Origin of the sequence: Acaryochloris sp. 'Moss Beach', from assembly GCF_021497025.1 — a bacterium.
GTDB classification, from domain to species: domain Bacteria; phylum Cyanobacteriota; class Cyanobacteriia; order Thermosynechococcales; family Thermosynechococcaceae; genus Acaryochloris; species Acaryochloris marina_A.
The window spans coordinates 4,089,074-4,319,759 of the sequence record NZ_CP071717.1 but is presented as its reverse complement, the minus strand read 5'-3'; the positions used below and the strand labels follow the sequence as shown (position 1 = coordinate 4,319,759).

Annotated in this window: 212 protein-coding genes and 11 pseudogenes (2 of these 223 cut by a window edge); 124 read left to right on the top strand and 99 right to left on the bottom strand. The window is 47.3% G+C overall.

Features of this window, described 5'->3' with window-relative positions; all coding sequences use genetic code 11:
* On the top strand, window positions 1-198 hold the end of the coding sequence (locus HRE53_RS20420) for a sulfite exporter TauE/SafE family protein (protein WP_315876630.1). It extends 582 nt beyond the left edge of the window; 198 of the gene's 780 nt are visible here — the last part of the coding sequence; the start codon falls outside the window, past its left edge; its stop codon occupies window positions 196-198.
* 27 nt (window positions 199-225) lie between these two features.
* On the opposite strand, the gene HRE53_RS20415 is transcribed toward HRE53_RS20420, so the two are convergent.
* The 3 genes from HRE53_RS20415 to HRE53_RS20405 all read right to left on the bottom strand — a co-directional run bounded on the left by HRE53_RS20415 (window position 226) and on the right by HRE53_RS20405 (window position 2,302).
* On the bottom strand, window positions 226-1,548 hold the full coding sequence (locus HRE53_RS20415) for a S41 family peptidase (RefSeq protein ID WP_235111183.1): 1,323 nt from the start codon (window positions 1,546-1,548) through the stop codon (window positions 226-228).
* Between the two features lie 62 nt (window positions 1,549-1,610).
* Window positions 1,611-1,763, bottom strand: coding sequence for a hypothetical protein (locus HRE53_RS20410; protein WP_235107736.1), 153 nt, complete (start codon window positions 1,761-1,763; stop codon window positions 1,611-1,613).
* Window positions 1,760-2,302 (bottom strand): dihydrofolate reductase family protein, encoded by a 543-nt coding sequence (locus tag HRE53_RS20405; RefSeq protein ID WP_235107735.1) that lies wholly within the window; start codon window positions 2,300-2,302, stop codon window positions 1,760-1,762. Before HRE53_RS20405 ends, HRE53_RS20410 begins: the two co-directional genes overlap by 4 nt.
* Window positions 2,303-2,426: 124 nt before the next feature.
* Here HRE53_RS20405 and HRE53_RS20400 point away from each other — a divergent pair, with 124 nt between their 5' ends.
* Window positions 2,427-3,437 carry a hypothetical protein gene (locus tag HRE53_RS20400; protein ID WP_235107734.1) on the top strand — a complete coding sequence of 337 codons (1,011 nt, stop codon included), beginning with the start codon at window positions 2,427-2,429 and terminating at the stop codon, window positions 3,435-3,437.
* 80 nt (window positions 3,438-3,517) lie between these two features.
* On the opposite strand, the gene HRE53_RS20395 is transcribed toward HRE53_RS20400, so the two are convergent.
* Window positions 3,518-4,384 (bottom strand): DUF928 domain-containing protein, encoded by an 867-nt coding sequence (locus tag HRE53_RS20395; RefSeq protein ID WP_235107733.1) that lies wholly within the window; start codon window positions 4,382-4,384, stop codon window positions 3,518-3,520.
* A gap of 325 nt (window positions 4,385-4,709) precedes the next feature.
* Between HRE53_RS20395 and shc the strand changes: the two genes are divergently transcribed.
* Complete coding sequence (shc, locus tag HRE53_RS20390) at window positions 4,710-6,629, top strand: squalene--hopene cyclase (RefSeq protein ID WP_235107732.1); 1,920 nt, start codon at window positions 4,710-4,712, stop codon at window positions 6,627-6,629.
* Window positions 6,630-6,651: 22 nt separating this feature from the next.
* Here the strand turns inward: shc and HRE53_RS20385 are convergent, their stop codons facing one another.
* Both HRE53_RS20385 and HRE53_RS20380 read right to left on the bottom strand, forming a co-directional pair.
* Window positions 6,652-8,706 (bottom strand): pentapeptide repeat-containing protein, encoded by a 2,055-nt coding sequence (locus HRE53_RS20385; protein ID WP_235107731.1) that lies wholly within the window; start codon window positions 8,704-8,706, stop codon window positions 6,652-6,654.
* Window positions 8,707-8,798: 92 nt separating this feature from the next.
* Window positions 8,799-10,055, bottom strand: a complete 1,257-nt coding sequence (locus tag HRE53_RS20380; RefSeq protein ID WP_235107730.1) for an ABC transporter substrate-binding protein — start codon at window positions 10,053-10,055, stop codon at window positions 8,799-8,801.
* Window positions 10,056-10,478: 423 nt separating this feature from the next.
* Between HRE53_RS20380 and HRE53_RS20375 the strand changes: the two genes are divergently transcribed.
* Window positions 10,479-10,955, top strand: coding sequence for a nuclear transport factor 2 family protein (locus HRE53_RS20375; RefSeq protein ID WP_235107729.1), 477 nt, complete (start codon window positions 10,479-10,481; stop codon window positions 10,953-10,955).
* 140 nt (window positions 10,956-11,095) lie between these two features.
* On the opposite strand, the gene HRE53_RS20370 is transcribed toward HRE53_RS20375, so the two are convergent.
* Both HRE53_RS20370 and trxA read right to left on the bottom strand, forming a co-directional pair.
* Complete coding sequence (locus tag HRE53_RS20370) at window positions 11,096-12,196, bottom strand: alkene reductase (protein ID WP_235107728.1); 1,101 nt, start codon at window positions 12,194-12,196, stop codon at window positions 11,096-11,098.
* A 102-nt stretch (window positions 12,197-12,298) separates the two neighbouring features.
* Window positions 12,299-12,622, bottom strand: coding sequence for a thioredoxin (trxA, locus tag HRE53_RS20365; protein WP_212665054.1), 324 nt, complete (start codon window positions 12,620-12,622; stop codon window positions 12,299-12,301).
* An 80-nt stretch (window positions 12,623-12,702) separates the two neighbouring features.
* Here trxA and HRE53_RS20360 point away from each other — a divergent pair, with 80 nt between their 5' ends.
* Window positions 12,703-13,014, top strand: a complete 312-nt coding sequence (locus tag HRE53_RS20360) for a helix-turn-helix transcriptional regulator (protein WP_235107727.1) — start codon at window positions 12,703-12,705, stop codon at window positions 13,012-13,014.
* Between the two features lie 56 nt (window positions 13,015-13,070).
* Here HRE53_RS20360 and HRE53_RS20355 read toward each other — a convergent pair whose 3' ends face one another.
* Window positions 13,071-15,536: a polysaccharide biosynthesis tyrosine autokinase gene (locus HRE53_RS20355; RefSeq protein WP_235107726.1), complete on the bottom strand. Its 2,466-nt coding sequence runs from the start codon at window positions 15,534-15,536 to the stop codon at window positions 13,071-13,073.
* Between the two features lie 2,406 nt (window positions 15,537-17,942).
* On the opposite strand from HRE53_RS20355, the gene HRE53_RS20350 reads away from it, so the two are divergent.
* A complete protein-coding gene (locus tag HRE53_RS20350) occupies window positions 17,943-19,103 on the top strand; it encodes an aminotransferase class I/II-fold pyridoxal phosphate-dependent enzyme (RefSeq protein WP_315874871.1) in 1,161 nt (386 codons plus the stop codon).
* Between the two features lie 119 nt (window positions 19,104-19,222).
* Here HRE53_RS20350 and HRE53_RS20345 read toward each other — a convergent pair whose 3' ends face one another.
* The 7 genes from HRE53_RS20345 to HRE53_RS20315 form a co-directional block, all read right to left on the bottom strand.
* A complete protein-coding gene (locus HRE53_RS20345) occupies window positions 19,223-20,353 on the bottom strand; it encodes a glycosyltransferase (RefSeq protein WP_235107725.1) in 1,131 nt (376 codons plus the stop codon).
* Between the two features lie 3 nt (window positions 20,354-20,356).
* Complete coding sequence (locus HRE53_RS20340; RefSeq protein ID WP_235107724.1) at window positions 20,357-20,803, bottom strand: hypothetical protein; 447 nt, start codon at window positions 20,801-20,803, stop codon at window positions 20,357-20,359.
* A gap of 945 nt (window positions 20,804-21,748) precedes the next feature.
* Window positions 21,749-22,831 carry a glycosyltransferase gene (locus tag HRE53_RS20335; protein WP_235111181.1) on the bottom strand — a complete coding sequence of 361 codons (1,083 nt, stop codon included), beginning with the start codon at window positions 22,829-22,831 and terminating at the stop codon, window positions 21,749-21,751.
* A gap of 212 nt (window positions 22,832-23,043) precedes the next feature.
* Complete coding sequence (locus HRE53_RS20330) at window positions 23,044-23,151, bottom strand: hypothetical protein (RefSeq protein ID WP_235111179.1); 108 nt, start codon at window positions 23,149-23,151, stop codon at window positions 23,044-23,046.
* 7 nt (window positions 23,152-23,158) lie between these two features.
* Complete coding sequence (gene murJ / locus HRE53_RS20325) at window positions 23,159-24,229, bottom strand: murein biosynthesis integral membrane protein MurJ (protein ID WP_235107723.1); 1,071 nt, start codon at window positions 24,227-24,229, stop codon at window positions 23,159-23,161.
* Between the two features lie 220 nt (window positions 24,230-24,449).
* Complete coding sequence (locus tag HRE53_RS20320) at window positions 24,450-25,247, bottom strand: DUF4832 domain-containing protein (protein ID WP_235107722.1); 798 nt, start codon at window positions 25,245-25,247, stop codon at window positions 24,450-24,452.
* 4 nt (window positions 25,248-25,251) lie between these two features.
* Window positions 25,252-25,737, bottom strand: a complete 486-nt coding sequence (locus tag HRE53_RS20315; RefSeq protein ID WP_235111178.1) for a DUF4874 domain-containing protein — start codon at window positions 25,735-25,737, stop codon at window positions 25,252-25,254.
* Between the two features lie 183 nt (window positions 25,738-25,920).
* Between HRE53_RS20315 and HRE53_RS20310 the strand changes: the two genes are divergently transcribed.
* Complete coding sequence (locus tag HRE53_RS20310; protein ID WP_235107721.1) at window positions 25,921-27,087, top strand: glycosyltransferase family 4 protein; 1,167 nt, start codon at window positions 25,921-25,923, stop codon at window positions 27,085-27,087.
* Between the two features lie 43 nt (window positions 27,088-27,130).
* Here HRE53_RS20310 and HRE53_RS20305 read toward each other — a convergent pair whose 3' ends face one another.
* On the bottom strand, window positions 27,131-28,117 hold the full coding sequence (locus HRE53_RS20305; RefSeq protein WP_235107720.1) for a methyltransferase domain-containing protein: 987 nt from the start codon (window positions 28,115-28,117) through the stop codon (window positions 27,131-27,133).
* A gap of 297 nt (window positions 28,118-28,414) precedes the next feature.
* Here HRE53_RS20305 and pds point away from each other — a divergent pair.
* The 3 genes and pseudogenes from pds (at window position 28,415) to HRE53_RS20290 (ending at window position 31,776) form a co-directional block, all read left to right on the top strand.
* Window positions 28,415-29,861: pseudogene (pds, locus tag HRE53_RS20300) on the top strand (15-cis-phytoene desaturase).
* Window positions 29,845-30,786, top strand: coding sequence for a phytoene synthase (locus HRE53_RS20295; RefSeq protein WP_212665043.1), 942 nt, complete (start codon window positions 29,845-29,847; stop codon window positions 30,784-30,786). Before pds ends, HRE53_RS20295 begins: the two are co-directional and overlap by 17 nt.
* Window positions 30,787-30,900: 114 nt before the next feature.
* A complete protein-coding gene (locus HRE53_RS20290; RefSeq protein WP_235107719.1) occupies window positions 30,901-31,776 on the top strand; it encodes a 6-carboxytetrahydropterin synthase in 876 nt (291 codons plus the stop codon).
* Between the two features lie 60 nt (window positions 31,777-31,836).
* On the opposite strand, the gene HRE53_RS20285 is transcribed toward HRE53_RS20290, so the two are convergent.
* Entirely contained in the window at window positions 31,837-33,480 is a 1,644-nt protein-coding gene (locus tag HRE53_RS20285; protein ID WP_235107718.1) for a cyclic peptide export ABC transporter, read from the bottom strand.
* A 211-nt stretch (window positions 33,481-33,691) separates the two neighbouring features.
* Between HRE53_RS20285 and cutA the strand changes: the two genes are divergently transcribed.
* A complete protein-coding gene (gene cutA / locus HRE53_RS20280; protein ID WP_235107717.1) occupies window positions 33,692-34,012 on the top strand; it encodes a divalent-cation tolerance protein CutA in 321 nt (106 codons plus the stop codon).
* A gap of 18 nt (window positions 34,013-34,030) precedes the next feature.
* Entirely contained in the window at window positions 34,031-34,363 is a 333-nt protein-coding gene (locus HRE53_RS20275) for a DUF565 domain-containing protein (protein WP_212665039.1), read from the top strand.
* 17 nt (window positions 34,364-34,380) lie between these two features.
* Here HRE53_RS20275 and HRE53_RS20270 read toward each other — a convergent pair whose 3' ends face one another.
* Together HRE53_RS20270 and HRE53_RS34930 are read right to left on the bottom strand one after the other, a co-directional pair.
* Window positions 34,381-35,286 carry an NAD(P)-dependent oxidoreductase gene (locus tag HRE53_RS20270; RefSeq protein ID WP_235107716.1) on the bottom strand — a complete coding sequence of 302 codons (906 nt, stop codon included), beginning with the start codon at window positions 35,284-35,286 and terminating at the stop codon, window positions 34,381-34,383.
* Between the two features lie 131 nt (window positions 35,287-35,417).
* A pseudogene (locus HRE53_RS34930) lies at window positions 35,418-35,606 on the bottom strand (alcohol dehydrogenase catalytic domain-containing protein); the annotation flags it as partial.
* A 252-nt stretch (window positions 35,607-35,858) separates the two neighbouring features.
* Between HRE53_RS34930 and HRE53_RS20260 the strand changes: the two are divergent.
* Window positions 35,859-36,371, top strand: a complete 513-nt coding sequence (locus HRE53_RS20260) for an FxLYD domain-containing protein (protein WP_235107715.1) — start codon at window positions 35,859-35,861, stop codon at window positions 36,369-36,371.
* A 132-nt stretch (window positions 36,372-36,503) separates the two neighbouring features.
* Here the strand turns inward: HRE53_RS20260 and HRE53_RS20255 are convergent, their stop codons facing one another.
* Window positions 36,504-36,998 (bottom strand): hypothetical protein, encoded by a 495-nt coding sequence (locus tag HRE53_RS20255; RefSeq protein ID WP_212665036.1) that lies wholly within the window; start codon window positions 36,996-36,998, stop codon window positions 36,504-36,506.
* 259 nt (window positions 36,999-37,257) lie between these two features.
* On the opposite strand from HRE53_RS20255, the gene HRE53_RS20250 reads away from it, so the two are divergent.
* From HRE53_RS20250 to HRE53_RS20230, 5 genes are all read left to right on the top strand, one after another.
* On the top strand, window positions 37,258-37,806 hold the full coding sequence (locus tag HRE53_RS20250) for a pyridoxamine 5'-phosphate oxidase family protein (RefSeq protein ID WP_235107714.1): 549 nt from the start codon (window positions 37,258-37,260) through the stop codon (window positions 37,804-37,806).
* Window positions 37,807-37,810: 4 nt separating this feature from the next.
* Entirely contained in the window at window positions 37,811-39,181 is a 1,371-nt protein-coding gene (locus HRE53_RS20245) for a four-carbon acid sugar kinase family protein (protein ID WP_235107713.1), read from the top strand.
* Between the two features lie 102 nt (window positions 39,182-39,283).
* A complete protein-coding gene (rpmG, locus tag HRE53_RS20240; RefSeq protein ID WP_010480755.1) occupies window positions 39,284-39,472 on the top strand; it encodes a 50S ribosomal protein L33 in 189 nt (62 codons plus the stop codon).
* Between the two features lie 32 nt (window positions 39,473-39,504).
* The gene (rpsR, locus tag HRE53_RS20235) at window positions 39,505-39,720 is read left to right on the top strand and encodes a 30S ribosomal protein S18 (RefSeq protein ID WP_212665033.1); all 216 of its coding nucleotides are present in this window, start codon (window positions 39,505-39,507) and stop codon (window positions 39,718-39,720) included.
* Between the two features lie 85 nt (window positions 39,721-39,805).
* Window positions 39,806-41,848: a ribonuclease R family protein gene (locus HRE53_RS20230; RefSeq protein WP_235107712.1), complete on the top strand. Its 2,043-nt coding sequence runs from the start codon at window positions 39,806-39,808 to the stop codon at window positions 41,846-41,848.
* Here the strand turns inward: HRE53_RS20230 and HRE53_RS20225 are convergent.
* The 4 genes from HRE53_RS20225 to HRE53_RS20210 all read right to left on the bottom strand — a co-directional run bounded on the left by HRE53_RS20225 (window position 41,836) and on the right by HRE53_RS20210 (window position 44,046).
* A complete protein-coding gene (locus HRE53_RS20225; RefSeq protein WP_212665031.1) occupies window positions 41,836-42,507 on the bottom strand; it encodes a DUF3318 domain-containing protein in 672 nt (223 codons plus the stop codon). The two genes, HRE53_RS20230 and HRE53_RS20225, sit on opposite strands and share 13 nt — an antisense overlap.
* 210 nt (window positions 42,508-42,717) lie before the next feature.
* Entirely contained in the window at window positions 42,718-43,134 is a 417-nt protein-coding gene (locus HRE53_RS20220; RefSeq protein WP_235107711.1) for a bleomycin resistance family protein, read from the bottom strand.
* Window positions 43,135-43,423: 289 nt separating this feature from the next.
* Window positions 43,424-43,600: an amidase family protein gene (locus HRE53_RS20215; protein ID WP_255801489.1), complete on the bottom strand. Its 177-nt coding sequence runs from the start codon at window positions 43,598-43,600 to the stop codon at window positions 43,424-43,426.
* Between the two features lie 107 nt (window positions 43,601-43,707).
* Window positions 43,708-44,046: a P-II family nitrogen regulator gene (locus HRE53_RS20210; RefSeq protein WP_212666180.1), complete on the bottom strand. Its 339-nt coding sequence runs from the start codon at window positions 44,044-44,046 to the stop codon at window positions 43,708-43,710.
* A gap of 170 nt (window positions 44,047-44,216) precedes the next feature.
* On the opposite strand from HRE53_RS20210, the gene HRE53_RS20205 reads away from it, so the two are divergent.
* Entirely contained in the window at window positions 44,217-45,011 is a 795-nt protein-coding gene (locus HRE53_RS20205; RefSeq protein WP_235107709.1) for a HipA family kinase, read from the top strand.
* A 118-nt stretch (window positions 45,012-45,129) separates the two neighbouring features.
* Here the strand turns inward: HRE53_RS20205 and HRE53_RS20200 are convergent, their stop codons facing one another.
* The 4 genes from HRE53_RS20200 to remA all read right to left on the bottom strand — a co-directional run bounded on the left by HRE53_RS20200 (window position 45,130) and on the right by remA (window position 47,595).
* Window positions 45,130-45,765, bottom strand: a complete 636-nt coding sequence (locus tag HRE53_RS20200; protein WP_235107708.1) for a peroxiredoxin — start codon at window positions 45,763-45,765, stop codon at window positions 45,130-45,132.
* A gap of 242 nt (window positions 45,766-46,007) precedes the next feature.
* Window positions 46,008-46,511, bottom strand: a complete 504-nt coding sequence (locus HRE53_RS20195; protein WP_212665027.1) for a DUF3122 domain-containing protein — start codon at window positions 46,509-46,511, stop codon at window positions 46,008-46,010.
* Complete coding sequence (gene gmk / locus HRE53_RS20190) at window positions 46,508-47,065, bottom strand: guanylate kinase (RefSeq protein WP_235107707.1); 558 nt, start codon at window positions 47,063-47,065, stop codon at window positions 46,508-46,510. Before gmk ends, HRE53_RS20195 begins: the two co-directional genes overlap by 4 nt.
* A gap of 260 nt (window positions 47,066-47,325) precedes the next feature.
* On the bottom strand, window positions 47,326-47,595 hold the full coding sequence (remA, locus tag HRE53_RS20185) for an extracellular matrix/biofilm regulator RemA (RefSeq protein ID WP_212665025.1): 270 nt from the start codon (window positions 47,593-47,595) through the stop codon (window positions 47,326-47,328).
* A 340-nt stretch (window positions 47,596-47,935) separates the two neighbouring features.
* Between remA and HRE53_RS20180 the strand changes: the two are divergent.
* Window positions 47,936-49,685: pseudogene (locus HRE53_RS20180) on the top strand (NFACT family protein).
* Between the two features lie 133 nt (window positions 49,686-49,818).
* On the opposite strand, the gene HRE53_RS20175 reads toward HRE53_RS20180, so the two are convergent.
* From HRE53_RS20175 to HRE53_RS20155, 5 genes are all read right to left on the bottom strand, one after another.
* A complete protein-coding gene (locus HRE53_RS20175) occupies window positions 49,819-50,142 on the bottom strand; it encodes an STAS domain-containing protein (RefSeq protein WP_212665023.1) in 324 nt (107 codons plus the stop codon).
* A gap of 305 nt (window positions 50,143-50,447) precedes the next feature.
* Window positions 50,448-53,162, bottom strand: coding sequence for a transglutaminase family protein (locus HRE53_RS20170; protein WP_235107706.1), 2,715 nt, complete (start codon window positions 53,160-53,162; stop codon window positions 50,448-50,450).
* Entirely contained in the window at window positions 53,159-54,490 is a 1,332-nt protein-coding gene (locus tag HRE53_RS20165; RefSeq protein WP_212665020.1) for a DUF58 domain-containing protein, read from the bottom strand. The genes HRE53_RS20170 and HRE53_RS20165 overlap by 4 nt, the downstream gene beginning before the upstream one ends.
* A gap of 3 nt (window positions 54,491-54,493) precedes the next feature.
* Window positions 54,494-55,456, bottom strand: a complete 963-nt coding sequence (locus HRE53_RS20160) for a MoxR family ATPase (RefSeq protein ID WP_235107705.1) — start codon at window positions 55,454-55,456, stop codon at window positions 54,494-54,496.
* A 3-nt stretch (window positions 55,457-55,459) separates the two neighbouring features.
* Complete coding sequence (locus HRE53_RS20155; protein WP_235107704.1) at window positions 55,460-56,401, bottom strand: MoxR family ATPase; 942 nt, start codon at window positions 56,399-56,401, stop codon at window positions 55,460-55,462.
* 906 nt (window positions 56,402-57,307) lie between these two features.
* On the opposite strand from HRE53_RS20155, the gene HRE53_RS20150 reads away from it, so the two are divergent.
* The 3 genes from HRE53_RS20150 (at window position 57,308) to HRE53_RS20140 (ending at window position 61,686) form a co-directional block, all read left to right on the top strand.
* Window positions 57,308-58,939, top strand: a complete 1,632-nt coding sequence (locus HRE53_RS20150) for a CHASE domain-containing protein (RefSeq protein ID WP_235107703.1) — start codon at window positions 57,308-57,310, stop codon at window positions 58,937-58,939.
* Window positions 58,940-58,996: 57 nt separating this feature from the next.
* Window positions 58,997-60,517: a phenylacetate--CoA ligase family protein gene (locus HRE53_RS20145; protein ID WP_235107702.1), complete on the top strand. Its 1,521-nt coding sequence runs from the start codon at window positions 58,997-58,999 to the stop codon at window positions 60,515-60,517.
* Window positions 60,518-60,585: 68 nt separating this feature from the next.
* On the top strand, window positions 60,586-61,686 hold the full coding sequence (locus HRE53_RS20140) for a S1 RNA-binding domain-containing protein (RefSeq protein ID WP_235107701.1): 1,101 nt from the start codon (window positions 60,586-60,588) through the stop codon (window positions 61,684-61,686).
* A gap of 2 nt (window positions 61,687-61,688) precedes the next feature.
* On the opposite strand, the gene glmS is transcribed toward HRE53_RS20140, so the two are convergent.
* Window positions 61,689-63,575 (bottom strand): glutamine--fructose-6-phosphate transaminase (isomerizing), encoded by a 1,887-nt coding sequence (gene glmS, locus HRE53_RS20135; RefSeq protein ID WP_212665014.1) that lies wholly within the window; start codon window positions 63,573-63,575, stop codon window positions 61,689-61,691.
* Between the two features lie 148 nt (window positions 63,576-63,723).
* A complete protein-coding gene (dtd, locus tag HRE53_RS20130; RefSeq protein ID WP_235107700.1) occupies window positions 63,724-64,182 on the bottom strand; it encodes a D-aminoacyl-tRNA deacylase in 459 nt (152 codons plus the stop codon).
* Window positions 64,183-64,424: 242 nt separating this feature from the next.
* Between dtd and HRE53_RS20125 the strand changes: the two genes are divergently transcribed.
* Together HRE53_RS20125 and HRE53_RS20120 are read left to right on the top strand one after the other, a co-directional pair.
* Window positions 64,425-65,135 (top strand): DUF3120 domain-containing protein, encoded by a 711-nt coding sequence (locus tag HRE53_RS20125; protein ID WP_235107699.1) that lies wholly within the window; start codon window positions 64,425-64,427, stop codon window positions 65,133-65,135.
* Window positions 65,135-65,743 carry a 5-formyltetrahydrofolate cyclo-ligase gene (locus tag HRE53_RS20120; protein WP_235107698.1) on the top strand — a complete coding sequence of 203 codons (609 nt, stop codon included), beginning with the start codon at window positions 65,135-65,137 and terminating at the stop codon, window positions 65,741-65,743. Before HRE53_RS20125 ends, HRE53_RS20120 begins: the two co-directional genes overlap by 1 nt.
* Window positions 65,744-65,915: 172 nt before the next feature.
* On the opposite strand, the gene HRE53_RS20115 is transcribed toward HRE53_RS20120, so the two are convergent.
* Both HRE53_RS20115 and HRE53_RS20110 read right to left on the bottom strand, forming a co-directional pair.
* Window positions 65,916-67,298: a glycosyltransferase family 2 protein gene (locus HRE53_RS20115; RefSeq protein ID WP_235107697.1), complete on the bottom strand. Its 1,383-nt coding sequence runs from the start codon at window positions 67,296-67,298 to the stop codon at window positions 65,916-65,918.
* Window positions 67,291-68,265 carry a radical SAM protein gene (locus tag HRE53_RS20110; RefSeq protein WP_212665009.1) on the bottom strand — a complete coding sequence of 325 codons (975 nt, stop codon included), beginning with the start codon at window positions 68,263-68,265 and terminating at the stop codon, window positions 67,291-67,293. Before HRE53_RS20110 ends, HRE53_RS20115 begins: the two co-directional genes overlap by 8 nt.
* Before the next feature lie 245 nt (window positions 68,266-68,510).
* On the opposite strand from HRE53_RS20110, the gene ebsA reads away from it, so the two are divergent.
* From ebsA to HRE53_RS20065, 9 genes are all read left to right on the top strand, one after another.
* On the top strand, window positions 68,511-68,891 hold the full coding sequence (gene ebsA / locus HRE53_RS20105) for a type IV pilus biogenesis protein EbsA (RefSeq protein ID WP_212665008.1): 381 nt from the start codon (window positions 68,511-68,513) through the stop codon (window positions 68,889-68,891).
* A gap of 26 nt (window positions 68,892-68,917) precedes the next feature.
* Complete coding sequence (locus tag HRE53_RS20100) at window positions 68,918-70,006, top strand: phosphotransacetylase family protein (protein ID WP_212665007.1); 1,089 nt, start codon at window positions 68,918-68,920, stop codon at window positions 70,004-70,006.
* Window positions 70,007-70,057: 51 nt separating this feature from the next.
* On the top strand, window positions 70,058-70,303 hold the full coding sequence (locus tag HRE53_RS20095) for a TIGR02450 family Trp-rich protein (RefSeq protein WP_212666178.1): 246 nt from the start codon (window positions 70,058-70,060) through the stop codon (window positions 70,301-70,303).
* 135 nt (window positions 70,304-70,438) lie between these two features.
* Window positions 70,439-71,275, top strand: coding sequence for a prolipoprotein diacylglyceryl transferase (lgt, locus tag HRE53_RS20090; RefSeq protein ID WP_235107696.1), 837 nt, complete (start codon window positions 70,439-70,441; stop codon window positions 71,273-71,275).
* Window positions 71,276-71,328: 53 nt separating this feature from the next.
* On the top strand, window positions 71,329-72,147 hold the full coding sequence (gene cobM / locus HRE53_RS20085; protein ID WP_212665005.1) for a precorrin-4 C(11)-methyltransferase: 819 nt from the start codon (window positions 71,329-71,331) through the stop codon (window positions 72,145-72,147).
* 285 nt (window positions 72,148-72,432) lie between these two features.
* Window positions 72,433-72,576, top strand: a complete 144-nt coding sequence (locus HRE53_RS20080) for a hypothetical protein (RefSeq protein WP_010470165.1) — start codon at window positions 72,433-72,435, stop codon at window positions 72,574-72,576.
* Between the two features lie 63 nt (window positions 72,577-72,639).
* Entirely contained in the window at window positions 72,640-72,789 is a 150-nt protein-coding gene (locus HRE53_RS20075) for a high light inducible protein (RefSeq protein WP_235107695.1), read from the top strand.
* Window positions 72,790-73,138: 349 nt separating this feature from the next.
* Complete coding sequence (locus HRE53_RS20070) at window positions 73,139-73,291, top strand: high light inducible protein (RefSeq protein ID WP_235107694.1); 153 nt, start codon at window positions 73,139-73,141, stop codon at window positions 73,289-73,291.
* A 121-nt stretch (window positions 73,292-73,412) separates the two neighbouring features.
* Complete coding sequence (locus HRE53_RS20065) at window positions 73,413-74,369, top strand: RNA polymerase sigma factor, RpoD/SigA family (RefSeq protein ID WP_235107693.1); 957 nt, start codon at window positions 73,413-73,415, stop codon at window positions 74,367-74,369.
* Here HRE53_RS20065 and HRE53_RS20060 read toward each other — a convergent pair.
* Window positions 74,362-74,538: a hypothetical protein gene (locus tag HRE53_RS20060; RefSeq protein WP_235107692.1), complete on the bottom strand. Its 177-nt coding sequence runs from the start codon at window positions 74,536-74,538 to the stop codon at window positions 74,362-74,364. The two genes, HRE53_RS20065 and HRE53_RS20060, sit on opposite strands and share 8 nt — an antisense overlap.
* 418 nt (window positions 74,539-74,956) lie before the next feature.
* Between HRE53_RS20060 and HRE53_RS20055 the strand changes: the two genes are divergently transcribed.
* From HRE53_RS20055 to ftsH4, 3 genes are all read left to right on the top strand, one after another.
* On the top strand, window positions 74,957-75,154 hold the full coding sequence (locus HRE53_RS20055) for an electron transporter (protein ID WP_212665001.1): 198 nt from the start codon (window positions 74,957-74,959) through the stop codon (window positions 75,152-75,154).
* 142 nt (window positions 75,155-75,296) lie between these two features.
* The gene (locus tag HRE53_RS20050) at window positions 75,297-75,524 is read left to right on the top strand and encodes a DUF2949 domain-containing protein (RefSeq protein ID WP_212665000.1); all 228 of its coding nucleotides are present in this window, start codon (window positions 75,297-75,299) and stop codon (window positions 75,522-75,524) included.
* Between the two features lie 33 nt (window positions 75,525-75,557).
* Window positions 75,558-77,459 (top strand): ATP-dependent zinc metalloprotease FtsH4, encoded by a 1,902-nt coding sequence (gene ftsH4, locus HRE53_RS20045; RefSeq protein WP_235107691.1) that lies wholly within the window; start codon window positions 75,558-75,560, stop codon window positions 77,457-77,459.
* Between the two features lie 70 nt (window positions 77,460-77,529).
* Here ftsH4 and HRE53_RS20040 read toward each other — a convergent pair whose 3' ends face one another.
* Complete coding sequence (locus HRE53_RS20040) at window positions 77,530-80,079, bottom strand: TPR end-of-group domain-containing protein (protein ID WP_235107690.1); 2,550 nt, start codon at window positions 80,077-80,079, stop codon at window positions 77,530-77,532.
* A gap of 372 nt (window positions 80,080-80,451) precedes the next feature.
* Here HRE53_RS20040 and HRE53_RS20035 point away from each other — a divergent pair, with 372 nt between their 5' ends.
* Window positions 80,452-82,125, top strand: a complete 1,674-nt coding sequence (locus HRE53_RS20035) for a phosphate ABC transporter substrate-binding protein (protein ID WP_235107689.1) — start codon at window positions 80,452-80,454, stop codon at window positions 82,123-82,125.
* Window positions 82,126-82,164: 39 nt separating this feature from the next.
* Here the strand turns inward: HRE53_RS20035 and HRE53_RS20030 are convergent, their stop codons facing one another.
* The 3 genes from HRE53_RS20030 to HRE53_RS20020 all read right to left on the bottom strand — a co-directional run bounded on the left by HRE53_RS20030 (window position 82,165) and on the right by HRE53_RS20020 (window position 83,416).
* On the bottom strand, window positions 82,165-82,530 hold the full coding sequence (locus HRE53_RS20030; RefSeq protein WP_235107688.1) for a cupin: 366 nt from the start codon (window positions 82,528-82,530) through the stop codon (window positions 82,165-82,167).
* Window positions 82,531-82,541: 11 nt separating this feature from the next.
* Window positions 82,542-82,964 carry a GNAT family N-acetyltransferase gene (locus HRE53_RS20025; RefSeq protein WP_235107687.1) on the bottom strand — a complete coding sequence of 141 codons (423 nt, stop codon included), beginning with the start codon at window positions 82,962-82,964 and terminating at the stop codon, window positions 82,542-82,544.
* Window positions 82,965-83,104: 140 nt separating this feature from the next.
* Window positions 83,105-83,416, bottom strand: a complete 312-nt coding sequence (locus tag HRE53_RS20020; RefSeq protein ID WP_235107686.1) for a cupin domain-containing protein — start codon at window positions 83,414-83,416, stop codon at window positions 83,105-83,107.
* A gap of 220 nt (window positions 83,417-83,636) precedes the next feature.
* Here HRE53_RS20020 and pdxH point away from each other — a divergent pair, with 220 nt between their 5' ends.
* The 8 genes from pdxH (at window position 83,637) to HRE53_RS19980 (ending at window position 90,448) form a co-directional block, all read left to right on the top strand.
* Window positions 83,637-84,296, top strand: a complete 660-nt coding sequence (gene pdxH / locus HRE53_RS20015) for a pyridoxamine 5'-phosphate oxidase (RefSeq protein ID WP_235107685.1) — start codon at window positions 83,637-83,639, stop codon at window positions 84,294-84,296.
* 13 nt (window positions 84,297-84,309) lie between these two features.
* Window positions 84,310-85,599, top strand: a complete 1,290-nt coding sequence (locus tag HRE53_RS20010) for a hypothetical protein (protein ID WP_235107684.1) — start codon at window positions 84,310-84,312, stop codon at window positions 85,597-85,599.
* 67 nt (window positions 85,600-85,666) lie between these two features.
* A complete protein-coding gene (locus tag HRE53_RS20005) occupies window positions 85,667-85,966 on the top strand; it encodes a hypothetical protein (RefSeq protein ID WP_235107683.1) in 300 nt (99 codons plus the stop codon).
* Window positions 85,967-86,128: 162 nt separating this feature from the next.
* Window positions 86,129-87,310, top strand: coding sequence for an aldo/keto reductase (locus HRE53_RS20000; protein ID WP_235107682.1), 1,182 nt, complete (start codon window positions 86,129-86,131; stop codon window positions 87,308-87,310).
* A gap of 749 nt (window positions 87,311-88,059) precedes the next feature.
* On the top strand, window positions 88,060-88,455 hold the full coding sequence (locus HRE53_RS19995) for a hypothetical protein (RefSeq protein WP_212664990.1): 396 nt from the start codon (window positions 88,060-88,062) through the stop codon (window positions 88,453-88,455).
* A gap of 69 nt (window positions 88,456-88,524) precedes the next feature.
* A complete protein-coding gene (locus tag HRE53_RS19990; RefSeq protein ID WP_235107681.1) occupies window positions 88,525-89,262 on the top strand; it encodes a hypothetical protein in 738 nt (245 codons plus the stop codon).
* A 209-nt stretch (window positions 89,263-89,471) separates the two neighbouring features.
* Complete coding sequence (locus HRE53_RS19985) at window positions 89,472-89,864, top strand: hypothetical protein (RefSeq protein ID WP_235107680.1); 393 nt, start codon at window positions 89,472-89,474, stop codon at window positions 89,862-89,864.
* Between the two features lie 80 nt (window positions 89,865-89,944).
* The gene (locus HRE53_RS19980) at window positions 89,945-90,448 is read left to right on the top strand and encodes a hypothetical protein (protein ID WP_212664988.1); all 504 of its coding nucleotides are present in this window, start codon (window positions 89,945-89,947) and stop codon (window positions 90,446-90,448) included.
* A 17-nt stretch (window positions 90,449-90,465) separates the two neighbouring features.
* Here the strand turns inward: HRE53_RS19980 and HRE53_RS19975 are convergent, their stop codons facing one another.
* Window positions 90,466-90,888 (bottom strand): peptidylprolyl isomerase, encoded by a 423-nt coding sequence (locus HRE53_RS19975; RefSeq protein WP_212664987.1) that lies wholly within the window; start codon window positions 90,886-90,888, stop codon window positions 90,466-90,468.
* A 174-nt stretch (window positions 90,889-91,062) separates the two neighbouring features.
* On the opposite strand from HRE53_RS19975, the gene HRE53_RS19970 reads away from it, so the two are divergent.
* The 3 genes from HRE53_RS19970 to HRE53_RS19960 all read left to right on the top strand — a co-directional run bounded on the left by HRE53_RS19970 (window position 91,063) and on the right by HRE53_RS19960 (window position 92,695).
* On the top strand, window positions 91,063-91,728 hold the full coding sequence (locus HRE53_RS19970; protein ID WP_235107679.1) for a DUF2459 domain-containing protein: 666 nt from the start codon (window positions 91,063-91,065) through the stop codon (window positions 91,726-91,728).
* Window positions 91,729-91,821: 93 nt separating this feature from the next.
* Window positions 91,822-92,367: an RNA 2'-phosphotransferase gene (locus tag HRE53_RS19965; protein WP_235107678.1), complete on the top strand. Its 546-nt coding sequence runs from the start codon at window positions 91,822-91,824 to the stop codon at window positions 92,365-92,367.
* Window positions 92,368-92,548: 181 nt separating this feature from the next.
* Complete coding sequence (locus HRE53_RS19960) at window positions 92,549-92,695, top strand: hypothetical protein (RefSeq protein ID WP_235107677.1); 147 nt, start codon at window positions 92,549-92,551, stop codon at window positions 92,693-92,695.
* Window positions 92,696-93,053: 358 nt separating this feature from the next.
* Here the strand turns inward: HRE53_RS19960 and HRE53_RS19955 are convergent, their stop codons facing one another.
* Window positions 93,054-93,533 (bottom strand): hypothetical protein, encoded by a 480-nt coding sequence (locus tag HRE53_RS19955; protein ID WP_235107676.1) that lies wholly within the window; start codon window positions 93,531-93,533, stop codon window positions 93,054-93,056.
* Window positions 93,534-93,774: 241 nt separating this feature from the next.
* Here HRE53_RS19955 and HRE53_RS19950 point away from each other — a divergent pair, with 241 nt between their 5' ends.
* Both HRE53_RS19950 and HRE53_RS19945 read left to right on the top strand, forming a co-directional pair.
* The gene (locus tag HRE53_RS19950; protein WP_235107675.1) at window positions 93,775-95,172 is read left to right on the top strand and encodes an AAA-like domain-containing protein; all 1,398 of its coding nucleotides are present in this window, start codon (window positions 93,775-93,777) and stop codon (window positions 95,170-95,172) included.
* Entirely contained in the window at window positions 95,153-98,656 is a 3,504-nt protein-coding gene (locus tag HRE53_RS19945) for an AAA-like domain-containing protein (protein WP_235107674.1), read from the top strand. The genes HRE53_RS19950 and HRE53_RS19945 overlap by 20 nt, the downstream gene beginning before the upstream one ends.
* A 22-nt stretch (window positions 98,657-98,678) precedes the next feature.
* On the opposite strand, the gene HRE53_RS19940 is transcribed toward HRE53_RS19945, so the two are convergent.
* From HRE53_RS19940 to HRE53_RS19895, 10 genes are all read right to left on the bottom strand, one after another.
* The gene (locus tag HRE53_RS19940) at window positions 98,679-99,245 is read right to left on the bottom strand and encodes an FHA domain-containing protein (protein ID WP_235107673.1); all 567 of its coding nucleotides are present in this window, start codon (window positions 99,243-99,245) and stop codon (window positions 98,679-98,681) included.
* A gap of 198 nt (window positions 99,246-99,443) precedes the next feature.
* Window positions 99,444-99,968, bottom strand: a complete 525-nt coding sequence (locus tag HRE53_RS19935; protein WP_235107672.1) for a DOMON-like domain-containing protein — start codon at window positions 99,966-99,968, stop codon at window positions 99,444-99,446.
* Window positions 99,965-101,074 (bottom strand): phosphotransferase enzyme family protein, encoded by a 1,110-nt coding sequence (locus HRE53_RS19930; RefSeq protein ID WP_235107671.1) that lies wholly within the window; start codon window positions 101,072-101,074, stop codon window positions 99,965-99,967. Before HRE53_RS19930 ends, HRE53_RS19935 begins: the two co-directional genes overlap by 4 nt.
* 12 nt (window positions 101,075-101,086) lie before the next feature.
* Window positions 101,087-101,557 carry a hypothetical protein gene (locus HRE53_RS19925; RefSeq protein WP_235107670.1) on the bottom strand — a complete coding sequence of 157 codons (471 nt, stop codon included), beginning with the start codon at window positions 101,555-101,557 and terminating at the stop codon, window positions 101,087-101,089.
* A gap of 44 nt (window positions 101,558-101,601) precedes the next feature.
* Complete coding sequence (locus HRE53_RS19920; protein ID WP_235107669.1) at window positions 101,602-102,600, bottom strand: serine/threonine-protein kinase; 999 nt, start codon at window positions 102,598-102,600, stop codon at window positions 101,602-101,604.
* Window positions 102,601-102,626: 26 nt separating this feature from the next.
* On the bottom strand, window positions 102,627-103,616 hold the full coding sequence (locus tag HRE53_RS19915; RefSeq protein WP_212664977.1) for a LysR family transcriptional regulator: 990 nt from the start codon (window positions 103,614-103,616) through the stop codon (window positions 102,627-102,629).
* 266 nt (window positions 103,617-103,882) lie between these two features.
* Entirely contained in the window at window positions 103,883-104,749 is an 867-nt protein-coding gene (gene nadC / locus HRE53_RS19910) for a carboxylating nicotinate-nucleotide diphosphorylase (RefSeq protein ID WP_235107668.1), read from the bottom strand.
* 288 nt (window positions 104,750-105,037) lie between these two features.
* A complete protein-coding gene (locus HRE53_RS19905) occupies window positions 105,038-105,664 on the bottom strand; it encodes a heme-copper oxidase subunit III (protein ID WP_212664975.1) in 627 nt (208 codons plus the stop codon).
* A 47-nt stretch (window positions 105,665-105,711) separates the two neighbouring features.
* On the bottom strand, window positions 105,712-107,379 hold the full coding sequence (ctaD, locus tag HRE53_RS19900) for a cytochrome c oxidase subunit I (RefSeq protein ID WP_212664974.1): 1,668 nt from the start codon (window positions 107,377-107,379) through the stop codon (window positions 105,712-105,714).
* A 66-nt stretch (window positions 107,380-107,445) separates the two neighbouring features.
* Window positions 107,446-108,435: a cytochrome c oxidase subunit II gene (locus tag HRE53_RS19895; protein ID WP_235107667.1), complete on the bottom strand. Its 990-nt coding sequence runs from the start codon at window positions 108,433-108,435 to the stop codon at window positions 107,446-107,448.
* Window positions 108,436-108,998: 563 nt separating this feature from the next.
* Here HRE53_RS19895 and HRE53_RS19890 point away from each other — a divergent pair.
* The 4 genes from HRE53_RS19890 to HRE53_RS19875 all read left to right on the top strand — a co-directional run bounded on the left by HRE53_RS19890 (window position 108,999) and on the right by HRE53_RS19875 (window position 113,239).
* The gene (locus tag HRE53_RS19890; RefSeq protein ID WP_212666174.1) at window positions 108,999-109,883 is read left to right on the top strand and encodes a heme A synthase; all 885 of its coding nucleotides are present in this window, start codon (window positions 108,999-109,001) and stop codon (window positions 109,881-109,883) included.
* A gap of 61 nt (window positions 109,884-109,944) precedes the next feature.
* Window positions 109,945-110,919: a heme o synthase gene (locus HRE53_RS19885; RefSeq protein WP_212664972.1), complete on the top strand. Its 975-nt coding sequence runs from the start codon at window positions 109,945-109,947 to the stop codon at window positions 110,917-110,919.
* 330 nt (window positions 110,920-111,249) lie between these two features.
* Window positions 111,250-112,269, top strand: a complete 1,020-nt coding sequence (locus HRE53_RS19880; RefSeq protein WP_235107665.1) for an ABC transporter ATP-binding protein — start codon at window positions 111,250-111,252, stop codon at window positions 112,267-112,269.
* A gap of 82 nt (window positions 112,270-112,351) precedes the next feature.
* The gene (locus HRE53_RS19875; protein ID WP_212664970.1) at window positions 112,352-113,239 is read left to right on the top strand and encodes an ABC transporter permease; all 888 of its coding nucleotides are present in this window, start codon (window positions 112,352-112,354) and stop codon (window positions 113,237-113,239) included.
* A gap of 11 nt (window positions 113,240-113,250) precedes the next feature.
* On the opposite strand, the gene HRE53_RS19870 is transcribed toward HRE53_RS19875, so the two are convergent.
* Together HRE53_RS19870 and HRE53_RS19865 are read right to left on the bottom strand one after the other, a co-directional pair.
* Window positions 113,251-113,715: a hypothetical protein gene (locus HRE53_RS19870; protein WP_235107664.1), complete on the bottom strand. Its 465-nt coding sequence runs from the start codon at window positions 113,713-113,715 to the stop codon at window positions 113,251-113,253.
* An 18-nt stretch (window positions 113,716-113,733) separates the two neighbouring features.
* Window positions 113,734-115,317 (bottom strand): peptide ligase PGM1-related protein, encoded by a 1,584-nt coding sequence (locus tag HRE53_RS19865; RefSeq protein ID WP_235107663.1) that lies wholly within the window; start codon window positions 115,315-115,317, stop codon window positions 113,734-113,736.
* A 325-nt stretch (window positions 115,318-115,642) separates the two neighbouring features.
* Between HRE53_RS19865 and HRE53_RS19860 the strand changes: the two genes are divergently transcribed.
* Window positions 115,643-115,852 (top strand): hypothetical protein, encoded by a 210-nt coding sequence (locus HRE53_RS19860; RefSeq protein ID WP_235107662.1) that lies wholly within the window; start codon window positions 115,643-115,645, stop codon window positions 115,850-115,852.
* Between the two features lie 42 nt (window positions 115,853-115,894).
* On the opposite strand, the gene HRE53_RS19855 is transcribed toward HRE53_RS19860, so the two are convergent.
* Window positions 115,895-116,242 (bottom strand): DUF4870 domain-containing protein, encoded by a 348-nt coding sequence (locus HRE53_RS19855; RefSeq protein ID WP_235107661.1) that lies wholly within the window; start codon window positions 116,240-116,242, stop codon window positions 115,895-115,897.
* Between the two features lie 210 nt (window positions 116,243-116,452).
* Entirely contained in the window at window positions 116,453-117,751 is a 1,299-nt protein-coding gene (locus HRE53_RS19850; protein ID WP_235107660.1) for a ferredoxin-NADP reductase, read from the bottom strand.
* Window positions 117,752-118,208: 457 nt separating this feature from the next.
* Between HRE53_RS19850 and HRE53_RS19845 the strand changes: the two genes are divergently transcribed.
* The 6 genes from HRE53_RS19845 (at window position 118,209) to HRE53_RS19820 (ending at window position 123,627) form a co-directional block, all read left to right on the top strand.
* The gene (locus HRE53_RS19845; RefSeq protein WP_235107659.1) at window positions 118,209-118,415 is read left to right on the top strand and encodes a hypothetical protein; all 207 of its coding nucleotides are present in this window, start codon (window positions 118,209-118,211) and stop codon (window positions 118,413-118,415) included.
* Window positions 118,373-119,164, top strand: coding sequence for a TraB/GumN family protein (locus HRE53_RS19840; RefSeq protein WP_315876627.1), 792 nt, complete (start codon window positions 118,373-118,375; stop codon window positions 119,162-119,164). The genes HRE53_RS19845 and HRE53_RS19840 overlap by 43 nt, the downstream gene beginning before the upstream one ends.
* A 115-nt stretch (window positions 119,165-119,279) precedes the next feature.
* On the top strand, window positions 119,280-119,978 hold the full coding sequence (gene deoC / locus HRE53_RS19835) for a deoxyribose-phosphate aldolase (RefSeq protein WP_235107658.1): 699 nt from the start codon (window positions 119,280-119,282) through the stop codon (window positions 119,976-119,978).
* Window positions 119,979-120,083: 105 nt separating this feature from the next.
* Complete coding sequence (recO, locus tag HRE53_RS19830) at window positions 120,084-120,965, top strand: DNA repair protein RecO (protein ID WP_212664963.1); 882 nt, start codon at window positions 120,084-120,086, stop codon at window positions 120,963-120,965.
* A complete protein-coding gene (locus HRE53_RS19825) occupies window positions 120,962-122,443 on the top strand; it encodes an MFS transporter (RefSeq protein ID WP_235107657.1) in 1,482 nt (493 codons plus the stop codon). The genes recO and HRE53_RS19825 overlap by 4 nt, the downstream gene beginning before the upstream one ends.
* 5 nt (window positions 122,444-122,448) lie before the next feature.
* Window positions 122,449-123,627, top strand: coding sequence for a glycosyltransferase family 4 protein (locus tag HRE53_RS19820; protein WP_212664961.1), 1,179 nt, complete (start codon window positions 122,449-122,451; stop codon window positions 123,625-123,627).
* Window positions 123,628-123,637: 10 nt separating this feature from the next.
* Here the strand turns inward: HRE53_RS19820 and queA are convergent.
* Window positions 123,638-124,748 (bottom strand): annotated as a pseudogene (gene queA / locus HRE53_RS19815) (tRNA preQ1(34) S-adenosylmethionine ribosyltransferase-isomerase QueA).
* A 193-nt stretch (window positions 124,749-124,941) separates the two neighbouring features.
* Here queA and HRE53_RS19810 point away from each other — a divergent pair.
* From HRE53_RS19810 to HRE53_RS19800, 3 genes are all read left to right on the top strand, one after another.
* On the top strand, window positions 124,942-125,331 hold the full coding sequence (locus HRE53_RS19810) for a DUF732 domain-containing protein (RefSeq protein WP_212664959.1): 390 nt from the start codon (window positions 124,942-124,944) through the stop codon (window positions 125,329-125,331).
* Window positions 125,332-125,888: 557 nt separating this feature from the next.
* A complete protein-coding gene (locus tag HRE53_RS19805) occupies window positions 125,889-126,560 on the top strand; it encodes a TVP38/TMEM64 family protein (RefSeq protein WP_212664958.1) in 672 nt (223 codons plus the stop codon).
* Window positions 126,561-126,821: 261 nt separating this feature from the next.
* Window positions 126,822-127,595: an ABC transporter permease gene (locus HRE53_RS19800; protein ID WP_212664957.1), complete on the top strand. Its 774-nt coding sequence runs from the start codon at window positions 126,822-126,824 to the stop codon at window positions 127,593-127,595.
* On the opposite strand, the gene HRE53_RS19795 is transcribed toward HRE53_RS19800, so the two are convergent.
* The 6 genes from HRE53_RS19795 to HRE53_RS19770 all read right to left on the bottom strand — a co-directional run bounded on the left by HRE53_RS19795 (window position 127,592) and on the right by HRE53_RS19770 (window position 134,089).
* A complete protein-coding gene (locus HRE53_RS19795; protein WP_235107656.1) occupies window positions 127,592-129,181 on the bottom strand; it encodes a glycoside hydrolase family 57 protein in 1,590 nt (529 codons plus the stop codon). The two genes, HRE53_RS19800 and HRE53_RS19795, sit on opposite strands and share 4 nt — an antisense overlap.
* A gap of 111 nt (window positions 129,182-129,292) precedes the next feature.
* The gene (gene yvcK, locus HRE53_RS19790) at window positions 129,293-130,678 is read right to left on the bottom strand and encodes a gluconeogenesis factor YvcK family protein (RefSeq protein ID WP_212666172.1); all 1,386 of its coding nucleotides are present in this window, start codon (window positions 130,676-130,678) and stop codon (window positions 129,293-129,295) included.
* Between the two features lie 305 nt (window positions 130,679-130,983).
* On the bottom strand, window positions 130,984-131,391 hold the full coding sequence (gene minE, locus HRE53_RS34925) for a cell division topological specificity factor MinE (protein WP_315875749.1): 408 nt from the start codon (window positions 131,389-131,391) through the stop codon (window positions 130,984-130,986).
* Between the two features lie 94 nt (window positions 131,392-131,485).
* Window positions 131,486-132,283 (bottom strand): septum site-determining protein MinD, encoded by a 798-nt coding sequence (minD, locus tag HRE53_RS19780; protein ID WP_212664954.1) that lies wholly within the window; start codon window positions 132,281-132,283, stop codon window positions 131,486-131,488.
* Between the two features lie 75 nt (window positions 132,284-132,358).
* A complete protein-coding gene (gene minC / locus HRE53_RS19775) occupies window positions 132,359-133,174 on the bottom strand; it encodes a septum site-determining protein MinC (protein WP_212664953.1) in 816 nt (271 codons plus the stop codon).
* A gap of 12 nt (window positions 133,175-133,186) precedes the next feature.
* Window positions 133,187-134,089, bottom strand: coding sequence for a nuclear transport factor 2 family protein (locus HRE53_RS19770; RefSeq protein ID WP_235107655.1), 903 nt, complete (start codon window positions 134,087-134,089; stop codon window positions 133,187-133,189).
* A gap of 198 nt (window positions 134,090-134,287) precedes the next feature.
* On the opposite strand from HRE53_RS19770, the gene murG reads away from it, so the two are divergent.
* Entirely contained in the window at window positions 134,288-135,388 is a 1,101-nt protein-coding gene (gene murG, locus HRE53_RS19765) for an undecaprenyldiphospho-muramoylpentapeptide beta-N-acetylglucosaminyltransferase (protein ID WP_235107654.1), read from the top strand.
* A 36-nt stretch (window positions 135,389-135,424) separates the two neighbouring features.
* Here murG and HRE53_RS19760 read toward each other — a convergent pair whose 3' ends face one another.
* The 4 genes and pseudogenes from HRE53_RS19760 to HRE53_RS19745 form a co-directional block, all read right to left on the bottom strand.
* On the bottom strand, window positions 135,425-136,405 hold the full coding sequence (locus HRE53_RS19760) for a DUF1517 domain-containing protein (RefSeq protein WP_212664950.1): 981 nt from the start codon (window positions 136,403-136,405) through the stop codon (window positions 135,425-135,427).
* A gap of 205 nt (window positions 136,406-136,610) precedes the next feature.
* Window positions 136,611-137,640, bottom strand: a pseudogene (locus tag HRE53_RS19755) (ABC transporter permease).
* Window positions 137,641-137,649: 9 nt separating this feature from the next.
* Window positions 137,650-139,317 carry an ABC transporter substrate-binding protein gene (locus tag HRE53_RS19750; protein WP_235107653.1) on the bottom strand — a complete coding sequence of 556 codons (1,668 nt, stop codon included), beginning with the start codon at window positions 139,315-139,317 and terminating at the stop codon, window positions 137,650-137,652.
* A 168-nt stretch (window positions 139,318-139,485) separates the two neighbouring features.
* Complete coding sequence (locus tag HRE53_RS19745; protein WP_235107652.1) at window positions 139,486-140,208, bottom strand: hypothetical protein; 723 nt, start codon at window positions 140,206-140,208, stop codon at window positions 139,486-139,488.
* 205 nt (window positions 140,209-140,413) lie between these two features.
* On the opposite strand from HRE53_RS19745, the gene cobA reads away from it, so the two are divergent.
* Complete coding sequence (gene cobA, locus HRE53_RS19740) at window positions 140,414-142,042, top strand: uroporphyrinogen-III C-methyltransferase (RefSeq protein ID WP_235107651.1); 1,629 nt, start codon at window positions 140,414-140,416, stop codon at window positions 142,040-142,042.
* Here the strand turns inward: cobA and HRE53_RS19735 are convergent.
* Window positions 142,039-144,510 (bottom strand): CHAT domain-containing protein, encoded by a 2,472-nt coding sequence (locus HRE53_RS19735; protein WP_235107650.1) that lies wholly within the window; start codon window positions 144,508-144,510, stop codon window positions 142,039-142,041. The two genes, cobA and HRE53_RS19735, sit on opposite strands and share 4 nt — an antisense overlap.
* A 144-nt stretch (window positions 144,511-144,654) precedes the next feature.
* Here HRE53_RS19735 and HRE53_RS19730 point away from each other — a divergent pair, with 144 nt between their 5' ends.
* The 3 genes from HRE53_RS19730 to HRE53_RS19720 are packed head-to-tail and all read left to right on the top strand — an operon-like array spanning window position 144,655 to window position 146,146.
* On the top strand, window positions 144,655-145,218 hold the full coding sequence (locus HRE53_RS19730) for a sigma-70 family RNA polymerase sigma factor (protein ID WP_235107649.1): 564 nt from the start codon (window positions 144,655-144,657) through the stop codon (window positions 145,216-145,218).
* Entirely contained in the window at window positions 145,215-145,703 is a 489-nt protein-coding gene (locus HRE53_RS19725; RefSeq protein WP_235107648.1) for a hypothetical protein, read from the top strand. The genes HRE53_RS19730 and HRE53_RS19725 overlap by 4 nt, the downstream gene beginning before the upstream one ends.
* Entirely contained in the window at window positions 145,691-146,146 is a 456-nt protein-coding gene (locus HRE53_RS19720) for a Spy/CpxP family protein refolding chaperone (protein WP_235107647.1), read from the top strand. Before HRE53_RS19725 ends, HRE53_RS19720 begins: the two co-directional genes overlap by 13 nt.
* Here HRE53_RS19720 and HRE53_RS19715 read toward each other — a convergent pair.
* Both HRE53_RS19715 and HRE53_RS19710 read right to left on the bottom strand, forming a co-directional pair.
* Window positions 146,130-146,678 (bottom strand): shikimate kinase, encoded by a 549-nt coding sequence (locus HRE53_RS19715; protein WP_235107646.1) that lies wholly within the window; start codon window positions 146,676-146,678, stop codon window positions 146,130-146,132. The genes HRE53_RS19720 and HRE53_RS19715 overlap by 17 nt on opposite strands.
* Before the next feature lie 17 nt (window positions 146,679-146,695).
* Window positions 146,696-147,739: a fatty acid desaturase gene (locus HRE53_RS19710; RefSeq protein ID WP_235107645.1), complete on the bottom strand. Its 1,044-nt coding sequence runs from the start codon at window positions 147,737-147,739 to the stop codon at window positions 146,696-146,698.
* 378 nt (window positions 147,740-148,117) lie between these two features.
* Here HRE53_RS19710 and miaB point away from each other — a divergent pair, with 378 nt between their 5' ends.
* Entirely contained in the window at window positions 148,118-149,482 is a 1,365-nt protein-coding gene (gene miaB / locus HRE53_RS19705) for a tRNA (N6-isopentenyl adenosine(37)-C2)-methylthiotransferase MiaB (RefSeq protein WP_235107644.1), read from the top strand.
* A gap of 294 nt (window positions 149,483-149,776) precedes the next feature.
* Here miaB and dprA read toward each other — a convergent pair whose 3' ends face one another.
* The 4 genes from dprA to petB form a co-directional block, all read right to left on the bottom strand.
* Window positions 149,777-150,907, bottom strand: coding sequence for a DNA-processing protein DprA (dprA, locus tag HRE53_RS19700; protein WP_235107643.1), 1,131 nt, complete (start codon window positions 150,905-150,907; stop codon window positions 149,777-149,779).
* A gap of 136 nt (window positions 150,908-151,043) precedes the next feature.
* The gene (gene def / locus HRE53_RS19695; protein ID WP_235107642.1) at window positions 151,044-151,613 is read right to left on the bottom strand and encodes a peptide deformylase; all 570 of its coding nucleotides are present in this window, start codon (window positions 151,611-151,613) and stop codon (window positions 151,044-151,046) included.
* Window positions 151,614-152,723: 1,110 nt separating this feature from the next.
* Window positions 152,724-153,209 carry a cytochrome b6-f complex subunit IV gene (petD, locus tag HRE53_RS19690; protein ID WP_012164940.1) on the bottom strand — a complete coding sequence of 162 codons (486 nt, stop codon included), beginning with the start codon at window positions 153,207-153,209 and terminating at the stop codon, window positions 152,724-152,726.
* A gap of 117 nt (window positions 153,210-153,326) precedes the next feature.
* A complete protein-coding gene (petB, locus tag HRE53_RS19685) occupies window positions 153,327-153,974 on the bottom strand; it encodes a cytochrome b6 (protein WP_010471635.1) in 648 nt (215 codons plus the stop codon).
* A gap of 207 nt (window positions 153,975-154,181) precedes the next feature.
* Here petB and ctpA point away from each other — a divergent pair, with 207 nt between their 5' ends.
* The 3 genes from ctpA (at window position 154,182) to HRE53_RS19670 (ending at window position 157,343) form a co-directional block, all read left to right on the top strand.
* The gene (gene ctpA / locus HRE53_RS19680) at window positions 154,182-155,414 is read left to right on the top strand and encodes a carboxyl-terminal processing protease CtpA (RefSeq protein WP_235107641.1); all 1,233 of its coding nucleotides are present in this window, start codon (window positions 154,182-154,184) and stop codon (window positions 155,412-155,414) included.
* Entirely contained in the window at window positions 155,398-156,666 is a 1,269-nt protein-coding gene (locus tag HRE53_RS19675) for an HD domain-containing protein (RefSeq protein ID WP_235107640.1), read from the top strand. Before ctpA ends, HRE53_RS19675 begins: the two co-directional genes overlap by 17 nt.
* A 257-nt stretch (window positions 156,667-156,923) precedes the next feature.
* Window positions 156,924-157,343, top strand: a complete 420-nt coding sequence (locus HRE53_RS19670) for a CAAD domain-containing protein (protein ID WP_212664935.1) — start codon at window positions 156,924-156,926, stop codon at window positions 157,341-157,343.
* A gap of 73 nt (window positions 157,344-157,416) precedes the next feature.
* Here the strand turns inward: HRE53_RS19670 and rnhA are convergent, their stop codons facing one another.
* Window positions 157,417-158,193, bottom strand: a complete 777-nt coding sequence (gene rnhA / locus HRE53_RS19665) for a ribonuclease HI (protein ID WP_212664934.1) — start codon at window positions 158,191-158,193, stop codon at window positions 157,417-157,419.
* A gap of 89 nt (window positions 158,194-158,282) precedes the next feature.
* On the opposite strand from rnhA, the gene rdgB reads away from it, so the two are divergent.
* The gene (gene rdgB, locus HRE53_RS19660) at window positions 158,283-158,858 is read left to right on the top strand and encodes an RdgB/HAM1 family non-canonical purine NTP pyrophosphatase (protein WP_235107639.1); all 576 of its coding nucleotides are present in this window, start codon (window positions 158,283-158,285) and stop codon (window positions 158,856-158,858) included.
* Here the strand turns inward: rdgB and HRE53_RS19655 are convergent.
* Together HRE53_RS19655 and HRE53_RS19650 are read right to left on the bottom strand one after the other, a co-directional pair.
* On the bottom strand, window positions 158,855-159,409 hold the full coding sequence (locus HRE53_RS19655; RefSeq protein WP_212664932.1) for a hypothetical protein: 555 nt from the start codon (window positions 159,407-159,409) through the stop codon (window positions 158,855-158,857). The genes rdgB and HRE53_RS19655 overlap by 4 nt on opposite strands.
* Before the next feature lie 76 nt (window positions 159,410-159,485).
* Window positions 159,486-160,256 (bottom strand): annotated as a pseudogene (locus HRE53_RS19650) (TIGR00297 family protein).
* Window positions 160,257-160,276: 20 nt separating this feature from the next.
* Between HRE53_RS19650 and HRE53_RS19645 the strand changes: the two are divergent.
* Window positions 160,277-160,729, top strand: a complete 453-nt coding sequence (locus tag HRE53_RS19645; RefSeq protein ID WP_235107638.1) for a VOC family protein — start codon at window positions 160,277-160,279, stop codon at window positions 160,727-160,729.
* Here HRE53_RS19645 and HRE53_RS19640 read toward each other — a convergent pair.
* Both HRE53_RS19640 and proB read right to left on the bottom strand, forming a co-directional pair.
* Window positions 160,726-161,547: a CPBP family intramembrane glutamic endopeptidase gene (locus HRE53_RS19640; RefSeq protein ID WP_235107637.1), complete on the bottom strand. Its 822-nt coding sequence runs from the start codon at window positions 161,545-161,547 to the stop codon at window positions 160,726-160,728. The two genes, HRE53_RS19645 and HRE53_RS19640, sit on opposite strands and share 4 nt — an antisense overlap.
* 162 nt (window positions 161,548-161,709) lie before the next feature.
* The gene (proB, locus tag HRE53_RS19635; RefSeq protein WP_212664928.1) at window positions 161,710-162,825 is read right to left on the bottom strand and encodes a glutamate 5-kinase; all 1,116 of its coding nucleotides are present in this window, start codon (window positions 162,823-162,825) and stop codon (window positions 161,710-161,712) included.
* Between the two features lie 265 nt (window positions 162,826-163,090).
* On the opposite strand from proB, the gene HRE53_RS19630 reads away from it, so the two are divergent.
* Window positions 163,091-163,843: a metallophosphoesterase gene (locus HRE53_RS19630; RefSeq protein WP_235107636.1), complete on the top strand. Its 753-nt coding sequence runs from the start codon at window positions 163,091-163,093 to the stop codon at window positions 163,841-163,843.
* A 63-nt stretch (window positions 163,844-163,906) separates the two neighbouring features.
* Complete coding sequence (locus HRE53_RS19625; protein ID WP_235107635.1) at window positions 163,907-164,761, top strand: class I SAM-dependent methyltransferase; 855 nt, start codon at window positions 163,907-163,909, stop codon at window positions 164,759-164,761.
* 22 nt (window positions 164,762-164,783) lie between these two features.
* Here the strand turns inward: HRE53_RS19625 and cobJ are convergent.
* The 3 genes and pseudogenes from cobJ to HRE53_RS19605 all read right to left on the bottom strand — a co-directional run.
* Window positions 164,784-166,630 (bottom strand): annotated as a pseudogene (gene cobJ, locus HRE53_RS19620) (precorrin-3B C(17)-methyltransferase).
* 31 nt (window positions 166,631-166,661) lie between these two features.
* Entirely contained in the window at window positions 166,662-167,192 is a 531-nt protein-coding gene (locus HRE53_RS35230) for a toll/interleukin-1 receptor domain-containing protein (RefSeq protein WP_396133458.1), read from the bottom strand.
* 54 nt (window positions 167,193-167,246) lie between these two features.
* Window positions 167,247-169,705, bottom strand: a pseudogene (locus HRE53_RS19605) (COR domain-containing protein); the annotation flags it as partial.
* Between the two features lie 389 nt (window positions 169,706-170,094).
* Here HRE53_RS19605 and HRE53_RS19600 point away from each other — a divergent pair.
* Window positions 170,095-170,751 carry a hypothetical protein gene (locus HRE53_RS19600; RefSeq protein ID WP_235107631.1) on the top strand — a complete coding sequence of 219 codons (657 nt, stop codon included), beginning with the start codon at window positions 170,095-170,097 and terminating at the stop codon, window positions 170,749-170,751.
* Between the two features lie 263 nt (window positions 170,752-171,014).
* A complete protein-coding gene (locus HRE53_RS19595; protein WP_235107630.1) occupies window positions 171,015-171,284 on the top strand; it encodes a hypothetical protein in 270 nt (89 codons plus the stop codon).
* Here HRE53_RS19595 and HRE53_RS19590 read toward each other — a convergent pair.
* A pseudogene (locus HRE53_RS19590) lies at window positions 171,281-172,337 on the bottom strand (IS630 family transposase). The gene HRE53_RS19595 and the pseudogene HRE53_RS19590 overlap by 4 nt on opposite strands.
* A gap of 74 nt (window positions 172,338-172,411) precedes the next feature.
* Here HRE53_RS19590 and HRE53_RS35225 point away from each other — a divergent pair.
* Window positions 172,412-173,236, top strand: coding sequence for a pentapeptide repeat-containing protein (locus tag HRE53_RS35225; protein WP_396133457.1), 825 nt, complete (start codon window positions 172,412-172,414; stop codon window positions 173,234-173,236).
* A 129-nt stretch (window positions 173,237-173,365) separates the two neighbouring features.
* On the opposite strand, the gene HRE53_RS19585 is transcribed toward HRE53_RS35225, so the two are convergent.
* Complete coding sequence (locus tag HRE53_RS19585) at window positions 173,366-174,205, bottom strand: transposase (RefSeq protein WP_235107629.1); 840 nt, start codon at window positions 174,203-174,205, stop codon at window positions 173,366-173,368.
* A gap of 7 nt (window positions 174,206-174,212) precedes the next feature.
* On the bottom strand, window positions 174,213-174,389 hold the full coding sequence (locus HRE53_RS19580) for a hypothetical protein (RefSeq protein WP_235107628.1): 177 nt from the start codon (window positions 174,387-174,389) through the stop codon (window positions 174,213-174,215).
* A 392-nt stretch (window positions 174,390-174,781) separates the two neighbouring features.
* On the opposite strand from HRE53_RS19580, the gene cobO reads away from it, so the two are divergent.
* From cobO to HRE53_RS19415, 33 genes are all read left to right on the top strand, one after another.
* Window positions 174,782-175,426 (top strand): cob(I)yrinic acid a,c-diamide adenosyltransferase, encoded by a 645-nt coding sequence (gene cobO, locus HRE53_RS19575; protein WP_235107627.1) that lies wholly within the window; start codon window positions 174,782-174,784, stop codon window positions 175,424-175,426.
* Between the two features lie 10 nt (window positions 175,427-175,436).
* The gene (locus tag HRE53_RS19570; RefSeq protein WP_235107626.1) at window positions 175,437-175,961 is read left to right on the top strand and encodes a DUF2085 domain-containing protein; all 525 of its coding nucleotides are present in this window, start codon (window positions 175,437-175,439) and stop codon (window positions 175,959-175,961) included.
* Window positions 175,962-175,985: 24 nt separating this feature from the next.
* The gene (locus tag HRE53_RS19565; RefSeq protein ID WP_235107625.1) at window positions 175,986-177,284 is read left to right on the top strand and encodes an ABC transporter substrate-binding protein; all 1,299 of its coding nucleotides are present in this window, start codon (window positions 175,986-175,988) and stop codon (window positions 177,282-177,284) included.
* A gap of 82 nt (window positions 177,285-177,366) precedes the next feature.
* Window positions 177,367-177,825 carry a YiiD C-terminal domain-containing protein gene (locus HRE53_RS19560; protein WP_235107624.1) on the top strand — a complete coding sequence of 153 codons (459 nt, stop codon included), beginning with the start codon at window positions 177,367-177,369 and terminating at the stop codon, window positions 177,823-177,825.
* Window positions 177,826-178,210: 385 nt separating this feature from the next.
* Entirely contained in the window at window positions 178,211-178,849 is a 639-nt protein-coding gene (gene rplC, locus HRE53_RS19555) for a 50S ribosomal protein L3 (RefSeq protein WP_212664918.1), read from the top strand.
* Window positions 178,850-178,889: 40 nt separating this feature from the next.
* The gene (gene rplD / locus HRE53_RS19550) at window positions 178,890-179,522 is read left to right on the top strand and encodes a 50S ribosomal protein L4 (protein WP_212664917.1); all 633 of its coding nucleotides are present in this window, start codon (window positions 178,890-178,892) and stop codon (window positions 179,520-179,522) included.
* Window positions 179,515-179,817 (top strand): 50S ribosomal protein L23, encoded by a 303-nt coding sequence (locus HRE53_RS19545; RefSeq protein ID WP_212664916.1) that lies wholly within the window; start codon window positions 179,515-179,517, stop codon window positions 179,815-179,817. Before rplD ends, HRE53_RS19545 begins: the two co-directional genes overlap by 8 nt.
* A 38-nt stretch (window positions 179,818-179,855) precedes the next feature.
* Window positions 179,856-180,719: a 50S ribosomal protein L2 gene (rplB, locus tag HRE53_RS19540; RefSeq protein WP_212664915.1), complete on the top strand. Its 864-nt coding sequence runs from the start codon at window positions 179,856-179,858 to the stop codon at window positions 180,717-180,719.
* 41 nt (window positions 180,720-180,760) lie between these two features.
* On the top strand, window positions 180,761-181,039 hold the full coding sequence (rpsS, locus tag HRE53_RS19535) for a 30S ribosomal protein S19 (protein WP_010469318.1): 279 nt from the start codon (window positions 180,761-180,763) through the stop codon (window positions 181,037-181,039).
* A gap of 9 nt (window positions 181,040-181,048) precedes the next feature.
* Window positions 181,049-181,411, top strand: coding sequence for a 50S ribosomal protein L22 (rplV, locus tag HRE53_RS19530; protein ID WP_212664914.1), 363 nt, complete (start codon window positions 181,049-181,051; stop codon window positions 181,409-181,411).
* 35 nt (window positions 181,412-181,446) lie between these two features.
* Window positions 181,447-182,172, top strand: a complete 726-nt coding sequence (rpsC, locus tag HRE53_RS19525; protein WP_212664913.1) for a 30S ribosomal protein S3 — start codon at window positions 181,447-181,449, stop codon at window positions 182,170-182,172.
* Between the two features lie 66 nt (window positions 182,173-182,238).
* Window positions 182,239-182,658, top strand: a complete 420-nt coding sequence (rplP, locus tag HRE53_RS19520; RefSeq protein ID WP_212664912.1) for a 50S ribosomal protein L16 — start codon at window positions 182,239-182,241, stop codon at window positions 182,656-182,658.
* A 3-nt stretch (window positions 182,659-182,661) separates the two neighbouring features.
* Complete coding sequence (rpmC, locus tag HRE53_RS19515) at window positions 182,662-182,859, top strand: 50S ribosomal protein L29 (protein WP_212664911.1); 198 nt, start codon at window positions 182,662-182,664, stop codon at window positions 182,857-182,859.
* Window positions 182,860-182,914: 55 nt separating this feature from the next.
* The gene (gene rpsQ, locus HRE53_RS19510) at window positions 182,915-183,166 is read left to right on the top strand and encodes a 30S ribosomal protein S17 (RefSeq protein ID WP_212664910.1); all 252 of its coding nucleotides are present in this window, start codon (window positions 182,915-182,917) and stop codon (window positions 183,164-183,166) included.
* Between the two features lie 11 nt (window positions 183,167-183,177).
* Entirely contained in the window at window positions 183,178-183,546 is a 369-nt protein-coding gene (rplN, locus tag HRE53_RS19505) for a 50S ribosomal protein L14 (protein WP_212664909.1), read from the top strand.
* Window positions 183,546-183,893, top strand: a complete 348-nt coding sequence (gene rplX, locus HRE53_RS19500; protein WP_235107623.1) for a 50S ribosomal protein L24 — start codon at window positions 183,546-183,548, stop codon at window positions 183,891-183,893. Before rplN ends, rplX begins: the two co-directional genes overlap by 1 nt.
* Window positions 183,894-183,949: 56 nt before the next feature.
* On the top strand, window positions 183,950-184,495 hold the full coding sequence (rplE, locus tag HRE53_RS19495; protein WP_212664907.1) for a 50S ribosomal protein L5: 546 nt from the start codon (window positions 183,950-183,952) through the stop codon (window positions 184,493-184,495).
* Between the two features lie 35 nt (window positions 184,496-184,530).
* Window positions 184,531-184,932: a 30S ribosomal protein S8 gene (gene rpsH, locus HRE53_RS19490; protein WP_212664906.1), complete on the top strand. Its 402-nt coding sequence runs from the start codon at window positions 184,531-184,533 to the stop codon at window positions 184,930-184,932.
* Between the two features lie 38 nt (window positions 184,933-184,970).
* Window positions 184,971-185,510 (top strand): 50S ribosomal protein L6, encoded by a 540-nt coding sequence (gene rplF / locus HRE53_RS19485; RefSeq protein ID WP_212664905.1) that lies wholly within the window; start codon window positions 184,971-184,973, stop codon window positions 185,508-185,510.
* Complete coding sequence (rplR, locus tag HRE53_RS19480; RefSeq protein ID WP_212664904.1) at window positions 185,510-185,866, top strand: 50S ribosomal protein L18; 357 nt, start codon at window positions 185,510-185,512, stop codon at window positions 185,864-185,866. Before rplF ends, rplR begins: the two co-directional genes overlap by 1 nt.
* Before the next feature lie 14 nt (window positions 185,867-185,880).
* Complete coding sequence (rpsE, locus tag HRE53_RS19475; protein ID WP_212664903.1) at window positions 185,881-186,414, top strand: 30S ribosomal protein S5; 534 nt, start codon at window positions 185,881-185,883, stop codon at window positions 186,412-186,414.
* A 60-nt stretch (window positions 186,415-186,474) separates the two neighbouring features.
* Window positions 186,475-186,924: a 50S ribosomal protein L15 gene (gene rplO, locus HRE53_RS19470; protein WP_235107622.1), complete on the top strand. Its 450-nt coding sequence runs from the start codon at window positions 186,475-186,477 to the stop codon at window positions 186,922-186,924.
* A 42-nt stretch (window positions 186,925-186,966) separates the two neighbouring features.
* Window positions 186,967-188,274 carry a preprotein translocase subunit SecY gene (gene secY, locus HRE53_RS19465; RefSeq protein ID WP_212664901.1) on the top strand — a complete coding sequence of 436 codons (1,308 nt, stop codon included), beginning with the start codon at window positions 186,967-186,969 and terminating at the stop codon, window positions 188,272-188,274.
* Window positions 188,274-188,834, top strand: coding sequence for an adenylate kinase (locus HRE53_RS19460; RefSeq protein WP_212664900.1), 561 nt, complete (start codon window positions 188,274-188,276; stop codon window positions 188,832-188,834). Before secY ends, HRE53_RS19460 begins: the two co-directional genes overlap by 1 nt.
* Before the next feature lie 84 nt (window positions 188,835-188,918).
* Window positions 188,919-189,143: a translation initiation factor IF-1 gene (gene infA, locus HRE53_RS19455; protein ID WP_010469293.1), complete on the top strand. Its 225-nt coding sequence runs from the start codon at window positions 188,919-188,921 to the stop codon at window positions 189,141-189,143.
* A 66-nt stretch (window positions 189,144-189,209) separates the two neighbouring features.
* Entirely contained in the window at window positions 189,210-189,968 is a 759-nt protein-coding gene (locus HRE53_RS19450; protein WP_235107621.1) for a C40 family peptidase, read from the top strand.
* Between the two features lie 114 nt (window positions 189,969-190,082).
* Window positions 190,083-191,969 (top strand): serine/threonine-protein kinase, encoded by a 1,887-nt coding sequence (locus HRE53_RS19445; RefSeq protein ID WP_212664898.1) that lies wholly within the window; start codon window positions 190,083-190,085, stop codon window positions 191,967-191,969.
* 1,407 nt (window positions 191,970-193,376) lie between these two features.
* The gene (locus HRE53_RS19440) at window positions 193,377-196,004 is read left to right on the top strand and encodes a hypothetical protein (RefSeq protein ID WP_235107620.1); all 2,628 of its coding nucleotides are present in this window, start codon (window positions 193,377-193,379) and stop codon (window positions 196,002-196,004) included.
* Between the two features lie 105 nt (window positions 196,005-196,109).
* Window positions 196,110-196,670, top strand: a complete 561-nt coding sequence (locus tag HRE53_RS19435; RefSeq protein WP_235107619.1) for a hypothetical protein — start codon at window positions 196,110-196,112, stop codon at window positions 196,668-196,670.
* A gap of 241 nt (window positions 196,671-196,911) precedes the next feature.
* Window positions 196,912-198,447, top strand: a complete 1,536-nt coding sequence (locus HRE53_RS19430; RefSeq protein ID WP_235107618.1) for a hypothetical protein — start codon at window positions 196,912-196,914, stop codon at window positions 198,445-198,447.
* On the top strand, window positions 198,447-202,535 hold the full coding sequence (locus tag HRE53_RS19425) for a TonB-dependent receptor (RefSeq protein WP_235107617.1): 4,089 nt from the start codon (window positions 198,447-198,449) through the stop codon (window positions 202,533-202,535). The genes HRE53_RS19430 and HRE53_RS19425 overlap by 1 nt, the downstream gene beginning before the upstream one ends.
* A 122-nt stretch (window positions 202,536-202,657) precedes the next feature.
* The gene (locus HRE53_RS19420; RefSeq protein ID WP_235107616.1) at window positions 202,658-204,358 is read left to right on the top strand and encodes a right-handed parallel beta-helix repeat-containing protein; all 1,701 of its coding nucleotides are present in this window, start codon (window positions 202,658-202,660) and stop codon (window positions 204,356-204,358) included.
* Between the two features lie 346 nt (window positions 204,359-204,704).
* Window positions 204,705-206,810, top strand: coding sequence for a hypothetical protein (locus tag HRE53_RS19415; protein ID WP_235107615.1), 2,106 nt, complete (start codon window positions 204,705-204,707; stop codon window positions 206,808-206,810).
* A gap of 52 nt (window positions 206,811-206,862) precedes the next feature.
* Here HRE53_RS19415 and HRE53_RS19410 read toward each other — a convergent pair whose 3' ends face one another.
* A complete protein-coding gene (locus tag HRE53_RS19410; protein WP_235107614.1) occupies window positions 206,863-208,035 on the bottom strand; it encodes a transposase in 1,173 nt (390 codons plus the stop codon).
* A gap of 897 nt (window positions 208,036-208,932) precedes the next feature.
* On the opposite strand from HRE53_RS19410, the gene HRE53_RS19405 reads away from it, so the two are divergent.
* Window positions 208,933-212,097, top strand: coding sequence for a DUF4347 domain-containing protein (locus tag HRE53_RS19405; protein ID WP_235107613.1), 3,165 nt, complete (start codon window positions 208,933-208,935; stop codon window positions 212,095-212,097).
* A gap of 129 nt (window positions 212,098-212,226) precedes the next feature.
* On the opposite strand, the gene HRE53_RS19400 is transcribed toward HRE53_RS19405, so the two are convergent.
* Together HRE53_RS19400 and HRE53_RS19395 are read right to left on the bottom strand one after the other, a co-directional pair.
* Window positions 212,227-212,667, bottom strand: coding sequence for a pentapeptide repeat-containing protein (locus HRE53_RS19400; RefSeq protein ID WP_235107612.1), 441 nt, complete (start codon window positions 212,665-212,667; stop codon window positions 212,227-212,229).
* Between the two features lie 262 nt (window positions 212,668-212,929).
* On the bottom strand, window positions 212,930-213,625 hold the full coding sequence (locus tag HRE53_RS19395) for a LuxR C-terminal-related transcriptional regulator (RefSeq protein WP_235107611.1): 696 nt from the start codon (window positions 213,623-213,625) through the stop codon (window positions 212,930-212,932).
* 93 nt (window positions 213,626-213,718) lie between these two features.
* On the opposite strand from HRE53_RS19395, the gene HRE53_RS19390 reads away from it, so the two are divergent.
* From HRE53_RS19390 to HRE53_RS19370, 5 genes are all read left to right on the top strand, one after another.
* On the top strand, window positions 213,719-214,555 hold the full coding sequence (locus HRE53_RS19390) for a sulfurtransferase (RefSeq protein WP_235107610.1): 837 nt from the start codon (window positions 213,719-213,721) through the stop codon (window positions 214,553-214,555).
* 240 nt (window positions 214,556-214,795) lie between these two features.
* Window positions 214,796-215,776 carry a HEAT repeat domain-containing protein gene (locus HRE53_RS19385; protein ID WP_235107609.1) on the top strand — a complete coding sequence of 327 codons (981 nt, stop codon included), beginning with the start codon at window positions 214,796-214,798 and terminating at the stop codon, window positions 215,774-215,776.
* Between the two features lie 92 nt (window positions 215,777-215,868).
* A complete protein-coding gene (locus HRE53_RS19380) occupies window positions 215,869-216,261 on the top strand; it encodes an ArsI/CadI family heavy metal resistance metalloenzyme (RefSeq protein WP_235107608.1) in 393 nt (130 codons plus the stop codon).
* Window positions 216,248-216,844 (top strand): RNA polymerase sigma factor SigZ, encoded by a 597-nt coding sequence (sigZ, locus tag HRE53_RS19375; RefSeq protein ID WP_235107607.1) that lies wholly within the window; start codon window positions 216,248-216,250, stop codon window positions 216,842-216,844. The genes HRE53_RS19380 and sigZ overlap by 14 nt, the downstream gene beginning before the upstream one ends.
* 66 nt (window positions 216,845-216,910) lie before the next feature.
* Window positions 216,911-217,129, top strand: coding sequence for a hypothetical protein (locus HRE53_RS19370; protein WP_235107606.1), 219 nt, complete (start codon window positions 216,911-216,913; stop codon window positions 217,127-217,129).
* A 66-nt stretch (window positions 217,130-217,195) separates the two neighbouring features.
* On the opposite strand, the gene HRE53_RS19365 is transcribed toward HRE53_RS19370, so the two are convergent.
* A complete protein-coding gene (locus HRE53_RS19365) occupies window positions 217,196-219,484 on the bottom strand; it encodes an AAA domain-containing protein (RefSeq protein ID WP_235107605.1) in 2,289 nt (762 codons plus the stop codon).
* Between the two features lie 36 nt (window positions 219,485-219,520).
* On the opposite strand from HRE53_RS19365, the pseudogene HRE53_RS19355 reads away from it, so the two are divergent.
* Window positions 219,521-220,912, top strand: a pseudogene (locus tag HRE53_RS19355) (ISKra4 family transposase).
* Here HRE53_RS19355 and HRE53_RS19350 read toward each other — a convergent pair.
* The 3 genes and pseudogenes from HRE53_RS19350 to HRE53_RS34500 form a co-directional block, all read right to left on the bottom strand.
* A complete protein-coding gene (locus HRE53_RS19350) occupies window positions 220,890-222,752 on the bottom strand; it encodes a PD-(D/E)XK nuclease family protein (protein ID WP_235107604.1) in 1,863 nt (620 codons plus the stop codon). The pseudogene HRE53_RS19355 and the gene HRE53_RS19350 overlap by 23 nt on opposite strands.
* A gap of 259 nt (window positions 222,753-223,011) precedes the next feature.
* Window positions 223,012-223,947, bottom strand: a pseudogene (locus tag HRE53_RS19345) (DNA cytosine methyltransferase); the annotation flags it as partial.
* A gap of 37 nt (window positions 223,948-223,984) precedes the next feature.
* Window positions 223,985-224,239, bottom strand: a complete 255-nt coding sequence (locus HRE53_RS34500) for a DNA cytosine methyltransferase (protein WP_255800795.1) — start codon at window positions 224,237-224,239, stop codon at window positions 223,985-223,987.
* A 121-nt stretch (window positions 224,240-224,360) separates the two neighbouring features.
* On the opposite strand from HRE53_RS34500, the gene HRE53_RS19340 reads away from it, so the two are divergent.
* On the top strand, window positions 224,361-224,594 hold the full coding sequence (locus HRE53_RS19340; RefSeq protein WP_235107603.1) for a helix-turn-helix transcriptional regulator: 234 nt from the start codon (window positions 224,361-224,363) through the stop codon (window positions 224,592-224,594).
* Window positions 224,595-224,632: 38 nt separating this feature from the next.
* Window positions 224,633-225,640 (top strand): EcoRV family type II restriction endonuclease, encoded by a 1,008-nt coding sequence (locus HRE53_RS19335; RefSeq protein ID WP_235107602.1) that lies wholly within the window; start codon window positions 224,633-224,635, stop codon window positions 225,638-225,640.
* Window positions 225,641-225,835: 195 nt separating this feature from the next.
* On the opposite strand, the gene HRE53_RS19330 is transcribed toward HRE53_RS19335, so the two are convergent.
* Window positions 225,836-226,435 (bottom strand): L-threonylcarbamoyladenylate synthase, encoded by a 600-nt coding sequence (locus tag HRE53_RS19330; protein ID WP_235107601.1) that lies wholly within the window; start codon window positions 226,433-226,435, stop codon window positions 225,836-225,838.
* A gap of 100 nt (window positions 226,436-226,535) precedes the next feature.
* On the opposite strand from HRE53_RS19330, the gene thiO reads away from it, so the two are divergent.
* Window positions 226,536-227,633 (top strand): glycine oxidase ThiO, encoded by a 1,098-nt coding sequence (thiO, locus tag HRE53_RS19325; protein WP_235107600.1) that lies wholly within the window; start codon window positions 226,536-226,538, stop codon window positions 227,631-227,633.
* On the opposite strand, the gene HRE53_RS19320 is transcribed toward thiO, so the two are convergent.
* From HRE53_RS19320 to HRE53_RS19310, 3 genes are all read right to left on the bottom strand, one after another.
* Window positions 227,630-228,364, bottom strand: a complete 735-nt coding sequence (locus HRE53_RS19320; protein ID WP_235107599.1) for a diacylglycerol/polyprenol kinase family protein — start codon at window positions 228,362-228,364, stop codon at window positions 227,630-227,632. The genes thiO and HRE53_RS19320 overlap by 4 nt on opposite strands.
* Window positions 228,365-228,459: 95 nt before the next feature.
* Window positions 228,460-230,439, bottom strand: a complete 1,980-nt coding sequence (locus tag HRE53_RS19315) for a tetratricopeptide repeat protein (protein ID WP_235107598.1) — start codon at window positions 230,437-230,439, stop codon at window positions 228,460-228,462.
* 20 nt (window positions 230,440-230,459) lie between these two features.
* Window positions 230,460-230,686, bottom strand: partial view of a hypothetical protein gene (locus HRE53_RS19310; protein WP_235107597.1) — the 3' end only. It continues 262 nt past the right edge of the window; only the last 227 of its 489 coding nucleotides appear in the window; its start codon lies off the right edge, out of view; it ends in the stop codon at window positions 230,460-230,462.

The window sequence follows — 230,686 nt, the reverse complement described above, 5'->3', positions numbered from 1 at the left end:
AAGTCAGGGACTGGTTTTTTGGGGTATATCCATCAAGTCACAGTGGATTGGCCATTGGTTGGGTCTCTGACGGTGGCTGCGAGTCTGGGCACGCTGGTGGGATCGTATCTAACCCGCTTTATCAATGATGAGGATCTACAAACAGGATTTGGCTACTTTATCTTTTTGGTGGCTATCTTTGTTCTGATCCGTCACTAACAGGGGGTAGGGCAGCAGAAATCAGCCTTAATTCACGACTAAGGATTTTAGGTATGAGTACAGATACTGGGTGGCAACGGTGACCTTTTCCCAACGCTGTTTTTCAACTTGTTTATTGAGTTCGGCTACCGCTTTCGCATATTGAGGATCCGATGCTGTGCCTAGTTTGCTTGGGTCTTGGAAAAGGTCGCCTCGCTGTTTGTCTGTGAGTTTGACTTCAATATCAGGCTCAATGCCTTTTTTGTTAATATCTCGACCATTGGGGGTCATATATTTAGCAACCGTTAGAGATAAACCCGAGTCATCCTCCAAAGGCATTACAGATTGAACGAGGCCTTTCCCAAATGTCTGAGTTCCGAGCAAGATTGCGCGCTGATGATCTTGCAAGGCCCCGGCCAAAATCTCACTGGCACTGGCAGATCCCCCATCCACCAAGATGACGAGCGGCTTATCCGTTAGGGTGTTTTTATCAGAAGTGAGTTTATCTTCGCCCCCTTTACGGTCTACGGTGGCCACAATCGTCCCTTCCCCCATCCACATCCGGGCGATTTCAGCACTGGAATATAGCAATCCACCCGGATTTGAGCGCAGGTCTAGCACGAATCCGGTGACCCGTTGTTTTTTCAATTCTTGAATGGCTTCGCGCATTTCAGAGGTGGCGTTGCTGCTAAATTGATTGAGGCGGATATAGCCAACGGTGCCTGCTGGATTCATTTGAGCGGAAAATCGAACAGGATGGATTTCAATGCGAGCCCGCTTGATCTTAAAACTCAACTGCTCCTGACCCCGTAAAACGGTGAGAGTCACGTTGGAGTTAACGGGACCTCGAATGAGGCTGACCGCTTCATTCAAATCCATCCCTCTGATGTTCGTATCATCTACTTGAACGATCACATCTTTGTTTAAGAGTCCGGCTTGGGATGCGGGACTTCCTTCAATCGGAGCAATAACGGTGATGTCTTTGGTTTTTTCATCCTGGGTGATTTGTACCCCAACTCCCGTTAGTTCGCCTGAAGTACTAATTTGCATGTTTTTGAGCTGCTGAGGATCTAAAAAGCGAGTATAGGGATCCTCAAGTTTGTCCAGCATTTCGCGGACTGCATCATAGACTTCTTCTTTGGACGTATAGGTACGGTTTAAGTATTGGCTGCGAACAGCAGGCCAATTTGTACCATTGAAGGTTGTATCTAAATAATCACCGTTGATCACTTGCCAAACCTCGTCGATGATGGCTTTGGAGGAGTCGGGATTTGGGGCTGCCCAGGTCTTAGGGGTGGCGAAAGCGGTTGTGACGGCTGCTATTGAGAGTGCTGTAGAGACAAGCGCAACCTGGGGCCGAAAAATAAACATAATCGTGATGAGAGTTTGACGGGGCAATATTGGCATGGGTAAGGCTAGAGCATGCCACAATCCTAGCGTTGAGTGATCAGCGATGAGGGTGGGAAGGCTTGAGTCTCTGATGAGATCTTACTGACCGTAGAGCAATACAGATCTGCGATCGCATCACAACCATCCTGTCCAAGCACCTGCGTGAACTGACTGGGAAGCGAGGGAGCATGTTTCAAGGAATGGCATATTTAAGTTGGACAAATCCAAAGTCATAGGTGTGAGAGCTGAGGTGCGTCAGCTGAAGATCTTTTGACAAGGGACCGAACAGAGATATCCCTTCCCCTAACAGAATGGAAATCACGGTAATCGTGAGTTCATCTATGAGGCCCGCTGCTAAAAATCTCTGGATGGTCACCCCACCATCTATGTATAAATGCTGGGCACCTTCCTTGGCGAGACGGTTGTAGAGCATGGGTGGGGTTTCTGCTGAGTGTGTAATGCAGGTAGGTAAGTGGTCAGGGAATTTGATAGGGTTTTGACTCAAGACAATGACTTGGGTTTGGCCGTAGGGCCACGCTCCAAAAGATAGAACCTGTTCATAAGTCTTGCGCCCCATGATGAGGACATCCACCGATGCCATAAAGGCTTGATAACCGCAATCTTCCCCCTCCGGGACAGTTGCATTGGCATCATTGAGCCAGTCGATGTCTCCATTTTTCCTGGCAATAAACCCATCTAAGCTGGTCGCAATAAAAACAGAAACTTTTGTGCTCATGGGTGGCCATTGACCTCTTTAATTTTGACTTTATCCAGAGTTTTTTAATTACTATTTCAGTAAAGTAAATAGACTATTTAGTGTTATAAAACGATGGGGGAATTGGTGATATTTTGCAAAAACTATGAAATTTTTTCAGTGGCTGCTCACAGTAGTAGCACTCCTCATGAGTTCAGGTTTGTTGATTTCAGGTGAGTGGATTGGTTTTATCATTGCACTACTCTCCGTCATCCTTGTGGCCCCTCCCATTCAGGGACGTCTCAATCAGCGTTTCCCCTGGCTGAAATCTCGCTTCTTGAAAATATTTTTAGCCGTGATGGTTTTGTTTGCGGCATTGATGGTGACAGGGGGAAATCTGGTCCGCTTTACCAATGTAGCCGTTTGTAAATCCCCGGTAGACGGCCAGTGTGAAAAGCATGAGATAGCTTTCTTGGAACAGACTCAAGCCATTACGGTCAGCGCGAAACTCCGAAAAGGTAAAGCAGCTAAACAGGTTAAGGTTACCCTGGATTACTGGCCAGAGCCTGACCAAGAGTCTGAGGTGTTTAGCAACGTTTTTGACGTTCCGAAGGGGAAGCGAGAGGTAGCCCTACCGCTGGATCAGGTTAACCTGCAACCCGGTAACTATCGTGTCACCCTAACGCCAGAAGGAATAGGCAGACAAAAACCTCTGGCTGAGGAGCAAAATTTTTCGGTTTGGACTGATCCTGAGGATGTCACCAAGCGCAATGAGGGTGATATTGAAGATGCTGGTCTAAATAACAGCGTCAGTGGCATCAAAATTTGTGAGGGGAGTAGCGATGCCGAAGAACCCTGTGCAGAAGACTTTAGTGAACTCTCGACTGAAATCAAGACTCTAGCCTTTACGGCTAAACTGCCCAGCATTGCGAATGTGCAATTCCGAGGCGATTCTGAAATCACCTATATACTCCGCTATCTTGGCAAGACTAAGGATGACAAAATTCCTCCCATCCAAGTTTTTCGAGAAACGAGTGAGCTAGATCGTAAAGTTGGAGTCTTTACCTTAGGGATTACACCCTCTAAAAAAAGGTTTCGTCCAGGAGAGTATGAATTGATCACCTCCCTAGAAGCGAAGTCATCGCGCCCTATCCGCAAACTATTCACGTTGAAGTGATGGCTCGTTGTGTCAGCCTTCTATACTGCCTTTGAGAATATAGAGATGCACCTAGAGCACGCTCTAGATGTTATTCTGCGCTATTTTTGAGCAGCAATCCCCGAAAGTTGAACGGCGTCTGCTTCAAATAACGTTTTCCATGTTTTACTAAGACGTCCATCCTCAGGTTTCTCTCGTCGAGCGGCGGCTAATGCCTGCACGGCATCATACCAATAGCCTGCTTCTGCAAAGGCGTTGGCCTGATCCTTAAGTTTAGATTTTGAGACCTTTTTAGCTACGTCTTGGGTAGGCGGTACATAGCGAATCCACCCATTGGCGATGATGCCATTGCGGCCCTTGCGAGTACAGAAGAGTCCCACGACCCATTGATAATCTGTTTTTGGTTTCAAGGCGAGGGTTGATTCTTGATCGGGGATGGAAATTCTAGATAGTCCTGCTTTGCCTGAAGCCTGGAAAGTAGTGGAATAGACTTCTTTCCTAGAGCGACCTCCAGCCCCTACTTCGTACAAACTGAACTGGACGATGCGGTAGCTATTAGTGGGGGTAAACCAATAAAAGGTTGGAAAAGCTGTTGCACTTAAGCCAATATTACTTTTGGGTACCAATGTGGTGAGGGTGGGTTGACCGCTGGCAACACAGGTTTTAGGTTGACCTGGCTGTGGTGAAAAGGCGGGGTCATCCGGTGATTCCCAGATGGGCGGTGCATCCGGTCTGGGTAAGGGAATCGGAACCACTCGGCTAGGCCGTCGAGGTGCACTCTCGTTTAATGGCCCTTTCTTCGGTTCGAATGCTCGTGTCGCTAACCCTCGTCGATTTCCGGGTTTTTCCAAATCCCCGGGTGGCTTAAATCCAGCATGGCTAGGTAAGGCCGACCATAAAACTCCCACTAAGCCTCCCGCTGCTAATGTCGCGATCCGTTTTGCAGGGGTAGAACAAGATTTAGACATTGTTAGTCAGCTGGGCCTCTCAAAAAAATGGGTGCAGAACGGTTCAAGGGGAGCTGGCGAAATTTTCCAGACACTAAGCACTTCCTCATCATACCCAAGCTATATCCTGACTACTTCACGGATTGAAGGGAGAATGCTGGTCGGGAGGCGATTGCTTGAGTAAAGGGGACAGGGTGATTTTGTCCTGGGAGAACGGTTATTAAAATAGACTCCTACACTTCAGAATGTGTTCCAGCTAGGAGAGTGGAACCACAATCGTGCCGCACCTTTGCGGAATCCGGTAAGATGAATCGACTGTCGTCACAATTGACTGAATTTGAGAGCTATGCATGTTCGAGACAGAGTGAATCCTAAAACCCTCGAAGCTGCGATTGCAGCTTCGCAAAGCTATCTGCTTACCCAGCAAGATGAGAAAGGTTACTGGTGGGCAGAGCTGGAATCCAATGTTTCGATTACCTCTGAAGTGGTTCTGCTGCACAAGATTTGGGGCACGGATCGCAGTCGACCCTTGGCGAAGGTGGAGACTTATTTGCGATCGCAACAGCGAGACCACGGCGGCTGGGAACTCTATTTTGGCGATGGTGGCGAAATCAGCGTTTCTGTAGAAGCGTACATGGCCCTAAAACTCTTGGGGGTTTCTGCCACCGACCCAGCGATGGTGAGGGCTAGAGAATTTATTTTGGAGCATGGGGGGATTAGCCGCACCCGCGTGTTTACCAAGCTGCATTTGGCGTTAATTGGCTGTTATGAATGGCGAGGCATTCCCTCTTTACCGCCCTGGGTGATGTTGTTGCCGGAGCAATTTCCCGTCACCATTTATGAAATGTCCAGTTGGGCTAGGGGCAGTACCGTACCCTTGCTGATCGTTATGGATCGGGAGCCGATCTACGCAGTCGAAGCTGGATTCAATCTGGATGAGCTCTATGTAGAAGGCCGAAATCGCGCCCAATTTGATCTGCCCCTCAGCAACGAATGGACCGATGCATTTATTTATCTAGATGGTCTATTCAAATTTGCCGAAGCCACCAATCTAGTTCCCTTCCGAGAAGAAGGGATTCGTGCTGCAGAGCGTTGGATCTTGGAGCGTCAAGAAGCAACCGGTGACTGGGGCGGGATTATCCCGGCCATGCTCAATTCCTTACTGGGATTGAAAGCCCTGGAATACGATGTCCACGATCCGATTATTGAACGGGGTATGGCGGCTCTGGATGCCTTTGCCCTCGAAACCGAGGATCAATATTGGATTCAACCCTGTATTTCTCCTGTGTGGGATACGGCCCTAGTGGTGCGGGGGTTAGCCGAATCCGGTTTAGCTCCAGACCATCCAGCCCTGGTGAAAGCGGGAGAATGGCTGCTAGATAAACAAATCTTAGATTACGGAGATTGGTCCGTTAAAAATCCAGGGGGTTTGCCAGGGGGCTGGGCCTTTGAGTTTGACAATCGCTTTTATCCCGATGTGGACGATACCGCCGTTGTGGTCATGGCCTTGAACGAAGTTCAGTTGCCAGATGAACAGGCCAAGGATGCTGCCATTGTCAGAGCCACGAACTGGATTGCCACCATGCAATGCCGTCCTGGAGGATGGGCCGCCTTTGATATCAATAACGATCAAGACTGGCTGAATGCCTTGCCCTACGGGGACCTCAAAGCCATGATTGACCCCAATACCGCCGATGTCACTGCTCGTGTGCTGGAAATGATCGGGCGCTGTCATAAGACGACGGGGAAAGATAGCGTTGATCGGGCACTGCGGTATTTGCGAACCGAGCAAGAACCCGAAGGCTGCTGGTTTGGGCGTTGGGGAGTCAACTATATTTACGGTACGAGTGGCGTGTTGGCTGCCTTAGCCTTGATCGATCCGCAAGGTTGGCAATCTGAAATCAAACAAGCTGCCGCTTGGTTAGTGAGTTGTCAAAATGCTGATGGGGGTTGGGGCGAGACTTGTGCCAGCTATGACGACCCTAAGCTCAAAGGCCAAGGTCCTAGCACAGCTTCCCAAACGGCTTGGGCGGTTATGGGACTGCTGTCAGCAGGTGAAGCGACCTCCACTTATGCTGATGCAGCGATTGAGCGAGGTGTGAATTATCTCACGACCACGCAAAAGATGGATGGCACTTGGGATGAAGACTATTTCACAGGCACGGGTTTTCCTGGCCATTTCTATCTGAAATATCATCTTTACCAGCAGCATTTCCCCTTAACGGCCCTGGGCCGCTATCAAACAATGTTGCAACAAAATAGCTAAGTTGAACCAACAACGAATGGGGCTATTGAATGCTGTTGGCTTCCGTTAATAGCTCTTTGACAGCGGCTTTATCAGTCTGGGTCAACAGCCGATGTTCTATCGGATATTCGGTGTACTGAGTTTTTTGATGTCTTAACACTTCTACTGCCGCATGGACGGCTTTGTAGCCGATTTTGACCCCTGCCTGATCGATGATCGATTGGAGGGGACTGTTGGGATCTAACAGCATTCGGGCCTTGTCTTTAGATAGATCCAGAATGCCAAAAACTTTAACTTTCTCTTGCCACCCTAATTCTTCTACTGCCGCCACAGAAATTTCTGTGGCCAAGTTAGATCCGCCCCACAAGATATTGATCTGGGGATTCTCCGACAGCATTTCTTTAACGCGAGCAATGTCGGTTCGAGTAATCGCATCTACGGAAGAAATTTCTCGCCATTTAACTGCGGATGCAGCCATGCCTTTTAAGAAGCCTTGATAGTTGGGGTAATACCGTTCATATTCCGCACTATCCACCACGCCAATATTTAGAGGCTGATCCTGCAGATGGGTCGAAGCCCATTGGGTGAGGTGTTCTGCCGAATCAGCTCCCATTTTTAAGCTATTGGTATTGAAACAAGCAAACACCATATCTTTTGCGGTTTCTTTATCGAAACAGAAATCGACTGTAATCACTACTACGCCAGCTTGATAAGCCTTTTCAAGGGCTGAGATAGACCCTAATGGATCTTCTGGAGACAACACGATGGCATCAATACCGGAGTCAATCAGTTCCTGGATGGTTTGGGCTTCATTTTGAACCCCGGAGGCAGACAGCAAACTCCAAATTTCGACTCGTCGATTGGCCGCTCGCCGCATTCCCAATTCATAGGCTTTAAAGATAGTGCTATCGGCTGATTTGATCAGGCCAATTCGTAAGCGAGGCGAGCGAGGGCGGGCAATCGTTTGCATCCAATTGGGACTTTTAGTGGCGGACTGCCAGTGCTTGGCCCGCTTGAGTTGGTGGAGTGCCCAAAAGCTGGCTTTAGAGAGATCGGCACTTTTTAAGTTCGTCGACCGCAAGTTGGCATCGTCTAAAAAGTCAGCCGATTGGAGGGAGCTATCCTGCAAATTGGCTTTGTACAGATCACTACCCTTAAAGTTGGAGCGATTCAGATTGGCTTGATATAAATCTGTGCGATGAAGGTTGGCTTGATTAAATTTCGCCCATAGGGCCTGCACCTTGTGCATTTTTGCCTGCGATAGATTGGCCTTCGTTAAATTGGCATTATTGAGAAAGCTGCCGTGCAATACTGCATCCGTAAAGTTAGCCCCTTGCAGATTGGCCCCTTCTAGATTCGCGCCTTCTAGATTGGCCCCTTGCAGATTGGCCCCTTGCAGATTGGCTTCGCTGAGGTTGATTCCCTTTAAATTACTGCCCTTGAGGTTGGCTTTTTCTAAATTGGCTTTGGCAAGATTGGCTCGATCTAAATTTGCATAGGATAAATCAATGCCTTGATGCTCAGAAAACTGGAAAGGCCATTGGTGAAAACTTTCGAAACTGAAAAACAATTTGTGGCAATGATTCAGTTGAATTCCCACCATTTGGGCCTTGGGGGCTTGCAGGCCAGCATTGCTAGCACAGAGTGAATCGAGGGTTTTGAGGGCCGCTATTCTGCCATCACTATGTTGTTGCCCCTTTTGATCCACGAGAACATTACGAGCATCGTCTATTTTTTTCTGCTGTTGATAGGGGATAGAGAAAAGATAAGAAATAAAGGCAATGAGAATAGCTGCTTCGCCCAGGACCGTTGCCAGCTTAATGATAGAAATCATTTCTAGCCAAGCCACAAAATCACTCACCTTGGCATCCAGAATCGAGAACGGTTTGAGGAGAGGTGGTTTTGGAGGGGGGGTAGACTGCTGTGCCTGGTTATATTGTTCAAGTTGATGAATATAGGCAGCTAAGGAAAGCTGAGATTGACTGGCTTCCTGTTTAATTACCGCTAAACGTAGATAATCCTCGGAGATCACATTGACTCTCTGAAAGCTTTCTGCCAAGGGATGATCATTGTTCTCGTCAAGAAGCGTTTTGTTCATCTTTGCGCTTGGATATTGGGGATGGGATTTCTCTCCAGGGATGTTTTACTCATCAAAATCGCGATCAAATAGAATATGAACTCAATCTCCTGTTATTGGAGCATGGCTTTGAATATTGAAGGGTCTAAGGTTCTAAATCCTTGAGGGGTTAAGTAGCTCAAAATCACTAGATTTGAACCTTGATTATCGTTTTCCAAAAAATCAATCGTTACCCCCCCTAAATCAAACTGGGAACGAGCCACTTGCTGCATAAAGCTTTCACGAGTGATTTCTCCTGGAATATCATTGAAAATTCGCAGGGTCATTTTGCCCACAATGTACCCTTCTAAGGAGACATGACCGAATTCATTCTTCAGTTTAGTTCTGGCTTCTGTGACAATGGGCAGCGTTGAATCTAATAAAGGAGCGACATGGGTCATGATCACTCGGTCGCGAATGCCATACTCTTCTAAATCAAGAATGAAATCATCGCCTCCGGTAAAGGAAACTGCTGAGATAATCCATGTTTCGCCTTGCTGCTGAATGTGGCTAGCAAAGCGAGCAATGTTGCTGTAGGAACCGACTGTGACGATAAGGCGGCACTGGGCTCCGGTTGCTTTTTCCCAGGCTTTGATGGACTGATAGCCAGGAACGACATCCGGCGTGTTGCGAGCATATACACCAACGGGGCCAATATTATTGCGCTGGGGGTTATCCCCTGTCATGGCAAGGATCTTTTCAAAGGATTGAATGATGGCTGGATCGCCCTTGGCAGCGGCGATGGCTGACTTTAGCCCTGCTAAACCAGACATGCCATAACTGTCATTTTGGACATAGGCACAGATTTGTTGGGGAGTTATGCCATTACGGATTGCCAGTTGAACCACTGCTTTAATTTCTTGCCCATAGCTGGCACGATAGTTGACGATGGGGCCTTTGCCGGGCCTCAGAATCCCCGAGCCTGTGAAAAAGCCGACCGCCGGAATGTTCTGTGCGGCCAGGATGGGTAAAGACACTTTGGCTGTGGGTGTGCCCACATTACCAATCATCAGAAATATCTTGTCTTGAATGATTTCTTGGGTTGCTTGTTGAGTGCTGGCTGGTTCGTAATAGTCGTTCTTGAAGATCAGACGAATGGATCTCCCTTGCACTTTTTGATCCTTCAATGCGGTCTCTAAACCAATTTTCATCCGGTTGCCTAGGCCTTCTTCCTGTCCAGCTAAAGCCAAGACTGAACCAAATGTAACTGTGCGACCAGAGGCTCCCTCACTAGGCGCAGTCTTCTGAGGAGACTGACATCCAGGTAACCACCCCAAGCTCAATAGCAGGATTACAGATAAACAAGTTCTTCTACTTTGAGAGAAAGCCATGCTGGCTAGCCAAAACTATCAATGGGTTAATCGTCAATTGCCAAAAAAGCGATAATTCTCGCCTGGGTTGGGTCATATGTCTAAAATACTCGGCACTTGTAATGCTTAGAGTAGATACTTTACTGACCGAATAGTTCTAGACGGAGTACCTCTATATTCAAAGACGCCACTTGAGAAAATTCAATACTACTTAAGGAGTAAAACATCGTGCCGTTATTGGGGGAACTCTGCTCGTTCTAGTTGCAACCTCATAACGATCAAAGGTGTAGCGGAAATAGCATTTTGAATCATAGACTACTCTTTCAGGGAACAGAACTACCTATCCTTGGGGACTGAGAGTGGCTCTAGGTTTAGCGAATCAGCCATCCAGCTAAAAGTAAACCGACCCCATGCTCATTTTTCTCTACTCTGAATAGCTTTCCTATGCCTGAAGATATTGCAAAACCCCCCTTACCTCCCTTTGATCTCGAATCAGCATCCACCAAAGTTCGCTTTGCCGAAGATGCCTGGAACGGTCGCAATCCTGACAAAATATCTCTGGCCTATAGCGTTGATAGTGTCTGGCGAAACCGCGCTGAATTTATTTCAGGTCGTGCTGAGATTGTGGCCTTTTTGCAGCGAAAGTGGGCAAAAGAACTGGACTATCGCTTGATTAAAGAACTCTGGGCGACCCACGAAAATCGGATTGCGGTCCGTTTTGCCTATGAATGGCATGATGACGCAGGTAGCTGGTTTCGTGCCTATGGCAATGAAAATTGGGAATTTAATGAGTTAGGTCTAATGAAGTGTCGCATTGCCAGCATTAATGATCTGCCGATTCAGGAGTGCGATCGCAAATTCCACTGGCCCTTAGGCCCCCGCCCTGCCGGTCATCCTGGCTTATCCGAATTGGGGTTGTAATCAACCCGATCGAGACTATGCACCTATAAATTAACGGTGTATTTTTTAGGTGCATAGTCACTCACTCAAAAAAGTCTCGTAGCAACCCGACGGGGCACCACGAGACGATCTAGGAAAGTATTGGGATAAAAAGCTCAATGCTATGCGGCTGTCACTATCGGGTCTAAAAATGGATAGTCCGTATAGCCTTTTGCCCCACGGGTATAGAACGTAGATATATCCGGTTCGTTGAGTGGTGCTTGTTTGGCAAAGCGTTCTGGCAAATCAGGGTTGGCAATAAACGGGACGCCATAGGCTACCAGGTCGGCTTCTTGGTTTGCGATCGCAGCTGCCCCACTCGTCGCATCATAGCCACCGTTGATCATCAACGGACCTTGAAAAACCTGTCGAATGTATGGACTCACCCGCTCACCTTCAACTGCCAACATATGACCGGGTAAGGCTTCAAGGATATGGAGATAGGCCAGGTTGTATGAATTGAGAGCTTGAGCCGCGTGGGTGAAGGTTGCGATCGGATTGCTATCGGTCATGTCATTAAACGCATTCGTTGGAGACAATCGGACGCCGACATGATCCGCACTCCAGGCATCGACCACCGCTTCCGTCACTTCCAGCAAAAACCGAACCCGATTCTCAATCGGGCCACCATAAGCATCTTGTCGCTGATTGGTACCATCTCTAAGAAACTGATCAATCAAGTAACCATTGGCAGCATGAATTTCAACCCCATCAAAACCCGCTTGTCGAGCATTGCGAGTAGCTTGAGCAAAATCTTGGATAATGCCAGCAATCTCTTCCAGGCTTGCAGCTTTTGGGGTAACAAAAGGTTTTTTGCCCTTAATAGTATGGATTTCACCGGCTGGCTTAACGGCTGAGGCAGAAATTGGCAGTGCCCCATTCAACTGAAAATCAGGATGAGAAGCTCGTCCCGTATGCCAGATTTGCAGGACAATTTTGCCCCCCTGCTGATGGACCGCACTTGTAATTCTCTGCCAGGCCTGGATTTGGGCATCAGCATAAATCCCTGGCGTTTCGCCCCAACCAGCAGCTTGCGCCGAGATTTGAGTCGCTTCTGCAATGATCAAGCCAGCGCTGGCTCGCTGTTGGTAGTATTCCGTCATCAGATCGTTGGGAATCCGTTCAATACCGGATCGACCTCGGGTTAAGGGTGCCATCACAATTCGATTGCCCAGGGCAATGGCACCCAGGTGAATGGGTTCGAACAAGGGTGAGTTAGACATGCGAAATCTCCCTGTCTATTTGCGGTAGTGGTAAAAAACTGAACTGGCCTGGGAAATAGGCAGACAGCGCGCGCTACGCCTTATCTTCAAAAAGCAGCAGCCCTAAAGATGTTTGTCTAAAGCTTCGACTAAAACTGCTTTAGGAGAAGCACCAACCAAGGTTTCAACAGGCTGGCCTTCCTTAAATACGATTAAAGTTGGAATGCTGCGAATCCCATATTGACTGGCAATCTCGCTGCTTTCATCAACATTGAATTTAACGACTTTGACCTGATCTTGATAGTCCGAAGCAATGTCTTCAACGATTGGACCGACCATGCGGCAAGGTCCACACCAAGGGGCCCAAAAATCGACGAGAACAGGTTGCTGGCTCTCAAGCACCTCTGTAGTAAAGGTGGTGTCATTGATAGTGGTAGTAGAAGACATAATGTGACTCCCTTTATTGTTCTTTTATTCGAGAATCTCGAACAATTAAAATATAGATCATCCCGTGGCATAATGCAACTATGAAAATTTTGTTCCATCCAGAACCGCAGCAAATCTCCTTGGCGGCTGTGTTGTACGCCCTAGGAGACCCAGTTCGATTAGATATCGTCAATCAACTTGCCACTTCAGGGGAACTGACTTGCAATGCCTTCGATTGTGAAATTGCTAAGTCCACCCTCTCCCATCACTTCAAAATTTTGCGGGAGTCTGGCGTGATTTATGCGCGCAAAGAAGGGACTCAACACATTAATTCCCTGCGGCAAGAAGAACTCGATGAACTGTTTCCAGGTTTATTATCGTCAGTTTTAGGCAGCCTCAGCACTCCAGCCTAGATAGTTTCGTCTCTATTGGGAAATTACCGTTACTGGGAAAGGTCACCGCATACCTGTCAAGCATGCCAATGTTGATTCTGATCAAGATGGCCCACAATCCGCTTAATGCGTCGCTGAAGAAGTCCCAGATGATGTTGAAAAACCGTCTCCTGAGACTGTAAACGCTGCCGCTGTCCAACCAAAGTCTTTTCAAACAACCGCAACCGTTCTTTGTCATGAGCCAGCCGCAGCTCTAACCGAATCAAATCCGTCGCTGCAGAGTTACTTTGGGAGTAACCTCCTGCATCGCGAATCTGCTCTTGCAAGTCAGATACAGTATGGTGCAGCTGGACGAGCTCTTCTTCTTGTTCCTCGACAAACTGAACCGATCGAATCCACACTGTACGCAAATGCTCAACTTGATCTTGCAAATCTCGCAAAGGGATTTCATCGGGTGATTGACCATTAGCCTGGATTAAAACGTGTGACGAAGCTTCAGGCGTATAATCGGGAAAAGGATTTTGATTGAAGGAAACACCAGGCGATGGGCTGGGCAAGGGTTGGGAGGTAACCTGACCGTTCATGGGTTGGACCTGGACGTTCCCATAGGCCTGATTTTGCGATAAAGCACCATTAATGATCAGACCGGTTACCCGTTGTCCTGAACGCATTAATAGCTCCTTTGCTGCAGCTATATTGGGAAGGTTGGCAATACCCGGTTTCACTACAATCACAATTCCATCTGCTCGCCCTCCCAAAATGGATACATCTGCCGCCGAATTTAATGAAGGTGCATCAATCAGAACATAGTTATAGGTAGATTTAGCTGCATTCAGCATCAAAGTCATTTGTTTTGATTCCAAGGTCCCCATGGCATTGGCATGAAGATTACCTGCTGTCATCACATCCACCTGGGAGGTAACCGATTGAGTCGCTGTTTTCAAATCAGCCTGCCCAAACAAAATATTGCTTAAACCAAATTCATTCGAGACATCCCACATCCGATCTTGAAACGGGTTGCGAAGATTTCCATCCACGACCAGCACGTGACTACCTGCTTGGGCAAGGGCCATAGCCAAATTCGCAACTACTGTGGATTTACCTTCCTGGGGTGAGGTACTCGTTACCACTAAAGTTTGGCAATGGCGATCTATTTTTAGCGATTTCAGGCTAACTTGTAGCATCCGAAAGGCATTACTGACCGGTGAATCCGGAGAATCTCTGAGGAACAGTTTAGGGGCTAACTGCTGCAAGCCCCCATCGTAAAACAGGGAATGGTTAGAAGTCCCGAACACGGGAATAACCCCCAGTAATGGATACTCAAACTGATGAACGGCTTCTTCTACGGTTCTAATTGACTTATCCAGAGTTTCTAGGATGTAGGCAGTGGCAAAGAAGGCTAACACCCCTAATAGTCCGGTTGCCAAATAGTCCGATTGACTGGGTGTAACCGGTACTTTGGGAATTTGAGCAGGTACTAAAATTCTGGCGTTTCCTACTTTTTGATTCGCTTCAGCTAAAATCTCCTGCTGTTTTTGTAACAGTAAGGCATAGGTAGACTGTGCCGCCTCCAATTTTCGCTCTAATTCTCGCTGCTTCTCTGCTAAGCCAGGGAAAATGTTGAGTTGTTTTTTGTAGGATTCTAAAGTTCTTGATTGGGCAATAACTTGACTAACTAAGCCTTGTCTCTGGGCCTCCAATTTTACGAGGTCTGCGGTCAAATCTTCTTGTAGGGAACCAATCAAGGGCTCAGGAGTGGCTAATTTGGTGCCCAGTATTTTCTGGGCACGTTGTTGAAATAGAGTCTTTAGCTTGTTTACATCCCGCGCTAAACCAAGAACCGTGGGGTGAGTGGCGGTGAGCTGGTTGGTTTGCAGAGCAAGCTGAGACTCTTTTTGTTGCAATTGTGTGAGCACATCGCGAATCTCGGCAGATTGACTCAGGCTGACAGCGGCCATGGCTTGTTGTGGCGTCATACCCAATTGATTGCTCAGCACATTAGCTTCGGTTTGGATCTGTGCAATTTGAGCTTGAGCATCGCTGATTTTTCCCTGTAATTCAGCAATTTTTGTCTCAGCATCTTGCTCACGGTTACTGAGGTCTACGATCTGATTTTTTTGCTTAAATTGCCGGAGCGCTCTTTCAGCCTTCTGAACAGTATTTTCTGATTGAGGTATTCGTTCTGAGATAAATTTGCTAGCCGTTTCTATGGAATTGCGATTGTCTTGAAGATGGTTCTCAAGGTAAACCTGCATCAATAGATTTACCGCAGAAGCAGCATGGTCAGAACGAATGGATTTATATGTAATTCGGAGGATATCAGTGCCCTTAACATCCGAAATGATAAAATTCTGCCGAAAATCTTTGAGGTCTAGGGGGTAATCAATATTTTCCTGGGAGCTTAGTTTATCTAAGGTGGTTTGCAAAAGAGGGGTGGACTGAATCACCGCAGATTCAGTCTCAAGTGGCCTACCCTCTAGATCAAGCGGATCTAAATTGCCAATTTCAGAGCCTAACGTAGTGAGTTTAGAAATGGGATTCACTTTTGTAAATCGCAATTGGCCCTCGGCTACATAAAGAGGCTGATAAAGGAACTTAATTGCAAGCGTTCCGAGGGTCAGAACTAAAGTGAAAGCTACTGAGGACAGTAGCCAATGGCGTTGCAGGATTAATCTGAACTTTCTTGATTTACTGTTTTGAGAGGCTAGCACTGGTGCCAACTCCTATTGTGCAGAACTTTTAGGAGAAAAAGACAGTAATAATGTTTCTGCTGCCTAAGTTCTAGTTTAAGTTTCATCTAGCTTGAAAAATAGAATTTCTATATATGCCAGTACATGTTTAAGCTAACGGCCAATCTTTAGTTAGTCTAAGAAGAACCCAACAAAACATAGATAGCAACATAAATAATATTTATGACGAACTTGATCACTAGGGTTTATCAATATAATTCTGTTGCCTCTATCATCCTAGTATCAAAAGTGAAGCAGATTGTTCCGGGACTCGATCAAGATAATTTGCCCTAAGGGGAACCATGACTCCTGAACAACAATCTTGCTAAACAGAAGTTCAATTGTATTGTCAGTTACAAAACTGTAGTAGGTCGCTCATTCTATATCAACCGAAATTAACTCTTGAGAGTACTCATTCTCACTAAAATAGTTATCTAATTACAGAAAACATAGCAAAAATCATGGCCATATAAACTCACACATCTTCTATCTAAAAAGTGCATTGAGTAACCTTCCAATTTCGTATAATCCTCCTCAACCAAGTCTATAGTAATTGTTGTTCTTACAACCTACTTTTCTAATGTGTGTAATTGACTACTTTTGATCCCCCTAAGGTATTGACTAAGTCACACCAACATCTGCTATATCCCCACACTAAACAGGAGTATTAGGTCGCATAAAACTCTTTAGATAATTGGGATGCGAGCTTTTTGACATGGGTCAAAATATTTAATAAATTAGTGGAGCTATACTGCTCAGAAAGGTGTCAGCACAAGATAGGTAAATAAGTATTATGCAAATAAACATAATATTTTTACCTGATGATTAAATAACTCTAGATTAGTAATAGTTATGTCCATTTAATACACAATTTTCATAAAGTTTATTTTTTGCAATATTTTTTATTTAGATAATTCAAAGAGAGTATCAAAAAAACAAAGGATATTATATTGCCTATTTAAATTTCCAAATAATTACAGCCTAAACATCTTTTAACCCAAGAAAACAAAGCTAAGATGATAATCCTATAAATAGATACTCATATTCATAGTTCGCCTATCTTAACGACCTTGCTTAGTTCTTTTAGCGCTATTATCAAGTCTTTATTTGGTCTATTGATTATTTTACTTGATCTTAAAAAAAATATGTATAAGTATTTATGTATAGATTAAATTTTGATCCTGGAATAAAACCACTTTTTCTGAGCAAAAAAATAGCCACATCCATTTTTTTGCTCTAAAACAGATAGTTATATGCTCACTAATAAATCTTGGTAATGACAGCTCAACTTCTTGTGTCAAGGAACACAAAGATTATGGTAAATTTGATTTAGGATACTTCATATTTCCATAAAAGTCGCAATAAAAGTCTTCCGACTTATTCTTTACATCAACAATTCTGGGGGGGGTGATGGTTTTGATGACGCAACTAGTTCAAATACTCTAATCATCCCCCTTGCTCACATCACAACTACGGTAGTGATATGAGCATTGGTTATTCAAGCGAAGTTAGGTGTCACAAGGCCTTTGAGTGCGGTCTTTTCTGAGTGAGAGCCTCTTGTGTCAGCCAATATCAGCTTCTCCAAATATCTAAAATTTAGAATAGTGGCTATGTAGGTTAGATCACCTAGCCAAAATAAAGCACTGAAAGGATTCCACGAAGATTTAGTGCCTTAGTGGCGAAATCTTTTGGCCAAACCTAATGGAAATTCCAGTTCTAAATTAGTTTTTCGTGTGCGTCCATGTTCATTTCTTTCATGAGATTGCTAAATCGATGTTACCTACTCCTTTGGATCGCTCTATCACTAAAACTCCACTCAAACCGTTAGGATCTGTGCTCAAAAAAGCAGGCTTAGTTTCTGCCCAGCAGCTTGAACAAGCTTTGCAAACGCAAGCTGAATGTGACAATCTCAAAATTGGTGAAATTTTAGCTTCGCAAGGAACCTTAAAAACATCCACAATCCATTTTTTTGTGGATCAATTCCCGCAACTCCTAACGCAATCTGCTTACCAGCCTATTGGACAATATCTGCACGCAGCCGATCTACTAGATGAAAACCAGATTTCGGAAATTCTCCAAGTTCAGGAGCAGTCAGATCTCAAATTTGGGGAAATTTCTGTGCGAAAAGGTTGGATTCAGCAAGATACCGTTAACTTTTTCTTGCTACATCTTCAACCTGAAACTCTAGAAAATAGGACTCCTGACGTCAGCAAAACTAATATTGCTGAACGATCAGATCTTAATATCAAAAAAACGGCCCCCCCCATTCTTTTGTCTCCGCCGCACTTGGGTACGGATGAGTTGGGTTTTGTTGTTAATGCTTTTGAAACTAATTGGATTGCACCTGCAGGTCCGCATCTAGATGCCTTTGAACAGGAATTCAGTGAAGCAGTGGGTATTTCCCATGCAGCAGCACTGAGTTCAGGAACTGCTGGTATACATCTAGCTTTGCAACTGGTAGGCGTTGAACCTGGCGATGAAGTATTTTGTTCGACCCTCACCTTTGTAGCGAGTGCGAATCCCATTCTTTATCAAGGGGCAGTGCCTGTTTTCATAGACAGCGATCGCACCTCCTGGAATATGGATCCTAATTTACTCTCGCAGGCCTTAAGGCAGCGGGCTCGCCAAGGTAAATTGCCAAAGGCTGTGGTCTTAGTTCATTTGTACGGCCAAAGTGCAGATATCGACCCTATTTTAGAAATCTGCAATGAATACGATATTCCACTGATTGAGGATGCTGCTGAATCTCTGGGGGCAACTTATCAGGGTAAAGCCACAGGTACATTTGGCCGACTTGGTGTGTTCTCCTTTAATGGCAATAAAATTATCACTACTTCTGGTGGAGGAATGTTGGTTTCAGAAGATGCCACATTGATTGCTAAAGCTCGATTCTTGTCCACGCAAGCAAGAGACATGGCTCCCCATTACCAACATTCTCACTTGGGATATAACTATCGTCTTAGTAATGTGTTGGCTGGTATAGGTCGGGGCCAACTGAGGCTCTTACCCAAAAAAGTCGCAGCCCGACGTCGAATATATCATCGATATCTACGAGATTTAGGGGTATTGCCTGGGCTAACTTTAATGCCAGAGCCTACTTTTGGTCAGGCAACACATTGGTTATCCTGCCTGATGATAGACTCTAGCAAATTCGGAGTGAGCCGAGATAAAGTCCAAGAAGCACTACGTGACCATCAAATTGAGTCTCGACCTGTCTGGAAACCTTTGCATTTACAGCCTTTGTTTGCTAAGTGTGACCATATTGGCGGTGCAGTGTCTGAAGACCTGTTCAAGAATGGTTTATGTTTGCCGTCTGGATCTTGCATGACAGATGCGGATTTAGATCGCGTCATTGCTATCATTTCATCTCTTGTTTCATGAGCTTTGAGATCGTGTGATGAAGTTTCTATTTCAACAGCGATTATGGCAGCATGATGTCAATAATTTGTAGATCTCGTTTGAGACCTACAAATTTCAAGAGATTTGAGTTGTATGTATTTTTAGCCTGCATACATACTTTCATACTGTTTCACAATTGACTCTAGTGAAAAAGAGTCAATAATTCTTTGTCTGGCGGCTTCTTCCATAAGAAGCCGATCCTCTGGAGTCCTTAATATTAAGGTACTCCAAGCATTGGCAAGAGATTCAGGATCTTTAGTCGGTACTACTATCCCAGTATCTCCAACTAGAAAAGCTGAGTCTCCGACATCTGTGACGACACAGGTAACTTGACAAGACATAGCTTCACCAACCACCAATGGAAAGGCCTCTCCATATGCAGAGGCAGAGGTCAATATATCTAATGCTGAGAAAATATTAGGCATGTCAATTCTTTTCCCAAGCAAATGAACATGCTTTTGAAGTCTTGAGGTTTCTACTAATTGAGTTAAGGTCGTGTTTGATTCATCTACTCCATCTCCCACAAGAACAAAGTGAATGTCAGGAAATTTTGGGACAAGAAGAGCTGCAGCAGCAAGAAAATTATGATGATCCTTCATGGGATGATATCGAGCAACTATACCGATGACAATCTCTTCATCTGATAAGTTAAGCTCAGCTCTAAAAGCCTTCTTTCTCTCAATGGAAGGGGTGAATAGCGAAGTATCGAAACCGTTGGGTATGACACAACTTTTTTGAGAGGTATATCCTAGCTTTTCATGCTGCTCTTTACTAGTCTTAGAAACATAAGCTATTTTTCTAGTTGAATAGGAAAATATAGTTCCAATTCTAATTAAGAGCCGAGTGAGTAGTTTCTCAGCAGAGAGTTCATTAATCGAGTGATGAATACTCCATATGACTGGAGGTGAATGGGAGCAAAATAAATAAGCAAAACAGCTAGCAATATTGCCATGATACATCCACCCTTGGATTATATCTGGCTGATGTTTTTTGATAATCGATACTAATTCAGAAAGGTGATCTATATTTGGAAGTTTTTGTTGCATTCCTAACGCATACATAGGAATTTCCAGCTCTTGGAATTGATCTCCAAAATCGGAGGAATTCATTAAAGAGATAACAACTGGGCTAAAAAGTGAGCGATCTATTTTCAATAAAATATTATAGAGTATTACTTGTGCTCCATTTCTGTCGAAGTTTGTGATGATAAATAATATAGATTTTCTGTTCATCACCTATCTGGCCTCATTTTTTATAGTTAAATATTTATCAGATATAATTAATTTGCTTGATAGTACAATCAAAAAAAAAGCATGAAATAAAGAACCAAAAAATGTGTTTGTAGCAATATTTTTTGGATCTGCATATATTGTATAGTCTGACCATATCAATGCAGAATAAACATATATATATTGCATCCAATGAATTTCGTGTGAATGATTATAAGTTACTTGCTGGATAAATCTTCCAAGCCATCCATAAGATAAACTAAAAAGCATTAGCCCTGGCCAAGACATGCTGTATAAGCATGAAGAGATAAATCCAGAAGGGATTTCATATTTATCAGTATTAACTAAGAAATAAGTATTGTAGTAAGAGACTGTTGGGGGGTGCTTCATAAATTCGATCAGGAAGAAATGATGCAAAGCCATAGAGCCAATCACTAAATAACCTAAGTTCATAGGTAGAATTTATGGCTGCAAATATTGAAAAAAATGGAGCACTGAATTCATCTAAGACATTAGATTGATCACCTTCTGACTGCATGTTAGCGTTAATATTATTCTGGAAATTATCAGTAACAGCATCAATACCATCTGAAAGATAGATTAGACTCCCAAATATTTCTTTTCCATAGGAAGAAATAATGGTGAGTAGTGTAATGAAAAATATTAATATCCCCCCAAGAGTGTTTGCCTTTTTTTAATGGAATAGACTAAATAAAAAAGTAAGTACATATCTTAATATATTTGCACGAGTTGCTATCAACAAGAAAGAAAGCAATGAAACAATAATTGAAATTAAAAAAGTAATTAGTAATGGCAATTTTTTTTCTTTTACTTTTAGAGTTAAACAGGAGTGAAGACAATAAAAAAGATCCCATAAAAGATAGCAAAAAGAATCTTTTAACTAAGGAAAATTGAGGCGCTTCAATAACAGTAGAACGTAGTAAGGATGCATTAGAAATTGCATTAACTAGACCACCATTTTGAGTACTATAAATTAAGATCGAGAGGCAAGAAAATAATATTATAATTAATGCATAAGTGATTACAATATGGCCGCCATTTTTTTTCTTTGAAGTGAATTTTGTTAGCAGATTGAATGGCAGAATCCAAATGGAATCCTATTGTGACAAAAAAAATAGGTTAAAAAAAATTAGCAATGGAACTTGAAAACTATTGAGATCAATAGTAGTTCCTTTCAGAATGGATGTGTTTAGATTATTGTTTTCTGAAAAGAATAGGAATAAACCTGGCAAGGGAAATGCTAAACAAAAAAAGAATATTAAAAAAAGCTTAAGAAATCAAGTAAAGTCTGTTTATCCCTAGTGAATTCAAATATAGCTATAAAAATGACTAGCCCAAGATAAGCTAATAAAATCATAGAATTGATAGTTTTACTAGTTAGTTAATACCAATGACTGATAAATATTGAGTGATAGCACTTTGCACTGAAAAGTAATTAGCTCTCTCAATAAGACGTTCACGGTCAATGGGGGTTTCCAAAATTTTCTGCATGGCGTTAGCGAGTGCATTCGCATCGCCAACAGGAACTAATGGGCCATATTTTCCATCCTCTAAGATTTCTTTTGGTCCATGGGGACAATCGGTAGAAATAACTGGAGTGCCACATGCCATCGCTTCAATGAGAACGTTACCCAATCCTTCCCATCGAGAAGATAAGATAAACGCTGCTGCTTGACTCATATAGGTATATGGATTTTGTACAAAACCCGCCATGTGCACATCCTGTGCAATATCGAGCGTGTAAATAAGTTCTTCAATTTGCGGTCTCAGTTCCCCTTCTCCTAAAATTATGAGCCGGGAGGAAATTTTTTTTCGGACCATTGCAAATGCATTGATGGCAGTATAAAAATCTTTTTGTTCAGTTAATCTTCCGACAGTTAAAAATACGGGGGGTGAGCCAGGTGCCAACCATTGATGTTTTAAGGATTGCTTTGCCTTCAGACCTAAAGCATTATCCACAACTGGGTTATATATTGTTGTAATGCTTCCTGCCTTTAAGCTTAATGATTTTTCTAAGTCTCTTGACGCTGCTTGAGAAACACCAATAATTTTTTCGGCTTTGGGGTACAGCAGCTTCATGAAGAATGGAAATAACTTAGCCCGGAATAATTTTGATTGAGTGGCTGATAGAGTATTATGCTCCACTAATATTAGAGAAGTATCTACCCTTGCACATGTTTTGGCTATGATAGCCGCAAGATTGGCCCGACTCATATGAGAGATGAGTACAGATGGCTTAAACTCTTGTAAATACTTAACTAAGGGGATCACAGCATTTAAAGCCCTTGTTTGTTCTAGATCGATAACGTTAACTTCAGGATTTATCTGATTTAGATATTCACCTTCTATATTGATTAGTATTAAATCAACCGAGATACCTCTTTCAATAAAGCCATTAGTTAGGGCAAGAACTACTTTTTCAGCACCTCCGCCATGAAGAGTTGGTAGAAAAAAAAGCAGTGTGTTTCATGATCCTTTAGTAAGAATTATATGGGTTATATTGATTGAATATTTATTTTGTATACTATATTGAGAAATAAATGCTATTTGATTTTAGTTAGATACTATTTGAGTCTGAATATATATTTCTAGCATCTTAATATAATTCCAAAAGAATTTATTCATTTTTAATTTTTAACTTATTGGTTTCTTGATTCATATATCCGTTGATTCTAAATAACAGAAAAAAAGAAAGAAAATATATAAACGATACTAGTAGAAAGTGCTATTCCTTTGATACCAAATATTCTAACAAAGATATAGTTCAGTATTATATTTATGATGAGATCAAGTCCAGAAACCCATAGAAGGAGATGGTTTTGCTTGATTGAGCTGGCTAGACGAATTAAAAAATAAATTCCCTATATAAAATGGAATCTGCAAGGAGTATAAAGATTGTATTTGGCTAACTATTTTAGTGTCTTTTTCTATAAATGAACCTCTCTGAAAAAGAAGTTGAACAATTGGTTCTGAGAAGGTGATTGTCAGTATAGTCAAAGAGGTACCAATGAGTATAATTAAGCCTAGATTTTGTTTGAATACTTGCCTGATTTTAATCCAATCTCCATTGGCATACATTTTTGAGCAGTACGGTATGATTGAAGCTGTTAAACCACTGGTAAATAAACCCATAGGAGCAGCAATTACTTTATTCCCATAGTTCAAAGAAGCTACACTCCCAGGTGATAACATTGCCGCCATAGCTTGATCGATGGGAATAGCACTACAGAGCAAAACAGCTCCAGACAAGACAAGGAGATATTGCTTGAAAATATGAGTTAGATTGTCATCCCATCCCTGCCATTTAGGGATGAGTGAAATTCCTTTTTGATTGAGTATGAATCCTATTGCTAATACTTCTAGGATCATTCCCACACATAATCCGACCGCTAAAGTATATACACCCCATGAATGGACCTGAAGAAGGAGAATAATGGTCACAATAGGTGTAAATATTGGTGCAACACCAGCTACAGTAAAATTTTCCTCTGCATTCAATACTGCCCTCCAATTACAAATGATTCCGTCAAGAAGAATGATGGGTGAAATGGTGCAAAGTATTCTAAAAGTTAAAGTTATTTTCTGCTCATCGAAGCCTGCAGCAAGAAATGGCAAATATAGATGAGCAAAACCTAACATCAACAATGATATTAAGCTTAATATCATTAAAACGCAGACCATCAAATTTGAGAAAAGCTTATTTGCTGCAGATATACCTTTGGTTTCTCTAAGCTGGATATAGGTAGGAATAAGTGCAGAGTTGAAAGAAGATGCTACAACATTGCTGAGGAGAGACGGAACGACCAATGCGATTAAAAAGGCATCTAACTCATCTCTTGTTCCAAAGCGCCAAGCCACAACAAGCTCTTTTAAAAAAAGAAGCTATTTTGACAGCGACTGTTAGCATCACTACAGTCAGTGTTGCACTGAAGATTTGGTTGTTTATGGAGTTACTTCTTATTCTTTTGCAGGAAGAAAATAGTTTCTGTAGTTTACCTTGCTCCATCTACCTTCCCTAAATATTTCTGAGGTTAATCAGAGATTAAATATATTTGTCTTTCAAAATTTTGAATGTCATTTACTTGCTCTTAACTAGCAAATTCATTATTAGTGAATTAAACCCAGTATTTTCTTCCCAAGTATCTTCATTTGCCAGTCTGATCGAATACTCTGGCTGATGCGATAGTTTCTTCGATGGATCTGGGAGATTCAAAAATACTTCATATATTCCTGATGGTAAAGTACTGGGGGTATTGATAGTGATATTGATAGTAGTTTTTTGCCCAGGCAACCAATATTGAGGATTTTCTTTTGTAAGTAGAGTATAGTTCCGTTCAGATGATTTGTGGCGCAGAACGATTTCTAGCTTTCGAGGGTTATAGGCAATGGCCCAACCCTCATTTATGATTGAAAATTTTAAAGCTAACGGTTCACCAGATACAATTTTGTTAGACATTTCTGCATTTAGTAACCTAAACCGATAACCGAGGCGATGCTTGATGTTGTCCATACAGCCTTGAGTTACCCAGTCTGCTAATATGCTTTTCCCATCAGAAGGGAAACTATTTAATGTACTCCAGCGCATGTAAGCTAGCTCTTTTTGTGCGTTTGGACAGTTATCATACTGGCTGGGATTGCAGACTTCACCACCCTGTACAACATATCGGTTGTCCAAGTGTAAGAAGGCTTTCTGTTTGTTGATAATATTCAGATCGGTGTGGCTATACGTACCCCAATCATCGATTCCAGCTAGAAAACAATCATTATGTGCTCCTATTCTGGCTCTATCGCTTCTATTGAAGGCTTCGCTACGGTCAAGCGGTTTTTTCTGGTTAAAAATATCACCTTTGTAATAGGAATATCTTAGGGCCACCATTCGTTCAGCGGGAAGAACTGACAATAATTTTTTTTAATATTTTTCTTCTGGCTTTAGGGTTGGCTCGTAATCCGTTCGTTGATCGATTCCATTCGCCCCAGTACCCAATAAATCCTGCTTCTAGATAGGCAATAGCATCATAATTATCTTTCAGTAATGGCTCTAACTGGTCTAAATGAGAGACTATTCTATCTACTGAGGTGTCTTCCCCACCTCCTAGCCAATTGTAAGCAAACCTGATAATTAACTTTATCCCGGACTTCCGGGCTGTTGAAAGATCCGCTGATACCTTATTTAGGAATGACCTAGATAGGGGTTTAGTTCTAAACTCTGAGATGAGATAGATTCTTCGAGCTAATGTTATGTTTTGGGTTCTTAACTTTTGAAGCTCACTTAATTTAAGGGAAGGGCGAGGTCGAGTTCCCCAAGGATTATATGGAAAAAAAAACCCCTTTCTGGATTGGGAAAGTCTTCGTTGCTTTTTTCGTATTGTCGAGATTGTGTGCCGCTTATTTCAGCAGCAATCGCTCTATTGGTACTAGCATTAACGTATGCTGATAAAAACATAAAACTCCATAGTACTGAGCTAGCTTTTTGTATCTTTTTTTGCATCAGTTCTTTGCCCATTTTTTAAAAGTCTACTTGAGTCAGAAGAGTGGTAAACAAAGAAGAAATGAAAGTTTTACACGTTTGTGCTTTGGGTGCTACTGCCGAAACGCTGTTGTTACCTCAAATTGATTACTTGCGATCGCAACACCTTACGGTTGATATTGCCTGCTCCCCCGATGGTGCCGTTGATCGTCTACAGGCCCAGGGATATACAGTTCATCCTATTCAAATAGATCGTAAGATTTCGCCCGTCTTAAACTTTAAATCAATACAGCATCTGATTCAGTTGATGCGATCGCAGGCTTACGATCTTGTCCATGTGCATACCCCGATTGCTGCTGTATTGGGACGAATTGCGGCAAAGCTAGCAGGGGTCCCCACGATTGTGTACACCTCCCACGGCCTTCCGTTCCATCAACTGACTCCCCCCCTTCAATCTCAGATGTATTTTGCGATTGAATATGGATGTGCCAAAATCACCGATCTCATTTTGTCTCAAAATCATGAAGACTTGGAGACTGCAGCCCAGAAAAGATTATGTCCGGAATCGAAACTAGGCTACCTCGGTAATGGGGTTGATATTGAACGATTTAATCGAAGTGTATTAAATCCAGATCATCAATCTCGCTTGCGAGATGAGTTGGGGATTCCGGCCTCTGCCAAACTGATTGTGGGTACGGTTGGGCGACTAACCCGAACCAAAGGCAGTGGATATTTAATCGAAGCAGCAGCACAGTTAGTTGAAGAATTTCCTCACCTGCACATTTTGATTGTAGGAGGAGAACTCAAATCCGATCCAGAACCTTATTACGACCAGCTAACTGAAAAAATTGAGCAGCTTAACCTAACATCCCATGTCACATTTACTGGGGATCGAACGGATATTCCGCAGATGCTAGGGCTCATGGATATTTTTGTCCTGGCTACATTTGCCCATGAAGGGTTACCGCGCTCTATTTTGGAAGCGATGGCCATGAGTGTACCCGTTGTTACTACGGATATTCGGGGGTGCCGAGAGGCAGTGCTTCCAGGTCAAACAGGATTGATCGTACCGTCACAGACCACTACCCCTTTGGCTAAAGCGCTACGGACAGTATTGGCGGATCAAGATTTAAGAACAGCCTATGGATTAGCGGGGCGTCAAAGAGTGGAAACCGAGTATGACGAGAATGTTGTGTTCAGACGCTTATTCTCTTTCTATCAGAATTTAGGTGTTGCTTCACCCACATAATAGAAACCATTCATTGAGAATATAGTTCGAACTCAAAATCACTTTATACCTGAGCAATCTCGTTCACAGTGCCTGCGTGGGGCTTTACTGGAGTATCTGCTCGTTGTGCCCGAAACATACCAAATCGGCACAGCCCAGCTCCAAATGCCAACCGCATCAATAAAATCGTGGGGACTTCCCGCAAAGATTTTAGTAGGCCAGAAAAACCGAACTTAACTAAGCCAGCTGGTCGAGCCACTCCCTGCCAAATGGAGTCTAACCAAGAAGGCAGCGTCTCTTTCGTCCAGTCGGAAGTGATCACATTGCCGTCGACTAGTCCCGTTGCTGCTAGTTCCTCAGAGAAGCCTTCTATGCTGGCAAAAGCAGGATGGGACCACTGATCCAGCAATTGACGCATGACCGGACGCTCCCAGATATTCAGCGGTTTTTGCCGATCGTCTCGCTGGTTCCAATCCGCTAGCACCAAGATGCCACCTGGCTTGAGCACTCTCATAAGCTCTTTAGCAAACACCGCTTTGTCCGGCATGTGAGGCCCCGCTTCCACAGACCAAACCACGTCGAAGCTGGCATCTGGATAGGATAAGGCCATGGCATCATCCACTTTGAACTGAGCATCTACCCCTTCTGGCGTTAGCTCTCCAGCCCGTTCGACCTGTTTAGGACTAATGGTTACACCAGTAACGGAAAAGCCATAGTCTTTGGCTAAAACCCGACTGCTGCCGCCAAAACCACAGCCCACATCCAATAGAGTTGTCCCGACGGGAGACTTATCCAGACCGCCCCAGGCCACCATTTCATGGACAAAGTCATATTTGGCTTGCAAAAAATCCTTGCGATGGGGAGGGGAGCCGTAATGGCCTAAATGAATATGTTCGCCCCAATAAAACTCTAAAATCCCATCTTCGGTCCATTGATCGTAGGAAGTGGCAACGGAGTCGGCAGAGTTATAGCTGCGGGCGGTAAAAATGTAAACTGCAATACCGACTACCAGCAGGGCAAAAAAAGCAAGCAGGACAAAGAGAAGGTTCATTTAATTGGGACTGGGTGAAACGCTAAATTTGCTCTTAAATATAACAAGATCTTGTAGTGACGAGGTTTGAAGGATTTGCCAGCATCGCTAGTTGAGTTTGGGCTCAAAGGGCTGTGCAGATCGCCAAAATAGAACGTGTTTCGCATTAACTCCATCTGTTCATTTCAGAAAAATTTATATTTTTTTTAGTTTTCATGAATTGTTACAGTTTGCAAAGGTATAATTAGGGCTGTAAACCACCACTTGGCAGGTCGGTGGTTCAGAAAAGACGCTGTAATCCTAGGGACATAACAATTCATGCGAGTTGCGATCGCAGGTGGAGGTCTGGCTGGTCTCTCCTGTGCCAAATATTTAGTTGACCAAGGGCATACTCCCATCGTTTTAGAACGAGCTTCTGTCTTGGGGGGGGGGCTTAGTGGCCGCCTGGAAAGATGAAGACGGAGACTGGGTGGAAACAGGACTGCACGCTTTCTTTGGGGCTTACCCCAACATGCTCCAGTTACTTAAGGAGCTGGATATTGAAGATCGACTGCAGTGGAAAAAACATGCCTTGATTTTCAATCAGCCCGAAAAGCCGGGGGTGTTGTCACGATTTGATGTGCCGGACCTACCTTCCCCCATCAACGTGGTTATTTCTATTCTCCGCAATAACGACATGTTGAGTTGGGAGCAGAAGATACGGTTTGCGATCGGATTGCTGCCTGCGATTGTTCGGGGCCAGAAATACGTTGAAGATATGGATCGGTACTCCTTGTTGGAGTGGCTGCAAAAGCAGGGGATTGATGACCGAGTCAATTCCGATATTTTTATTGCTGCATCTAAAGCTTTAACCTTTATCAATCCGGATGAAGTCTCAGCTACTATTCCCCTAACGGCTCTTAACCGATTTTTACAAGAGCGCTATGGGTCTAAAATTGCCTTTTTGGACGGTGCTCCACCAGAGCGGCTCTGTCAGCCCATCGTTGACTATGTGACGGAACGGGGTGGCGAAGTCCTCGTGAATGCCCCCCTGAAAAAAATTGTGCTCAACGAAGATGGCAGTGTTAACCATTTCTTGATGAAAGGGTCTGCCGATACAGAAGAGTACTCCATCACTGCAGATGCCTACGTCTCAGCCATGTCAGTGGATGCTATGAAGCTGATGATGCCTGACGACTGGAAGGACACCCCCTATTTCCAACAGCTCCAGGAACTAGAAGGGGTACCTGTAATCAGTATTCAGCTATGGTTTGACCGTAAGCTTAGCGATGTTGACCATTTACTGTTCTCGCGATCGCCGTTGCTCAGTGTCTATGCGGATATGAGTAACGCTTGCCGGGAATATTCCGATCCAGACAAGTCAATGCTGGAGCTAGTTCTGGCCCCGGCAGAGGACTGGATCAGTCGGTCAGATGAAGATATTATTGAAGCTACCTTAGGGGAATTGGCCAAACTTTTCCCTGATGAGATTCCAGATCAGGCTAAGGTGCTTAAAGCTCGAGTGGTGAAGACGCCTCGCTCGGTTTATAAGGCGACTCCAGGCCGGCAACAGTTCCGTCCGGTGCAAACAACGCCTATCTCCAACTTCTTTCTGTCTGGAAGTTACACCATGCAACGATATCTAGGCAGTATGGAGGGGGCGGTGCTTTCTGGTAAGCTGACAGCACAAGCTATCAACAGCTCCAAAGCTCTTTCATCCTCAAATAACGCTTCTGTAACGTCCAAGCCAGTTTCCCAGTCAATTCCGAATGCTGCAACTGCCTGAAACTCCAAGACCCACAAAAAAACTGGCGTCTCTTGAAGACTCCTACGAGCAATGTCGGCAAATTACCGCCGATTTTGCCAAGACTTTTTATCTTGGCACCCAGCTGATGTCGCCTGAAAAACGTCAAGGCGTTTGGGCCATTTATGTCTGGTGTCGGCTAACGGATGAATTGGTAGATGGTCCCCAAGCGGCGTTTACTACCTCTGAGACGCTGGATAAGTGGGAAGAACAGCTTGAATCTGTGTTTGCAGGCCATCCTGTGGACGACCCGGATGTGGCCCTCGTGGATACCGTAGAACGCTATGGACTAGATATCCAGCCGTTCCGAGATATGATTGCCGGACAGCGGATGGATTTAGTGCGCGATCGTTACGAGACTTTTGAAGATCTGCGTCTCTACTGTTACCGGGTTGCCGGGACGGTTGGCCTAATGTCGGCAGAGATTATGGGGGTGGAATGCTTTTGCGATCGCTTGCAGGCGCCCTGGAGTCCCCCCAGAATTCTCAACAATCCAGTCAATACCATTAACAAGGCCGTCGATTTAGGTATTGCTAATCAGCTCACCAATATCCTGCGAGACGTGGGAGAAGATGCCCGCCGAGGTCGTATCTACCTTCCCCTAGAAGATTTAGCTTCCTTTGACTACACCGAAGCAGATTTGTTCAATGGCGTCGTCGATGATCGTTGGCGAGCTTTTATGAAGTTCCAAATCCGTCGAGCTCGTCAGTATTTTGCCCAGGCTGAGTCGGGAATTAGCACCCTACAAAAGGATGCTCGCTGGCCTGTCTGGTCAGCTTTGGTACTCTATCGCCAAATTCTGGATGTAATTGAGCAGAATCAATACGATGTGTTTACCCGTCGGGCCTATGTTCCAAGTCGGCGCAAGTTGATGTCTTTGCCTTTGGCTTGGCTCAAATCCCTGTAAAGTCTGAAGTTCAGTCTTAGCCCAGGGAATCTGAACTATAGGTTAAAATATTAAGAAATGTTGTCAGTGCCGTATCTCCAATGAAGAGCGGCTGTTGCTACGGTTTGCCCTGTTATGAAATGTGTCATCCACCGACGAGCTGAGTTTTCTGCCAGCCATCGGTATTGGTTACCTGAGCTATCTGAACCAGAAAATCAGGAGAAATTTGGGCTATGTACTCGAGCGCCTGGCCATGGCCACAACTATGAACTATTCGTTTCCATGTGGGGCGAGTTAGATCAATATGGAATGGTCTTAAATCTCTCAGATGTCAAACAAGTGATTAAGCGAGAGGTCACTGACCCCCTCAATTTTTCCTATTTGAATGAGGTATGGCCCGAGTTTAAGGAAACGCTGCCCACGACTGAGCATCTGGCACGGGTGATCTGGCAACGGTTAGAACCCCACTTGCCGATCGTAAACATTCAACTTTTTGAACATCCCAAACTTTGGGCCGACTACGAAGGAGCTGGCATGGAAGCCTATTTAACTGTTGGAAGCCATTTTAGTGCTGCGCATCGATTGGCACTCCCCGAATTGAGTTTTGAAGAAAACTGTGAAATCTATGGCAAATGCGCTCGGCCCAATGGTCATGGCCATAACTATCATCTGGAAATAACTGTCAAAGGTGAGGTGGATGAACGGACGGGCATGATTGTGGATTTAGTGGCCCTCCAAAATCTGGTGGATGATGTGGTGTTAGAACCCCTTGACCATACATTCTTGAATAAGGACATTCCTCACTTTGCTGACGTGGTGCCCACGGCTGAAAATATTGCTGTTTATATTGCCCAGCTGCTGCGAGAGCCAATTCTCAATATTGGGGCGGAACTCCATCGGATTAAGCTAATTGAAAGTCCCAATAACTCCTGCGAAGTGTTGTGCTCTGACTTATTCGATACGGCTCCAGTGCTCTCTGGTCGAGTCAGTGAACCTGCATTAGTGGGCTAGTTTTTGGGAAAATTAAATCTCAGGAGGTTTCCTGAGCAAACAGGGTATTACCTGGGCGCGTTACGATAGCTTCTGCTGGACTTCACTAGCCAGATACGCATCAGATTCAATGCGACCGTAATCAAGCTTGATGATCCGATCGGCCAGATGGAAGAAATGGTCGTCATGGCTGATCACGATTATAGTTTTGCCTCGCTGCTTGAGTTCAGCTAACAGTTGCGTGTAAAAGATCTCCCGGAAAATAGGGTCTTGGTCTGCCGCCCATTCATCAAATAGGTATATGGATCGATTTTCTAGATAGGCAGACAACAGGGCTAATCGTTTTCGCTGACCTTGAGAGAGTCCTGTGGTGGATAGCTGTCCATCTTGTATGGAGACTTTTTGCTCTAGCTCCAGCTTGTGTAAATAGGCCCGAGCTTGTTCATCTAGGGTAGCGAACTCCTCGCTGATTAATCGCTCAAACAGATAATAGTCGGAAAAGACTGTCGAAAAAAGCTGCCGATACCACTCAAGATTGGTGTCTACAATTGGCTCAGCATCCAAATGGATCTCTCCTGACTCAGGGACGTATAAACCTGTAATCAGCTTTGCCAAAGTAGATTTGCCACTACCATTGCCCCCGACAATAAAGACTAACTCTCCTGAATTGATCGTCAGATCAATCGGTCCAACCCTAAACTGGTGATCTGCTGCTGGATCTTGATAGGTATGGACAACCCCTGCTAATTTCAACTGGTTCCAATCCTTGGGAGTGGGTTTTGTAACTACCGTTTCCACCTCAGCATTTTTAGCCAGCTTCAATCCCATTTGGTTGACTTTTTGAATTGAGACATTGGCACTAGCTAGATTTGGCAAGCGCTGGATAATATTTCCCAAAGGCCCCATTAGATAAGACAGGGTGAGGATATAGGCGGGTAAAACGGCCTGAGTGGAAGGTAAGACCTCCGGGACACCAAACAGAAGTACCCCAAGTAGCAGAAAGAATAGAAACTGGCCGCCACCACTAGATAATGCCACAAACTTAAAGGCATTTTTTTGGTATTGACGCGATTTAGCCGCACTGACAGATAGATCTTCGGTAAAAAAAGTTTGTCTTCGGACAGAATGCAGCTTCAGTTCTTTTAGGCCATCGGTGATGCTACGAAAATGGGTAAACAGTTGATCATCTTCTTGGCGGGCCAGATTCAAATAGCGATAGGCGAAGTTGAGCAACAGCTGGACCAAGGGAATCGCAACGGCCATAAAGGCTACCACAATTAGAAAAACCCAAATCGATAACCAACCCAGATAGATCAAGCATCCGCCTACGACCGCAACGTCAATACACAAGAATGGAATAACAAAAACGGTATTAGAAATGGCCTGTACGTCTTGGGTTAAGACCGCAAACAGTCGGCTGGGGCCTAACTGTTCTAACTGCCGTAGGGAAGAGGTGAGAATTCGCTGACTCAGACGCAAGCGCAATTGATAGACAGAATTTTGGGCCAGATCAACCAGTAGAAACTGAGATAGGCTCCCGGTCACAAAGGCCAAAATAGACAATCCGGCAAAGGAGATTAGCAGTGACTGGGTAGAGTTTTGGCTAATGGCAGAATTAACCAAAGCAATCAGTCGTGCACTACAAATCCCGCTGATGATTCCAGTCAGAATTGCTAAGGTCGCACTGACCCAAGACGCTTTGATAAGAAGCCAGATAATTTGCATGGATGCCCCTTGTGAAGTGCGATAGATATTGAGGCTGCAACATAAAATTCAGCAACACACCTATAAAGGTTAATGCTGAAGCCGAGCACGATATTTGAGAAGGACTAAATGCTAGTGAGATTCAATAACTGCGATGTCAAGAGTGCTTCCCTGCCAGATTTGAGCGAATAGCCGATACACTGTGGTTAATCCTAACAAGTTATTTTCGAGCATGGCTACAGACGCTATTGTGGTGATGGTGACTACCTCTTTCGAGGATGAAGCGGTTGCGATCGCAAATCATCTCGTGCGTGATCACCTAGCTGCCTGTGTCAGTCTATTTCCCGTCTCATCTATCTATACCTGGGATAAACAGGTGCATCATGATCAAGAATGGCAGTTGATGATCAAGACTCACCAGGATAAATTTACGGCTTTAGAAACTAAAGTGCGTGAATTGCACACCTATGATGTGCCGGAAGTCATTGCTTTGCCTGTTACGGCAGGTTCGATGTCCTATCTCAACTGGATTTCAACCCAGGTCCATTTATAACTGCTAGGAGCGTTTCTGATGCAGAATACCCGTCTCAATACCTTAGTTTCTGGTTTAGGTCAGCAACTGAAACAGGAGCTGCGCAACCCTTGGCGGCGAATTTCAGTGCTGGTGATTGCCCTGCTGTTTGGAATTTATATCGGCGTATCCTTTGCTGCGATCGCAGGTCAGTTAGCATACCTCGATATCACCGTTGCAGCCCTAGTCTTGTTATTTACAGAAGTAGTGAGCTGGATCTTTCATCAAAACCGTGGCAACGCTCGCAAAGCCCTCTGGGGAGAGGCATTGAATACCTTTAAGTTGGGACTCACCTATGGCTTATTTGTGATTGCCTTTATGTTGGGAAGCTAGACCAGCCCTACCTACCTTTAAGGACTAGGTGGTGTCAGCATGTGGCACAGTGATGGGCCGAATAACTTAGGGTTATAGCCCAGGGAATAAGCGAGGGAACTATCTAAAGAAACATCTGCAGGTCGAGGCGTAGAAAGTGATACATCTTGCTGGGAACAGCCTGCCAATAGAGATTCAGAGTATCCTAAGCAATTTGCTAGCTGTTGCCCCATTTCATATCTGGAGAGACGTTCCTGTCCACCTAAATGAATATATCCTTCACCTTTGACCAAGGCCAACAGAATGCCACGAGCTGCATCTAATCCGCTGACAGGGGTCCGAAACTCATCCTCGAACAATTGCAAAGCTTGGCCAGTCTCTAGATTTTGTATCATCGGTTGAATAAAGCTGGAAGCATGGGGTGCAACACCAAACATGAGCGGCATACGAGCAATGATGGTTGAAGGATAGCGCTCCAACATTCCCTGCTCTGCTAATACCTTTTGCTCTCCGTAAGTATTAAGGGGGCAAACAGCATCAGATTCCTTATAGGGTGGATGTTGCCCATCAAAAACCAGATCGGTTGAGACAAATAGTAGTGGAATCCGATATTCCGCACACAAATCAGCTAGATGCCAAGAGACTTCCACATTGATGACATAGGTAGCTTCAGGCTCAGCTTGACAAACATGAGGACGCCCTTGGGCTGCAGCGTGAATAATCGCATATGGTTGAACCGTCTGCAGGACCTGTTTGAGGTCGGCAAAATTGCGTAAATCGACAGTCACCATGGAGCATCCTGGCACTTGAACGGTATGGGAATAAGCTGTGCCAAAAACCTGCCAGCTGGCTTGAGCAACTTGACAGAGAGACCACCCCAGAAAGCCACTGGCACCGGTAATCAGAATCTTTGGGGGGGATTCAGAGCTGTTGGGACTTAGCATTTCAGGACCAATCGATAGGGAGGGGGCTGACCGCGTAATTTATCTAGCGCTTCATTGACTTGGGCAAAGGGAAATACCTCAGTCTGGGGCATAAGGGTATGCCGAGCCGCAAAACCCAGCATTTTAACAGCAATCTCATGGCCAGGCACAAAGGGATACTGAGTCATCCCCCACTCATTTTGGATCATGCTGAGGTCACTGTGGCAGATGCCGCAATATGTAACTTGGATATCCACCTGTTGGCTTCCCAACGGACCAGGTTCATACTCGTAGGGTTGAAGGATTCCCCCTTGCTCAAAGGCCCCATAGGCGTTGACCATTCATTCATCCTCATAAAGCAGATGGGGTGATAACAATCTCAGAACCCTTACCACGCCTGATGTATGGACTGTTTCAAGCATTGGAGACATGCAAACGCTACTCTGCAAGATTTATGACTGATCACACTCATTCCAGTTTCCGTTCGTTAGGGTTGAAAAGGGGACTTGAATACTCGTGATAAAAAGGCTGAGAGCGAAATGATAAACCGCACTTCTCCAACCCTGCTGAAAGTTCTGTTGAGTTGTTTAACAATGCTGCCCTTCGTATTCCCCACTGTTGCCCAGGCTGAGCAAGATATAGTCATTATTGGCGAGACGGCGGAGCAAAAACAGCAATTTCAATCCTATTGGCAGCAGTTACTCAATCTCAACCAAGCGGCGGAGCGTGCTAGGCCGAAATCACCAGTTCAGTCCAATTATGCTGCCCGTACCAATCGAGAAGTCAAGCTGAACAAGATCCTTCGCAATCTTAAGGTCGAAGATATTGGCTTAGACTACATCATTCAGCTCAACGGCTCCTCTCACTTATCTGGAATTCTCACGAATGAAAATGATAGACCAGTGACTGTTTTAGCCGTGAACTATGAAATTCTGGATAGAAGGGGGAATTTGTTGCAAACGGGCAGTGCTCAACCCCAACCCAGTATCATCGCGCCAGGACAATCCGTTACCTTTGCCGATACTCTATGGACCATTGCGCCTGATGAAGCCTATGAAGTCCGACTGCTCGATCCAGCCTTTCAGGTTAGTCCTGATTTTGAGTAACTATGATGGCCCAATCTGCTGCTGACAAGCAACGATTGGGCTGTTCAATCTCTTGAGAAGATATACGAAAGGCTAGAAAATACAAACGTTTTCTAGCCCTTAGCATTGATTACAAGTTTAAAAAATGAAACTCTAGCCTAGCTTGATGCCTGTAACAGACTTCAGCAGGTTGGTCAGTTCGCCAACAACTTTGTCCTTATTGGGCTCGCCTTCACCTAGGCTAGTCTTGACGTTCTCAATACCATCTTGAATGGATTGAGCAGAGTCAGGCTTGATGCTGTCTTTGAGTGCAGGCCAAGCATCTTGTACTTTGGCAAATTCTGTTTTTGCAGTGTCAAAATCTCCAGATTTTGCAGCGTCTAAGGTTGAGGTAACGCCGTCCTTCATAGTGGAAACGTTATCTTTGAGGGCAACGAGGTCTGCACCTTTGTTAACGGTATCTGAAACGGTATCTTTGGCTTTTTCTGCAGTTTCAGTTGCGGTATCTGTTACCTTCTCAGTGGTTTCAGCAGCAGTCTCTTTGGCTTTGTCGGCAGTATCCTTAACGGCATCGCCTGCTTCACTACAAGCAGTGAGGGAAAGAGCGCTTAAAAGTCCTATGATTAAGGCGGATTTGAGTCGGAACATAATATTGTTTCTCTAAGTATTTATACTTTCCAGCTAATATTATCGAGAACATAGGAAATTTGCACAAGCCCATTTGGGACAGTTAATCAGATTGGTACCCAAAAAAATGGCTAATTCTGAGCTATCTAAGCTATACCCTGCTTCAAACAGAGCCTATCGCTGTTTAACTTTACCCACACCGCTTAATTTTTTATATTTTTTTTATATTTGATGTGGCTATTTTTGTCTAAGAATTTTCAAAGTTTCCCTCAACCGCGTCATGGCCAAGTTTTATTCTGAGCTAACTCCAACGTTGCAAGCATTTATTCAAAAGCAACAAATATTTTTCGCGGCATCGGCTCCGTCTCAGGGCCGTGTCAATTTATCTCCTAAGGGCATGAATACGTTCAGATGTCTGGGAGCAACTGAAGTTGCTTATCTAGATTTGACGGGTAGTGGCAATGAGACGAGTGCCCATGTGGCTGAGAATGGGCGGTTAACCATTATGTTTTGCAGCTTTGCAGGGGATCCATTAATTCTGCGTTTGTACGGGCAAGGAGAGGTGATTCGTCCGTGGGATCGCACCTGGTCTGACCGGATAAAACCGTTCGATCTCCTACCCGGAACCCGGCAGATTGTCGTGCTGCATATCGAATCTGTCCAAACTTCCTGTGGGTTTGGTGTTCCTCTTTACGAATACCAAGGCGATCGAGACCAGTTGATCAATTGGGCGACTCAAAAAGGAAAGGCTGGCCTGCAAGAATATCAAGCCCAGAAAAATCAGGTCAGCATTGATGGCTATCCGACGGGGTTGATGGCAGAGGACTGAAGGGATGGCTGACTCTCCCAAAATTGTGGTGTTGGATGATGATCCAACTGGATCGCAAACCGTCCATAGTTGCTTGTTATTGCTGCAGTGGGATGTAGAAACTCTCTGCCAGGGGTTATTAGACGCGTCGCCACTTTTGTTTATCTTGACCAATACCCGTGCTCGATCGGCTGAAGAAGCAGCCCAAGTCACTCGGGAAGTGTGCCGCAATTTAAAGATGGCAATGGCGCAAATCCAATCTGCGACAGATAGCAAAGACTGTCTCACACGCTATTTAATCGTTAGCCGTTCAGACTCAACCTTACGGGGTCATTACCCTTTAGAGACGGATGTGATTACGGAAGAACTTGGCCCCTTTGATGCTCAGTTCCTGGTTCCGGCCTTCCTAGAAGGGGGCAGAATCACCCAAAACGGTATTCACTATATCCAAACTCACGATCAGCTTGTTCCGGTTCACGAAACTGAATTTGCCCAAGATCCCGTTTTTGGCTATTGCCATAGTTTTCTTGCAGACTATATCGCCGAGAAAACAGAGGGGCGAGTTTCTGCCTCCCAAGTCTCCTATTTTTCAACGAATGAACCTGAAGCAACCAGCTTAGAGCGATTAATGGGATTGCAAGACAACCAATATGCAGTTGTAGATGCAGCCGTTCAAGCCGATCTCGATCGTTTTGCTCAACGAACCCTATTGGCTTCTGCTCAGGGAAAACGGTTTTTATTTCGCAGTGCAGCCAGCCTACTGACCGCATTTGGAAATCTACCTCCCCAACCCATTCCAGCAGAAACAATGGGGCAAACGGTTCAAAGTGCTTATCCAGGGGTTTTTATCGTCGGCTCCTACGTCCAGAAAACGACGACTCAACTCACGGCCTTATTAGCCTTGCCTCAAGTCGAGGGAATCGAAATTAATCTCACTCCCCTCCAAAATAGCGAAGTGGATAGCAACCTGATCAAAGCCCAGGTTTTGGAGAAAGTTGATGCCATACTGCACCGACACAATACACCCGTGATTTATACGAGTCGCCAACCTCTAGACTTTTCAGATTTGCTAGAGCGACTCCGGTTTAGTGTCCGGGTTACTAGTTTGTTAGCAGATATTGTGCAACAACTGCCCACTCATCTAGGGTACTTAGTGAGCAAAGGAGGAATGACCTCGAATGTTATTTTGGCTCGCGGTCTAAACTTGTCTTCTGTCAGACTATTGGGCCAAGTTTTGCCTGGGTGTTGTGTCGTGCAAACTGCACCGGATCATGATTTCCCTCAAATGCTGGTGGTTTTATTTCCGGGGAATGTTGGCCAATCGGAAGATCTTGTCAAGGTTTACCATCGGTTGTCTCGACAGTCAGCTCCTGTAGATCAAATAGGTGAGGGATAATTGCAGTATTGAAAAACGTAAAAAAAAAGTAGCTGATTTTCGATCAATCATGAGATAATTATCGTTTGTGTCCAATTAGAAATTTTGATGCGGTAAAAACACATGGCAAAAGGTGTTCGGATCATCGTCACATTGGAATGTACCGAATGTCGGTCCAACTCCAATAAGCGATCACCAGGGGTATCCCGGTACACAACCACAAAAAATAGACGAAATACCACGTCTCGTCTGGAACTGAAGAAATTCTGTACCCATTGCAATAAGCATACGAACCACAAAGAAATCAAGTAGTTGTCCACCTATTAAACGTTCATCAAGACCTTATGCCTTACTATCGTCGCCGTGTTTCTCCGATCAAGCCAGGTGATCCGATTGATTACAAGGATGTTGATCTACTCCGTCGCTTTATCACAGAACGCGGCAAGATTTTGCCTCGACGGATTACTGGCCTCACTGCTCGCCAACAGCGAGATTTGACCCGTGCCATCAAGCAGGCTCGAGTCGTTGCATTGCTTCCTTTCATCAACCGCGAAGGTTAGATGGTAGGTACAGGCTTCTTGAACTACCCCTGCTATGGGCTAGTTCATACTTGTCATAACTACTGAGATTGGATGAGCCAATTGGGTGGAGAAAGGAACATTAATTGAATTTAAAAGGCGGGGCGATTGTGCCGAAGGGCAGCGTCCCTTTCAATTGGGCGTAGTTGCTCGACCCGAAGGTAAGAAGAATTGGGTTGTTGTCGATCAATCTGGACAATCCCATACGCTTCATCCTCGACAATTTACCTTTGTGGTTGCGGGGAAAACCTTTATGCCTTCTGAAATTACTGAATTTCAGACAGAGGCCGAGTCTTATATTGACCCAAGCAGCTTAGAGGTGGCTTGGGAGATTTTGCTTGAAGATTCCCAGTCAGCCTCACCAGCTGATTTGGCCCAGCTATTGTTTTCAGATCAAAGTCCACCGCTCTGTTATGCGGCCCATTGCTTGCTGACCGATGACCGAATCTACTTTAAGCAAAAAGGGGACCGCTTTGAACCTCGCTCAGCTAGCCAAGTCGCAGAACTTCAGCATCAGCTTGAGCAGCAAGCCAAGCGTCAGCAAGAACAACAAGCTTTTTATCAAAAACTAGAGCAGGCGATCGCGGGTAATACCTTAGAGTGGGAAGGATACGAGCGCACCTATCTCCAAGCTTTAGAAAAATTTGCGGCTTTAGGAGATGAAGCCACCACTCGTGCGACTGCCACTGAAATCTTGTCAACGTTGAAGCGAGCGACCTCGCCAGATGCGGCTTTTCAGTTGTTAGTGGATGTGAAGATCTGGGATCCCCACCAAAACTTACATCTATATCGCAGCAAAACCCCACTCCAGTTTTCGTCGTCTGTTGTCGCTGCCGTTGATCAATTACTGAAAATGCCGCCACCAGACTTACATGCTGAACGTCACGACTTGACCAGTTTGAAAGTCTATACCATTGATGATGAAAGCACGTCTGAGATAGATGATGGCCTTAGTTTAGAAGTTTTGCCAGACGGTAAGCAGCGGGTCTGGGTCCATATTGCCGATCCCAGCCGTTGGATCACATTGGGAGATGACTTGGACCGGGAGGCCCAACGCCGAGGCACAACGGTTTACCTGCCCACGGGCATGATTCCCATGTTCCCGACGGAGCTTTCTACGGGACCCATGAGTTTAGTTCAGGGGCAGATCTGCTGTGCCCTGAGCTTTGGCGTCATCCTTTCGGCGGAAGGGGCGATTGAGTCCTATGAGATTCGCTGTAGCCAGGTCCAGCCCACCTATCGTCTTACCTATGCCGATGTGGATGAGATGTTGGAACTTGGGGTAGAGGCAGAGTCTGAACTGTTGGCTTTGGCCCAATGGGCAAAACAACGCCAAGTCTGGCGAAAATCCCAAGGAGCTATCAGCATCCAGATGCCAGAATCCTCTATCAAAGTAGAGGGAGAAAAGGTTGATATCCAGGTCTTATACGATTCTTCTGCCCGCAACCTGGTGGCTGAAATGATGATTCTGACGGGGGAGGTTGCAGCCCGGTATGGTCAAGATAATGACTTGCCGCTGCCCTTCCGTCACCAACCTCAGCCCGAACTGCCCCCCGAAGAAGAACTTTTACAGCTCGCACCAGGGTTTGTCCGCTATTGCGCTATCCGTAGCTGCATGCCTCGCAGTGAAGTCAGTATTAGTCCCGCTCGCCATGCCAGCTTGGGGCTGGATTGTTATTGCCAAGTCACGTCCCCCATCCGTCGCTATGCGGATTTAGTAGCTCATTTCCAAATTAAGGCTCACCTCAGAGAGGAGGATTTGCCCTTCAGCAAAACTGACTTAACAACGCTGATTCCAAGCGTGACCACGGCGGCCCAAGAGGCAACTCTTCTAGAACGGCAAACCAATCGCTACTGGAGTTTGGAGTATTTACGGCAGCATGGCCAGACGATCTGGCCAGCAATGGTATTGCGGTGGTTGCGTGAGCATGAGAACCTGGCCCTGATTCTGCTAGAAGATTTAGGACTGGAATTAGTGATGCGCTTGGATCACCCTGTTGTTTTGGGGGACCGTCTGGATGTCAAAGTGGCGTCTGTAAATCCCCGCTTGGATCGGATTCAGCTGCAGGAATGTTTCACTGCCTCACCTGATGCTGCTCAGGAAGGGTAGTTCATGTCCGGCATCCGGTTGCGCTGCTCTGCGCGCATAGATTGGCTTCTAGCTTTAGCTTCTGCAGCACTATCTTTCAATGCCTGCAGGCGGGTTTCATATCGCTTACGGTTACGACGGCTAGGAGATTGATCAATCAAGATTTTTAAGGCACTGCCTAAGCTTTTATAGGCATTGGGGAGGGTGTAGCCAAAGCGAGTCGCGAGGGCGATCGCTTTTTGATCCGCAGCTGTTAGATCATCAACACTTTTTTGGGAGTTATTGCGCTGATACAGTCGCCATCCCGATACGCCACATAGGCCCAAGGCCAACATCAGCAGTAATCCATCTTGAACCCATAGCTCACCGACCGCACCGCCTAAACCAATAGCTAGGGCTGCCATTTCCCAGCCATCCCGGGGAATGGTGTCGTTCTGAACCCGAGCCACTTGATGCCAAAACAGGAGGTTGCGCTGGTCCTTGGCATATTGCTCCCACTTCAGCAGGTCAATTTGGATTTCCACCTCATCTTGACCTAGTTCTTCACAGGTAATTAGGGAGGCGTTGGTGGCGGTTGTCGCTTCTACGGTAACCCAGCTTTGCAGCTCAGGTGGCAGGAGCGTTCGCAGACGCCGAAGTTCACTCATTTCAGCCCGAGCAGAGGATGTTCCGTAGACCATGAATTCAAATGTGGAATGATAAACAACAATCGTAAAGATCCATATATTAGGAGTATAGCTGGCTTATTTCGGTTCAGCCGCTCTACTCTGTTCCCAGAATCATACCGAATGTTCTGGTCTATTGGGTTACAAGATTTGCAAACGGGGAATGAATCCTACCCCGATCTAAACTTTTATGGATTGAAAACTGCGCAAACCATTGCCTAATCATCAACTTTCACATAAAGGGATGCCATCGCTTGGTGCATCAGTGGCAGTCCCAATGCGTAAACGATGTCCATCAGGGTCTTCGATATTCATCTCTCTCATCCCCCAAGCAAAATTGGTCGGTGCTTGTCGAATGTTGACATCCTTATCTTTATACATTGCGTATAGTGCATCGACATCATGGACAAAAATGGATAGCCACATATCAGATTGACCTTGTGCACCTTGGCATAGAAAGATGCAGACATCATCCCTAGAAACTGAGGCAAATGTGGGTGGGTCTCCCCAAGCCCAATCTTGCTGGAAGCCAAGGAGATTAACGTAGAAATCAATACTCCTAGGAATATTGCTGACGTTCAGGATAGGGGCAAGACCTGAAAAATGGTTGGGTGAAGCGGTTGGGTGAGGAAGGTGAGTCACTTTTACCTCCAGTATCTATGGTGTCAGTATGCATGACTGATGCCTGATCCAAACTCATAAAATCAGCTGAATTTTCTCTATGTAACTCCCTGGCTTTCGGGAAGAATAGGGTGTTCTCCCCCCTTATGGGACTGGCAATAAACTTGTTCATGACCCAAATTTTTTCTGATGCTCTTCTCGGTAAAACTAAGCTCTTGTCTTGTTCTAAACAACAAGGAGTTCATAGACTCTACAAACACATATCTAGAACGGGCAATGTTTGCTGGCTCAGTTAAACCTTCGGGACTTCTCAATAGCCTTTGGGGCTTTGAAAAGCGCCAACCATTTGGTCAATTTCTTTTGCGATCGCAAAAAGTTTCATCTCTCGCCATCGTTTACCGACTATTTGTAAACCAATGGATAAGCTCTTCTGGGTTTGCCCAACTGGAATCACTACAGCAGGATGCCCACTTAAATTAAAGGGGATGGTGTCTGCTCCATTCGCAATGCTATAGGGGTAAAACCAACCCGCAACATCAACGGCACTCCAGGCAGGACAATGGGAGAAAGCGGAAGTAATAGCCCAAACTATATTTATGCCAATTCAATCCGCTCTTCCCCCGTACGAACCTGAACCACCTTCAGTAGAGGGGAAACAAATATCTTGCCATCTCCGACTTGGCCTGTTCGAGCCGCTAAGGCTATCTTTTCAACGACAGCCGCGACCATCTCTTGGTCAACCTTGACTTCTACTTTTAGTTTCCTCTGAAACCGAATCTCGGTATCTGAGCCTCGATACTGTTGCAGTAATCCCTTCTGCCTACCAAACCCTTTAACATCCGACAGGGTAATATCGACAATTCCCAGTTGGACAAGGGCCATTTTGACCTCATCACACTGATGGGGCCTGATTAATGCGGTGATTGTCCTCATCTGAGACATGACAGACCTGCATTGAGTCGCAAAACTTACATCACCATTGTTAACCCTATTCTGGTGAACAGTCTTTTTTGATACAGTTCTCAATCGGTCGTTAACTTCGCCGCAGATCACCGAGTGAGATGCAATGCTAGAGAAGCAACCTCACGCTTTGGGGCATCATTGTGCAACTCCCAACTTATCAGGCCATTCGGATTATGTCGGCTCCCAGATGTGGCAGTTCTCGGCCAATAGTGGTGGAGACGGAGGCCGGATACTTCTTGACCAAGCTGCGAGGGGCGGCCCAAGGTACTGCAGCCTTGGTATCAGAAATAGTGGTGGCGGCATTGGCTGAAGCGATAGGGCTATGGGTTCCCAGTCAGGTCCTGATTTCAATTGATGCTGCTACCCATAACAACATCCATGAAGATGAGTTTTTAGATCTTTTAGGGGCCAGTCATGGCCTAAATTTGGGCTTTCAATATCTAGATAGGGCTAGAGATATTCGCCCTAGAGAAGTCGATGGCGTTGATCAGGATTTGGCTTGTCAGGTCATGTGGTTGGATGCCTTGGTCATGAATCGAGACCGTACCCCGTCCAATCCCAACATGATGGTTGGCCAAAATCAGCTGTGGGTGATTGATCATGGAGCCGCTCTTCCCTTTCAGTACAACTGGTCAAATGTCACCGAAGACGTTCCCCGTCGGTTAAATTACGCCATGGATCGTCATCTGTTTTGGGAAAAGGCCACTGCACTCCATCAATGGGACTCAGCATTGACAGCAAAGCTTTCTAGAGAAGTGATCCAAAATACTGTGGCCCAACTCCCAGATTGTTTTTTGCAGCCCCTCTGTCGTCCAGGCGCGGTAGCCGAGCAGATTGAACGACGGCGGCAAGCCTATGGGGCTTTTTTGTGGAAACGCTTGAAATTTCCTAGACCTTTTGTGGCAGAGCTACAGAACGGGGCATTACAAGCCTGAAGTACTCAACGGATGCCTTATCCCTTGATCAGAAAAATAAGATTGCTTTGCTCAATTTCCATGGCACTAAAAAACCCCCTAGTGGGGGTTGGAAATCGCAGTCTTAATCACGCAAGGCTTATTTGTTAGGTTGAGGAGTCATCCGCAAATAAGGCTTGATTTCAGTGACCCCTTTGGGGAACTTCTTCTTGGCTTCTTCCGTGGGAATGGTGGGAGCAACAACGACATCGTCACCATCTTTCCAGTCCACGGGAGTGGCAACTTGATAGTTATCAGTCAATTGGAGTGAGTCAATGACCCGCAAGATCTCATTAAAATTCCGACCTGTGCTAGGTGGGTAGGTAATGGAGGCTCTCAGCTTTTTATTGTTGTCAATGATAAATACCGTTCTGACAGTGACTTTAGCGTTGGCGTTGGGATGAATCATGTCGTAGAGATCAGACACTTTCTTATCCGCATCCGCCAGGATGGGGTAATCAACCATTGTATTTTGGGTTTCGTTGATATCGCCAATCCAGCCCTTGTGGGATTGAGCATCGTCAACGCTCAGGGCAATGGTTTTGACGTTGCGCTTGTCGAACTCAGGCTTGAGTTTAGATACAGAGCCTAGCTCAGTGGTACAAACGGGGGTGTAGTCCGCAGGATGCGAGAAGAGAACAACCCAGCTATCGCCAGCCCATTCAAAAAAGTCAATTGTGCCAGCAGTGGAATCTTGAGTAAAGTTAGGTACGGTGTCCCCTAGTCGCAAAGACATGGTGAAACTCCTGTTATGAAAGGTCGGTATGTGGTTACAAATGAGATCATGCCATAACCGAATTCGGATAATGTCCGGTTTCCCGACCGAGAAACAGTTCTTAATGTAGTTGACTAAGAATAATCTTGAAAAATAGAGGGATTGAAGTCAAGCTAGGAATCCTTGAATTCAAAACAGCATAAGATTTTCAGGCTTAGAGGCTTGCTTGAATCATGGCCTCTCAGTCTTCTAGGGGGCTCAATTTAGCTGTGAGGAGAAAACTGAGTCACTTCTCGCCATTCATGAATTACTGCAGGAGGGGCGACAAGGTTGGCAGGTACACCACTCACTAGAGGAATTTCTAAGACGAGGCGAGTATCGTTATCTAGATTTTCAAGCAGGGGCTGGACGTCGTACTGACCGACGTTATCTGGAAGCATCAATGTGGTCCCATCCATGGCGGGTTGAGACTGCCAACGAAATTGGTCGGCGATGCTAAATTGCAAGGGTTGCTCAGGAGCCACTTCAACTTGACCAGGAAATCCCACGAGACGCAAGAATATTCCTTCGAGCTGGTTGTCGATATAGCGCTTAAAGAGGATGGTTTGCCAACTGCGTTGGGCCTGGTCTTGGAGACTCTGTTGCGATCGCAACGTCACTTGCCCTGGTTTCTCCTGGTAGAGATGGGTTTCAGCCTGGGCTGGCAGGGGAAATATATTCAGACTCAGCAGCAATAGCAATACGGCCACTAGACGGCGAAGCATCATAACGACAACACCTTAGATTTAAGGGTTTGCAACGCTGAGTCTAGGTCATCGTTGACCAGCTGAAAATCAAATTCATCGGCTGCGGCCAGTTCGATTTTGGCTTGGTCTAAACGACGGGTAATGGCGACCTCCGAATCTTGGCCTCGCCCTCGAATACGAGTTTCTAAATCAGCCACAGAGGGGGGACTAACAAAGATCTGAAAGGCCTCAGCAACCTTATCTCGGATTTGACGAGCCCCAACTAATTCAATTTCCAAAATAACTTTCTGCCCTTGCGCAATTTCCCGCATCACGGGTTCCCGTAGCGTTCCATAGAAATTGCCCGCATATTCGGCCCATTCCAAGAGCTGATTTTGATCAATCCGGGTTTGAAATTGATCTTTGGTCAAAAAGTAATAATGCTTGCCATCTACTTCTCCCTCTCGGGGGGAACGGGTCGTGGCTGAAACCGCAAGATATAAGTCTGGGCAGGCTTGCAAGAGCCGCTGTAGTAAGGTGCCTTTGCCAACACCACTGGGTCCGGTCAGGACGATCAGCTTACCCGTTTTTGTCATTACCTGTGACCTTGCGTTTCATAGGGGAAAAACACCTTATTTTAACGCCCGTTCGGGTTAAGCCTGATTTGAACTTTTTCTATGAAGAAATAAGGGGGTTAGTCAGCACGAAAATTTAAATTTCAGACTAAACCGAACTCCGTTCATTTTATGAAAATAAAATGCCAAATAACAAGGCATTCCCTTCGAGGACTGGTGGAGGATGTACCGGGTAAAGGAAACATTTTGCTCGATACCAATCCTGAAGGAGATAGGTCGTCCTACTTATCTGAATCCTTAGTCGTGTCCTTGTTGGACATAAAACGATGAGCCACCGTTTCTGGCTGAATTGCAGACAGGACAACATGGCCTGAATCGGTTACGATTACTGCGCGTGTGCGCCGCCCATAGGTAGCATCGATCAACTGGGCCCGATCCCTAGCTTCGCTGATGATACGCTTAATGGGTGCAGACTCTGGACTGACTATGGAAATCACTCGATTTCCAGAGACAATATTGCCAAAGCCTATATTGATTAACTTGATGTCCATAAATACAAATCCTCACGCAGATTCCAACCTTTTGTAATATCAGAGCGCATCACCCAAAAAAGCTCTGATATCTTCCTTTTTTCCATCTTATCCACAAAAGATCTAGACCTACAACCTATTTTTAAGTATTTATTTCTAGTCATAGAAAGCTTTTTAAGGATTTACAGGATTACTTAGGCAAAAAATGTATCGAGTTATACAAAATAGTCATGTAAAATCAGCTTTCCAAGGCTTGAATCGACAAATCAGTATAAATCCTTAAAATATGGATAAATTTGTGAAAGATTGGTTTGAGAGTCTTGGATCCACAGCCAAGAGGTCCATTTACTTGTAATTACCCGTGCAACAGGTTGACTTTACGACATTAACAGCGGCGTGCTGCGAGTTGCGATCGCAATGGCTACCCGCACGCATCGAACAGGTGGTTCAGCAAGATCGGTTCACGGTCTATATTGGCCTGCGTACCCTCGATCAGCGGGGGGTGGCTGGCCCTCAGTTGGCATCCCCAAGCTGCCCGAATTTGTATGGGAACACCCCCACCCAAAGGAGCAGATACCTTTACCTTTAGCCAACAGCTACGCCATCAGCTTAATGGCCTTGCTTTGATTGCCATTGAACCGATTGCCGCTTGGGAACGGGTGATTGACCTGCAGATTGGACAGCGCCCTCAAGCCCCCGTTGATTGGCATGTCTATGTAGAAATCATGGGCAAGTACAGCAATGTCATATTGACCAATGCGGAAAATCGAATTGTCACGGCAGCCCACCAAGTTAGCGCTCAACAGTCCAGTGTTCGCCCTATTCAAACCGGAGACCTCTACCAACCCCCACCTCACCTCACCGACCCCATTCCGACCTTGTCAGAATCCTTTGAACATTGGCAACGGCAAGTAGGCCTAGTGCCGGGTCCCCTCAAACGGAATTTACTCAAAACCTATCGAGGTTTGAGTTCGGCTTTGGTGTTGTCCATGCTTTCTACCGTTGCTCTGAAACCCGATCTCTCTACAGAACAGCTACAAGAAGCAGATTGGCAACGGCTATTTCAAGCTTGGCAGGATTGGCTGTCGGCTTTAGAGAACCAATCTTTTACCCCTGGATGGTGTCGAGGCGAGTCTCTGAGTTATACGGTATTGGGGTGGGATATCACGCATCCTGCTACCGATACTCAAATCCTGCTGGATGAGTATTACAGTCAGCAGTTAGGCGAGCAGGTCTTTAAACAACTTCGGCATCAGCTGCAGCAAAAGGTCAAAGGCCATCTCAAGAAACTCAACACGAAAGCTAAAACCTTTCAGGATCAGTTGAAGGCTTCAGACACGGCTGAAGCCTATCGAGAACGGGCTGACTTACTGATGGCCCATTTGCATGAATGGCAGTTGGGAATGAAAACCCTAACTTTGAAGGATTTTGAATCCGGTGAACCTCGAACGCTGACCCTCAATCCAGAAAAAAACGCAGTCCAAAATGCCCAAGCTTGGTACAAACGCCATCAAAAACTGAAACGCTCTCGTGCCCAAGTGCAGCCTTTGCTAGAAGAGGTGCTGTCAGAGGTTGCCTATTTAGATCAAGTGGAAGCCAGTATCCAGCAGTTAGAGCAATTTGAAGATGCTGCGGATTTGTTAACGCTACACGATATTCGAGATGAACTGATCTTGCAAAACTATTTCCCGAAGCTGGAGTATCGCAAAGATGCCCCACCTGAAATTCCGTTTTACCAATATCAATCTCCTTCGGGATGGGAGCTACTGATTGGTCGCAATAATCGTCAGAATGACCTGCTCACGTTTCGGACAGCCACTACCTACGATCTGTGGTTTCATACCCAAGAAATTCCGGGTAGCCATGTGCTCTTGAGATTAGAGGCAGGAGCTGTTCCTGAACCAGGAGATATGCAGTTTGCTGCCAATATGGCGGCCTACTATAGTCGGGCTCGGCAAAGCCACCAGGTTCCTGTCATTTATACCGAATCCAAAAATGTGTATAAGCCCAAAGGGGCTAAACCAGGGATGGTGATTTATAAGCATGAGCAAGTAATTTGGGGTCAGCCCCAATCTGTGAAGGATCGGGTTCATGCTCCTAGCACAGGTTAGGATATCCTGCTCTATCTAGTCCCTTGGCCTGTAAGGCAACTGACCTGAGTTGAGTTTGCTCTGTTTGGAGAACGCTTTTTTGCGTAATCTGAGTTCCACCGTGGGATATGCAGCCTGAATTTATGCTAGAAGGCTAAATAACAGGAGTCTCCTGTTTTTGCTGAAATGCTTGCTGATCTGCAAAAATCTCAAAAATTTGGTCCATTCTAGATAATTTAAGGACAAGACTAACCTGTTTTCTCATGGAACATAAAGATAGAGTGCCACTTTTACCGTGCACTGCTTTATGCATCGCGACTAAGGCACCAATTGCCGAACTATTGATAAAGGTGACATCTTGTAGATCTAAAAGGATCGTGGATACTCCTCCGTCTAACACAGTGTTAACTTCATTGCGTAATTGGTTAAGACCAATCCCGTCTGTCAGGCTAATGGGTTGGATAATTTTATAGCTCATTGGTTGCCCTCCTAGTTCAGGTCTTTTTAGGTTTTGAGTCAGGCAAAAGCGAAAAAGCTACCCATGAACGACCCGTAACCATTAGGAATTTCGTTGTGTATCCAGAATTCCCCTTTCTGAATGCGAGTGAACATTCTCAACACAACAAGTAAACCTCATGACTGTTTTAAGTTCACTAGAGGTATTTCAAAAGCACTAGAAATCCGTAAGAAGTAATCGTGCTATGGGAAATCTGGATACACAAAAATCTTGGTTTCAGATTTTCTTTTAGGAGCTTGAAACAGCCCTGGATGATAGGCTTCTCCTCAGCGCTTTGTAGTTGAGCGAGTCCCTTGTACAGTCAGTTGTTTAAATTCACTGAGCCAAGATTGGATCATGAGTTTCAACTTTTCTCTGTCCTCCTCAGTGAGACCTTGGGGGTCAAAACGGTAGCGATAGTGCAAATCGATTATTTGATGCAGTTCACTCATATATCCATCGGGCAGTTCCTGATCCAATCGCCCCAACCATTTGCGGATAGTTTCCGAGGGCAGACGTGCAAGCCCCCAATCTCCCAGACGTTTCTCAATTTGGTAAAACTCAGAGTCTAGGCCGCCAGTGGTCGGTTTTCGGGGGCGTTCTGCTCCCTGATATCTCCGTCTTTTTGACTGCTGTGAACGTTTTTTATGGATCATCCTCCAGATTAAATAGATAGATCCAAAAATAATCGCCAGTCCCAGCACAATCATTGAACCGGCCCAAATCAGGGTCTCCGAATTTTTAGAGAGCAGGGTCATTAATTCAGACCAAGCTTCAGATAGTTTTTCGAAAAAAGATTTAGAGGGTGGCTTGTTATTTTCCTCCATTGAGGAGCCATCTTCAGATGAGGTGCCGTCCTGGGCTGAGTTTCCATCCCGTGATGTGAAACCCTCTTGGGATGGGGTGGAACCCTCTTGGGCGTTGCCACTTTGGGCCGTCCCCGTATTTTGCTCTGGGGTCATTCCACCACCTGGGGTGGTTTCGACTTTGACCCAGGTATTGTCTACATAGGCTAAGACCCAGGCATGGGCATCTTTGAGGCGGACAATATATTGTTGTTCCGTGGGGCTGTATTCATGGGCGGTATAGCCAACCGCATAGCGAGTAGGGATGCCTGCCGATCTGAGCAATAGTGAGGTAGCCGAGGCATAGTACTCACAATGGCCCGACCGATGGTCTAGCAAGAAAGCTGCCATCGGCGTTTTGTTTTTCTTGGGTTTTGGCAGATCGAGGGAATATTGAAACCCCTGGGTTTTGTAGAAAGCTGAAACGGCCTCAACCTTATCTGCGTCAGATTTACCATCTAGATCCAAGGAATTAAGAACTTTTTTGAGGGTAGGCTTTTCAGCGGTAGGGACAGCTTTATCAAAGACGGTGGGTGGACTGTCTAGAGATTGTCTAGGATAAAACTGCACTGTATAGGCGAGAGGACCAGGCTTTCCCTGGATGCCAACCGTACCGTACTGGTTTTCTTTCAGGGTTCTAACCTTAAGCTGGTTGACTTCAGAAGTACCCAGGGGCAGTTTTAAGATTCCTTCCTTCTGGAGTAACTCAGATGAAATGCGGACTGAAGTCGTTCGGTTCGTTGTTGCACCAAAGCGCCAGCTCTGGCGGTTGGACCGTGGACGTTTGGCCGTAAATTTGGACCAGACAGCATTCCAGCTACCTGACTGGTATTGGTTGTAGGTGGCTTCTCGAATATAGAGCGGAAATTGGGGTTTGGGGCTATTGGCTTTTTGGTTAGGAGCAACCCGAAACAGAATGGCATTGGAACGTTGCAGGGAACCAATATTACCGATTTGAGTTTGGGCTTTTTCAGGGTCAACGATGCCGCCTGATCGTTGCACAAGACTAGGGAGGGATTGCCCATCATTTTGACCGGGCTGGGGCTGCTGACTAGGAGCTTTCGTCTGTCCTGGATTTTTACGGCCTGGTCCACTGGTTGGCGCTGAATTATCTGGGGGTTGAGAGGTTCCAGGGTTCTGTGCAGGACTGGGATCGAAAATGTCTGGGGAACTGGTTTCCTCGTTGGGCTGACTGATGTCTGAATCTGGTTCTTGCTCAGGTGTGGCGGATGAGTCTTCAGTAGAATCTTCTGGAGTTGCACCATCGGGGGTGGAGGGGTTGCTACTGTCGTTGCCGGAGTTGCTTGGCGTTCCCGATGTTGGGGTGCTTGAAGGGGTGCCGCTGGAAATGCTAGGTGAGTCAGTATTGCCAGGCGTATTGGAAGTTTGATTGCCGTTTTTGGACCTAACAATTGTGTCAGTTTCTAGCTCCATATCCTCCAATAACCGATCCAGATCCCCTTGGTAACCTCGACCTGGATCGTCGGGCCAAATTCGAGCCATTTTCTGAATAAAGTCGCCGAAAACAGCGGGGCCGGGGAGCCGAACATTGGCCTGGAGCCAATAAAACTGATGGGTGCTGATCAGGCTAAGGACCAATGCCAGCACAATCAGACCATAAAAAGTGGACTGGGAAAATCGTAGGGAGAGTTTGCGGTTAACGGGCCAGCGTACTGTTCCTAAGAAAAGCGCAATGAGTACTGCGCTGATAGCCAGGAAGACGAACAGGTTGCCGCCGGTGGCACTGGCGGCGAGTAGACAAATGCCAAAGTAGGGGTAATACCAATTAACTGTTTTCCAAGACTGGGCGATATTGCCTAGATATTGGCGATAGACTGAGACGAAATTTCTACAGTAAGTCTGAGCCAGGACGAAGGGAAATAGTCCGATGGGCAAACATTTGATCAAATGATATCTGGCTGCGTAGGGGATGGCCTCGGGAGAATTCGGGGGGAGAAAAAATACAGCTAGCAACCATAAAAATAGGGCTACAACATGAAGTTGCTTGAGTCGGTCTAGGGTGAGGGGCCAGCGCTGTTTAACCATTTCCCTAGCTTCCAGGGCTAAGGCCATGGGAATCGCGATGATCCATACTCCGGTTTGATAGCCCCAAAAGCAGAGGGATAGGCTACAGAGAGTTGGCGCTGATTGCTTCATAGGGCCAATAACTCCTGTTGTAGATTGGATATGGTCCCGGAGTGCAGCTGACACTGGGGGCCAAAATATTCTTGAAACTGGGGATCCATATGCAGGCTAAGGTCTGACAGACAAATAGCCTTGATGGGAATGCCATACTGGCTGAGCATTTTCAGAAATGCATAGCGAGTGTCATCAAAGCCCAGCAAAATACAGAAGCAGCCGCTGAGTCGGGACAAGCGAGATTGAAGGATCGGATTGAGGCACTCCAGTTCTCGATGGGGGTTGGGGTTGAGAGTAGCAACGGTTTCGATGATTTGTGCCCGTTGGCGCAGTCCCTTGCCCACGGTAACTAAACGAGGATCGGCTGCTGCATAGATCACATCCAGTAGGGAGGCTTCAGGCTGTTCTTGCATTAGAAAAGAGATGGCCACAGCAATAGCTTCTTCAAAGAGGGGGCTGTGGGGTTCTAGCTGAAAGGTATCTAGAATCAAGGCATGGTGGATGGCGGTCTCGTCCTGTTGCTCTTTGACAATGGGACGACCGACTTTAGCCCAGCTTTTCCAGTGAATCTTATTGGTGGGGTCTCCCGCTCGATAGTCTCGTAGGGAGCGGAATTCTAGGGCCTCTCCTACTGCGGAGGTGCGGAGGGTTTCACCAGACTGGTATTGACTAGCTTGGGAGAGGTTTAGCGGCAAGAGCTGATAGCGTTGAGGCAAAATACACAAGGATTGGCCGACGTCGTAGGTGTGGTGTTTATAAATTAAGCCCAGGGGATCAGGACAAGCGAGAGTAATGGTTTCGAGATGCAAACTGCCCCGTCGCAAGGGAAGGATTTCCACCATAGCTTTGGTTTTACCTTTGGTGGAGAGGGGTGGCAGATCCTGCAGATGAGCCTTAGCCCACTGCTGCTCGACTAGGTAGCGCCGCCAATGGGGCCGCCATTGGTTGCCAACGGGATAGCGGCGCTTAATCTGAATGAATTCGCGGAAGCTGGGAAAGGGGGCGGCAAAAGTCTCGACCAGCTTTAATCCCTTTTGGGGCTGGGGAGAGAGATTCTGAATCACCACTTGGTAAGGAAAGGGTTCACCAACGGTGCCAAAGCGGGGCAGCAGGCGGGTGGCCTTAAACCGAAACTGAATCAACCGACTGCCAATGGTAGCCAAGATCAGCAAAGCAAAGGCAAAGAAGAAAAGAATGTGACACATGCTGCGGGTGGAACCGAGACTTGCGATCGCACTCCCAATACCGCCCCCCAATACCCCTAATCCTGCAGGCGTAAACTGCTGCACCAGCCATTTACGGGTGACATAGATGAAACGGAGACAGCGATACGTCAATACATCCATAACTTAGGCAGGCACCGGAATACTAGTCAGAATACGGTCAATGCAATCCTGGGCGGTTTGTTCGGCAAAGCAAGCTTGGGGAGACATCACCAGCCGATGGGCCAACACATCTACGGCAACTTCCTGAATATGATCGGGAGTGACATACTCATAGCCATCGAACAGGGCTAAGGCTTGGGTCACTTTCATTAAGGTGAGTGATCCGCGAGGACTCGCCCCCAGTTGGACCTCCGGTACCTGCCGAGTAGCAGCGACGATATCGACGATATAGCGTTTGAGTTCCCGACTGACCCGCACCTGTTTCACCGCCTGCTTGAGAGTAAAGATCTCTTCTAAGGAGATGCAAGGTTGAACCTGCTGGAGGGGATGTTCTTCTAGCTGCTGGGTCAGGATTTTAATTTCGTCAGCAGGAGACACAAACCCCAAACTAAACTGCAAGGCAAACCGATCCATTTGGGCTTCCGGCAAAGGGTAAGTGCCCTGGAAGTCCACCGGATTTTGGGTGGCAATCACAAAAAAGGGATCACGCAGCTGTCGCTGCTGGCCATCCATCGTCACTTGGGACTCAGCCATCGCTTCTAGGAGAGCTGATTGAGTGCGAGGAGAGGCCCGGTTAATTTCATCTGCCAGAATCAGATTGGCAAAAATCGGACCTTCATGAAAATGGAAGGTCTGGTCCTGGGGATTGAGAATGGACACTCCCAAAATATCTGAGGGCAGCAAATCAGGGGTAAACTGAATTCGCTTAAAAGCAATATCGACAGAATAGGCCAGGGTCTTGGCGAGGGTGGTTTTACCCGTGCCGGGATAGTCTTCCAACAGCACATGGCCACCACTAAAAAAGGCCGCCAGTAATTTGCGAATGGCCGCATTCTGCCCCTTAATCACCTGCTGGATATTGTCAGCCAAGTGACGATAAATGGTTTGCCCTTCCGAGCAATGGGTTTGAGTTGCTAAGACCACCATGAGTTATGCCGGAACGGGAAGCCGTCTCATAATATCCATCACCACCTGCTCCGATGTTTTTCCCGCGAATTTTGCTTGCGGATCCATCACTAGTCGGTGGGCTAAGACTGAGACTGCGGCTTCTTGGATATGTTTGGGGCGGACAGCAGGGGTACCATCAAACAGGGCCAAGGCTTGAGCAATCTTCATCAAGGCAATGGACCCTCGGGGACTGGCCCCAAGTTGGACTTCCTCTGCTTGACGGGTGGCATTGACGATATTGACAACGTATTGCTTGAGGTCCTCACTAACGGTAATCTGCTTCACCGCTTGTTTGAGGGTAAAAACATCTTCTAGAGATAGGCAGGGACGCAACTGTTCAATCGGGTGGGCCTGCATTTGATTGGACAAAATTTCCACCTCTTCTTCGGCGGAGATATACCCCAGTCCAAACTGGATGGAGAAACGGTCCATCTGAGCTTCAGGTAAAGGGTAGGTGCCTTGAGAATCGATGGGGTTTTGAGTGGCAATCACAAAGAATGGATCATGCAGTTTCATCTGCTGGCCATCAATGCTGACCTGGGACTCGGCCATCGCTTCTAGTAAGGCCGACTGGGTGCGAGGAGAGGCCCGATTAATCTCATCCGCCAAAATCAAATTGGCAAAAATGGGGCCCTGGTGGAATTCAAAGGTTTGGTCTTTGGGATTGAGAATCGATACACCCAAAATGTCTGAGGGCAGTAGATCAGGGGTAAATTGAATTCGTTTGAATTCAATATCAACGGATAGAGCCAAGGCTTTGGCCAAGGTCGTTTTACCCGTGCCGGGATAGTCCTCTAAAAGCACATGCCCACCACTAACAAAGGCTGCCAATAATTTGCGAATGGCAGGCTTCTGTCCTTTGACAACGGTTTGGATATTTTTGGCTAAGCGGCGATAGATTTCTTGGCCGGAAACCCCGGACATCGGCAAGGATGACACTGTCATGAATACTTTTTTACTTAGAATACCCGCTTATTATCAGAGGTCTTGCAGTATATTCGATCTTATTTTCTGATAAAAGTTTTTAATCTTAGCGTCTTTCTTACTCTCGGCCACTACTATTGATTTAGCAATGAACAATCAGTTAAAGCTTGCCATCGCAATAGATATCGTAAAGCTAATCCTTGAGTTCATAAAAGAAATGGTATAGCCATCAGTCGTTATGCTGGCACTTTCATTTTTCCAGAATAAATTCAAACTTCTATTGACGCAACTTACAAGTGTCAAGACAAGTGACAATTCAGTAGAATTTTTCCGGAATGAACTGGACAAGGCACAAGAATTATCTGCTAATGTTCATACTAACCCAGACATCCAAGAGCCACCATAAGAGGGGAGCATGGCATCTTTGCAAGCCCATTAGGCCATTAAGATAAGCACACCGATGAGCCAACACTTGGGTAACATGCCCCCAGTAAGACATATCGATAATCTTCTAAATATAGATGAATGTTTTTAATGCGTTTTTGTATAACTTTTGTATGATAAAAAATCATTTTTAAGAAAACTTATTCTACTTGTGTGAGCTTTGGTTCTTATACCTTTATCCAGGAACCAAAGTGGCTAATGACTTTAGGTTTTTAGCTACCTGAAAAAAATAAATTTATTTCGTCAGCAAAGCATAAAATGATTGTTACATTTACCTCTGTTAAGTGGGCAAAATAGGCGTAGGACAACATTGATTTATTAACAATAATATTTTCACTAGTCGGTGAGTCCCTATTTTTTTATACAGAATGATAATTATTACTTGCCCAATGAAACAGGATGGATGACTGATCTAGCTTTATCGACCTGTTTTTGTAAGTAATCTAGAGGGGAGTATTCGTTTTGAACAGAAAAATAGCGTTAATTTCTATTCCCACAGGAATATTGGGAATTGGTCTATCAGCGTTATTGGCAACGAAGTTCTATTATCTAGAAACTCAATCTATTCAGAAAGATTTTCAGCAGGATATCAATGAGCAGGTCCATCGCTTGGAGGCCAATATTGATGCCAAGATGGAAGTCATTAATAGCCTCAAACTTTTGTTTGATAGTTCTGATCAGGTCAAACCAAAAGAATTCAAACAGTTCACTCACAACCTCTTAGCTCGTCACAAAGATATTCAAGCTCTGGAATGGGTGCCTAAAGTTAAACATGCAGACCGGGCAACTTTTATCAAACAGCGGCAACAAGATTATCCTGCTTTTGAAATTACCCAACAGGTCAGTCAAGGCAAGATGGTTCGTGCCCAGAAACGATCAAACTATTTTCCGGTATCGTTTCTGGAACCCTTTGCAGGCAATGAATTAGCTTTAGGATTTGATCTTGCATCCGATGCCAGTCGCATGGAAGCTATCACCTTAGCAATAGATACGGGGATGGTCCAATCCACAACTAATTTGACCTTGGTGCAGGAGCGAGAAGACCAAAAAGGCTTCATCACCTTCATCCCGGTCTATCAAGACCAACCCAACACATTAGACAGCAGACGCCAACGTTTGCAAGGTTTGGTTTTGGGGGTCTTCCGAATCAGTGATTTGGTCAATGCTGCTATTCAACCGGGTGCTGTTGATGCCATCAACCTTCAACTCATTGACACGGCCAATCCAGAGAACATTCCCTATGCTCGGCAATCGAAATTAGGCCAGTCGCTGTCTGAACATGAGTATCGATACGATCTCAAACCTATTGCGGGTCAGCAATGGACTATCGCTGCTATCCCCTCTAATGTTTATTTCAATGAGAAGCGAAGTGGCTTACCCTGGGCGGTGTTCTGGGTTGGTTTAGTATTTACGGTGCTGGCTGAAGCTTATGTGTTCTTTATCCTACGGCAGTCGAAGATTGTGGAGACCGTTGTCCGCGATCGCACCAAGGAATTAGAAGAAGCCAACAAAAAACTTTCTCTGATCTCTACCACTGATGAGTTAACCTTTATTGCCAACCGACGGCATTTCAATGACTGTTTGGATAAAGAGTGGAAGCGAGCGATTCGTGAGCAGACTCCAATGACACTATTTCTGATCAATCTAGATTTTTTCCGACAATTTAATGAGGGATATGGGTTTGTTGCTGGCGATGATTGTCTGAAAAAAATTGCGTCTCAATTAGAATCTCTTCTCAAGCGTCCTGCAGACCTGGTGGCCAGATTTGAAGGGGAAACCTTTGCTCTACTGCTACCGAATACCGCTAATTCCGAACCTCTAGCTCAGCGCTGTATCGAATCCATAGAAGCCTTAAAAATCAAACATATCTATTCCCCCATTAGTGAATATGTCACTGTCAGTATAGGGATCGGGTTTGTGCGACCTGCCCATGATATCCCCATGACAAAGTTAGTGGATAAAACCACGCAAGCCTTGATGCAAGCCAAGGATGCTGGACGCAATCAACATGCCTTGATCCATATCCCCTCCTTTGCTGATACATTAGGACCCTCTGACCAGGCATCTCAAGAATTACAATTTCAGTCTCAATAATATCGACTCGAACGCTAGCGGTTTGCCAAGATAAGGGGAGTACTTTCCTCTCTCTCTATGGCTGGCTCTCTCCGGAATACAATTAAGGCTTTACAGACGTTCCTCGACACGTCCTTAGAGGAGCTGATTGTTTCCCCAACTTCTGTCTCTGCGCAAGTCCTATCTTTGTTTCATCGGGTTGCCCAGACGGTTCCGGCGTACAAAGACTTCCTGCAACAACAGGGGATTGACCCTACACAAATTCAGACGCTAGAAGACTTTGTCACTCTACCTCTAACGACTAAAGATAATTATTTACGGCAGTTTCCACTGCCTCGTCTCTGTCGTGACGGCAAGTTGGAGACCTGTGACATGATGGCGGTATCTTCTGGATCGACGGGAGAACCGACCTTTTGGCCGCGCTTCATCACTGATGAATATCAAATTGCGACTCGTTTTGAGCAAATTTTTGCCGATAGCTTTGCCGCAGATCAAAAGCGGACTCTCGCGGTGGTTTGCTTTGCCTTAGGGACCTGGGTAGGAGGGATGTATACCGCCAACTGTTGTCGTCATTTAGCCAGTAAAGGCTATCCCCTCACAGTGATTACGCCTGGCAATAATAAAACTGAAATTCTGCGGGTGGTACAAGCCCTGGGGCCGATGTTTGAACAGGTTGTACTGCTGGGATATCCACCATTTCTCAAGGATGTCATTGATACAGGACTGACAGAAGGGGTTCCGTGGCCTCAATACCATCTCAAATGGGTGATGGCCGGGGAAGTGTTTAGCGAAACATGGCGAGATTTAATCGGGACTCGGGTGGGTTCAACAAACCCTTGCTTTGACTCGGCCTCTTTATATGGCACGGCAGATGCAGGCGTGTTGGGAAATGAAACCCCACTCAGCATTTGCATTCGTCGTTTCTTGGCTGATCACCCTGAGATTGCCGCTGAGCTTTTCGGGGAGCCTCGCTTACCCACCTTGGTGCAGTACGACCCAAGTAGCCGCTATTTTGAGGTAACAGAGGCGGGGACTTTGCTGTTCTCAGGGGACAATGGAATTCCACTGATTCGGTATCATATTTGCGATCGCGGTGGTATTCTCCCCTTCGATCAGATGTTGGCATTTTTACAGGCTCATGGTTTTGATGCGATTACAACGTTGCAACAGCAAGGCCATGCCCCTATTCGCCCCCTACCCTTTGTCTATGTGTTTGGCCGCTCTCATTTCACCGTGTCGTTTTTTGGGGCCAATATCTATCCAGAGAATGTGACGGTGGGTCTAGAACAGCCGGAGATTTGCGATTGGGTCACAGGCAAATTTGTGATGCAGGTACAAACCGATACAGATGAGAATTCTCATTTAGTAATTCATGTAGAACTTGCACCAGGTCAAACGGCTAGCATAGCCAAAGAAAATGCGATGGCTCAATCCATCTTGCAACAACTTCGCAGACTCAATAGTGAATTTGCTAACTATGTTCCTGCAAGCTATCAAACTCCACAGATTCACTTATTGGCTAACGGCGATCCGACCTACTTTCCAGTAGGGATTAAACACCGATATACCCGATCTCCAGAGAACTCAAGAATCGATTAGCCTGGCAAATACTTCTTGTCTTCAGCTTCTAAATTCTCCAAAATTTTTTCAACCTTCAATCATTAACGATGAAAGTCCTCTTTACTCAAAATAAAGTTAATGAGTCACCCAAGGGTTGGATCTTTATGCATATAGAGACTGATGAGATTTGTACCGTCATTCACACATCCTCAGTATTTGATCCTTATCCAGAGCTTTATGTGTGGCTAGGAAAAATTCGAGATTCTCATCTTCCCGCCAAAATGGTAATCAATGAAGAAGGTCGAGGAGTTGAGCTGATTGCAGAAAGTACTGAGACAGACCTTCTCTGTTTTAGAATTGAGCCATGGATGTCTTATGAAGACCAAACACGACTCAAAATTTTCATCGAACGAAGCAACCTAGTTTCAGCTTTTACTAATAGCATTATTGAGTTTATTGACCTCTATTATCAGCGTTCACGGTGGTCAAGTTCTGACAATCTTAGTAATATTAATTGGCACAACTTACTCACCCCAGAAAACACTGCTTATGATCGCTGGGAGCAAAGGCTAGCACTATATGGAGGAGGTGAAGACAGAAATGCTCAAGAAGCTCAGCAACATCGACAAAAGTACTTGACCGTAACCCAGAAAATCTTACGGCAATTTATCGCTGATCTTTCCACATCTCTTCTGCTAGCGGTATATGGACGACCAATTGATGCTTACAAGCTCTCAAGTTTTTATGAGAATCTCATCACTGATCTGGCAGTAAACGAAATTGATTTACATTGGTATCAAGAAAGGCAGTCTAAAATCCATCAAGAAATAGGCGAACTAGATTTTTCAGGTCATCGCCATCCCGCACATATTTATCATGAACGCCAAGCACGTCTGGAAACTCTACAAGTTGGACAGATCGTAGACGGTAAAGTTCATAAAATTCGACCCGATGGTGTTTTTGTAGATATTGGAGGATGTTTTGCCCTATTGCTTAATTCCGCTATTTCTCATGATCCTATTGACGATCCCAAACAAGTTTTTCGACGACATGCTTGGGTCAGAGCTATCATCACTTGGATGGATATAGAAAAAGGAAGAGTTTTGTTGTCGACGGCTGATTTAGAACCTCAACCGGGTGACATGCTGATAGATCCTCTAGCCGTCTATAAAAGAGCTGAAGAGACGGCAAGAAATCGGTCTGAGTAATATTACTCAACCGTCACGGATTTAGCCAAATTGCGAGGTTGATCCACATCTAACCCCCGCAGGGCGGCAATATGATAGGACAACAACTGCAACGGCACCACCGTCAGTAATGGCGAAATAATCTCATCCACCGCAGGTACAGGTAACAACGTATCAAAGGTCTCCTTGGCTTCCCGCTCATCCATGGGAGTAACGCCAATCAACCGAGCATCCCGTGCCCGTGCCTCTTGGGCATTGGAGAGAACCTTCTCAAAGACCGTTCCCGGCATTGCGATCGCAACCACTGGTACCTTGGCATCGAGCAAGGCGATGGGACCATGCTTCATCTCCCCTGCCGGATATCCCTCCGCATGGATATAGCTAATTTCCTTTAGCTTTAGTGCTCCTTCTAGGGCAATGGGGAAATTAATGCCTCGACCGATATAGATAAAGTCCTGGGTTTCCACAAAGTCATGGGCCAGGGTTTCCACATAGCGCTCCTGACTTTCTAAAACCTGCTCTAGCTGGGCAGGGAGCTGTTGCAGACCATTGATAATTTCACCTAAGCGCTGGGGGGGAACTGTTTTGCGTTGATGGGCCAACTCAATCGCCAAAAAGTAAAAGGCCATCAGTTGAGCCATAAAGGTTTTAGTGGCTGCCACCCCAATTTCAATCCCGGCATGGGTATCAATAATAGCGGGCACTAGGCGAGCCAGAGAACTTTCGGGGCGATTGGTTATACCTAACAGGCGAGCCTGTAAATGAGGAGGTTGCTGGGCACGACGCTGTTGTTCCGTTTCTAATGCAGCTAGAGTGTCGGCGGTTTCTCCGGACTGAGTAACCCCAATCGTGAGGGTATTGGCCGTCAAGGGTGACGGTGCATACCGAAACTCCGAGGCATACTGAACCACCGTTGGAATACCTGCCAACTGTTCCAGCAGATGCTTGCCCACCAAACTGGCATGCCAGCTAGTCCCGCAGGCCATAATTTGAATGCTTTCTAGGTTCTCAGTCAACTCTGGCGCTAAATTCAGGCGAATGGGACTTTTCTCCTGTTCCGGCTGCCAGCTGCTATCTACATACTGTTCCAGGCAAGTGCGCACGACCCCTGGCTGCTCATAGATTTCCTTGAGCATAAAGTGTTTGAAGCCTTGCTTCTCCACCATGACTGGATTCCAGTTGAGGGTGTGGGGTGGGCGACGAACCCGGTTACCATCGAAGTGGTAGAGGTTGACCCCCTGAGTAGTCAAGCGGGCCAGTTCTTGGTTTTCTAGGTTTAAGACCGTGCGGGTATGGTGAATCAAAGCTGGTGTATCGGAGGCACAGAAATATTCGCCATCCCCACATCCCACCACTAAGGGGGCTTGCTGACGAGCCACGATCAGTTCATCTGGGAAGTCAGCGGACACCACTGCGATCGCAAATGCGCCTTCCAACTGATTGACTGCTTGTCGAACCGCTTCTAGTAGGGAAGGCTTTCCAGCCGATTTCAGAGCGTCAAGCTTTTCCGCGATTAGATGGGGGATAACCTCTGTATCGGTTTCAGAGCGAAATGTACAGCCCCGCTCTTTCAGTTCCTCTCGGAGGTCTCGATAGTTTTCGATAATCCCGTTTTGCACCACAGCCAAGCGGTCGTGAGCATCTCGATGGGGATGGGCGTTATGTTCTTCAGGTTTGCCGTGCGTGGCCCATCGCGTGTGGCCAATGCCCAGAACAGCCGAATTTTCCCAACTGGCCAACTTCTCTTCCAGGTGATGAAGTTTGCCCTTAGCCCGAATACATTGGAGCTGGGCCTCTGACACAGTGGCAATCCCCGCTGAATCGTAACCTCGATATTCCAGTTTTTGTAGACCTGAGAGCAGAATTCCGCTGGCCGTCTGAGGACCAATGTAACCGACAATACCGCACATAATTCTGGAGAGACCCGCTATTGATTACCACACAGGCAGTTTGACTCAACTCCGCTAGAAATGGCAATCCCTAACGTCATCTATCTTGAATATCCCCTTTTTTGAGCTTGTAAGCAGGCATTATTTTGGGGCAAAGAATAGTGGGGGTTTATGGTATTTGCCTTTCAGCCTCTCGTTCCAAAATTAAAGTTACAGGACCATCATTTTCGATATAAACATTCATCATGGCGCCAAACTGTCCCGTTTCGACCTGTAAACCGCTGGCTCTCAGTTTAGTCACGAATTGCTCATAAATCTTTTCTGCGATGGCACCGGGTGCCGCTTGATCGAAGGAGGGCCGCCGCCCCTTCCGACAATCTCCATACAATGTAAATTGGCTAATCACGAGTAATCCGCCCTCTATATCTTGGACAGACTGGGACAGCTTGCCCGACGAATCGGGAAAGATTCGTAGCTCCAAACATTTACGGGCCATCCAAGCCACTTCTTGTTCCGTATCAGAAGGGGTAATTCCTACTAATAAATTGAGACCTTTTTGAATTTCGCCAATCATTTGACCCGCAACTTCGACCCGTGATTCATTAACTCTTTGCAAAATAATGCGCATTAGATTTGAGGAGATATGTTTAATTAATTATTAGTAATTCAAGCAGGAGAGCTAGTTGTAGCTAGGTTGTAGAAGGCACAGCCATCAGACCTTCCCGTGATACACTAATCTGAATTACATGCCACCTTAAGGATGACTCAATAAACGCAAAATATTAACGAATATTAACGATTATTGCCTAATCAATCATATTGAATTATTAGCATTTTTTATAACTTTGAAAAAAATCTGGAGAATAATCCTTGAAACAAACTTTTCAAAGCTCCCTCAGGCAAACCATTCAAAGCATGGGGACGTTTCAGAGCTGGATGCTATTCAGCGCCGCGATGTTTTTGGTGTCCTTACCTGTGCTGATCCAAGCGCCCTTGGTGAGGGCTTGGCCATGGCTAAGTCTGGTGGCCACAGGAGGGTGGCTTTTGGGAAGTTATGGGTTAATGCGCCAAGACAAAACTCAAATCTGGGGTGATTTGCTTTTTGGCTTTGCTTTGGCCTGGTTCTCCGGCTCAATTTATTGGGGTTGGTTTCGAGCAGAGCCTTTATGGCACGTGCCGATGGAAGCGATTGGTTTACCTATCGCCATTTGGGCCTTACTCAATTCCCGTCTTAAAATTGGCTCTCTGTTCTTTTTGGGGTCTTTGATTGGCTCAACCGTCACGGATGTGTATTTCTTCCTGGTGGATTTAATGCCCACCTGGCGAGTCTTGATTCAAACGGATCAAACAGAAGCTATGGCACTATTGCCAAAAGCTTTAGAGCATACCCAAACCCCTTGGGGACAATTTTGGGCGATGGTTTTAGTGGTCGGACTCTGTGTGATGAGTATTCGCCCCTTACTGCCCCCGGATACCTGGACAGGGCAAAAAGACCAGCTCTGTTGGTGGGCTTTCTCAGGATCTGTATTGGGCACGCTGTTAGTGGATAGTTTGTTCTTATTGGTGGCAACCCAGTTTTAGTGCAGTCTTCTGGCTCTAATCCTCAACTCGACAAGAATACTTTGAGACGTCAATTGCTGACGCAGCGTCAATCGATGCCTGTTGAGCAATGGCGTCTTTTTAGTCAGACTCTCTGCCAGCAGTTACTAGATTCATCCCTCTGGGGTCAAGCCAAAACCGTTTTGGCTTATATGACATTTCGACAAGAACCCGATTTAAGCTGGCTGTTTTTACAAGGACAAGACCGAGAGTGGGGCCTCCCTCGATGTGTGGGACAGCATTTGATTTGGCATCGCTGTAATCCCCTAGATGCTCAAATGCTGAAAAAGGGTAAGTATGGAATTTTGGAGCCTTACCCCGATTGTCCTGAGTTATCGGCTGATGAGATTGATCTGATTTTGGTGCCAGCTGTGGCTTGCGATCTCAACGGGTATCGCTTGGGGTATGGCGGTGGATATTACGACCGCTTATTAGCCTCACCCAGTTGGGCTGATATCCCAACCATCGGAATTGTCTTTGAACGAGATCTCTTAGAGCAACTTCCCACTGAATCTTGGGACCAACCCTTAAAGGCTATTTGCACAGAAAAAGGGATAGCGAAATTACTGCCATCCAAAAACCCTCTTTAATGGGCTTGATCCTTTTTGCTGAAGGTATTCGCCTATTGACGCCTCGAATTTTTTTTATGACAGGACTTAACCTATGTTCGGGTTACGTAGGCTTATGGAAGCTGAAAGACGCTTACCTAATCGGACTCAGTGATAAGAGCGGCATTCAATCAAACCCCTCGAACTGCCTCAGCTAATCAGGTACATAAATCTGGTAGTCATCCTGACGAAGGGTTTTTACCCATTTCAAGCGTTTTGGTCGAATGGACATCCGGGCCGTGACACAGGCCATCACCAAAAACCAATGGCAAGTATATAGAGTCCCTCTTACCGTTTGTAAGAACATCACAAACGGTGAAGGGGCAACTTGTTCAGCTCTACGAATGCGATCTAACCCATTCCACATCCCCACCAAGGACAACAACATAGTCACACTGGTCATCGGCATTAACAAAGGAAGCTGATTACGGGCTGTGGCCATCACCAAGTCAGGCACAGCCGCAGTGGGAAGGACATACTGAGCAAACCAAAACACGACTAAATCAAAGGTTTTACGGGGCCCTAAGCGGTTACGAATAATTAAGGGCCAATAATCTAAATACCGTTGATATCCTCCTTCTGCCCAACGATTCCGTTGATGCCAAAGGGCGACAGCCCGGGTCACCCCTTCCTCTCGCACAGCAGGCAGAGGCAAAATACCGATATCCCAATGATTCAGATGTAAGCGGAAGGTCAAATCCAAATCATCGGTAATAGTCGCCTCATTCCAACCGCCACAACTGGCCAACGCTTGGCGACGGACAAATTGACCATTGCCTCGAAGCTCACCCACTCCTCCCACTGCAATCCGTTGCTGTTGAAGATACAGGTCTAATCCCATTTCAGCGGACTGACCTCGGGTCCAAAAATTTGTATCAGCGTTCGCAATCTGTTTACGAACTTGGACCGCGCCCATCTGCTGATCATCAAACAGAGGTAAAACTCGACAGAGTAGATCAGCAGAGACCTGAGCATCTGCATCAAAAACCCCAATAATGTCGCCTTGGGTCAAGGGCAAAACCTGATTCAAGGCACCTGACTTTCCGCCCCCATCTTCTGCCGATCGTCGCAGCACATGGAGTTGAGAATACTCTTCAGACAATTGTGCCAGAACGTCTGGTGTCTTATCAGTACTGTTATCATCGACAATCCATACTTCATACCGTTCGGCAGGATAGTCTAGTTTACAGAGGGTTTTAACTAGAGCCCCTAAGACTGCTTCTTCATTTTTTGCCGATACTAAAAGCGATACAAAGGGATATTCAGTTTCAGCTTTGTCTAAACTTAATGGCTCTACAGTAGGCAGTGCAGACGCCCGAATCATCCGCAGCCAGTGCATACTAATAATGGTTGTCAGGCAACAAACAGCCCAGAAACCGACTGAAAACAGGTGCAGAGCAATCGTACAACTCCAGATTAAGGCGAGCATCAAAGCCGCTTTGCGTCGCCGACCTTCACCTTCGGGGTAATCAATTTCCACATCAGAAAGCTGTGGGAGTTCCGAGTCTTCTGGCCAAGGAGATTTCACGTTAGACATGTTGCAAGAATCGTTTTCTGGCCAGGAATTCTCCGACATAACTTACTTGGTTTAGGACCCAATATTTATCAACGCCTTGGAAGAAACTGGGAATGAGATAACACCAGACTGTACACCCTTCACATACCTTCAGTTGACCTTGGGATTGACGATATTCTTCGACAATTTCGGATTGTCGGTACATATCGTACAGTTTGCCTTCTATTGGTACGCCTGTTTGAGCGAAATGGTAGCAAGGAAGCAGCAACTCGTCATTTGGAGAAATAGCGATCACTGCATCAACCGCTTTACACCTTGGGTTTTGGGTATCATTTCCCCCAGCCCGGATAAACTCTAAAGCTGCTTTGTTGTAGCCCAGATTTCGGTACTTTCTACCACTCGATTCAATCGCTTCGACAATGGCAGGGGTTGGATTTTTCCGATTGTTATAGTTCGCGTAAGCGGTGAATGCTGGATTCAGCCATACTCTGACACCCAGGCGTGCACCTAATTCAGCCACCTCATGAATTCGCTCGTAGTTCTGAGCCGTCACCGTATGGTTAAGAACTGGATACTCACCTAGCTCCAGAGCTAACTTGACCGACTCAACTAAATTGTCAAAAATCTTGACCCCTCTTGAGTGATCATGAGTTTCTGCATCTGGACCATCCAGTGAGAAATTGAGGAAGTCGACTAGCCCTCTGACTTCATGGGCTTTTTTTAAATAGAGGATGGTGTTGGTGGTCATGCTGGTGTAAAAACCAAGCTGCTTGGCAGTCTGGTAGATTTCGCCAACATCTGCTCTTAAAAGAGGTTCTCCCCCTGTAAAGTCAACGTATTTGACTCCCAGGCGCTTTAAATCCTCTAGATTATGCTCGATCGTATCGAAATCTGCTTCCTTACCTGGATCTAATGCCCAGATATCACAGAAATGACATCGTGCATTACAGCGGTAGGTCAGATAGTAATTTGCAACTAGGGGAGCCATAATCTTCTGTTCCAGCTAAGCAACTTTACCGGCAGAGGTCCATTGGTTCTACCCACCACGTATACCATAAACTGTATATATATCTTTATATATTTGGTGTGCTTGACCTTCTGGCTTCTCAAGAAGGGGAAGCATTTTGGGAGAAAAGCAGAAAAATTCAGGTCAAACAGTAAAATTCGTCACGGACTTGCCCATACTTCATACATGAGGTTTATTGATTGATCGGTCAATGAGGACGTTGTTAGATGACCCAAGTTTTAGATGCTATTCAACCTGCTACCCCACGAGACGTCAATGTCTACCTGCCCTATTACCAAGGCGGTAAAAGAGATTTACTACCTTTGGCGATCTCGCTTTATCAAAATAACAACTTAGAAGGGCAACGGGGCATCGAAGGGGGAAGCAATATTCCCTTTGTGGCGACATGGAATGTTTCTAAATTGCCTGCAGACCTAACCCGTTGCCGCATCCAGTTTGATAATGACGGGGACTTAAATTACGAACTCACGATTACGAATTTCGAATTTATTGGTTTTTTAATCGAAGTCATTACCAACTACCGACGCACTAAAGTTGCTGATTTTCCCAAGACTTTCTATCGTAAGCTGTTAAAGCTAGATGATTAACCCCTAATCCATGAGGAGTTCTCGGAGTGCAAAAGGCGTCAAAACATCTGCTGATTGGTTCCATTGAAGCATTCAGTGGTAAGTCAGCTGCCATTCTGGGCCTTGCTCAATCTCTGATCAGTAAGGGATACCGATTGGCCTACGCTAAACCTATCGGCACGTACGCTGAGGGATTGGCCGATGACGGACTGGACATTGATGTTAAGTTCATTGCTGAAACCCTCGGGCTCACGCCAGAGCAGGTTTACCCTACCCTGTTATCTATTCATCCTCAACATATTCAGCAACAGCTTGAAGATGGAGATGCGACTAACTATGTAGAACAACTACATCAGTTAGAAAAGAAAGATGATGTTGACCTTGTGATTTTAGAAGGTCCTGGCTCTCTTTCAGAAGGATATCTATTTGACGTATCTTTACCTCAAATGGCTCAAGCACTAGATGCAGAAGTCGTGTTAGTGAGCCGCTTTCACAATCTCGCCATGATTGATGCTGTGCTCAATGCGAAGGCCACCCTTGGTAATCGTTTGGTGGGCGTCATTTTCAACGATGTGAGCGTTGAACAACAACAACTATTGCAATCAACAGTGCAATCTTTCCTTGAAACGAAACAAATCCCTGTTTTAGGGGTATTGCCCAGTAACGCTTTACTGCGCAGCGTCAGTGTATCGGAGTTGGTTCAACAGCTCCAAGCTGACATCCTGTGCGGTCATGACTACTTAAACCTCATGGTGGAAGAGCTAACCATTGGGGCAATGAATGTCAATTCTGCCTTAAAGTATTTCCGAAAAGGTCGAAACATGGCTGTGGTGACAGGAGGCGATCGCACCGATCTTCAACTTGCGGCTTTGGAGTCTTCTACCCATTGTTTGATTTTGACCGGGCATTTCCCCCCCAATGAATTGGTACTGAACCGGGCTAAAGATCTAGAGATCCCCGTGTTGTTAGTTGATTCAGATACCCTAACCACCGTTGAAATCGTCGAGAAAGCCTTCAAACGTGCCCAAGTGCATGAGCGCATTAAGGTTGAATGTATTCAGGAAATGATTAATCAGCACTGCAATATTGATCAGCTCCTGGCAGCTCTGGGTTTAACGTCTCCAGTCACTCTTTAGAATTATTGATTGTTAATCGCTCCATTCACTTGTCACCAAGTGTGACGTCTGATTGTGAAAAAACAGAAACACCCTCATTTGATTGGCTCCAAATGGACCGCTCAATCTTCAACCTTTGGTTGGCGACATTTTCGGGTTGTCAATCGCAAGAATGAAGGTTCTCTGGTTTTTGCTGAGTTAGTTGCTGCTTGTGACGAAACGGTTCGATTTTGGGTGAATGCCAAAGCCTTGAAAAATCGAGGGTTATGGAAACCAGGCTGGCAATCTTTACTGGAGCAAGCGCAATCGGCTGAGTAACCAGGCAGGACCAATGCCATACCTTCTTTTTTTTCCATATGAACCTACGCATCAATACGACGGTTCTTAAGCATGGGGTGCGATACTATGCACTGGGGCTAAAGCTCCTGATGAATCCATGCCTGTGTATTAACCATGTTCGTTAATTTGTCGCCAACCTATTGGGCCGTTTTCACCTCTCCTGGACCAGAAATCTTCCGGATTGGTTCTGTGGTAATCCGATGGTATGGCGTCCTGATTGCAGCTGCGATCGTTTTGGGATTACAACTCTCGCAGCATTTGGCTACGTACCGTCGGATTAAGCCAGATGTCATCAGTGATTTGGCAATGTGGCTGGTCATAGGAGCCATCCCTTGTGCCCGTCTTTACTATGTCCTGTTCCAATGGGAGTACTACAGTCAACATTTGGATCAGGTGGCCACTATTTGGCGCGGGGGAATTGCTATTCATGGCGCCATCCTCGGCGGCATGTTGGCGGCCACGATTTTTAGTCGTCTGAATAAGGTTTCTTTCTGGCAATTAGCGGACCTGGTTGCTCCGTCTTTAATCTTGGGGCAAGCCATCGGCCGTTGGGGGAATTTCTTTAATTCAGAAGCCTTTGGTGATCCCACTGATCTGCCTTGGAAGCTGTTCATTCCAACAGGACGCCGTCCACTTGCCTATCGAAATTCAGCCTACTTTCACCCCACCTTCCTCTATGAATCGGTATGGAATCTGATGGTACTGGGAATCTTGCTGGCATTGTTTTTTAGGTTCCCTAAAGCCAAAAAAGGCACGCTCTTTCTGGTCTATGCGGTGACCTATAGCCTGGGTCGGCTGTGGATTGAGGGATTGCGGACGGATAGTTTAATGCTTGGGCCCTTAAGAATTGCTCAAGTCGTGAGCTTGATTGGCATTGGTATTGGCCTTCTCGGGTTGAGCTGGTTGTATTTGCTAAAGCGTAGTTTGCCGGATACTAAGCAGGCCTCTTAATGGGATACTGCAGCTCTGTTTTTTCATTGATATTTAAGTTGAATTGAAATCCTATGACTCCCCCTTCTCCTGAGCTTCTTGAGCAACCTACGTCCAGCAAGTCCCTATTACCAGCCGTTTATATCGTAGGAGCGGGACCAGGAGATCCTGAGCTACTCACCGTTAAGGCTCAGCGCATTATCCAACAGGCAGATGTAGTGGTTTATGCCAATTCTCTGGTGCCTAAGGAAATGCTGAGTCTATGCCATGACGGAGCAGAATTGATCCCCACCGCGACCAAGACCCTCGAAGATATCGTTCCGATGATGATTGAGAAGGTACGATCGCATCTTTCAGTCGTTCGACTCCACTCAGGCGATCCCTGTCTGTATGGGGCTGTTCACGAACAAATACAGGCTTTGGCAGAAGCAGATATTCCCTTCGAAATTATCCCTGGTATTAGTGCATTCCAGCTTGCTGCAGCTAAATTGCAGGTGGAACTCACCGTACCCGAACTGGTACAGACGATTATTTTGACGCGCATTAGTGGCCGAACTCAGGTTCCACAAGCAGAAGAGCTTGCAAGCTTAGCAGCTCACAAAGCCAGCCTTTGTTTGTATCTCAGTGCCCGCCATGTAGACCAGGCTCAACAAAAATTGCTGGCTCATTATGAACCGGATACCCCTGTAGCCATCGGCTTTCGCTTAGGGTGGCCCGATGAACAAATGTGGGTTGTGCCGTTATCTGAGATGGCAAAGGCAACTGAAGACCATGAGTTGATTCGGACGACCCTCTACTTAATCAGTCCAGCATTGCAGGCCACTCATTCTCAAGCGAGATCACGGCTGTATCATCCTGAACATCGACATCTATTTCGACCGGGGACCCATTGAGCTTCGTTAGCCGACAGCCCCATAGCGATTGATATTTGGAACACGGTGAGGTGTTTTCTAGATCTGTGTGGAGAAAGCCTGTCTCGATCTCTCGCTTGATAATGATCGACAACGGCTAGTCAAGCATTCATAAAGCAGCTAAAAACTAAGCCTGTAAAGAATTACAGCAGCTCGAAGACGATCGCACCCTAAAAACTAGAGATTTTCGTTGACATTTCTTTATGTTGCTGTTACATTAATTTACATAAGGTTACAACACACATGAGTTCCACGGAGTCTACACACATGAATACCTCTAATAATTTCTTCGGATTTAATCCCTTTGCTGAAGCTTGGAGTGGCCGTTTAGCCATGGTTGGTTTCTATGCCGCCATCGTAATTGAGCTAGTCACAGGTAAAGGCGTTTTGCATTTCTGGGGCTTGATGTAAGCCGCTATTTTGCTCTCGACCTTTTATGAATTACAAGCTGACTATTTAGGAGATTAAATCACAATGAATACTCAACCTTCTTCTGGTTTTAGCGTCTTTTCCGAAACCTGGAATGGTCGCCTCGCTATGATTGGCTTGACTCTAGCCATCATCACTGAAGCCTTGACAGGTCAAGGTATTCTGGGCCAGCTCATCGCTTGGTTTAGCTTCTAAGAAATTCTTTCCACCCGCTAGTGTTTGTCTCTCCTCTCACTTTAGCTGGGCAAGCAGTAAAGATTAAGGTTACCGCGACCTTGATTATGTAATGAAGAATTCTATCCGTAAATCGGTGATGAGTTCTCTAATCATATTTAGTTATTAGTGTTATCACTCTCATCCAGGCCCAGCCATTGCGCTGGGTTTTTTTATTATCTACAAAATGCAATGCAAACTGGAACAATGGATTTGCTTCACCCATATCTAGAGAACGGTTGAAAAAAGATTAAACAAATGCTTGACAAATCGTTACAAGATCAGTTACATTTATTTACATAAGGTTATTTCGATTACGGAGTCAAACAACATGAGTACACAAAATCCAATCTGGGGCTTCACCGACTTTGCAGAGACTTTTGGTGGTCGTCTAGCAATGATGGGATTCTTCCTAGCCATCGTGACTGAAGTCATGACTGGTCAAGGGATTGTCGGTCAAGTTTCAACTTTACTAAATTTCTAAATTTCAGCTTGGGTAGCTTGCGAAATATATAGCTACCCCCAATATTCTCTTCTTCCTTGTCTATTAGCCCCAGCTTTACGCTGGGGTCTTTTATATCCAGTAATCTCAACTCTCCGTAGACATGAACAATTCGTCTGTTAGCAAAGATTCCATTACGACCTATCTACGAGAGATAGGTCGGTTTCCTCTGTTGAATCACGAAGAGGAAATCATCTTTGGCAAACAGGTACAACGTTTTATGACTTTGCAAGATCTCAAACAGGGCCTCCAAGATCACTTAGATCGAGAACCCACACAGGCAGAATGGGCGGACAAAGCTGAGATATCGGTCTCACAACTCCAGAAAGAGCTGAAGTTAGGCCGAAAAGCCAATCGCAAAATGGTGGAATCTAATTTGCGCCTGGTGGTCTCGATTGCCAAGAAGTACAACAAAGCTAAAGTTGAATTTTTGGATTTAATTCAAGAGGGTACAATTGGCCTCCAACGAGGTGTCGAGAAATTTGACCCGATGAAAGGCTATCGCTTTTCTACTTATGCTTACTGGTGGATTCGCCAAGCCATGACCCGTGCGATCGCAGAACAAGAACGAACCATTCGCCTCCCTATTCATATCAATGAAAAGCTCAGTAAACTGCGCAAGGTAAGACGCGAACTGTCTCAAACACTACATCGCGACCCCACTGTGGCGGAGCTGGCAGCAGAGATGGATCTGCCCCCTAAAAAAATTGAGGACTACCTCAGCTACGCTCGCCGCTCCATTTCCTTAGATATTCAGATTGGTGACCAGCAAAATACAGAACTGTGGGAATTGCTGGAAGATCCGAATGAATCTCCAGATAAATATGCCACGGCCTCTTCGCTACGGTCTGATTTAACGAAGCTGTTACAGGATCTTAGCCCCCAACAACGGGAAGTGATTACGTTGCGATACGGCTTGATTGACCAAAATCCACTGACCTTAGCCAAGGTGGGAGAACGTCTGAACGTCAGCCGAGAATGGGTCCGCCGGGTGGAGCGAGAAGCCTTTAAGATTTTGCGATCGCAAAAAGTGATGCTGCAAGAATATATGGCTATTTAATCGCGAGAACACCTCCCGCCAGTCTTAGCCCCAATCCCGATAGGCTTTTGCCTAGACGGGAAATTTTCTCATGGGGGATCACTCTCAGTTCGCCAACCTTATTCGATGACTCAGAGGCTAGGTCACTCAACGCTGCTACATACAGATGGAGTAGAGCAAACGTTTTCACTCCTAAACCTGTGATTTACGATTGTGAGCTAATCTCTTCTGCTAGCAGCGGGACCGCAATAGATTCAAGCCAACTCCAATTCAGTTCACAATAACGTTACATTAACCGTGCTTTTTTGTAAAATACTTTACAAATTTGAGTTATAAAAAATTCTTGAATAACAGCATTAGTACACCTTATTAGACTGTATTCTAAAAAAATATAGAGCTGAAATTAAAGCAAAAATTGTTAAATAAATGACTTATATCTTATAAAAAAGCCTTAATTAGCTATTTAACTCTCTTTAATTTAACTGGAACCTCTTTTTTAGCTAAATAAATTTTATTTTAGAGACTTCATTAAAAAGTCAAACTCAGTCTTGACAATTCGTAACATTTTAATTAGTATGGTTAACATAACGTTACATACGGAGTCCACTATGTTTGCACCTATCGTTGTTCTTACTCGCACTGCTGTTGGTACCCCTCGATTTACCAAACTCAGAGGAAAAGCGATCGCTCTGCATTCAAAAGCCATTACCAAATTCTGCAATCAAATTGGTATTGAACGGACTCAGCGCCAAAGCTGGATTCGTCTTGCCCGTGATAATGGCAAGCGCTTAGGTCTCCTTGCCTAAACTGATTTAATGTCGCCCAGCCTAAAACATTGATATTTCGATTGTCCAAGGTGGATTTTTACTGAAATCGATACGATGAAGAAAGTTGCCTTCAAAACTTAGAGATTCAATCTCCGCCTTACTCCCTTGACGACTCTCAACCATGAACTATTCTGCTCAAACCAAACTCATTCGATACTTGCGAGACGAGCTGTTGATCCCAGCTGATGCGATCGCACTTGCGATTCGCCAGCAACATCATCTTTCGAGTCAACTTCCCATCATTCTTTGGCAGTTTGGCTTTGTTTCCCTTAAGCAACTAAACCAAGTATTTGAATGGTTAGAACGTACAGAGTCTTCAAATAAAGTGGGAGCTTCTCCAGCCACCTGAACAAGCGATTTATCAAAAGTTAGGGAGCGAACCATGCCGATTAAAGACAAGCCTCAACGTCCCCGTCCAAACCTAATTACAAGTCTGCTGCTATTTCTACCTGCAATCTTGTTAATTGCAAATTTGGCCTTACCCTATGTCATGGGTCCTAGAGTGCCACGGGTTCCCTATAGCTTCTTCATTGAACAAGTCCGAGATGAGCAGGTTGCCCGAGTGTCTGTGGGGCAAAAATTAATTCGTTACAAGCTAAAAGAGGGAGTAGCTGAACAAGCTCAGCTTTTAGAAACCACTCCTATCTTTGACCTAGAACTCCCCAAGCTCCTCGAATCCAAAGGCGTGGAATTCGCAGCCACTCCCCCTCCAAGCAATCGCTGGTTCACCACCCTACTGAGCTGGGTCATTCCCCCCGTCATCTTCGTCGCCATCTTCCAATTCTTTAGTCGTGGTGGCATGGGTGGTGGTGGTCCCCAAGGTGCCCTCTCCGTTACCAAGAACAAAGCCAAGGTCTATGTCGAAGGCGATGACAATAAGGTCACCTTTGATGATGTTGCTGGTGTAGAAGAATCTAAAGCTGAACTCGAAGAAATTGTCGAGTTCCTCCAGTCTCCTAAGCGCTTCACTGATATCGGAGCCAAGATTCCTAAAGGTGTTCTTTTAGTTGGACCTCCTGGAACGGGTAAAACGTTGATGGCTAAGGCCGTCGCCGGTGAAGCTGGGGTTGCCTTCTTCAGTATCTCGGGTTCTGAGTTTGTGGAACTATTTGTCGGTACCGGTGCCGCTCGCGTTCGTGACTTGTTTGAACAAGCTAAAAAGAAAGCCCCCTGCATTATCTTTATTGACGAATTGGATGCCATTGGTAAATCTCGTTCAGGTGGAAATGGTTTTGTCGGCGGGAATGATGAGCGGGAACAAACCCTCAACCAGCTCCTAACTGAAATGGATGGGTTTGGGGCTGGAGATGCCACGGTTATCGTCTTAGCTGCAACGAACCGTCCTGAAACTTTAGACCCTGCCCTATTACGTCCCGGTCGATTTGACCGTCAAGTCTTGGTTGACCGTCCTGACCTCACAGGTCGTCTGGCTATCTTGGAAATCTATGCCAAGAAAGTGAAGCTGGGTGAGAATGTTGACCTTAAGGCCATGGCCACTCGTACTCCTGGTTTTGCTGGGGCTGACCTAGCCAACTTGGTGAATGAAGCGGCACTACTAGCAGCCCGACGCGGCAACAAGGTGGTGGAGACTCAAGACTTTGCGGAAGCGATTGAACGAGTGGTGGCTGGTCTAGAGAAGAAGAGCCGAGTGCTCAATGAGAAAGAGAAGAAGATTGTGGCTTACCACGAGGTCGGTCATGCACTAGTCGGGGCCAAGATGTCGGGTTCGGATCAAGTGGAGAAGATTTCTATTGTCCCCAGAGGTATGGCTGCACTAGGTTATACGTTGCAAGTGCCCACGGAAGACCGGTTTTTGTTGAATGAGGCTGAACTTCGAGGTCAGATTGCCACTTTGTTAGGTGGACGAGCTGCGGAGGAGGTCATCTTCGGGAGTATCACGACGGGTGCTTCTAATGATTTACAAAGAGCGACGGATCTAGCGGAGCAGATGGTGACGTCTTACGGCATGAGTGAGGTGTTAGGTCCTCTAGCTTATGACAAGGGTCAGCAGAATAATTTCCTCGGTGGGGGGATGAATGCTCGCCGGGCTGTGAGCGATGAGACGGCGAAGGAGATTGATAAGGAAGTCAAGGGCATTGTGGAGACGGCTCACCAGGAAGCGCTCACTATCCTCAAGGGAAATAAGGAGCTGTTGGAGATGATTTCTGAGCAGTTGCTGGAGAAGGAAGTGATTGAGGGCGATGGTCTCCGGGAGATGCTGGCTAAGGTCCATCCTGAAGCCCATGTCCAGACTGCGGATGAACAGGAGCCTGTCGCTCTCTAGTCCTAGTTGAACTTCCATAGCAAAAGCCCTTCACTGAGCAATTGGTGAAGGGCTTTTGTTTAAGGCTTTATTAGCGGTTGACCAGTTCACGGAACCATTCATCCTCACGAAAATCAACGAAGTGAGTATCACTGCGGGCTTGTTCTCGAAAGCTTGGGTTCAGCTTGATGGCCCGCTCTAGATTTTCTAAACCTAAGGCTGTCTCACCTTGGAGGACATAGCAGACTGCTTTGCCATAGTAAGCATTGGGGTAATCCGCATTAATCTCTAGGGCTTTGTTGAGGCTAACCAGAGCATCACGATCACGTTCTAGCTTGATCAGGGCATACCCTCTATGGCTCCAGGCTTTATAGGCTTCAGGCTTATGATTAACGGTATGTTCAAAGGACTCAAACGCTTCTTCATGGCGTTCTAAAACTTGCAGAGCTAATCCCCGATTCAACCAGGCAGCAGCATCCTCAGATTCATGTTGAACGACATGATCAAACGAGGCAAAGGCATCTTCATGACGTTGGAGGATGCCCATCACAAATCCTCGATTCATCCAGGCATTGCGATGGTTCGGTTCAATGGCAATCACACGGTTATAGGTAGAGAGGGCTTCATCCCAGCGCTGGAGACGCTCTAGTAAAGTGCCACAGTCCATCCAGTTGTGGGGCTCTTCCGGCTGCAGCTTTGCCGCTTCTTTGAAAGCCCCGAGCGCGCCTTCATATCGCTGTAAGTCCTTCAACACTTGGCCTCGGCGTTGCCAAAGCTTAGGATCCTCTGGGGTCAGCTCAATCGCTTTATCTAGGGAGCCGACAGCTTCTTCAAACAGCTTTAGCCCGCTCTGGGTTTCGGCCCGTTGGCACCAAAGTTGAGGATCATCGGCTTTTAGCTCCAACGCCTGATTATAGACAGAGAGGGCCTGGCGGAAATTGCTGTTCGCTAGTAGCTCGTCTCCTTGCCGGATATAGTCCGCAACATCCAGGAATAGATCGGGATGATTGGCCTGTAGGCGCTCTAAAGGCCCCAATGCCGTCTGCAATTTCTGATCAATTTCTGCCACGGCGTCTCCAGCGAGCTGGGCTGGAGATAGGGCTGCTAGCTGTTTGAGAATCTGATCTTTGCGAGCTTGGGCATCCGTTGTAATGGTCGCTAGATCCTGTTCTGTTTTCGCTTCTATGGCTTGCAAAGACTGCTGGGTTTGCTCTTGGGAACCTTGCAAATTCGTCTTCAAGTCGGCCAGCTGACCGGATACCTGTAGGGTCAGCGCTTCGAGGTCTTGAACCGCCTGCTCTTGGGTCGTTTGCACCTCTGTCTTTAGGTCTACCAGCAGAGTAGAGGCATTGTCGGTCAGGGCCTGAACATCGGCTAGGGCATTGGTCTTTTCAGTATCTAACTGAGTTCTGTAGTTGAATAGCTGGGTTGTGAATTCAGACTCTTGTACCTGGAGCCGTTGCAGTGTCTCACTGGCCTGGGATTGGAAGGTTTCTTGCGCTTCTGTGAGCTGACGGGTAATTTCGGTACCGACCTGTTTGAGACGCAGGAGGAATGAATCTTTTTTCTCGTTCGCCTTCACCTGGAGCTGGCCTTCAATCTCCTCAAGCTGGGGGGTGAAATCACTTTCTAGCTGTTTGAGATTTTGCAAAATCAGTTCCCACTGTTTACGGGCCTCTTGCTGAAGGTCAGACAGTTGGGTGACATATTCCGCTTTAGAGGTGGCAAGATAGCCAATTAAGGTTTCTTTCTCCGTTTGAGCAACGGCTTGTAAAGCCGACATTTGCGGCCCAAAATCATTGCTCATTTTTTCGACCCGTGTCAGGATCTTGTCCTGCTCCTGTTCGCTCTTGTTTAAGAGTTGGGACAATTGGGTTTTGAAATCCGTCTCCGACTGCTTCAGACGATCTAGAAATTCTGTTTTTTGGGCCTGGGCATCGGATTCAACCGTAAACAGTTGAGGTTCAATCTCTTCACCGAGGCGCTTGAGGTGAGCCAGAATCGTTTCCTGTTCGGTTCTCAGTTCCGTATCTAGGGTGTCAAATTTGGCGGTTGAATCGGATTCAAAGGTTGCGATCGCAGCTTCCGTATCCGTCAAGGACCCTTCGATTTTATGGAGGATCTGCTGTTGCTTGGTGGAAAATTCTGCCAGCATATCTGACAACCGCTGGCGCTTGCTGGTTAAGTCTTGATGAAACTGCTCCGACTCTTGATGTAAATCCGTATCGAGATCTTCGGCCTTTTGCAGAATCACCTCTACAGCATCCGCTGCATCTGCCAGATGTCCTTTTAAGTCCCGCATCTCTCGCAGGTGTTTTTGCACCACCTCTGCGACCTCATGCACCACGGCCCGTCGCAGGAGAATCAAACTTGCGATCGCAGTAGCCAGAATCAACCCCAACACCACTAAAAACCAGTTAAATAAAGTTGTGGTTTGATTAACGGCTTGAGTCGCCTCTGCCTGGGCTTGTTTTTGGCCTTCTCGTTCCTTTTGCAATTCTTCCAACAGCCGCTGCATCTCTTGCTGATCTACGACAGGGACAGCAGGTGATGAAGAAGACTGGGCAAACGCAGGACTCAATAGCAAAGTCGAGAGAACAACGCTGTACCAAATAGATGTGTTGAGAGTTTTGGATTTCATCAGATCTTCCTCACCTGGGTGGGGTGTGCAATCACCTTCTTTATAAGGTAATCAAAATTGAGACGGGTGCTTGCTGTGTACCTATCATAGTAAGGGCCTAGGGAGCAAGTTCTACCACCCCAGCGACTCCTGCAAAAAATGGACAAATGAATCCTCTTTCGAGTTAACCGCGCTTCAAGTGTAGCGGGGGTGATCTAGATTTAAAAGTCCTTAAATCATGTCATTTTATTCTTTCACTCGTATGAAATTTGCCATAAAATAACACAGTGGCTAGACTTGGGCTTTACGGTTTACACAAACCCTAGATGTCGAACCTGCCCAGAATTCGAGCGTACCGTCTTTACTCAATAGCAGCCCGCACTGCTCAACTTAATGTATAGCGCCAGCAAATCTGTACTGCTCCTACAGCCTCTAAAATTTCAGGCTCAAGTATGGACAACAGCCCTACAATCCCAGCAGATCGAAGTCATTGAAGAGCCTGCCGGAATCAGTTTTTCGCAACTAGCAGGCCAACGAGATGCCATTGAACGGGCCAATATTGGCTTGCTGTTAGTGGACTTAGGGGCTCAGCAACTGAATGCCTTTGATGTTTGTCGGTGGTATCACGACAATTACCCCGATCTCAAGCTGATCCTAACAGCAGGGTTACGCCAAAAAGTCCTGTCCACTGAGCGGCGATTAGCCCTAGAACAAGGCGCTGAAGATTTATTCCCTGGATTTCAGCAAGATAATATTTTGCCTACGGCCATTGGTCGGGTCAGACGAATCCTGGAGATATTGAGATATCATCCCCTAGAAGAACAGGATCTGATCGACGATCTGATGACCTTCTATCGCCATGGTGCCGTTCCGGCCCATAAATTACCTACACCCACAGAAATGGCGTTTTCGACATCTAGACAAAGCTGTCCCATAGACTTAGACGAAAACCCTCAAACCTCCACCATCATCCTGCCAGAGCGGGCCTATTCCGTGCAGCGGTTGTCGAGCCCCGAAGAGCCTCTTGCCCCCGTTCAACCCCCATCTATCCAGAAATCCAAGCTGAGCAAGTTCTATCTCAAAGCATCTTTAGTGACGTTGCTCCTCTTAATTGCAGGGTTTTGGGGATGGTTACGGTCGCCGAACCAACTCCAGCTCAGCCCCGGTCAGGGCGCTGCTACTTTGGCACTCACACCCACTTTTTCAGAGGTGCCAGATGTTCCAGAAGGGCTTTATAACTACGGCGGTAGTGCCACTTGGGCATTGATACGTCCCGAAGTTGAAGATGCGATCGCAGAGGTGTATCCCAACCTTCAATTACGCTATGTAGAAACGGTCAAGGGCACGCCTGGTTCGGGTCAAGGCATCAAAATGCTCTTGGATGGCAAAATTGACTTTACCCAATCCACCCGACCGCTCAATGACGAAGAATATGCGATCGCCATCAAAAGAGGCTTCAAAGTTACCCAACATGCTATCGGCTTGGATGGTATCGCAGTCGTCGTTCACCCCTCCTTAAATGTGCCAGGGTTAACGGTTGCCCAACTGCGAGACATCTATCTAGGCAATATCAACAATTGGAATCAGCTAGGTGGCCCCGATCAAGATATTATTCCTTTTTCTCGCCAATCTGGAGATTCCGGCACCGCTGATTATTTTCAAGAGTATGTGCTGCAGAATGAACCCTTTAGTTCTAGGGTTGTCCCCATCTACTCCACCACAGATGCCTTGCGCCAATTAAACCGTGCCACTGGCGGTATTTACTACGCTTCAGCAGCTGAAGTCCTCTATCAATGTATTGGCAAACCCATTCCCTTAGGTCTCAGTCAAGATCAGCGGATACCACCCCAACAGGGAAAGCCAACCCAGAATTGTCCTCCCGCTCGTAATCAGCCTAATTTAGCTGCCTTCCGAGATGGCAGCTACCCCATTACCCGCCCCCTCTACGTCATCGTCAAAGAAAATAAGGACCGGGAACAGTTGATTGGAGAAGCCTATACAGACTTGATGTTGAGCGAACAGGGGCAAAAGCTCATCGAACAAGCTGGTTTTGTCAGAATTGAGTAACGCCACCTTTTCCCCAGTGACCTTGAGCAATAGCAACGTTTAGATATCATCAGTATCCCGATGAACGGTCTCGGGCGAAAAGGCAGGTAAGCAGACTGCAATATATTCGGCGCCATTGGGTGTACTGTATCGAATCCATTCTCCGGGTTCTGTCACAATGGCTTGGCCTGCGTTCACCTCCAATACGCCCCCTTCATATTCAACTCGCAATAATCCTTGCAAGACAACGGTCATTTCCTGGAATGCAGGTTTTTGTCCGGGTTCTTGCCAGCCTGCAGGAGATACCATGCGGGCGACGCTAATATGGTCATGCTTGGAATTCACTCGTCCACAAAATTCTTCAATCCGTTTGGGTTTATTCCCAGCAGCAGTGATGATCGTAGGCTGGTCTATAAAAGTCGGCATGACAGTCTCCTTTAGAGCTTGAGGACAAAATGATAGCTGCTGATTTGCAGGCCTTCCCGCTGGTAAAACCGATGGGCATCCAAACGTTGCAACCCAGAATCTAAATGCAATTGAGCACAGTCTTGCTGACGAGCATACTGGATGAGCCAATCTAACAGTTGGTGCCCGTAGTTTTGCGATCGCATCTGTGCATCGGTGATCAAATCATCCACATACAGAAATCGCCCCCAAGATAAGCTTTCGCTAATTCGAAACCCGGCAACAGAGCAGACACCCTCTGAATTGGATAAATAGGCCAACTGATACCCACACTGCATCTGCCTTTGGGCTTGTATGACAAATGCTTGGGATTCGAGGTGCGTTCTTAACTGCACCATCACTGGGTAACAGGCTCGAAGCTGGTCATCTGTTGTCGCAATCTGTATTGAAGTCACGCTTACTCCGCCAGATGTCTAGATTATCAGCATATTTCTGAAATGCTCCTGCATCTTGGATTGCCTAGGGTTGTAATCTGAGTTCTGGTATTTTTAGTGGCAGAGATAGAACCTTCATTGCCAAGATTGTGACCAAGGATTTAAGGGGTTGGATTGATCAATGTCATGAGTGTTGCTGTTGACTCTGTTCTGGCTCGGTGTTGTGTGCCAGCTTTAACCACCAAACAGTCATGTTGGCTCAGGTTAAAACTGCCATTCTCAGTGTCAATCGAAACAGAACCAGAGAGCACGACAAACATTTCATCTGTATCTTTGTGGATGTGCCAATTTGCGATCGCACCTCGCATCACCCGAATTTCGACTGGATTGCCATTAAAGTTATCTACCCATTCGCTTGCCCAATCGGAAGTGCCACTGGAAAGTCTTTGGGCAATTTCTGATAAATTGGCCAATCTCTTACCCTCCTGTTTGCTTAGCATCATCTATGGCCAAGATAACAACGAATAACCCCTCATTGGTGACTTAAAAACTTACGTAACACTCCTGCTCCTGAGTAGAAGTTAAGCCAATTTTGGATCGATGCTTATGGGTATGCCCCATAATTGAAGAGCGTCTATCCATCAGTGGTCAGCTGAGTTCATCCAGGTTTAGTATTCGAGCAAGCAGGCACTGATGTCTTTAATCGATCCAAAACAAACTTCTATTCCCGATCTGCGCCGTGATTATCGGCAGCAGGCGCTTTTGGAAACTGGGGTCAATCCCAATCCTATCCTGCAATTTCAATCTTGGTTTGAGCAAGCTGTCCAAGCAGAATTACCAGAGCCCAATGCTATGACTTTAGGGACAGTCTCGGCAGACAGTAAGCCATCCGCGCGCATGGTGTTATTAAAAGGATTTGACCAACAGGGATTCGTTTTTTATACGAATTACCTCAGTCGCAAAGGACAAGATTTGGCCCAAAGGCCCTGGGCGGCCTTGGTCTTTTGGTGGGCAGAATTAGAACGCCAGGTCCGAATTGAAGGGGAAGTCATAAAAGTGAGTGATCAAGAAACGGAGGCCTATTTTGAGAGTAGACCCCGAAGTAGTCAACTAGGGGCATGGGCATCGGAACAAAGCCAAGTGATCAGCGATCGCAATATTCTGGACCAGCGTCTCCAAGAGTTGGAACAGAAATATCAGAATCAACCGATTCCCCGTCCGCCCCATTGGGGAGGCTACCGGGTCAACCCTCATCTGATCGAATTTTGGCAAGGACGCACCAGCCGTCTGCATGACCGACTCTGTTATCGATATACAGATCAGCAGTGGACCCTTGAACGGTTATCTCCCTAAAGCTGAATAGCCTATGACATTAATCCAAGTTTGGGGATGCTTACTCATCTTTGTCCTATGTCCTTTGTTGGGGGGCATACCAGCATCGGAATGGTTGAATCAACACCTGCCTATCCCTCCAAGCCCCCCCTGGCGCTATGGAGCAACATTCTTAGAGATGGGGATAGAGGCCAGTAAAGGAATCGCCAGTGTCTGTTTAGCTCAATATTACTTTCCCCGAGATCCGACCTGGTGGATCATTGCTCTAATTGCCCTGGTATGTGGGCAGTTTTGGCTCAGAAAATCGAAACGACTACTGGGCATCATCGCTGGTGGCGTGATCTATAGCTGGCAGATTGCATTTTTGATGCTGTTAATCGGAGGCATCGGTATTACCTTGCTGCGCGAAAGGCGCATTGGACGATTGGGGCTATTAGTCCTGTTTCCTCTACTCGTCGGACTATATACCCAACAAAGTTCGCAGATTATGGCGGCCATGGGCCTCAGTTTTGTCCTAGCTTGGGTGGATGAGCAAGTGCCCCAGCCCCCGGCTTCCCCTTCCATGGGCTCAAGTCCGGGTGAGTTAATGACCCTAGATCGAGCTAATGATGCCCATTTATTCGGTTTCTTTCAACGCGATCGCAACATCCGTACGTTAGACCATTCCCTCAATGCAGACCAAGTTGGGTCCTTAGCCGTTACTCTCAGCCAGCTCAAAGCCTTGGGATACAAGGTGCCCCCAGGCTGGCTGCTGTCCCCAGGTGATGACGCGGATCCACTGATTCAACTCCTCAACCCCAGCCCTAGCCAACCCCTAATGATTCGATCTAGTGTTATTGGGGCTATGCTAAGTGGCACTCCCCCCGAACCTGTTTTCCAAATCACCTCTCGTCGAGCTTTAGCACAGATCATTCGAGCTTGTCGCTCGGCCTATAGTGCAACTCCGTCCTCTCCCAATTCTAGAGATTCTGGAGTTGCGGTCATGGTTCAAGTCCAAGTCAAAGGTCAATATAGTGGCTTGGTCAGGAGTCAAGACATCCAAAATAGTGATCCCACTACCGTGGTGATTATTGGTGGTCCAGGTTCCACTCCCGCTGAGGCATTGATGCATCCCCAAACTCAACAGATTCGGGTTTCTGTTCCAGAAGCGGCTAGTTCCCAGGCCCTTAGCGCACCTCAACTGCTTCCCTCAAAATTAGTACAAAAAATCGCTTCAATTGCCCGAGACTTGGAGACTCACTATCATGGCATTCCTCAGCAGATCGAATGGAGTAATGACGGGTCTATCCTCTGGATATTAGCCGTAAGCGCCATCCAGGAATAATCTTGCCTACAATACAAAAGATATAAATTCCGGATCGCATCTGTTCACCAGCTCCCTATTCAGCCCTATGAACGAACGTCAATCTGCTAAGAACCATACCCACTGGTTATTAGCCATGCTTGTGGCCTGCATCATGACTTCGATTTTGCACTATGTCGACAACGTTCTGTTCTTTGATCAATATCCCGAACCGACTTGGTTTAATCCTTCGTTAGTGGATATTCTTTGGTTTGTGATGACGCCCATTGGCATAACAGGCTATATCTGCTGGCAGCAAGGGCATCGAACCCTAGCCTTTGGGCTGTTATATCTCTATGTTGCAATGGGGCAGTTAACCCTGGGGCATTTGCTCCTATCTGGGATCTGACCTGAAAAATGAATGGTCTCATTCTTTTGGAATCTTTGACCGCACTGATCTTGGGGACTTATTTAGTCTGGTTACAAGTCCGCACAACACCCACGTTTCCCCCCACAAATTCAAAATAAAGCTCACATCCATCAGGATTTAGTCAATGGAGGCTAGGTAACCATGCAGTATCGTCGATTTGGCAGAACAGAACTGCAACTACCCGTCTTTTCCTGCGGTGGAATGCGATATCAGCATTCTTGGAAAGATGAACCTGGCTGGAAAGTTCCTAAAGCCAATCAAGACAACCTCGACGCCACTATTCGTCGCTCAATTGAGCTAGGGATTAATCATATTGAAACGGCCAGAGGCTATGGCACTTCAGAACTTCAGCTTGGCCGAATTCTACCGACATTCCCTCGCCATCAATTAATTATTCAAACTAAGGTTGCCCCCAAAGAAAAGTCCCAAGAATTTCGTAAGACCTTTGAGCAATCGCTACGAAACCTAAAACTCGATTATGTCGACTTGCTAGGGATTCATGGCATTAATACCCCCGAATTACTGGAGTTCACCCTTCGCTCTGGCGGATGTCTTGATATCGCCCGCCAATTGCAAGAACAAGGCAAGGTCAAGTTTGTGGGCTTCTCTACCCACGGCCCCACCGATTTAATCGTAGAAACGATTCAGACCAATCAATTCGATTACGTCAATTTGCACTGGTATTACATCAACCAGTTCAATTGGGCAGCGATTGAAGCCGCGACCCAACACGATGTCGGGGTATTTATTATTAGTCCTTCGGATAAGGGGGGCATGTTGTATAAACCTTCGCCAAAGTTAGTTGAGCTATGCCAACCCCTCAGCCCCATAGTATTCAACGACTTATTCTGCTTAAGCCATCCCCAAGTCCATACCCTCAGTTTGGGTGCAGCTCGCCCCAGTGATTTTGATGAACATCTGAAAACATTGGAGCTACTCGAACAAGCAGAGACCTTGCTACCACCGATCTTGGAGCGGCTGCAAGCAGCAGCGATCTCAACCCTAGGCGAAGACTGGGTCAACACTTGGCATCAAGGCCTGCCAACTCATGAGCAAACGCCCGGCAATATCAATATTCCCGTCATTCTGTGGTTGCGAAATCTAGCTCTAGCTTATGACATGCAAGACTATGCCAAGATGCGCTACAACCTCCTAGGGCAAGCCAGTCACTGGTTCCCCGGTCAAAAAGCAACCCATTTGTCCAACTTGGATCTGAAGGAATGCTTAAGAGCTAGCCCCCATGCTGAAAAAATACCTGAACTCCTATCACAGACACACTTACAACTAGGTGGGCAATCCATTCAGAGATTATCTCAAAGCTGATTGAATGATGGCTTTCGGCTCATCACTATGACACAAGCGTTATGGCCTCTTCCAAACGCTTACTTATTCCTTCAGACATCCTTGCCTTTCTGTCTGAGGGAATAAGTAAATACTCTTGTACCAACACAATACAAAACAGAGATATTACAAGAGAAAGAAACTTCTAATTAAAACTACTATAAACTTCAATCTTCTTTATAAAATGATGCCATTTCTACTTAAAGATCTGAAGTATAAGGCTAGATATGGTCTCATACTCTCTAGCTAAAAAAGATATCTCTTAATTTTTTTCTCTAGGTGAGTGAATATTTTGTGAAAAAAGCACTAGGGGCAAAAAAATCCAGACTACAGTTTGCTTGTGAATTAAATTATTTATTGTCAGAGCAAATCAGGTATTCGGTGTTGTAATTCAATTAGATTTACAACTTCGCTGTTTTGTTCCATGGGGTAATTTGAAACGCAAAACACGGGCAACATATTGTATTGCAACGTTAGTTATTAAAGTTCAACTACCTGATCTAGATGGTTTAGGCAAGTTGATTTGACAGCAAAAATACACCATCAAGCACTAACAGGGGGATGTTCTTTATGAGCAGTTGGTGCTTTAAGACATGAGATGGATTCTGGTGTCAGTGTTTTTGCTTTTTAATGCTAATTCTGTTGCAGGCTTTATTTGTTTGCACTTATCTCTTGGGCGAGCTTTCATCACCAAGCCCATTGCTACTAAACACTTTCAGCGGTAACTACTCATGAAACTTCAAAAAATCGCACCTCTTGCGGTCCTAATCTCCCTTGGCGCTGCCGCATTACCTGCTGCAGCTGGCGAGTCCTATGTTGAGAACAGCTATAGAGTCAAGAGCATCTTTAACGGTCATTCCACAACCAATGTGAATGTTCATGAGACCTACGATGCTACAACCTGGGCAGGTTCAACCTCCACTAAGCATGTTGATGCAACTACCACCACATCTGGAGATAAAGATGGGGTCTGGTTTGAGGAAACTGACCACTCAACCATTTCAACTATCAGCTCTGCAACTGAAGATGGTAAGCTCTCCAGAACAACCAACGTACACAATACAGACAGCTACGATTACTCTGGAATCAACAAAACCCACAGAGTAACAGGTGGTTTCTCGTTCTAACTGAATTAAGTATATTTCTTGGGGCAACGTTATCCCGTTGCCCCTTTTATAATTCAGGAGAATTCACTTATGCGCCCTCGTTTTCTTTTCTGTGCATCAGTTGTTGGGTTTTTAGCAATTTCATCTCATTCTGCTCTAGCCCAAACAACCACTAATAATATTGATGCTCCCAACAATGCCCAATCCACAGCGAATCCGGCTGTCGATTTGAATCAACAAGGTTCTTTGGTTAATACACAGGTCAATACTCATCCTTTAGGGCGAAGTATTGTTGGTCGAGGAGTTGCAGATTGCACCAGTAATGGTATTGCTGCTTCTGCTTTTGGCAATGGAATTGGCCCTTTTGATACGGGTAGTATTGGTGGTTCGTTCACTTATACCCATTCTTTTGGTATGGGAACATGTAACGAATATGCCCAAACACAGCTTTCCAAAGCCAAGTTAGAGAACTGCTTGTTACTGATCAGCAACTATTCCAAGATGATTAAAGCTGGCGTTAAAGTCAGTTATCAAGCTCTAAAAACAATTGGTGGTGTGGATTGTCCTCCGATTGTGGTTCAAAGTGCGATCGCACCGGCAAACAACCCTGGACCATTGGGCCGTACAGCTCCTCCCCAGGCTCGTCCTCAGCCAGTGCTCTATCAACCGCAACAACCTGAGCAGCCTCAACAACTCCAAAATATCTCACCGAACCAACGTCAGGTTCAACAAAACCCCAGACTCAATCAACAGCACAAACAAAGCCCAAATCACCAAGTGCCTTCACAAGCCCCTACTCAACAGCAAAACTTTAACGCCTACCGATAATTCTCGATTATTATCCAAATTGCGTTGAATATATCAAGTTGGCTTAAATCTAGTTTGATTTGATACTTCTTGTTTATGCTCATTTGCTGTTTCCAAAAGTTTGCCTACCCTAGGTGAGCAATGTGCAATTTAAAAATTTCTGACAGTCTAAGACAAATGATTAGCTGCGTAGAGATGCTTTGTTGTGCAAGTGTCGTTGGTTATATCACGTGAAACTTTTCTATCTCACTCTATTTGCGATAACCACTGTCGGGGCTATAGCTAGGCCAGCCCTAGGACAAGGTGCTTTCGCCACAACCGTTACAACTTTTCAGGTCTCGCCCACTGGACATACCCTTGTTGAGCGAAGTATCAATGACTCTACGCAAAATAGTCAGAGTTCTGTGTCTTTGACCACCGATGGCAGTAGTGGCTCAACCCAAACCTCTAATAGCGAGAACGGCACAACAACACAAACCAACTATAGCTACGGAGCAACTTCTACTAGTGTCAGTATTGAAACTGCCAATATTACTCGTCAGATCGAGATTGAGGTGCGCGAAGAGTTCGACTTTAATGAGTCTTTAATCATCAATAACGCCATAACAGGCTATAGCTTTTAAACTTATTGGTTCCCAAGGCAGTGCTAGCAAACATCTCACTATCAAAGCAATCGGTCATACAACAGAGACGGTTGTTAGTGATGCTTACACTGGCCGTACAAGTATCATTTACTCCTATCGTCGGTTTTGCCCAGTCTAGGACAAACAATATTGACGTTGGCAATACAGCTGAAGCAGATGCCAGTCCAGAGCTGGAACTCATTCAAGGTGGTGTCTTAACGAATTCACAATCTGGCCAACGCCCTTTGGGAAAGTCAATTGTCGGTAAAAGTTTAAGCGATTGCACCACGAGTGGCTTAGCCGTTTCAGTATTTGGGAATGGGATTGGCCCCTTTGATACCGGCTCCCTAGGCGGCTCATTTACCTATACTCAATCAGCAGGAATGGAAGCTTGTAAGAGACATGCTCGTTCCCAGTTAACCCGTATCAAACTGGAAACCTGTTTGCTGTTGATCAGTAACTATTCAAAAATGAAGAAGGCGGGCATTAAGGTGAGTTACCAAGCCTTACAAAAGGCTTCTGGCGTGGAATGCCCTAACTTGTCTCTAGAGCAAATTGCACCTGGTGCAGCCATTAACAATTAGGATCCACGCCTTTCAGCTTATTCTGCAGAAATTTTAACCGATAGAATCTTGTCTCCCTGGCGAATCGCATTCACCACATCCATATTTTGGGTCAGACCAAAGGTGGTATGTACCCCATCTAGGTGAGATTGAGGGGCATGACAAATAAAGAATTGACTGCCGCCTGTATCCCGACCCGCATGGGCCATGGATAGGGTTCCAGCTTGGTGTTTATTGTTATTAATTTCACACTTGATAGTGTAACCAGGGCCACCTGTACCGGTACCTTTGGGACATCCCCCTTGGATCATAAAATTAGGAATGACACGATGAAAAGCTAAACCGTCATAAAACCCTTTATTCGCTAAATCGACGAAATTCTTGACGGTATTAGGGGCGTCCTGATCAAATAAATCAAGATTAATCGTACCTTTATTGGTTTCCATTATGGCTTTGGTCATGGTAATCCTAACTTTTTGATATTGTCTGCAACTTTGGCATCCTATCTTGGGACCAAGGGGAATGCAATTCAATTTTTACGTTAAACCCTATTTAAATCCTCATGCACACCCATCCACTCTGGCGGACAAAAATTCGACAGTTTTGGGGGCGTCCTCAAACAACGGCGTCGCTGCTTGGGTATTTTGTTATTGCTTAATGGTGGTTTGTGGGGCGTACCTGCCCTATATATGGCGATTTGGACACCCCCCATTCCAGAAGTTGAACTACCCAATATCAACCCATTAATAAAGGCGGAATATGATCTTTATGTCGTCAATTGGGGATTTCATACCGCTATTCTCATTGAACAACCCCAGGGCTGGGCACTGGGACCTCCCCACTCACCAAACTCCCGTTATGTTGAGTATGGCTGGGGGGATAAGCATTTTTTTATGCTATCCGACACCTCGTTTCTGGCCACTCTCACAGCTGGCATCCTGCCAACGGAGTCAGTGATGTACCTGAGAGGCCGAGACACGCTACTGTCGGCCCAAAAGCACGCGCGGCAACTGTATCATCGGAAAGTCTCGGCGCAACAACTATATGATCTGATTACAACGTTAGAGCAAAGCTTCAAGCGTCAGGATGGTGAACGGAGTGTCCCCTATCCACAAGTCCCTAATTTTAGGGGGCAGTTTTACCCAGGTCGTGAATATTATGTTATTTGGTCTGATTGTAATGCCTGGACTGTCCGCCATCTCCAAGGGATTGAAGTCGCCCACTCTTTTGGACCTGTTATCTTTTCAGAACAAGTGGGTCCAAGTTTGAAAGGCTTTCAACTGATCCAAGGGACAGACTAATCCAATTCACTGACTACAATCGTCTGGATGGATAGTAAGCCCGTGAATTCGGCTCTTGCAGACTCACAGTATTCGTAATGGCATTCTTCAAATATGGACCAACCGTTAAAAGCTGTGAGCAAGTTTCTCAGCTATATTCTCCGCCATCGGCCAGAGGCCATTGATTTAGAGCTTAATGCGGGTGGCTGGGCAGCCGTTGCTGACTTAATTCAATGTGCTGACAAACATGACCATTTTTTATCTGAAGAAATCATCAAAAAAGTGGTTATTTCTAATGATAAGCAGCGTTTTAAATTAAGTGAAGATGGGCAATATATTCGAGCTAACCAAGGACATTCCATTCCGGTCAACTTAGATTTATTACCTTTGACACCACCTTCTGTTTTATTTCATGGAACAGCCACACGGTTTTTAGCGTCTATCATGGCGAGTGGCTTACTCCCTTCTGGGCGTCAACACGTTCATCTATCAGCGTCATACGAAATTGCGATCGCAGTAGGCAGACGACATGGCAAGCCCACTGTATTAGAAATTAATGCCCTAAAGATGCAAACTGATGGCTATCTTTTTTATTGTTCCGAAAATGGCATTTGGCTCACCGATTATGTGCCCACTCAGTATTTAGTAGAAGTAGAATAAAACCAGCTCAATCAATAGTCCCTAAACACTATTGCGATAGACAAATAAAAACCATACAATAGAGATGTTTGATATAGAAAGCAAACGGGAATCATTGGCTTAATACTGACACCATTTCTCGCTTTCGAATTTACATTTTCTCCAGTGTTCAGGCTGTCCCTCTAACGGCACCATTATTGCTATGAATTTCAAGACTCTATTGATATCGTTTAGCCTTGTCTTGATTAGCGGGTTCAGCGTCTCTGCCTACAGAGCCAACTTCCATTCAGCGATTGAAGCACCGCCACAGCAAACCAATCCTGACTGTAAGTATCCTCCCTGCGATTAATGGGTGCGTGGCTAAATAACCTAGCTTTTAGTTAATCATTCTGTTCAATTCGATCAGCCATCCATAATATTCTTCTCCTTTTTGGCTTCGGGGAAGATCGACCTGTGTGCAAATGAGAGTAGCAAGTTCTTGAGCGCGGGGTCGATCAGCTATGGGAATAATGGTCCAATCAGGGTCTCGGGCGAAAGCTTCGGTCAAAGACACAGACATATAGTTAGACTCAGACACTGAATGGTTATAGAATTCATCCCCCGGAGATACTGATGAAAAAATCGCTCAGTAGTTAGAGGACATCTAACTACTGAGCAACATTTACACGGGCTTATTGGGGTACTAAGACACTTTCAATGAATGGCGCTTAATCGTCATCATCACGGCCACGATTAAGCCAGCGGTCTAGCTTATCTTGGAAATCACCTCGTCGATCTCCTTTTCGCCAATTCTCATTCTCATAGTCGCGATCTCGACGACGAGACCGCCCATAGTCTTCATCTCGGCGACGATTTTCCCAACGACGGCGTTTTTCCGAGCGTCGACGACGCTCTCGCCAACGGCGGTCTCGCTCTTTTTCCCAACGACGACGTTCTTTCAGCTTTTGCCGACGCCAACGATCATTACGACTGGAATTGTGATCATCTCGACAATAGAGTCGACCATATCGACGCCAACAGTAGCGCTTATGACGTCGGGATCGTGTTTTATTCGCAATCAATGAAGAGGTTTGCTCTTCTTGGACTTGCTGTGTACTTTCTTGACTTAGGATTACTGCTTGGACAGGAGACATAAATGCTGTCGCACCCATCAGAGCAGCAGCCAACATCACAGAGGATTTAGCCATTGCTTTATTACTCAGCTTTATCGGTTACTCTCAAGTGTTAGATTAGTCTCAAAGCCCAGGCATGTCAGTCTAATGGCAGCCAAAATCTAAGAATAAATAAATAGAAACTCATTAATCTGGAAGTGGAAAAAAAGTAGAAAGCAAGTGGAATTCAAGACCTTCCAATCAACCGATACAAACCAGAGATGAACAACCTTCCCAAAAGATTATCTATCCTGACTTGAGTGGGTCATTAAAATAGATGAAACCTCACCAATGGGATGATTTCTTGAAGCATACTGCTCAAGAAGTGAACTTAACGGGCAAAGTTAAAAATATTTTTCTGACTCGTTTTGCTTATGAGCATTGGCGCAAACCCGATAAAGAGGTTTGGCCCCTGGCCCAGGCAGCCAGCCATGAATCCTATAAAAAGCAAATGACTACGGTTTATTCTGCTTTTGCTAGTCAAACAGATCATGGCTGTGCTGAACTAGATTTATTGAGTAAAGGACCAGGAAAATTCAATATTTTGCGAGACTGGCTCCAAGATATACAGTATCCCAAATGGCTGCAAATGCGAGCAGCGGTCTTGCCTCAAGATTTACCCATCTTGAATTACCGAACGCCTCTATCTGCGAACTCTCCCTTTTACATCGACAGACCCCCCACTGAAGCCGACTGTACACAAGCCATTCAGCAAGTGGGTGCTCTAGTTCGGATTAAAGCCCCTGCCCAAATGGGTAAAACTTCATTGCTGCGCCAGCTTTTATTTCAGGCACAGACTTTAGAATATCAACAAATTTATCTGAACTTTCGCGAAGCTGAAACGTCTATTTTCGCTAGCTTGGATAAATTCCTACAATGGTTTAGTGCCAATATTTGCCGCGAATTAGGGTTGCCTCCCCAACTTGATCAGTATTGGGCTGAAGATTTATATGGCAGCTTAATGAGTTGCAAGACTTACTTTCAAACCTATCTGTTACCCAAGGTTGATATTGCCCTTGTCCTCGCATTAGATAACGTCGATCGACTGTTTGAGTATCCTCATATTGCTCAAGACTTTTTACCCATGCTGCGCTCTTGGAATGAAGAAGCAAATACTCAGACCATTTGGCAAAAAATTCGATTAGTCATTGCTCATTCCACTGAAATTTATATTGAGCTAGATGCTCATCAATCCCCCTTTAATGTGGGGTGGCCGATTAAACTCTGGGGCTTTACCCCTGAGCAAATGCAGGATTTAGCCCGTCTATATCATCTGGATAGCAAGCTGGAAGTTCAGATTCCTGGTGTCTTTCAAGCGTTGAAAGCCCTCATCGGTGGTCACCCTTACCTCGTCCATCTCACCTTTGATGCCCTGCGCCGCCAGCAACTCCAGCTGGATCACCTACTGCAACAAGCCCCCACCCAAAGCAGTATTTACAGTACTCATCTACGGGGACTATGGAATACATTACAGGGACAACCCCAGTTAGCCACCGCCATGTATCGAGTCGTAACCGAAACTTCTGAAGTCCGGTTAGAACCGATTCAAGCCTATCAACTCGAAAGCATGGGGTTAGTCAGCCTCTCGGGAGATTATGTCCAGCCCAGTTGTGAGCTATATCGTCAATACTTTGCCACTATGCCGTTGAATAATCATGAATTCGACAGCCTATAAAGTTGGCGGTAGTTTGGGCTACGACCATCCTTCCTATGTCACCCGCCAAGCCGATCATGAGCTGTTAGCAGCCCTCAGCCAGGGAGATTTCTGCTATGTCTTCAACAGTCGCCAAATGGGAAAGTCGAGCCTAAAAGTACGGGCGATGCATCATCTGGCAGATCAGCAGCACTACTGTGTCTCCATGGATATGACCCTGCCCGGCAGCCAAGTACAGGAGCAACAATGGTATGCCAGCCTGATGGTTCAACTCTGGCAAGGGTTAGCTCTGACGGACCAGCTTAACCTCAAGCAATGGCTGCAGGCCCAAACTTATCTATCCCCAGTACAGCAGCTAAAGCACTTTATCGATGAGGTGTTATATCAGTATGTTCCTGACCGTAAGATTTTTATCTTTATTGACGAAATCGATAAAATTCTCAGTCTTCCATTCTCAGTCGATGACTTTTTTGCCTTAATTCGCTGGTTTTACAATCAACGAGCAGAGAATGCCATTTATAACCAATTAACCTTCGCTTTATTTGGGGTTGCGACCCCTTCTGATCTGATTCAAGATAAAACCCAAACCCTGTTTAATATTGGTCATGCGATTGAGCTTGCTGGCTTCACCACTGAAGAAGCTCGGCCGCTCAGGCGGGGACTGCAGCCTTATGCGTCCAATGCCGAAGCTGTATTGCAAGCCATCGTGGCCTGGACTGGGGGGCAACCCTTTTTATCTCAGAAGCTGTGCCAATTAGTGATTCAGCAACAGGCTGAAATCCCTGCGGGACAAGAAGAAACTAGCATTGCAGCCTTGGTGCGATCTCACGTCATAAATCATTGGTCCACCCAAGACGAGCCCGTCCATTTACGCACGATCCGTGATCGACTCCAACACCACCCAGCCCGCACAGGACAACTCCTGGGCCTGTATCGCCAGATCCTAGACCAAGAATTCGTGGTTGCCGATGGTAGTGCGGCCCACAGTGAACTCCAGCTGTCTGGGTTAGTGGTCAGTCGACAAGGGCAACTCACCGTCTATAACCGCATCTACCGTCACATTTTCAACCCAAGCTGGATAGAACAAGAACTGGCTGCCCTGCGCCCCTATGCGGAAACGATGCAGGCCTGGGAACGATCCGACCGTCAAGATACCTCTCGCCTGCTAAGAGGTCAGGCCTTACAAGATGCCTTTGACTGGTCTCAAGAGCAGCAACTCAGCAACCAAGATTACCAATTCCTAGCGGCCAGTCAAGCTTTAGATAAGCAAATCGCTATTGACAATGAGCGGAAAGCGAGAGACTTAGAGCGTCTAAGCACCCAACTCGATGCCGAAAAACAAGCCAAACAGACCCTAGCCGCAGCCTATGCCGACGCCAAACGTAAACTACGGTTAGGCACAGGAATTCTGGCTCTGTCCTTGATAGGTGCCATTTCGACCTCTATCTGGGTGAACCACGCCTTGCAGCAACAACAAATTGCCCAAACCCAATCCATTGAATGGGCCGGTAAAAGTGCACTCCAGCAATTTGACTTTGACCAGATTGCATCCCTGCTCACGGCCCTGGAATCCGGTCAAAATCTCCGGCCTCTTGTGAGTCAACATCAGTCTTTACAGAGCTATCCCACCACCACACCCTTAATCGCCTTACAGGAAATCTTGCAGCATATTTGGGAACGAAACCGCTTAGAAGGTCATGCAGCCACGGTTAATAGCATCAGTTTTAGTCCCGATGGCCAGTCGATTGCCACCGCCTCTCGGGATGGTACCGCCCGCCTGTGGAACCTGCAAGGACAAACCCAAAAGATTCTTACTGGACACCAAGGCGATGTCTACAATATTGCCTTTAGTCCTGATGGACAACTTCTGGCTACCGCCTCTCAAGATCGAACCATTCGCTTATGGACCCGGTCGGGACGAACGGTACAGATCTTGCAAGGACATCAAGGCGATATCTATGACCTCAGTTGGAGTGGAGACGGCAACTATATCGCCTCAGCCTCGAAGGATGGCACCGCCATTGTGTTCGATCGCCAAGGGCGTCAACGTTTGCGATTTCAACAACATCAAGACTCAATCTATGCCATTAGTATTAGTCCCGACAGCCAAAGAATTGCCACAACCTCCCGGGATGGAACCGTTCGCCTCTGGACCCCTACTGGCAAGCAGCTATTGGTTCTAACAGGACATCAAGGCGCTATCTATGATGTGAGCTTTAGTCCAGATGGGCAGCAACTCGTCACGGCAGGGGCGGATCAAACGGTGCGATTGTGGGGCATCCAAGGAAAACCCTTAAAGATCTTCAGGGGCCACCAAGGGGCCGTTTACGACGTTAGCTTTAGTGCAGCAGGTCAGTGGATAGCCTCTGCTTCCGGGGATAAAACCATTCGGCTATGGGATAAATCTGGAAAGGCGTTACAGGTATTGAGGGGGCACCAAGGCGCTGTCTATAGCGCTCGGTTTAGTCCCCAAGGGAATCTCCTGGCCACCGCCTCCAATGATGAAGATAGTGCCCATATCTGGCAGGTTCGTTCGACTTGGCTAGCGCAACAACAGCGGCAGCTTCAAGGTAGAATCGCCAGTTTGAATTTCAGTATTGACAGCCAGGATCTAATCACAGCTTGGGTGAATGGTTCTGTGTCAATCGGGAACCCTACTCAACCCAACTTCAAACAACTACAAAGTCAGGTCAATGCTGTTACGAGTCTGAGCTTCCAGGCTCAAAAACAACTACTGGCAGTAGCCACCAAGCAAGGCACCGTTCACTTATACCAGAAAGACAAGCTACTCCAAACGTTCCAAGCTCACAAAGATACCATTTACAACATCCAACTCAACCCCCAAAACAATCTCCTAGCAACAGCTTCTCGGGATGAGACCGTTAAACTCTGGAATCACCAGGGAGAGCAGCAGGCTTCACTGAAAGGCCATTCTGGGGCGGTCTATAGCGTTCGATTCAGTCCCGATGCTCGACACCTCTTAACCACCTCTGAGGACGGTACTGCCCGATTGTGGACCCTAACAGGGGATCTGATGGCTCAACTGCCCGATCACCAAGGGGCAGTGTATGACGGTCGCTTTAGTCCCGATGGCCAGACCCTCGCCACCGCATCGGAAGATGGTCAAATTCGTCTCTGGACACGACAGGGCCAACTGCTCACTTCTTTTCGCAATTATCCAAGCTCTGTGTATCGTCTCCGTTTTAGTCCTGATGGCCAACGCATCGCCACCGGCTCAACAGATGGCAATATCCAAATTTGGGACTTACAAGGAAACCTACAAATGGAATTTGATGGTCACGCTACGGTGATCCAAGATCTCAGCTTTGACAGTAAGGGTCAGCAATTGACGTCCGTCGCCAATGATGGAACCGTTCAGACTTGGCAACTGTCTGAGACTCCTCAAGAACATTTGGATGCCTTATTACAGCGAGGCTGCCATTGGCTGGCTGATTATTTAGACAGTCATCCCCAGGAACAGTTATCCGTATGCCAAGGATCATAGCCTCTCAGGCTATAGGCCACTATTAAGGTGCTGTTTTCTTGGGGGCTTTCTTAAAAAACATGGTGGGCGGTAAATCTTCTTCGACCGGGGGCATTGTATTATTCATGCCCGATGGAACAGCATGTTCTCTGGTCAGAGTGGCGTGGGGATTGAAAACATGGGGCAGGGTACTGCGAATATCTAATCCTTCGACACTCACCTGGTTCAGTCCTGAAGGAGACAAGGTCATTAAGCGATAGGACGCTTTAACATTGCCCAACATAACGGCATCCCCTTCGACCAAGGTATGAGAGGTTGTACGTTCACCATTGACGACGACACCATTGGTGCTGAGCTTACCCGTTGCATCTCCATCGACAATTCGGTAGCTATAGCCAGAACTATTGGCACCAGGGATACGCAACAGCATGGCATGAAAACGGGACACTGCCTTGGATGCAGGCAACACGATAGAATTTTTTTTATCTCGCCCTAGGGAATAGGTGGGGGACTCTAATAATACACAGCGAACCCCTTCTTCTTCTTCAATCATCAACACGTGACAATCTTGGGTCACCACTATCGGCGGTGTTGGAGCTTGTACATTCATAATTTCTGGTTTAGAAGAAGAACGGCGAATGGACGACCATTATTGGCATTAGTCTTAAGGTAAAAGCGCAAAGCAGTCTGTTGCCACCGTAAAAACTCGTAAGTTTGTGACTCTCAGGTGTGTGAGAGGGAAATCATCTGTAGGCATCCATACTTTGAGAATGGATTACCGGCACCTGCTTTCTCCACCAGTCAGAGGTTAGAGCACCAGAATAAAACTATCCCGTTGATGAAAATCAGCCTCAGATCCTGGATGGCATAATGCCCAGTAGGTCAGGGGCAGGTCAGGAGATTGAATCACCGCACAAATCCCCACGTCTAAAGCAGGGGAAGTAGCCATAATTTGGTTGAGATCAAAGGTTAAAGACAAAGTGAGGGCGGTCTGCTGGTGATGAACTTGGAACGGCAGCGCCTTGATCGCCTCAACTTCCTGTAAGCCTTGTCGGTAAGCCTCAAGGTGAAAGGCATTCCAATCTCCGGCGGGGGAAAGATTAAACTCCCAATAATTGGGCTGGTGAGGCTGCCCTAGAAAAAATTCCAGACAGGTCGCTTCCCACAGATCAAACTGGCGAGTTGGCGACGATGGCGGGGGAACTATCACCTGATTTAAGTTGCCGGAGACTGTGTATGAGATCGCAAGTTGATTCCCCTCTCGTTCTAAGGTGCCCGTAATCGTGATATCGGGGTGGGGTGTGCCAAAGGGCTGCAGGGAAAAGGCAGTCATCGCAAAGATTGAATCAGGGCTTGAATCGATTCGGATTGGGCTTCAATACTCTCCGTCAGCTTGAACTGAACTAGGGCACGGTTGAGATTATGGTCTGGATGGTTGACCTTGAAATAGACATTGCCCGCAAGGTAGTCCGTAAAAAAGCGTAGCCCTAGTTCAAAGGTAATCAGGCGAATCGCATCATAGAGATAGTCATAATCATCCTCGGTCAGAAAGGACTGGGCGACCGCCAAATATCCTTGTAAAATCCGCTGGCACATCTTGAGATCAAACTGAACCATTTCCCACTGTTCCGTTTCTTCTCCCAAGGGGTTACAGCCCGACCGCAGACAGTCACCAATGTCGTAGTGAATGAGTCCGGGTTTCACCGTATCGAGATCGATCACACTCACCGCCTGCTGGGTCTCTGTATCCATCAAGATGTTGTTGATCTTAGGATCGCCATGCATTAGACGGAGGCGGAGTTTGCCCTCCGCTTTAGCCGCTTCGAGGATATTGGTATCTTGTTTGCGATCGCACACAAATTGCAGACAATATTCCACTTCCGGCGTCAACTCAACCTGAGTATCCTGCACCTGCTCAAACTGCTGTAAATATTGAGGGGTAATATGAAAGCCCTCCAGGGTATCCGCCAACTGCTCCGCCGGTAGATCGCTAATTAGATGGTGAAACATACCCAAGGCATAGCCCACCTCTTCCGCCTGATCAGGGGTCGTGATTTCCTGGAGAGCTTGGGCCGTTTCCACAAAACTCATGGCCCGCCAAAAGTCACCATTCGGACTGACCCAATGGTCCTGACGGTCTTGGGTAAGAAAGACTTGGGGCACTTCCCAACGTCTTTGACAGCCATCTGTTTGTAGTCGTTGGCAAACATGCTCCGAATAGGTGCGAATATTCCGCATCACCAATTGAGGCTGCTGAAACACCTGGGTATTAATTCGCTGCAGAATAAACCGTTGGTCCGTCGCAGCATCTAAGGTCACCAGAAACGTACTGTTGATATTGCCTTGACCAAATTCTTGGATATCAACGACGGTCCCTGCAGGTTTGAATTGTTCTGCGACAACCCAAGGGGACAAACCGGGGGGTAGAGGATCACTCATGGGGCTAAACAATCAAAGGAACTGAGATAAAACACCATAAATCAGTCGAAACACTAGGCTCAGGGTCATCAACACTAAACCCGATACAACCCCCAGCAACAAAATAGATTGAATGGGGTTACCGCCTTGAAGCGCTGGGACAAAGAAGATAATCACCAAGGTAAGCACGGCAATAATGGCCAAATCAACCCGCTCAATCCATTGCTGCAATTGACAATAGACCAAAACAGCCACTAGGCCTATCCAAAAACCACCGCTGATCAGGGTTGTACCCAAAAAGCTCGTCAGTGCCACTGCCAATACGCCTCCTTCAAACCCCGTGAAAGCAGCTCCCCCTAACATGCGAACTAGCGAAAAAGGAGGTGGTGGTGTCTTGACACGCACGGGGGTCGGGATAGCAGGACTAGCCGCCTGAGGCACAGGAGCTGCCTGAGGTACAGGACTGGCTGCCTGAGGTACAGGACTGGCAGGAGCTGGCAACACAGGAGCGGGTGGGGATGGAGATTGGGGGTGCGGGCTGACTATAGTTAAGTGGTTGCCCCCAGACTGGAGCGGGGTTGACCCAACTGCACCAGAATTTCGGCAGCAGACTGAAATCGTTTTTGGGGTGAAGTCTCTAATATCCGGTCCAAAATCAGAGCCAAACGATCGCTCACCTGAGCATGGGGTCGCCAGTTCCACTGATTGTGGGACGTATCGAACAAGTCGTTGGGGGCTTTACCCGTTAACAGCACAATACAGGTGACGGCCAACGCGTATAAATCGGACGAGGGAAACACCTGATTACCATGGGTTTGCTCCGGTGGAGCATAGAAGGGGGGGTATAGATACTGGTGGCCTTGCTGGGGGGTAGGGGCTGCCACATTGGCGACCTGCTTCACGGCCCCAAAATCCAGGAGATACAGCAACCCATTTCCCGTTTGGGTCATATTGGTATGGGTATGGCGCATGATATTCGAAGGCTTAATATCTCGATGAATCGAGCCATTCTCATGGACAAACTGGAGAACAGGCAGAATTTCTGCCAGCAGTTCCAGGATTTCCTTTTCCTTAAACTGAGTTTTGTCGTCTAACTCTTCTTCAAGAGTTTTGCCGTCAATAAATTCTTGGGCCAAATAGAAAAAATCTTCAGCGGGCTGCGATCCTCGCCCAGAGACCGGTAACTCAAAAAAAGCAAATAGATCCGGAATTTGCGGATGCCGACCCAATTTTTCCAGGACTTCGGCTTCTCGCTGAAATAAGCTTTGGGCCATTTGCATCTGGCTAGGCCCTAAACCCGTGGGCTGAAATTGCTTCACCACACAATCCCGTAAGCCTGGCGTGTAGCGATCGCAAGCGAGATAAGCAGCGCCAAACCCGCCTTTTGCCAGCAGTCGTGACGGTAAATATCGCCCGATGAGGATCAACGGCATCCCACAGCTTAAGCAAAACTTTTGCTGTACAGCTTTGAGAGCCTGAGGATCATCCAGGTCAGCAAAATAGTTATTCGGGCGCTGACAATTCGGGCGGGTACAGTAAATCTCCATTGAAGATATGCAGCTACTCGCAAAAACTAGTTAGTGGCAGAGGTAACAAGTTCGGCATCGTCAGATGAGTTCGCAATTCCTTTTAGGTCTGAGGAGAGAGTACTAAACTTGGGCAAAATCTCGGAGATAAAAATCTCTGCCGCTTTGGAGCGATATCGATTGGGGTTGATAATCAGAGATAATATCCTCTTTATAGCAACATTCTCAATTTTTACGCGCTTCAAACTACCCAACTCAAGTTCTTTCTCAATCGCAGATGTGGAGACAAAAGCAGCTCCTAAACCCGACTGAACCGCATTCTTAATCGCTTCAATGGAATTCAGTTCCATTTCAATTTTTAACAAACGAGGATCGATGTTGCCTCTCGTTAGGATTTGATCAATCACCTTGCGAATCGTGGACTGGGCATCCAGGGTGATAAAGCTAAGCTTGTACAGATCTTCCCGTTGAATCACTGCAGACTCAGCAAGCGGATGGGACTTCGGCAAAATCAAGGCCAACTCATCTTCAGCATAAGCAGTCACCGTTAAGGATTCTTGCAATTCCAACGGGACTTCACCGCCGATAATTGCTAAATCAACTTGCCCGTTGACAATACTCCAGCACGTGCGGCGAGTGGAATGAACATGAAGCTGGACGGCTACATCAGGATAGGCCTGACGGAATAATCCAATTAGACGCGGCATCAGATACGTTCCTGTGGTCTGGCTAGCCCCAATCACGAGGGTGCCCCCTTGCAGGTTCTGCAAATCTTCAATGGCGCGGCAGGTTTCCTGACAAAGGGCTAAAATTTTATCGCCATAGTCAAGTAAGAGATGGCCAGCTTCAGTCAATTGGGCTCGTCGTCCTCCTCGGTCAAAAAGAGGTACGGCTAGCTGACGCTCTAAGTTCTGAACTTGAAGGCTAACGGCGGGTTGAGAGACATATAAACTATCAGCGGCACGCTTAAAACTCCCTTCCGCAGCAATTGCTTTGAGAATGCGGAGTTGATCAAGCGTAAACGGAAGGTCAGACATGGGGGATGACCTGCATGTAAGACAATAAAAATCGTCCAGTAATCAAGATATTCTAAGTTAACCGCAAAACGTAGCGGGTCGCACTGTTTGTTGATTCTTGCATACCCACCGAGCAGGGTTCAGATAACAAACCTCTGGCTCAAACAACAGAATTAGAACCTCTGAAAACCTTTCCAAGCCTACGGATATCAGATATTTGGGGTTGAATGAGAGCAATCTTTAAGTTTTGTTTCCTGACCGGTCGCTCAACCCCTCAAAAGCCTTGATCAGTCCATAAACTTAAGGCTCAGATCCAACCAACTCGCTTGGGTGATCGGGGCACTCGTAGAGATATAGTCCACGCCTGTTTCGGCAACCGCTCTAATCGTTTGTAAATTGATATTGCCCGAGGCTTCAATTTTGACCGTGTGGGCACATTGGGTTCGAATCAGTTTGACGGCAGATTGCATCTGCTCAACCGCCATATTGTCCAGCATAATGATATCGGCCTGATTATCCACAGCCTGCTGGACTTGCTCCAATGTTTCAGTTTCTACTTCAATGGCGAGGGGAAACGGAATTTGTTGACGCACGCGACGAACGGCTTTACCAATTCCCCCAGCAGCAACAATATGATTGTCCTTAATCATCACCGCGTCATCCAAGCCCATGCGATGATTTATCGCTCCTCCGACCTGGGTGGCATATTTTTCTAAGATACGCAGGCCAGGTGTCGTCTTGCGAGTATCAACGAGCTGAGTCGGTAAATCGGCAATTTTATCGGCATAGGTGCGAGTTAGGGAGGCAATGCCACTTAACGGCATGATCAAGTTCAGGGCGACCCGCTCTCCCATCAGTAAGGCACTCATGGGTCCTTGGAGCTGGGCAACAACGGTCTCAGAGGAACTGTTCTCTCCCTCTTTAACGAGAGAATGCATCTCCACCTGGGAACTCAGGAGATGGAATACTCGCTGAAACAAAGGCAAACCCGCAACGACCCCCGGCTGCTTAAGACGGAGTTCAGCTTGCCCCCAGTCGGCTTCTGACCCAGCAGGCCAGAGGGCCTGGGTAGTGCGATCGCCCCGGCCAATATCTTCAGCCAGCCAGGCTTGTAGAAGTGGATCTAGAATCAGCCAGGGAGGTAAATTTGCCACAGATTATTCAGTGCCAGTTTCAAACTAGGGAATAGTATCGCATTGAGGTCAGCATTCTTGCTTCAGGCCCGTAGGAATTGGGGTGGCCCCTTTCATTACTTGGATATCCAGAGGGTTCAAAACTCAACGTTTTAGCAGGCTCTCAGTACACAAATGCAGATAAACCCAATCTTTTTTAGCAAAGATTAGGATTTATCTGCAGTGCATTCATATGATTGGTTCAGCCTTTGATGATCCAATAGGATCAAAACAAAGTAATCATCCGCCCTGTTCAAAAAAGGTCTGGCCTTAGAGGATATACAAAATCAGGAATAAAACAATCCAGATAACGTCCACAAAGTGCCAATAAACTTCGGTGGCCTCAATCCCAAAGTGGCTGGTTTCAGAATAGTGACCTGGAACCCGTGAACGCCACAACACTGATGACATCAACAGTAAGCCTACAAATACATGCAGTCCGTGGAAGCCTGTCAACAGATAGAAAGTACTGGCAAAGAGGTTGGTGGTCAAACCAAATCCAAGATGGTTGTACTCGTAGACCTGACCGGCTAAGAAGGTCGCCCCCATGGCAATGGTGATCGCAAACCATAGTCGGGCTGCTTTAACATCCCCACTCTGCTTAATCGCAGTGTCAGCCTTATGAATCACAAAACTACTGGAAATCAAAATGATGGTGTTGATTCCAGGGAGTATCAATTCAAGTTCTTCAGTGCCTTCGGGTGGCCATTCAGGCGTCACCACGCGGAAGGCGAAATAGGCCACAAAGAGTCCCAGAAACAACATGCTTTCTGAGACGAGGAAGACAATAAATCCAAAAAGCCGTAAATCGGGATGTTCACTATGATGCTCAGTTGTCTCTACCGTGGCTGCATAGGTAATATCGGCTTGATTTTGATCGGTTGTTGAACCTTGCATGGCTATCCAATATTGCTAAAATGTCCGGTTTACTAAATAGAGTCAAGTTACTCTGAGCTTTCTCCTGCTAGGGCAGGGGTCGGTGGCGCTAGGGTTGCCGCCACAAAATCTAGGGCCTTAGGGGTTCCATAGTCATAGGGGCCAATGGTTAGAACTGGATCTTCCTCAAAATTTTCAACAGGTGGTGGGGAAGGGACCGTCCACTCTAAGGTCAGTCCTTTCCAAGGATTACTGTTCGCTTTGGGGCCAGCAATCCAACTCCATATTGCATTGACGATAAAGGGCACCGTCGATACAGCCAAAATATATGAACCAATCGTGCAAACTAAATTCAATGCCGCAAACTTCGGATCATATTCGGCAATCCGGCGATTCATCCCTTGCAATCCCAGAACATGCATCGGCAAAAAGCAAATATTGAAGCCCACAAAGGTCATGGCAAAATGCACTTTACCCCAAAATTCATTCAGCATCCGACCGGTCATTTTGGGAAACCAGTGGTAGAGCCCGGCATAGATGCCAAACACGCTGCCACCAAACAAAACATAATGCAGGTGAGCAACAACAAAATAGGTATCGTGCACATGGATATCAAAGGGGACTGAGGCTACCATCACCCCGCTCAGACCACCCACAACAAACATGGAGACAAAAGCCATCCCAAACAGCATGGCACTGCATAAGTTCAGCTTGCCGCCCCAGACCGTTGCCACCCAGCTAAACACCTTAATGCCTGTGGGCACGGCGATCACCATTGTGGCAATCATAAAGAACATCCGTAGCCAGTCGGGGGTACCACTGGTAAACATATGGTGAGCCCAGACAATTAACCCCAAAAAGCTAATGGCAACACTAGAATAGGCAATTGCTTGATAACCGAAAATGGGCTTACGAGCATGAACCGGCAGAATTTCTGAGATTAAGCCAAAAGCCGGCAAAATCATGATGTAAACCGCTGGGTGGGAATAAAACCAGAACATATGCTGGTAGACAATCGGATCACCACCACCCGCCGGATTGAAAAAGTTGGTCCCCACCAACAAGTCAAAGCCTAACAACACCATTGCACCAGTCAGAACAGGAGTCGCAATCAGCTGCAAAGCCGAAGTGGCGAGCATGGCCCAGCAAAAGAGAGGCATATCATTCAAGGTCATGCTGGGAATTCGCATTTTGAGGATAGTGACCAGGAAATTCAGCCCCGCCATAATCGACGAAGTCCCCAAGAGAATGACGCCCAAAATCCAGATAGCTTCTCCAGCTTTGTTGGTGATGAGGCTCAAAGGTGGATAGGAAGTCCAACCTGCAGCAGCGGGTCCAACAAAAAAACTGCATAGCAACAAAATGCTTGTGGGCGGAATGATCCAAAATGCGATCGCATTCAGTTTCGGGAAGGCCATATCCCTAGCCCCAATCATCAGGGGCACCAAAAAATTGCCAAATCCTCCCGTAAGAGTGGGGATGATCCACAAAAAGATCATGATCGTGGCATGCATTGTGAACAGTTCGTTGTAGGTCTCCCGTGGCACAAAATCCGAAGCCGGGGTAGCCAACTCAGTCCGTACCAATTCAGCCAGGAGTCCACCAATCAGATAGAACACAAAGCTAGTGACCAGATATTGAATGCCAATCACCTTATGGTCAGTACTGAAGCTGAAGTATTCGCGCCAAGGCGTCACCTCTACTTCTTCTAGATGGGGTGCTTGCGCTTCCGTCATAAATCAATCCTTTATCCCGGGGTAATCACAGAAATCGTTGTCTTATCGTCAAAATAAATAATGCTGTCATGACTCTGAAGGGAAGTTGCCAGCCTGAGCTAAATCCGACTGGGGTGAAAGGTCATGCAAATGTTCAGGCATGCCCATAGCCGCAGCATGATGTTCTAAGGGGGACGAGCCTTCAGATTGAGCCATAGTATCCCTTGAGGTATTCGCCACGAGTTGACTATCCACCCAAGTTTGATACTCAGGGCCAGAGTGAACAATGGAGCGGGTTTTCATCGCTCCGTGATAAGCACCACATAACTCAGCACAAATCACCGGATAAACCCCTTCTTTTGTAGGCTGAAAATTCAAGTGAGTCACCTGCCCAGGAACCGCATCTTGCTTCAAGCGAAACTCAGGCACCCAAAACGCATGAATCACGTCTCTCGCCGAAATGTTAAGGGTCACTGGCCGATTAACAGGTAAATGGAGTTCACCGGAAATAATGCCCGTATCGGGATAGGTAAATAACCAGGCATATTGCAAACCATCTACATTAACCTGCAAAGGAGCAAGGGTTTCAGTCGCCATCGCTTGGCTAAGCGCATCTGAAGACATCTGCCCTTGATCGGCAACCATTTGGGCTGAATCTGAACCAGCCACCATTTCCATATCGCCATGCTGATGGGCCATATTGTGAGATCCCATCGTGCCCACACTATCGATACTTTGATAGACATCGAAACTATAGATTCCCAACCAGAGCACTAACATTGCAGGGATGGCAGTCCAAACAATCTCTAAAGGAATGTTGCCATGCACGGGTGCAGCATCCGTCTGATCATCAGGCTTACGGCGAAACGCCAATAAGGAATATAGCAACGCCCCTTGAACAATCAGAAATAGGCCCGTGGCAATGGCCATCATCGCGGCAAATAAGCGATCGATTTCTGCTGCTTCAGATGCTGCAGCAATGGGCAGCAATACATCATTGTGTTGACTGACCCAGAGGCTAGCAAGGGTAATTAGAATCCCAATAATTAAGGTGAGAATCGCCGTTGGAACTTTCACAGTGATTTTCCTGTAGTGATAGAGCGGACATCAGGCCAAACAATAAGGAGCCTTAAACACCTATTCAGAACCTTCAACATCACCTACTACGGTAGATCAGCTCACTCGGTAAGGTGGAACTCTGATCAGCAGTCTTAGGCTTTTCTTTGGGATCCTGACAAGACAACAGATACTTCCATCTTGGCAGTTGATTCTAGATTTGGAGATAACTGTACCTTAAAGTTTCCTTACAAAAGTCAATGTCTTTCTACCTTTCAGTAGAACCCTTAAAAAAAGGTAATATCTGCAACAGTGTCAAGCAAGCTGCAACACTTGTATAGCAATATGTTTCAGACCATTCCAGCCTCAGGGAAATAGTGGTTACAGTATATCTATCCTGACCAAGCTTCGATAGATCCCTATTAGTAGCGAACTATTAAAAGTTAATAACCATTGATGTGGTTACACTCCTCTTCCTATCGTTGTTGACATAATCCATGGCCGACATACTACAGACCCACTCCCCAGGTGCCCATTCAGTGAGAAGAACGCCTTCTCAGCTCTTCAGCTATGCATTTTTCGCCATGGCCCTATTGACACTGTTTTTGATGGCCTTAGGCAGTGCAACCCGGGTGATGAATGCAGGGCTATCTTGTCCAGATTGGCCCTTATGCTACGGAGAGCTGATTCCCAAGGACCAAATGAATCTCCAGGTTTTTCTGGAGTGGTTTCATCGTCTGATTGCCTCCTCCCTTGGCCTATTGATGATGGCATTAGTGGGAGCAACCTGGCGGTGGAAATCCCAACTCCCCAAATGGGTGCCGGTCGTGACAACCCTGTGTCTTGGACTCATTATCTTCCAAGGCGTTTTAGGAGGGTTAACGGTCACTCAACTATTGCGATTCGATATTGTGACTGCTCATTTGGCAACGGGATTGCTCTTTTTTAGCAGCATGTTAGTGCTGGGCAGTAGTTTGATGCCCTATCAGGGAACGGGAGTGGTTGATCGATTGCCTTGGCTCAGCACTCTAGCCGGAGTCCTCATCTATTTCCAGAGTATTCTCGGTGGCTTAGTCGCTTCTCGTTGGGCTGCTCACCAATGTTTGGCAGGGGCAAAGCTCTGCCGGATTATGTATAACCACTTTATTGGGGTTGTTCCTCCCACCTTAGCTGTTCTAGCGCTGGTGTTTTTGGCTTGGCGAACCCCAGCACTTCATCCGCGTTTAAGGGGATTGGGGAAACTTGCTTTAGGCTTGCTAAGCCTACAAATCTTAGTCGGCATATCGACCCTAAGATTACATCTACAAGTGGTAGGTTTAACTGTTGCCCATCAGGCAATTGGAGCGACTTTATTAGGCACCTTAGTGATCTTCAGCGTTATCGCAATTCGGGATCGTCACCAGGCCGAATATGTTCAGCCCTTACACACCGTGCCCATCAGAATGGCAGGCTCCTTAGAGCCTTCTTAAGCATTCTCACACTCATTTTTATCGTCTTGCCCCATCTTGGAATTTATTCAGAGGCTTAAATATGCAAAAAACCGTATGGGCTGAGGTTCCTTGGCTTCATCCTGGTTTTGCTCAGACCTGCATCGATTTCTATCAACTGACGAAACCCCGGCTGATTCTGTTGTTCTTAATTACAACAGCAGCTGCTATGTGGGTTGCTTCCTCTGGACAAGTCGGCCCAAGATTATTTTTGACGACTTTACTAGCAGGCGCTTGTGCTGCAGGGTCGGCGAATACCATCAACTGTATTTATGATCGCGACATCGATTACATCATGGAGCGAACCCGGCATCGTCCTCTTCCTTCTGGGCGAATCCAAGTCTGGCAGGCCAGCATCTTTGCAGCAGCATTAGCTCTAATAGCCTTTCTGCTCTTGGACTTTGGAGCGAACCTCCTCAGTGCGTGCCTAGCGATGGCGGGTATCGCTGTTTATATCGGCGTCTATACCTACTGGCTCAAGCGCTCATCCACCCAAAACATTGTCATTGGGGGTGCTGCAGGGGCTATTCCGCCCTTAGTTGGCTGGGCTGCTGTCACAGGAGAATTGAGCTGGGCGGCTTGGGTACTGTTTGCCATCATTTTCATCTGGACGCCACCCCATTTTTGGCCTCTCGCCATGATGATTGAAGAGGACTACTCCAAAGTTGGCGTTCCCATGATGCCCGTGGTTAAAGGCATGGCCACCACTGCCAATCAAACCTTTATCTACACGCTACTGTTGTTACCGGTTACTTTGTTACTGGTCTATCCCTTACAGGTGTCTGGCCCGCTATACGCATCGATTGCCATTGTGCTCTGGGCCCAGTTTATTCACAAAGCCTGGCAGCTGACTCAAACACCAGAAGATAAGCAAATGGCCCGGTCAGTCTTTAAGTTTTCGATTCTGTACATGATGCTGCTCTGCGCAGGTATGGGAGTGGATAGCTTGCCCTGGACTCAACAGATGTGGCACCACTCCACTCATATCCTGCAAGCTTGGATACCCAGTATTGGTTAAAGTTGTAAAATTCATGCCGAATTTACCCCATCTGAATTTTTTTTAGCCAGATTAACAGGTGCCTCTCCCCCTAAAGCCTTATGGCGATATTAAGCAAAAAACAGACTTAGGCTGCCTAAAACAAAGGATAAGAAGAAAAAGAGGCCGTTGATAATCTAATGTCTTTATTCCGACTAGATATCGTCGATCTATAACCTTATACACGGGAGTCATTCGTGGCGAATGGCCCCAAAAACTCCAATCTCAACTAGCAATTTCTAAGATTCATGCCATTGCATCGTAGACACAGTAATAAAATAAGAAAGACTGCCTGTTGAGATTTGTGATTATATGGCTCCTGCTGTTCTCATCCAAAACCTAAAAAAATCCTACGGCAAGGTTGAAGCAGTTAAAGATGTCTCCTTTCAAATTCAACCGGGAGAGATTTTTGGCTTGCTAGGACCCAATGGTGCTGGTAAAACCACAACCTTGCGTTGCCTATGCAGCTTAGCCACACCTGATGGTGGCACCATCGAGGTGAATGGGGTCTCTGTGCGAAAATATCCCAGAGCTGCCCGTCAACTGTTGGGATATATTGCCCAAGAAGTAGCCCTGGATAAAGTCCTAACCGGTCGTGAATTGCTGCAACTGCAAGCGGCCCTCTATCATTTACCTGCCAAAACGATTGCTGATCAGGTAGAAAAAGTTTTAACGCTTCTGGATTTACAAAGTTGGGCCGACACTAAAACAGGAACCTATTCTGGCGGCATTCGTAAACGTCTAGACTTGGCAGCTGGTCTCTTGCATGCACCGGCTGTCTTAGTTTTAGATGAACCCACCGTAGGGTTAGATATTGAAAGTCGGGTCGTGATCTGGGACTTCCTGCAAGGGCTGCGAGAGCGAGGCACAACGATTCTGCTAACTAGCCATTATTTAGAAGAGATCGATGCCCTTGCCGATCGCGTCGCCATCATTGACCAAGGTACCGTGATTGCCGAAGGAGCTCCCACGGAACTTAAAGACCAAGTTGGGGGAGATCGAGTCACCCTCAAGATTCGGGAGTTCACCCCAGATCAAGAGGCGCAACAGGCCCAGGCAATGACCACCGCCTTGCCCTTTGTTCAGGATGTGATTATTAACCCTGCCCAAGGCAACTCACTCAATATGGTGGTCTCTTCCCAAGGAGATGCCCTGTTAAATATTCAAACTGCCCTTAAAGAGGCCGGGTTGCCCATCTTCAGCATTGCCCAAGCCCGTCCGAGTTTGGACGATGTTTATCTGGCTGCCACAGGTCGAACTTTATTGGATGCTGAAATGGCAGCAGCAGGCACCCGCGATCGCAAAAAAGAACGCAAAGAAAATATGCGTTAGCTCCCTATCAATCAGGATCAACTGGCCGTCGGTAGGTCCTCAACTTTTTCTGAATCTAGATACCAACTTTTAAAACTTTGTTATGACCACCACCTCCGCTAACACCAACTCAATCGCTGACTCAGGTGTTCAAGCCGATTTATTGACAACTCCTGGCATTGTTTCTGGCGAATTTTTACAAGAGACGGTCGCCCTAACCCGCCGTCTGTTCATTCAACTGAAGCGACGCCCCACCACCTTAATTGCTGGCATTATTCAGCCTTTGATGTGGTTGGTTCTGTTTGGCGCCCTGTTTAAAAATGTACCGGAAGGCCTATTCGGAACGAGCCAAAGCTATGGCCAGTTCCTCAGCGCAGGCGTCATTGTGTTTACGGCCTTTAGTGGCGCTTTAAATGCGGGTCTCCCTGTCATGTTTGACCGGGAATTTGGGTTCTTGAACCGACTGCTGGTGGCTCCCCTGGCATCCCGCTTTTCCATCGTGATGGCATCAGCGATTTTCATCACCACCTTAAGTTTGGTCCAAACCCTAGCGATTATGGCTCTGAGCTTCTTTATGGGAGCGGGGTTACCCAATACGGTGGGTTTAGCCATTGTTGCTCTCATTGTTTTACTCCTAGTTTTAGGCGTGACAGCCCTTAGCCTGGGACTTTCCTTTGCATTACCGGGTCACATCGAACTAATTGCCGTTATCTTTGTCACGAATTTGCCTCTGCTGTTTGCCAGCACAGCTTTAGTCCCCTTAACCTTTATGCCCACTTGGCTACAGGTGGTGGCAAGCTTGAATCCCCTCAGCTTCGCCATTGAGCCGATTCGTTACCTTTATCTCCATAACGACTGGAGCTTCACTAGCGTTGTGATGGAAGCACCTTGGGGATCTGTCAGCCTAGCGGGTTCTTTATTACTGCTATTCGGATTTGATGCCCTCGCACTCCTGAGCATTCAAAAGCTACTCTACCGCCGCCTTGGCTAGTTTCAATTCATCTACTGTTGACGGAGCTGGTGTTGAGGATGTAAGTCATCCCAATTCTCCAGCTCTTTTTCATTGAGTTTCGTTTTTTCATCGATTTTGAGAATTTTCTCTGAACGCTGACTTCGTTTCTGTTCCAAGAGTTTAATCTCGCGCTGCAAGCGCTCACGGCCAATGTCAAAAAACTCTTCTGCAGCATTCTGAGTATCGAAAAATCCCTGAGACGCTGTTGGTATAGCTTGTACAGGCGTAATCAAACCAATGGTGATGCCAAAATAAACTATTGGGACTACTATGCCAGGTTTTCTAATTTGCATTTGATGTCTCGCCATCAGTCTACCCAGTGTGCCCATTTTTTCTAATCTAACCTCATACTGCAGTAGACTGATGGATTGAGTTTTTGGGTCGAGAGGGAGAATATCGTAGTTACCCATAGGTTCAGCCACAGGTTGAAACGTTAGACAGGAATCTGCGGGCAAGGAAGCCCCCAACCCCTATCAACTACCGATACTCCAACCAATCGGTAGGGTCGGATCAGTGTCTTGGGTCTGAGTGGGTGGCTGGGTCTCTTGGTTCAAAATCTCAATCACCTGGTTATAAATCGTGTCTGCCTGTTCTGGTGAATTAGCAATACTGGTCAGACCGACTTTGCCAAACTCGGACAAACAGCCCATCAGATGAAAAACCGTACCCATCTCACTTCCCGTATCAAAATGGAGATGGTGGCGGGCGATAATATCCATCAAGTCGTCTGGTAATAATCCTTGATAGGAAGATTCACAAAGATTATCCGAGGCCACATAGTACTTCGGTAACCCTTGTTGGCCAAAAAACAAGCCACTATGCATGTCATAAAGGCCATTGGTCAGCAGTTTCAGAGTCATAAAGGGATGCGTCGTGCCCCCTTTTCTCAGGTTAATTTCAATGGCTTGGACATCCCAATGGGTACTCCCATCCGCCAAAATGCGCTTGACTACGACAAAATCAACCCCATATCGCTCCAGCACCCCTTTTTTGGCCAGATTCTCACCGACTTTGAGGCCCAACTGCTGAAGCCGGAGGCGATACTCTTCTGAAGCGGGAAACCGGCACCCTAAATAAATTTGTTGATTAGGCCCCCCTAAAATCTGATCATGGGTTGAAAGAATTTCTACCTCGCCATTGGGGGTAATTTGGCCCTGGACACTGGGAGAGGTCTTATATTCCCCTTCAATAAAAGCTTCAACAATCGCACCGAGTTTGGGGATGCGATCGCAAAAATGAGACCAAGTTTCCGTGGGAGATTCAAAGGTGAGATGGGGGATGCGATCGCAAATCACGTTTCGTCTTTTTTCTGACGTCTCAATATCCCCAACATTCCGCAGATCCAGCAACGCATTCCCTTCTCCCGAGAAGCCCTCATTCAGCTTAACGACTATCCGTTGAAGCTGTGGCTGACGCTGCCAGAGGGCAACTGCCGCCTCTATGAGTGCTTCCGTATCCCACACCAACAGGCTGCCATCAGGATGAGGAATACCACACTCCGCAAAGACCTGCCGACTCCCACTCTTCGTCCCTAAATGTAAAAGGGTTGGATCAGCAGCCAATAGAGGAATATTGAGTTTGACCGAAATTTCCCGTTCTAAGTCCGTCGAGTTAAAGCAGATCATGTAGGAACAGCCTGGTCGCATAGAATGCCGAATTCGCTCCATCAATCGAGGCCGTTCTAGAATCTTCTGGCTGAGGGGCTTAAGAGACTGATCGTAAATGGGCAATAGCAACAAGCGATCGCGGGCATGGGAAAACGGAATGCCTGGTAAAAGCTGGAGATAATAATCAATCACAATCGGCGGCAGCGGTTGGGATGTCACATAAATCAAGCGGGTTTTCGGATCACGAAGCCGGATCAGCGAAAACAGGAGCCGCTCCTCGTAATGCAAAAACCCATCAATCTTTTGCAGCTCTTGTTGATCCACACTAAACGAGGGAATTACCAAAATATCGGAATGCCCCGTATCTACAGTTTCAATCTCCTGCCAGCGATCACATAACTGAGCTTGAAGCCGTTTAAATGCCTGTTCGACAGCCGCTAGGTCTTTCATCCCTCATGCCTTTGCATTCAATATCTGTCATCTTAGCTGCCTGCCATCGTGCGTAATTTATATCAGATCAGCCAAGAGAGGATTTGCCTGCAGCAATTCAGCAAAATTTTTCATTCTCTTCCCCTATCCGTATATCCCCGCAAACTATGAAGCATTACAAATCCTGCTCATGTATAGGAATTCAGTAGTTTCTCAGTGGTGGTTCTCGGTGTAGATCGGACAGATTATATATATACTCTGCGAAAAGAAATCGATACCTTAACGCTACGAAGCGAACGTTTTCTCCTGCGGGTTTGTATTTCTCTAGAACCAACCCCTAAAGACCGTGTCTAACCATCCTGATCAAATCATGCCTCCGTCCTTGAGCTATATGTTGTCCCAATTGTCCTATATGGAACAAGTGCGACTGATCATGACCCATCCTTTTTTCACCGGTCAGTGTCCAGAGTGCAAAACTAAAATCCACATCACAGAACGGGCAATTGGCAGTTGCCATTGCCCCGCATGCAATTGGACTGATCGGCGCGACACCTAACGTTGAGGGCAATCAGCCTATGTCGGCCAGAGAAATCACGGCCTAAAGCACATGAAAAATGAATGAGTAGTTGTAAGGTTCATCTGGGTCCTGTAGACAATGGCGAATCGCTAAAACTGGCATCACCCACTGCACAACAAATAACAAACCTAACAGCGGCCATCCTAGTAAAACCCAACAGAGGATGCCGAATAAGATGCCATAGAACCAAACATTGACGTGAAAGTTAATCGCTTCTCTGGCATTTGCTTTGACAACTGGGTCATCCGACACGATCAAAATGACCAGTGGAATACCGATGGATAATACCAAGGCACTCAGAAAAATTGAACCATGACTCAAAGACGACAGGAGTTTGCGTTTATCTGGATCATAGATATTGGCAACCATGGACAAGCCTCTTGTTAAGCAACGGCATTCAAGGACAGCTAGCCTTGAACTGATTAGATCTTACTCAATCTTTTTCAGAAAGCGAACCCCAGAAATCCGATCTTGGTCTTTCCCTATCTAGTAACCCTGAAAAAAACTCCAGTTCATTGAGAACTGGAGTGCTTCAGAGAGTTAAAATTTCAAGAATGAGGCTCACCAAAGAAAGGCGGCTTAGTAGGTTTCTACATGCCAGCGATGAGCTTTTTTCATTTCTCGTTGAAATTCACTCCAATTAACGCCATCTTTACTAGCAACGGTACTGAGCGCTTCGTCAATGCCTTTTTCCATCCCTTTCAAACCACAAATATAGGTGTGGGTATTATCCTGTTGGATCAGTTTCCAGAGTTCTTCTGCATGCTCTGCTACCCGGTGCTGGATATACATCCGTCCACCCTCAGGATTCTTTTGCTCACGACTAATGGCCTTCGTTAAGCGGAAGTTATTGGGATAGCGACGTTGCAGATCTTCTAGATCATTGTTGTACAGGACATTGGGAGTCGTAGCTACGCCGAAAATCAACCAGGTCTTTCCATTAAACTTGGGCTTGTCACTGGGCTTGACCCAACCCAATAACTTGGGTAGCCAGAACGGATTGGCATTGACATCTTCATTCTCTTTGAACAAGTGCCAGAGGAAAGAGCGGAAGGGGGCAATTCCAGTTCCTGTCCCTAGCATAATGATATTGGCGTTGGGATCCTCGGGTAAGAGCATCTCTTTACCCACAGGCCCCGTGATTTTGACATCATCTCCAGGCTTGAGATTACAAAGGAAGCTGGAACAAACTCCATATACCGTTTTACCCGTGTCTGGATCGGGATACTCTAATTGGCGCACACAAAGAGAGACGGTTTTATCGTCTAGGTAATCACCCCGGTGGGCAGACGCAATGGAGTAGAGGCGAATCTTATTAGGCTTGCCTTTAGCATCAGTTCCGTCTGCAATGATGCCAATACTCTGGCCTTCGACATATTTCAAATCACCGGCAGAAATATCGAAAATCAGATGTCGACAGGTACCAATACCACCAGGGCCAACGAGCTCTTCGTTGGAAACGCACTTGCCCACAAAGGGTTTATTCGGACGGTAGATATTAATAGGAACATCCGATTTTTTCTTGGCTTTTTTCGCCGCAGGTGCAGCAGACTTCGTGGGAGCTGCTGCCGCTACAGGCTTAGCCTTCTCAGCTGTTGCAGCAGTAGGTGCGGCGATGGCCGCAGGTTTAGCTCCTGTAGTGCCGGAGGCTTCAAATTCGCATTTGATACCACAGGTTAAATTGCTAGGGGACAACCAGCACGAAAAGTTGCAGGACAGACCTGCCATTTCCGGCATTTCTTGGTCACTGAGGGTAAACTCAACCACTCGTGCATCAGAAATACCGTATTTTTTGAGCGTTTTATTAAATTCAGCCAATATAGCCATTAATTTGGGTTCAACCTCTCCGGCTAACCCTTTCATGCTTTCATAATCCATTCTTAATGCTCACTCATCATTCAACTGGGGGATTGGCTGCTTGTGCGATAAACCAATGCACCATTTTGGTGAAGCCATCACCTAAAATAAATCTTAAGCGGTGCATGTCTATCGTACACCGCAAAAGCTTCAAAACCTTGTATTAAAAGGCAGTAGTTCCGCACAAGCGTAACATTCCTTTTGCTGTCTCTAAATAACCCTAAAGCAGCTTAGCAATGAATAGGTAGCCTCGAATCTAACAGGATGCTCTTTAGCCAGAATCCTAGGTTCCAGCCCTGACTTCCCCAACCTTTTGGCTAAATCCAAAGTTCAGTGGGTTCTGTCTCCGTACCTATGTAGCCAAAGGGGTGACCTATTGATTAGTTCACAGTCTTTACTAAAGTTGAAATGCTAGATTGAACGTTGCTTAACCTGATGCCAATACTCTCAGTTCAATTCAACTTTAGAGGGGAATCTAATGAATAAACTTCATGGCGTAATCCGAAAAAATGTGTCCCGGATTGCGGTCATCACCCTGCTGACATTAGTCAGCGCTTGCGGCGACAAACCGACCAGCCCCACCCCCTCTCCAACCCCAAACGCCTCTAAGCCTCAAGCGCCCCAACCCGAGCAAACGTTTCTCTGGCAAGTCAAATCCCCCCCCAGAATACGGTTTACCTCCTAGGTTCGATTCACCTATTAAAGGAATCAGACTATCCCTTAGCGAAGCAGATCAATGACGCCTATGAGGATGCCGACAAGTTAGTATTTGAAGTCAACATGGGGGAACTCGAATCCAGCAAAACTCAATCCATCGTCTTAGAGAAAGCCACAGCTCAAGATGGCAAAACCCTCCAAGATCGGCTGACACCAGAAACCTATCAGCTAGCAAAAACCACCGCATCAGAGATTGGTTTACCAATTGAGGCTTTTTCCGGTTTTAAGCCTTGGTTCTTTTCTTTGACCTTGATCACGTTAAAACTACAGCGATTAGAGTTCAATCCTGAAAATGGCGTTGATCAGTATTTTTTCAAAAAAGCGATCAAGGATGGCAAAGAGACCCTCGCCTTAGAAACCATTGAAGATCAATTCAACCTATTTGATAGTTTTTCTCAAGGGAATCAAGAGCAGTATATTCGCCAAACGATTGATGAATTAGACACCCTAGAAACATCATTTCAGGAGATGGTCTCAGCCTGGAAATCTGGGGATGATCAAACTTTAAAGAATTTGTTGCTGAAAAGTTTTAAAGACTATCCAGAATTAGAAGACCAAATTTTTGGGGCTCGCAATCGCAAATGGATGACCACCATTGAACCACTTTTGGAAAAGGAGGATGACTATCTGATTGTGGTCGGAGCTGGGCATTTAGTGGGGAAAGACAGCGTTTTAGAACTTTTGCAAGCCCAAGGTCATACGCCAAAGCGCCTCTAAATGGAGGCGCTAAAATGATGGGCTTTTTACAGCCCACTCAACCCATATTCTTGATACATTGGATTAGGAAGGCTAAAAAGTTTTTCCCAAGTACTATGGGCATTTGAGGTGCAGTGTGACCCTAACGGTGGCAGATGTTGATATCACTCGTTATATCGATCATACGCTTCTCGATCCCCTGGCATCAGAGGATGCGATCGCAACGCTCTGCGATCAAGCCATCCGGTTTGAATTTCCAGCTGTTTGTATCTACCCCACCCATATCAAAACCGCCGTCAACCGTCTCCATCAATATTCCCCCAAGGTTTGCACGGTCATTGGTTTTCCCAGTGGTGCCACCACATCTGCAGTCAAACTCTATGAAGCCCAAGATGCTGTCGACCAAGGGGCAACCGAGCTAGATGTAGTGATCAATGTCGGCTGGTTAAAGTCAGGGGATGTCAATGCTGTCCACCAAGAACTCGCCAAGATTTGTGCAACCACGGGCCAAACCGTCAAAGCGATTTTGGAAACCACCCTCCTTACGGATGCCGAAAAACGGTTAGCGGCAGAAGTCAGTCTAGATGCGGGGGTCGCCTTCCTCAAAACAAGTACTGGATGGCACGGCGGAGCCACCCCTGCTGATATAAAATTATTATCAATGGTCGCACGTGATCGCGTAGGCATTAAAGCTTCGGGAGGAATTCGCACTCTAGAGCAATCCCTAGCGCTGATTGCAGCAGGAGCCAACCGTTTGGGAACATCCCGAGGGGTTGACCTTGTGCGGATGGCTACGGCTGAGATTGAGTCCCCAGAGCCATCAGGCCCCGGATAGGTCCGTTCTCGAAATATCCACCTCAGGATGTTTGGATCAGGACAAGCTGATGCCAGCGTTATCCTGCTTCCCCTAACCAGGTTTTCTCAATCCAGGTAGACCGCAATGAGTCGAACCTATAAAGCGACAGGAATTAATCTCAAAAGCATGCCCTTCGGCGAGGCCGATCGCCTGCTGACTATCTTGACCCGTGAACATGGTCTGGTGCGGGCTGTTGCGCCTGGATGCCGGAAGCCTAAGTCAAAATTAGGCGGCCGCAGTGCCTTATTTGTGGTGAATGACCTGATGCTAGTCCAGGGCCGGTCCCTCGATAAAATTGCCCAGGCCGAAACCCTAGAATCCTATCCGGGACTGAGCCAAAACTTAGCTAAGTTGACCACCAGTCAATACCTGGCAGAACTGACCCTGTATCAAGCCCTGAGTGGACAGCCCCAAACAGAGCTGTGGGATTTATTTTGCCAACAGCTGACTCAACTCCAAACTGCGACCCCTGCCCAAGTACCCTGTTGTTTAATTCATGGGACCTTGCAATTGTTGGCCTGGGCAGGCATTGCCCCTCAAGTCCATGCCTGTTGCTTCACCCATGTCCCCTTAGAACCGCCCCCCAACAACCCCACCTGGCGTGTGGGGTTTAGTGCCAGTGCAGGCGGTACTGTCACCCTCACGGGTCTACCCCGACCCCGTACTGCGATTCAACAGGCCGCAGAACAAGCGTCTGCCTATGTTCCAGGGGCAGATTATCGGGTTCAGGGCAAACTATCCGCCCCCGAACTCTCGTTACTGCAAGATCTCAACCCTGCCGAGATTCATCCGGCTTCCCCTCTGCCGTTTCCGTTAATAGCAGCCTATCCGTTGGTCATTTGGCAAGGGGTGGAGTCTGCTCTCCGTCACTATGCCGAAGCCTATTTTGATCGCCCGATTCGTTCGGCTGCCCTAGTTGACACCTGTTTTACTCCCCTGCCCGACCTCACCTCCGTGCCTTCATGACCCAAGTACATGACCCCAAACGCAACTTGACCTCATCTTCCCGTTCGACGGGTAAACCCACACCTCATCCCTCTAGCCCCTCCTCGTCCTCTAAACCGGATATTGCACCTATACCCAAAACATCAGAGCCGGATGTAGCTCCAGTCCTTGAGGAGACGGTAGAACAGGGATATTGGCCTGTTCTGCGAAATCAGAATTTTATGTTGATGTGGCTAGGCCAAGTCTTCTCCCAAATGGCTGACAAGGTTTATTTGGTGCTCATTATTGCCTTGATTACCAGTCAATTTAAGGCTCCTGACCAATCGGTCAGCGTCTGGGTGTCATCGATCATGATTGCCTTCACCATTCCGGCGGTGCTATTTGGCTCTATTGCCGGGGTATATGTGGACCGGTGGTCAAAAAAGTGGGTTTTGGTCCTCACAAATGGCCTCCGGGGAGCCTTGGTGCTCAGCCTCCCGCCTTTGCTATGGCTCTGTGGTCAGCAACCCGGTTGGTTTCAGATTCCTTGGGGATTTTGGGTGTTACTTGGAGTGACGTTCCTCGTTTCTACCCTCACCCAGTTCTTTGCCCCGGCTGAACAGTCTGCTATTCCCTTGATTGTGGAGAAGCCTCACCTATTAAGTGCGAACTCTCTGTACACCCTAACCATGCTTCTAGCACTAATTGGCGGGTTTGCAGCGGGAGAACCTCTGCTAGAAATTGTCGGGGGATATTTTTCCCATCTAGGTTGGGATGCAGGACGAGAATTGGTTGTCGGGGGCAGCTATGGAATCGCAGGTCTGCTCCTCCTGCTTCTAAGAACGGGAGAAACCCCGGCCAATCGTTCCACTGGCGATCAACATGTTTGGTCAGACATCAAAGAAGGTCTGCAATATCTCAACGAGCATCGGCGGGTACGGACCGCCTTGATTCAGCTGGTTATTTTATTCTCCGTGTTTGCCGCCCTCGCCGTTTTAGTCGTGCGCTTAGCAGAAGTCTTGCCCGGGATTAAGACCTCACAGTTCGGATTCTTGCTGGCCACAGGTGGGCTTGGCATGGCGATTAGTGCCGTAATCCTGGGTTCCATTGGCCAAAATTTCTCCCGCCATCGCCTCAGTTTCTACGGTTCTATGGGGATGGCTGCCATGTTAGGAGGCTTGGCTTTTAGCACTCAATCCTTAAGGGTTTCTCTGGTGCTGATGGTGGGCTTGGGGGCTGCCGCCGCTCTGATTGGTGTACCTATGCAAACGACCATTCAAGAGAAAACGCCGGAAGAGATGCGGGGAAAGGTTTTCGGTCTGCAAAATAATGCCAGCAATATCGCTTTAAGTCTACCGTTAGCCCTGGCAGGATTGGCTGAAACCTTCTTCGGATTACAGACGGTTTTACTGGGGCTTGCTGGGATTGTTGTGATCGGGGGGCTCTTATCCTGGTATATTGCCGATACCAGCTCATCTGTATCAGATGATGCAAACCCCTCACCACTGTCGTCTCCCTAGTCCATATGCACATCGCTTGGATTGGCAAAAAATCTCCGCCCTGTGGCAACGTCACCTACAGCCGCGAAATTACTAACGCCTTGCTCGATCGTGGCTATCAGGTCAGCTTTCTGCATTTTGCCCAAGATGCTTTTGATGAAGAAACAGGCAAGCCGCTGCCCATTCAAGAACCACCGATTCCCCAGGAATGCCAAGAGGTTCCTTTACCCTTTCTGTATAAATCCCAGGTCTATACGATACCCACGCTGAAATCCAGCAAGGTCTTGGCAGAGTCTTTGCGCAATCTGAAGCCTGATCTGGTTCATGCATCTCTCACCCTCTCGCCCTTGGATTTTGTCCTGCCAGAAATTTGTCAAGAATTACAGGTGCCGTTAGTAGCAACCTTCCATCCACCTTTTAGCCATAAACATCGTAATTTGTCTTCTGGTACCCAGCACTTCATGTACCAGCTTTATGCTCCTTCCCTGGCTAATTATGATGCGGTGATTATCTTTTCCCAGGCCCAACGGGATTTGCTGATGCGCTTAGGGGTGCCTGAAGCCAAAATTGTGATTATCCCCAACGGGGTGGATACCGATAAATACTCCCCTGGTCCTTCTACCTTCAAAGCAGAACTACAGACAGAGCGCATTTTCGTCTATCAAGGTCGAATTGCGATTGAGAAGAACGTCGAGTCCTTGCTGAAAGCTTGGAAACAGGTGCAGGCGCAGATACCTCACTCCAAATTGGTGATGGTCGGGGATGGTCCCCTGCTCAATGCCCATATGACAAATTACGGTCCTGAACAAAACGTTCTGTGGTTAGGGGCGATTTATGATGAGCATCGTCGGATTGAAATTTTGCGTGGGGCAGATGTGTTTATCCTGCCGTCTTTTGTAGAAGGTCTCTCCCTCTCCCTATTGGAAGCCATGTCCTGCGGTGTAGCCTGTCTAGCCACCGATGCAGGCGCAGATGGAGAAGTGCTGGCAGGTGGTGCTGGCATTGTCCTCAATCCCCAACGGACCAGGGGCGAACTCCGTACGTTATTACCCGTGCTAGCAGAGCATCCCGAAATGGTGAAACTCTTAGGCCAAAAAGGCCGTCAGCGAGTGCTGGAACGATATTGCCTGGATCGAAATCTGGATCAGCTAGAGAAGTTCTACGCTCAGATGTTCCAGCAAACTAAGGTTGAGGTCTACCGTTAACCCGACGGGCTTAAAAAACAACGTCTGGGGAACGTTCTGCAATCACGGCCTCCGGCAAAATCAGCATGGCATCACCGAAAGAGTAGAAGCGGTATTGATGTGCGATCGCATCCTCATACAAGGCCAACAACCGCTCACGTCCCACTAAAGCACTCACCAACATCAACAAACTCGATTTCGGTAAATGAAAGTTGGTGATTAAGCCATCCACCACCCACCACTGATAACCAGGATAGACAAACAAATTCGTACGCCCCTGCCAAGGAGCAAGAGAGCCATTCTGACAGGCTCCTTCTAGGGCTCTCGCCACGGTTGTCCCCACCGCGATCACACGCCCCCCAGCAGCTTTTGTTGCTCGAATAGCATCCACCGTCGCCGCAGGTAAATCCACCCATTCCGAGTGCATATTATGTTGCAAAAATATCATTCGTTTCCACAGGCCGGAAGGTACCAATCCCCACATGGAGCGTCAGACACACCTGATTAATACCCTGGGATTGGAGACGAGCAAGTAGCTCAGGAGTAAAATGCAATCCTGCAGTTGGCGCAGCCACAGCCCCAGGATGCTGTGCATAGACCGTCTGATACTGTTCTGGCCGGGCAGCAGAATCTTGAATATAGGGGGGTAAGGGTACTTCTCCCAATTGTTCTAAGAGATCTTCAAAAGGCTGTTCGACCAGAGGTTCAAATTGAATGATCCGCCCCCGTGTCTCTTCATCTGTAGCTAGAACCTCTGCCCGCAATAAGGGACATTCTGGGGAGCCAAACTCTATCTGGGCCCCTGGCTTTAACCGCCGTCCTGGCCTGACTAAAGCAAGCCAAGTTCGAGGTTGCCGAGGTTCCAGCAAAAAGACCTCAACTGGCTGAGCCAGCTCAGACTTCACTTTGCGACCCAGGAGGCGGGCTGGGATAACCCGGGTATCGTTAAAAACCAGCAAATCGCCAGGCTGCAATAGTGCGACCAAATCCTGAAAGATTTGATGTTGATGCGCTTTTTGTTGAACCACCAATAACCGAGACCGATCTCTAGGCACCAGAGGGGTTTGCGCAATTAAGGTCTCTGGCAGCAGATAATCATAGGCCTGGAGGGTTTGATCTAACTCGGGAGTGGAGCCCAGCATGCTTTTTTTACTGACGGTGGATAGGTTGCTCTGACTACAATAATCAACCTGGTCAACCAGGTTGGGTATAACCCCCTATTTATTATGGGGATTCTGCTCTACCCATAAGCAGAGCTGATTGTGACAATAAGTATATGCAGGTATCCCTGCTCACCGCAAAAACGCTGGGGTTAGTGCCGAGGCAGGCACAATTATGGATTACCTATATTATCTAGGAACAGCAAGTTTAGTTTTACGCGTTGTTCAGCATCTTCGCCGATCAACTCACTTACCCGTCGAGTTCATGACGGTTGTTCACCAACTGAACGGTTGGGTGTTACGTATCAGAACGGCACCGGGTTGGACACAACAAGATTTAGACAACTTCCGTGCCTTTTTAGGAGAATTGGGCATCCCTTACCAAGTAGATACCCGAGTCAGCACAGTACTACAAGCTCTGGAATCTGGCCAATCTCCTGTTGAAGTAATGAGCCAATACCAAGTTGCAGTGATTGCCCATGGCAGCCCCGATATGACAGAAATTGAGGCGTTCCGTCAGCAGTTTATTCAAGGCTTAGGCTATTGCCCAGAGACTTTGGCATAAGGTCATTAATATTGCCAATCTTTATAATTCCCATGAATTTGTTCATGGGAATTAAATCTAGAGTGACTTTCTCTAGATAGCCTTCAAGGTAAGGCCATTTAAAATGGGCCTCTTGTCGCAAAACCAGGGGGGAGGATTAAAGTGTTTTTAAACGAGGGGAAAGTCAGGCTACTCATCCTCAAATGAACGCTCAATCTATAGCGAGTAAGGTTATTCTGCCATCCTTTTAGGCTGGAATCAGACCCCACTTAACCTTAATTTTGAGACATCACAAGTTCTTTAAAGACCATGGCGGCGATATCGACCATGGCAAATCCCATCACTTCTTGAGGTCAATACCGGCCGTGGCATATACAATCGGCCACATTTGATGAGCTTGAATAAGCTGTCATGAACTTACCTAGGTCATGACTGGGGGCTAAGGGAACAACAAGCAATCTCATCATCAGGCAAATAAACCGCCCAGTATTTTGTGCAACCCATCCATACACATAAATATCAAGCAAAGCTTAAATGTCATAGTTTAAGTCGCTTGAAAGAAACTGAATCAACATCCCATGAATAAGAAGCTCAGCAAGATTAGTCTATTTGGGTTAGCTGTTGGTATCTTGGCAATTTCCATCTGGCTGATTAGAAAGCTAGATGAAGAACCCTTAAAATCCCAAATTGAGCTTCAAGTTGAACAGTTGGGGCCTTGGGCACCTTTGGGAATCTTTGCCCTTCGCTTGATCAGCGTTGTTATTCCTATCATCCCCGGTGTACCTCAGGCATTACTCGCAGGGAAAATACTGGATTACCCCACTGCATTAGGGACAATTGTTGTTTCTGACCTCTGTTCCTGCAGCATCGCGTTTTACCTTGCTAGACGATTCGGTCGCAATCTAGTTGAGAAGCTGGTGGGTAAGAAATTCATGGGCCGAGTGGATGAGTTGAGTAGCAAGCATTTAGAAAAAAACTTTTTCTTGCTAGCAGGTGCCTTGATGACTGGTGCATTTGATTTTGTGAGCTATAGTGTTGGGCTAACAACCACCAAATGGAAAATGTTTTTGCCCGGATTACTCATCGCTTCCCTGGTACGTGGTGGACCGATCGTGGCCATAGGCGCAACTTTATTTGATAAAGGCACCGGATATTTATATGCAGGTCTCGCTATCTTAGGCGCATTTTGCGTGGCGATATTCGCGGGATGGCTCCAGCAACGAGGGGCTACATCAACTACCAAAAAATAAAGTGGATGTCTGTCCCATGGGATTCAGTCCTTCACGCAAGAGACGCCTTACTATCTGTCCGATCCATTGAGTACTAATATTTCACAAGTGCTATTTTTCACAAGCGCTTAGTCCTATTACCACGAATGCCATCCCATCCCCAAGAGACAGTATCGCTCCACAACAAATTGCTTGCCTCAAAAATGAATTAAATCCAGAGAATATTTCCTCCAATGAGCTGGGTACTATGAGAAGTAGGTTGGAAGAGTTAAGTGCCTAACGATGAATCCTCAACGAATTGCAGTGATTGCATCCAATGTATTTCGAGATATTTTCCGCGATCGCGTCCTCTATCTAGCTGCGCTATACGCCATTGGTCTGGTCTTAGTGATTTTATTCCTAGGTGAGGTCTCTGCCGGCACCGAAGGAAAAATAAGTGTTGATGTGGGACTGGCCAGTATTAGTCTACTCGCACTGGCGGTGGCCGCATTTGAAGGCGGCGGCTTAATTAATAAAGAAGTCGAAAAACGAACCGCATTAATTTTGCTAGCCAAACCCCTCAGTCGCACCGAATTTGTTTTAGGGAAACATATCGGTTTGTCCGGGGTGTTGACTCTCTTAATTGCCATTATGACGGCGATTTTAGTGAGTGTCCTCAGCTGGCAGCAGTTTACCTTTGAACTCAATAATATTCTCTTAAGCAGTAGCTTCCTAATTTTAGAGATGGCTTTAATTGCAGCCGTTTCAATTTTGTTCGGTGCATTTACGAGTTCTTTAATGGGGACTGTTCTCACTTTTGCCGTTTATTTCATGGGGCATTTTAGCCAAAACCTACTTAAGCTCAGCGAATCCATAAAGTCTGAAAGTATTCAGCAGATTGCCAAGGTTATTTACCTCGTCTTCCCTGATTTATCGCGCTTAGATTTAAAAAATCAAGCAGTGCATATCATTACCGTTCCGCCATCACAAATGGCAATGAACGCTGTCTATGGCATCGTATATATCACCTTACTCTTAGCCATCTCCACTATTATTTTTGCCAATCGAGAATTCTAAAGGGGTCGATAAACTCGATAGTTAATGTTGGGGAAGATGTTATCCATTACTTCTACCTTCTCCAGCCATCCACTATCCACCTGTCGCTTTTTAATTTCATGGTAGAGATGTTGGAAACGGGCCAAATGAGACCGAGTCCGGCGTACAGCATAGGGAACCATCGTCCCAGTTCGCATGATAAACGCCCAATCAGAAGACTGGGCCAATAAGAGTTCTCGAGATGCCTGGTTTAAGGCTCGCCATTGCAGATCATCTTCAGGCTCTAACTTAGCGAGTTCAATCATCCGTTCGGCGGCCTTATGAAGATGGGGATAAATCCAGGCATTGGTCTCATTGAGCCAATACTCATGGAATCCTTTATAACCCCAGCTCGATTGGGAAGGGCGGCAGACTTGTTGATTAGGCTCTGCTTTCAAGTAATCCGCCAAGTGAGTCATTTCATAGGTCTGTTGGTCATGCCAAGACTTGCGGAATAGGTAGTCAATAAACCAGGGTCCCTCATACCACCAGTGGCCATAGAGTTCGGCATCGTAGGGGGAAACTACAATCGGAGGACGCTGCATTATCCCATGCAGATTTTTGATTTGCTGTTCCCGGTTAAACATGAAGTTATGGGCATGTTCTGCTGCTTTTTCCCGTGCCCAATAGGGATCATAAAGGGCCTTATCGGATAGGCCCCCACCTCGTCCCGTAATTTTGTGATATTTGATCCCAACATTTTTGCGCTGGCCATTGGGCATAATGTAGGGCTTAATATATTCATACTCTGCTTCCCAGCCTAGATCCTTGTAAAACTCCCGATACACAGGAGCCCCCGGATAGCCAACTTCGGAAGACCAAACCTGCTGAGATGACTCATGATCACGACCAAACGCAGCAACTCCTGTTTCCGTAAAAATAGGTGAATAGGTACCAAAGCGAGGTCGAGGTCTTGCATAGAGCAAGCCATGGCCATCCATCAGGAAGTAGCGCAGCCCTGCATCGGCTAGCATGCGCTCCAGGCCCTCAAAATAGGCACATTCTGGTAGCCAAATCCCTTTAGGAGGTCGCCCAAAAGTTTCTTCGTAATGTTCGCAAGCGACCTGTATCTGAGCCCATACCGCTTGGGGATACATTTTCATCAGCGGTAAATAGCCGTGGGTGGCCCCACAGGTAATAATTTCTAGGTTGTTCGTATCTTGAAACTGTTTGAAGGCCGATACTACATCTCGATCGTAGTTCTCCCATACCTCTCGAACCGTATGGAATTCATTGACATAATGCTCTGCCAGGTAGCGAATATGGCTGTTGTGAACATTGCGCTCAACCTCTAGGGTGGCCAGCTCTTCTAGCTTAGCGAGATGTTCATCATATCGATCTTGGAGGAGTGGATCTTGCAGCATAGACACCAAAGGGGGCGTCATACTCATGGTGATTTTGAAATCAATCCCATCTCGCTTTAATCCTGAGAAGACTTGTAGTAGAGGGATATAAGTTTCAGTAATTGCCTCAAATAGCCATTCTTCCTCTAGAACAAAATCACTTTCAGGGTGACGAACGAAAGGGAGATGGGCATGGAGCACCAGGGCAAGGTAACCAAGAGTCATAAATTTTCGTTAGGAAGGGCAGCCAAGACGACGGCCATTGACAGAGAGTATTAAATAATAGTAAAGAATGACGGGCCTTATGAATAGATAGAAACATACAATTCTCTATCTTTAGGCATGAGTGGGATGTTCCATGCGGTTGACTCGCCCATACCATCGCAGTAAAACCCGAGACAAAAGCTCGGGGCTATGGCGAACAAACTGGGTATTTGGATCTTCATCCATGACATTGGCAAGAATCACTCGACATCCAAGCCGCATCAACATTTCACGATCAATCACAATGGGATGGGCATTTTCCTGCATGTAGCGAGCTAAGGCCATCGAGGAAGGCAATTTTTTCTGCACCAGCACTGCATCAAAGACTCGCTTACCACAGGCAGCATCTAGAGCCTTAATGTGATCGGCAACAGTATAGCCATCCGTTTCTCCAGGCTGACTCATAATATTGCAGACATAGATCCGAGGCACGGTTCGACGGGCAATCGCCTCCACAATTTCTGGCACCAGCAGATTGGGGACCACGCTGGTATAGAGACTCCCAGGACCCAGAATGATCAGGTCGGCATCAATGATTGCTCGAATAGCTTTTGGTAAAGCGGGCGGGCGTTCAGGGGTACAGCCCACGCGAATAATTCTGCCCCCTGCAGCTGTAATCTTGGATTCTCCCTTAATACAGCGACCGTCTTCTAAATCGGCCCAGAGGCTGACGTCACTGAGGGTAGCGGGCAAGACCTGCCCTCGAACGGCTAACACCTGGGAACTGGCAGCAATCGCCTGCTCCCAACTATCAGTAATCTCGCTCATGGCGGTTAAGAACAAGTTGCCAAAGCTATGGCCAGCGAGTCCATCTCCTGCTTTAAACCGATATTGAAATAGCGCCGTAATCAATTTTTCTTGATCGGCTAAAGCAGCAATGCAGTTACGCAGATCCCCGGGTGGTAAACCACCAATTTCACGTCTCAGGCGTCCCGAAGATCCACCATCATCTGCAACTGTAACAATAGCTGTGATGTTTGAGCTATAAGATTTCAAGCCTCGCAGCAAGGTAGACAAACCAGTGCCGCCCCCTACCACCACGATTTTGGGACCTCGATTCAAACGGCGATGCACGAGGAGGCGATCCACAACCTCCTCTTGGCTATCTGGAATTAAGACTTCAGTAATGGACCCTAAGGTTCGTGCTTGTCCCCACCACACTAGAAATAAGCCCAATATGATCACGAGAGGGCCACTGATCTGTCTGGGTAAAACCTGGGCAAAAAACTGGAGTGCAGATTCTAAAAACTGGATAACGTAAAAGATGGGAGTTAGGCGGACCAGGATGGCTAATCCCAGACTGGTCAAGAGGACACCAATTGCGCTTAAAAACAACCAACGCTTAATCGATAGTCCAGGGGACAACCAGCGAATGGAACGACCTAACCGTCCGGGAAGATGCTGCAACGATTTGCCTTTATAAGAAGTTATCGTCTGTTTGGGAGATCCCATGAGCATCAACCACAAAAGTGCTTATGTCCAAATTATAGAGAGGCAAAACTATGCCTATTCACCTTGAAGTCGAAATGTTGTGGCAAGGGTCTGAGTATAGCTTAGGGTAATTTGTCTCTAATTTTTTGGAAATAAAAGATAATTGCAGCTCAGCTCTTAGCTCGAATCACTTTTCCCAAAGTTGGCGTTGACCCCCAATTTATAGGGGAAGAAAAAGTTCAGCAGGATATTGAGAATGGATTGGCAAGGGAGGCAGGGTAAGATAAGCCCGCTTAATAGGGCGTGATGCAACCTTCAGTACCCCAACTTGATCACAAAGACAAGTCGATATCAGGCGTTGGAGAAACATCATAGGGAGATGAAGCATCAGCAAGCCTTGGCGCTGAAGTCTCTAGTGGGATGTCACCCAGCTCAGGAGCATCTTCTAACTCTGATGAAGCTTGAGCATCCGGCTCAAATTTGATGCGACGAATCGGTAAATTGGCGATTAGGGCCGTCGCTCGCTGATCGGATTCCAAACTGAAGTTGAGCCCTTCTGTATCGATCTCTACATAGCGAGAAACCACTTCCAAAATTTCTCGACGCATCGCCTCCATCAGCTCTGGCGGCAGGTTAGCTCGATCATGGGCTAAGACAATTTTGAGCCGACTTTTGACATCATCACGACTAGTCGTCATGTCTTGGCCGAGAAAAAGCCGTTCGAGAAAATCGCTAATCATAGAATTTCAACGTAAGCGTGAACGTCCACAGTTAGAGGTAATGGCTACAGTATGACGTGTAGGTTGGCTGATGTGCTGGAGGATATGCAAATAACTACCGTTTAAAGAAACGTCGAACCCGAGAGAACAGCGTATCGTAGGGGGCATTGAGATCTAGGAAATCGATGTCCTTGCCTTCAATCCGCTGGGCAATATTTTGCAGAGCCATACCGCTAAGAGAAAAGTTCTCTGATAGTACTAAGGGTTCCCCACGATTGGTCGCGACAATCACCTGTTCATCGTCGGGAATCATGCCAATCAGAGGAATGGCCAGGATTTCTTGGACATCCTGGACCGACATCATGTCATTGGCCTGGACCATAGCTGGGCGGATGCGATTCACGATTAGATTGATGGTTTTAACATGGTGCGCTTCAAGTAACCCCACTACGCGATCCGCATCTCGAACAGCGGAAATTTCGGGAGTCGTCACAATTAAGGCTTCGTCTGCAGCTGCGATCGCATTCTGAAACCCCATCTCAATCCCCGCCGGGCAGTCGATCAAGACAAAATCGTACTTTTTTGTCAAAGCATAAGCGAGCTGCTTCATCTGCTCTGGCGTTACGGCGTCTTTGTTGCGATTTTGGGCTGCGGGTAGAAGCACCAAATCATGCAGACGTTTATCTTTAACCAGGGCTTGTTCTAAGCGGCATTGCCCAGCCAAGACCTCTAGGGCTGTATAAACCACACGGTTTTCTAGACCCAGCAACAGATCAAGATTGCGCAATCCGAAGTCAGCGTCAATGAGCGCGACTGAATGGTTTAGCTTTGCTAATGCCATTCCTAAATTGGCTGAACAGGTGGTTTTACCCACCCCACCTTTGCCAGAGGTAATAACTATAATTCGACCCATATAACAGAGAGCGTTACAACTTTGTCAACTCAGCCAAACAAATGATTAATAGTGTATATCAATTTCGCGATTTCGCTAGGGTTGGATCATATTTTTGCTAAAGTCAGCAGCCCGGGCAATTTGGATCCCATCACTAGCAATATAGGCCACCTCTGGATAAAACTGATCGGGGGGTGATTCCGGTGCCCGAGCCACCCAATCTGCAATCCGCAATTGAGTGGGCTCCATCTGGAGAGCCATGATTTGACTTTGCTCGTTGCCACTGGCCCCTGCATGGGTAATGCCCCGCAAACGCCCCCAGACTAAAATGTCACCATCCGCAACAATCGAGCTACCAGGATTTAAGTCTCCCATAATCACAACGGTTCCAGGATGACGAATTTCGGCTCCCGATCGCAGGGTTTTTTGTAAATAAAGCGGTGCCGCATCTTTTTGGTCATCATCTAACGTGAACTGCGCAATGGTGGACTGAGCCATTGGCAAGATATGAGCTTGCTGTTCAATGGAATAGCCCGAGGTCGCAGCTGCGACAGCCGTTTGCCGACGTTTGGTATGAATGCGGGTTAAATGTAGCTTGACGGCAGATAAGGCATTGACGATCGTCTGCAATTGTCGATGATCGAGTAGGCGATCGCCGGTGACCAGTTCCACTAGAGTATTCGGAGGCCAAAATCGCGTTCCGGCTTCCAACTGCTTTTTAACTTCTTTTAGTAAATCTGCCCATTCCAAGGTGGTTTCACTGGGAGCCGGTAGGTAGAGCAATAACTTACCATCGTCAGCTTCCAGATGGAGTTGGACTTCGGCAACCCGAGGCGACTCCGTCTCTGATTCTGATTCGCTGCTAGGAGGAGAAGTAGAGGCAAGTGAAGCCCTAAGCCGTTCTGGTTCCATAAACGCCCTTTTTTACTTGCGTGACTGTTCGGCCGATTTGTTTTTCGGAACGACGTTCAGTCGCTGACTGATAATCGTCATGCCACCATCTTGCACCAAAATGGCAGAAATCCACTCGCTCATGGGTTCATTTCCGGCTGTACCGACCTTAAATAAACCACCAGCGGGTAACAGCTCTAGCTTAAGCTCGGGCTGTTTCAGATAGTTTTCCATAGTGATCGATTCTTCCAGAGCTAATCCCAATAATGGGTTATCTCCCAGAGGCTCATCTACAATCACATCAAATTCAAACTTTTCGCCAACTCCCACTTCCTGAGGAAGGTTCACCTGCACTTTAGGGGGTTTCCGGCCTGAAGTGAGCTTGCTCTGTTCAGCCAAAATTTCTTGCTTGGCAATCTGTTGACCTACCCACTGCTGACGAGAGTGAAGTGTGGAGTGCAATTTCACAGGACCTTGATCAAGGGTTTGAGTCCCCGTGATAGTGGTTTTGGTCTCAACAGTATAGCCTTGGGCGCTTTTCTCCCAAGCCACTAATTCAGTCTTATAAGATAAATCCTGGTAATCTTCCCAAAATGTGGCGACCACCTGCTTTAGGGTTTTCCGATTCAGGCCATCGCCACTTGTAAAATTAGAACTATAAAAGCCCAGCAATTTAGAGAGATCTTGTTGGTTCGCAGCCATATCAACTTGAGCGAGCTGCTCGATCAAGGCAGGTGGAGCATCCGTATCTACCTGAGTCGTTTCTGGGGCCACGCTTTCAGCATATGCAAGCTGAGGTAACATTCCCATTCCTAAAGAGCATAGACAGGCAGCGGACAATCCAACCCCCAGCTGGCTGAAAGAATGGCGGACCCTATTGAGTTGGCGGCCAGTCTGGGGAACAACGGATTGCAAAATGCGGATAGAGTTGTACATGGAATGGTGGTATGTAATGACAAGAACCAATTCACTCTTTCAGATAGGGTCCCCTGAACTTCTAGGAGAGGAAGCATCACTGTTGAGTGATTAGCTTTGCCACGTTTCCCTGAAAGGAGCATCTCAATTCTAGATTAACTTTCCTATAGAAGGCGAAAACGCTAGAATTCTCAACTTCCACCTACAAGGATAGCAACAGTGAGCAATTCCGAATCGGTTGCCATGACAGAACAGCCCAAGCGGTTCCTAATCGCGGCTAGCGGCACAGGCGGACATTTATTCCCCGCACTGGCAGTTGCCGAAGTTCTCGAAGCAGAACAGTTTCAACTGGAATGGCTAGGGGTGAGCAATCGATTAGAGACCCAGCTAGTTCCCAAAAAATATCCGTTACGTACAGTCCCCATCGAAGGCTTACAAACTCGGATAGGCCCAAAGACGCCCATTCTCCTGGGGAAATTAGCCGTGGCAGTTTGGCAAACCCGTCAATTGCTAAAGCAAGGCCAATTTCAAGGCGTGCTCACCACAGGAGGCTATATCGCCGCCCCTGCAATTTTGGCGGCTTGGTCCTTGGGGCTGCCACGAGTGATCCATGAATCGAATGCGATTCCGGGAAAAGTGACGCGATGGCTCAGTGGGATCTGTACTGGCGTGGGGTTGGGGTTAGAGGATGCCACAAAATACTTACCTAAAGCCAAAACCGTCGTTGTGGGCACTCCTGTTCGCCCAGCTTTTCTTACCCCTTGTGAACTCGATTTACCGATTCCGCAGGAGGCCACACTCATAGTGGTGGCGGGCGGCAGTCAAGGTGCCGTCTCAGTCAACCAATTGGTTCGAGCCTGTGCGCCAGCTTGGTTAGGAAACGGGGCTTGGATCGTTCATTTAACCGGAACTCAAGATCCTGAGGCGCAATCTTTTCAGCATCCCCACTATCTATCAATGCCGTTTTACGACAATATGGCCGGTTTACTGCAGCGGGCTAATTTAGCCATTAGTCGGGCGGGTGCAGGGACCTTAAGCGAACTTGCGATCGCATCCACGCCTGCCCTCTTAATCCCCTATCCCTATGCAGCCGAAGACCATCAAGCCTTCAATGCTACCGCCTTTGTCAAAGCGGGGGCAGCCCAGATGTATCGCCAAGATGAACTCACCGAAGAACAACTAAAACAGACGGTGCTCAAATGGATACAGGAGCCCCAGATCTTAGAAGAAATGGCAGCAAAAGCCTACAGCCTAGCAGTCCCCAACAGCACAGAGCGCTTCGCCCAGCTCATTCTTGAGCAGATCGAAGCGTCTCCATGAAAGAAATAGGTGCTGTATCGTTAAAGCGCTAAACTCTTAAATGATTTTTAGGTGGGGATAAGCCGCAACTAAATCATCCGCACTGAGGGTATCGGACTCCGCTTGGGGGGTCCATAACACTTCTAAGGCTAATAGCTGGTCGCTAGAAACAGAGCCGACTTGATTGAGGGCTTGGCGAAGATCCTGATCCGATTTAATATCTGGGAGCTTTTGCTTACCCTGGGCAGCCACCACCAACGTGACGACAATATATTCACCAGGCGCTTGAGTTAGGGCATCCGCCGTCTTCGTTAATGTTCCATTGTTGTCTTGGATCTGCTGTTTCACATTCGACAGGGTTTCCGCTTGAAACTTACTCCGCTCGGTTAACGCTAAATGGTTGAATTTAGCCTCAGCAGAAACAAGACGGGTTTGTTCAGATTCAGCACTGGCATAAACCCAATATTCGGGGTGGCGTAACAGTGCTAAATTTGTTTCTTGCAACACCTTAGCGAGACCTGTACTGGATGCAGTATTGCCAGTTTGAGCAATCCGATCAAGATCAGCTTTCAGTCCACGGGCTTCGGCTAATAAACCGACCTGAATTTTGTTAACCGTAACAGCGGGATTTGCAGAGTTCTGATCATAACTGCTGCCTCCCAAGTTAAGGCCCTCTCCATCTCCAGCTATATTACGGAAGCTAGACACCAAGAAGTTAGCAACGGCAATCAGGATCAGAATGGAAAATAAGCCACCCCCTCCAAATCCAAAGAATGGGATGAGAAAAGGAAAGCCAAATCCACCCCGATAGCCACCCCGAGCGTAACCGCCTCGAGAATAGCCACCCGAATAGCTACGGGAAGGGCTGCTTCGATAGGAGCGAGAAGGCACAGAACGACGGAAGCTTCCTCCGCTAATCCGACCACCCGTACGGGCCGCTAAGGCAGCATCGGCATTGCTGAAGACTAAGACACCAACAAGCGAGATCGCAACGAGGAGGCGGGAAAAAGCTTTATAAATGGAACGTTTTTTATTCATCTTTCGCACTGAGGGCTTACATTAACGCAATCTTGAGACGTACCGTAGAGAATAGGACTGACCCGATAATCGGTAAGACAACCAGAATTATTCTGACAGTCATCGGCAATCCTCTGCCCCAAATCTTGCTTTGTTTTAAGTTTAATCCTTCTCTCTAGTCAAGGGTTCGCCCCAACAGAGGGATTACCGACAACCAACCGTAACCCTAATATCGAATTCTGGGATCAACGTAGGCATTGACGATATCAATCACGATGCTAGCCATGACAATAATGACGGAGACAAAGACAATGATGCCTTGAACCGTAAAATAGTCGCGAAGTGAAATTGCATCATAAAGGCGATTTCCTAGCCCCGGCCAAGAGAACGTGACCTCAGTGAGCACTGCACCACCCAACATAGCTGCAAAGGTAAGTCCCAAAACGGTAATGACTGGAATCAGGGCATTACGGAGAGCGTGAACCACTAGAATCCGTCCTTCAGGAATCCCTCGGGCCCGAGCAGCCTCCACATAGTCCGCTTGTAACGTTTGCTTTAGATTGACCCGGACAATTCGCTCAAAAATACCGCTGAGAACCAGTCCTAATGTGATACTCGGTAACGCTAAATGGTAGAGCGTTAAGCCCAGAGCATGCAGGTCTCCTGCAAGGACACTATCAATCAGATATAAGCCGGTGGGGCCTTGGGGGGGGGGTAATACTCGTGTCGGGAACCGAGTGCCATCCGGGAACCAGCCCAATTGAACCGCAAAAAAAAGCTTCAGCAACATCCCCACCCAAAACATCGGTAACGCATAGGTAATAATGCCAAAGAGTCTCCCCCCCAGGTCAAACACCGTTCCAGGCCTGGATGCTGAAAGGATCCCAGCACTGACACCAATCATCAAAGCCACAATCATGCTGCAAAATGCCAGCTCCAAAGTGGCAGGGAAAAACTGCTGAATAATATCCCAAACGGATTGACCCCGGCTGGTCAGGGAGGTGCCTAGATCAAATTGCAATAGATCTCCCATGTAATGGGTATATTGCTGCCATAGGGGTTGATCTAATCCCATTTGCGATCGCAGCGCTAGTTTTTGAGCCGCCGGCGCTTTTGGCCCTAAGATGGCATCTACCGGATCCCCCGGTGTTGCTCGTAGCAACAAAAAACACGACAGTGGTTACGGTCCACAACATCAAAGGGGCCAGCAATAAGCGGGCCACTACATAAGACTGAAGGGCTCGGGAGCGAGACATAATAACGTCCTATGTAGAGGAACGACTGAGAGATGCAAAAGGCATAGCTTGGGTCGGTTCAAGGCGCACACCTTGAATATCAGGCCGGGCAAAAGCATATTCTTTGCGTTGCCAGAGGGGAATAAAGGGAACATCCTGGGCAAGCAGATCTTGAATCGCTTCAAAGGTTTTCTGGCGCTTGCTCGGGTCTTGTTCTTGGCGCTGCTGATCGATCAGCTGATTCATTTTTTCACTGTAGTAAAACGATCCTTGTCCAACGGTAGCGCCTTCTTTACAGCCTTCCTCAGCATTTCCTTCTGAACAGTCTAAGAAAGGATGGATATAGGTATCGGGATCATAGTAATCGCCACTCCAGTCCAGCATAAACATCGGATAGGTACCTTTATCCAAATTGTTATAGGCTGTGGCTGATTCAATACTTTTCAGTTCTACCTTGGCTAAATCTTTCAGCTCTTGCTCAATATAAGCTTTGATCGTCGTAGCTGCAGGGCCATCACTGGGGACATTAGAACGATACCAAAACTCCACTTCCAGGGGCTTTTCAGTGGTGTATCCTGCCTGGGTCAGCAGCTCTTTGGCCTTGGCGGCATCAGAATTACCACTATCACTTTGAAATACCGGTTTGCTGACATCAAAAATACTAGGCACCAAGCTATAAAGCGGGTCAACTTGACCATCAAACACTCGGTTCTGGATCAATTGCCGATTAATAGCTAGGGCTAAGGCTTGGCGAACCTCTGGTTTTTTCAAGGTTTCGTCCCGGAGATTCAGGCTGACATAGGTAATGTTGCTACCTGGCCCAGTGATGGCTTGCCAGTCCCCTTTATCAGCTGCTTTCGTCAATAACTCAATTTGTTCAGGATTCAAAGATTGATAGGCAATATCCACGGATCCTGTGCGAAAGGCGTTGTATAGGTTGGCACTGCTCGTAAAACTCTGAATGTCAATTCCTGGGTTGGCTGGCTTGTCTCCCCAATATTTGTCGAAGCGGTTTAAACGGATAGAGTCGCTGCCATTGTCAACCAGCTCATAAGGGCCAGTCCCCACAAAGGTGGAAGGATTAAACTTGCCAGGACCAATTTCGTAGGCGGTGGGCGAAACGGCCACTAGCCCCGAAAATGCCAACAAGTCTGTAAAGGCTGCAAACGGTTTCTTCAGCTTAATCTCCAACTCTGTCGCTGACTTGGCCTTCACGGACTCTACGACATCCGACAATAAAAAGGCAGGCTGTCCACCATTTTTGATAAAGCGATTGAGGGAAAATTCCATCGCCTTGGCATCAAAGGGAGTGTCATCGTGAAAAACGACATCCGTTCGCAAAGGGATGGTATACACTAAACCATCTTCACTCGTTTTAGGCAGCTCTGTAGCCAGCTGTGGCATCAGTTCTGTCGTGCCGCTGTTGTAGGCGTATAGCCGATCTCCCATGTTGTAAAGGAGATTACCTGAAAAGAGTTCTAAGGCATCAGCGGGATCTAAGGTTCTAACTTTACCCGTGGTGCCAATTGCTAAGCGAGTCTCAGCTCCAGAGGTTGACAGGCTCGGCCCCGAATTGCGCGGCTGGCACCCCACAATCAACAATAGACAACAACAGCACAAACTGAGATAGAACCTTGCCCCTCGCCATCGCCATCTCTGAGCCAGATAGTTGAGGGATTTCAGTACAAGACGCGTCAAAAAGTTGGAAGGAGTCAACAAGGGCTTCTCTCGCATATACAGAAAGACAGCAGAGGCACAGTATCAAATCATCCAAAATGATTGATCCGGCTCTACTGTCTTGCCATTCTATAGTGAGAGGGCAAAATATGACGCGTCCCTACTCAGGAAACTTTACTAGGTGAGGCTCTATTTTTTGTCTTTATCTTTATCCGCAGACGCTAAGGCAATGGGCTCTTGGCCAACACTGACTCTAACTTTCATGCCAGATTGTTCAAGCACAACAACAGGCGCTGCAGGATTACTGAGATTAATGGACTTAACCAACACCTGGCCATTGGCGATGCGGTCCCCCACGCCCACGGTACGAGTTGAGTTTTCACCGGGTGCCTTCAGAATCGCCTTAGGCCGACCGCCCAAATTAATCACTCCTGTTACCTTTACCCCTTGAGCAACCTCTGGCTTGGGTAAGGTAGGCAAAACAATCTTTCCAGGAGTCGTACTGGGTTTAGTCGAAGGGGAAGAAGGTTTTCCGGAGGGGGCAGAACTTGCTTTCGGCGCAGTTGCTGGCACAGTTGCTTTCGGCACATTCACCGTTGAGGGGGGCCGTCCCTGGGAGGGAACGGTGCGAGGCGAAGAATTCTCTGGGACAACGGCTGGAACAATTTCCGCGAAGGGATCAACACGACCACTCTTCACTACCCGTAACCGTTCGTCAGGATTGGTGGGGCGAGTTAAGACCACCTTTGCTGCAGGGGGAGAGGGAATTTCGGGTGAGGCATCGGGAAAAGACTGTTCGGTGGGAGTCTCGGAAGCCTGTTCAGCTTCAGGCTCATCACCCCCAACTAGCCCACAACTCGCTATTCCCATAGATAACAGGATAAAAGTTACCCCTAATACTGTTTTTCGCATCCGTTTCTCCATCGTCTTAAGCACTATGTTCACTACTAGAGAGCTGTCATTCTTACGATTTGGTGAGTGATCTCGTTGAGTTTTCCCCGGCACTGTCAGCTCAGGATATGGAAGATTCTGCTTACAAAAACAACTTGTGGCTGCAGGAGGATCGCCTCTTGCTAGCAATACAAGCTAGGATCAAAGCAGTTGAAATCCAATCGTTTTGAGCGAAAACAACTATTCAACAACTCAAACGCCTAAGTCGCAGGGCAAGGTTTTTATCATTGGTGCTGGCCCTGGGGAACATAACTATCTTACGGTTATGGGACAAAACCTGCTTGCTCAGGCTGACGTCATCCTCTATGATGCCCTGATCAATCCTGAATTATTAAACCTCGTAAAGAAAACTTGCTTACAAATTCCAGTTGGCAAGCGAGGCAAGGGGCCTAGCACCCCTCAAACGGATATTGATCGCTGGTTAGTCGAGTATTGTTGCCAAGGATATCAAGTCGTCCGTCTTAAAAGTGGTGATCCTTTTGTGTTCGGGCGTACCACGTCTGAAGTTCTCGCATTAAAAGCGGCAGGTTGTGATGTTGAGGTTTTGCCGGGTATTTCTTCAGCCCTAGCTGCTCCACTATTTGCAGGAATTCCTCTCACCGATGTCCACTTAAGCCAGCACTTTACGGTATTAAGTGCCCATGCCCCAGAAAGCCTGGACTGGTCTGTTTTGGCCCAGATCGACACATTGGTAATTCTGATGGGGGCCCGCCAGTTAGAAACGATTGTGCATCACCTGAGACACAACGGTCAGCCTGAGCAACATCCGATTGCCATTATTCGTTGGGGAGGTCGGCGCCAGCAGCAAGTTTGGATGAGCACTTTAGGAACGATCGTGGCCAAAACCCAAGGAGAGTCCCTATCGCCTTGTGTGATCGTGGTGGGCAATGTCGTTCATCTCCAACCCAGCCTAGGGCTTTCTTTCCCTGCCAACACTGAATATGCTCATAGAAGTGATTCTGCACAATTTCCCATGGGCGCTTCTTCGATTCAGTCGGCTTTACCGTTAGGGGGTAAAACTATCTTGGTGACGCGAGCCGTTGCCCAATCCACGACCTTTAGTCAATCTCTCACTTCGATGGGAGCGACGGTGGTTGATATGCCTGCATTGGAGATTGGCCCACCGTCATCTTGGCAAGAATTGGATGTTGCGATCGCATCCCTAGATCGCTTTGACTGGCTGATCTTAACCTCTGCCAATGGCGTCACTCGATTCCTAGAGCGCTTATTCCATGCCGGCTTAGATACGAGAGCCCTTGCTTCTCTCAAAATTGCAGTGGTCGGTCGTAAAACAGCCAAAACTTTAGAGAAGCAAGGATTAAAGGCAGATTATATCCCACCTAACTACATTGCAGATGCCCTAGTGGAGCATTTTCCAGGGGGAGAGTTAACGGGGCAAACCTTGCTATTTCCCCGAGTTGAAAGTGGTGGGCGAGACGTTTTAGTTAAACAGTTCACCACGCAAGGGGCAACGGTGGTGGAGGTGGCCGCCTATCAATCGCGATGTCCAGACACCATTGCCCCCCAGGCCCTCCAAGCCTTACAAGCTCAAGCTATTGATATTGTGACCTTTGCCAGCTCCAAAACCGTCCGCTACTTCTATCAGCTCCTTCAGCAATCCGTTGGCGAGGGTAACCCTCAGTCATGGCTCACTCCCCTCAAAATCGCCTCCATTGGTCCCCAAACCTCATTGACCTGCCAAGAGCTGTTAGGACGAGTCGATATCGAAGCGAAGGAATATACCCTAGACGGTTTAACGCAAAGTATTATCGATCACTATCAGCCTCAAGATTAAGCCTCATTCCACACCAACATCTCGGGGAAATTCCCAGAGATGGTAAACCCAACCCAATACCAGGGGTGACTAAACGGACAAACATCTTGACCCACTTCTTGGGCTGCGAATTGGAGTTCAGCTTCAATCCGTTGGAGGGTAGTTGCTTGTGAGCTGTCTAATGCTAATGTGTTGCCCACGGTGATCCACCATTGAATCGCATTCCGATAGGTCAGGTTGCGGAGCCAATGCTGAGCTTGCCGCAGGGCATGGACTGGGTTGCCATTTTGGTGCAAAAGATGATGGACCTGGGTCATCAGCATGATCCGAGAACAGTGATTGACCTCCCATAGGCTTTTGAGAACATGCTGCACCCCTAAAGAGAGCAAACAGGTTTCTAAATCGGGAATAAACCCAGGTAGCGGCTTCAGATTTTGTGGACCACCCGAGAGGCAAACCGTTGCATAGGACTGCCAATTCAACTCGAACAAGTCCTCTAGGGTCAATCGGTGTCCATCGGCCAAGACCCAAGCTGGTGCTGGGACAGTTGAACGATCTGTAGCCGTCACCCCCGTAAAATGAATACTCCCTGCCGAAACTTTGAGGGCAGCCAAGACCGTCTTCTGAGTCAGCTGTAGTCCTCCCAATTGAATATGCTGCTGGTAAGAGCGGGCGATAGCCAGGGCCTCTAATTCTGTGAGGTTGTTATCCTTTTCATCCTCAGATCCGTTGGGAGGAACAATGGTTAACAAGTGGTCTTGAGGGGACGATTTTGCTTTCAGTAGATTGAGGCCAATGTGCAAACTGGGGAGGAGCGTAATGCTAATCTGCTCAGGGAAAAGGGCCGTCATCGGTAGGTGACGCCATTGCCCAGGCAGAACCAGAATAAGTTCCTGAATACCAGATAAAGTGTCTTGGCATAAAGACTCAATGGCTAAAATCTCTTTGAGTTGGGTTAGGAGTTGAATCCCCTGCCCTTTGAGCCAAAAATCAGCTCCCAGCCCTAGAGCCGACTCATGATTTTTTTGGGAGAGATGCTGGGCTTTATCCCAGTTTTTTTGCCACAATTGCAAGCAGAAATGCTGATCAATTAAAGCGGCATCCAGATTCCCTGGGTTATCAGCCTCCGGCTCCAGGGAGTGCGCACAGAACAGCACTGGGTCCTGGTTCGGTTTGAGGATAAAGGTATAGAGGTGGGCGGGACTGAGATGCCAATAGATAACGGCTCGCTGCGGATTGAGGAGCGGTTGTAGATCCGTATATTGGTGCTGAATCGGATCATAATCAGGGCCAGATCGCCAATATCCTAAGGTGCGATCTTTACAACGTTCTGCCCAAAGAATCGCTTCTTTTAATTGATTCTGCTGCACCAACCAATCGACCTGCATCTGTTGGAAGCCAGCAAATTGATCTTCTAGTTGTCGATCTTGCTCAGGAGACAGATTGACATCCTGCTTGATGGTTTGAAGTTTGATCGCGCCTTCAAGCAGCATGGAGTGGACAGCGGCCGTTTCTTGTAAATGGAACCGCACCTGCAGCAGAGATTGCCAAATCGCTAAGTGATGCTGAGGGAAAGTTTGGAAATCTAGTAAATCAAGGGCTCTTAAATAGCTTAATTTTGCAACCTTCCACATCTTGGTCGGAGAAGGATCTTGCCAAGCCTGTTGAGCTTGAAAATCCCCTTTGCGCTGATGGAGACTGCCACAGCCCAAAGCATAATCATCGGCATCACACCAAAGGGCATCAATACCTTGATTCCAGATAGCAATACCAGCATCTACCCCTTGAAGATGAAGCATCGCCATCCCCAGATCGTCCCAAGCCTGCCACAGTTGTTTATCGGTCCAGCGCAGGGCTTGCTCATAGCTATGAATCGCTTCTTTGACATTGCCGAGCTGAATTAAGATGCTGGCTCGGTTATTCCAGGCCTGGTAAAAATCGGGCTGGCGATCTAGGGCCTGATCAAAACTTGCGATCGCATCCTGATATCGCTGCAAATGAAATAGAATCAGCCCCCGTTGATACCAAGCCTGGGCATGGTGATCCTTAAACGCCAGTACTTTATCGTAGGCGGCCAATGCAGCGTCATAATCCTTGGCTTTGGTGCAAGCTAAGGCTCGTTTTTGCCAAAAGTCAAAATCTTGTCCGGAGAGTGAGGATACGGCAGGCGACCCTGGGTTGACCTGGGTTGGCTGGTCTTCTGACTGTCCCTGGGCTTTGGCTAATAAAGACTCCAAGGGAATCATTTTAAGTTTGGCTTCTGGGCTACCGAACAGGCGTTGAGCATTATGGTTCGCTGTGATTGCTTCCCCATAAAACCCCAATTTTTGCAGGACATTGCCACATTGCAGCCAGGCATCCGCATTCCTAGGGGTCAGGGCTAGACCTTGATGAATACAATTCAGGGCATCAATATACTGATTTTTTTCGAGATAAGTTTTTGCCTGTTCCAGCCAAGTCAGGGAGTCGGAGAAATCAGGGCTCGTCATACCAAAGATCTCCCTTACATTGATACCCTGAAGGAGCAGCCAGGCTGCAGCGCTTTTTTGATGTCATTGAACCAATCCTTGCTGGTTTCAGTCTAAGGGATAGAGAAGAGCTGTCGGTAATAAATTATTGAAAGAAAATTAAAGGTGAGTACCGAACAACTGTCAACCGATGATTCAGACCATGCCTTAATTCAAGGTTGTTTGCGGGGCAGTACCCAAAGTTTCCGGGTTTTGTATCGTCGGCATCAGGCTCGGGTGCGGTCAACTCTGATGTCTCTATGTGATCCAGAGGTATTAGATGACCTCGTTCAGGATGTGTTTGTTCGGGTATGGAAAGGGTTACCCAAAATGGAAGGTCGGGCCAAGTTTACGACTTGGCTCTATCGAATTACGTGGAATGTGGCCGCAGATTATCGACGGTCGGCAGCCCAAAAGCGAATGCGCTGGCAATCCCTCACCCATCAGCTTCCCAGCCAATCCACTGCCCCCAATTGGCAGCAGCTTCACTATCAGGATTTGATTAAACGAGGCATGACTCAACTGAGCTTTGAACATCGCAGTGTGATCGTGCTCCATGATTTACAAGATCTCCCTCAGCAAGAGATTGCCGAGATGTTTGAAATTCCTGTGGGCACCGTCAAGTCTCGTCTACATCATGCCAGAGCAGCCCTCCGAAAATTTTTGCAACATGAAGGGATTTCCCTATGAACCACCCTCCTGATCCTGATCTGAACGGCTCTGATGCCCATGAGGAGTCACTCCCTGATGACGCTTTGGTGAACTTTCTCCAACGTTATCAGCCAGAAGTGCCCGACTCGTCCCTAGGCTTAGAGGACAGGATTCTCCATGCCGTTTTGGATGAAGTTACCCAGTCCCCCTCAACCCCAACATCGTTGGAGCCTGAGGGGTGGAAGATGGCCAGATGGGGTATTCCGGCTGCGATCGCAACAACCATTGCGCTGTTCTGGGGCGGATCACAAATTTGGCGAACGGCAAAACAGCCTATGCCACCCGATGGAGAATTAGAAGCCTTTGTGGCGGAGAGTTGGTCTAGCGCTTTTGACCCCTTCAATGACGGGGAAACCGATTTATTGACGGATCCCTGGGAATGGTGGGGACAAAGGCCATCAGCATCCGTCATTGCTAAATCTAATACCGTTACGTGCAAGAGGTCCAGACCATGTCACGAATAAGCAAAGGAGTCGTTATTTGTTTCGCCCTGATCGGGATATATTCCCTGGGGCAATGGGTGGGAAATACCTTGCAGCCGAGTGTGGCTCAATCCCCTGAACGTCAAAGACAACGTCCCGGACTATTCCAAGACTTGCAGCTTTCTCGACAACAGCGACGGGAGATTCGCGCCATCCGTCAACAGTATGGTCCTCAAACCCGAGAGAAAGCCCAGTTACTGCGGCAAACTCGGAAAGAGTTGAAGGCCATGATTGCTGGAGAGGCTCCTGACACAGAGGTTCGCACCCAGTTTCAGGCCTTAGATCAGCTCACTCAGGAAACCCTGAAGCTGCGGTTTGAGAATATGATGGCCATTCGCAAGATCCTCACACCAGACCAACGGCAGCAGCTAGCTGAAAAGTTAGCAGAGCGACGGCGGCAGCGACGCTTCAATCCTGAGAGCTAGCCTCGGGTCGGAGCACTTTGGTGATTTCTTGGATAACGGAGTCACAGACAGACTCTAAGGCTTGATTAGGCTTGAGCAGAATATGAACATCTGCCTGCCGATAGAGAGGTCGCCGTTGAGTCAGCAACTCTTCTAAGACTTGTTGGGGATTCAGTTTTTGCAGCAACGGCCGGGACTGGTCCTCTTGGAGACGCTGCCAGAGCTGTTCGGCTTCCACATCCAGCCAGATTACAAGGCCATGCTGCAAAAAGCTCCAGTTCTTTTTCTCCAGAACAATCCCACCCCCTGTGGCAACCACAAGCTTAGTGTGGGCAGCCACTTCGGACAGGACCTTGGATTCAACCTGCCGAAAATAATTCTCACCAGATTCAGCAAAGATATCCGTGATCGCTTTACCCGTGAGTTGGGTAATCAGGTCATCGGTATCGACAAAGCCGTAACCCAGTTGTTTAGCTAAGGCTCGGCCTGTTGTCGATTTACCACACCCCATCATGCCGACGAGGTAAAGATTGACCCCTTTAAGGTTAATCATTGCCAATTGCTGGGTGCTTAACCCGCTGCATGATCTTTGAAAGACTTATAGGCTTTCTCAGAATCGTAAAGGTGGCATTCTTCAGAAATTTCTTTCATCAAGGCCCAATTAAATTCGCGCTCATACACATATTGACCCCAATTGTCCTTCAGGCTTTGATGGGCCATACGCAGGTTGTAGGAAGGAATCGCGGTGGAAACATGGTGAGGAACATGGACATTGATATCGTGGCACAGGAATTCAACCCAGCCAGGATATTTACAGTGCACTGAACCCACAAGCTGAGCTTCTGCGGCGTTCCAGACTTCAGTCGGTTGAAAGGGAATATCAGAAGCAGTGTGGTGAACGATGGTGAAGGTGCTCATCCAGAAGTGATAAACCATCCAAGGAATCAACCAAAACTTGACGAAGCCCCAAATGCCAGCGGTGTAGATGATGGCAGGAAATGCGATCGCAGCGAACAATACGGCAACGCCAATGGAAAGCTTGACATCATCCTGGTCCTTCTCATCAAAGGTGGTCCAATTGAAGTGAAGATTGGCCCAGTGGACAATAGACCCCACCCACCAGAAATAACCGCGAATTTGCTCATAAACTGTGCGAATGACCGGATCAAGGCTTTCATATTCAGCGCTATCAAAGGGCCGCCAAGCATTGTCTACATCTAGCTCATTGGTATGAGTATGGTGAAAGTTATGCAAGATTCGCCAGCAATGAAAGGGATAGACCAGAGGTGCCATAAACAGATGACCCACCAGATCATTCACCCACCGGTTTTTAGCAAAAGATCGATGCCCTGCATCATGACCAATCACAAAGAAACCCGTCAGGGCCGTGCCCGTAAAGATCCAGGCAATGGGTAGCAAATACCAAGGAGAATTGATAATTGCTACATAGCCCAAAGCGACCATCAGCACATTGATGATGGCACCCGTCCAAGCCTTCGCTGCATTTTGCTTAAAGCAATCCTTGGGCAGAGATTTGATAACATCTTGTAGGGTAATCGTCGGATCTGTAAGCGTCCGCAATTGAGAGTCAGACTTGACAAGGGATGCAGTCATAGCTGAATTAGGAATCTCCTGAGCTGAAATATGTGATCAAGCACCCTCTATCAGTCTTGCCATTAGCCAAGCATGCTGTAATGCTTCAAACTTGGACGGGTTATATGGGCTTCTGATCCTTAGGGGGCTACTATTGCAAAGCATTTGAGACTTGAATTAATCGCAAGACAAATCAATATTTCTCAAAAGCACTTTACACAACTAAACTTATGTTTTTATAACATAATCTGGGGATCAATCGGTGTTTTTGCTCGGGGATTCCTAGGACGGCAACCCGTTTATAGACAGTGACTTTAGCGAACCCATTCCTGAGTGAATTACCATAGGGACAGTCTTCTTTTCAGCCCCATTCAGCCTCTTACTTCGTTACATAACTTTATGAGTTCAGATTCGCGCCGATACCACATCACCACCTATGGCTGTCAGATGAATAAAGCTGACTCTGAGCGGATGGCAGGGGTTTTGGAAAACATGGGATACCAATGGTCTGAGAACCCAGATGACGCCAATCTGATTCTCTGCAATACCTGCACCATTCGAGACAATGCCGAGCACAAAGTCTATTCCTATTTAGGGCGGCAAGCGAAGCGCAAACATGCACAACCGGATTTAACCTTAGTCGTCGCAGGCTGTGTGGCCCAACAAGAAGGGGATACCCTGCTGCGTCGCGTGCCCGAACTAGATTTGGTGATGGGTCCTCAGCACGCCAATCGGCTCCAGGATTTATTAGAACAAGTGGCCAGCGGTCAACAGGTGTTGGCAACGGAACCGATTCAAATTGTGGAGGATATTACCAAGCCTCGTCGGGATAGTACCGTCACTGCTTGGGTAAATGTGATCTATGGGTGTAATGAGCGCTGTACCTATTGCGTGGTCCCCAATGTTCGAGGGATAGAACAATCTCGCACCCCAGAGGTCATTCGAGCCGAGATGGTCCAGCTCGGAGAACAAGGCTTCAAAGAAGTGACGCTTCTAGGACAAAATATCGATGCCTATGGCCGTGACCTACCCGGAACAACTCCAGAAGGGCGGCATCAGCATAACCTGACGGATTTACTTTACTTTGTCCATGATGTGCCCGGCATTGAGCGAATTCGATTTGCCACCAGCCATCCTCGCTATTTTACGGAGCGTTTGATTCAGGCTTGTTATAAGCTGCCCAAAGTGTGTGAGCATTTCCATATCCCCTTTCAGTCTGGGGATAACGATATTCTCAAGGCCATGTCCCGAGGTTATACCCAGGAGAAATACCGCCGCATTATTGATAACATTCGTGCTGTGATGCCGGATGCTTCCATTAGTGCCGATGTAATTGTCGGTTTTCCTGGGGAAACGGAAGAGCAGTTTATGAAGACTTTTCAGTTGGTGGAAGAGATTGAATTCGACCTGGTTAATACGGCAGCTTATTCTCCTCGTCCCAATACCCCTGCAGCTTTATGGGATAACCAGCTGAGTGAAGAGGTGAAAGCTGATCGGTTGCAGCGGTTGAATCGTTTAGTAGGAGTGAGTGCGGAGTTGCGATCGCAACGTTATGCCAACCGCATCGAAGAAGTGCTCGTAGAAGACCAAAATCCCAAAGACCCTACTCAAGTTATGGGCCGAACCCGGGGCAATCGTCTCACCTTCTTCCCTGGCAAAATTGAAGAATTACGGGGTCAGATCATTTCGGTAAAAGTGATTGAGGTACGTCCTTTCAGCCTGACCGGAGAACCTCTGTCAGCTTTGGCGACTGCCTCTAGTTAGAAGCAGTTTATTTATGAAGTTAATCCCATATCAGCAGACTAATCTTGATGTTCATTCTTCAGCGTCTGGATATAGTTAGAGACGGAACCATCCCAATGACACAGACTGCAATACCCATGTAAGAAGTTATGCTCACACTTCGGATAACCATATAAATAATGAGCACATTCAGGACATAGATGGGCCATCCATGGCTGAGAGACCAAATATGAGCTTCTGCATTCGTCACAGGATTGAGTGTGGGAAAGTGTCAATAGTTTTAATCCTCATTCAGATCACATCTATGGCATAGCATTAGGAATTCGGGGCATATCTCATCCCTGGGAGTTGATTAACCAAACCTTGTAACTCTAACTGCAGTATCTCACCCGATACTTCTCCTGCTGATAGTTCAACTGATTGAACTATCAGATCGAAAGGGACAGAGCCATCACCTGATTGTTGGCAAAGCTGGCTCACCGTTTTCAGAATTTCTGCTTGCACGGGTGGCAGTGTAGAAGGAATTTCAGGAATGCTAGAAGCAGGGTCTGGTGATAAGGGTGGAATCGTACCTAACTGGTCCAGCAATTGACCAATCCCTAAAATGAGTTGGGCGCCTCGCTGCACTAGTCCCAAACACCCCATCGCTCGGGGATTATCCAAGGAACCGGGCAGAACATAAATATCGCGATTGTACTCATTGGCCTGATACGCCGTAATTAACGCCCCTGACTTCGTTGGGGCTTCCATCACTAGCAAAGCTCGACATAAACCCGCCACAATCCGATTACGACGGGGGAAATGGGCTCGATTGGGTTGGGTCCCTGATGGATACTCGCTCAAGAGCAAACCTTGTTGCTCAATTCTTTGATACAGCCCTTGGTTCCGGGGTGGATAAATCATATCCACCCCCGTTCCTAGAACCGCAATCGTGCGTCCACCGCCCTCAATACAACCCAAATGGGCCTGGGTATCAATTCCTTCCGCCATCCCTGACACAACAGTGATTCCCCGCTTTGCTAGAGCATAAGCAATCTTTCGAGTCCACCGCTTGGCATATTCAGACGGATCTCGTGTTCCCACAATCCCCACCAGAGGAGTACTACCCTGATTTTCAGAAAGCTGAACTTGGCCTCGATAGTAAAGCAGCGGTGGTGAATCAGCAATTTCCGTGAGTATCCGAGGATATGCTTCATCCGCCATGCACCAAAAACTAGGATTTTTCTGTACATGCTGAGCAAGCAGATCCGTAGGATTTTCCCCTTGGCGGTGCTTCTGGATCGCCCTCAGGGTTTGAGCCCCAATCCCCGTTACCGTTCCTAGGGTGGCAGCATCTGCTGACCATGCCGAGGACAAAGTGCCGAAACGCTGCTGCAAACGCTTAAGGACAATCGGACCGATACCTGGTATCTGCGACCAAGCCAACCAATAGGGGCGTTCTTCCACCTTTTCACCAACTACCGATACGGTTTACGCACCTAAAATATCGTGTTTATGCACCTAAAATAACGACTCCAATGGTGCAAAGTATCGTGAAGGCCAAGATCAAAGGAAAAAATATTAGATGCTCGTTCCTAAAATCTTAAGCGGCTTCAACAGGTTTAACTGCTTGTTTTGAGAAACCTTGCTTCGTCAATTCCTGGTTCAACAGCAAGCTATTCTCTACTCGGTCTACAAACATAACGCCCGTTAAATGATCCATTTCATGCTGAATCACCCGTGCCAACAGCTCTGTCGCCACAATCAGTTGCGGCCTGCCTTGCTCATCTTTATAAGCAACTTCAATTTGGGCCGGTCGTCGCACATCTAGATACACCCCAGGAATACTCAGACAACCTTCTTGGCCTAAAGCTAAGTCATCACTATGGCGACGGATCTTAGGATTCAGCAGAATAATTGGCTGGTTGGCCGGTTCTTCTGGATCGGTATCGACCACGATAAGCTGCTTGCCTACGGCTACTTGGGGCGCTGCAAGGCCAATACCATCAGCGCTATACATCGTTTGCAGCATTTGACGGGCCAATTCCCGAATCTCATCATCCACTTTGGAAATTCGCTTGGCTGATTGTCTAAGCACGCGATCGCCGAGGGTATGAATATTTAGCGGAGGATTTTTAAGTTTGCGCTTTTCAACCAGAACTTCAGAAGACATAACCAAGCGTATAGGGTGGAACTGTAATAGATTAAGAGAATTTTTCTCTATCTTTCAATTGTACTCAATCCAGGTTAGGTCCCTCAAAATTGCCAAACCTCAAGTTCCCCAATCTATCCTGCAGATAGTAATAGCCGGGTGTGTTGAGTTCAACACACCCGGCTATTACCTGAAAAAATCAGGGAAAATAGATTTTTGATAGTTTAATCGAAGTTCCTGTTTCCCTAGATTTAAGGTCTACGCAACTGATCACGATCATGCAGCAAGCGCAACAGAAAATGAATGGACAAAAGATATAGAGCCGAAATTGTCAGAATCAGGATGGGGAAAGGGATAGTTGGCATGGCAGAGGAGTGTAAGAGGGAAAAAGTAGATTTAGAATTAGCAGTATCAACGCAATGAGGTTGACCTAGCCTACTTTTTTAAGAATGCAAAACTTCCACGATGAGCAGGATAAGTTCCTCTCAACCGCGGCACGGCAACCTAGGGCAGGCCATTTTTCAGCACAGGTGCGCCAAAAAAAATCTCATTACAACAAAAGCAAGTTAACTGGCAAAAAAGCTCACTTAACTTATTACTCCCAACACCCAAGGCATATAGAAAAATCGCGCAGAAACGTTACACATTTTCTAGGCGGACTAGCTCTCTAAACAGTCGAAAAAAGATCGTGTATATCTCTTTTCTTTTCGTAGAGCGAGAATATCAGTTTTTCTAATCCCTTGGATTCCAAGTTAACACAGCCATCTAGGAATTGTCAGTCCCATTCCTGAGTAAAATTAACAATAGTTAACAATCCCTGAAAATGTTCTTGGTTAACATTTTCAGGGATTAAATTTGCAGATAAATATTATTTACAAGAATAAAATAATGTGTTTCCCTAACTGAACGCTCACTATTTCTGGGTGGATAGAACCATAAGATTATTTAATCGTTTAGGTGAACACTGACCGTTTAGCTTGAAAAACTGATAGACACTTGAGCTGGTGCTAGGTATCTGCAATCAAGACCAGTTTAGGCTACCTAGATCAAAAAGAGCATCCATTGCTCATTAGCAAATGGATGCTCAGAAAATTAATACCCCTATTGCTTATAAAGCTGAGGGTTCAGAACTTAAAACAATCCCAAAGTCAAAGACTTATCAATGGGGAGTGTTGCACCAATTCCTAACCATAAGGTGAAGACTACGCTAAATAAGAAGACGCTAGTCGCAATGGGTCTGCGGAATGGATTCTGAAACTTATTCACATTTTCAATGAAAGGAATAAGCATCAATCCCAAAGGAATTGTGGTTTGAATGAGTACGCCCAACAATTTGCTGGGTACTGTCCGCAAAATTTGGAAGACAGGGTATAAATACCATTCAGGCAGAATTTCCAAGGGGGTGGCGAAGGGGTTAGAAGGCTCACCAATCATGGCTGGGTCTAAGACCGCTAAGCCGATGACCAGCGAGATCGTTCCCATAATCACCACTGGGAAAATGTAAAGAAGGTCATTAGGCCAAGCAGGCTCACCATAATAGTTATGGCCCATGCCTTTCTTCAGCTTTTCCTTTAACTGCGGATCGCTTAGATCAGGCTGTTTAAGTATTTTTGCCATGGTTGCGCGTGTTCTCCGTTCTATTTTTGGGTCAGCAGGTGAGGGTTCTCACAAAGACTTACGTCAAAAGTCCAAGACTCCGAAAACAGAAAACCCGATTCAGAGCCTAAAAAGAGTTTACAAAGGGCCAGAAATACCTTGCTTCCGAATCATGAGGAAGTGAAGCAGCATGAACACTGCAATCAACCAAGGTAGAACAAAGGTGTGCAAACTATAAAAACGAGTAAGGGTAGATTGACCAACGCTAGTGCCACCACGTAGCAGCTCAACGATGGAAGAACCAACCACAGGAATTGCTTCAGGAACACCTGAAACAATTTTGACAGCCCAGTAACCCACTTGGTCCCAGGGCAGAGAGTAGCCTGTTACACCAAAAGTAACGGTAATCACAGCTAAAACAACGCCAGTGATCCAGGTCAGCTCTCGGGGCTTTTTGAATCCGCCAGTTAAATAAACCCGGAAGACATGGAGAATCATCATCAAGACCATCATGCTGGCTGACCAGCGATGGATGGAACGAATCAACCATCCAAAATTAACTTCAGTCATGATGTACTGAATGGAGTTAAATGCTTCAGTGACCGTCGGCCGATAATAGAAGGTCATTGCAAATCCAGTGGCAAACTGGATAATAAAGCAAACTAAGGTAACTCCACCCAGGCAATAAAAAATGTTGACGTGAGGCGGCACGTACTTGGTGGTGACGTCATCGGCAATCGCCTGAATCTCAAGGCGTTCCTCAAACCAGTCGTACACTTTGCTCATAAAGCTAGGGGTTCCAAAAAATGTATCGCTCTTCATAAAAAATGTAACACAGTGCCTATACCCCTTTCAGAAAATCGTGGCGGTATTTTCCTGACTCACGACGATTGAACTCTTTTTTGAGAATGGCCAAGTAAAAAATCAACGTTACAAAGCGCTTTAGAGGAGCTAGAGGAGCAAGATAAAGCCGAATATCGTTAGAATTTACAAATGATTAAACGTATTGTTAGCTATATATTTATTCTGCAATTTGCCTTCATCCTAGCTGTTGCTCCTCCTGCAACAGCCTTGACTGAAGAACAGTTGCTATATAACGAAGCTTGGCGTCTGGTGGATCAAGCTTATGTGGATGACTCCTTCAATCATCAGGATTGGCGAATGGTTCGTCAAAAGGCATTAACGAATCAAATGCCGGATCGGGAGGCTACTTACAAGGCCATCCGCGATATGTTGGACAGCCTGGGAGATCCCTTTACGCGTCTATTACAACCCAAGCAATACAAGAGCTTAAAGACCAGTACGTCTGGAGAGCTAACTGGAGTCGGCTTACAAATCATTCAGAATGAAGAGTCTGGCTATTTAGAGGTCTTAGCACCTATTGAGGGTTCTCCAGCTGCGATCGCAGGTTTGCAAGCAGCGGATCAAATCCTCAAAATTGACAATATTCCCACCACAGATCTGTCCCTAGATGAAGCGGCTGAGCGCATGCGTGGCCCCGTTGGGTCAACCGTGAATTTAAAAGTGGAACGACTCGATCAAGGCGTATTGCTGTTTCCCATCAAACGCGATCGCATTGCCATTAACCCGGTATTTGCTGAATTGCGACCTCAGCCCAACGGTCAGGACATTGGATTTATTCGTCTGCGCCAATTCAACGCCAACGCCACCCAGGAGATGCAGGCAGCCATTACCCGTCTAGAAGCCGAAGGAGCTGAAGGCTATATTTTGGACCTGCGAAATAATCCAGGAGGCCTTTTGCAAGCCGGGGTTGAAATTGCTCAGATGTGGCTTAACCCTAGTCCAATTGTCTATACCGTTGATCGACAGGGTATTCGCAATAGCTTTGACTCTAAAATGGGTTCTCTAACGGATGCACCTCTTATGGTTTTGGTAAATCGGGGCAGTGCCAGTGCCAGTGAAATCTTGGCAGGTGCCTTGCAAGATAATGGTCGTGCCCAATTAGTAGGAGAGCAAACCTTTGGCAAAGGCTCAATTCAATCCCTGTTTAATTTGTCTGATGGCTCAGGTCTAGCGATCACTATCGCTAAATATGAAACCCCTAGTCATCGCAATATCAACAAGGTGGGCATTAAACCCGATAAAATCGTTGATCTCAAAACCCTGCGTAGTGACCAAGTGGGGACGGATGCGGATACCCAATATCAGCAGGCCCTCAAAATCCTGGCAGAACCGGCGGTGATTGCCAGTGCAGCCTCTACCTAGTCGGACTTACCACGATCCCTTACATGGGAGCATTACCTTAACAGCCCAAGATCCGGTTGAATCTCTGCTAATTCAGTTGATAGATACCCCTGAATTTCAGCGATTACGGCGTATTCGCCAGCTCGGGACAGCCAGTCTCACCTTTCATGGAGCTGAAGGCTCTCGGTTTACTCACTCTTTGGGGGTGATGCATGTCGCTCGGCTGGCCTTTGATCGATTAATCCAGACCTATCCTCAACTGCAGTCCTACCGTGCCCTCGTCCTTTGTGGAGCTTTGCTGCATGATATTGGTCATGGTCCCTATAGCCATACCGGCGAGGACATTTTTAATAGTCATCATGAGACTTGGACTCGCACGATTCTGAGGGAGTCTCCCCGCATCCGCACCTTGCTCGATCAGTTTGATGCTGATTTAGCGGTTCAGTTAGAACAAGTCTATTTAAAGACCTTTGAGCTACCCATTGTCAGCCAACTGGTGTCGAGTCAGTTGGATTGTGATCGCCTCGACTACCTTCTACGAGATAGCTATTTCACCGGGGCTTCCTATGGCCAGTTAGATTTAGACCGAATTCTAATGGCGTTGGATTATGACCCCCAAACCCAGCAGTTAGTCGTGAAACAGAAAGGACAAGCTGCCATTGAGCATTATTTGGTGGTTCGCTACTTTATGTATGCTCAGATTTACAATCACCCCAAAAATTTGGCGTCTGCCTGGGGCTTAGTGCAAGCCTTTCGGCGAGCCAAAGAGCTATTAAAGGAAGGGAAAATTAGCGCCGATCAAACGGTGAGGGCCTGGCTATCCCAGACGGACGGCAATTTATCTTTGCAGGATTATCTAGCTGCAGATGATATTGTTTTTACCTACCATCTGCACCAATGGCAGCAAAGTAATGATGCCATTTTGAGTAATTTATGTCGCCGCCATCTCAATCGAGATTTGATGAAGGCAATGGATATTACCCATCTGACCGCAGCTCAACAGCAAGAGTGTTTGGCCCATAGCCAGGATTTGGTGCAGGCACAAGGCTGGGACCCAAAATACTATACGGGGCTACAAGTGGCGTTGACTCGGGGCTATACCCTATACCAACGGGGCATCAATTTACTGACGAGGCAAGGGCTGGTTGAAATTAGTGACGTTTCGGTCCTCGTCCAGGCTTTAATCCAACCCTTTCGACGAAGCTGGATTATTTATCCCCCAGGGATTGAAAGTGATTTAAATCAGATCCCTGTTTTACGGGAACAGCGCTAGCAATAGTCACGGTACAAAGCTGAGCTGGGCACTCCAGAAAATTGAAGCAGGGGATAGTGAAATTCGCCTTCAAAGCATCGGTATCCCTGAGGGAAAAATGGGTAACATGGTTACATCACATCTCTGCCGATAGCAATCGATCAGTGATGCGTATAGGGTCATGGTAGGCTTAACCCTGATTAAGCAGATGATCTTGAGATATAGTTTTATTTCTGCCCGATAAATTATTTTGAAGTTGTTATTCCCTTAAAAACACCATGGATGCTGACCAGGAAACAAAGACGACTGCCAACTTGGATGTAAGCACCGAAACTTCTGGAAGCTTGTCTCCTCTTTCTGCGGACGACTCCACTACGATTGACGTTAATGAGATTGGCAAGCAGTTAAGAGACTTTGTGGATACTTTCCCCAAACAGGTGGGAGAAACCTATTCCATTTATAAGAAACCTCTAAATCTGTTCTTAGTCATTTCTGCTGCAGCGATTGCGGCAGCGGTTGCAAATGGAGTTTTAGACGTTCTCAATTCAATTCCTTTTGTTGCGCCACTCTTAGAGCTGATTGGCTTAGGCTATTCCGCTTGGTTTGCCTGGAATTACTTAACCTATGCTGAGAAACGGCAGAAATTAGTAGACGACTATCGTCAGCTCAAAGATAAAGTTACAGGTGGGTCTCGCTAACACAACTCCCCAGATTTTATGACTTAGTGAGGCTGCAATTAATTGCAGCCTCACTTGTTTTTTGGAGCCAATGCTAGGAGTTGATACGCTCCAACTGCCACAGGATTTGGTTACCTTCCCGGCGCACACGGGAGATTAGCCAGTTGCGCCACACCCATTCATCTCCTCGACTGGTCACTGCATTTGCATGCACTGCCATCAGGTCAGCTAGCTCAGAGCTGCTAATCAAGTAACCTTCTTTAGCAATATGATCGGCAATTTCTAAGGTCTCAACTAAATCTTGCAGATGAGACACTCTTGATTCACTGACCGGATGGTCTGAGTGCTCGGGCGGATGTTGATTTGATTCGGAAGATTCAGGCATGGCAGTCGTAGGGTTGGATTGGTGAAGATCAGGAGTTTGACGTTGGGAGAAGGAACGGGCGATCTGGTCACAGCGTTCGTTACCTTCATGGCCTGCATGAGCGCGGATATACCGCCAGTCTATGGAAGCGTCATTGAGTTGATCGAGCTGTTGCCACAAATCTTGATTCAGAACATCTTTACCTTTAGCCGTTTTCCAACCTTTGCGTTTCCATCCCGACAACCACTTAGTAATGCCGTTTTTAACGTACTCGCTGTCAGTATAGAGGGGAATGGTCTTGGGTAATGGTTTGTCTTGCAACAATTCTAAGATTGCGATCGCAGCCTGCAATTCCATCCGATTATTCGTCGTTTGGGGAGAAAATCCACCAATTTCATGGCAGGATCCATCTTTGAAGTAGATGACACTGCCCCATCCACCTGGTCCGGGATTCCCCGAACAAGCGCCATCGGTATAGATACTTTCAATGTCAGAAAAAGCAGGCATGGTCAGTCATCATTACAGCAATCGTCGCTCCTATCCTATGCTGATTGGTCGCAACGAAAACGGAATTGATTATTCATAGAGGAAACAGCATGCCCCCTTTAATTGTGGCCACCCAAAACCCCGGCAAATTAAAAGAAATGCAGCAGCACCTAGCCGATTTGCCCTGGGACCTGCAGCTGATGCCCCCGGATCTGGAGATTGAAGAAACGGGCACCACCTTTAGGGAAAATGCCATTCTTAAAGCAACCCAGGTGGCTCAACACCTAGGGCAATGGGCCATTGCTGATGATTCAGGCTTAGAAGTTATGGCTCTGGATGGAGCACCCGGCCTTTACTCGGCTCGATACGGCAAAACGGATACAGATCGGATTCAGCGTCTGCTGACAGAACTCCAGGGGAAGGCCGATCGCAGTGCTCAATTTGTCTGTGTGATCGCGTTAGCCCGACCAGATGGTAGCGTCGCCTGCCAAGCGAAAGGGATTTGTCCAGGAGAAATCCTGCAAGCCCCTCAGGGAGAGGGAGGCTTTGGCTATGATCCCATTTTCTATGTTCCGTCTCAGCAGCAAACCTTTGCCGAACTATCGGCAGCCGCCAAACGCCAGATCAGCCATCGAGGGGAAGCCATCAAGGCCCTGATGCCTCAACTATTGGCCCTGGAGGTCTAAGGTGAAATGACTAAATGCCACTCGGCATCCGTCTGTGTGAGGGTGGGCTGCGGGGTGTCCCCCACCACATAAGGCCCCCAGTATTTTTGCGATCCATCTAGGGCAAAGGCCATCAGGATATCGCCTTGGTAAAGCTGCATAGGGCCAGAGGGCAAGGAGACTTTGAGGCCGCCAATACTCCCTTCTTGGGGGGCAAAGTCCCAATGGACAGGCTCTTTAAAGTGCGGTGTTTCAGGAGGACTGGGATGGTTGGGATCGAGGTGGCTGCGCAGTACGATGCGAATGGGGAATTGGGTTTGATTACTAATGCGCAGGACATCGGTACGGGGGTCAATGGAAGGAGGCGGTTCTTTTTTGGCGATCACCTTCGGTCGGCCTTTAGCCATCGCATCTGGAACCGTCGGTTTCACTTCCAACACCGGCGGCGCTTTCTCAGCTGTGACTGACGGTTCAATCCAAATGCTGAAGTACAGCTGCGTTAACAATAGCGCCCCTGAACCACCTACAACTGCAGCTAGCACCATGGGTACGATTCCAGATTTCGAAGCCATCCTTTTTTGGCCTCCGTATATTGATGAGTTATCCTATCGCATTTTCTCCCTCCGCACATCCATCCGGAGGAATGCCTTAACGTCCTACCAGTCCTGTCCAAGCTAGAGCCATCACCATTGCAGCGGTAGCCCCAATCAACGTATTAATCCCATTCACCACTTCATTGGTGAGCCAATTGAACTGGGATTGCACCGTGGCTCCAATCACGCTTTCCAAATTGGTGGCAATAAAAGCTGCAATCACACACCAGACCACCCCGACCCCAGAGATTAAGCCCACTGCCCAGGCCAAGAGAGCAATCACCACCGAAGCCGCCATGCCAGCCACCGTCCCCTCTAAACTGACAGCCCCTTCAGTCCCCCCGAGGTACGGGCCGCAATGTCGTAATCAGAAAAGTACGATTGCCATAGGCTTTGCCAATTTCACTGGCAGTGGTATCAGACAGTTTGGTACTGAAACCACTTACATAGCCCAAGCAAAACAAAGGTTGGTATTGCGGGAACACTAAAGTGGCTAGGGCACAGAGGGTAGAGCTAGCAGCAGACCCCCCAAACATTTTCAGGCCCCCCTAGCCCCAGAGCGCTTCTCAGCGATACCAGCGGCTTCTTTTTCCGCCATGCCGACTTTGGTGACTGCTGATCCAGCCAAAAAGTAGAATAGAACGACACCATATCCCGTCCAGCCCAAAACACCCCAGACAATCACCCCTAAAATCCAGGCATGGACTAGCCCTGCAGGCGTTAAAAGTTTGGAGACGAGTTTCCAGCCCACTAATCCCAACCCTGTATTTAACAAGGCTGCGAGTAGCCAGGGATTCAACTCTCCAATGGCATCAATAAAAGTCATTTTTGGGAAATATTTAACCTATGGACACACAACCGCCCACCACTGACTTCATCCTATTCCACCTCGCTTTTCCTGTCACGAATATCCCAGAGACAAAAGCCTTTTATCAGCAAGGTTTAGGATGTGAGTTGGGTCGAGAAAGTCCCCAGTCTCTGATCATGAGCCTCTATGGCCATCAGTTAGTGGCCCATGTCACTCACCAACTGCTAGAACCCCAAAAAGGTATCTATCCTAGACATTTTGGACTGGTCTTCTCTCAGGAATCAGCGTGGCAAGAACTAGTGGATCGAGCGGAAAAACATCAGCTAAGTTTTTACCAACCGCCACGATTACGCTTTCCAGATCAGGCTCTAGAGCATTTCACTGTTTTCCTAGAAGATCCGTTTCACAACTTGTTGGAGTTCAAGCATTACCGCAATTCAGACGTGATTTTCGGCGGCCATGAGTTCAAACAGATTGGAGATATGCCTTAGGTTTTGGCACTTTGAGTTTGAATGCGTTGGGCAAGATAACGTCGCCATCGACTCCAGCCAAATACCGCTGCAACCCCGATAATAATCGCCACAATACTAACTACACCGGCTTCCGGACCAAACGCCCCTCCCGTAATCCAAACCGGGCCGGTTACCCTATGGTCAATCCAATGAAAGCTAGTGAATCCGCTGACGGGAAAACCAAACACAACGCCTTCAAAGAAGTTCCAACCCGCATGAATGCCGAGGGGTAACCATAGTTGCTGGGTCACGAGCCAGGCAAAGGCCAGCCAAAGGCCAGCTAGAAAAATAATAATAGTGGAGAGGGCCCCGGCATTGGCATTACCGATGTGGCGAGCGGCAAAGAAAATTGAAGTTACAACAATGGCTAAGGCCAAATTGAACCCTTCCTTGATATTTTGGAGATAATAGCCACGATAGGTTAATTCCTCTTGCCAAGAGGGGCATAGCCCTAGGACTAATAAACCTGCCAAGGTCTCGGATACAACAGTCCCCATCGAGTCTTGTTGCCATCGATAGCCAATGAATTTCAGCCATCCAGCTTGGTATTCAACCGTATAAATACCTGCCATCAATACCCCAGCGAGCAAGAACCCAAACAGTAAATCCCACAACATCCAAACATTCACTTCTAAGCCGATGGAGTCGAAGGAGTGTCGATCGAGGTAGCGACGGGCTAGGAAAATGGAGAGGGTAGTTGCGGCGACGAATAGCAGCTTGTCAAAGATAAAGGCCTGTTGAGTGGCATCAGAGACATTTCGAAAAAAAAATAAAGTGGAGAAAGATATATAAAACAAGCTCTAGCCCATTCTGGGTAAGAATTCGCCAGCCTGCTCGCAGCCTACGGGGGGCGTCGACCAAAAAAGATAGTCCGAAGTTCAATACTCACAGGATGTACTGGACCTGCTGCTTAAATATTGAAGATATTTTTGAATATAAAGTCATAAATATGGGACTAATTATCCTGTAATAACCAGATTATCGCGATGGACGACGGTTTCTGCTCCAGCATATCCAAGTACCTGGGGAATATCTTCTGATTGACGCCCCTGAATGCGCTGCAGCTCATCACTACTATAGTTGACCAAGCCTCGTGCAATTTCTATGCCCGCAGAATCATGGAAACAAACCGCTTCTTGGCTTTGAAACTCTCCTTCAACCGCCGTAATACCCGCCGCTAGCAAGGATTTACCCAGCTTTGTAATTGCCTTCGCTGCTCCATCGTCCAAAATCAGTGTACCTGTCGGGACAAGGGCATGGGCAATCCAATGTTTACGGGCATTATGGGGCCGTGGATGAGGTTGAAATTGGGTGCCAAGCGATTCGCCAGCCAGAATCCGGGGAATATTCTCAGGGGTTTTGCCTTGGGTAATGACGGTACGAACACCCGCATTAGTTGCGATCGCAGCTGCGGAAATTTTGGTAGCCATGCCTCCCGTCCCCCACTGAGATCCCTGAGCGCCAGCATTGACATTTAGCGCAGTCAATTCCTCCATCCGCTCGACGGTGACAATGGGCTGGGCATCCGGCTGGGTACGTGGATCAGCCGAATAGAGGCGATCTACATCTGTGAGAATAAAGAGCCAGTCTGCCTGAACTAATCCTGCCACTAGGGCGGATAGGGTATCGTTATCTCCAAACCGAAGCAACTCATCCACAGCCACCGTATCGTTCTCGTTCACAATCGGTATCACACCTAATTTGAGCAGCTCTTGCAAGGTATTGGAGGCGTTGATATACCGACTGCGATCCGCTAAGTCTCCACGGGTCAGCAGGACCTGGGCAATGGGCTGTTGCAAACTAGTGAAAAAATCATCGTAGATGCGCATCAATCGCCCTTGACCGACTGCAGCGACAGCCTGCTTGAGGGCAACGACTTTGGGCCGTTCTGCTAACCCTAACCGTGCGCAGCCAATCCCGACGGCTCCAGAGGATACGAGAATCACTTGGTTGCCCGCTTGCCGCAGTTGGCTGAGGACTTCCACGAGGGATGCAATGGTCGCTAAAGCCAAATGCCCAGTGTCTGGGTTGGTTAAGCTGGAAGTGCCAATTTTAAGAACTAAGATTTTCGACATATAGTCTCTGATATTTTTTGGGGAAGACTAGACCCACAGATACCTAGGTTAAAAGAATATAGGTATCATGCCTTACTTACGTCATTTCTAACATTGCTCCGAGGCAAAGAGCGAATGAAGAAATTGAGGACATATCCATTTGCTCGTCCCATAGTGGTACTGGATATCTCAAGGCTAGTAGCTAGCAGATCAAACATGATAGATCGACTAAACTCACTTAATCTTGTCGCTTCGTTTCGGTTGACTCCTAAGTTAGGGTGGTTGGATGAAAGCCCACATCCTGAGTGATTTACATATTGAGTTTGAGGATTTCGCTCCTCCACCCACAGATGCAGATGTAGTCATTCTGGCGGGGGATATTCATGTGGGTAAAAAAAGCATTGAGTGGATAAAAACTAGATTCCCTGATCAGCCCGTTATTTATGTGCTTGGTAATCATGAGTACTACGGCAGGGCATTTCCAAAACACATCCATGATCTCAAGAAATTGGTCGAAGATACGAATATCCACCTTTTGGAAAACGATCGCTTAGTCATCAATGGCATGACATTTCTGGGGTGTACTTTATGGACAAACTTTAAATTGTTTGGTGAACCCAAAATCGCAGGCTACGAGGCAACTCAGACCATGACGGACTACCGTAAAATTCGTGTGAGCCCGGACTATCGCAAGCTGCGATCCGTTGATACGGCAATCATTCATCAAAAATCCTTGAGCTGGTTATCTGAAGAGGTGAAACAGCTCAAAACGATGCAGAGCAAAGTTGTGATTGTGACCCACCATGCCCCCAGCAAACGTTCAATTCCCTATCACTACCAAGAGGATATGTTGAGCGCGGCCTATGCATCGCATCTAGATCCGTTTGTTGCCAACTCCCACGCAGCGGTATGGGTTCATGGCCATGTCCATTCAGCATATGACTATGCCATCGGCAACACGCGGGTAATTTGCAATCCCAGAGGCTATCCTGATGAACCCAATGAGCGTTTTATCCCAGATCTCGTGATTGAGATTTGACCGTCATCAGAGATGGTTTTAGATCACCCGCAGCAATCTTGCTCTCTACAATGGATTGAACCTATGGCTAATTCAGCACTGACGCTTCCCTATTTTGATCTGATTCTGAAACAACTCGATCAGGGCGACGCTATTTTTGAGCAAGCCTTTGGTCGCCATGTCCATTGGGGCTATTGGGCCAATCCAAACCAGGCTACCTATACGGCCAAGGATTATGGGGCTGCAGCGGAGCAAATGAGTGTTGAAATTTATTCTGCGGCTCAGGCTCAAGACCAGCAAACCATTTTGGATGTGGGTTGTGGAGTAGGGGGAACCTTAGCCAGCTTGAATGAGCATTTTACGAATGTCAGCTTGTTGGGGCTGAATCTGGATAAACGCCAGCTTGCCTATGCCCAAGAGACGGTTACCACTCGGCCAGCAAACACCATTGAGTTTACCCAAGGAGATGCTTGTGCGTTGCCCTTTGCAGATGACTCAGTAGATGCGGTGTTAGCGGTTGAATGTATTTTTCATTTTTCTGATCGCAAGCAGTTTCTGCAGGAAGCATTTCGTGTGCTTAAACCGGGCGGTTGGTTAGCGATTTCTGATTTTGCACCATTTGAAATGGAAGGATGGCCCGCTTTTTTCTGGCAGTCGACTCCTGTCTTGCCCAGTTTTTATGGATCGTTTGATATCACCTACACTCTCCAAAAATATCGGTCGCTGTCTGAGCAAGTTGGCTTTGGGGTGATGCAGTCTAGAGACATTACTCAAAATACTTTGCCTACTTATGGATTCTTTCAACGGCTTCCTTTGGCTATCGAGATTTCGCCGGATTTGTTACCTGCGATCGCACAGACGCTACTGCTCGAAGGAACCAGTCGTTTGGGCTTACTGCGGTACATGATTTTATCGTGGCAAAAACCATCAGCCATCTAGGGGATGTACCAGTCTGATCGTGCTATGGCGATGGGTTAGATTCCTGAAAATAGCCTCTAGGGGTAATCATCCAATCCTGGTGAAACCGAGTGGTGGCATTGCCAATGATCACGGTACTGAGCATATCTACGGGCAAAGTATCAAGCTCAGCCAGCGTTCCGAGATGAGTCGTTTGGTCTGGACGATATACCGATCGCACGACGGCTACAGGCGTTTGCGGATCTCGATGTTTCAAACAGATCTGCTGGGCCTTGATTAAGTGTTCGATACGCTTTTGCGATCGCGGATTGTACAACGCCATCACAAAATCAGCAGCAGCAGCAGCCTCTAGTCGCTTCTCAATCACGGGCCAAGGCGTCAGTAAATCACTCAGGCTAATGGCACAAAAATCATGCATCAGGGGCGTACCGACTTGAGATGCAGCCGCTTGCAAAGCAGAAATACCAGGAAAAATCTGGACGTTAGGGGTCTGTCCATCCCAATCGTTCTGCTGCAATGCTTCCATCACTAAACCGGCCATACCATAGATGCCCGCATCACCAGAAGAAATCACTGCTACCGTCAGCCCCCACTGGGCTAGATCGATGGCTCGTTGGGCGCGTTGGCGTTCTTGGGTAATAGGGGACGGTTCGATGATTTGGCCAGGACGAAACTGCGATCGCACCAAGTCCACATAGAGGGTATAACCAATCACTACATCTGCTTGGGTAATGGCAGTTTTGGCCGCAGGAGTCATTTGTTCCAGTGCACCAGGCCCTGTTCCCACTAGTAAAAGTTGCCCTGTACGCCCAGTATATTCTTGCTCAGCCTGGGCAATAGCAACGGTGACCGCTCCGGGTTGTGCCGGGTCTTTAAAGATTTGCTTCGTGACTAGGAGAGTATCTTGCTGAGCAGCCTTGAGGGCAGCAGCTTCAGCAACGCTGGGTGTCCCTACTTCGGTCTTAACGACATCAGAAGGAGTAGGGACTGAAATACTCTGTAAGTCTTCAGGGGAAAAGCATTGCAGAGGCCAGTTAGCCTGTTGACAGAGTTCGATTAATCCAACTTCATCGGCTTTCAGATCTAGGGTGGCAATCCCGGCAATCGCTTCCCCAGCGAGTTGATATTGTTCACAGACTTGGCGTAGGGCTTGCTCCATAAGCTGTCGGGAAGTGCCCCGCTCACAGCCCATCCCTACCCAGAGGACACGAGGATGCCATTGAACGGTGGCTTCGTCTGCAGATGGAGCTTTGGGGCTGATCCAAATTTGGGGAGATTCGGTATCGCTAACGAATTTATAGGTGTGAGATGGGGGTAAATGGGCTTGCCACAGTTCGGAGCCAGCGGCTTGATGAACGGTGATGGTCTCGCCACGGGCAATGGCTCCGGCAACGGCATTCCAGTCTCCTGCACTTCGTTGCCAGCCGAAGGGTACACCGAGGGTATCGATGCTGGGCAGATTTGCGGCGTTGCTGGCCCCGGTGAGGATGGGGGGGGGGTGGCTCCAATTTGTTGGGCGAGGAGCTGGGTGAGTTGGTCGGCTCTGCCGAGGTGACCACTGCACAAGCTGATTACAAACTGGCCGGGTTCATCGAGGACGACGACGGCAGGATCTTGGGATTTATCAGATAGGAGAGGAGCGATCAGGCGGACGACAGCGCCGGTGGCGAGGCAGAATATTAAGCCCTGATGGTCATTCCACAAGGCTTGGAGATGGTCTTTGAGGGGGGCCTGTGTAGGCTTGGGTGTTAGGTAGGTGGGCGAGGGTGGCGGGGACCCAGAGGGTGGCTCCGGTTTGTTGGCAGAGGGGGTGGAGGGTGTGGACGGCGTTGGGGGGGTGGTGGCGAGGGTGGCTAAGGGCTGGAAGGTTTGAAAGAGGCTTGGACTCAAGAGGGAAATTCCTAGTAAAAGTGATGAGAATTTAAGGTTGGATAGGCCCCTTCTTGGTGGGGGGGGGGCCGAGTGCTGGCATTTCAACAGCAGGATCATCCATCAACCTGCGGCGGAGAGATTCATATCCTGCTGTACTTTCTAGTACGTAATAACTATAGGGCTTAAGCCATTTGTGAATATGCTGGGAGTTTTTCTGCTCAAACACAATAGGGATAAATTTGTCGTTAATCATTCCTGCTTCATAAAGTTCTTGGAGCATAAGGACGCTTTCAAAACGAACGCCTGACTTACGTCCTTGTTGTGAACGTTCAGTGTACCGTTCTGTAAACACAATCAATACAAAGTCTGATTCTTCGACTTGTTTATCCATCCATAGAGGCCAACCTTCGGAGGGATTGCTGATGTACTGGTCTATTCGGCAATCTATACCATCAGCGCGTAATTGATTGGCAAGGTCTAGAACTTGTTTTGAATGCCCTTTAGAGTCATGGCTGTAACTGATCAAAGCACGAGGTGATGCTGAAGGTTGGGTGGCAGTATCCAGCTTTTTAAGGTCCATTTTGTTTGAAGATTCTTTGCCATGCTTACCGGTTTGCTGTGCAGCCTCATCCATGACATCATCAATGAGACTGCGCACATTAACCATTTGGTAACTAGTTTGGCATTGGATCGTGGTTTGCCGATCTTCTAGAAATCTCCGTAGGATTTCAAACCTGTAGAAATATGGTGTTTGACTACTGTTACATGCTTCGCAATTGCAAGGAATAAGCTGACCATATTTCAGTCGCTCATATGAATTTTGAATTTTTTCTAGTTCATGACAAATTATCGTCAGTAACTCTTTTTTTCGCTTCCCAGATACACGGATACTAATATTTCCTTTATGAGCACGATAGGTTTCAATAACTTCCGCTTTAGTTTGGTTCTGCTGGTCTTGATTTAAGATCACCCCACTTTTCCAAACGCAGTTTTGGCAATCAATCCAATCATGCATCTCGACAATAAAAGGGTGAGAATGCCTTTGGGCATAAATTCGTACTCATAACGCAACATCAGGTTGTGACTAGAGTCCCAGTCATAGTCCGGTTGATCAGGGCTAAGCAGTTGGGGAGCTATATATGAACCAGGACAATTAGGGATTTCATAGCAGAGCTTGAAATTTCTCATGAGTTGTAGCAACTCGTCCCGCATGGTGGCATATTTTTCTTCTTGCCAAATATTGACTAGGTCTTGGCTAGAAAAGTGACCTAAATTGCTGACTACTTGCGAATTATCTAAGACTTTGTAGACGGCATCCGTACCCCAGGTTGGCTTGAGAATGACGGTCTTTTTCAGTAAGGCATCTTTTTGAAAATGTAGGCAGACCCCTAAGTCGTGTAGATATTCGCTCAGTTGCAGTTTATCTTCAAGCTCAGTAAACCCATTCTTTTTGCATAGTGTGAGGTATTCACTCAAAGGAATATGGTTGCGAATGTCCTTCTCCAGAGCTTGACGAACCTGGACCCATGTTTTTGGCAGTGGGGTGCCAACGTGGGGTAAGTCACTGATATATTTTTTAATCTTAGACAGAACTTCAGGCAATCCACGCTGTGTTTCTAAGTTTGTGGCTAAAGTCTCTTTGAGATTAGTAAACTCTCCGCGAAGTTGTCGCTCATTGATCTCTCGTTTTCGGTCTTGTTTCTCATTTTTGATAATCAAGAGCGGGCTGTTGTCGCTTTGCAATTCCACTACATTCAGCCAATAATTGAAATCGGTGTCTTCCCTACGACTGTCTGCTACTAGCGCATACAAAGAGCGTTTGGTTAAAAAAAATTGATGAGTGGCATGATAAATTTCTTGTCCTCCAAAGTCCCAAATATTGATTTGAAAGGTTGTGCCGTTGTTTAGGGGGAAACGCCACTGGATAACCTCAATTCCTTCTGTAGATTCTTCATTGGGTTGAAGTTGATAGTTCTGATCCTCAATCTTTTTAGCTAAGGTTGTTTTTCCCGCCCCTGGTTCACCAATGATCAATAATTTGGCCTCGTAAAGTCGAACAGTCTGCGCGATTTTCAGCGAGCGATAAAAAGCAAAAATTTGAGTTGGTTCATTTGGCTCATCCCAAGTTCCCAAAATTTCGGGTGGAATTGGCAAGGAATTACCACGAAGATCTACCTTTGATAATTGGGCTAGTTTATCTATTTCGTCAGGCAAGCTCGTGAGTTGATTCTTTTCTAAATCAAGTTCTTGGAGGTTGGTGAGTTGTCCAATCTCCGCGGGCAGCTCGCTCAGGGAATTGGAGCTGAGGTCGAGCTGTTGGAGGTTGGTGAGTTGTCCAATCTCCGCGGGCAGCTCGCTCAGGGAATTATAGCTGAGGTCGAGCTGTTGGAGGTTGGTGAGTTGTCCAATCTCTGCGGGCAGCTCGCTCAGGGAATTGTAGCGGAGGTAGAGCTGTTGGAGGTTGGTGAGTTGGACAATCTCCGCGGGCAGCTCGCTCAGGGAATTGGAGCGGAGGTAGAGCTGTTGGAGGTTGGTGAGTTGGACAATCTCCGCGGGCAGCTCGCTCAGGGAATTTTCGCTGAGGTAGAGCTGTTGGAGGTTGGTGAGTTGGACAATCTCCGCGGGCAGCTCGCTCAGGGAATTTTCGCTGAGGTAGAGCTGTTGGAGGTTGGTGAGTTGGACAATCTCCGCGGGCAGCTCGCTCAGGGAATTTTCGCTGAGGTAGAGCTGTTGGAGGTTGGTGAGTTGGACAATCTCCGCGGGCAGCTCGCTCAGGGAATTTTCGCTGAGGTAGAGCTGTTGGAGGTTGGTGAGTTGGACAATCTCCGCGGGCAGCTCGCTCAGGGAATTTTCGCTGAGGTAGAGCTGTTGGAGGTTGGTGAGTTGGACAATCTCCGCGGGCAGCTCGCTCAGGGAATTTCCAAGCCATCTTAATTCCTTAGCGTCCCACTTTCCTAAAATGAGACTTTTTAGCTGAGTCAGCTTGCCAATTTCTGGTGGTAAAGTTGTTAGTCCATTACCCGAAAGATCAAGCTCTGTAAGTTTTTTAGAAGCAGCATTCTCGATGATTTTCAGTAGTTCTTCTTGCGTCATCAGCTAAAGTCTTTAGGATGCAAAGAATAAAAATTATAGAGATAGTAAACTCTTGATGAGTCTAATTTCACTGTACTTTAGCAGCATAATTTAAGGCATTTTCTCACATATAGCTTGCTTTAATCTGGCAAGAGCAGCATCGCGGTAAAACACTGAAAAATACTCTGGTATCCACTCTGCAAGTCCTGTAAATATCAGATTCATGAGAACTAAACTCATCATAAATCTAGGCCAACGCTACTGTTTTGATGATCATTGGCGAAAATATTTTGTTCTATTTGTGACCAAATGGGCACTTTTGGTACAAAGAAACAATTTCTTAAGTAGCCAACCATCCGATGCTTATAGCCTTTCTAAATTTCGCCTTCCATCTACTATTGGGGCTTTTTGTGGCATTGATAGGCGTTGGTGCTTGTTATATCGGATTCCGAGGTTTACAGCTTACCGTCTTTGCACCCAACTACCATCCTCGGCGTAAGGGGCGGATGATTGCCAAAGGCAAAGCCTGCGCAACCCATCCAAATGAAGTGCAAACAACACCCCTCAGCCAAATGCCTTGTATTGCCTATGAATTTTTTATCCTAGAGCCACGAAATAGTCACAAGGGGAGCACTTCCTATGCCTTTCTTCATCAGCAATCTCAGGGTCAGTGGAATCTGAGTGTGCAAACGCCCAGAGGGCAAGTACAGATCAAACCCAGCGAATTAGATCTCGATCATATTCATTTTGAAGATCGCCAAGACTTATGGAATGAATTTACTGAAACCCGGTCCTTATCTTTACTATCCGAACAAGAAATCACTCTAAAGCACAAACTAACAGGTACCCGTCGAACCCTAATTTTGAGAGAAAAGGTCATTCGCAACGGGGATGCGATCCGAGTCTTGGGTCGTCAGAAGCATAATAATCGGCTGCCCTTACTGGAGGATGCCATTGTCACAGACAAACCCATAAGCAGAGTGATTTTAGAATCCTCTCTTGCTCTTGTTGCAGGCGTTTTTGCCCTTGGGCTTGGCATCAACCTGATTAACTATGCATTCCGTTAAGGGATGACACGATTACTCACCCCCATCTCATAACTAGCGGTGGTGAACGATACCTCAAGACGGTTTCATTAATCTCTTTCTACGTGAAGTTTGGGGTCAGCGGTTTTACCCTATCCAAATGCCATGCATGTAGGTACTCAATATCTGGCAGCCGTCATTGCCAAAAAGGAAGATTATATTCCTCAACACCAATCGTGCATATACTCCAGCTTGATCAACGATATTAAGCACTATGGAGTCAAGATATTGTCAGTGCGATCAACTTGGGCAAGTCAGAGGTAGAGCAAAAGGTTACTTTCATGCACAGGAACGATCAGGCATCCAATCATAAAAAGCTCAAACATCAAAAAAAGATAGGTGTCTGGAAAATTATTCCAGCATTAATTTTGCTGATCATCATTGAGTTGATTCTTCGAGAAAAAAGTGTTGAAAGAGACTTTGCAAGTCTGAAGAGTAGCGCTTCTCATCAAAAAAGGCAGGCTGTTGAAAATCTGGTTCAAGGATGTAGTGCTCAACAAGAGCATATACTCTAGACGGCTAAGATATTAACTTCTTTAAAAGACTGAAACTTGAGTGATAGAAGGCTTGTTAGTTTCGCCTTGTGCTCTCCATTGCATTGATCAATGCAATGTTGAATGGCCCCTTTGAAAGAGTGAAAATCGGCATAATACTTCGAGTAGAGACATTCCTTGCGCACAAAGCGCCAAAGCCGCTCAATCAAATTCAAATGGGGTGAATAGGAGGGCAAATAGACTAACTCAATATCGACGATCTCAGCAAAGTCAGTCACCAGCTGGCATTTTTGATATCGGGCATTGTCTAAAATGACGCTGATGGGTATGACTGGGTCGAGTAGTGCCAGCTTGGCTAGCAACAGACACATGCTATGAGAGTTGATGTAGGTGTGGTTGGTGATACTGGTGACTTCTTTGGTGACAGCGTTGAGTGCACCCAGAACATTGAATCGTTGACGGCCAGAAGGAGACGGGATGAAGATCCGACGAAGGCACCAGAGAAACCCCCAGATAAGCCCGGTGAACAAAATGAGCAGCATCCACAAAAAAGACAAGACGCTCTTGGCGTTGAGCTTCCTCTAATAAGGGTTCAAGGCGAGTTTGTCGAAACTGCTCTTGCTCCTCAATTTTCTCGGGCAGACTCGACTTTCCCGGCACATACCCCACTTTTCGATAGCGACAACCAATGCGCTTGAGGAAGGCTTTGATCTGGGTTGGAGAACGCTTAATGCCTGTCAATTGTTCAATGACTGCTTGGGCTTCTGCACTGGTGCGGGGCGGGTGGTGCTCAAAGTAGGCTCTCACACTATCGCTATGAGCATTGAGTGAACTAGGTTGACCTTTGTATTCCAGGGTCTTCAGTCCTTCAATTCCGCCTTGTTGATACTGACGAAGGGTTTTAGCTAAGGTCGGACGACTAATCTGACAAAGCTGACAAATCTGGGCATGGGGAAGACCCTGACTTTTCAAGTAGAGCACTTCCATCCGTCGCTGCACCCGTGGGTGAGGATGATGATAGCGTTCGTAGTTGAGGTGTTGGATTTCCTCTGCGGTGAAATCAATTTTAATCATGCAAGTAAGAGAGTAGGTGGGGGATACTCCCAGTGTGCCAAATCTCTCCGCTACTATGTTAAGTCACAAGTCGTCTGCAGTATAAGCTGCCAACCTATCTGTCAGAGCGGCTATTTGGTAATTGTCGCTCTTTAGTTGAAACGTCCTTAATACAGGCCAAACTTAGCACGATAAACCTTCGTTTCACTGACCTTAGTGACGCTGATCTCAGTAGTGCTAATCTCCAAAATGCTGATCTGGGCTTTGCCAAGCTCTATTTCACTAATCTCAGTCACACTAACCTAAACCATGCCGACTTAAGCAGTGCTTACCTGCACTTAGCCCAGTTCAAGCAAGCTAACCTGAGCAATGCCAATCTACACAGGGCTAACCTTCACAACGCCAATCTCTTCAAAACAAACCTCAGGAACGCTAATTTCCACAACACCATCCTCAGTAGTGCCAATCTGAGTAAAGCCGACCTAACGGGTGCAGATTTCAGTGATGTAGCCTTTCGAAATGCCTACCTTTTTAAAGCCAACCTCACCAAGACAAATCTTAGCGGTGCTCATCTCGACAACGTTGACCTCTACCAAGCCACTCTGATTGGTGTCAAACTTGAACATGCCGATCTGCGGGGTGCTGATCTTCGCAGAGCTATTCTGTTAAGTACCGATTTTCGAAAGACCAAAAATCTTACTCAAGCGCAGTTAGAGGGAATAGTACATCCCAATCAATTGGAAGGAAAGATACATCCATTGATTTGCAATTCGCCACTCCCAAAAGGAATCAATATCGACATCAATAGAGACTGTAACAAGGTAGCTGCTGCTCTGTATAAGAACAATCCATCCAGCTTTAAAAAGCTAGAAGAGGCAGAAAAGTTTGTCAAAGAACAACAATTGCAGAAGTGGAATTAGAATTTTCGAGATCAGCTCTCCATTAGACCACTCGCAACTACTGTTAACTAAGCCTTCAGCCCCAGCTTTCATCTCAATTGACAGCAACTCGACAATCTGACTGCCTGACAGATCTTCGCCTTCCCCTGCTCATAAAGCCTTGCACTGTAAAGAGCGGATGCGAGAGAACCAGATTTTGTTGTAGTGTTTCTTTTGAGCTTTTTTAGACGCAAAACACGGTTGTGGATCATGGCAGAGCAAGGGGACTGGCATCAACAACTCCCGTCCTTTATGGACGACTCCCTTGAGCCACCGTAATCCAATTTTGAGATAACTAATGCCTCGTCGCCAATGTGGGTCAACCTGTTGGCGCAGCCCTTTAATGTGAACAGCCATTCCTTGAGTCGTGCTGAATAGCAGTGCCACAGCAGCAACCAGATAAAGCCTCTCTAATGCATCAGCACAGCGAATTTTCGACTCTTCTAGCTCAAACACTCCAGACTTACTATCGAGAAATAATTCTTCGACCCGAAACCTCAAAGCGTATTGCCACAAGGTCTGTAGCGTGGGTGATTCATCTGTAATCACCGCCCATGGTTCTTTCACTCCTCGGATATTAGCCAACACCAGATTGCACCGATAGATGCCGTCTTCCCAAAGCCCCACATTGCGGTAGAGGAGGGCTTCGCCTTTGGATGGCCACAATTGTCGGACTTCTCTTGGACATTGACGTGGACCATGGAGAAGGACATCACAAGGGACACGCAGACAGTAATGCCAATGGCTCTGTTGTAACCAGCTCATCAGTTGATGGTTCGCAAACCCACGATCTGCTAACACCATGACATCTGGATGCTGCCGCAATAACCAACGGGCCTGGCGCAATAGCGGTTGATATTCCTCAAAAGCGACAGCTGCACTCTTGTGCTCTAATACTTTCCACAACAATGGTACTGCTCTGCCACAGCAGACGACGGATAGATGAATCATGCAATATTCATTCCCATAACACCGTTGTATCCATTGCCAGGTATAGACGATGAGATTGCCAGTTCTTAAGGGCTAGCAGGACTAGAGGTACATATAGCTTGTTAATATCAATGCGTTGATTGGCTATAAATCGTTGCCACCGACGCTCGACACTTTGGGCTTTTTCTGGCTCGGCAGGGAACATAGGATTCCCAGGCAGATAAGCTTAAGCGTTCACTACAGATTAAGGCGCTTACCATCCAGCCCAGAGCAATGAGATGGCGTAAATCTCGATAATGGCTGTGTTGACGTAAAAAGGAAAACAGTTGACGATAAATTTGGGTGGGGCCTGACATTTGAATAACGCTGATTTGTGATTAAATCTAGCCTCACATGTCTCTCCACTCTTTTCTCATAAACTATGTAAATAAAGGCTTTGACCTACTTCTGTCAGGCAATCAGCTCGACAATACTCTGTGAAGCTGTAGTCGTAATTGTTGAAGAGAGTGAATATTAGATAATTCAAACATATAGGTGATCGCATCTTCCGGAAACCATTACTATTTAAAGAGCCCAGTCATTGTTACCGATACTCCTATGACTCAATCGGCCTCTTCCACCTCACCCTCAACTGACTCACAACTCACTGCAGAGAAGCATCAGCAGAAAATGCAGCGCCGCAAACAGGTGCAGGATCAGCGCGTTGCCGAGCGATCGCTAGAAAAAGGATTGGTCATTGTCCATACAGGAAATGGCAAAGGTAAAACCACCGCCGCCTTAGGCATGGTCATGCGATCCCTGGGGCATGGGTATAAAGTTGCCATTGTTCAGTTCATCAAAGGGGCTTGGGAACCGGCCGAGAAAGCCGTCTTAGGCAATTGGCCCGATCAGCTCGTGTTTCATGCCATGGGCGAAGGATTTACTTGGGAAACCCAAGATCGCGAGCGCGATACCGCCAAAGCCAAAGCCGCCTGGGAACAAGCCTTAAGCTATATTCAAAATCCTGACTATCGCCTCGTTCTGTTGGACGAAGTCAACATTGCCCTCAAACATGGCTACTTAGATGTAGCCACAGTGGTTGCCGGGTTGGAAGCTAAGCCTGCCGACACCCACGTCATCCTCACCGGAAGAGGAGCACCCCAAGAATTAATTGACCAGGCCGACTTAGTCACAGAGATGACCTTGGTCAAACATCCTTTCCGCGAACAAGGCGTGAAAGCCCAAGCTGGTATTGAATTTTAGGAGAATCTGAATGGTACAGACAGTGGTACGGCCCACCCCAACAGTGGAGTTCGTCAAACAACCTCGTCCCTGGCGCAGCATCATTGCTGACGTCATTTTGGTGGGATTAGTGTCTGGCCCACTGGCCGCTCCCTTTCTGGCCTCAACCGGATTGCCCATTCTGCCCCAGATTGCCAGCATCATCTACTTTATGGGCGATCATGTCTGCCCTCAACCGGAGATGGGATTAGCCTTCATGCCGCCCTTCCTAATGGCTGTTTGTATGCGCTGTTTCGGCACCTTGATGGGGCTAGTGACAATGCGCTATCTGTTCTCGGTGAATCAAGGTCAAGCCTCTTATTGGCTCAATCGCTACGGTTTACCCGGCCTCATCCTCACCATTGGCCTCTGTTTAGTCTATCCTTTTGAACTCTATGCCCAATCTTGGGGTTGGTGGGAATACAACAACTTTATCGTCACAATTTTTGGCTTAGTTTCTGGCCTAGGACTTGGGGCCTATATCATGCCGCCCCTCCACCGCACTCCTCGGACTTAATAGCCAATTCTCCGCCTGCTGGCTATGTGGGGAAAGAATGACTCTCCTCAATCCCCAACCCTGCTCAGACAAATCGGTAGGTGCTTGGGCATTGTTTTATGTGCCTTGCTATTGAATGTCTCTAGCCTCTCCCTCGCTAGGGCAGAGCCAGTGACGATCAGTTTTTTGGTGGCTGCCTTCGAAGTCCCCATCTGGAAACCCCTGATCGCTGAATTCGAAGCCCAACACCCTGATATTCGCATTGAGGTCATTGAAGGCCCCAGCACCTCCAATATTGTCGAAGACCTCTACGTTTCGGCCTTTTTGTTGGGGAATGCCCCCTACGACTTGGTCTATATGGATATCACCTGGGTGGCTAAGTTTGCTGCTGCGGGTTGGTTGCAAGATCTATCACCAAGAGTCACTCCCGAACAAGAAGCCCAGTTTTTGCCAGGTGCCTGGGCAGGTGGCAAATTTCAAAATAAACTCTATCGCTACCCTGCTGTCCGAGCGGATGTGGGGGCGTTGTATTATCGCCAAGACTTGCTCGATCAGTATGGCTACGCTCCCCCTGACACCTTTACTGATTTAATCCAGATTTCCCAAGCTCTGCAAGCTCAGGGGACTCCTTGGGGCTATTTATGGCCGGGGAAACAAACCGAAGGCACAACGGCCATGTTCCTAGAGGTTTTGTCAGGGTTTGGTGGGTATTGGATTGATCCTGAGACTTTGGCAGTGGGGTTGGATACGGAAGATGCGATCGCAGCCCTAGACTTCCTCGTCAACACCCTCAAACAGGGCCTCTCACCACCCGGAACGGTCAGCTATCAAGAAGAAGAAAACCGCCGTCTATTTCAAAATGGTCAAGCGGTATTCATGCGCAACTGGCCCTATGCCTGGTCTCTCATCAACGCCCCCACCTCACCAGTTCAAGGCAAAGTAGGTATTCATCCCCTGATATCTCAATCTGGACAATTGGCACGCGCCTGCCAAGGCGGTTGGGGATGGGGGATTTCCACCACCAGTCCCCATCCTGAAGAAGCCTGGCAAGTGATTCAGTTTTTCTCTAGCGAAACCGCTCAACGGCAGGTGGTCCACCAGTTTGGATATCTACCCACCCTCAAATCCCTCTATTCCGATCCAGATATTTTGGCTCAATATCCCCATTTCGCCCTGCTCCGAGAAATTCAGGAACAGACTGTATTGCGCCCTGCCATTGCCCAATATGATCAGGCCTCCGATATCCTGCAACGGTATCTCAATGCAGCATTTACCCAGCAACTCAGCCCCCAGGCTGCGATGGCTGCTGCCGCCCGCGAGACTCGGCAATTACTAGCTCCCTAATTCCCAGATGCCCCACAGTTCAAGACCACAAAGCCCAAACAGATCACAATAGACTGAGACGATAGCCTCCATCTAAACCATCGTGATTTCAGACTGTAAAACAGTAGAACAATATCTCCGCGAACATATTCCGATTTCGGCAGCAATGGCAGTGACCGTTAGTGCCCTACATCCATCCGTCGTCTTATCAGTTCCTCTGCAGCCAAATATTAATCATCGCCAAACCGGTTTCGGTGGCAGTATCTCAACCCTAGCGATTTTGGCAGCATGGACCTTCGTCCATACTCAGCTTCAACCCTTATCAAAACCCTACAGAATCGTCATTCAAGATAACAGCGTGAAATATCTTCAGCCTGTCACCAGTGACTTTGAGGCACGATGCTCACCCCCCTCAGCAGAGACCTGGCAGCGATTCCTCAAAATCCTGCAAAGAAAAGGCAAAAGTCGCATCAAACTAGCGGTCGAAGTCTATGCAGAGGAGCAATTAGTCGGCACATTTTTAGGTAACTACGTCGCTCTAGATATTCATTCAACTTCATAGCCATAGGAAGGATCACCCTCAAGCAGATGTCAGGTCGGCCTCTATGCTTATAACTCCATTCAAGGTATAAAGAGAAAGCGAAACACTAAGCATTTCAGCCACTCATCAAAATTTATGTAGACACGAACTCATTCGTAGTCTATGATGATTAATCGGTGCTTGTGCAGGATACTGGGTTCCAAAAATAACCCAAGTCCGTAAGACCGAGAAGCAAATTTACGCTTCTGTTGTTTCTACAATTAACTTGCTCCTCAGATTGGCGTTAACTCTAATGTCTTCCTGGCTTAGAGTTTCGGCAATATTGCGTCTTCATGGCGGCCTGGGGTCAGTTTTTTTGTTTTATAGGGGTTTCCCTATTGTGTTTAGGTAAGGGAGTCTGCTCACTGTGTCTGTCGGTATTTTAGGAACAAAGCTGGGAATGACCCAGGTTTTTGATGAAGCGGGTCGTGCGATTCCAGTCACCGTCGTCCAGGCGGGTCCTTGTCCGGTCACCCAGATCAAAACAGCCCAAACGGATGGCTACACAGCCATTCAAATTGGCTATGGCAGCACTACCGAAAAAGCATTAACGCGCCCTGAATTGGGTCACCTCAAGAAATCAGATTCAACCCCTCAGCGTCATCTTCATGAATATCGGTTGGCCGATGTTAGCGAATTTGAACTAGGTCAAAATATTTCCGCGGACCGTTTTTCCGAAGGTCAGCTGGTTGATGTCTCCGGCACCAGTATTGGCCGTGGTTTCGCCGGCTACCAAAAACGCCACAATTTCAGACGAGGCCCCATGGGTCACGGTTCTAAAAACCATCGCGCCCCAGGTTCAACCGGTGCAGGTACTACCCCAGGTCGCATCTATCCCGGCAAGCGAATGGCCGGACAAATGGGGAACGTCAAAAAGACCATTCGTAAATTGACCGTTGTGCGAGTAGATGCTGAGCGCAACGTTTTGTTGATCAAGGGTTCAGTTCCCGGCAAGCCCGGTGCTTTACTCAACATTCAGCCTGCAACCATTGTTGGCAAAAGCTAGTTTTGTGCCGAATGCCTAAAGACGCCTAAAGAGAAAGAACATGGTTAATTGTGTAGTAAGAAATTGGCAAGGAGAGGACGCAGGTCAAGCAGAACTTGATCTGAAAGTTGCCAACGAAGAAAATGCGGCCCATATCGTTCACCGCGCCCTCCGTCGTCAAATGAACAATGCCCGCCAGGGAACCGCCTCCAGTAAAACCCGTGCTGAAGTTCGCGGGGGTGGACGTAAGCCCTGGCGACAAAAAGGTACAGGTCGTGCCCGTGCCGGTTCGAGTCGTTCTCCCCTCTGGCGAGGTGGTGGTGTTATCTTTGGCCCTAAGCCTCGAAGCTATTCCACCAAGATGAACCGCAAAGAGCGACGGTTAGCCTTGAGAACAGCCTTTACTAGCCGAACAGAAGACTTGGTTGTAGTAGAAGATTTCGGTGATAACCTCTCTCGGCCCAAAACTAAAGACTTGCTAGAAGCAATGGGTCGCTGGGGTGTAGCTGCTGGCTCTAAAACGCTGCTGATTCTGGCAGACAAGCATGACACTATCTATCTTTCTGCCCGCAATGTAGAAAAGCTGAAGCTAATCCTAGCTAGCAACTTAAATGTCTACGATTTGCTCGCAGCAGATCAGATTGTGGTAACCCAATCTGCGATCGCAAAAATTCAGGAGGTTTACAGTGACTAAGGTAAAACCCACCAGTTTGGCCGACTTAATCCGGCGGCCTATCGTTACTGAAAAAGCCACCTTACTTCTGGAAAACAACCAGTATGTATTTGAGGTCGATCCCAGAGCGACCAAACCTCAAATCAGAGCTGCGATTGAAGAGCTGTTTGAAGTCAAAGTAACAGGTATTTCCACCAGCAATATGCCAGCCAAAAAGAAGCGTGTCGGCAAATTCATGGGTCACAAAGCTCAATACAAGCGAGCCATCGTCACCCTTGCACCGGAATTCACCATTAACCTGTTCCCAGAAGTTTAAGTGCCACTCTCTGACGTCTTTCTTGAAGTGATATAGCAATGGGCATCCGCTATTACAGACCTTATACCGCTGGAACTCGCCAAAAAACGAGTTCTGATTTCGCTGAGATCACCCGTGATCGGCCCGAGAAGTCCTTGGTCAAATCCAAGCATCGAGCCAAAGGTCGCAACAACCGAGGAGTCATTACCAGTCGGCGACGAGGGGGCGGTCACAAGCGTCGCTATCGGATCATCGACTTCTATCGCAACAAGCTAGGAGTCCCCGGCACCATCGCCACCGTCGAATATGATCCCAACCGCAATGCTCGCATTGCCTTGGTCAACTACAAAGATGGTGAAAAACGTTATATTCTCCATCCTCGTAATATGCAGGTCGGCACCACTATCGTAGCTGGCCCCGATTCTCCCATTGAAGTGGGCAACGCCCTTCCCCTAGAGAGAATCCCCCTAGGTACAGAAGTCCACAATGTTGAGCTACTTCCCGGCAAAGGCGGCCAATTAGTCCGTGCTGCTGGTGCTATGGCTCAAGTGGTTGCCAAAGAAGGGAAGATGGTTACCCTAAAGCTACCTTCTGGTGAAGTTCGTCTTTTCCAGAAAGGATGCTATGCAACTATCGGTCAAGTCGGAAACGTCGAGTCCAACAACATCACTATCGGTAAAGCCGGTCGAAATCGTTGGAAAGCTCGCCGTCCGAAAGTGAGAGGATCCGTCATGAACCCCGTGGATCACCCTCATGGTGGGGGTGAAGGACGCGCACCGATTGGTCGCAGCGGTCCTGTAACACCTTGGGGTAAACCCACCTTGGGCTATAAGACCCGGAAAAAGAAGAAGCAGAGCAACAAACTGATTGTCCGTCGTCGTCGCCGTTCTTCCAAGCGAAGTCGGGGTGGACGCCAGTCTTAATCTACCGTTTGCAGTTTATTTGACGTTTCATTCACTCAACCATGTCTCGCTCTCTGAAAAAAGGCCCCTTCGTCGCTGACCATCTTTTAACCAAGGTGGAAAACCTCAACGAAAAAGGCGAAAAGCAAGTTATCAAAACCTGGTCACGGGCATCCACCATCATCCCGCAAATGATCGGTCACACCATTGCCGTTCACAATGGCCGTCAGCACGTACCGGTTTACGTCAGTGAACAGATGGTGGGACATAAATTGGGTGAGTTTGCCCCCACTCGCACCTTTAAAAGCCATTCCAAAGGCGATAAAAAAGCACGGATGTAGGATAAAGCGATGACAACGCAACTTAAAGATATCAACGGCGCTTACGCCAAAGCTAAATATATCCGCATGTCTCCTCGGAAAGTGCGCCGGGTTCTGGATCAAATTCGAGGCCGGAGCTATCGAGAAGCCCTAATTGTTCTCGAATTTATGCCTTACCGAGCCTGTGAGCCAGTCTTAAAGGTGTTACGTTCAGCGGTTGCTAATGCCGAGACCAATCGCGGATTGGACCCTGTAGATCTCGTGATCAGTCACGCCTGTGCAGACCAAGGTCCTCGTTTAAAGCGGTTTCGCCCTCGTGCCCAAGGACGAGCCTATCAAATTCAAAAGCCAACTTGCCATATCACCATTGCGGTGAGTGCCGAGGCCAGCTAGTCACCTTTATTGAGCCATAGACAGAGGACATTTTTGTGGGACAAAAGATTCATCCAACCGGTTTTCGCCTAGGGATCACACAAGATCACTGGTCGCGCTGGTTTGCCGATACCGATCGCTACCCCGAACTCCTTCAAGAGGACTTTAAAGTTCGTAATTACGTCAACAAAAATCTGAGCAATGCTGGCATCGCTGGCGTGCGGATCGAGCGCAAAGCCGATCAGATTGACTTAGAAGTTCGAACGGCTCGTCCTGGCGTAGTTGTGGGTCGAGGCGGAAGCGGTATCGAGTCCCTAAGAGTCGGCCTCCAAAAAGAGCTTGGCGATGATCGCCCCATCCGCATCAACGTCGTTGAAGTGGCTCGGGTTGATGCCGAAGCAACCTTGATTGCTGAATATATTGTCCAGCAGTTGGTTCGCCGAGTATCTTTTCGTCGAGTCGTACGTCAAGCCATTCAACGGGCTCAGCGGGCTGGTGTCGAAGGTATCAAAATCCAAGTGGGTGGCCGACTTAACGGCGCTGAAATTGCCCGAAGTGAATGGACCCGAGAAGGTAGAGTGCCTCTGCATACTCTACGAGCCAACATTGACTATGCCTACCGCACCGCCAGCACCACCTACGGCATTCTAGGGGTCAAAGTTTGGGTCTTTAAGGGTGAAATCATTCCAGGTGCGGATGAACAGCCTACCAATCGCGAACCTCAACAGCGACGCCGTCAGCAACAGCGACGCCGTCAGCAATTTGAAGATCGTTCTGAATAAGTTCTCTTCTTCCGTTTAGCGAGCCGGTCGCTCGACACTGCTACTCTCTTACCCCGATTCCTGATTATGTTAAGTCCTAGAAAAACGAAATTTCGTAAGCAACACCGGGGCCGTATGCGCGGTAAAGCCACCCGAGGGAACACCCTCAGCTTCGGTGATTACGGTCTCCAAGCCCTTGAGCCTTCCTGGATTACCTCGCGTCAAATTGAAGCAGGACGACGAGCCATGACCCGCTACGTCCGCCGGGGTGGAAACATTTGGATTCGTATCTTCCCAGACAAGCCTGTCACCATGCGCCCCGCAGAAACCCGGATGGGTTCTGGTAAAGGTGCCCCTGAATATTGGGTGGCCGTGGTCAAGCCGGGTCGGATCATGTATGAAATGAACGGTGTTAATGAAGAGACAGCTCGGGAAGCCATGAGACTGGCAGCCTTCAAGATGCCCATCAAAACTAAATTCGTTGCGCGTCCCAAGGAGGAGTCCTAAGTCATGGCATTCTCAAAAATGGCTGATTTGCAAAACCTGTCTGCGGAAGAAGTAGATGCCAAGGTTCAAGAGTTGAAAAAAGAGCTTTTTGATCTTCGCTTTCAAAAAGCAACCAAAGAAACCATTGCACCCCATCAGTTCAAGCATATCCAGCATCAAATCGCCCAGCTTCTGACCTTGAAACAGCAGCAGCAAAGTTAACACCTCGGCTTTTCAAAATATATGCGTCGGATTTGGACTATTGGAGTAAGAAAAAATGGCTATTAAGGAAAGAATTGGGGTTGTTGTCAGTGACAAGATGGACAAAACAGCTGTAGTCGCTGTGTCCAACCGCGTTCCTCATAGAAAGTATGGAAAAATCGTGGGTCAAACTCGCCGGTATAAGGTGCATGACGAGGAAAATGCCTGCCATGTTGGTGACCGCGTGCGCATCCGAGAATCTCGTCCCCTAAGTCGCACCAAGCGGTGGACGGTAACAGATGTTTTAGTGGCTGCTAATCGACCCTAGGAACCTGAATCATGATTCAACAAGAAACCACACTTAATGTTGCGGACAACAGCGGCGCTAAACGCTTGTTGTGCATCCGGGTTATCGGTGGCGGCAACCGTCGATATGGTGGCGTTGGCGATGTCATTATTGCCACCGTCAAAGATGCAACCCCAAACATGCCTGTCAAAAAATCTGATGTGGTCAGAGCCGTTATCGTCCGTACTCGCAAATCTATTTGTCGAGATAGCGGCATGAGTATTCGCTTCGACGACAATGCCGCGGTATTAATTAACCCAGATGGCAATCCCAGAGGCACGCGTGTGTTTGGCCCCGTCGCTCGTGAGCTCCGCGACAAGAGCTTCACTAAAATCGTTTCTCTCGCGCCAGAGGTGCTCTAATGGCTAAGAAAAAGTCAACTGTTAAACGCTTCAAGATGCACGTCAAGAAGGGAGACACAGTCCAAGTCATCGCTGGCAAAGACAAGGCCAAAGTGGGTGAAGTGATTGATGTTTTACCCAAGCTCAGCCAAGTTGTGGTTGAAGGCGTCAACATCAAAACAAAGCATGTCAAGCCTCGCTCTGAAAGTGAATCAGGTCAGATTTCTACGGTAGAGTTCCCCATCCATAGTTCCAATGTGATGCTGTACTCCAACAAAGAAAACGTAGCTAGCCGGGTTTGCTATACCTTTGACGATTCAGGCCGCAAGGTCAGAATGCTGAAAAAAACTGGTGAAATCATTGACTAGCGACAACGCTCATTTTTGCCCTGACCAAGCCCAGGGCGCTACAGGATAGAAAAGTAATGACAGTCCGACTAAAAACCCTCTATCTCGATACTGCCGTTCCCAAATTACAGGAACAGTTTAAGTATAAAAATGCCCATGAAATCCCCAAAGTAGCCAAGGTTTCGGTTAACCGAGGTTTGGGCGAAGCATCACAAAACGCGAAAGCTCTCGAACGCTCCCTGGCAGAATTAGCGGTGATTACAGGTCAACGACCTGTGGTGACCCGAGCCAAGAAAGCGATTGCAGGCTTCAAAATTCGGCAAGGGATGCCCGTCGGGGTCATGGTTACCCTCAGAGGAGAGCGGATGTATGCTTTTCTCGATCGATTGGTAAATCTCGCTTTGCCAAGAATTCGCGACTTTCGTGGGGTAAGTCCCAAAAGTTTCGATGGTCGGGGGAATTACACTTTAGGATTGCGAGAACAACTCATCTTTCCTGAAGTTGATTACGACAGCATTGATCAAATTCGAGGTATGGATATTTCGATTATCACGACTGCCAAAACCGATGAAGAAGGTCGTGCCCTGTTAAAAGTTTTGGGAATGCCCTTCCGTGAAAATTAAGTTGTTTCGAAGGGGGCGGTTCATAAGGAGTAATTATGGCAGCTAATGACACTATTGGTGATATGCTCACGCGGATCCGCAATGCGAATCTAGCACGGCATCAAACGACACAAGTCATGTCGACCCGAATGACCCGAAGCGTAGCTTCGGTGCTAAAGGATGAAGGCTTTATTACCAGCTTTGAAGAGTCTGGCGAAGGGGTAGAACGGCGCCTAGTCATTACGCTGAAGTATCGTGGCAAAAACCGGCAGCCGATCATCAACACCTTGAAGCGCATCAGTAAGCCGGGTCTTAGAGTCTACTCCAATCGACGTGACTTACCGAGAGTCTTAGGCGGCATCGGCATCGCGATTGTTTCCACATCCAGTGGCATCATGACCGATCGAGACGCCCGCCAAACAGGGGTTGGTGGAGAAGTCCTTTGCTATGTGTGGTAAACCCAGCCCTCTTGCAGTTATTGACACGGAGTTAGACTATGTCTCGCATCGGTAAGGTACCCATTCCTATTCCTGACAAAGTGAATGTCACGATTAAAGGGCAAGCCGTTACTGTAAAAGGCCCCAAAGGAGAGTTATCCAGAGAGTTAACCCCAGAAGTCGCCATTGATCAGGCCGACAATGTGGTCACAGTGACGCGTCGGAACGAATCGCGAGTTGCTCGCCAGCGCCACGGTTTATCCCGAACGCTGATTGCCAACATGGTTGAAGGGGTCTCCAAAGGATTTGAGAAGAAATTGCAAATCCAAGGGGTGGGATATCGAGCTCAGGTTCAAGGCCGTAATTTAATTTTGAACGTCGGCTACAGCAATCCCGTCACCATTGAGCCACCCGAAGGCATCCAAGTGGCTGTAGACAGCAACACGAATGTCACTGTCAGTGGCATTAATAAAGAAGTAGTCGGCAACACCGCTGCTCGGATTCGGGCAGTACGTCCTCCCGAACCCTATAAGGGCAAGGGGATTCGCTACGCCGATGAGTTTGTCCGCCGTAAGGTTGGTAAGGCAGGTAAGAAATAATGAAAACCACTCGCAAAGATGCAACCCGTAGTCGACATAAGCGAGTTCGCCGTAAGGTTGCGGGAACTGCTGAGAGACCTCGGTTAGCCGTATTTCGATCGAATCATCATATTTATGCTCAGGTGATTGATGATGCCCAGCACCATACCTTGGCTGCAGCATCAACCGTCGAATCTGACCTCAAATCATCTTCAGGGGCAACCTGTGATGCCTCTACTGCAGTAGGCAAGTTGGTGGCTGAGCGAGCGATTGAAAAAGGCGTCAAGGCCGTAGTCTTCGATCGCGGCGGTAATTTATATCACGGGCGAGTCAAGGCTTTGGCTGATGCTGCTCGTGAAGCTGGCTTAGAATTTTAAGTAGGATATTATCCATGGCAAAGGAAAATCGTCGCAAAAACAACCGTAACAAAGAAAAAGACTCCACCTGGCAAGAGCGAGTCGTCCAAATCCGGCGAGTCTCGAAGGTCGTCAAGGGCGGTAAAAAACTCAGTTTTAGAGCCATTGTTGTGGTTGGCAATGAGCGAGGCCAAGTAGGCGTCGGCGTGGGTAAAGCCAGCGATGTGATTGGTGCCGTTCGCAAAGGCGTTGCTGATGGCAAGAAGCAGCTAGTCGAAGTTCCTTTGACCCGATCCAACTCAATTCCCCATCCGATGATCGGTCGGGGAGGAGCCGCAAAAGTGATGATGCGCCCTGCCGCACCTGGTACGGGTGTGATTGCTGGTGGTGCAGTTCGCACTGTTCTAGAACTAGCTGGCGTTCGCAATGTACTAGCGAAACAGTTGGGTTCCGATAATCCTTTGAATAATGCTCGCGCGACTCTTAATGCCCTGTCATCTCTCCGCACCTTTTCTGAGGTGGCCAGTGAACGAGGCATTGCAGTGGAAAAACTCTATGCTGCCACTTAGTGCTCTAAATAGCCTAAGCAAAACAGTTTATTAACCTCTAGCCCCTGACTTAACAAGATCATGAGACTAAACGATCCTAAACCCAAAACCGGTTCCCAACATCGACGTCGCCGTGTAGGCCGAGGAATCGCTGCTGGCCAAGGTGCTAGCTGTGGCTTTGGGATGCGCGGTCAAAAATCTCGTTCAGGTCGCCCGACTCGCCCTGGATTTGAGGGTGGACAAAACCCTTTGTACCGTCGAGTACCTAAGTTAAAGCATTTTACGCTGATCAATCAGAAGCAATACACTACGATTAATGTAGGTAAGCTTAATGAATTGAAAGCAAAGTCCGATGTCACCCTTGAGTCTCTGATGACCGAAGGCATCATTACATCCAATGATGGGCCTTTGAAAGTATTAGGAGATGGTGAGCTAACGGTTGCACTCAATGTGCAAGCAGCGGCAGCAACTAAATCTGCGATCGCCAAAATCGAAGGGGCCGGTGGTAGCTTTCAATCTACTGGGTCTTAACATCTTTCATTTTTAATCGGCTTTTAGAGAGGTATCCCTGACATGGTTGTCAGCAGAGGTAAAACACCATCCGCCCAAGAGACTTTTATGCAAATGGCCCAGGCAGCTGGGCTTAGAGGTCGGGTTTTTATTACCCTTGGGCTATTGATTCTGGTCCGACTGGGTGTTCGATTGCCCGTTCCAGGTATCAACCGCGCCGCCTTTACATCAACCTTTGCTGGTAACCCTGTTTTTGGTTTTTTGGACTTTTTCTCTGGTGGTGGTTTTTCTGCCCTAGGGATTTTTGCTTTAGGGATTATTCCCTTTATTAATGCCTCTATCATTTTGCAGTTGTTAACGGCTGCGCTGCCTTCTTTGGAACGCTTGCAAAAAGATGAAGGGGAAGCAGGACGCCGGAAAATCTCCCAAATCACTCGCTACGTCGCTTTGGGATGGGCCATCATTCAGAGTACTGGGTTTGCCATTCTCATTAATAGTGCTGAGGGTGTGGTTTTCAATCCTGGTACTATCTTCATCGTTCAGATGGTAGTAGCCTTAACGGCTGGTTCCATGTTTGTGATGTGGGTGGGTGAGCTGATTACTGAAAGAGGAGTAGGGAACGGTGCTTCCTTACTAATCTTTTTGAGTATTGTTTCTGGTTTGCCCAGCACTCTAGGTAACGCTTTACAGATTGCTGAGCAAGGCGAAGTCTCTAAAGTCATCATTTTGATTTCCGTTTTCATCCTGATGATTGTGGGTATTGTGTTTGTCCAGGAAGGAACTCGTCGAATTCCTATCGTCTATGCTCGACGACAAGTGGGTCGCAGAACCTATCAAGAGCAAAAAAGTTATCTGCCTCTTCGATTAAACTCGGGTGGGGTGATGCCCATTATTTTCGCCTCCGCTATGTTGATTCTGCCTGGAACTTTAGCAGGACTAACCAACAACCCCACCATCATTGAATTTGCTGGATATCTTAGCCCCAATAGTTCGTTGCCTTGGGTCTATGTGATTTTCTATCTATCGATGATTGTTTTCTTCAGTTATTTCTACGCATCTCTGGTGGTCAATCCCATTGATATGTCTCAGAATTTGAAGAAGATGGGAGCAAGTATTCCAGGGATTCGCCCTGGACGGGCAACGACGGAATATGTAGAGAAGGTTTTGAATCGATTAACACTTCTCGGTGCTTTCTTCCTAGGTGCTGTCGTATTGGTTCCAGTGGCTGCAGAGAGGGTCGTCGGTGGCGGTATTTTTTCTGGTTTTGGAGCCACATCACTTCTGATTTTGGTGGGTGTTGCGATTGATACGGCCAAGCAAATTCAGACCTATGTGATTTCCCAACGGTATGAAGGGATGGTGAAACAGTAGTGGCACGTTTAATTCTGTTTGGGCCACCTGGTGCGGGCAAAGGGACACAAGCCGTTTCTCTAGCTGCAGACTATAATATCCCTCATATCTCAACTGGAGATTTGTTCCGAGCTGCTATTTCGGGTAAAACACCTTTGGGGTTGAAAGTGCAGTCCTATATGGATCAAGGCCAACTGGTCCCAGACCAAGTGGTGATTGATATGGTGAAAGAGCGATTGGCTCAACCCGATACTGCGAGCGGATGGTTATTGGATGGATTTCCTCGAACCATTCCCCAAGCTCAAACCTTGGATAAGCTTTTGCAAGAGATGAACCAAAGTTGTGATCGCGTCATCAATCTCCAGGTTCCCGAACAGAATTTAGTGGCCCGCTTACTCAGCCGAGGCCGCAAAGATGATTCCGAAGCCGTCATCCAAGATCGCCTTCAGATTTATCATCGAGAAACAGCTCCCGTTTTAAATTTTTATCGTGAGCGTAACTGCTTAGTAGATATTGATGGCGATGCAACTGTGGAAGCAGTGACGGATCGAATCAAAGCCGCTTTGGCAGATCTCACATAATTCTTTATACTCTCAGTGTAGAAACCTTGGATAACAACTCTACCGGCAAATCGGTTCTAACTCATCCCTAGGAGGATCAACTTTTTGGCTAAGCAAGATGCGATTGAAATGGAAGGTACGGTCACAGAATCGTTACCGAATGCCATGTTTCGCGTGGACCTAGATAACGGGTTTAATGTTCTAGCCCATATCTCTGGCAAGATTCGGCGAAACTACATCAAAATTTTGCCCGGTGATCGTGTCAAGGTAGAGCTGACTCCCTACGACCTCACCAAAGGACGGATTACCTACCGCTTACGCAAAAAGTAACCCTAACGCTTCCAGGCTCATTGATCGAGATGCATTTGAGTTGCGATCGCAACTTTGTCCATTGTTATGGTGTCCATTGATACGCTGAAAGCGCAGCTACAAGACGGCGTTTTATCTTCGGTTGAGTATCGCCTTGGCGCCCCCCTTGATTTACTGGATGCTCCAACCTCCAAATCTTTAGCAACCCAGGCTTGGCCAGGTCGACAGTTGAAGTTCTGTGTGTCCGACCTGCCCCAACCAAGACAAACCCTGGCTGTTCGCCTTTGCGAAGATGACTATCCCGGTTGGCTTGGACCTCAGGCACTCACTACACTCGAACCTGCAGCCCAGTCCTATCAAGCCTCCTCTCTCACCCGTGATCAAATTTCGTCTCGGCTGCAATATGTGATTGCCTTTATGTTGGCAGCCATGGACCAACCCAATCAGTATTTATGGGGAGGCACCATCGGTCCTAACTTTGACTGCTCAGGACTCATGCAGCGAGCCTTTGCAGAACAAGGCATTTGGCTGCCCCGAGACGCCTATCAACAGGAAGCCTTTACCCAAACCCTTACGAACCCGGGTTCTGAAGTCCAAGACTTTGCCCAGATTTTGCAAGCGGGTGATTTAATCTTTTTTGGTCCCGTGGAAAAAGCGAATCATGTAGCGTTATACCTGGGCGACGGCAAGTATATTCATAGTTCCGGTACGGAGCAAGGCCGCAACGGCATCGGCATTGACTTACTTTCCCCTGAGGGAGATGCCGTCACCCAAGCTTACTATGGTCAGATCCATGGCGCAGGCCGGATCATCAAGAGCTATCAGCCCCAAACGCCCCTAACCTAAAGGCAAATCCGGTGGTTACCCCCTGTATCTGTTTAATCATCGAGATTTTTTGATAGGTCACCCCATCCATCTGGGCTCAATAAGAACATAATCATTTTGAGGCCATGGGCTGGGATGTCTCCCACTCAATATCGCATTTTAGGGCTGGTTGGTCAGGGCCAATTTGGTCGAGTGCTTTGTGCTCGCGATCGCAACACTGGATCATTAGTGGCCCTCAAAGTACTCAACAAACGAGAGCTTCCGACTCGCTTTTTTCTGCGGGAGTTGCGGTTACTCGCCAGTTTGCAACATCCCAACATTGTCTCGGTTCAGACCATTACCTACACCGCCACAGAACGGTATTTGGTCATGGACTATTGCGAGGGTGGCACCTTACGAGATTTACTCATACATCCCGTACACCTCAGCTTTCAGCAACGGTTGCAGCTCATCATCGATGTGCTCAAAGGGTTGGAATATGCCCACCAGAACGACATCATTCACTGCGACCTCAAACCAGAAAATATCTTACTCACCCATACCGAGAATGGGACAACCGCTAGAATCACCGATTTTGGTATAGCTCGATTAGCCGAAGAAGCAGGATTTGGTGTCTTAGGTCAGGGAGACACTGGATCTCCAGCCTATATGGCACCCGAACGATTTTACAGTCAACATTCCTACGCCTCGGATCTCTATGCGGTCGGCGTCATGCTGTATGAGTTATTAATGAACAAACGTCCCTTCATCGGACTGCCTGGCGAACTGATGACCGCCCATCTGAATGAAGCCGCTCAGATTCCTCAGGATGTTCCCTTTCTACTGCGTTCAGTTCTCAAAACTGCTCTGCAAAAACTCCCTCAGAAACGTTTTAAGAGCGCAACGGACATGCTCAATGCCGTCGTGCTTGCTGCAGATATTTTAGCGTCAGAGGATCCTAACTGTACCCTTGCTCCTAGCCAGCGATGGCCAGAGAATCCTGACTTGCTCAATATTCAACAAGAGCAATATCCGAGTCCTATCCACTGTCTACACATACAGGACCATCAAGTTTACTTAGGTAGCCACAACAAGGTCATTTGCCGATCCTATTCCACGGATTTTCCAGCACCGGGTCCATTTCAAAAGCAGCAGTGGCAGTTCGCACTACCGGTCACGGACTTATTCTGGGGAGGTGGCCAAGCCTGGGTCCGTACCATCCAGGGCAACACCTTCAAACAACCCTCTCGCCTACATCCCTTATCCCTGAAAAATACAGTAGATTCCCAACCCTGCGATCTACCCACCATCGAAAACCTCTCAGGTATTGATTGGGGGCAGAACAACAAAATTGGCTGGCGACCCGAACAGAACTGGCTGGCCATTGCCTGCGGCCAGCAATCCTTCGAGGCTGTTCAAGGAGCTGAACTAGGCAGTCAAGCTCTATTACAAATTTTCCAATGGCCCCAGATGCAGCCCATCCACCAGCCTGTTTTGATTCGTAAACCCAACTGGCTATTTGTATTGGACTCCCGTTTTGGTGTCGCCATTTCCGTAGACGAGGACCAAAGTCATTTTCAGGGATTTACTCGCAAAGGCAACAGCTTCCAACCCTTTTCGGTTCCCATCCCCCTGCAACAGATTACTCAAAGTGTTGCCAACCCCTATCGATTATTGGCCGTGAGCAAGCAGGATCCTCAGACTGCCTTCTTAATTGATTTAAAACCTTGGCGACTCACGAAACTATCTTTAGCACTTCAACCAGAACAAATTCTTGCCACCCCTTGGGGATATGTGTTGTTAGCAACCCATCAAGTTCTAGTCCTTAGCCATAATGGACATCCCTTAAGCCACTTCCAGTTGCCGATAGGCGCCAACGAAAAGATCGCAGTTTGTGCCGGGGCTGGGCAAGGATTCATGGTCGGCACCTGGTCAGAACAATCTGCAACCCTTTATACCGTCGATGTGCATTCACACCTCACCGAATGGCATCGACAGACAGAAGACCCTTTTCAAGAAACGGCCCACAACAAAACAGCCTAAACCCAAAAGCCTTTCAGTAGAAACTAGATAGCGGAATAGGGCGACAATCAACGTTTTCTCCTGAATAATAAGGAGCGACACCTAATCTGCCTGAGCAGAGTCATATATTGCGATTGTTCATACCTCTTTTACCTTCAAAGAGAGCTAGGCATGGTCTCTAGATCTCCGCAGGATTGCATTGATTCGCCACTTCTCTAGCTTTTGATGGTGACTCCGTCAAGGTTACGGTTACTCATGTCTCGCAAACCATAGCTCGGAGCTATCGTTTAGAGAACCATCGCGAAACCAAAATAATCTTTTCGGCTAACTTAGCCAACATTGCTTTAGGCAAAAAGCCAGTTCTGTCAGAAGATCTGCAACAGTAAGCAAGATGAAAGATGAGGACTGACAGGTTAGCACCGAGTAATCGTATCGTTAGGTAGCCGATCGTTATAGCTCAGAAGCTGGGGATGGCAACTCTACCCAAAAGTTCCCCAAGCCATCCATAAACCTTACATACAATCCTGCTAGCTACCCACTTCAGACCTGAGCCATAGCAAGATCCGACCGATCACACTTCTTCTGAACAGCTAGAACCACTAGCACCCCAATCTATGGACCAAAAAGGTATTCACTGCCCTGAGCTGTGACAAAAGCTACAATCCTCTCCCTAAGGTAGCTATAGAGATTTATTTATGGATGCACACATCATAGCCATCAGTATTACCACTGAGATTTTATTTTTTTTATACCTACGGATTCAAATACTTCTTTCCATCTTTTATCCGTTATTGAATCTTCTCTGTATATATACTGACCTCAAAAAAATAGGCTTATTTAAGTAGCTATAAATTAAAGCACAAAATCCGTTGACTTAAAAAATATATAAAAGCTTAGATATTCATTAATACATCAACCACGACAAGAGAATTAATCCTTTACTAGAAAAGCTTTTATGACTTTTACTAGCATAGACAACTTATGCCAACGTTCTCTATAAAAGCTTTTTACTGAGGTAGAATAATTTTCAAACATTCAACAAATACCAACAATCAATTCGACCTCTTCACTATCCAGAATTAGGTGTCATCCCGGATTCCAAAAAGGGCATACTGAATCTAGACTGATAAATAAGTTAATAACCCCTGGGTGAACTGATAATTCTGTAAGGCGTTGCTTTCAATCCAAAACAGGCTTTTAAAGAAAGGATTAGTCGCCACTTTTCAGCTCACTGGCTTAAGCTCTTAATTCTAAAAATCTCACTTAGAGATGAAGGCAGAGACTGAGCCATAACCCCTAAGTTTTGAGGGTCCAGCTCAAAACCACAGGAAACCAACCCAGCCAATGGCGGGTCAGTTACAACTCATCTCTGCCGGAAGATGTCTATCTTCCTATTGTCCATTACCAAGAACTCAAAGACGACATCATATGACTCAAGATACACCAAAGTCCCCTAGACGACCACGAAAGCTTGGCCCTCTTACCATTGCAGCCTTATTGGCAGGTGGCCTAGTCCAACCTCTTCTTCCAGCCTTCGCCGCCGGAACCGATGCCGGTCAACAAATCAGTAACACAGCTACTGCAACCTACTCAGAAACCAGTGGTGGACCCACCATTGATGCAACATCCAACACGGTTACCGTCACTGTTGCAGAAGTTGCAGGTGTGACCGCAGTTCCCGCCGGCTTCACTGACTTGGATGGTGGTGCTGTTGAAGCAGGTGACACCTTAGAATTTGTATTCGACGTCACAAACGTTGGTAACGCAGCTACCGACGTTTTCATCCCTGGCATTAACAACATTGGCACTGAAAACTTCACTCCAACTGCTGTTGAGATTGTTGATTCTGCAGGTAATCTTATTGCTACTGTTCCTGCAACTGGTGACAATATTACAGATTTACTTGACCAAGCTAGTGCTAATTTACCTCCCCTTGCACCAGATACTGTATTAAAGGTTAGAGTCACAGGTACACCTGCCCCTGGTACACCTGCTGGTGCCGATGTCGGTGTCACCTTGGGTAGTACTGGTCCTGACAACAACAGTCCTAGCACCCAAAACCAACCTGATACAGGAGATGGAGATCCTGCACCTCCAACTATCAATACCAACGCTGGAGATATCCGCACCATAGATGATAACCCAGGTAACGGTGCCCCGGTCAACGGTGAGCGTGAAGCGAGCGCCACGAACAGCATTCCTTTTGCCAGCTCCGTCCGCCCCTTAGCTTTGGCAACTGTAACTAAGGTTGCGTCTAACCTAGCACCAGGTCCAACGGGTAGTGCTAGCGATGATTTGATTACCTATGACTTGGGAATGTCAGTTGCGAGTACATCTCCCAACGCTGCGTTTACTCCAGCTGACCTTGAAGGAACAGCCATCAATGTAACTGGAACCACAGATGACAGCGCACCTCGAATCTTAGTGTCTGATGCAATTCCTGTCGGCACTACACTATCCTCCGTCGACACAGCTAATCTACCAGCCAACTGGCAAGTTGTTTACACAATTACACCTACTTCTACACCAGCAACAGCTGCAACTTGGGTGACAGCTGCACCAACTCTGGACACGGTTACTCGAATTGGTTTTATCTATACCGGTGGAGCAACTTTAGCAAGAGGTAGTGCGTTTAGTCCCTTCCGATTTACGGTTGAAACCACTGATTTACCAAGCACAGGTGGACAGGTTGCTAACATCGCTCAGGTCTTTGGTGAAACCGTTGGCGATACCACTAATGAAGTTGTTTACGATGAGTCGGGTGACAGCAATCCCAACAACTTCAACGATGACAATACTCCACCTGATCCAACAGGTACCGACTATGACCCTACTCCTACCACCGGAGATACAGGTGTAGCTGACCCCGTCACTCAAGGAACAGATACTGGCAACGATAACAGCGGTACTGGCCCCGATGGTGAAGACAACGTTGTTAACATCGGCGATGTTGCTGGTAGTGACGATATCCTTAATGGTCCCGATGGTGTACCTGGTGCCAATGGTCCCACGGATGACAATGATGACTTTACGAACCAGACTACAAACGTTCCTGCTGGTGTAGGTCCAACCGATGGTTTTGACCCTGACCCTGAGGCCTTTGACAACACGGTACAGAATCCTGCTAGCTCTGGCTTTATCTCAAATGTGACTCTGCAGCCTATATCGCCTACTCAGGCTCAAGGGGTGGATGACAGTCTACTAACGGGTCAATATGGGGCTGATGGTGATATTCCTGTTGGCACTGTAGTCACTATTACTGCTACTGATGCTGATGGCGACATTCAGTCGGCTGTCTATACCTATGACGGAACTAACTTTAACCTCACCAGCAGTACAACCGATCCAGCAGGACCAGTTGGTCCATCTGCTGATACCACTCCAGAGCACGTCAATGTGGGTAATTTACCTGCAGGTCAAACTCTAGACTATGACGTCGTAGTAGATCTCCCCAATGGTGTCTTACCGAATGATGAGATTCCTATTCCCATCCTTGCCTTCGCAGATGATAATACTACCACCACGCCTGGATATAATTTCACCGGCCCCGGCACTCCTGAATCAACCACTAACGTCACCATTGAACGACTCTATACCGGCTTCATGAAGTTGACTAAGGAAGTTCAGATTCTGGATGAGAACGGAGTGATTGTCCCGAATGGAGCATGGACTCAGACCCTCCCAAATACTGTAAATGTACTACCTGGTTACCAAATCGAGTACCGAATTACCTACGAGAACATCTCGACTAGTATTTCTGGAAGTGGCAATTCCACTCTAACCGCCTTCGACTTCGAGATTGTTGAAGATGGAAATGCTTCTATCAAAGTTGGTCCACCTGCTGTTAGTAACAACTGGGCCGCCTTTACAGACCACGAACAGAACACCACTGCCGACCAGGGCGCTGTGGAATTCTTCACCAACAGTGGTGACACCACTGCACTAACCACTTCCGACCCCATCGCCGGAACCAAAGTGGACAAGTATGAGAACGAAGTGGGTCAAGTCGACCCCGGCCAAACTGGTCAGTTCCAATTCCGTCGCCGCATCCAGTAATGCGTTGAGTCAGGAAGGGAAGGCAACTTCTACTTCCTGACTCTCTTAACGGTTTCATACTTTTTTCTTACTGCATTTTTTCTGAATTCAAAAGGTTTTCCAATCATGAAACGTCGTCTATCAATCGGTCTCGGTGTCTTAGCAGTAGCCGTCGCCATTCCTTTCGCTAGCAGCACTCCTGTTCTTGCCAATTTGCAGAAAGCAGGCGAAGCCCTAGTCCAGCAAATCCTCCAGCCCAAGGTAAAGATGGTGCTCTCGGCAGAGAAGCAAATCATCACTACTGATGCTGAAGGTAAGCAAGAAATTACTTGGGATGCTGCAGAAGGCAATGTCACCGTCCGTCCTGGTGATGTCCTCCGCTATACCTTGCTGAGCGAGAATGCTGGAGACAAGTCAGCTGCTGAGCTAACCATCAACCAGCCTATTCCGAACAAAACTGCTTTTGTTTTGGACTCTGCTCGCGCCAACGGTGCCAAGCTCACCTACAGCATTGACGGTGGCCAGTCCTATTCTACAAAGCCCATGGTTGAAGTAACTCAGCCCGACGGCACAGTCAAAATGGAACCCGCCCCTGCTGAGGCTTACACCCATGTTCAGTGGGATTATAGTGAATCCCTCAAGCCCATGGCTTCTGTACAAGCTGTCTATGAAGTAGCAGTTCAGTAACGAATTTGGAGCTATGGGTGAATCCCAGCATTCCCTCGGTTCATCCATAGCTCTGGTCAAACTGCCTTAAGCTTTATTATTTTTCAGCAAAAATGCTGTTTTCAGGCTCAAATCGCGGCCTGATAGGGATCCTATACCCAAAAATACTGCATTTACATCTTTTTGAACCTGAAAAACAGTGTTTTTCAACCTTGTAAAGAGTCAGCGATTCTATCCGATTGTTCCAGAGGAGATATCTCCCGTGAGACCACCTCACTTGTCATTCCCCAATCAATCCTTCCCCAGGTGGGCTCGTGCTCTGACCTCAACCTTGGTTTTGAGCAGTTTATTCTCGAGTTCTGCAATATCTTGGGCCCAAACAACGGAGGAAGAAGATTCCAGAGATCTTCTCAATAACACCGCTTCATATTCCTACACCAATCCCAATACTGACACGCTGATTGAAAGCTTCACCAATCCAATCGCTAATGTGTTGGACCCTTCGTTGCTCGACCCTCGTGGACAAGTCTTAGGCTGTGGCGGAGAACCTCTCGCGGACTATACCGGATTTACGGTTGGTCTCTACAATATCGATCCCACCGATCCAACCCAATCGGAACTGGGTAGTTTAGTTTCGCTGACTCGAACGGAAGTTCCTGATCTTCCCAATAATGGTATTCCCCTGGGAATCACCCCCAATGGGTCTAACTTAAATCCGTTCCCCCTTAGCAATGCAGACCAAGGAACCTATAGCTATCTACTAGACCCTAGTCGGGGACAGCTCTCTGTTGGTCAATCTTACATCTTAGTCGTCACACCACCGGACGCGTCCATTTACAATCAGCGCCGAGTTCGTCTGACGATTACATCTATCATACCGACGGGCAACCGTAACTTAGTTACCTATACAGCTACTTCCCTCGATGGTTTGCCCATCGCCGCAGAAGGAGCCATCAACTTTGAAGATACGGTAACCACCATTGGCGATGCTGAGCGCATCTCGTTGCAGTTATTGGCCCTAAACTTCTCTTCCGCCCTATGCCAGACCAATCAGATTCAAATCAGTAAATCTGGGGACCGGGCCAATGCTGCCCCCGGAGATTCAGTGATTTACCGTCTGACCCTGCGCAACCTGTCGGATGGAGAGCTAGACACCATCTCGGTGCAAGATATTTTACCCGCCGGATTTAAGTTACTCCCCAACTCAGTCAGGGGGGCGCTAGACGGAGCAGAAGTTCCCATTACGGTTGAGCAAAACGGCCAAAATCTCACCTTTAGAACCGACGCAGTCATCCCCTTAGAAGGCGTGATCAATGTCGTCTATGCGGCCCAACTCACCCCAGATGCGATTAGAGGCGATGGCAGGAATTCCGCCTCGGTTCTAGGATTCCGAGTGGATAACAACTTAGATGTCCGGGATGGCCCCGTAGTTCACCGCGTACGGGTGAACCCAGGCATTCTTACAGACTGTGGCAATATTTTAGGTCGAGTCTTTGTTGACAAAAACTTTGATGGCGAACAGCAAACGGGAGAACCTGGCGTTCCCAATGCTGTGGTCTGGATGGATGACGGCAATCGCATTACAACCGATGAGAATGGCCTCTTCCATGTCAGATGTGTGTTGCCTGGACCTCGCACCGGCGCTCTGGACCTAACCACATTGCCCGGTTACACCTTGGCACCCAATCTCCAATTTATAGAAAGCAATAGCCCTTCGCGTTTGGTCAAACTCTCTCCCGGTAGCACTGTACGCATGAACTTCGGTGTCACACCTACCTTCCAGGAGGAGTCCAAATAATGAAACATCAACGTTCTTCCCAGTGGATGCAAACTGGACTTCTCGGAATTGTCGCAGGCACCAGTGTTGTCTTAACCCCTACTCTGGCCAATGCCCAAGCCATTGAAGAAGTTAAGCCTGCAGACGAATCAACCCTGAGTGCAGAAAAGCCATCCGTTAGCCAAGCTGAACCAACCTTAAGTGTCGAAAAGCCGTCCATTAACGAAGCTCTTACCCCAGAGCCTGTTATCGAAGAGGTCGTGGCTGATTCTGGCATTGCTGACGAACCTCAGACGGTTAGTGAACCCCAAACAACCGCTAGGGAACCTCAGCCAGTTGCCCCTGAAGCGGAAATAACTCCTGCTGCAGAAGCTGCCCCTGAAAGCCTGGCACAAGAGACACTCCTCGTTGGTGATCAACCCGCTGAAGATGCAGTTACCACTGAAGCTATCCCACAAGAAGCAGTGACAACTGAAGCCATCGCTGAAGAGGCAGCCGCTAAAACACAACCTGCGGTTGCCACACCTCAGCCCCAAACATCCCCCCTTAAGGACACGCCCCAAGTTTCGGATGTGCCTGAGACACCTGCTTCTGCTTCTTCTGAAGCACCTACAACGGCTCAAGCTCCAGCAACTACGCCAGCTTCAGGCATTTCAATTCTGACCCCTGGACCAGGCAGCGTTGTTGATAAACCTTCTGCAACCGTCATTATTGAATTTGGCACGGAGAAAAAAGTTGAGCTACGGGTCAATGGTAAGACTGTTGATAGCGCTCAAGTGGGTCGAACTGAGACCAATTCTGCGACTCAAAAAGTGCGGCAAACCTGGTATGGGGTCATCCTAGACGCAGGCGTCAATACCATTACGGTGAACGAAGTCGGTCAAGAGACCCCCAGTGCCACCATCCAAGTAGAAGTTCCTGGTGAACCTACCCAGATTAAGGTGCGCACAGCTCAAAACAAAGTTCCTGCTGATGGTCGGTCCACGGCTCAGGTCTTGGGTTACTTGCTGGACTCGAATGGTAACCAGTCGAACTGGGATGCGATTGTCACTCTAGAAGCCACATCAGGAAAATTCGTTGGTACCGATAACAAACCCGATGTTCCTGGGTTCCAGGTGGAAGCCATTGATGGTAAATTCACCGCTGACTTACAGTCGAGCATTAGTGCAGGGTTGGTGCGAGTTCGGGCCACTGCTGCCAATATGGAAGGGTTCCATCAGTTTCAGTTTTCCACTCCCATTCGGCCTTCGGCTCTGTTAACCGGGGTTGTAGATGTCCGGATCGGTCGTCGGGGCACCAACTTTTACGACAGCTTCCGCGAGTTCCTACCTGTAGACGGTGACAATGGGTATGAAGTCGATGCTCGTGCCCAAGCCTTTGGTATTACCTCCATTGGCGATTGGTTATTGACCGGTGCCTTTAATAGCGCTCGCCCTCTAAATGAGGACTGCAACGGCGAAACGACCCTGTTCAAAGCCTCTGGGACAGAATGTGATTACAACAATTACGCCACCTACGGGGATAACTCAATCACGGATGTGACGGCTCCGTCCACCGATAACTTATTTGTAAGGTTAGAACGGACCTCACCGGTCCCCGGTGCCGGCAGTGATTACTTCATGTGGGGTGATTACAATACGGAAGAATTTTCTCGGTCCTCTCAGTTATTTACCGCCACCAGCCGCTCTTTACATGGCTTTAAGGGCAATTACAACATCGGTAATCTGCAGCTCACGGCACTGTACGGCAATAACACTGAAGGCTTCCAGCGAGATACCATTGCTCCCGATGGGACTAGCGGATTTTATTTCTTATCTCGACGGTTGCTGATTCCAGGGAGTGAGCAAGTTTACCTAGAGCTGGAAGAACTCAATCGCCCCGGTACTGTATTGAAGCGAGAGCGGTTAAGTCGCGGGGCTGACTATGAAGTAGATTATGATCGCGGTACGTTGAAATTCCAACGCCCGATTCTCCGCACTGATGTCGATGATGATGGCTATGTGCTGGTTCGCCGAATCGTCACCACTTACCAATTTGAAGGCGAAAATGCGGATACCGATACCTTCGGTGGTCGCGCCCAGTATACGTTCTCTCGGAACTTAGATCAGGAAAGCTGGGTGGGGGCCACCTATTTCCGTGAAAATCGCGGTAGCCAAGACTTTGAACTCTATGGTGCTGATGCGTTGGTTTCCTTCGGCAAGGATAACTACCTAGTTGCGGAATATGCTCGTTCTAATAATTCCCTTGATTTCGCCACTCCGGTGAGCGGCAATGCTTATCGAGTTGAAATTGAAGCGAAGCCGACAGATGACATTACCGGTCGAGCTTATTTCAAGCGGGCTGATGTGGGCTTCTCCAACAATGCCACTACTAGCTTTGTTCCTGGTCAAACGCGCTACGGGGCAGAAGTCCTAGCAGCGGTCTCTCGGAATACCAAGCTGCGAGCCAGTTATGACCATGAGGATAATTTTGGCGTTGCGCCTCGTCCGCTTGATCTGTTTGAAGATTTAATCCAACCCGGTTTCTCCGCCACCCCTGGTAATCCCGTCAATAACTCTCTGACTACGATTACGGCAGGGGTTCTCCAGCGGATCGGCGATTCTGAAGTGAGTCTGGACTACGTCCGACGCGATCGCACGGATCGTCTCACGGGCCAGGACATCACCACTGACCAAATTCGCTCTACTGCCCGGATACCGATCACGCGGAAACTGACCTTGCGGGCCTTGAACGAGACCACCTTCTCTTCGGAAATTGATCCCATTTATCCCAACCGCACCTCGGTGGGTCTGGAATATGAGGTTTACCCTGGGGTCACCATTGGTCTGAATAACACCTACCTGACCGGGGGCCAGTTTGATGATGACTTTATTACCAGTCTAGATATCGCCGGACAACATACCTTCTCCACGGATACCACCCTTCGGGGCCAATTCTCCATGATGGGTGACTTGGGCATGGCCGGTTACTTCGGGGTTGAGCAGGGATTGACCATCGCTCCCGGTCTCCGGGCTGATTTCTCCTACGAGCATGTATTTAACACTGCATTGCAACAAACCGCTGCCAGTCAACAGTTTGCCCAACCCTTTGCTTTAGGGTCTGGTGCTTCCGCCTTGGGTTTAACCCCCGGCGATAGCTTTAGCCTCGGTTTAGCCTATACAGACAACCCTGATTTCCAAGCCAATGCTCGTTTTGAGTACAGTGATACCGCTCAGGGCAGCAATACCATCATCACAGCCAATGCCTTAGGTCGAGCCACCCGTGACCTCACGGTTTTGGCCAGCTACCAACAAGCTAGTGCTTCGAACCAAACCCTGGCTGGGTTGGGTACAACCCGAGACTTGAAAGTGGGTGTGGCCTATCGGAATCCCGATAGTGATAAGTTCAACGCCTTACTCCGCTATGAGTATCGCGAGAATCCCTCCACGATTCCTGATACCTTACTATTTGCCAACGGCACCGGCTCCACGGATCATCTGATCTCAGCAGAGGCTATCTATGCCCCCAACTGGCGCTGGGAACTCTACGGCAAGTTTGGCTGGCGACATAGCAAGTCTTACCTGGCTCAGGATTTAATCGGCACTAGCAGCATTTCCTTAGCTCAAATGCGGGCCACCTATCGGATTAGCTACCGTTGGGATATTGGCGGTGAAGTTCGCTGGATTCGCCAAAATAGTACTGGGTTTAACGAGGTGGGCGCTTCTGCGGAAGTCGGTTACTACCTCAATCCCAACTTACGATTGGCGGCTGGATACGCTTTTGGAGATGTGGGAGACCGTGACTTTGGTAACTCTCGCTCTGCCAGCGGTCCTTACTTTGGCGTCACCCTGAAGCTAGACAACAATCTCTTTGATGATTTTGGCTTCGGTGAAAATAAGGTGGCTCCTCCCCAGCAGCAAGAGTCTGCACCGGAGAACGGCCAGGTCCAAGAAGCTTCAAACCCTGCTTCTCCCTCTGAAGCGAACGTTTCCAAGCCTGAAGTTAAGTCTAAGCCTGAAGTTAAAGTCTCCAAGCCTAAGGCTGAACTCGTGGATACCAAGTCTGAACCCGAGGTTGTCGTGGAGCCAGCAGCGTCCCAAACTCAACCCAGTTTTGAAGTCGTCCGATAGCTGAACTACTAAACCTGTCATTCTTCTGAACGACAGGTTTAGTGCTATCTCCGACATCACACCTATTAAATGACATCACACCTATTTAATCCCTACCTAGTTTGTATCCCCAAGAGGTAATAATGAAATCTCGCGGCACGCTCCAATCAACTCCCCGCCTTCCCCATCCATCTTCAGGAATGGCTATTGCCTGGGCTTCCTTAACCTCTTTCCTGGCCATCGCAGGGCTAATCAGTACTTACCAGAATGCCCATGCACAGACCGTTAGAGCGACTACTGCTCCGGTGCAAGTCACGGTTAATAGTCCTTTAGATGGCGAAATTAAGGCCGATGAGGTGGTTACCTTAAGAGAAGCGATCGCAATTACCAACGGCGTGCTCAACAAAGGCGACCTGAGCGAAGCAGAACAGGCTCAAATTGCTCCAAGTACAGATCATAGCCGGATTGATTTTGACTTACCTAGGGACAACACCACGATTCGTCTGCAGGCCCTGCTGCCCACCGTCACTAACCCCGGTCTCTTGATTGATGGCACCAGCCAGGCAGGCTATGCCCTCGCCGAGGGGGATTCCAGTGCCCCGGCACCGGTGGTTGCCCTGACCCCAGCCGAAGATACAGAAGTGTTTCGGGGATTAACCCTCGCAGCGGATAAGGTCCATGTCAGAGCCTTGAGTCTCTATGGATTTACCTCCATCCATCAAACCACTGCTACAACCCCACCTGCGGATATTTTTATTGCCCATCGGCTCCTGCCCTCCAAACGCCTTAAAGAAGATAACCCCCAAGTCACCTATCCCTACGATGACGAGCGGGATCTCCCCCCCCAAGGCATCCTCATTGAGGAGAGCTATTTAGGAATTACGCCCCAAGGCACGGCCCCTACCGGCTCTCGATCCGCCTTTGGGGTCTCCATCTACAACGCCATTGGCACGCGCATTCTCAACAACCAGATTGCCCATCACGACGGTAGCGCCGTGATTACCAGCGTCCGCGCCGAACAAACTGAGATTGCCAACAACATCATTGAACAGAATGGCTTGGCCGGCATGCCTGATGCCATCCGCCTAGAAGGCGATATTGATGGCACCAAAATCCATACCAACCAGATTCAACAGAATGCGGGCAGCGCTGTTTACCTTTTCAAGCCCGAAGGGTCGGTCATGATTGAGAAAAATCTGATCGCCGACAATGGCCAACGATTCCGTCGGGCCGCCATCCTGCTGATGGGTGACAATCACCATGTCGTCAACAACACCATCCAAGACCAACCGGGTCCGGGTGTTGTAATCACCTCCTATCCCACGAGCCAGCGCAACTTTATCCTCGACAATCGATTTGCTAATCTTGACGGCCTCAGCATCGATTTGATTGCTCGCGAAAACCGTTTTCTCGACCGCTTCTCCCGCATCTCCATCAACCGCGTGGACTTAGCGGCTCGATCCAATACTAGAGTGCAAGACTACCAAGTAGGGGATGGTCCAAATCCCTTACGCAATTCAGACCAACGTAAGCGCGATACCGCCAACCGAGGCCTTAATACGCCTCAGTTTCTCAGCTCCGAATTTTATTTAATGGAGGGAGCGGTCAACCTAGATGGGGAAGCCGATCCAGGGACAGAAATTGTGCTGTACAAGGTCATGGAAGAGGGTAAGCAAGGTCCTCTCAATGAGCCAGTGACCATGGTCAAATCCGATGAAGAGGGGCGGTTTGCCATCACTCTCACGGATGCCAATGCAGGTGATCGATTCAGTGCGATCGCAATTCACCCTGACTATGGAACGTCTGAACCGGCCCGCAATGCGATCGTAATAGACCTTAAGTAGCCAAACATAAAACCTAAATTGCTTAATTCCCCTTAACTGAATTATTCACGACGCTTTCGAGAAGTTCTCGAAAGCCATTTGTGTGGAGCCCTACACTAGCCTATTTCAGGCTGCTGTTAGGACTTTCCTCATGAATGCTTATATCAACTGTGAATAATTCTGGTTAAGGCTCGATTTGGGTGGTAGAACGTCTCCATTTTCCTCTGTTAGAATTATGAACCACCTTTATGCAATTGCGAGAAAACTAAATTCTCATCAAAATTTTTCAACATCAAACAAGAATCGAACGTACCTTCGGGTCCCATCTTGGATCACCAAAGTAGCCCTGGCAGGGACAACCCTGGGAATGTTGTGGGTACCCTCTAAAGCTCTGGCAGAAGGTTCCTATCAGCTTGAACTTCGCGATGAAACCAACTCTGTTCCTACTCAATTTCAAGGCTTGCTAGAGTATGATTCGACCTATAGTGGTGCTTCTTCTTCAGGCATCACCCAGAAGGATAGACCATTGTATGTTGACGTTCAGGCTGGAGAAGTTATTAATGTCTCTGCCTGTGGACGGAGTAATGCTGATTCAGTTGAAGTAGAAATTTATTACCATCCTCCCGGAACCTTTAATGAGTTCACGACCCTTCCCCCTCTAGGCACTAAAGTCGCAGATACTGGCTCTGTTGGTAACAATATTTCTTGCACTAGTGATATGAATGGAGTCATTACCAACCCGCTAGTTCGGTATGACTCTGATAGTGCCGCAGGTGGACAAGGGTCTGGTACGTATGAGATCCGCTTATTCAACGCCTCTCAAAACGGGAATAATGGTACGCTGAATCGCTTCGATATCACCCTCACCCCTGACACCACAACAGATCCAGATCCCAGACTCAATCAAGGGCGTCTTTGGACTTATATTTGGGGTTTTCGAGGTAATTCTTTTGGTTCAGCTTCTGCTGCAGACACGAACTATTACGTTCCAGTTCCCGGCGGCTTCCCCAATACCAACTTTGTCTGGCAATTGGACCTGAATAATTTTGCAGGTTTTGCCTACGAGATTATTGCCAATGAGCTGGGGGTGGATTCCCCCAATGCTGCGGGTAACAATGTTGCGGGTTTGAGTGTTCCTATCAGTGGCAACTCTGCCACTCCTCAATATAAAGTCTATCTCAGCTATCCAACCCTCAATATTGGTCCACCCCCCGCCCAATCCCCAGTTATTTCCAATCTACGATTCGAAGACAGTGCTGGGGTTGATTTTACGTTCTCGCCAACGGCAACTCCAGGTGTACAAGATACAGGCTTCTTCAAATTTACCAGTAACGTTGATGGCACCTATGGCATCATCATTGACACAGATGATGGCAATGGCAATGGCCCAGATGGCATCTATGGCCCCGGGGATGTACTCCTGCTAGGCACAACTCAAGCCAATGCGGAGACATCGGTTGAGTGGGATGGTAAGGATGCTAACGGCAATACCCTACCAGTCGGAAACTACAATGCTCAGGTGCAAGTCAGACTGGGTGAATATCATTTTGTGGCAACGGATGCTGAAACCAGCGGAGGTGGCGCACAAAATGGCCTCACGATTTTTCGAGCATCTTCGAATACTAACACCAGTAATACCCTGGTCTATTGGGATGATATTACGGGTCTAGGGAATCCTGCTGGCGCAACCACTACATTACCCAATGGTGCACTCTCCAATACCCCTGCAGGTAAGCACACCTGGGGCAATTTCAGCTCAGGTGGATTTGGAAACCTCCGGCATATCGATACTTATGTTTTCGGCAACAGCAGTAGTAGTACCACGCCATTAGTTATCGAAACGACCGATACACCTGTCACCAATAACCCCAATGTGTTGTTGGTTAAGCGCATTACCCGGGTCAATGGCCTCACCACCAATGGCAGTACCAATCTCAATGTCTATGTTGATGATCCCAACTACCCGTACGATGACAATACCCTCGATAGTCCTGCGCCGACGCCTTTAGATACAGAATATTGGCCAACTCCCAGCACCTATCTACTCGGTGCGACCAATGGGGGTGAAACACGACCGGGAGATGAGATTGAGTACACCATTTATTTCTTATCCACAGGTGATAAAGCCGCAGTAGATGTTCAGTTATGCGATAAAGTCCCCAGCTTTCAGACTTTTATCCCAGACGCTTATAACTCGGTAACCCCAGCTCCCAGCGGTGGTGTAGGGGCTAATCGAGGCATTGCAGTGGAGTATAACGGCACCCCCTTGTCTTATACCAATGATGCAGATGGTGATACTGCGCAGTATTATCCACCTGGTTCAACCCTCCCTGCTGCTTGTGATAATGCCCCTGCCCAAGCAGAAGACAATGGTGCCGTGGTGATCAATTTAGGAAATCTACCTGAATCGACTGCTCCAGGAACACCTACCACTTCCTATGGCGCATTAAAATTCCGGGCTAAGGTAAAGTAGGTCACTAGGACTCCATACCCTGACTGCCTGACAGATCTTCGCCTTCCCCTGCTCATAAAGCCTTGCACTGTAAAGAGCGGATGCGAGAGAACCAGATTTTGTTGTAGTGTTTCTTTTGAGCTTTTTTAGACGCAAAACACGGTTGTGGATCATGGCAGAGCAAGGGGACTGGCATCAACAACTCCCGTCCTTTATGGACTACCCCCTTGAGCCATCGCAATCCAATTTTGAGATAACTAATGCCTCGCCGCCAATGTGGATCAACCTGTTGGCGCAGCCCTTTAATGTGAACAGCCATTCCTTGAGTCGTGCTGAATAGCAGTGCCACAGCAGCAACCAGATAAAGCCTCTCTAATGCATCAGCACAGCGAATTTTCGACTCTTCTAGCTCAAACACTCCAGACTTACTATCGAGAAATAATTCTTCGACCCGAAACCTCAAAGCGTATTGCCACAAGGTCTGTAGCGTGGGTGATTCATCTGTAATCACCGCCCATGGTTCTTTCACTCCTCGGATATTAGCCAACACCAGATTGCACCGATAGATGCCATCTTCCCAAAGACCGACATTGCGGTAGAGGAGGGCTTCGCCTTTGGATGGCCACAATTGTCGGACTTCTCTTGGACATTGACGTGGACCATGGAGAAGGACATCACAAGGGACACGCAGACAGTAATGCCAATGGCTCTGTTGTAACCAGCTCATCAGTTGATGGTTCGCAAACCCACGATCTGCTAACACCATGACATCTGGATGCTGCCGCAATAACCAACGGGCCTGGCGCAATAGCGGTTGATATTCCTCAAAAGCGACAGCTGCACTCTTGTGCTCTAATACTTTCCACAACAACGGTACTGCTCTGCCACAGCAGACGACGGATAGATGAATCATGCAATATTCATTCCATAACACCGTTGTATCCATTGCCAGGTATAGACGATGAGATTGCCAGTTCTTAAGGGCTAGCAGGACTAGAGGTACATATAGCTTGTTAATATCAATGCGTTGATTGGCTATAAATCGTTGCCACCGACGCTCGACACTTTGGGCTTTTCTGGCTCGGCAGGGAACATAGGATTCCCAGGCAGATAAGCTTAAGCGTTCACTACAGATTAACGCGCTTACCATCCAGCCCAGAGCAATGAGATGGCGCAAATCTCGATAATGGCTGTGTTGACGTAAAAAGGAAAACAGTTGACGATAAATTTGGGTGGGGCCTGACATTTGAATAACGCTGATTTGTGATTAAATCTAGCCTCACATGTCTCTCCACTCTTTTCTCATAAACTATGTAAATAAAGGCTTTGACCTACTTCTGTCAGGCAATCAGCTCCATACCTAATCGACGCCGCATCAAATGCCTAGCTCTTTACCAGGAATTGATGACAGCGCTTACTCTCCACCTACGCACCCATCTCGATATCAATGAGGTGGGCATCGTGGAACAAGTTTATAACCGCCCAAGGAGTGAGAGTGGGATAGACATTAAGTATGGGCTTGGGTCGTTGCCGTGGACGCAAATATGAATTGCAAACCAAGACGACCCAACGTCTTCTGTTTATGGTGATCGTTCAGCTCGTAATAACGAACGCTTGCTAAAGAGCATTAACAGGTCTCCAGCAAATTTTGATCAATATGACCATGGGCTCCAAGGAGAGGTATTTGAGTCGCTCATGCCACTAGTAATATTCCGGGACGCAGCACATCAAAGTGAATGCGTCTTTTTATTTACTAATGGCAAAAATATCTCTTGGCAGGCCAACTATAGCCATAGATGGTCGACTTTCTCTGTAAATGGTCAACTATAGCTACAGAAAAAGTCTACTGAATAGCCCTTTACCTCTTCTGAGTGAATGAGGTGAAGCCTCCTATCTACCTGATTGGAGGGAGGAAGAACCTGCGATATTGCTAGGCAAAAAGCTCTTGCTGCCTGAATAGATGGCAAGCCTTTCTACCTTAAGACATCCATAGATGACTTTTTTGGGAAATTTATCTGATTTCAAGCTTTATCAGCATATTTTTCTTATTCGCAAGTAAAAAAACGTATACCTATCCATTATTTCAGGGGTTTTATCTTTTTGGGATACACCCTTTTCCATTTTGTTCAACATCCAGTGACTCATGATGTTTCCTAGATTTTTCACGCCAAACTTCTTCGCCTCTTCTAAATGCCAGCAGACATTAGCAGGTCTGATTTTATTCGGAGCTGTGGGAAGTGTTGGCTACAGCGGCCCCTCACAGGCTGCCATGGAGATTTATCCACAAGCTAAGCATGATCTGGTCTCTGCCTACTCACAATCTTCAACTCATTTGGGGCAAACCTCTATCCGTCTCCTTTCCACTCCAATGACGGATGTGATTATTGTTGATGCAGGTGTAACCAACCCAGATGCGTTGCTCAAAAATTTGCCTAGCCAGGCTGCTGTGCACTTTATTAATTCAAACGCAGATGGACTAGATCAAATTAGCGATATTCTCAGCAATTATCGCAATCTTAAAGCAGTGCACTTGATCTCTCATGGATCTGCTGCTCAGTTACATCTGGGAAGCTCACGGGTCAATTCAACCACTCTCCACCAAAAGGCGGAACAAATTCAGCAGTGGCAAACGGCACTATCGCCAACGGCAGATATCTTTCTCTATGGATGCAATGTTGCCTCGACAACGGAAGGGAAAGCATTTGTTTCTCACCTTAGCGCCCTAACCGACGCTGATGTGGCTGCCTCCAATAATCCAACGGGTGATGCAACCCAGGGTGGAGATTGGACCTTAGAGTATCAGCTGGGTGAACTAGAACCCCAGATGGTTTCTCAGCAACTAGCGCAGTCGAATTACGCTCAGCTCTTACAAGTTACCGTTCTAAATTTCAATGACTCAACACCAACATTAGAGCCCGCCACAACGAACGTTTACCGCTTCCAGAATGTCGCTACCGTAGGTGGACAAGGGATTGATGCGTTAGTCACGGTTAGCAATATCAATAATGCAACTCTCACCGACATCGATGCTAACAATACGTTTCCTGATCGATTTCAGCCAGTCATTCGCCACGATGGTGGAGCAAATGCAATCTCTTCCATTCAGTTTGATTTTCAGTTAGTTCAAGCTGGAACGAATACTCCTTTAGCTGCGACCAACGTTTTTTTCAGTGCTCAGGATGTGGATGGGAATGGAGCTGCAAACGCGGTTAGAGAGTTTGTAGAAGTGATCGGGGCTGACACCGTATTTATCGATAATCCAACTTTGTTGGAACTCGTACCGCCGACCGGAGGTGGGATTCGTCATCGAATTCAGAATTCTTCGAATGTGCAAAACGGGATTGGCACAGACGATCGCTACGAGATTTATAGTTACCTGGGAGACACGGTCAGCACCTTCACTATAATTGCTGGGAATGATGTGGGATCGGCCAACTGTTCTGGTGCAAGCTGCCCCCGCCAAAACTCTTGGACTTTTGATATTTCTGATATTCAAGTTATCGATTTCAGCGATGCCCCGTCCGATTACGGTGTTCCCTCCCATGCGGGTACTACAGCTACTACGCTTCAGCTGGGTGCTGCAAGAGATGGCGATAATGGTCCCATTCCTACGGCCAATGCTTTAGGAGACGATAACAATGGCTCTCCTGATGATGAGGATGGTGTGATCTTAGCGGCCCTCAACGCCAGCGATACCTCCTACACGATTCAGGCAGCAAATATCTCCGCCGCCAATGATACTGGGGGTCCAGCGACCCTACATGCCTGGGTGGACTTTGATGGAAATGGCACTTTTGAGGCTGATGAATATGCCAGTCAAACGGTACAAAGTGGCAACAGTTCCCCAGATGGGGCATTAATCTGGTCTGGGGCAGGGGTGAGTGGGTTGACAGGCGGTACGACTACCTATGCTCGTTTTCGCCTCACTACAGATGGCAACGTCAATGCCAACACACCGGGGGGATTTGCTAGGAATGGTGAGGTGGAAGATTACACACTTGCGATCGCATTACCCACTACACTCCCCCCAAGGAGCTGTGCCAACGGTACGGGCACCTTCGATTGGAGCACGTTGGAACCGCCAAATACCCCCAACTGGCCCAATGGCTCCTTAGGCCCACAGCAATTCACCGTCAACGGTGTGCAATATACCATCGAATTTAAAAACCCGAATAACCATAGCTTTACGGACACTTCGCCCCGAGTAGACTCGGCCAGCTTCACAGACAACAACGGTAACCCGGCCTTGTACTATCGGCCCAATATGACCACTGCCACGCCAGACCAATATATTGAAATCCATATCACCCTGCGCGATCCGGGCACAGGAAATCTGTTACCCATTACCGGGTTTCAAGGGGTTGTCGATGATGTGGATCAAAACAACTCTGGAGGTACTTGGCAAGATGAAGTGGTGTTGACGGGCTACTTAGGCGGCACCACAGGCGCGGCCCATTTACCGACTTTAGTGGCCAATGATCCAAGCAATGTCAGGGTTGTCGGCAATATTGCCTCAGGAATTACCATCAATAATTTCCCCATAGGCGGAGGGCCGGGTGCCAGTGTGAGCTATGGATTTGGGAACCAATCCGTCGATACCCTAGTTATTCGATATCGTCCAGGTCCTGAGACAACGAACCATACCTCAGCTCAACATACAACCCTCAATAATTGGTCATTCTGTTTGCCGGTCACGACCAATCCCAATGTGTTGCTAGTCAAGCGCATCACTCGCATCAACAATCTGGTAACCAATGACGGTACTGCGCTAAATGCCTACATTGATGAGCCTCTCTATCCCTACGACGACAATACCCTCAACAATCCTGCACCCACCCCCGTGGATACCGAATTTTGGCCGACCCCTAACACCTTTTTACTAGGTGCAACCAATGGAGGAGAAACACGGCCCGGCGATGAAATTGAGTACACGATATATTTCCTATCCACCGGTAATACCACGGCGATCGATGTCCAACTATGCGATAAAGTCCCCAGCTTTCAGGATTTTGTGCCAAATGCCTTTAACGCCGTCCCCCCTGCCCCTAGCGGAGGGGTTGGAGCCAATCGGGGTATTTCAGTTGAATACAATGGCAATCTCCTCTCCTTTACGAATGATGCAGATGGAGACACCGCTCAATATTACCCGCCCGGCTCAGCCCTACCATCCGCTTGTAGCAATGCCCCTGCCCAATCTGAAGACAATGGTGCCATCGTTGTCAACTTAGGGAATTTACCCCAAGCAACAAGCTCTGGCACCCCTTCAGCATCCTACGGTTCCATCCGTTTTCGAGCCACCGTAAAGTAGTTGCGTTCTACTTTACTGACCAGCCATTTTCACTGCATCAGACGTTTGATAACGCAGGTTTTCCGAGGGACTAACTACACGCTCTGAGCCATGCTCCAAAGTAGCGGTTATCGGTTGATCACTGTCTGCCTAGGGCAACGATGCTCCGCCCACACTGATCGGGGTACCCCACATCTTGACATCCGTGAGATTGATATTGGCGATCACTGCTCCCCGCGCTTCGACATTGTAGAGTCGGGCTCGGGTCAAGTTCACGGACTGCAAATGGGTGAGGTTTAGGCTAGCATTCGTCAAAAAAGCATCCGTCAAATCGGCTTGCTTCAGACTCGCCCCGGTTAAATCTGCGCCTTCTAAATTGGCCTCTTGTAGTTGCGCCCCCGTCAAATCGGCATTCCGCAGATCTGCTCCAATCAGATGGGCTTGCCGCAGATCTGCACCGGAAAGATCACACCCTTCGCAGGAATTAGTTGTTAAAAGCTGCTGGACCTGAGCGGGATCTGCCGCTTGGACAGGACGAGCCCAGAGCAAAGGGGTGAGGAATGCAAAAACCACTAAGAGTTTGCGTTTCATAGCTTATCCTCCTTTAGCATTGCCCTTCCTTGGCAACTGCACTCATCAAAAGCTGGGAAGAGACCTGCTAGATGGCGATACGATCACTTTTCGTATCTTTACCCCTTGATCGTCCCATAAGGTTGAGAGGAGAGGGGTAGAAATGTTGATACTTTTAACACAGTCATAACACTCCGCAACATTTGCGCCTCAAGGCCAATATCAGCCGATTATTCGCTACTAATTTAAAAATAGGCCTAAAGCCCCGCTCGCTGCTTCTGGGTCACAGGCTGAGGTTGTAGTGCTGTCCAGCATCTTGTCTGGTAGTTGTAAAGATCTGGGCAACTAACTCTGCCCGTGATGACACCTCCAGCTTGCGAAACATCCGCTTGAGGGCCTGCTTGACGGAATTTTCTGTAATCCACAGTTCTTTGCCAATGGCTGCATTGGTTAAACCCGATGCCACCAATTCAGCAATCTCTAATTCACGGGGGGTTAAGCATTCTCGTTTTTTGGCATTTTCCTGAGGTTTGACTGCAGCGACCCAAGTCGACAGGTGTAAGCAAATGGCACTCAAATCCGCTAAGTCTTGGGTATCAAAAGCGGGTTTGGCTTGTTCACGGGTCAAGCCCACTGCTCCTACAAGCCGCCCTTGGCTTACTAATGGCCCTGCCATCACATGCCAATGATCTAGACGAGGGCAAATCATCCGCCAGATCTTGGGGGATGTGACCAGAGATTCATGAACGGGCGCATGGCGCTCAGTAATATATCGGACAACAGGGTTGTGTTCTATGGAGAGGGCACGGTCCATCACTTGTTGCAACTGAGGCTCTAGCACGGCAAGCTGATCGAAGAAAAATAGCCCTTGCCGTGTACTGAAAAAGTACTGCCCCAACGAGGGAATAACCTGCTGTCGCAACGCTTGTTCAGTTGGGGCTTGATGAATGGCGGTGAACAACTCTTGAATCGTGATCATCTCAATGCCTCAAAGAGTACCCGATCGAGGACTGGGTCTAGGTGACCTACTTCCCTAATCTTAGCGGTAGTCCTTTTTACGAGAGTATCGCCCATGTCTGAGTATGCCAATCCCGAAGTCTTAGTTGATCCGCAATGGCTGAAGGAGCATCTCAACGACTCTAATCTTCGCATTCTTGAGGTGGAGATGAGTCCTGAGACTTACAGCAATGCCCATATTCCCGGTGCAGTTTTTTGGCAGATTGGCATAGAACTGATGATGCCAGACTTGTCCCTTAATTTAGATCCTGGTGCCTTCAGTACCTTGCTGGGAAAGTCTGGGATTGACGCAACTACAACCGTTGTCGCTTACGGCAGCTACCCCGGTACGGGGGCATTTATGTTTTGGCTATTTCAGCTCTTTGGCCATCAAAATATAGTGGTGCTCAATGGGGGATATCAGCAATGGATCGCCCAAAGGGGGCCTGTAGTTTCGGAGCTATCGACTTTCCCCGCAACTCAGTATCCGGTGCAAGGACCTGATGCTAATTTACGAGTCTTGTCTGCGGAAGTACTCGCTGCGCTGGAGAGACCTAATCAAGTCTTGCTAGATGTAAGAACACAGGCTGAATATGCGGGTGAACTGTATCTGATGGAACCAACCCAAGGGGATGAAGTTGGGGGACATATCCCTGGAGCTGTGCATCTAGACCATGCCGAGACGCTGAATGAGGATGGAACGTTCAAGTCGGCAGATGAATTACACGCTCTCTTTCAACAGCAAGGGATTACAACGAATAAGGAAATATTTCCCTACTGTGCCATTGGTGGACGCTCTGCCTACGTTTGGTTTGTTTTGAAATATTTGTTGGGCTACCCCCAAGTGCGTAGCTATGATGGCTCTTGGCAGGAATGGAGTCGGTTGCCCGATGTTCCTATTGATCAAGGGTGAGAGGACTCGAAGTTTTGAATGGCTGGCTTTGCTCAACTCTGCTTTGTTGGGTCTTTAGCCAAACAGTTAGAAGAGTGACAGATATCCCAATAATGGGGAATCGAGTTGAGCTGCTATTGTTGATTGTCTTGTTTTTAGTCATCTTTCCCAAACCAAGGAGGAAAGGTGTATCCCATTGTTTCAAACATCTGGCAAAGCAGTACCCCGCATTTTCATCGACAGGGTTAACCATATATCTCGATGGCCTTCATTCAAACGGTTGTGGGGCTCGATCGGGGAGTGCTGATCGAGGTCAATGCCTGGGCACACAAAGCCAACTGGGTCAATGCTACTATTAACACGCCTTCTGTTCTTGAAACTATGCCTATCCCTGCTTACCAAGATCCTGTAGCCCAACTCCTCACCCAAGGATATCCTGCAGATTTAAACAGCCCTGAAGATATTGACTATCTTCAAGCCTTTGGATTTACAGAAGCTCATATCCCTGAACTCAGTCGGCTCGCTGCTGAAGAAAACTTGAACTGGGATGATGAGGGAGAGTGTTACTCCCCCATGCATGCTTGTCGTGCATTAGGTCAACTCAAAACAGAGAATGCGATTCAAGCACTGTTGGCTCTCTTTGATAGTGAGTATGACTTTTTAAGGGAAGAGTTGCCCGCCATCTTGGCAAAAATAGGTCCAACCTGTATTCCAACACTCTCAGGTTATCTAGCTGAAGGGAAACGCCCTTGGCTGGGTATATCTACAGCCGCTTCAGGACTCACCAAAATTGCTCAACGATATCCTGATTATCGGCAAAACTGCATTGATGAATTAACAGCAGCCCTGGCTCGACACAAGGAACAGACAGCAGAGACTAATGGAAGTTTAGTCTGCGAATTACTCAACTTAAAAGCGACTGGAGCCGCCAGTGTGATTGAACGGGCTTACAAAGAAGGCCCAATGGACGAAATGTTTTGTGGCAGCTGGGCAAGAGTGCAGATTTCGTTAGGATTGGCAACAGAAGCCGACTTTTCTCCAGAAGAACTTCAGCATCAGGAACCCGAATGGATGGAGCATATCCGCCGATTGGCAAATATGCCCACTGAGTCGCAACCTGAACAGAGCAAATTACCCGACTTTGGCAAAGGTGCCTTATCACAGAGCCAGAAGAAGTCAGGGAAGAAAACCACGGGGTTTGGGGTTGTGAAACCAAAGAACAAACAACGAAAAAACAAGTGATGGGTCAACCGACATGAGGGAACAGATGCGTCTTTGACTGAGCGGTTTCGTCTATAGGAGTGAAGCCATCAAAATATAGAACTGGAGGCCAAATGATGTCTCGCTTACAACTCGCTCTTAATGTCAAAGACCTGGAAGCCGCTACTCGTTTTTACAGCAAACTGTTTGCCACTAAACCTGCCAAGCGTCGGCCTGGGTATACCAACTTTGCGATCGCAAACCCGTCTCTCAAACTGGTGTTATTCGAAAACCCCTCAGCCACCAGCAAGTTAAACCACTTGGGCATTGAAGTGGAGTCATCTGAGCAGGTTGCAAAAGAAAGAGATCGCCTCAACAAAGCTAGCCTATCAGTTCGATCAGAAGATCAGACCACCTGTTGCTATGCGGTTCAAGACAAAGCTTGGGTCACGGATACAGATGGAGACACCTGGGAAATCTACGCTGTTCTAGAAGACTCAGAATCGTTAGCTTGTGGCTGTGCCTGATCGGGTGGTGCTTCAAATGGATATCGAACAGCTTTGGCAAGACTATCAACCGCAATTACGGCACTTTCTCCAGACTAGAGTCCACAATCCTGCTGATGTGGATGACCTCCTTCAAGACATTTGGATTAAGTCTTACCAACGTCTGGGAACTGTACAGCAGCCCAGCAAGATTCAAGTATGGCTGTTTCAAATTGCCCGCAATTCTTTGATTGACTATTATCGAAGACCTCACCCAGACAGAGCTGAGGTCGATATCACTCATCTGCCTCAGCTCGATAACAAGGTGGAAGATTATGAGCAAATTCGGCAGGAACTAGCTCGCTGTATTCGACCATTTATCGCCCAATTGCCTGATAAATATCGCGAGGCTGTCGATTGGGTTGATTTACAAGGAAAATCCCAGAAAGTCTTGGCTGAAGAATTAGGGCTTTCTCACTCTGCCGTTAAGTCACGCGTACAGCGAGGAAGGCGACTGCTAGGCTCTCTTTTCCATGCCTGCTGTCAATATCAGCTAGATGCGCGGGGTAATCTAATTGCTATGGAAGCTACTGCCAAACATTGTCAGATTTGTGATTCCTACTGACCTTTGCATGGCAATTCATAAGACCCATTAAAATAGAAACACCATCCATCTCCACAGTCATACCTCATGTACATTGAACTCAAACCCGCGCAAAAGCAGTTTGTTCAAAAGCAGCTTGAAAAGGGGCGATTCAATACCGTCGATGAACTCTTCGATATGGCCTTAATGTTGTTAGAGCAAGACCAACGACTGGAAGAACTTCGTCACCAGATAGATGTTGGTACAGAACAAATTCAACAAGGCAAAGTTGTGGATGGGGAAGCTATTTTTGAACATTATGCATGAGAATTGAATCAGTCAGAACACATTTGACCTAAGTCTGAATTGCCACTGTTTCAGAACATCCCAGTCTTATCCAGTCTCACAAAAAAGCTCTGCGTCAAGTGTTGGAGGTGAGATAGAAAGTAACTTCACTTCGTAACCTTTAACAGTCGAACATTCAATTTCCTCAGAGCATAATTCTCTAAGAGCTTTCCAAAGCATTGCCGATTCATAATATTCATAATCAGCCGGGATGTAGTCGAGAAGTGTTCTTGCACAAACGACTACCAATCGAGCTTGAGTGCGTGAGAAAGCCACGTTTGACCGATTCAGATCTAAGATAAACTCAACATTCTTAGCAATGGCTGATGGATCACTCGCAGTAGCAGAGACTATTACTGTAGGACGTTCATCTCCCTGTAAGCGTTCAACAGTGTCGATGACATCAATGGTGCTTCCATAATGCTCCGCAAGTACTTGCCGAAGTAAACTTCTTTGAGCTCTATGGGGAGTCACAACTGCAACTGACCCTTCACGTAATTCATGCTCGGTGGACAAGATTTCCTGAATGATTGCAGCTTCAGTTTCGTTACTGCGTTTAGATTGTGCCTCATTATGGAGTACAAGATATAACCCAGCAGGTGAGCTAAAAATAACACTCCAAGGTGATCCTGTTTCATGAGATCGCCTTCTTTCATATGAAGTAGGTTCCCCTTTTAAAGCTATGCCGTCACGTTCATAAATGCGAGCCAGCAGTTCTCGAATAGGAGCAGGCAGCCGAAAGGTAAAACTTAGAGCTGATCTTGTAATTTGCGAATTTATCAGGTTGCCATTCTGCTGAGTCTTAAGTACCGCCTCAAAAGCACTTGCATAGGGTTGATACAGCACTACAGGAGGTCTGTCTTCACGTTCCCAGTCATGGGCAACAATCGGCGCAAGCTGTCTATGGTCACCAGTAAGCATGATTTCTCCATGCTCTTCTACCAGTGTGGCAAGCGAGAGAAAGTGAGGAAATACGATCATGCTTGCTTCATCAACTATGAGCGTTGATGCTTGAAAGCCTTGAGGCAGATTACGAAAGGCAGCAGAGCCATTAAGCTTATTGGTCATTTTGAGCAGGCTTGCTGTGGTACCACCAATGATCAACACAGCATCAGTACGCAAGTCTTTGATTTTTTTTACACAAGAGTCTGCTGAGAAGTCCTCCACCGAACCACCAACTGGACGATTAGGAACTGAAGAGTGTGCTTTCGATAGTCGAATTGCAGGTAGGGAAAAGCCTACTGCTTCTGCTGTATTCCTAAACCGTTCTCGAATTCCGTCTAATCGCTGCAGCAAATTGTCAACAGCCGTATGGGTATTAGCGGCGATTAGTACAATGTCACCTAAGTTCCGATTACCTACTCGCTGTATCTGTCTTTGAGCAAGAATTCTTAGTAAAGTAGCTGCGGCAGTAGTAGCAGTTTTACCCGTTCCAGGTGGTCCCTGAAGAAGTTGCACTCGCGCTGATAATCCCTCGATAGCAGCCGTAATCTGTGAGTTATCAAGTAGGTTGCCGTCTGAAATCTCCAGTGTTTCTAAAATCTCTCGGTACTGCCCGAGTCTTGCAGGTTCTACGGGAGTCTGAGATGGTATCTGTGCAACATTCGGATGAAACCAATCAAGTACGTGGGTTCCTTGCCCTTGCTGAAGTCTGTCATCGACCCTTGGCGCTACAAAATCAGATGGACTCTCATCAATTGTTGCATGGGTGAAAATAAGTGTTTCCTCGCGAGGAGCAGTCTTCCCATAAAGCCGATATCTATCTTGATTGCGTAGTGGAATGACACTCAAACGAATCGCCCTTGTATCCCAATTCAATACGTCGAGCACACATGTGAATCCACCTAAGAATAATTGCCCAACGGTTTGCCCTTGTGCCGGGGTCTCAAAACACGGCGTGAGGCGAATAAATGAGCCTTCTGCAAGAGAGCAATTGGCTCGAAAAGCCTCATAACTTATGTCGAATTGAGTGAGATCAATTTGTGCTTGCAGATGGGTTCGCCCCTGGAGATGAACTGTCTGCACATCGGTTACTGGAATTGTTTTCCCACTACTCATCCGGTAAAGTGGTGGTACCAGGTGGGTAGAAGTCCAGTTCGCAGTATTAATGTACTGGTCTAACCGTAGAAAATCAATAGCTGCTTGTGCTGTATCATTCACATCCAAACTGAAATCAGGAAGGCTAGCGATTTCGATAAACGGCTTCTGAATTTCTGAATTCTTAGATCTGACTCGTTCTTCAATCCAGCGGAGTGCATGCACTCGAGCTCGCAGGTACTCTTCAAGAGGGCGTAAGCAAAGGATCGGGGATGCATGGCTCAAAGAAAAACGGGTCAAGGACAATAGATCCTGTACCCGAACCAAAAAACTATCATGCCCCTACCATCGCAATTGCTAACCGTGCTAGCCCATGACGAATTTCTAGAACAAACTGAAGCACTCAAAGTATCAACCAGCCTGAGTCAGATGGTTTATATCGTTCTGCAAATGGGCTTGTTTCTAGCTCGCTGTCTTCTGGAGGATGAACTCTCAAGGCGCGCGAAAGCAGTATTTGTATGGCCTGTATGTACTACCTGCGGAACCCGCTTACATTCGAAGGGATGGGAATCTCGTCAGATGCAGACACTGGTAGGCACTATCTCTTGAAAGCGACGGGTGGGCCGTTGTCCCAAAGGATGTCCAGGCAGTCTGTTGACTCCCCTGGATCAAGCCATTGGGATTCCCCCCTATCAGCACAGCAGCGAAGAACTGGTGCGTCTGGGCTGCTTGTTGAGTCTGTTCATGCCCTATGAACTGGCCAGTTGGATGCTGGGTCAGTGGAGTGGTCTATCCGTGAGTCCATCCAGTTTGTGGAACTGGGTGCAATCCGTGGGTAACAAAGCTCAGCAGGAATTAGAAGCTCAACTCAACGCTCAATCATCAGGGACTCAGGCCCCTTGTGAAGCGATTTCAGAGATGTTATCTGCTCTACCTTTGGCCATTGCCGCCGATGGTGTGATGGTCCCCTTTCGCCCCACCCCGAACTCACCCAAGGGAAAAATCCAGTGGCGAGAAGTCAAAGTCGCCATCTTAGCTCGCCTGGGAACACGGGTTACCCGAGCTAAAAAGGAGGTCCCCCAATTACTGCGTCGAAGACTGGTGGCAGTATTGGGCGATATCGACCAGTTCATCCCTTTACTTCAACTCGAAGCTCACAAACAAGACTTTGAATCTGCTCCAAAAGTCATCTGGCTCAGTGATGGGGGACGAGGCTTCTGGCGAGTCTATCGCACCTTGTTCTCTCATTGTGCTGTGGCAGTCCTCGACTTTTTTCATTCAGCAGGCCATCTGGCACGAGCAACTAAAGCGATGTTTGGAGATGCCCGCTCTGCTCAAGCCCAAGCCTGGTTCCGGCACTGGCGACACCAATTGCGACACGGGCAACACCTACTTGTATTACGGTCCTTGACGATATTGATTCACTCACAACTGTTAACGGGAAAGTCTTTTTCAACGTTGCTCCAGGTGCAGGCTTATTTCCAACGCCATCATCACCACATCCGTTATCGGCACTTTGAACAGCAACAGATTCCTCTCGGGTCAGGAATGGTTGAAAGTGCATGCAAGTGGTTGATTCAGCAGCGCTTTAAGGGAGTTGGCATGCGCTGGAGTGAGGATGGTTTCAACCATTTACTGATCTTGAGAATTGCCTGGGTCAATGAACGGTTTGACTCCTTATTCCCAGAGGTGACCATTCCGAAAACTAAGGCATCCCCGATCCGCTAAATACGCCCTCTTCAAGATACCGGGGTTGTCGAGCATTGTTATATCGATTAAGTGCATTTCTTAAGCTACCTGCTGGAACCGTTGAAAGGTCAGGAAGCTTTCGCCAATAAGCTCGCCAATAAGGAGCAGAGAGCGAATCAGTAAACCGACTTCTAATTTCAAACCGATGCTTTTGACTTTTCCCGTCTTTGTCTTGAGCCCAGTTACCGTGGGCATTCATATCAAGAGTACTCTTGAAATCAAAGATATCCTGGGTGAATTCATGGTCTAAATTTACTTCATGGCCTGCAATGCGACGTTTCCAATGGTAACGTTTGCCAAACCACCGAAGGCTTGACACCACCACAAGTCCCCTTCCCGTCCATCCCAGTGCGTAACGGCGGTTTACCTCCTCGCTTAAGGACGAGTAAATGAGCTGATCAAGACTTTCACGACATCCGAGCAGCTCTCGTAAATGACCGAGGAGGTAAGAGTCTGCCCTTGAGCAGCCTTCAACAAGATTACTCATCTCGCCCCGGGTCCACATATAGAAATGGATTGGAGCTTCAGCAACCTGTGCGACCTCAGCAATCTGATCGACCAAGGCCATGAGAAATTCCTGTATAAGTTCCCTTTCAGCGCTGCAATCTTGAAGGTAGTTGCCCGTCCAAGGCGATCGCTTAAAACGAATTACGTCTTCACCTTGAAGTGTGCGTTCTTCAACTAGGGAGGTAGCATCGGCATCCTCTACCGACAGAGGAACCTGCTCAATCACGTCAGGATTAGGAACCCTTCGTCCATCTTCTTTAGTGATAAATCCTGTGTGGAGCTGTCTCTCGCTTTTGGTGATGTGGGCAGCTAATGCGCCAATACGGTTTTCTACATAGTCATATTCAATTGATAAGTACACTCGGATGAGCCTATGCCCATTTATCTCATGGGTTGGCAGTTGGCTCTGTCCTACATTCCTTAAAAGACTGACTTCGTACTCATCTAGATTCTGATTATTGCCTGGAAGCGTTTGCCGTCTGGCTCTCGCCTTTTCCTGCAGTAACTCTAGGTTCTCTATGAAAGTGGCATCAGCGCGGATTGCGCTTGCACCCTCACTGCTTAGATCAAGGTCAGCAAGATCATCAATCGTAGTAACTCCGTTTGTCCTAAATACTCGTATTGTGCTTGGTTCTAGCCCTAAGAGTTGTAAGCTCCGCAATCGAGCACTCTCTGGGAGACAGTGAACGCTGAACACACAGTCATCGCATTTTTGTTCGATCTGGTAATTCAACTCAGCAAGGGAAGTACGGATAACTCTCGCAAAAGGACCATTAGATTCAAGTAATTTTCGTGCATCTGAATTTTCAGTTTCGAGGTCTAGAGGAGTTAGGTTTAAAATCTCCTGGTTTTCACTATTACTTTCATCAATACGGGCTACAACAGCATCAACAGCATCATTTGAGATAGTGCATCCTCCAATAGTGAGTGGAGTATTGGCATCTAAAAGTTGCCGCACAAGCATCTGATAGACAGCCACTTGGATACGATGATATGTCCGATCTTTCCTGCTAGCCTTACACTCAACGATTCGAAGACGAGGAGTATCGCCTTCCCACAATAGGAGGGCAAAATCCATCCGGCCCTCAATTTCAAATCCTTCTAGCGTAGACTTAATTGTTACCTCACGCCCATAGGCATTTTGGCCAGGATTGAGCTTGGTAAGTTGTGCTATGAAGTCATCCCAAGCGAGACTATCTTGTGCGTCTCCTTCACTATCAGATGATTCGATATGCACTAACCCTGAAGCCTGAAGTTGTTTCTCCCAAGCATTTTCTCGCAGCTTGCCAGCTTCTTGGAGTACAGGATCCATAGAGTTAAAGAGTCTTTCAGCAAAAGGCAGTTCTTTTGCTAGGGCCCTGTTGTCAAATGCGAGTTTAAAGCGCCTATCACATGAGTGATAACGAATATATTCGCCAATATCGTTAACACGAATTGATGGGTGCGCAGAGGAATTACTCATAAAACACTGGAATTACGGTCCATTCCTCAATCATAGTTCGCCATCTATCTTTACAAACTATGGCTTTAAGTATTTATTAGCTATATAAGCATATTTTACAAATCAAAGTTTAAGATAGCTTTGCCTTCTTAGCTCTTGGCCCTTTTTTCACACCAGGATGATCAGCATATTCTCCAATCATATGCTGATACTTAGTAGGTAGTAGTTTCACTGTTTCTGGTGGTGGGACTGGGCTCCTTAGAGGAGGTAAAAGACGCAGTGGTCCAAGATTAGTCGGATCCTCAAAAAGTTGCTTACGAATGGCACGAGCAATTACTTCAGCAAGTAGTGAAGGAACTGCATTACCGAGCATTTTTTGCGTTGTTGACCGACCACAATCAAAGTGCAATCCATCAGGAAACGTTTGGATGCGGCACATTTCTTGCACTGATAATTTTCGATTATTCCAGTGAAATGGGCCCACTGACGAGCCAGGCTGTGCTTGGATAGTCCAAGATGGAAGCGATTTACTGAGTTTCAGTAAAAAGCTCCAATACCGAGTACGCCATCCGAATAGGGGCACTCCTCCACCTCTATTCGTATGCCATAAGTAATTCTGTCCTTCTGGGATTGTTGGGAGTAAATCACCCCATTTACCTCCTACTTTTAGAGAGGGCTCATCTGGATAAGAAGGAAGATCACCAATCGCATCCCATACATTACGATAAGGCTCACACCCCAAATCAATCAGCAAAGGCGCCTTTTCATGAGAGCAATGTGTTGGGAGCGGGAATTGGAACTTGAGTCCTTCCCTACTACCAATTAGAAACACCCTTTCTCGGGTCTGAGGAACACCATACTGGGCAGCATTAAGCATCTGCCAACTCACTTTATAATTCGTACCTTTCTCACTATTTATTTTTTTTATACCCGCCAGTAAAAATTGCAGGCCCTCATCCTTGCCTTTGTATGCAAGACCATAAACATTCTCAAGGAGAAATACCTTAGGTTGCAGATCTCGTAACACTCGCAGAAATTCACCTAAAGTCCCCGCTCTGGGGTCATCAAGTCTTAGAGAATCACCACTGACCCAGTACGAAGATTTAGAAAAAGGCTGACAAGGGGGGACCTCCTATCAGTACATCTGTGTCACCAGCATAGAGTCCTGCAACCGCCATGAGTTCTTTAGAGCTTACGTTATGAATATCCTGATTAATCACAGGCCATGGTCGATTCAGACGTATCGTCTCACAGGTTCGAGAGTCTATCTCAACTGCTACCGCTGTTTCAAAACCTGCAGACTCAAAGCCAAAGTCTAGGCCGCCAATTCCTGTGTAAAGACTTACTACCCTGAGCACAGCTTGCTCCTACAAGAAATTTACTTTTTACTCGTTGACAGTACGCTAGACACTGTACGATAAAAAGCTAAATCTAACAGCATTACCTTGTATTGTCAATACAATTTTTGTTTTTATCCTTTTGATTCTCATTAAGCTTCGCGAAGTGATGGCCAACTATCGTCAAAAAACTGGCGAACGTTTGACCTATGAAATTCTCGCAAAAAAAACAGGACTATCTAAAGCCACACTTGAATCTTTGGCTTCCCGCAATTCTTACAATCCTCGGCTTAGTACTATTGAACAGCTCTGCCGAGCACTTAAATGTACACCAGGAGAATTATTGGAACTTGTTGTAGAAGAGTCCTCTGAGTAACACATTTCTCTAAAAAATTATCTTAAAGCAGTAATTTCGTGAACGTCTTTGAAGTCAAGCATGTAATTCACCAGTTGATTGAGACCTATCAGTTTGGCTTAGTTGGGCTTCTTGATAGCTCTGGACGCATCTTTTCCACATCTCGAGAAGCAGCAGCTCTAGCCAAATTGGTGGAGTCAGAACTCATCTCTTTAATCAAAAATTCACTTGAAGCTCAAGGTTTCGTTGTTAACGAAGGAGGTGAACGTACGTATCCTGATACGGAGTTAATCACTCCGGATGGCTCAATAATTGCTTTAGATATCAAGTGTGCTTCCTATAAACCAAATGCGACAAAGATGAACAGTCGCCTTACCCTATATACATTCGGTACATATCTCACTAACAGGGATATCAAGGACGGTACACTGCGCCCTTATGACGAGTATGATATACACCTTGATTTAGTGGCCTTTTACCAAGTCAATCCTCGACAAGAGTACCTTGTTCATGATGATATTTTCGCTCTTGAGCGTGAAGATCTTAACCAACTTTCATATGATCATGGACCTTTTCGAGAAATGTACTTTTGTGTGGTCGAGCCTTGGCGTGTTGCCTCCCACCGAATGAGCAGTGGTACTCGCGACTATGTGGGAGCTGTTATGGACCTTGAACGCTTTAGAAACGAGCAAGGGGTCTTTCGCTCCAAGCAAGCTTTCTATAATTTTTGGGGCAATGTTCCTGCTCAACTTAGAGATTTGCACCGCAAAATATTTGGTAATTCGAAGAAAAAACAACCACCATCTCATTGCTACATTGAGCAACTTGCTGAACTCCTTGATGAAGATGTCAGAAACCTCTATCTAAGAGTAATCGAGGATGAAGGCTTCCCATGCTTCTCCCCCGATCCCAACACAAAATTCGCTAATCTAGAGAAAGTTATAACCATTGATGATTCAATGCTTTTTTATCCTCGAATAGTATTTAACTATCTGGGATGTGATCCAATAGTTAATGATCTTGAAGTCGAAATAGCCCTTGGACAAATTCTAAGCCGTAAATGGTAATTTATAGGCGCTGAATAATCGTTAGAAGACAGTACTGGCAAAGATTATTGAATGTAATCATTTAGAATTACAGATTTTTTTCACAGAACTTTAACCCAAACGCTGAAAGCAAGATTGGCTCATACACACATTTTTTTGAGAATGAGCCGCAAAATTGAAAATTTACTATCAAACAAAAAAATAGGAAATATCCATTCAAGGATGGGCGCAAGAAACCTGGATTGCCCCTTGGCGCAAAACATCCCAACCTGGCCCTATCCATTTGATAACAGTAGAAGGTAGCGGATCTGACGATTGAGGTTCAGGCCATAGGTTAGCCAGAGGCGTGAATACTTCAGGGAAGTGTTGATTGATATCCTGCACAGTGGTTAAAGCAGGTTGCCCGGAGCGATTGATGCTAGTGGTGGCCAAGGGTCCAGTTTGTTGCAAAATCATTTGAGCCACCTTGGAATTGGGCACTCGAATCCCAATACTGTCGGGGTTGAGGGGATTCATTTCTGGGGGGACGCGATCGCAAGTCGGTAACACCAACGTCAACGCTCCCGGCCAATAGTCAGCAGCCATCTGTTGCCACTGCTGCAATTCTTCTTCACTGCCACCTACATAAGGCCAAAGTGCTTCTGGAGAAGCCCCCATCAAAATCAGGGGTTTATCCGGCTGTCTTTGCTTGGCTGCAAAGATTTTCGAAGCCTGGTCAGGACGAACAGCCAAGGCAGGAACCGTATCCGTAGGGAAACTGATCAGCCGACCGGAACGAGCGGCAGCAATGAAGGCAGCAATAGGAAGTTGAGTCATGCCAAACGCGGATTAGAATAGGATTTGGGGGAAGTTTAGTTGTCTATTGGTGTCTAGTCAGACGGCTAGAATATCTTCTCACCCCCCACCTCAGAAATAAATGAATTCTAGTTCTGATGTCTTAGTGATTGGCGGTGGCGCGATGGGTTTAGCCACTGCCATTGCCCTCACGCAACAAGGGGCTAAAGTCACGATCCTCAGCCGCAATTTCCAGGAAGCTGCTCTCCATGCGGCGGCGGGAATGCTGGCTCCCCAAGCAGAAGGATTGGAACCGGGTCCCATGCTGGATTTGTGTATACGCAGTCGTGACCTCTATCCAGACTGGACCCGCCAACTGACGGAACTCACCGGACTAGATGCGGGATACTGGCCCTGTGGGATTTTAGCTCCTACCTTTGCGGATTCGCCACCTCGATATACGGGTGATGTGGAATGGTGCGATCGCACCACGATACACCAGCATCAGCCCGACCTCAGCCCAGACATCGTGGGCGGTTGGTGGTTTCCCCAAGATGCCCAAGTCAATAACCAGCAACTGGCCCAGGTATTACTACAATCGGCTCGCCAGCTTGGGGTCACCTTAGAAGAAGGGGTTGGCGTTACAGGGTTTGAGACCAAAGACCAGCAAATCCAGCAGGTTCAAACCACAGCCGGATCCTGGCAAGCTCAAACCTATGTCTTGGCAACCGGATCTTGGTCTCAGGAGCTATTGCCCATCCCCGTTACCCCCCGCAAAGGCCAGCTATTTGCAGTACAGACTCCCAAGCAAACCTTAAACAAAGTTTTGTTTGGGCCAGGGACTTATATTGTTCCCCGTCAAAATGGCCGCATTGTCGTCGGTGCCACCAGTGAAGATGTCGGTTTTGCCGCTTACAATACGCCCGGTGGAATCCAGTCACTCCTAGAGAAGACGATTCGTCTCTATCCCCCCTTAGCCGACCATCCCCTAGAAGCTTGTTGGTGGGGCTTTCGACCCGCAACCCCAGATGAATCGCCCATATTGGGCCATAGTCCTTACCACAATCTGATTTTGGCGACGGGACATTACCGGAATGGCATTTTGCTGACGCCCGTGACTGCTCGCCTAATTACGGACCTAATTATGACGGGACAAGCAGATCCTTGCCTGACGAATTTTAGCTGGCAGCGGTTTACATCCTCTTCTCCATCTACAGAACGTCTGGCCTTAGCCCATTAGAACCACCAGAGGCCCAAGACTACAGAAACACCGGTCAAGGTGAGGTTATCAATATCTCGAAAAGGTAGCGCTTCAACGAGAGTCGCAATTAGGGCAATCGCCGCCACAATGCCCACCGTGCCAGCCAATGGGGGCTGGAAATAGTTCAAGCGATTAAACAAACTCAAAAAACTAAAGGCAAACAGAAAACTCCCCGCAAACATGGCGGCAGAGCCAGCCCAGCTTTTCTCGGGACTAAAGGGCAGCTTGTAAACCCCCAACCGTCGGCCCACAATATCCGCCAAGCCGTCTCCACCACACATCATCATTAAGGCCAACATCCCTACGGGGGAGGTGCGCCAAAACCCAATGGTGCAAGCAACAAATACCAGGCCATAAAACAGGGGGCCTTTGAGAATTTCTTTGGGGTCACCGTTGCGGGTCATGGCTTGAACGGCATCGGGGTCTTTAATCCAGCCCACGCCAATGGCAATAAATTGGAGGGTAATGGCTAAGGGGACTAAGGCAGCAAAATAGCGGGCGGTCGGCTGGGGACTGAAAAAGGGCCAGCACAATACAAATAGGGGACCTGTGCCCATATGGATAATCTTACGGCTGAGTTTCTGCTCCAATACCCCATTGGCTGCTAGGGCATCCATGATCCGCAACCAGCTGAGGGCTAGCAGCAAGGTAATCACCATAACGACACTATCCTGAAGCAGTGGATTGGTCGTTAGTTGTTCCCAAAGCATGTCTAAGATATCTGTGGACTGCTGTATCCGTAGTTTACTCGGCAGCTAGGGGCAGTTCAAAAAAATCATTGTAGACGAGCCCCGACCTTCTTTCTCTACGATTCACTCGCTTGAATCTCCTGTACAAAATGTTGAGTGAGAGGGTGTTCAGATAACAGATCAAGTTGCTCAGATTCAACAACGATTTGGCAGAACGAGTAGAAATTACCGATAACAGTCTGAGTAGAAGGATGCTCTTGCCCTAACGTATTCACAAATATATAAATGGCCCGCTGGTACAAGGGTTCAGCCTCGCCGTACCGGCCTGTTGATTTATAGAGACCTGCCAAGTTGTTCAAGCTCGTTCCGGTTTCCGGATGCTCTGGTCCCAACTGCTCTTCCGATATTTTCAGCGCCCGCTGGTACAAGGGTTCAGCCTCGCCGTACCGGCCTGTTGAACGATAGAGATTAGCCAAGTTGTTCAAGCTCGTTCCGGTTGTAGGATGCTCTGGTCCCAATTGCTCTTCCGATATTTTCAGCGCCCGCTGGTACAAGGGTTCAGCCTCGCCGTACCGGCCTGTTGATTCATAGAGAAATGCCAAATTGTTCAAGCGCGTTCCGGTTTCCGGATGCTCTGGTCCCAACTGCGCTTCCGATATTTTCAGCGCCCGCTGGTACAAGGGTTCAGCCTCGCCGTACCGGCCTGTTGAACGATAGAGATTAGCCAAGTTGTTCAAGCTCGTTCCGGTTGTAGGATGCTCTGGTCCCAATTGCTCTTCCGATATTTTCAGCGCCCGCTGGTACCATTTTTCCGTATCTGCCCACAAACTCTGGCTTCTGCTAATACGGGCTAATCCTTCTAGGGGCCAAGTTAGATCCGTCTCGGGCAGCAAATGAGTCCAATGATTGGCCATCACCGTCAGGTGGGGAATAATAGGTTGAACTCTCTCAAACACGGTTAACGTTACTAGATAAGGAATGCTCTTGGCAATTTGGGTCACGGCCTGGGCTGCTGATCGACGCAGGGTATCTGCTTCCGTTTGTAGCTCAGTCTCCAGTTTGGTTCCTAGAAACTGATGAATCAGCGTATGCAGGCTATATTGCCCCTCGCCAAGATCTAGCACCAAAGAATTGCCCACGAGTTCCAAATCCAGGGCATCTTCTAAATCTTCCTCATCCCATTCTTCTAAACTCATTTCAATTAAAGTTTTGGGAATGGGAGCTAAGGCAAACACGCTCAACAAACCTGCTAGTGTTTTCGCTTGATCACCCAAGGGCTGCCAACTCAACTCAAACGCAGCCTCGATATTGTCTTCATAGGGCATTTCTGCAGGAACGTCTTGGGCTGCTTTGGCTTCCAATCGTTTTTTTTCCAACCGCTCCAGCAATGTGGCGATGGTTAAATTGGGCCGTTTTCCCAAATGGCGTCCCACCAACTCCAGCCCCAAGGGTAAATGCCCTACCCAAGCACACAAATTTTTAGCAGCTATCAGCTCATTTTTAACCCGTTGATCATCTGCAACTAGCATCCGTAATAACCGCAAAGAAGCAGAAGGCTTCAGCACCTCCAATGACAAACACTGAACAGGCTGTCCAAATTGAGACCGAGTCGTCAACAGCACCCGAAACCGATAATCCCGAGGCCATAGCAATTTCACCTGACGATAGGCCGACTGCCCCCGCAAATCATCAATCACCAACAGCCGTTGTCCCTGGGGCTGCTTCGCCAACCATTGGTCATAACACCACTGCGCCTGTTGTTCAGTGCTTCCTAAGTTATCTGGCAACTCAGAAAACCCAATTCTGCTGCCATAGGCCAACAGTTGTTGCACAAACTCACTCTGTAACTCAGCATTGTCGGTAGCGTCTTCTACCTTGGTATCCATCCACCACACTCCACCGGGATAACTCTCCCGATAGTGCTGGGCATATTCCCAAGCCAGACGAGTTTTGCCAATGCCTCCCATCCCAGTTGCCGCAACAATGGCAACCTGCTCCGACTGCGCCAATAAGCGGTGTAGGTCTTCCAGTTCCGCCGACCGTCCAACAAACTTCGACGATTCTAAATTGGGCACATAGAAAGGGCTTTCCCCCACACCCGATCGATCTGGGGGACTTACTTTTTTACTAAAGCCTTAGTCCATCTTCTAAAGGTTGGGAAATATTTCTGTAAGAACTTCTCAGTATCAATTTCCCCTTCATAAGCCACCCCCACAAACGGCGGAAAAGAAGAAATAACGCCCTTCAACTTCGCTGCTGCTGTTGCTTCTGGCTGACTCACCTGAGCATAAATTTTTTGAAGTAAAGCCAACATCTCCGCTGAGAGATCTGCAGAGACTTGCA

What these genes read in the sequence shown, in the direction of transcription:
- HRE53_RS20415 (WP_235111183.1), bottom strand. Translation starts at nt 1,548, where the DNA reads ATGTTTATTTTTCGGCCCCAGGTTGCGCTTGTCTCTACAGCACTCTCA.
- HRE53_RS20405 (WP_235107735.1), bottom strand. Translation starts at nt 2,302, where the DNA reads ATGAGCACAAAAGTTTCTGTTTTTATTGCGACCAGCTTAGATGGGTTT.
- HRE53_RS20400 (WP_235107734.1), top strand. Translation starts at nt 2,427, where the DNA reads ATGAAATTTTTTCAGTGGCTGCTCACAGTAGTAGCACTCCTCATGAGT.
- HRE53_RS20395 (WP_235107733.1), bottom strand. Translation starts at nt 4,384, where the DNA reads ATGTCTAAATCTTGTTCTACCCCTGCAAAACGGATCGCGACATTAGCA.
- shc (WP_235107732.1), top strand. Translation starts at nt 4,710, where the DNA reads ATGCATGTTCGAGACAGAGTGAATCCTAAAACCCTCGAAGCTGCGATT.
- HRE53_RS20385 (WP_235107731.1), bottom strand. Translation starts at nt 8,706, where the DNA reads ATGAACAAAACGCTTCTTGACGAGAACAATGATCATCCCTTGGCAGAA.
- HRE53_RS20380 (WP_235107730.1), bottom strand. Translation starts at nt 10,055, where the DNA reads ATGGCTTTCTCTCAAAGTAGAAGAACTTGTTTATCTGTAATCCTGCTA.
- HRE53_RS20375 (WP_235107729.1), top strand. Translation starts at nt 10,479, where the DNA reads ATGCCTGAAGATATTGCAAAACCCCCCTTACCTCCCTTTGATCTCGAA.
- HRE53_RS20370 (WP_235107728.1), bottom strand. Translation starts at nt 12,196, where the DNA reads ATGTCTAACTCACCCTTGTTCGAACCCATTCACCTGGGTGCCATTGCC.
- trxA (WP_212665054.1), bottom strand. Translation starts at nt 12,622, where the DNA reads ATGTCTTCTACTACCACTATCAATGACACCACCTTTACTACAGAGGTG.
- HRE53_RS20360 (WP_235107727.1), top strand. Translation starts at nt 12,703, where the DNA reads ATGAAAATTTTGTTCCATCCAGAACCGCAGCAAATCTCCTTGGCGGCT.
- HRE53_RS20345 (WP_235107725.1), bottom strand. Translation starts at nt 20,353, where the DNA reads ATGAACAGAAAATCTATATTATTTATCATCACAAACTTCGACAGAAAT.
- HRE53_RS20340 (WP_235107724.1), bottom strand. Translation starts at nt 20,803, where the DNA reads ATGAACTTAGGTTATTTAGTGATTGGCTCTATGGCTTTGCATCATTTC.
- HRE53_RS20320 (WP_235107722.1), bottom strand. Translation starts at nt 25,247, where the DNA reads ATGGTGGCCCTAAGATATTCCTATTACAAAGGTGATATTTTTAACCAG.
- HRE53_RS20310 (WP_235107721.1), top strand. Translation starts at nt 25,921, where the DNA reads ATGAAAGTTTTACACGTTTGTGCTTTGGGTGCTACTGCCGAAACGCTG.
- HRE53_RS20305 (WP_235107720.1), bottom strand. Translation starts at nt 28,117, where the DNA reads ATGAACCTTCTCTTTGTCCTGCTTGCTTTTTTTGCCCTGCTGGTAGTC.
- HRE53_RS20295 (WP_212665043.1), top strand. Translation starts at nt 29,845, where the DNA reads ATGCTGCAACTGCCTGAAACTCCAAGACCCACAAAAAAACTGGCGTCT.
- HRE53_RS20290 (WP_235107719.1), top strand. Translation starts at nt 30,901, where the DNA reads ATGAAATGTGTCATCCACCGACGAGCTGAGTTTTCTGCCAGCCATCGG.
- HRE53_RS20285 (WP_235107718.1), bottom strand. Translation starts at nt 33,480, where the DNA reads ATGCAAATTATCTGGCTTCTTATCAAAGCGTCTTGGGTCAGTGCGACC.
- cutA (WP_235107717.1), top strand. Translation starts at nt 33,692, where the DNA reads ATGGCTACAGACGCTATTGTGGTGATGGTGACTACCTCTTTCGAGGAT.
- HRE53_RS20275 (WP_212665039.1), top strand. Translation starts at nt 34,031, where the DNA reads ATGCAGAATACCCGTCTCAATACCTTAGTTTCTGGTTTAGGTCAGCAA.
- HRE53_RS20270 (WP_235107716.1), bottom strand. Translation starts at nt 35,286, where the DNA reads ATGCTAAGTCCCAACAGCTCTGAATCCCCCCCAAAGATTCTGATTACC.
- HRE53_RS20260 (WP_235107715.1), top strand. Translation starts at nt 35,859, where the DNA reads ATGCTGCCCTTCGTATTCCCCACTGTTGCCCAGGCTGAGCAAGATATA.
- HRE53_RS20255 (WP_212665036.1), bottom strand. Translation starts at nt 36,998, where the DNA reads ATGTTCCGACTCAAATCCGCCTTAATCATAGGACTTTTAAGCGCTCTT.
- HRE53_RS20250 (WP_235107714.1), top strand. Translation starts at nt 37,258, where the DNA reads ATGGCCAAGTTTTATTCTGAGCTAACTCCAACGTTGCAAGCATTTATT.
- HRE53_RS20245 (WP_235107713.1), top strand. Translation starts at nt 37,811, where the DNA reads ATGGCTGACTCTCCCAAAATTGTGGTGTTGGATGATGATCCAACTGGA.
- rpmG (WP_010480755.1), top strand. Translation starts at nt 39,284, where the DNA reads ATGGCAAAAGGTGTTCGGATCATCGTCACATTGGAATGTACCGAATGT.
- rpsR (WP_212665033.1), top strand. Translation starts at nt 39,505, where the DNA reads ATGCCTTACTATCGTCGCCGTGTTTCTCCGATCAAGCCAGGTGATCCG.
- HRE53_RS20225 (WP_212665031.1), bottom strand. Translation starts at nt 42,507, where the DNA reads ATGGTCTACGGAACATCCTCTGCTCGGGCTGAAATGAGTGAACTTCGG.
- HRE53_RS20210 (WP_212666180.1), bottom strand. Translation starts at nt 44,046, where the DNA reads ATGAGGACAATCACCGCATTAATCAGGCCCCATCAGTGTGATGAGGTC.
- HRE53_RS20200 (WP_235107708.1), bottom strand. Translation starts at nt 45,765, where the DNA reads ATGTCTTTGCGACTAGGGGACACCGTACCTAACTTTACTCAAGATTCC.
- HRE53_RS20195 (WP_212665027.1), bottom strand. Translation starts at nt 46,511, where the DNA reads ATGATGCTTCGCCGTCTAGTGGCCGTATTGCTATTGCTGCTGAGTCTG.
- gmk (WP_235107707.1), bottom strand. Translation starts at nt 47,065, where the DNA reads ATGACAAAAACGGGTAAGCTGATCGTCCTGACCGGACCCAGTGGTGTT.
- remA (WP_212665025.1), bottom strand. Translation starts at nt 47,595, where the DNA reads ATGGACATCAAGTTAATCAATATAGGCTTTGGCAATATTGTCTCTGGA.
- HRE53_RS20175 (WP_212665023.1), bottom strand. Translation starts at nt 50,142, where the DNA reads ATGAGCTATAAAATTATCCAACCCATTAGCCTGACAGACGGGATTGGT.
- HRE53_RS20170 (WP_235107706.1), bottom strand. Translation starts at nt 53,162, where the DNA reads ATGAAGCAATCAGCGCCAACTCTCTGTAGCCTATCCCTCTGCTTTTGG.
- HRE53_RS20165 (WP_212665020.1), bottom strand. Translation starts at nt 54,490, where the DNA reads ATGGATGTATTGACGTATCGCTGTCTCCGTTTCATCTATGTCACCCGT.
- HRE53_RS20160 (WP_235107705.1), bottom strand. Translation starts at nt 55,456, where the DNA reads ATGGTGGTCTTAGCAACTCAAACCCATTGCTCGGAAGGGCAAACCATT.
- HRE53_RS20155 (WP_235107704.1), bottom strand. Translation starts at nt 56,401, where the DNA reads ATGTCCGGGGTTTCCGGCCAAGAAATCTATCGCCGCTTAGCCAAAAAT.
- HRE53_RS20145 (WP_235107702.1), top strand. Translation starts at nt 58,997, where the DNA reads ATGGCTGGCTCTCTCCGGAATACAATTAAGGCTTTACAGACGTTCCTC.
- HRE53_RS20140 (WP_235107701.1), top strand. Translation starts at nt 60,586, where the DNA reads ATGAAAGTCCTCTTTACTCAAAATAAAGTTAATGAGTCACCCAAGGGT.
- glmS (WP_212665014.1), bottom strand. Translation starts at nt 63,575, where the DNA reads ATGTGCGGTATTGTCGGTTACATTGGTCCTCAGACGGCCAGCGGAATT.
- dtd (WP_235107700.1), bottom strand. Translation starts at nt 64,182, where the DNA reads ATGCGCATTATTTTGCAAAGAGTTAATGAATCACGGGTCGAAGTTGCG.
- HRE53_RS20115 (WP_235107697.1), bottom strand. Translation starts at nt 67,298, where the DNA reads ATGTCTAACGTGAAATCTCCTTGGCCAGAAGACTCGGAACTCCCACAG.
- HRE53_RS20110 (WP_212665009.1), bottom strand. Translation starts at nt 68,265, where the DNA reads ATGGCTCCCCTAGTTGCAAATTACTATCTGACCTACCGCTGTAATGCA.
- ebsA (WP_212665008.1), top strand. Translation starts at nt 68,511, where the DNA reads ATGACCCAAGTTTTAGATGCTATTCAACCTGCTACCCCACGAGACGTC.
- lgt (WP_235107696.1), top strand. Translation starts at nt 70,439, where the DNA reads ATGTTCGTTAATTTGTCGCCAACCTATTGGGCCGTTTTCACCTCTCCT.
- cobM (WP_212665005.1), top strand. Translation starts at nt 71,329, where the DNA reads ATGACTCCCCCTTCTCCTGAGCTTCTTGAGCAACCTACGTCCAGCAAG.
- HRE53_RS20080 (WP_010470165.1), top strand. Translation starts at nt 72,433, where the DNA reads ATGAATACCTCTAATAATTTCTTCGGATTTAATCCCTTTGCTGAAGCT.
- HRE53_RS20075 (WP_235107695.1), top strand. Translation starts at nt 72,640, where the DNA reads ATGAATACTCAACCTTCTTCTGGTTTTAGCGTCTTTTCCGAAACCTGG.
- HRE53_RS20070 (WP_235107694.1), top strand. Translation starts at nt 73,139, where the DNA reads ATGAGTACACAAAATCCAATCTGGGGCTTCACCGACTTTGCAGAGACT.
- HRE53_RS20065 (WP_235107693.1), top strand. Translation starts at nt 73,413, where the DNA reads ATGAACAATTCGTCTGTTAGCAAAGATTCCATTACGACCTATCTACGA.
- HRE53_RS20055 (WP_212665001.1), top strand. Translation starts at nt 74,957, where the DNA reads ATGTTTGCACCTATCGTTGTTCTTACTCGCACTGCTGTTGGTACCCCT.
- HRE53_RS20050 (WP_212665000.1), top strand. Translation starts at nt 75,297, where the DNA reads ATGAACTATTCTGCTCAAACCAAACTCATTCGATACTTGCGAGACGAG.
- ftsH4 (WP_235107691.1), top strand. Translation starts at nt 75,558, where the DNA reads ATGCCGATTAAAGACAAGCCTCAACGTCCCCGTCCAAACCTAATTACA.
- HRE53_RS20040 (WP_235107690.1), bottom strand. Translation starts at nt 80,079, where the DNA reads ATGAAATCCAAAACTCTCAACACATCTATTTGGTACAGCGTTGTTCTC.
- HRE53_RS20035 (WP_235107689.1), top strand. Translation starts at nt 80,452, where the DNA reads ATGTATAGCGCCAGCAAATCTGTACTGCTCCTACAGCCTCTAAAATTT.
- HRE53_RS20030 (WP_235107688.1), bottom strand. Translation starts at nt 82,530, where the DNA reads ATGCCGACTTTTATAGACCAGCCTACGATCATCACTGCTGCTGGGAAT.
- pdxH (WP_235107685.1), top strand. Translation starts at nt 83,637, where the DNA reads ATGTCTTTAATCGATCCAAAACAAACTTCTATTCCCGATCTGCGCCGT.
- HRE53_RS20010 (WP_235107684.1), top strand. Translation starts at nt 84,310, where the DNA reads ATGACATTAATCCAAGTTTGGGGATGCTTACTCATCTTTGTCCTATGT.
- HRE53_RS20005 (WP_235107683.1), top strand. Translation starts at nt 85,667, where the DNA reads ATGAACGAACGTCAATCTGCTAAGAACCATACCCACTGGTTATTAGCC.
- HRE53_RS20000 (WP_235107682.1), top strand. Translation starts at nt 86,129, where the DNA reads ATGCAGTATCGTCGATTTGGCAGAACAGAACTGCAACTACCCGTCTTT.
- HRE53_RS19995 (WP_212664990.1), top strand. Translation starts at nt 88,060, where the DNA reads ATGAAACTTCAAAAAATCGCACCTCTTGCGGTCCTAATCTCCCTTGGC.
- HRE53_RS19990 (WP_235107681.1), top strand. Translation starts at nt 88,525, where the DNA reads ATGCGCCCTCGTTTTCTTTTCTGTGCATCAGTTGTTGGGTTTTTAGCA.
- HRE53_RS19980 (WP_212664988.1), top strand. Translation starts at nt 89,945, where the DNA reads ATGCTTACACTGGCCGTACAAGTATCATTTACTCCTATCGTCGGTTTT.
- HRE53_RS19975 (WP_212664987.1), bottom strand. Translation starts at nt 90,888, where the DNA reads ATGACCAAAGCCATAATGGAAACCAATAAAGGTACGATTAATCTTGAT.
- HRE53_RS19965 (WP_235107678.1), top strand. Translation starts at nt 91,822, where the DNA reads ATGGACCAACCGTTAAAAGCTGTGAGCAAGTTTCTCAGCTATATTCTC.
- HRE53_RS19960 (WP_235107677.1), top strand. Translation starts at nt 92,549, where the DNA reads ATGAATTTCAAGACTCTATTGATATCGTTTAGCCTTGTCTTGATTAGC.
- HRE53_RS19955 (WP_235107676.1), bottom strand. Translation starts at nt 93,533, where the DNA reads ATGGCTAAATCCTCTGTGATGTTGGCTGCTGCTCTGATGGGTGCGACA.
- HRE53_RS19950 (WP_235107675.1), top strand. Translation starts at nt 93,775, where the DNA reads ATGAAACCTCACCAATGGGATGATTTCTTGAAGCATACTGCTCAAGAA.
- HRE53_RS19945 (WP_235107674.1), top strand. Translation starts at nt 95,153, where the DNA reads ATGAATTCGACAGCCTATAAAGTTGGCGGTAGTTTGGGCTACGACCAT.
- HRE53_RS19940 (WP_235107673.1), bottom strand. Translation starts at nt 99,245, where the DNA reads ATGAATGTACAAGCTCCAACACCGCCGATAGTGGTGACCCAAGATTGT.
- HRE53_RS19935 (WP_235107672.1), bottom strand. Translation starts at nt 99,968, where the DNA reads ATGACTGCCTTTTCCCTGCAGCCCTTTGGCACACCCCACCCCGATATC.
- HRE53_RS19930 (WP_235107671.1), bottom strand. Translation starts at nt 101,074, where the DNA reads ATGAGTGATCCTCTACCCCCCGGTTTGTCCCCTTGGGTTGTCGCAGAA.
- HRE53_RS19920 (WP_235107669.1), bottom strand. Translation starts at nt 102,600, where the DNA reads ATGGAGATTTACTGTACCCGCCCGAATTGTCAGCGCCCGAATAACTAT.
- HRE53_RS19915 (WP_212664977.1), bottom strand. Translation starts at nt 103,616, where the DNA reads ATGTCTGACCTTCCGTTTACGCTTGATCAACTCCGCATTCTCAAAGCA.
- HRE53_RS19905 (WP_212664975.1), bottom strand. Translation starts at nt 105,664, where the DNA reads ATGCAAGGTTCAACAACCGATCAAAATCAAGCCGATATTACCTATGCA.
- ctaD (WP_212664974.1), bottom strand. Translation starts at nt 107,379, where the DNA reads ATGACGGAAGCGCAAGCACCCCATCTAGAAGAAGTAGAGGTGACGCCT.
- HRE53_RS19890 (WP_212666174.1), top strand. Translation starts at nt 108,999, where the DNA reads ATGGCCCTATTGACACTGTTTTTGATGGCCTTAGGCAGTGCAACCCGG.
- HRE53_RS19885 (WP_212664972.1), top strand. Translation starts at nt 109,945, where the DNA reads ATGCAAAAAACCGTATGGGCTGAGGTTCCTTGGCTTCATCCTGGTTTT.
- HRE53_RS19880 (WP_235107665.1), top strand. Translation starts at nt 111,250, where the DNA reads ATGGCTCCTGCTGTTCTCATCCAAAACCTAAAAAAATCCTACGGCAAG.
- HRE53_RS19875 (WP_212664970.1), top strand. Translation starts at nt 112,352, where the DNA reads ATGACCACCACCTCCGCTAACACCAACTCAATCGCTGACTCAGGTGTT.
- HRE53_RS19865 (WP_235107663.1), bottom strand. Translation starts at nt 115,317, where the DNA reads ATGAAAGACCTAGCGGCTGTCGAACAGGCATTTAAACGGCTTCAAGCT.
- HRE53_RS19855 (WP_235107661.1), bottom strand. Translation starts at nt 116,242, where the DNA reads ATGGTTGCCAATATCTATGATCCAGATAAACGCAAACTCCTGTCGTCT.
- HRE53_RS19850 (WP_235107660.1), bottom strand. Translation starts at nt 117,751, where the DNA reads ATGGATTATGAAAGCATGAAAGGGTTAGCCGGAGAGGTTGAACCCAAA.
- HRE53_RS19845 (WP_235107659.1), top strand. Translation starts at nt 118,209, where the DNA reads ATGAATAAACTTCATGGCGTAATCCGAAAAAATGTGTCCCGGATTGCG.
- recO (WP_212664963.1), top strand. Translation starts at nt 120,084, where the DNA reads ATGAGTCGAACCTATAAAGCGACAGGAATTAATCTCAAAAGCATGCCC.
- HRE53_RS19825 (WP_235107657.1), top strand. Translation starts at nt 120,962, where the DNA reads ATGACCCAAGTACATGACCCCAAACGCAACTTGACCTCATCTTCCCGT.
- HRE53_RS19820 (WP_212664961.1), top strand. Translation starts at nt 122,449, where the DNA reads ATGCACATCGCTTGGATTGGCAAAAAATCTCCGCCCTGTGGCAACGTC.
- HRE53_RS19810 (WP_212664959.1), top strand. Translation starts at nt 124,942, where the DNA reads ATGGATTACCTATATTATCTAGGAACAGCAAGTTTAGTTTTACGCGTT.
- HRE53_RS19805 (WP_212664958.1), top strand. Translation starts at nt 125,889, where the DNA reads ATGAATAAGAAGCTCAGCAAGATTAGTCTATTTGGGTTAGCTGTTGGT.
- HRE53_RS19800 (WP_212664957.1), top strand. Translation starts at nt 126,822, where the DNA reads ATGAATCCTCAACGAATTGCAGTGATTGCATCCAATGTATTTCGAGAT.
- HRE53_RS19795 (WP_235107656.1), bottom strand. Translation starts at nt 129,181, where the DNA reads ATGACTCTTGGTTACCTTGCCCTGGTGCTCCATGCCCATCTCCCTTTC.
- yvcK (WP_212666172.1), bottom strand. Translation starts at nt 130,678, where the DNA reads ATGCTCATGGGATCTCCCAAACAGACGATAACTTCTTATAAAGGCAAA.
- minE (WP_315875749.1), bottom strand. Translation starts at nt 131,391, where the DNA reads ATGATTAGCGATTTTCTCGAACGGCTTTTTCTCGGCCAAGACATGACG.
- minD (WP_212664954.1), bottom strand. Translation starts at nt 132,283, where the DNA reads ATGGGTCGAATTATAGTTATTACCTCTGGCAAAGGTGGGGTGGGTAAA.
- minC (WP_212664953.1), bottom strand. Translation starts at nt 133,174, where the DNA reads ATGGAACCAGAACGGCTTAGGGCTTCACTTGCCTCTACTTCTCCTCCT.
- HRE53_RS19770 (WP_235107655.1), bottom strand. Translation starts at nt 134,089, where the DNA reads ATGTACAACTCTATCCGCATTTTGCAATCCGTTGTTCCCCAGACTGGC.
- HRE53_RS19760 (WP_212664950.1), bottom strand. Translation starts at nt 136,405, where the DNA reads ATGAATAAAAAACGTTCCATTTATAAAGCTTTTTCCCGCCTCCTCGTT.
- HRE53_RS19745 (WP_235107652.1), bottom strand. Translation starts at nt 140,208, where the DNA reads ATGCGAAAAACAGTATTAGGGGTAACTTTTATCCTGTTATCTATGGGA.
- HRE53_RS19735 (WP_235107650.1), bottom strand. Translation starts at nt 144,510, where the DNA reads ATGACGAGCCCTGATTTCTCCGACTCCCTGACTTGGCTGGAACAGGCA.
- HRE53_RS19725 (WP_235107648.1), top strand. Translation starts at nt 145,215, where the DNA reads ATGAACCACCCTCCTGATCCTGATCTGAACGGCTCTGATGCCCATGAG.
- HRE53_RS19720 (WP_235107647.1), top strand. Translation starts at nt 145,691, where the DNA reads ATGTCACGAATAAGCAAAGGAGTCGTTATTTGTTTCGCCCTGATCGGG.
- HRE53_RS19715 (WP_235107646.1), bottom strand. Translation starts at nt 146,678, where the DNA reads ATGATTAACCTTAAAGGGGTCAATCTTTACCTCGTCGGCATGATGGGG.
- HRE53_RS19710 (WP_235107645.1), bottom strand. Translation starts at nt 147,739, where the DNA reads ATGACTGCATCCCTTGTCAAGTCTGACTCTCAATTGCGGACGCTTACA.
- miaB (WP_235107644.1), top strand. Translation starts at nt 148,118, where the DNA reads ATGAGTTCAGATTCGCGCCGATACCACATCACCACCTATGGCTGTCAG.
- def (WP_235107642.1), bottom strand. Translation starts at nt 151,613, where the DNA reads ATGTCTTCTGAAGTTCTGGTTGAAAAGCGCAAACTTAAAAATCCTCCG.
- petD (WP_012164940.1), bottom strand. Translation starts at nt 153,209, where the DNA reads ATGGCAAAAATACTTAAACAGCCTGATCTAAGCGATCCGCAGTTAAAG.
- petB (WP_010471635.1), bottom strand. Translation starts at nt 153,974, where the DNA reads ATGAGCAAAGTGTACGACTGGTTTGAGGAACGCCTTGAGATTCAGGCG.
- ctpA (WP_235107641.1), top strand. Translation starts at nt 154,182, where the DNA reads ATGATTAAACGTATTGTTAGCTATATATTTATTCTGCAATTTGCCTTC.
- HRE53_RS19670 (WP_212664935.1), top strand. Translation starts at nt 156,924, where the DNA reads ATGGATGCTGACCAGGAAACAAAGACGACTGCCAACTTGGATGTAAGC.
- rnhA (WP_212664934.1), bottom strand. Translation starts at nt 158,193, where the DNA reads ATGCCTGCTTTTTCTGACATTGAAAGTATCTATACCGATGGCGCTTGT.
- rdgB (WP_235107639.1), top strand. Translation starts at nt 158,283, where the DNA reads ATGCCCCCTTTAATTGTGGCCACCCAAAACCCCGGCAAATTAAAAGAA.
- HRE53_RS19655 (WP_212664932.1), bottom strand. Translation starts at nt 159,409, where the DNA reads ATGGCTTCGAAATCTGGAATCGTACCCATGGTGCTAGCTGCAGTTGTA.
- HRE53_RS19645 (WP_235107638.1), top strand. Translation starts at nt 160,277, where the DNA reads ATGGACACACAACCGCCCACCACTGACTTCATCCTATTCCACCTCGCT.
- proB (WP_212664928.1), bottom strand. Translation starts at nt 162,825, where the DNA reads ATGTCGAAAATCTTAGTTCTTAAAATTGGCACTTCCAGCTTAACCAAC.
- HRE53_RS19630 (WP_235107636.1), top strand. Translation starts at nt 163,091, where the DNA reads ATGAAAGCCCACATCCTGAGTGATTTACATATTGAGTTTGAGGATTTC.
- HRE53_RS19625 (WP_235107635.1), top strand. Translation starts at nt 163,907, where the DNA reads ATGGCTAATTCAGCACTGACGCTTCCCTATTTTGATCTGATTCTGAAA.
- HRE53_RS35230 (WP_396133458.1), bottom strand. Translation starts at nt 167,192, where the DNA reads ATGGACCTTAAAAAGCTGGATACTGCCACCCAACCTTCAGCATCACCT.
- HRE53_RS19585 (WP_235107629.1), bottom strand. Translation starts at nt 174,205, where the DNA reads ATGATTCATCTATCCGTCGTCTGCTGTGGCAGAGCAGTACCATTGTTG.
- HRE53_RS19580 (WP_235107628.1), bottom strand. Translation starts at nt 174,389, where the DNA reads ATGTTCCCTGCCGAGCCAGAAAAAGCCCAAAGTGTCGAGCGTCGGTGG.
- cobO (WP_235107627.1), top strand. Translation starts at nt 174,782, where the DNA reads ATGACTCAATCGGCCTCTTCCACCTCACCCTCAACTGACTCACAACTC.
- HRE53_RS19570 (WP_235107626.1), top strand. Translation starts at nt 175,437, where the DNA reads ATGGTACAGACAGTGGTACGGCCCACCCCAACAGTGGAGTTCGTCAAA.
- HRE53_RS19565 (WP_235107625.1), top strand. Translation starts at nt 175,986, where the DNA reads ATGTGGGGAAAGAATGACTCTCCTCAATCCCCAACCCTGCTCAGACAA.
- rplD (WP_212664917.1), top strand. Translation starts at nt 178,890, where the DNA reads ATGGTTAATTGTGTAGTAAGAAATTGGCAAGGAGAGGACGCAGGTCAA.
- rplB (WP_212664915.1), top strand. Translation starts at nt 179,856, where the DNA reads ATGGGCATCCGCTATTACAGACCTTATACCGCTGGAACTCGCCAAAAA.
- rpsS (WP_010469318.1), top strand. Translation starts at nt 180,761, where the DNA reads ATGTCTCGCTCTCTGAAAAAAGGCCCCTTCGTCGCTGACCATCTTTTA.
- rplV (WP_212664914.1), top strand. Translation starts at nt 181,049, where the DNA reads ATGACAACGCAACTTAAAGATATCAACGGCGCTTACGCCAAAGCTAAA.
- rplP (WP_212664912.1), top strand. Translation starts at nt 182,239, where the DNA reads ATGTTAAGTCCTAGAAAAACGAAATTTCGTAAGCAACACCGGGGCCGT.
- rpmC (WP_212664911.1), top strand. Translation starts at nt 182,662, where the DNA reads ATGGCATTCTCAAAAATGGCTGATTTGCAAAACCTGTCTGCGGAAGAA.
- rpsQ (WP_212664910.1), top strand. Translation starts at nt 182,915, where the DNA reads ATGGCTATTAAGGAAAGAATTGGGGTTGTTGTCAGTGACAAGATGGAC.
- rplN (WP_212664909.1), top strand. Translation starts at nt 183,178, where the DNA reads ATGATTCAACAAGAAACCACACTTAATGTTGCGGACAACAGCGGCGCT.
- rplX (WP_235107623.1), top strand. Translation starts at nt 183,546, where the DNA reads ATGGCTAAGAAAAAGTCAACTGTTAAACGCTTCAAGATGCACGTCAAG.
- rplE (WP_212664907.1), top strand. Translation starts at nt 183,950, where the DNA reads ATGACAGTCCGACTAAAAACCCTCTATCTCGATACTGCCGTTCCCAAA.
- rpsH (WP_212664906.1), top strand. Translation starts at nt 184,531, where the DNA reads ATGGCAGCTAATGACACTATTGGTGATATGCTCACGCGGATCCGCAAT.
- rplF (WP_212664905.1), top strand. Translation starts at nt 184,971, where the DNA reads ATGTCTCGCATCGGTAAGGTACCCATTCCTATTCCTGACAAAGTGAAT.
- rplR (WP_212664904.1), top strand. Translation starts at nt 185,510, where the DNA reads ATGAAAACCACTCGCAAAGATGCAACCCGTAGTCGACATAAGCGAGTT.
- rpsE (WP_212664903.1), top strand. Translation starts at nt 185,881, where the DNA reads ATGGCAAAGGAAAATCGTCGCAAAAACAACCGTAACAAAGAAAAAGAC.
- rplO (WP_235107622.1), top strand. Translation starts at nt 186,475, where the DNA reads ATGAGACTAAACGATCCTAAACCCAAAACCGGTTCCCAACATCGACGT.
- secY (WP_212664901.1), top strand. Translation starts at nt 186,967, where the DNA reads ATGGTTGTCAGCAGAGGTAAAACACCATCCGCCCAAGAGACTTTTATG.
- HRE53_RS19450 (WP_235107621.1), top strand. Translation starts at nt 189,210, where the DNA reads ATGGTGTCCATTGATACGCTGAAAGCGCAGCTACAAGACGGCGTTTTA.
- HRE53_RS19445 (WP_212664898.1), top strand. Translation starts at nt 190,083, where the DNA reads ATGTCTCCCACTCAATATCGCATTTTAGGGCTGGTTGGTCAGGGCCAA.
- HRE53_RS19440 (WP_235107620.1), top strand. Translation starts at nt 193,377, where the DNA reads ATGACTCAAGATACACCAAAGTCCCCTAGACGACCACGAAAGCTTGGC.
- HRE53_RS19435 (WP_235107619.1), top strand. Translation starts at nt 196,110, where the DNA reads ATGAAACGTCGTCTATCAATCGGTCTCGGTGTCTTAGCAGTAGCCGTC.
- HRE53_RS19425 (WP_235107617.1), top strand. Translation starts at nt 198,447, where the DNA reads ATGAAACATCAACGTTCTTCCCAGTGGATGCAAACTGGACTTCTCGGA.
- HRE53_RS19420 (WP_235107616.1), top strand. Translation starts at nt 202,658, where the DNA reads ATGAAATCTCGCGGCACGCTCCAATCAACTCCCCGCCTTCCCCATCCA.
- HRE53_RS19415 (WP_235107615.1), top strand. Translation starts at nt 204,705, where the DNA reads ATGTTGTGGGTACCCTCTAAAGCTCTGGCAGAAGGTTCCTATCAGCTT.
- HRE53_RS19410 (WP_235107614.1), bottom strand. Translation starts at nt 208,035, where the DNA reads ATGTCAGGCCCCACCCAAATTTATCGTCAACTGTTTTCCTTTTTACGT.
- HRE53_RS19405 (WP_235107613.1), top strand. Translation starts at nt 208,933, where the DNA reads ATGATGTTTCCTAGATTTTTCACGCCAAACTTCTTCGCCTCTTCTAAA.
- HRE53_RS19400 (WP_235107612.1), bottom strand. Translation starts at nt 212,667, where the DNA reads ATGAAACGCAAACTCTTAGTGGTTTTTGCATTCCTCACCCCTTTGCTC.
- HRE53_RS19395 (WP_235107611.1), bottom strand. Translation starts at nt 213,625, where the DNA reads ATGATCACGATTCAAGAGTTGTTCACCGCCATTCATCAAGCCCCAACT.
- HRE53_RS19390 (WP_235107610.1), top strand. Translation starts at nt 213,719, where the DNA reads ATGTCTGAGTATGCCAATCCCGAAGTCTTAGTTGATCCGCAATGGCTG.
- HRE53_RS19385 (WP_235107609.1), top strand. Translation starts at nt 214,796, where the DNA reads ATGGCCTTCATTCAAACGGTTGTGGGGCTCGATCGGGGAGTGCTGATC.
- HRE53_RS19380 (WP_235107608.1), top strand. Translation starts at nt 215,869, where the DNA reads ATGATGTCTCGCTTACAACTCGCTCTTAATGTCAAAGACCTGGAAGCC.
- HRE53_RS19370 (WP_235107606.1), top strand. Translation starts at nt 216,911, where the DNA reads ATGTACATTGAACTCAAACCCGCGCAAAAGCAGTTTGTTCAAAAGCAG.
- HRE53_RS19350 (WP_235107604.1), bottom strand. Translation starts at nt 222,752, where the DNA reads ATGGATCCTGTACTCCAAGAAGCTGGCAAGCTGCGAGAAAATGCTTGG.
- HRE53_RS19330 (WP_235107601.1), bottom strand. Translation starts at nt 226,435, where the DNA reads ATGACTCAACTTCCTATTGCTGCCTTCATTGCTGCCGCTCGTTCCGGT.
- thiO (WP_235107600.1), top strand. Translation starts at nt 226,536, where the DNA reads ATGAATTCTAGTTCTGATGTCTTAGTGATTGGCGGTGGCGCGATGGGT.
- HRE53_RS19320 (WP_235107599.1), bottom strand. Translation starts at nt 228,364, where the DNA reads ATGCTTTGGGAACAACTAACGACCAATCCACTGCTTCAGGATAGTGTC.